General features: G+C 57.9%; 213 protein-coding genes, 3 tRNA genes and 1 pseudogene (3 of these 217 cut by a window edge). 128 read left to right on the top strand and 89 right to left on the bottom strand.

Annotated elements, in window-relative coordinates; translation table 11 throughout:
• Positions 1-1,068 carry the 3' portion of a YbfB/YjiJ family MFS transporter gene (locus tag ABJM11_RS12400; protein WP_348296207.1) on the top strand. 123 nt of this gene lie to the left of the window's left edge, so only the last 1,068 of its 1,191 coding nucleotides appear in the window; its start codon lies off the left edge, out of view; its stop codon occupies positions 1,066-1,068.
• Positions 1,069-1,096: 28 nt separating this feature from the next.
• Here the strand turns inward: ABJM11_RS12400 and paaX are convergent, their stop codons facing one another.
• Positions 1,097-2,059: a phenylacetic acid degradation operon negative regulatory protein PaaX gene (gene paaX / locus ABJM11_RS12405; RefSeq protein WP_348296208.1), complete on the bottom strand. Its 963-nt coding sequence runs from the start codon at positions 2,057-2,059 to the stop codon at positions 1,097-1,099.
• 305 nt (positions 2,060-2,364) lie between these two features.
• On the opposite strand from paaX, the gene ABJM11_RS12410 reads away from it, so the two are divergent.
• The 6 genes and pseudogenes from ABJM11_RS12410 to ABJM11_RS12435 all read left to right on the top strand — a co-directional run bounded on the left by ABJM11_RS12410 (position 2,365) and on the right by ABJM11_RS12435 (position 7,621).
• A complete protein-coding gene (locus tag ABJM11_RS12410) occupies positions 2,365-3,522 on the top strand; it encodes an ABC transporter substrate-binding protein (RefSeq protein WP_348296209.1) in 1,158 nt (385 codons plus the stop codon).
• 79 nt (positions 3,523-3,601) lie between these two features.
• Complete coding sequence (locus tag ABJM11_RS12415) at positions 3,602-4,477, top strand: branched-chain amino acid ABC transporter permease (RefSeq protein ID WP_348296210.1); 876 nt, start codon at positions 3,602-3,604, stop codon at positions 4,475-4,477.
• Positions 4,477-5,484: a branched-chain amino acid ABC transporter permease gene (locus ABJM11_RS12420; protein ID WP_348296211.1), complete on the top strand. Its 1,008-nt coding sequence runs from the start codon at positions 4,477-4,479 to the stop codon at positions 5,482-5,484. Before ABJM11_RS12415 ends, ABJM11_RS12420 begins: the two co-directional genes overlap by 1 nt.
• Positions 5,481-6,239 (top strand): ABC transporter ATP-binding protein, encoded by a 759-nt coding sequence (locus ABJM11_RS12425; RefSeq protein ID WP_348296212.1) that lies wholly within the window; start codon positions 5,481-5,483, stop codon positions 6,237-6,239. The genes ABJM11_RS12420 and ABJM11_RS12425 overlap by 4 nt, the downstream gene beginning before the upstream one ends.
• A 38-nt stretch (positions 6,240-6,277) precedes the next feature.
• Positions 6,278-6,706: pseudogene (locus ABJM11_RS12430) on the top strand (hemerythrin domain-containing protein); the annotation flags it as partial.
• 210 nt (positions 6,707-6,916) lie between these two features.
• Entirely contained in the window at positions 6,917-7,621 is a 705-nt protein-coding gene (locus ABJM11_RS12435; RefSeq protein ID WP_348296521.1) for an ABC transporter ATP-binding protein, read from the top strand.
• A gap of 122 nt (positions 7,622-7,743) precedes the next feature.
• Here the strand turns inward: ABJM11_RS12435 and paaZ are convergent, their stop codons facing one another.
• From paaZ to paaF, 12 genes are all read right to left on the bottom strand, one after another.
• Complete coding sequence (paaZ, locus tag ABJM11_RS12440) at positions 7,744-9,789, bottom strand: phenylacetic acid degradation bifunctional protein PaaZ (protein WP_348296213.1); 2,046 nt, start codon at positions 9,787-9,789, stop codon at positions 7,744-7,746.
• Between the two features lie 89 nt (positions 9,790-9,878).
• Positions 9,879-10,958, bottom strand: a complete 1,080-nt coding sequence (paaE, locus tag ABJM11_RS12445) for a 1,2-phenylacetyl-CoA epoxidase subunit PaaE (RefSeq protein ID WP_348296214.1) — start codon at positions 10,956-10,958, stop codon at positions 9,879-9,881.
• 13 nt (positions 10,959-10,971) lie between these two features.
• On the bottom strand, positions 10,972-11,541 hold the full coding sequence (gene paaD, locus ABJM11_RS12450) for a 1,2-phenylacetyl-CoA epoxidase subunit PaaD (protein WP_348296215.1): 570 nt from the start codon (positions 11,539-11,541) through the stop codon (positions 10,972-10,974).
• Complete coding sequence (paaC, locus tag ABJM11_RS12455; protein ID WP_348296216.1) at positions 11,525-12,289, bottom strand: 1,2-phenylacetyl-CoA epoxidase subunit PaaC; 765 nt, start codon at positions 12,287-12,289, stop codon at positions 11,525-11,527. Before paaC ends, paaD begins: the two co-directional genes overlap by 17 nt.
• A 12-nt stretch (positions 12,290-12,301) precedes the next feature.
• Entirely contained in the window at positions 12,302-12,583 is a 282-nt protein-coding gene (gene paaB, locus ABJM11_RS12460) for a 1,2-phenylacetyl-CoA epoxidase subunit PaaB (protein WP_275709363.1), read from the bottom strand.
• Positions 12,584-12,600: 17 nt separating this feature from the next.
• Positions 12,601-13,593 carry a 1,2-phenylacetyl-CoA epoxidase subunit PaaA gene (gene paaA, locus ABJM11_RS12465; protein ID WP_348296217.1) on the bottom strand — a complete coding sequence of 331 codons (993 nt, stop codon included), beginning with the start codon at positions 13,591-13,593 and terminating at the stop codon, positions 12,601-12,603.
• A 316-nt stretch (positions 13,594-13,909) separates the two neighbouring features.
• A complete protein-coding gene (gene paaK / locus ABJM11_RS12470) occupies positions 13,910-15,220 on the bottom strand; it encodes a phenylacetate--CoA ligase PaaK (RefSeq protein WP_348296218.1) in 1,311 nt (436 codons plus the stop codon).
• A gap of 55 nt (positions 15,221-15,275) precedes the next feature.
• Positions 15,276-16,523, bottom strand: a complete 1,248-nt coding sequence (gene pcaF, locus ABJM11_RS12475; protein WP_348296219.1) for a 3-oxoadipyl-CoA thiolase — start codon at positions 16,521-16,523, stop codon at positions 15,276-15,278.
• Positions 16,520-16,966: a hydroxyphenylacetyl-CoA thioesterase PaaI gene (gene paaI / locus ABJM11_RS12480; protein ID WP_348296220.1), complete on the bottom strand. Its 447-nt coding sequence runs from the start codon at positions 16,964-16,966 to the stop codon at positions 16,520-16,522. Before paaI ends, pcaF begins: the two co-directional genes overlap by 4 nt.
• A complete protein-coding gene (paaH, locus tag ABJM11_RS12485) occupies positions 16,963-18,483 on the bottom strand; it encodes a 3-hydroxyacyl-CoA dehydrogenase PaaH (RefSeq protein ID WP_348296221.1) in 1,521 nt (506 codons plus the stop codon). Before paaH ends, paaI begins: the two co-directional genes overlap by 4 nt.
• A gap of 3 nt (positions 18,484-18,486) precedes the next feature.
• Positions 18,487-19,278, bottom strand: coding sequence for a 2-(1,2-epoxy-1,2-dihydrophenyl)acetyl-CoA isomerase PaaG (gene paaG / locus ABJM11_RS12490; protein WP_348296222.1), 792 nt, complete (start codon positions 19,276-19,278; stop codon positions 18,487-18,489).
• Positions 19,279-19,323: 45 nt separating this feature from the next.
• Positions 19,324-20,097 (bottom strand): 2,3-dehydroadipyl-CoA hydratase PaaF, encoded by a 774-nt coding sequence (paaF, locus tag ABJM11_RS12495; protein WP_348296223.1) that lies wholly within the window; start codon positions 20,095-20,097, stop codon positions 19,324-19,326.
• A gap of 371 nt (positions 20,098-20,468) precedes the next feature.
• On the opposite strand from paaF, the gene ABJM11_RS12500 reads away from it, so the two are divergent.
• Positions 20,469-21,062, top strand: a complete 594-nt coding sequence (locus ABJM11_RS12500; RefSeq protein WP_348296224.1) for a phenylacetic acid degradation protein PaaY — start codon at positions 20,469-20,471, stop codon at positions 21,060-21,062.
• 39 nt (positions 21,063-21,101) lie between these two features.
• Here ABJM11_RS12500 and ABJM11_RS12505 read toward each other — a convergent pair whose 3' ends face one another.
• From ABJM11_RS12505 to ABJM11_RS12515, 3 genes are all read right to left on the bottom strand, one after another.
• Positions 21,102-22,001, bottom strand: a complete 900-nt coding sequence (locus ABJM11_RS12505; RefSeq protein ID WP_348296225.1) for a haloalkane dehalogenase — start codon at positions 21,999-22,001, stop codon at positions 21,102-21,104.
• Positions 22,002-22,122: 121 nt separating this feature from the next.
• Positions 22,123-22,371, bottom strand: coding sequence for a hypothetical protein (locus ABJM11_RS12510; RefSeq protein WP_348296226.1), 249 nt, complete (start codon positions 22,369-22,371; stop codon positions 22,123-22,125).
• A 120-nt stretch (positions 22,372-22,491) separates the two neighbouring features.
• A complete protein-coding gene (locus ABJM11_RS12515) occupies positions 22,492-22,836 on the bottom strand; it encodes a hypothetical protein (RefSeq protein WP_348296227.1) in 345 nt (114 codons plus the stop codon).
• Positions 22,837-22,960: 124 nt separating this feature from the next.
• Here ABJM11_RS12515 and ABJM11_RS12520 point away from each other — a divergent pair, with 124 nt between their 5' ends.
• Positions 22,961-24,076, top strand: coding sequence for an AI-2E family transporter (locus tag ABJM11_RS12520; protein ID WP_348296522.1), 1,116 nt, complete (start codon positions 22,961-22,963; stop codon positions 24,074-24,076).
• An 80-nt stretch (positions 24,077-24,156) separates the two neighbouring features.
• Entirely contained in the window at positions 24,157-24,567 is a 411-nt protein-coding gene (locus ABJM11_RS12525) for a peptidoglycan-binding domain-containing protein (RefSeq protein ID WP_348296228.1), read from the top strand.
• A 71-nt stretch (positions 24,568-24,638) separates the two neighbouring features.
• Here ABJM11_RS12525 and ilvD read toward each other — a convergent pair whose 3' ends face one another.
• A complete protein-coding gene (gene ilvD / locus ABJM11_RS12530; protein ID WP_348296229.1) occupies positions 24,639-26,474 on the bottom strand; it encodes a dihydroxy-acid dehydratase in 1,836 nt (611 codons plus the stop codon).
• Between the two features lie 144 nt (positions 26,475-26,618).
• On the opposite strand from ilvD, the gene ABJM11_RS12535 reads away from it, so the two are divergent.
• The gene (locus tag ABJM11_RS12535) at positions 26,619-27,875 is read left to right on the top strand and encodes an HDOD domain-containing protein (protein WP_348296230.1); all 1,257 of its coding nucleotides are present in this window, start codon (positions 26,619-26,621) and stop codon (positions 27,873-27,875) included.
• A 55-nt stretch (positions 27,876-27,930) separates the two neighbouring features.
• Positions 27,931-28,509 carry an LON peptidase substrate-binding domain-containing protein gene (locus tag ABJM11_RS12540; protein ID WP_348296231.1) on the top strand — a complete coding sequence of 193 codons (579 nt, stop codon included), beginning with the start codon at positions 27,931-27,933 and terminating at the stop codon, positions 28,507-28,509.
• 8 nt (positions 28,510-28,517) lie between these two features.
• Here ABJM11_RS12540 and ABJM11_RS12545 read toward each other — a convergent pair whose 3' ends face one another.
• Genes ABJM11_RS12545 through ABJM11_RS12555 form a run of 3 tightly spaced genes read right to left on the bottom strand, consistent with a single transcriptional unit; the run spans position 28,518 to position 31,983 of the window.
• A complete protein-coding gene (locus ABJM11_RS12545; protein WP_348296232.1) occupies positions 28,518-29,972 on the bottom strand; it encodes a bifunctional DedA family/phosphatase PAP2 family protein in 1,455 nt (484 codons plus the stop codon).
• Positions 29,969-30,967 carry a GGDEF domain-containing protein gene (locus ABJM11_RS12550; RefSeq protein ID WP_348296233.1) on the bottom strand — a complete coding sequence of 333 codons (999 nt, stop codon included), beginning with the start codon at positions 30,965-30,967 and terminating at the stop codon, positions 29,969-29,971. The genes ABJM11_RS12545 and ABJM11_RS12550 overlap by 4 nt, the downstream gene beginning before the upstream one ends.
• On the bottom strand, positions 30,964-31,983 hold the full coding sequence (locus ABJM11_RS12555; protein WP_348296234.1) for a GGDEF domain-containing protein: 1,020 nt from the start codon (positions 31,981-31,983) through the stop codon (positions 30,964-30,966). Before ABJM11_RS12555 ends, ABJM11_RS12550 begins: the two co-directional genes overlap by 4 nt.
• Before the next feature lie 181 nt (positions 31,984-32,164).
• Here ABJM11_RS12555 and ABJM11_RS12560 point away from each other — a divergent pair, with 181 nt between their 5' ends.
• The 11 genes from ABJM11_RS12560 (at position 32,165) to lipB (ending at position 42,153) form a co-directional block, all read left to right on the top strand.
• Positions 32,165-33,421, top strand: a complete 1,257-nt coding sequence (locus tag ABJM11_RS12560; protein WP_348296235.1) for a glutamate-5-semialdehyde dehydrogenase — start codon at positions 32,165-32,167, stop codon at positions 33,419-33,421.
• Between the two features lie 6 nt (positions 33,422-33,427).
• Entirely contained in the window at positions 33,428-34,060 is a 633-nt protein-coding gene (gene nadD / locus ABJM11_RS12565; RefSeq protein WP_348296236.1) for a nicotinate-nucleotide adenylyltransferase, read from the top strand.
• Between the two features lie 87 nt (positions 34,061-34,147).
• Positions 34,148-34,498 carry a ribosome silencing factor gene (gene rsfS, locus ABJM11_RS12570; protein WP_348296237.1) on the top strand — a complete coding sequence of 117 codons (351 nt, stop codon included), beginning with the start codon at positions 34,148-34,150 and terminating at the stop codon, positions 34,496-34,498.
• A gap of 2 nt (positions 34,499-34,500) precedes the next feature.
• The gene (rlmH, locus tag ABJM11_RS12575; RefSeq protein ID WP_348296238.1) at positions 34,501-34,971 is read left to right on the top strand and encodes a 23S rRNA (pseudouridine(1915)-N(3))-methyltransferase RlmH; all 471 of its coding nucleotides are present in this window, start codon (positions 34,501-34,503) and stop codon (positions 34,969-34,971) included.
• A 9-nt stretch (positions 34,972-34,980) separates the two neighbouring features.
• On the top strand, positions 34,981-36,873 hold the full coding sequence (gene mrdA / locus ABJM11_RS12580) for a penicillin-binding protein 2 (protein WP_348296239.1): 1,893 nt from the start codon (positions 34,981-34,983) through the stop codon (positions 36,871-36,873).
• Positions 36,873-38,015 carry a rod shape-determining protein RodA gene (gene rodA / locus ABJM11_RS12585; protein WP_348296240.1) on the top strand — a complete coding sequence of 381 codons (1,143 nt, stop codon included), beginning with the start codon at positions 36,873-36,875 and terminating at the stop codon, positions 38,013-38,015. Before mrdA ends, rodA begins: the two co-directional genes overlap by 1 nt.
• Positions 38,016-38,104: 89 nt before the next feature.
• On the top strand, positions 38,105-39,133 hold the full coding sequence (gene mltB, locus ABJM11_RS12590; RefSeq protein WP_348296241.1) for a lytic murein transglycosylase B: 1,029 nt from the start codon (positions 38,105-38,107) through the stop codon (positions 39,131-39,133).
• Positions 39,133-40,002 carry a septal ring lytic transglycosylase RlpA family protein gene (locus ABJM11_RS12595; protein ID WP_348296523.1) on the top strand — a complete coding sequence of 290 codons (870 nt, stop codon included), beginning with the start codon at positions 39,133-39,135 and terminating at the stop codon, positions 40,000-40,002. The genes mltB and ABJM11_RS12595 overlap by 1 nt, the downstream gene beginning before the upstream one ends.
• Positions 40,003-40,033: 31 nt before the next feature.
• The gene (locus ABJM11_RS12600) at positions 40,034-41,200 is read left to right on the top strand and encodes a D-alanyl-D-alanine carboxypeptidase family protein (protein WP_348296242.1); all 1,167 of its coding nucleotides are present in this window, start codon (positions 40,034-40,036) and stop codon (positions 41,198-41,200) included.
• A 28-nt stretch (positions 41,201-41,228) separates the two neighbouring features.
• Positions 41,229-41,498, top strand: coding sequence for a YbeD family protein (locus tag ABJM11_RS12605; RefSeq protein ID WP_250090992.1), 270 nt, complete (start codon positions 41,229-41,231; stop codon positions 41,496-41,498).
• Between the two features lie 4 nt (positions 41,499-41,502).
• On the top strand, positions 41,503-42,153 hold the full coding sequence (gene lipB, locus ABJM11_RS12610) for a lipoyl(octanoyl) transferase LipB (protein ID WP_348296243.1): 651 nt from the start codon (positions 41,503-41,505) through the stop codon (positions 42,151-42,153).
• Here lipB and ABJM11_RS12615 read toward each other — a convergent pair.
• Entirely contained in the window at positions 42,140-43,222 is a 1,083-nt protein-coding gene (locus ABJM11_RS12615; RefSeq protein ID WP_348296244.1) for a GGDEF domain-containing protein, read from the bottom strand. The genes lipB and ABJM11_RS12615 overlap by 14 nt on opposite strands.
• Before the next feature lie 259 nt (positions 43,223-43,481).
• Between ABJM11_RS12615 and ABJM11_RS12620 the strand changes: the two genes are divergently transcribed.
• Entirely contained in the window at positions 43,482-44,924 is a 1,443-nt protein-coding gene (locus ABJM11_RS12620; protein WP_348296245.1) for an AarF/ABC1/UbiB kinase family protein, read from the top strand.
• On the opposite strand, the gene ABJM11_RS12625 is transcribed toward ABJM11_RS12620, so the two are convergent.
• Entirely contained in the window at positions 44,867-45,307 is a 441-nt protein-coding gene (locus ABJM11_RS12625; RefSeq protein ID WP_348296246.1) for a YqaA family protein, read from the bottom strand. The two genes, ABJM11_RS12620 and ABJM11_RS12625, sit on opposite strands and share 58 nt — an antisense overlap.
• A gap of 34 nt (positions 45,308-45,341) precedes the next feature.
• On the opposite strand from ABJM11_RS12625, the gene ABJM11_RS12630 reads away from it, so the two are divergent.
• Both ABJM11_RS12630 and ABJM11_RS12635 read left to right on the top strand, forming a co-directional pair.
• Complete coding sequence (locus tag ABJM11_RS12630; protein ID WP_348296247.1) at positions 45,342-47,468, top strand: methyl-accepting chemotaxis protein; 2,127 nt, start codon at positions 45,342-45,344, stop codon at positions 47,466-47,468.
• A gap of 127 nt (positions 47,469-47,595) precedes the next feature.
• Positions 47,596-47,847: a GrxA family glutaredoxin gene (locus tag ABJM11_RS12635; RefSeq protein WP_150993544.1), complete on the top strand. Its 252-nt coding sequence runs from the start codon at positions 47,596-47,598 to the stop codon at positions 47,845-47,847.
• A gap of 64 nt (positions 47,848-47,911) precedes the next feature.
• On the opposite strand, the gene ABJM11_RS12640 is transcribed toward ABJM11_RS12635, so the two are convergent.
• Positions 47,912-49,174: a 6-phosphofructokinase gene (locus tag ABJM11_RS12640; RefSeq protein WP_348296248.1), complete on the bottom strand. Its 1,263-nt coding sequence runs from the start codon at positions 49,172-49,174 to the stop codon at positions 47,912-47,914.
• A 154-nt stretch (positions 49,175-49,328) separates the two neighbouring features.
• On the opposite strand from ABJM11_RS12640, the gene mpl reads away from it, so the two are divergent.
• From mpl to ABJM11_RS12660, 4 genes are all read left to right on the top strand, one after another.
• Positions 49,329-50,723, top strand: a complete 1,395-nt coding sequence (mpl, locus tag ABJM11_RS12645) for a UDP-N-acetylmuramate:L-alanyl-gamma-D-glutamyl-meso-diaminopimelate ligase (protein WP_348296249.1) — start codon at positions 49,329-49,331, stop codon at positions 50,721-50,723.
• Positions 50,724-50,761: 38 nt separating this feature from the next.
• A complete protein-coding gene (locus ABJM11_RS12650; protein ID WP_348296250.1) occupies positions 50,762-51,409 on the top strand; it encodes a flavin prenyltransferase UbiX in 648 nt (215 codons plus the stop codon).
• A 116-nt stretch (positions 51,410-51,525) separates the two neighbouring features.
• A complete protein-coding gene (locus ABJM11_RS12655) occupies positions 51,526-52,671 on the top strand; it encodes an acyl-CoA dehydrogenase family protein (RefSeq protein WP_348296251.1) in 1,146 nt (381 codons plus the stop codon).
• A 153-nt stretch (positions 52,672-52,824) separates the two neighbouring features.
• A complete protein-coding gene (locus tag ABJM11_RS12660; protein WP_348296252.1) occupies positions 52,825-54,693 on the top strand; it encodes a hypothetical protein in 1,869 nt (622 codons plus the stop codon).
• 122 nt (positions 54,694-54,815) lie between these two features.
• Here ABJM11_RS12660 and ABJM11_RS12665 read toward each other — a convergent pair.
• Positions 54,816-54,902, bottom strand: a tRNA-Leu gene (locus ABJM11_RS12665).
• Positions 54,903-55,174: 272 nt separating this feature from the next.
• Between ABJM11_RS12665 and rnr the strand changes: the two genes are divergently transcribed.
• From rnr to alr, 8 genes are all read left to right on the top strand, one after another.
• Positions 55,175-57,790 carry a ribonuclease R gene (rnr, locus tag ABJM11_RS12670; RefSeq protein WP_348296253.1) on the top strand — a complete coding sequence of 872 codons (2,616 nt, stop codon included), beginning with the start codon at positions 55,175-55,177 and terminating at the stop codon, positions 57,788-57,790.
• Between the two features lie 3 nt (positions 57,791-57,793).
• A complete protein-coding gene (gene rlmB / locus ABJM11_RS12675) occupies positions 57,794-58,531 on the top strand; it encodes a 23S rRNA (guanosine(2251)-2'-O)-methyltransferase RlmB (protein WP_348296254.1) in 738 nt (245 codons plus the stop codon).
• Positions 58,532-58,712: 181 nt separating this feature from the next.
• Positions 58,713-59,129 (top strand): 30S ribosomal protein S6, encoded by a 417-nt coding sequence (gene rpsF / locus ABJM11_RS12680; protein ID WP_348296255.1) that lies wholly within the window; start codon positions 58,713-58,715, stop codon positions 59,127-59,129.
• A gap of 29 nt (positions 59,130-59,158) precedes the next feature.
• Positions 59,159-59,389 (top strand): 30S ribosomal protein S18, encoded by a 231-nt coding sequence (rpsR, locus tag ABJM11_RS12685; protein WP_007154918.1) that lies wholly within the window; start codon positions 59,159-59,161, stop codon positions 59,387-59,389.
• Between the two features lie 27 nt (positions 59,390-59,416).
• Positions 59,417-60,283, top strand: coding sequence for a hypothetical protein (locus ABJM11_RS12690; protein WP_348296256.1), 867 nt, complete (start codon positions 59,417-59,419; stop codon positions 60,281-60,283).
• 20 nt (positions 60,284-60,303) lie between these two features.
• Positions 60,304-60,750 (top strand): 50S ribosomal protein L9, encoded by a 447-nt coding sequence (gene rplI, locus ABJM11_RS12695; RefSeq protein ID WP_348296257.1) that lies wholly within the window; start codon positions 60,304-60,306, stop codon positions 60,748-60,750.
• A 148-nt stretch (positions 60,751-60,898) separates the two neighbouring features.
• Positions 60,899-62,296, top strand: a complete 1,398-nt coding sequence (gene dnaB / locus ABJM11_RS12700; protein ID WP_348296258.1) for a replicative DNA helicase — start codon at positions 60,899-60,901, stop codon at positions 62,294-62,296.
• Positions 62,296-63,393, top strand: coding sequence for an alanine racemase (alr, locus tag ABJM11_RS12705; protein ID WP_348296259.1), 1,098 nt, complete (start codon positions 62,296-62,298; stop codon positions 63,391-63,393). Before dnaB ends, alr begins: the two co-directional genes overlap by 1 nt.
• A 1-nt stretch (position 63,394) precedes the next feature.
• On the opposite strand, the gene ABJM11_RS12710 is transcribed toward alr, so the two are convergent.
• Positions 63,395-63,754, bottom strand: coding sequence for a hypothetical protein (locus ABJM11_RS12710; protein WP_150993569.1), 360 nt, complete (start codon positions 63,752-63,754; stop codon positions 63,395-63,397).
• 204 nt (positions 63,755-63,958) lie between these two features.
• Between ABJM11_RS12710 and ABJM11_RS12715 the strand changes: the two genes are divergently transcribed.
• The gene (locus tag ABJM11_RS12715; protein ID WP_348296260.1) at positions 63,959-64,837 is read left to right on the top strand and encodes a sugar nucleotide-binding protein; all 879 of its coding nucleotides are present in this window, start codon (positions 63,959-63,961) and stop codon (positions 64,835-64,837) included.
• A gap of 35 nt (positions 64,838-64,872) precedes the next feature.
• Here the strand turns inward: ABJM11_RS12715 and fnr are convergent, their stop codons facing one another.
• The 3 genes from fnr to ylqF form a co-directional block, all read right to left on the bottom strand.
• Positions 64,873-65,619 carry a fumarate/nitrate reduction transcriptional regulator Fnr gene (gene fnr / locus ABJM11_RS12720; protein WP_348296261.1) on the bottom strand — a complete coding sequence of 249 codons (747 nt, stop codon included), beginning with the start codon at positions 65,617-65,619 and terminating at the stop codon, positions 64,873-64,875.
• A gap of 166 nt (positions 65,620-65,785) precedes the next feature.
• Positions 65,786-66,994 carry a beta-ketoacyl-ACP synthase I gene (gene fabB, locus ABJM11_RS12725; protein ID WP_348296262.1) on the bottom strand — a complete coding sequence of 403 codons (1,209 nt, stop codon included), beginning with the start codon at positions 66,992-66,994 and terminating at the stop codon, positions 65,786-65,788.
• A 138-nt stretch (positions 66,995-67,132) separates the two neighbouring features.
• Positions 67,133-68,020: a ribosome biogenesis GTPase YlqF gene (ylqF, locus tag ABJM11_RS12730; RefSeq protein ID WP_348296263.1), complete on the bottom strand. Its 888-nt coding sequence runs from the start codon at positions 68,018-68,020 to the stop codon at positions 67,133-67,135.
• A gap of 218 nt (positions 68,021-68,238) precedes the next feature.
• Here ylqF and ABJM11_RS12735 point away from each other — a divergent pair, with 218 nt between their 5' ends.
• Positions 68,239-68,688: a Spy/CpxP family protein refolding chaperone gene (locus ABJM11_RS12735; protein WP_348296264.1), complete on the top strand. Its 450-nt coding sequence runs from the start codon at positions 68,239-68,241 to the stop codon at positions 68,686-68,688.
• A 409-nt stretch (positions 68,689-69,097) separates the two neighbouring features.
• Here ABJM11_RS12735 and ABJM11_RS12740 read toward each other — a convergent pair whose 3' ends face one another.
• The 4 genes from ABJM11_RS12740 to ABJM11_RS12755 form a co-directional block, all read right to left on the bottom strand.
• Entirely contained in the window at positions 69,098-71,584 is a 2,487-nt protein-coding gene (locus ABJM11_RS12740) for an MMPL family transporter (RefSeq protein WP_348296265.1), read from the bottom strand.
• A gap of 52 nt (positions 71,585-71,636) precedes the next feature.
• Entirely contained in the window at positions 71,637-72,857 is a 1,221-nt protein-coding gene (locus tag ABJM11_RS12745; RefSeq protein ID WP_348296266.1) for a methyl-accepting chemotaxis protein, read from the bottom strand.
• Positions 72,858-72,865: 8 nt separating this feature from the next.
• Positions 72,866-73,912, bottom strand: coding sequence for a lipoyl synthase (lipA, locus tag ABJM11_RS12750; protein ID WP_348296267.1), 1,047 nt, complete (start codon positions 73,910-73,912; stop codon positions 72,866-72,868).
• Between the two features lie 134 nt (positions 73,913-74,046).
• A complete protein-coding gene (locus tag ABJM11_RS12755) occupies positions 74,047-75,324 on the bottom strand; it encodes an aminotransferase class I/II-fold pyridoxal phosphate-dependent enzyme (RefSeq protein WP_348296268.1) in 1,278 nt (425 codons plus the stop codon).
• Between the two features lie 243 nt (positions 75,325-75,567).
• On the opposite strand from ABJM11_RS12755, the gene ABJM11_RS12760 reads away from it, so the two are divergent.
• Genes ABJM11_RS12760 through ABJM11_RS12780 form a run of 5 tightly spaced genes read left to right on the top strand, consistent with a single transcriptional unit; the run spans position 75,568 to position 81,054 of the window.
• Complete coding sequence (locus tag ABJM11_RS12760; protein WP_348296269.1) at positions 75,568-77,217, top strand: peptide ABC transporter substrate-binding protein; 1,650 nt, start codon at positions 75,568-75,570, stop codon at positions 77,215-77,217.
• Between the two features lie 8 nt (positions 77,218-77,225).
• Complete coding sequence (gene oppB / locus ABJM11_RS12765; protein ID WP_348296270.1) at positions 77,226-78,146, top strand: oligopeptide ABC transporter permease OppB; 921 nt, start codon at positions 77,226-77,228, stop codon at positions 78,144-78,146.
• Positions 78,146-79,078 (top strand): oligopeptide ABC transporter permease OppC, encoded by a 933-nt coding sequence (gene oppC / locus ABJM11_RS12770; protein WP_348296271.1) that lies wholly within the window; start codon positions 78,146-78,148, stop codon positions 79,076-79,078. The genes oppB and oppC overlap by 1 nt, the downstream gene beginning before the upstream one ends.
• An 18-nt stretch (positions 79,079-79,096) precedes the next feature.
• Positions 79,097-80,065, top strand: a complete 969-nt coding sequence (locus ABJM11_RS12775; RefSeq protein WP_348296272.1) for an oligopeptide/dipeptide ABC transporter ATP-binding protein — start codon at positions 79,097-79,099, stop codon at positions 80,063-80,065.
• On the top strand, positions 80,062-81,054 hold the full coding sequence (locus ABJM11_RS12780; protein WP_348296273.1) for an oligopeptide/dipeptide ABC transporter ATP-binding protein: 993 nt from the start codon (positions 80,062-80,064) through the stop codon (positions 81,052-81,054). Before ABJM11_RS12775 ends, ABJM11_RS12780 begins: the two co-directional genes overlap by 4 nt.
• A gap of 26 nt (positions 81,055-81,080) precedes the next feature.
• Here the strand turns inward: ABJM11_RS12780 and ABJM11_RS12785 are convergent, their stop codons facing one another.
• The 10 genes from ABJM11_RS12785 to ABJM11_RS12830 form a co-directional block, all read right to left on the bottom strand.
• Positions 81,081-81,905, bottom strand: coding sequence for a PA14 domain-containing protein (locus ABJM11_RS12785; protein WP_348296274.1), 825 nt, complete (start codon positions 81,903-81,905; stop codon positions 81,081-81,083).
• Between the two features lie 214 nt (positions 81,906-82,119).
• A tRNA-Met gene (locus tag ABJM11_RS12790) sits at positions 82,120-82,196 on the bottom strand.
• 89 nt (positions 82,197-82,285) lie between these two features.
• Entirely contained in the window at positions 82,286-83,377 is a 1,092-nt protein-coding gene (gene ychF, locus ABJM11_RS12795; RefSeq protein WP_348296275.1) for a redox-regulated ATPase YchF, read from the bottom strand.
• A 37-nt stretch (positions 83,378-83,414) separates the two neighbouring features.
• The gene (gene pth, locus ABJM11_RS12800) at positions 83,415-84,002 is read right to left on the bottom strand and encodes an aminoacyl-tRNA hydrolase (RefSeq protein ID WP_348296276.1); all 588 of its coding nucleotides are present in this window, start codon (positions 84,000-84,002) and stop codon (positions 83,415-83,417) included.
• Between the two features lie 30 nt (positions 84,003-84,032).
• A complete protein-coding gene (locus ABJM11_RS12805; protein WP_348296277.1) occupies positions 84,033-84,686 on the bottom strand; it encodes a 50S ribosomal protein L25/general stress protein Ctc in 654 nt (217 codons plus the stop codon).
• Between the two features lie 156 nt (positions 84,687-84,842).
• Complete coding sequence (locus ABJM11_RS12810; protein ID WP_348296278.1) at positions 84,843-85,793, bottom strand: ribose-phosphate diphosphokinase; 951 nt, start codon at positions 85,791-85,793, stop codon at positions 84,843-84,845.
• 52 nt (positions 85,794-85,845) lie between these two features.
• Positions 85,846-85,920, bottom strand: a tRNA-Gln gene (locus ABJM11_RS12815).
• Positions 85,921-85,939: 19 nt separating this feature from the next.
• Positions 85,940-86,797 (bottom strand): 4-(cytidine 5'-diphospho)-2-C-methyl-D-erythritol kinase, encoded by an 858-nt coding sequence (gene ispE / locus ABJM11_RS12820; RefSeq protein ID WP_348296279.1) that lies wholly within the window; start codon positions 86,795-86,797, stop codon positions 85,940-85,942.
• Positions 86,794-87,432: a lipoprotein insertase outer membrane protein LolB gene (gene lolB / locus ABJM11_RS12825; RefSeq protein WP_348296280.1), complete on the bottom strand. Its 639-nt coding sequence runs from the start codon at positions 87,430-87,432 to the stop codon at positions 86,794-86,796. Before lolB ends, ispE begins: the two co-directional genes overlap by 4 nt.
• A complete protein-coding gene (locus ABJM11_RS12830) occupies positions 87,429-89,189 on the bottom strand; it encodes a tetratricopeptide repeat protein (RefSeq protein WP_348296281.1) in 1,761 nt (586 codons plus the stop codon). The genes lolB and ABJM11_RS12830 overlap by 4 nt, the downstream gene beginning before the upstream one ends.
• Positions 89,190-89,414: 225 nt before the next feature.
• Here ABJM11_RS12830 and hemA point away from each other — a divergent pair, with 225 nt between their 5' ends.
• Genes hemA through ABJM11_RS12850 form a run of 4 tightly spaced genes read left to right on the top strand, consistent with a single transcriptional unit; the run spans position 89,415 to position 93,375 of the window.
• Entirely contained in the window at positions 89,415-90,704 is a 1,290-nt protein-coding gene (gene hemA, locus ABJM11_RS12835; RefSeq protein ID WP_348296282.1) for a glutamyl-tRNA reductase, read from the top strand.
• Positions 90,701-91,786 (top strand): peptide chain release factor 1, encoded by a 1,086-nt coding sequence (gene prfA, locus ABJM11_RS12840; protein WP_348296283.1) that lies wholly within the window; start codon positions 90,701-90,703, stop codon positions 91,784-91,786. The genes hemA and prfA overlap by 4 nt, the downstream gene beginning before the upstream one ends.
• Complete coding sequence (gene prmC / locus ABJM11_RS12845) at positions 91,779-92,630, top strand: peptide chain release factor N(5)-glutamine methyltransferase (RefSeq protein WP_348296284.1); 852 nt, start codon at positions 91,779-91,781, stop codon at positions 92,628-92,630. Before prfA ends, prmC begins: the two co-directional genes overlap by 8 nt.
• A complete protein-coding gene (locus tag ABJM11_RS12850; RefSeq protein ID WP_348296285.1) occupies positions 92,617-93,375 on the top strand; it encodes a molybdopterin-synthase adenylyltransferase MoeB in 759 nt (252 codons plus the stop codon). The genes prmC and ABJM11_RS12850 overlap by 14 nt, the downstream gene beginning before the upstream one ends.
• A gap of 30 nt (positions 93,376-93,405) precedes the next feature.
• Here ABJM11_RS12850 and phrB read toward each other — a convergent pair whose 3' ends face one another.
• Complete coding sequence (phrB, locus tag ABJM11_RS12855) at positions 93,406-94,806, bottom strand: deoxyribodipyrimidine photo-lyase (protein ID WP_348296286.1); 1,401 nt, start codon at positions 94,804-94,806, stop codon at positions 93,406-93,408.
• Positions 94,807-94,911: 105 nt separating this feature from the next.
• Here phrB and ABJM11_RS12860 point away from each other — a divergent pair, with 105 nt between their 5' ends.
• The 10 genes from ABJM11_RS12860 (at position 94,912) to ABJM11_RS12905 (ending at position 106,549) form a co-directional block, all read left to right on the top strand.
• Complete coding sequence (locus tag ABJM11_RS12860) at positions 94,912-95,730, top strand: hypothetical protein (RefSeq protein WP_348296287.1); 819 nt, start codon at positions 94,912-94,914, stop codon at positions 95,728-95,730.
• Between the two features lie 48 nt (positions 95,731-95,778).
• Complete coding sequence (locus ABJM11_RS12865) at positions 95,779-96,666, top strand: mechanosensitive ion channel family protein (protein ID WP_407069993.1); 888 nt, start codon at positions 95,779-95,781, stop codon at positions 96,664-96,666.
• Positions 96,647-97,144, top strand: coding sequence for an ATP-dependent zinc protease (locus ABJM11_RS12870; protein ID WP_348296288.1), 498 nt, complete (start codon positions 96,647-96,649; stop codon positions 97,142-97,144). The genes ABJM11_RS12865 and ABJM11_RS12870 overlap by 20 nt, the downstream gene beginning before the upstream one ends.
• Positions 97,141-98,046, top strand: coding sequence for a 30S ribosomal protein S6--L-glutamate ligase (gene rimK / locus ABJM11_RS12875; RefSeq protein ID WP_027831164.1), 906 nt, complete (start codon positions 97,141-97,143; stop codon positions 98,044-98,046). Before ABJM11_RS12870 ends, rimK begins: the two co-directional genes overlap by 4 nt.
• A gap of 1 nt (position 98,047) precedes the next feature.
• Positions 98,048-99,115, top strand: coding sequence for a M14 family metallopeptidase (locus ABJM11_RS12880; RefSeq protein WP_348296289.1), 1,068 nt, complete (start codon positions 98,048-98,050; stop codon positions 99,113-99,115).
• Positions 99,116-99,142: 27 nt separating this feature from the next.
• A complete protein-coding gene (locus tag ABJM11_RS12885) occupies positions 99,143-99,568 on the top strand; it encodes a secondary thiamine-phosphate synthase enzyme YjbQ (RefSeq protein ID WP_348296290.1) in 426 nt (141 codons plus the stop codon).
• Positions 99,569-100,027: 459 nt separating this feature from the next.
• The gene (locus ABJM11_RS12890; protein ID WP_348296291.1) at positions 100,028-101,008 is read left to right on the top strand and encodes a TAXI family TRAP transporter solute-binding subunit; all 981 of its coding nucleotides are present in this window, start codon (positions 100,028-100,030) and stop codon (positions 101,006-101,008) included.
• A 91-nt stretch (positions 101,009-101,099) separates the two neighbouring features.
• The gene (locus ABJM11_RS12895; RefSeq protein ID WP_348296292.1) at positions 101,100-103,286 is read left to right on the top strand and encodes a TRAP transporter permease; all 2,187 of its coding nucleotides are present in this window, start codon (positions 101,100-101,102) and stop codon (positions 103,284-103,286) included.
• 102 nt (positions 103,287-103,388) lie between these two features.
• Positions 103,389-105,200: an ATP-binding protein gene (locus tag ABJM11_RS12900; RefSeq protein WP_348296293.1), complete on the top strand. Its 1,812-nt coding sequence runs from the start codon at positions 103,389-103,391 to the stop codon at positions 105,198-105,200.
• A complete protein-coding gene (locus ABJM11_RS12905) occupies positions 105,197-106,549 on the top strand; it encodes a sigma-54 dependent transcriptional regulator (RefSeq protein ID WP_348296294.1) in 1,353 nt (450 codons plus the stop codon). Before ABJM11_RS12900 ends, ABJM11_RS12905 begins: the two co-directional genes overlap by 4 nt.
• 39 nt (positions 106,550-106,588) lie before the next feature.
• Here the strand turns inward: ABJM11_RS12905 and ABJM11_RS12910 are convergent, their stop codons facing one another.
• From ABJM11_RS12910 to ABJM11_RS12945, 8 genes are all read right to left on the bottom strand, one after another.
• Positions 106,589-107,974: a PhoH family protein gene (locus tag ABJM11_RS12910; RefSeq protein WP_348296295.1), complete on the bottom strand. Its 1,386-nt coding sequence runs from the start codon at positions 107,972-107,974 to the stop codon at positions 106,589-106,591.
• 20 nt (positions 107,975-107,994) lie between these two features.
• Positions 107,995-108,486: a CBS domain-containing protein gene (locus tag ABJM11_RS12915; protein ID WP_348296296.1), complete on the bottom strand. Its 492-nt coding sequence runs from the start codon at positions 108,484-108,486 to the stop codon at positions 107,995-107,997.
• Positions 108,487-108,544: 58 nt separating this feature from the next.
• Positions 108,545-109,291 (bottom strand): START domain-containing protein, encoded by a 747-nt coding sequence (locus ABJM11_RS12920; protein ID WP_348296297.1) that lies wholly within the window; start codon positions 109,289-109,291, stop codon positions 108,545-108,547.
• 198 nt (positions 109,292-109,489) lie between these two features.
• Entirely contained in the window at positions 109,490-109,744 is a 255-nt protein-coding gene (minE, locus tag ABJM11_RS12925; RefSeq protein WP_150993651.1) for a cell division topological specificity factor MinE, read from the bottom strand.
• A gap of 3 nt (positions 109,745-109,747) precedes the next feature.
• Positions 109,748-110,560, bottom strand: coding sequence for a septum site-determining protein MinD (gene minD, locus ABJM11_RS12930; protein ID WP_348296298.1), 813 nt, complete (start codon positions 110,558-110,560; stop codon positions 109,748-109,750).
• A 65-nt stretch (positions 110,561-110,625) separates the two neighbouring features.
• On the bottom strand, positions 110,626-111,390 hold the full coding sequence (minC, locus tag ABJM11_RS12935) for a septum site-determining protein MinC (RefSeq protein ID WP_348296299.1): 765 nt from the start codon (positions 111,388-111,390) through the stop codon (positions 110,626-110,628).
• A complete protein-coding gene (locus ABJM11_RS12940; RefSeq protein ID WP_348296300.1) occupies positions 111,387-111,776 on the bottom strand; it encodes a HopJ type III effector protein in 390 nt (129 codons plus the stop codon). Before ABJM11_RS12940 ends, minC begins: the two co-directional genes overlap by 4 nt.
• Entirely contained in the window at positions 111,773-112,054 is a 282-nt protein-coding gene (locus ABJM11_RS12945; protein ID WP_348296301.1) for a DUF1244 domain-containing protein, read from the bottom strand. The genes ABJM11_RS12940 and ABJM11_RS12945 overlap by 4 nt, the downstream gene beginning before the upstream one ends.
• Before the next feature lie 114 nt (positions 112,055-112,168).
• Between ABJM11_RS12945 and dinB the strand changes: the two genes are divergently transcribed.
• The 3 genes from dinB (at position 112,169) to ABJM11_RS12960 (ending at position 115,444) form a co-directional block, all read left to right on the top strand.
• Complete coding sequence (dinB, locus tag ABJM11_RS12950; protein ID WP_348296302.1) at positions 112,169-113,233, top strand: DNA polymerase IV; 1,065 nt, start codon at positions 112,169-112,171, stop codon at positions 113,231-113,233.
• 83 nt (positions 113,234-113,316) lie between these two features.
• Positions 113,317-114,051: a hypothetical protein gene (locus tag ABJM11_RS12955; RefSeq protein ID WP_348296303.1), complete on the top strand. Its 735-nt coding sequence runs from the start codon at positions 113,317-113,319 to the stop codon at positions 114,049-114,051.
• A gap of 22 nt (positions 114,052-114,073) precedes the next feature.
• Positions 114,074-115,444, top strand: coding sequence for a tellurite resistance TerB family protein (locus ABJM11_RS12960; protein WP_348296304.1), 1,371 nt, complete (start codon positions 114,074-114,076; stop codon positions 115,442-115,444).
• Here the strand turns inward: ABJM11_RS12960 and ABJM11_RS12965 are convergent.
• Both ABJM11_RS12965 and ABJM11_RS12970 read right to left on the bottom strand, forming a co-directional pair.
• Positions 115,402-115,974, bottom strand: a complete 573-nt coding sequence (locus ABJM11_RS12965) for a phosphatase PAP2 family protein (protein ID WP_348296305.1) — start codon at positions 115,972-115,974, stop codon at positions 115,402-115,404. The two genes, ABJM11_RS12960 and ABJM11_RS12965, sit on opposite strands and share 43 nt — an antisense overlap.
• Entirely contained in the window at positions 115,940-117,187 is a 1,248-nt protein-coding gene (locus tag ABJM11_RS12970; protein ID WP_348296306.1) for a glycosyltransferase family 1 protein, read from the bottom strand. The genes ABJM11_RS12965 and ABJM11_RS12970 overlap by 35 nt, the downstream gene beginning before the upstream one ends.
• A 111-nt stretch (positions 117,188-117,298) precedes the next feature.
• Here ABJM11_RS12970 and ABJM11_RS12975 point away from each other — a divergent pair, with 111 nt between their 5' ends.
• The 4 genes from ABJM11_RS12975 to ABJM11_RS12990 all read left to right on the top strand — a co-directional run bounded on the left by ABJM11_RS12975 (position 117,299) and on the right by ABJM11_RS12990 (position 121,741).
• Positions 117,299-118,336 carry an NADP(H)-dependent aldo-keto reductase gene (locus tag ABJM11_RS12975; RefSeq protein ID WP_348296307.1) on the top strand — a complete coding sequence of 346 codons (1,038 nt, stop codon included), beginning with the start codon at positions 117,299-117,301 and terminating at the stop codon, positions 118,334-118,336.
• A gap of 253 nt (positions 118,337-118,589) precedes the next feature.
• Positions 118,590-118,904, top strand: a complete 315-nt coding sequence (locus ABJM11_RS12980; RefSeq protein ID WP_348296308.1) for a hypothetical protein — start codon at positions 118,590-118,592, stop codon at positions 118,902-118,904.
• Positions 118,905-119,072: 168 nt separating this feature from the next.
• A complete protein-coding gene (locus ABJM11_RS12985; protein ID WP_348296309.1) occupies positions 119,073-121,283 on the top strand; it encodes an acetyl-CoA hydrolase/transferase C-terminal domain-containing protein in 2,211 nt (736 codons plus the stop codon).
• Positions 121,283-121,741, top strand: a complete 459-nt coding sequence (locus tag ABJM11_RS12990) for a peptidylprolyl isomerase (RefSeq protein ID WP_348296310.1) — start codon at positions 121,283-121,285, stop codon at positions 121,739-121,741. Before ABJM11_RS12985 ends, ABJM11_RS12990 begins: the two co-directional genes overlap by 1 nt.
• 2 nt (positions 121,742-121,743) lie before the next feature.
• Here the strand turns inward: ABJM11_RS12990 and ABJM11_RS12995 are convergent, their stop codons facing one another.
• Both ABJM11_RS12995 and ABJM11_RS13000 read right to left on the bottom strand, forming a co-directional pair.
• On the bottom strand, positions 121,744-122,550 hold the full coding sequence (locus tag ABJM11_RS12995; protein WP_348296311.1) for a lysophospholipid acyltransferase family protein: 807 nt from the start codon (positions 122,548-122,550) through the stop codon (positions 121,744-121,746).
• A 34-nt stretch (positions 122,551-122,584) separates the two neighbouring features.
• Positions 122,585-123,349, bottom strand: a complete 765-nt coding sequence (locus tag ABJM11_RS13000; RefSeq protein ID WP_348296312.1) for a GNAT family N-acyltransferase — start codon at positions 123,347-123,349, stop codon at positions 122,585-122,587.
• Between the two features lie 302 nt (positions 123,350-123,651).
• Between ABJM11_RS13000 and ABJM11_RS13005 the strand changes: the two genes are divergently transcribed.
• From ABJM11_RS13005 to glpK, 3 genes are all read left to right on the top strand, one after another.
• The gene (locus tag ABJM11_RS13005; RefSeq protein ID WP_348296313.1) at positions 123,652-124,389 is read left to right on the top strand and encodes a response regulator; all 738 of its coding nucleotides are present in this window, start codon (positions 123,652-123,654) and stop codon (positions 124,387-124,389) included.
• 58 nt (positions 124,390-124,447) lie between these two features.
• A complete protein-coding gene (locus tag ABJM11_RS13010) occupies positions 124,448-126,022 on the top strand; it encodes an ATP-binding protein (protein WP_348296314.1) in 1,575 nt (524 codons plus the stop codon).
• Positions 126,023-126,329: 307 nt separating this feature from the next.
• Complete coding sequence (gene glpK / locus ABJM11_RS13015) at positions 126,330-127,811, top strand: glycerol kinase GlpK (protein WP_348296315.1); 1,482 nt, start codon at positions 126,330-126,332, stop codon at positions 127,809-127,811.
• A 20-nt stretch (positions 127,812-127,831) separates the two neighbouring features.
• Here glpK and ABJM11_RS13020 read toward each other — a convergent pair whose 3' ends face one another.
• Positions 127,832-128,902: an ABC transporter ATP-binding protein gene (locus tag ABJM11_RS13020; protein ID WP_348296316.1), complete on the bottom strand. Its 1,071-nt coding sequence runs from the start codon at positions 128,900-128,902 to the stop codon at positions 127,832-127,834.
• Between the two features lie 4 nt (positions 128,903-128,906).
• The gene (gene argF / locus ABJM11_RS13025) at positions 128,907-129,821 is read right to left on the bottom strand and encodes an ornithine carbamoyltransferase (protein WP_348296317.1); all 915 of its coding nucleotides are present in this window, start codon (positions 129,819-129,821) and stop codon (positions 128,907-128,909) included.
• A 329-nt stretch (positions 129,822-130,150) separates the two neighbouring features.
• Between argF and grxD the strand changes: the two genes are divergently transcribed.
• Positions 130,151-130,477 (top strand): Grx4 family monothiol glutaredoxin, encoded by a 327-nt coding sequence (gene grxD / locus ABJM11_RS13030; RefSeq protein ID WP_027831190.1) that lies wholly within the window; start codon positions 130,151-130,153, stop codon positions 130,475-130,477.
• 12 nt (positions 130,478-130,489) lie between these two features.
• On the opposite strand, the gene ABJM11_RS13035 is transcribed toward grxD, so the two are convergent.
• The 5 genes from ABJM11_RS13035 to ABJM11_RS13055 form a co-directional block, all read right to left on the bottom strand.
• Positions 130,490-131,299 (bottom strand): TonB family protein, encoded by an 810-nt coding sequence (locus ABJM11_RS13035; RefSeq protein WP_348296318.1) that lies wholly within the window; start codon positions 131,297-131,299, stop codon positions 130,490-130,492.
• On the bottom strand, positions 131,247-133,472 hold the full coding sequence (locus ABJM11_RS13040; RefSeq protein ID WP_348296319.1) for a DUF1631 domain-containing protein: 2,226 nt from the start codon (positions 133,470-133,472) through the stop codon (positions 131,247-131,249). The genes ABJM11_RS13035 and ABJM11_RS13040 overlap by 53 nt, the downstream gene beginning before the upstream one ends.
• A 186-nt stretch (positions 133,473-133,658) precedes the next feature.
• On the bottom strand, positions 133,659-134,261 hold the full coding sequence (locus ABJM11_RS13045; protein ID WP_348296320.1) for a Yip1 family protein: 603 nt from the start codon (positions 134,259-134,261) through the stop codon (positions 133,659-133,661).
• A gap of 123 nt (positions 134,262-134,384) precedes the next feature.
• On the bottom strand, positions 134,385-135,662 hold the full coding sequence (locus ABJM11_RS13050; RefSeq protein ID WP_348296321.1) for an HlyC/CorC family transporter: 1,278 nt from the start codon (positions 135,660-135,662) through the stop codon (positions 134,385-134,387).
• A 97-nt stretch (positions 135,663-135,759) separates the two neighbouring features.
• Positions 135,760-136,566, bottom strand: a complete 807-nt coding sequence (locus ABJM11_RS13055) for a cytochrome c biogenesis protein CcsA (RefSeq protein ID WP_348296322.1) — start codon at positions 136,564-136,566, stop codon at positions 135,760-135,762.
• Positions 136,567-136,744: 178 nt separating this feature from the next.
• Between ABJM11_RS13055 and ffh the strand changes: the two genes are divergently transcribed.
• From ffh to ung, 13 genes are all read left to right on the top strand, one after another.
• Positions 136,745-138,133 carry a signal recognition particle protein gene (ffh, locus tag ABJM11_RS13060; RefSeq protein WP_348296323.1) on the top strand — a complete coding sequence of 463 codons (1,389 nt, stop codon included), beginning with the start codon at positions 136,745-136,747 and terminating at the stop codon, positions 138,131-138,133.
• A gap of 143 nt (positions 138,134-138,276) precedes the next feature.
• Positions 138,277-138,522, top strand: coding sequence for a 30S ribosomal protein S16 (gene rpsP, locus ABJM11_RS13065; RefSeq protein WP_348296324.1), 246 nt, complete (start codon positions 138,277-138,279; stop codon positions 138,520-138,522).
• A gap of 32 nt (positions 138,523-138,554) precedes the next feature.
• Positions 138,555-139,082 (top strand): ribosome maturation factor RimM, encoded by a 528-nt coding sequence (gene rimM, locus ABJM11_RS13070; RefSeq protein ID WP_348296325.1) that lies wholly within the window; start codon positions 138,555-138,557, stop codon positions 139,080-139,082.
• Positions 139,083-139,085: 3 nt separating this feature from the next.
• Entirely contained in the window at positions 139,086-139,844 is a 759-nt protein-coding gene (gene trmD, locus ABJM11_RS13075; protein WP_348296326.1) for a tRNA (guanosine(37)-N1)-methyltransferase TrmD, read from the top strand.
• Positions 139,845-139,870: 26 nt separating this feature from the next.
• Complete coding sequence (gene rplS, locus ABJM11_RS13080; protein WP_027831200.1) at positions 139,871-140,227, top strand: 50S ribosomal protein L19; 357 nt, start codon at positions 139,871-139,873, stop codon at positions 140,225-140,227.
• Between the two features lie 109 nt (positions 140,228-140,336).
• Positions 140,337-141,275, top strand: a complete 939-nt coding sequence (gene xerD, locus ABJM11_RS13085) for a site-specific tyrosine recombinase XerD (RefSeq protein ID WP_348296327.1) — start codon at positions 140,337-140,339, stop codon at positions 141,273-141,275.
• 153 nt (positions 141,276-141,428) lie between these two features.
• Entirely contained in the window at positions 141,429-142,169 is a 741-nt protein-coding gene (locus ABJM11_RS13090) for a DsbC family protein (RefSeq protein ID WP_348296328.1), read from the top strand.
• Positions 142,170-142,281: 112 nt separating this feature from the next.
• Positions 142,282-143,583: a homoserine dehydrogenase gene (locus tag ABJM11_RS13095; protein WP_348296329.1), complete on the top strand. Its 1,302-nt coding sequence runs from the start codon at positions 142,282-142,284 to the stop codon at positions 143,581-143,583.
• Positions 143,584-143,595: 12 nt separating this feature from the next.
• Positions 143,596-144,999 carry a threonine synthase gene (gene thrC, locus ABJM11_RS13100; RefSeq protein WP_348296330.1) on the top strand — a complete coding sequence of 468 codons (1,404 nt, stop codon included), beginning with the start codon at positions 143,596-143,598 and terminating at the stop codon, positions 144,997-144,999.
• A 5-nt stretch (positions 145,000-145,004) separates the two neighbouring features.
• Positions 145,005-146,738, top strand: coding sequence for a single-stranded-DNA-specific exonuclease RecJ (gene recJ / locus ABJM11_RS13105; protein ID WP_348296331.1), 1,734 nt, complete (start codon positions 145,005-145,007; stop codon positions 146,736-146,738).
• 415 nt (positions 146,739-147,153) lie between these two features.
• Positions 147,154-148,249, top strand: a protein-coding gene (prfB, locus tag ABJM11_RS13110) for a peptide chain release factor 2 (protein WP_348296332.1) whose coding sequence is annotated in 2 segments (ribosomal slippage) — positions 147,154-147,225 and positions 147,227-148,249 — 1,095 coding nt in all. Because the reading frame shifts where the segments join, the coding sequence is not laid out codon by codon here.
• Positions 148,250-148,301: 52 nt separating this feature from the next.
• Positions 148,302-149,834 carry a lysine--tRNA ligase gene (lysS, locus tag ABJM11_RS13115; RefSeq protein ID WP_348296333.1) on the top strand — a complete coding sequence of 511 codons (1,533 nt, stop codon included), beginning with the start codon at positions 148,302-148,304 and terminating at the stop codon, positions 149,832-149,834.
• Between the two features lie 3 nt (positions 149,835-149,837).
• On the top strand, positions 149,838-150,584 hold the full coding sequence (gene ung / locus ABJM11_RS13120) for a uracil-DNA glycosylase (RefSeq protein ID WP_348296334.1): 747 nt from the start codon (positions 149,838-149,840) through the stop codon (positions 150,582-150,584).
• 175 nt (positions 150,585-150,759) lie between these two features.
• On the opposite strand, the gene ABJM11_RS13125 is transcribed toward ung, so the two are convergent.
• From ABJM11_RS13125 to nadB, 5 genes are all read right to left on the bottom strand, one after another.
• Entirely contained in the window at positions 150,760-151,593 is an 834-nt protein-coding gene (locus ABJM11_RS13125) for an HDOD domain-containing protein (RefSeq protein ID WP_348296335.1), read from the bottom strand.
• A 117-nt stretch (positions 151,594-151,710) separates the two neighbouring features.
• Positions 151,711-152,709: a folate-binding protein gene (locus tag ABJM11_RS13130; RefSeq protein WP_348296336.1), complete on the bottom strand. Its 999-nt coding sequence runs from the start codon at positions 152,707-152,709 to the stop codon at positions 151,711-151,713.
• 14 nt (positions 152,710-152,723) lie between these two features.
• Positions 152,724-153,224: a hypothetical protein gene (locus ABJM11_RS13135; RefSeq protein ID WP_348296337.1), complete on the bottom strand. Its 501-nt coding sequence runs from the start codon at positions 153,222-153,224 to the stop codon at positions 152,724-152,726.
• Positions 153,208-153,462: a succinate dehydrogenase assembly factor 2 gene (locus ABJM11_RS13140; RefSeq protein ID WP_348296338.1), complete on the bottom strand. Its 255-nt coding sequence runs from the start codon at positions 153,460-153,462 to the stop codon at positions 153,208-153,210. The genes ABJM11_RS13135 and ABJM11_RS13140 overlap by 17 nt, the downstream gene beginning before the upstream one ends.
• Before the next feature lie 35 nt (positions 153,463-153,497).
• The gene (gene nadB / locus ABJM11_RS13145; RefSeq protein WP_348296339.1) at positions 153,498-155,102 is read right to left on the bottom strand and encodes an L-aspartate oxidase; all 1,605 of its coding nucleotides are present in this window, start codon (positions 155,100-155,102) and stop codon (positions 153,498-153,500) included.
• A gap of 129 nt (positions 155,103-155,231) precedes the next feature.
• Here nadB and rpoE point away from each other — a divergent pair, with 129 nt between their 5' ends.
• From rpoE to pdxJ, 13 genes are all read left to right on the top strand, one after another.
• Positions 155,232-155,918 carry an RNA polymerase sigma factor RpoE gene (gene rpoE, locus ABJM11_RS13150; protein WP_407069994.1) on the top strand — a complete coding sequence of 229 codons (687 nt, stop codon included), beginning with the start codon at positions 155,232-155,234 and terminating at the stop codon, positions 155,916-155,918.
• Between the two features lie 14 nt (positions 155,919-155,932).
• Entirely contained in the window at positions 155,933-156,511 is a 579-nt protein-coding gene (locus tag ABJM11_RS13155) for a sigma-E factor negative regulatory protein (RefSeq protein WP_348296340.1), read from the top strand.
• A 43-nt stretch (positions 156,512-156,554) separates the two neighbouring features.
• The gene (locus tag ABJM11_RS13160) at positions 156,555-157,589 is read left to right on the top strand and encodes a MucB/RseB C-terminal domain-containing protein (protein ID WP_348296341.1); all 1,035 of its coding nucleotides are present in this window, start codon (positions 156,555-156,557) and stop codon (positions 157,587-157,589) included.
• Positions 157,586-158,035, top strand: a complete 450-nt coding sequence (locus tag ABJM11_RS13165) for a SoxR reducing system RseC family protein (RefSeq protein ID WP_348296342.1) — start codon at positions 157,586-157,588, stop codon at positions 158,033-158,035. The genes ABJM11_RS13160 and ABJM11_RS13165 overlap by 4 nt, the downstream gene beginning before the upstream one ends.
• A gap of 101 nt (positions 158,036-158,136) precedes the next feature.
• Positions 158,137-159,588: a DegQ family serine endoprotease gene (locus ABJM11_RS13170; protein ID WP_407069998.1), complete on the top strand. Its 1,452-nt coding sequence runs from the start codon at positions 158,137-158,139 to the stop codon at positions 159,586-159,588.
• 107 nt (positions 159,589-159,695) lie between these two features.
• Entirely contained in the window at positions 159,696-162,422 is a 2,727-nt protein-coding gene (locus ABJM11_RS13175) for an EAL domain-containing protein (protein ID WP_348296344.1), read from the top strand.
• Positions 162,423-162,525: 103 nt separating this feature from the next.
• On the top strand, positions 162,526-164,328 hold the full coding sequence (gene lepA, locus ABJM11_RS13180) for a translation elongation factor 4 (RefSeq protein WP_348296345.1): 1,803 nt from the start codon (positions 162,526-162,528) through the stop codon (positions 164,326-164,328).
• An 11-nt stretch (positions 164,329-164,339) separates the two neighbouring features.
• Positions 164,340-165,125 carry a signal peptidase I gene (gene lepB, locus ABJM11_RS13185; RefSeq protein ID WP_348296346.1) on the top strand — a complete coding sequence of 262 codons (786 nt, stop codon included), beginning with the start codon at positions 164,340-164,342 and terminating at the stop codon, positions 165,123-165,125.
• 35 nt (positions 165,126-165,160) lie between these two features.
• On the top strand, positions 165,161-165,550 hold the full coding sequence (locus ABJM11_RS13190) for a DUF4845 domain-containing protein (RefSeq protein ID WP_348296526.1): 390 nt from the start codon (positions 165,161-165,163) through the stop codon (positions 165,548-165,550).
• Positions 165,547-166,236: a ribonuclease III gene (rnc, locus tag ABJM11_RS13195; RefSeq protein WP_348296347.1), complete on the top strand. Its 690-nt coding sequence runs from the start codon at positions 165,547-165,549 to the stop codon at positions 166,234-166,236. The genes ABJM11_RS13190 and rnc overlap by 4 nt, the downstream gene beginning before the upstream one ends.
• Positions 166,236-167,153: a GTPase Era gene (gene era / locus ABJM11_RS13200; RefSeq protein ID WP_348296348.1), complete on the top strand. Its 918-nt coding sequence runs from the start codon at positions 166,236-166,238 to the stop codon at positions 167,151-167,153. The genes rnc and era overlap by 1 nt, the downstream gene beginning before the upstream one ends.
• Before the next feature lie 7 nt (positions 167,154-167,160).
• Positions 167,161-167,889 (top strand): DNA repair protein RecO, encoded by a 729-nt coding sequence (gene recO, locus ABJM11_RS13205; RefSeq protein ID WP_348296349.1) that lies wholly within the window; start codon positions 167,161-167,163, stop codon positions 167,887-167,889.
• A gap of 4 nt (positions 167,890-167,893) precedes the next feature.
• Positions 167,894-168,628, top strand: coding sequence for a pyridoxine 5'-phosphate synthase (pdxJ, locus tag ABJM11_RS13210; protein WP_348296527.1), 735 nt, complete (start codon positions 167,894-167,896; stop codon positions 168,626-168,628).
• A 19-nt stretch (positions 168,629-168,647) separates the two neighbouring features.
• Here pdxJ and ABJM11_RS13215 read toward each other — a convergent pair whose 3' ends face one another.
• Positions 168,648-171,530 (bottom strand): ATP-binding protein, encoded by a 2,883-nt coding sequence (locus ABJM11_RS13215; RefSeq protein ID WP_348296528.1) that lies wholly within the window; start codon positions 171,528-171,530, stop codon positions 168,648-168,650.
• A gap of 247 nt (positions 171,531-171,777) precedes the next feature.
• On the opposite strand from ABJM11_RS13215, the gene cysM reads away from it, so the two are divergent.
• The 5 genes from cysM (at position 171,778) to ABJM11_RS13240 (ending at position 177,652) form a co-directional block, all read left to right on the top strand.
• The gene (gene cysM, locus ABJM11_RS13220; protein WP_348296350.1) at positions 171,778-172,671 is read left to right on the top strand and encodes a cysteine synthase CysM; all 894 of its coding nucleotides are present in this window, start codon (positions 171,778-171,780) and stop codon (positions 172,669-172,671) included.
• A 20-nt stretch (positions 172,672-172,691) separates the two neighbouring features.
• On the top strand, positions 172,692-174,032 hold the full coding sequence (gene rlmD, locus ABJM11_RS13225; protein ID WP_348296351.1) for a 23S rRNA (uracil(1939)-C(5))-methyltransferase RlmD: 1,341 nt from the start codon (positions 172,692-172,694) through the stop codon (positions 174,030-174,032).
• Between the two features lie 55 nt (positions 174,033-174,087).
• Entirely contained in the window at positions 174,088-176,325 is a 2,238-nt protein-coding gene (gene relA, locus ABJM11_RS13230; RefSeq protein WP_348296352.1) for a GTP diphosphokinase, read from the top strand.
• Positions 176,322-177,179, top strand: a complete 858-nt coding sequence (gene mazG / locus ABJM11_RS13235) for a nucleoside triphosphate pyrophosphohydrolase (RefSeq protein ID WP_348296353.1) — start codon at positions 176,322-176,324, stop codon at positions 177,177-177,179. Before relA ends, mazG begins: the two co-directional genes overlap by 4 nt.
• 128 nt (positions 177,180-177,307) lie before the next feature.
• Positions 177,308-177,652 (top strand): hypothetical protein, encoded by a 345-nt coding sequence (locus ABJM11_RS13240; protein WP_027831231.1) that lies wholly within the window; start codon positions 177,308-177,310, stop codon positions 177,650-177,652.
• A 78-nt stretch (positions 177,653-177,730) separates the two neighbouring features.
• On the opposite strand, the gene ABJM11_RS13245 is transcribed toward ABJM11_RS13240, so the two are convergent.
• Positions 177,731-177,964 (bottom strand): hypothetical protein, encoded by a 234-nt coding sequence (locus ABJM11_RS13245; protein WP_348296354.1) that lies wholly within the window; start codon positions 177,962-177,964, stop codon positions 177,731-177,733.
• A 101-nt stretch (positions 177,965-178,065) separates the two neighbouring features.
• Between ABJM11_RS13245 and ppc the strand changes: the two genes are divergently transcribed.
• The 7 genes from ppc (at position 178,066) to ABJM11_RS13280 (ending at position 185,799) form a co-directional block, all read left to right on the top strand.
• Positions 178,066-180,711, top strand: a complete 2,646-nt coding sequence (gene ppc / locus ABJM11_RS13250) for a phosphoenolpyruvate carboxylase (protein WP_348296355.1) — start codon at positions 178,066-178,068, stop codon at positions 180,709-180,711.
• 25 nt (positions 180,712-180,736) lie between these two features.
• Positions 180,737-182,107, top strand: a complete 1,371-nt coding sequence (locus ABJM11_RS13255; RefSeq protein ID WP_348296356.1) for an HDOD domain-containing protein — start codon at positions 180,737-180,739, stop codon at positions 182,105-182,107.
• A 204-nt stretch (positions 182,108-182,311) separates the two neighbouring features.
• On the top strand, positions 182,312-182,965 hold the full coding sequence (adk, locus tag ABJM11_RS13260; RefSeq protein WP_348296357.1) for an adenylate kinase: 654 nt from the start codon (positions 182,312-182,314) through the stop codon (positions 182,963-182,965).
• A 4-nt stretch (positions 182,966-182,969) separates the two neighbouring features.
• Positions 182,970-183,665 (top strand): tRNA (adenosine(37)-N6)-threonylcarbamoyltransferase complex dimerization subunit type 1 TsaB, encoded by a 696-nt coding sequence (gene tsaB / locus ABJM11_RS13265; protein WP_348296358.1) that lies wholly within the window; start codon positions 182,970-182,972, stop codon positions 183,663-183,665.
• 33 nt (positions 183,666-183,698) lie between these two features.
• Entirely contained in the window at positions 183,699-184,496 is a 798-nt protein-coding gene (locus ABJM11_RS13270) for an undecaprenyl-diphosphate phosphatase (RefSeq protein ID WP_348296359.1), read from the top strand.
• A gap of 131 nt (positions 184,497-184,627) precedes the next feature.
• Complete coding sequence (locus ABJM11_RS13275) at positions 184,628-184,990, top strand: UDP pyrophosphate phosphatase (protein ID WP_348296360.1); 363 nt, start codon at positions 184,628-184,630, stop codon at positions 184,988-184,990.
• Positions 184,990-185,799 carry a class I SAM-dependent methyltransferase gene (locus ABJM11_RS13280; protein WP_348296361.1) on the top strand — a complete coding sequence of 270 codons (810 nt, stop codon included), beginning with the start codon at positions 184,990-184,992 and terminating at the stop codon, positions 185,797-185,799. The genes ABJM11_RS13275 and ABJM11_RS13280 overlap by 1 nt, the downstream gene beginning before the upstream one ends.
• 22 nt (positions 185,800-185,821) lie before the next feature.
• Here ABJM11_RS13280 and plsB read toward each other — a convergent pair whose 3' ends face one another.
• On the bottom strand, positions 185,822-188,290 hold the full coding sequence (gene plsB, locus ABJM11_RS13285; protein WP_348296362.1) for a glycerol-3-phosphate 1-O-acyltransferase PlsB: 2,469 nt from the start codon (positions 188,288-188,290) through the stop codon (positions 185,822-185,824).
• The gene (locus ABJM11_RS13290) at positions 188,260-188,412 is read right to left on the bottom strand and encodes a hypothetical protein (protein ID WP_348296363.1); all 153 of its coding nucleotides are present in this window, start codon (positions 188,410-188,412) and stop codon (positions 188,260-188,262) included. Before ABJM11_RS13290 ends, plsB begins: the two co-directional genes overlap by 31 nt.
• 21 nt (positions 188,413-188,433) lie before the next feature.
• Here ABJM11_RS13290 and nudC point away from each other — a divergent pair, with 21 nt between their 5' ends.
• Positions 188,434-189,249 carry an NAD(+) diphosphatase gene (gene nudC, locus ABJM11_RS13295; protein WP_348296364.1) on the top strand — a complete coding sequence of 272 codons (816 nt, stop codon included), beginning with the start codon at positions 188,434-188,436 and terminating at the stop codon, positions 189,247-189,249.
• Positions 189,246-190,094, top strand: coding sequence for a glutamate racemase (gene murI / locus ABJM11_RS13300; protein ID WP_348296365.1), 849 nt, complete (start codon positions 189,246-189,248; stop codon positions 190,092-190,094). Before nudC ends, murI begins: the two co-directional genes overlap by 4 nt.
• On the opposite strand, the gene ABJM11_RS13305 is transcribed toward murI, so the two are convergent.
• From ABJM11_RS13305 to ABJM11_RS13320, 4 genes are all read right to left on the bottom strand, one after another.
• On the bottom strand, positions 190,072-191,079 hold the full coding sequence (locus ABJM11_RS13305; protein WP_348296366.1) for a DUF2156 domain-containing protein: 1,008 nt from the start codon (positions 191,077-191,079) through the stop codon (positions 190,072-190,074). The two genes, murI and ABJM11_RS13305, sit on opposite strands and share 23 nt — an antisense overlap.
• Positions 191,080-191,097: 18 nt before the next feature.
• On the bottom strand, positions 191,098-191,751 hold the full coding sequence (locus tag ABJM11_RS13310; protein ID WP_348296367.1) for a class I SAM-dependent methyltransferase: 654 nt from the start codon (positions 191,749-191,751) through the stop codon (positions 191,098-191,100).
• A 241-nt stretch (positions 191,752-191,992) separates the two neighbouring features.
• Positions 191,993-194,167 (bottom strand): EAL domain-containing protein, encoded by a 2,175-nt coding sequence (locus ABJM11_RS13315; protein ID WP_348296368.1) that lies wholly within the window; start codon positions 194,165-194,167, stop codon positions 191,993-191,995.
• Positions 194,168-194,189: 22 nt separating this feature from the next.
• Positions 194,190-196,169 carry an HDOD domain-containing protein gene (locus tag ABJM11_RS13320; RefSeq protein WP_348296369.1) on the bottom strand — a complete coding sequence of 660 codons (1,980 nt, stop codon included), beginning with the start codon at positions 196,167-196,169 and terminating at the stop codon, positions 194,190-194,192.
• Positions 196,170-196,457: 288 nt separating this feature from the next.
• Here ABJM11_RS13320 and ABJM11_RS13325 point away from each other — a divergent pair, with 288 nt between their 5' ends.
• The 4 genes from ABJM11_RS13325 to ABJM11_RS13340 all read left to right on the top strand — a co-directional run bounded on the left by ABJM11_RS13325 (position 196,458) and on the right by ABJM11_RS13340 (position 202,503).
• Positions 196,458-197,786, top strand: coding sequence for an AAA family ATPase (locus ABJM11_RS13325; RefSeq protein WP_348296370.1), 1,329 nt, complete (start codon positions 196,458-196,460; stop codon positions 197,784-197,786).
• Positions 197,787-198,022: 236 nt separating this feature from the next.
• Entirely contained in the window at positions 198,023-199,561 is a 1,539-nt protein-coding gene (locus ABJM11_RS13330) for a fatty acyl-CoA reductase (RefSeq protein ID WP_348296371.1), read from the top strand.
• Positions 199,562-199,846: 285 nt separating this feature from the next.
• Positions 199,847-201,793, top strand: a complete 1,947-nt coding sequence (gene acs / locus ABJM11_RS13335) for an acetate--CoA ligase (protein ID WP_348296372.1) — start codon at positions 199,847-199,849, stop codon at positions 201,791-201,793.
• A 44-nt stretch (positions 201,794-201,837) separates the two neighbouring features.
• Positions 201,838-202,503 carry a response regulator transcription factor gene (locus ABJM11_RS13340; protein WP_027831250.1) on the top strand — a complete coding sequence of 222 codons (666 nt, stop codon included), beginning with the start codon at positions 201,838-201,840 and terminating at the stop codon, positions 202,501-202,503.
• Positions 202,504-202,640: 137 nt separating this feature from the next.
• On the opposite strand, the gene ABJM11_RS13345 is transcribed toward ABJM11_RS13340, so the two are convergent.
• Complete coding sequence (locus tag ABJM11_RS13345) at positions 202,641-203,621, bottom strand: D-2-hydroxyacid dehydrogenase (RefSeq protein WP_348296373.1); 981 nt, start codon at positions 203,619-203,621, stop codon at positions 202,641-202,643.
• 258 nt (positions 203,622-203,879) lie between these two features.
• Here ABJM11_RS13345 and ABJM11_RS13350 point away from each other — a divergent pair, with 258 nt between their 5' ends.
• Genes ABJM11_RS13350 through ABJM11_RS13360 form a run of 3 tightly spaced genes read left to right on the top strand, consistent with a single transcriptional unit; the run spans position 203,880 to position 205,887 of the window.
• Positions 203,880-205,106, top strand: a complete 1,227-nt coding sequence (locus tag ABJM11_RS13350) for a pyridoxal phosphate-dependent aminotransferase (protein ID WP_348296374.1) — start codon at positions 203,880-203,882, stop codon at positions 205,104-205,106.
• Positions 205,107-205,111: 5 nt separating this feature from the next.
• Positions 205,112-205,303, top strand: coding sequence for a CPXCG motif-containing cysteine-rich protein (locus ABJM11_RS13355; RefSeq protein WP_348296375.1), 192 nt, complete (start codon positions 205,112-205,114; stop codon positions 205,301-205,303).
• A gap of 14 nt (positions 205,304-205,317) precedes the next feature.
• A complete protein-coding gene (locus tag ABJM11_RS13360; protein ID WP_348296376.1) occupies positions 205,318-205,887 on the top strand; it encodes a DUF1439 domain-containing protein in 570 nt (189 codons plus the stop codon).
• Here the strand turns inward: ABJM11_RS13360 and ABJM11_RS13365 are convergent, their stop codons facing one another.
• Positions 205,888-207,039: an isocitrate/isopropylmalate family dehydrogenase gene (locus tag ABJM11_RS13365; RefSeq protein WP_348296377.1), complete on the bottom strand. Its 1,152-nt coding sequence runs from the start codon at positions 207,037-207,039 to the stop codon at positions 205,888-205,890. It abuts the gene before it with no gap.
• 194 nt (positions 207,040-207,233) lie between these two features.
• Between ABJM11_RS13365 and ABJM11_RS13370 the strand changes: the two genes are divergently transcribed.
• Together ABJM11_RS13370 and ABJM11_RS13375 are read left to right on the top strand one after the other, a co-directional pair.
• Positions 207,234-208,001, top strand: a complete 768-nt coding sequence (locus ABJM11_RS13370; protein WP_348296378.1) for an EAL domain-containing protein — start codon at positions 207,234-207,236, stop codon at positions 207,999-208,001.
• Positions 208,002-208,022: 21 nt separating this feature from the next.
• Positions 208,023-208,379 carry a hypothetical protein gene (locus ABJM11_RS13375; RefSeq protein ID WP_348296379.1) on the top strand — a complete coding sequence of 119 codons (357 nt, stop codon included), beginning with the start codon at positions 208,023-208,025 and terminating at the stop codon, positions 208,377-208,379.
• A gap of 9 nt (positions 208,380-208,388) precedes the next feature.
• On the opposite strand, the gene ABJM11_RS13380 is transcribed toward ABJM11_RS13375, so the two are convergent.
• Positions 208,389-209,282: a LysR family transcriptional regulator gene (locus tag ABJM11_RS13380; protein ID WP_348296380.1), complete on the bottom strand. Its 894-nt coding sequence runs from the start codon at positions 209,280-209,282 to the stop codon at positions 208,389-208,391.
• 120 nt (positions 209,283-209,402) lie between these two features.
• On the opposite strand from ABJM11_RS13380, the gene ABJM11_RS13385 reads away from it, so the two are divergent.
• The 5 genes from ABJM11_RS13385 (at position 209,403) to ABJM11_RS13405 (ending at position 214,467) form a co-directional block, all read left to right on the top strand.
• Positions 209,403-210,614 carry an acyl-CoA dehydrogenase family protein gene (locus tag ABJM11_RS13385; RefSeq protein WP_348296529.1) on the top strand — a complete coding sequence of 404 codons (1,212 nt, stop codon included), beginning with the start codon at positions 209,403-209,405 and terminating at the stop codon, positions 210,612-210,614.
• Between the two features lie 341 nt (positions 210,615-210,955).
• Positions 210,956-211,771, top strand: a complete 816-nt coding sequence (locus ABJM11_RS13390; protein WP_348296381.1) for an SDR family oxidoreductase — start codon at positions 210,956-210,958, stop codon at positions 211,769-211,771.
• A gap of 158 nt (positions 211,772-211,929) precedes the next feature.
• Entirely contained in the window at positions 211,930-212,994 is a 1,065-nt protein-coding gene (locus ABJM11_RS13395; protein ID WP_348296382.1) for a phosphotransferase family protein, read from the top strand.
• Positions 212,994-213,683: a histidine phosphatase family protein gene (locus ABJM11_RS13400; RefSeq protein ID WP_348296383.1), complete on the top strand. Its 690-nt coding sequence runs from the start codon at positions 212,994-212,996 to the stop codon at positions 213,681-213,683. Before ABJM11_RS13395 ends, ABJM11_RS13400 begins: the two co-directional genes overlap by 1 nt.
• Before the next feature lie 13 nt (positions 213,684-213,696).
• Complete coding sequence (locus ABJM11_RS13405) at positions 213,697-214,467, top strand: SDR family oxidoreductase (RefSeq protein ID WP_348296384.1); 771 nt, start codon at positions 213,697-213,699, stop codon at positions 214,465-214,467.
• Between the two features lie 2 nt (positions 214,468-214,469).
• On the opposite strand, the gene ABJM11_RS13410 is transcribed toward ABJM11_RS13405, so the two are convergent.
• Positions 214,470-215,339, bottom strand: coding sequence for a DUF6279 family lipoprotein (locus ABJM11_RS13410; protein ID WP_348296385.1), 870 nt, complete (start codon positions 215,337-215,339; stop codon positions 214,470-214,472).
• Positions 215,340-215,553: 214 nt separating this feature from the next.
• Between ABJM11_RS13410 and ABJM11_RS13415 the strand changes: the two genes are divergently transcribed.
• A complete protein-coding gene (locus ABJM11_RS13415; protein WP_348296386.1) occupies positions 215,554-216,975 on the top strand; it encodes a DUF4397 domain-containing protein in 1,422 nt (473 codons plus the stop codon).
• Between the two features lie 131 nt (positions 216,976-217,106).
• Here ABJM11_RS13415 and ABJM11_RS13420 read toward each other — a convergent pair whose 3' ends face one another.
• The 3 genes from ABJM11_RS13420 to dacB all read right to left on the bottom strand — a co-directional run bounded on the left by ABJM11_RS13420 (position 217,107) and on the right by dacB (position 220,148).
• Positions 217,107-217,916, bottom strand: a complete 810-nt coding sequence (locus tag ABJM11_RS13420; RefSeq protein ID WP_348296387.1) for an OmpA family protein — start codon at positions 217,914-217,916, stop codon at positions 217,107-217,109.
• 26 nt (positions 217,917-217,942) lie between these two features.
• On the bottom strand, positions 217,943-218,317 hold the full coding sequence (locus ABJM11_RS13425; protein ID WP_348296388.1) for a DUF4398 domain-containing protein: 375 nt from the start codon (positions 218,315-218,317) through the stop codon (positions 217,943-217,945).
• 265 nt (positions 218,318-218,582) lie between these two features.
• Positions 218,583-220,148: a D-alanyl-D-alanine carboxypeptidase/D-alanyl-D-alanine-endopeptidase gene (dacB, locus tag ABJM11_RS13430; RefSeq protein WP_407069995.1), complete on the bottom strand. Its 1,566-nt coding sequence runs from the start codon at positions 220,146-220,148 to the stop codon at positions 218,583-218,585.
• A 260-nt stretch (positions 220,149-220,408) separates the two neighbouring features.
• On the opposite strand from dacB, the gene ABJM11_RS13435 reads away from it, so the two are divergent.
• The gene (locus ABJM11_RS13435) at positions 220,409-221,332 is read left to right on the top strand and encodes an aldo/keto reductase (RefSeq protein WP_348296389.1); all 924 of its coding nucleotides are present in this window, start codon (positions 220,409-220,411) and stop codon (positions 221,330-221,332) included.
• On the top strand, positions 221,329-222,015 hold the full coding sequence (locus ABJM11_RS13440) for a DUF6064 family protein (protein ID WP_348296390.1): 687 nt from the start codon (positions 221,329-221,331) through the stop codon (positions 222,013-222,015). The genes ABJM11_RS13435 and ABJM11_RS13440 overlap by 4 nt, the downstream gene beginning before the upstream one ends.
• Here ABJM11_RS13440 and dkgB read toward each other — a convergent pair.
• Entirely contained in the window at positions 221,984-222,793 is an 810-nt protein-coding gene (gene dkgB, locus ABJM11_RS13445) for a 2,5-didehydrogluconate reductase DkgB (RefSeq protein WP_348296391.1), read from the bottom strand. The two genes, ABJM11_RS13440 and dkgB, sit on opposite strands and share 32 nt — an antisense overlap.
• Before the next feature lie 124 nt (positions 222,794-222,917).
• On the opposite strand from dkgB, the gene ABJM11_RS13450 reads away from it, so the two are divergent.
• Positions 222,918-223,331: a GFA family protein gene (locus tag ABJM11_RS13450; RefSeq protein ID WP_348296392.1), complete on the top strand. Its 414-nt coding sequence runs from the start codon at positions 222,918-222,920 to the stop codon at positions 223,329-223,331.
• Positions 223,332-223,354: 23 nt separating this feature from the next.
• On the opposite strand, the gene ABJM11_RS13455 is transcribed toward ABJM11_RS13450, so the two are convergent.
• Entirely contained in the window at positions 223,355-224,482 is a 1,128-nt protein-coding gene (locus ABJM11_RS13455) for a PQQ-dependent sugar dehydrogenase (protein ID WP_348296393.1), read from the bottom strand.
• An 87-nt stretch (positions 224,483-224,569) separates the two neighbouring features.
• Positions 224,570-226,714: a TonB-dependent siderophore receptor gene (locus ABJM11_RS13460; protein WP_348296394.1), complete on the bottom strand. Its 2,145-nt coding sequence runs from the start codon at positions 226,712-226,714 to the stop codon at positions 224,570-224,572.
• 221 nt (positions 226,715-226,935) lie between these two features.
• A complete protein-coding gene (locus tag ABJM11_RS13465; RefSeq protein ID WP_348296395.1) occupies positions 226,936-227,727 on the bottom strand; it encodes a (2Fe-2S)-binding protein in 792 nt (263 codons plus the stop codon).
• Complete coding sequence (gene fhuB, locus ABJM11_RS13470) at positions 227,714-229,744, bottom strand: Fe(3+)-hydroxamate ABC transporter permease FhuB (protein ID WP_348296396.1); 2,031 nt, start codon at positions 229,742-229,744, stop codon at positions 227,714-227,716. The genes ABJM11_RS13465 and fhuB overlap by 14 nt, the downstream gene beginning before the upstream one ends.
• 11 nt (positions 229,745-229,755) lie before the next feature.
• Positions 229,756-230,686: the 3' portion of an ABC transporter substrate-binding protein gene (locus ABJM11_RS13475; RefSeq protein ID WP_348296397.1), read on the bottom strand. The gene runs 2 nt beyond the window's last position; only the last 931 of its 933 coding nucleotides appear in the window; its start codon straddles the right edge of the window (only 1 of its three bases is visible, at position 230,686); the stop codon is at positions 229,756-229,758.
• Positions 230,678-230,686: the final stretch of an ATP-binding cassette domain-containing protein gene (locus ABJM11_RS13480; protein WP_348296398.1), read on the bottom strand. The gene runs 765 nt beyond the window's last position; 9 of the gene's 774 nt are visible here — the last part of the coding sequence; its start codon lies off the right edge, out of view; it ends in the stop codon at positions 230,678-230,680. Before ABJM11_RS13480 ends, ABJM11_RS13475 begins: the two co-directional genes overlap by 11 nt.

The raw sequence follows: 230,686 nt of genomic DNA on the forward strand, positions 1-230,686 counted from the left end.
AGCACCTCCGTAGTGGGCATGCTGGCCACGGTGAATTACGCCGGCTACCTGACCGGTGCTTTGCTGATCACCCGGATCAGCGATCTCGGGCTAAAGGTACGGCTGTACCAGCTCGGGCTTGTAGTGGCAGTGATCTCGACGGTTCTTATGGGGTTCACCACCAATGTGTGGTTGTGGTTCCTGCTGCGGTTCGTTTCCGGGCTCAGTACCTCGGCAGGCATGTTGTTGGGGGCTGGTCTGCTGATGAGTTGGCTGATAAAGCACAACCAGAAGTCCGAGCTGGGTGTGTTCTTTTCTGGTATCGGGCTCGGCATTGTCCTGACAGCGGTAGTGGCTGAGCTGATCAAGGATGCGTTCACCTGGGATGCGCAGTGGGTTATTTACGGGCTGGTGGCATTGGTGCTGCTGGTCCCGGCCTGGCACTGGATGCCGGACTACCGGGCCTGCGCCTTGCCGCAAACGGCCGCCAGGGGGGCGGGGGATGGTCGTAGCCGCTTCATCCGGATTTTGCAGCTTGCCTATTTTTGCGCGGGTGTGGGCTATGTGGTTACGGCCACCTTCCTGGTGGCTATCGCGGAAGGCATGCCGCAGCTCAGTGGTCACGGCTGGCTGATCTGGCTGGTTGTAGGCCTTGCCGCCACACCGGCCTGCTGGCTGTGGGACGTGTTCTCGCGCCGGTGGGGGCAATGGCTGGCGCTTTATCTGGCCTATACCCTTAACGCTGTCAGTATCATGATGTTGATCGTCAACGCCGATCTGATCGGGGTGATGCTCAGTGCCGTGATTTATGGCGCCAGCTTTATCGGGATCGTCAGCATGATGCTGGCGATGGTGGGGCGGGTTTTCCCCGAGAATCCGTCCCGGCCCATGAGTCGGCTGACATTCAGTTATGGCATAGCCCAGATGCTGGCACCTGCCGTGGTGGGCTATCTGGCCGACGTGGAAGGTAACTACACCAACGGTCTCTGGCTTACCCTGATTGTAATGGCGCTCGGCGTGGTGATGCTGCACCTGGCCCGTAAAATGGACCAGCGGGGGCAGGGTGCGTCAGCGAGCTCCCCGCCATAGGGCCTGGAGAATTGGTTTCGGGGCGGCCTTATTCCATTTCCATCAGGGTTTCGTTGAGAGCTCCCGTGTCGCGCAGCCCCCCGAAGCGTTTATAGAACTTCTCACCCGGTCCTGGCAGCGGGCCGGAGGCATTTTCCAGGGTCTCGTCCAGCCACTGCTCGGCGCGCACATAGATCTGCCGGTACAGGTTGCGGCAAAGCTGCTTGGCGCTGCGACCTTCCCAGTCCCCCGGTAGCAGCTCATCCGGGAGCAGAGGATCACGAAGCAGAATTTTACGATATTCATGGATCAGCAGAACCCGCAGTAACAGGCACTCCTCCGGGCTGAGGGTGTCGTCGGACTGCAGTTCCCTCCACAACGGGCGGAACTGCTTCAGAAAACGTCGGTACCGCCCGCCCAGCTCATCCAGATTCCAGCTCTCGCGAACCTGGAGGCGAAGCGCTCGGGGACTCTTCTGTTCCATGGGCATGGTCTGCATGACGATGGTGTCTTCCAGGGCACCCCATTCCTGCAGCATGGGGATCAGTTCGCTCCGGGTAAATCTCGGATGCTCCATAAGCCCCGGAGCCATGCTGCCAAAACTGAGCCATTTCAGCTCCTCCCTGACTTTTTGGCGCAGTTCCGGTGCCAACTGATTCAGGTAGACCAGGCACCAACTGCCATTCCACTCCGCCGTATCAAGATTGTAAACGTGCTGAAAGGCCTGCTCGAACCGGCGCAGTCCTGGGCCGGTGAGGCTGTAATAGCTGCAGCGACCGACTTTTTCGGTTTGCAGCCAGGACTCCTGAACCAGTCGGTACACAGACGTGCGGACCAGCCGCTGGCTGATGCCCATGGGCTCCACCAGTTTCATCAGGCTGCCAAGCCAGACATTGCCTCCACGGGGAACGATGGCGTCGCCATAGATGGTAATGATGAGAGAGCCGGCACGGAGTGGCCTTTTCTTCTGGAAGTTTTCGACGAGCAGTTCGAGCTGGTTTTTTGCAGTCATGGCCTTGGCTTCGCAAATAAGAATCAATGAAACATGTTGCGCGTATTATGCGGGTCTTACGTGTCAGGTAAAGGCTTGTCTCTCTGTCTGGTTTACTGGCGCGTTGTGCCTGCGTCAGCTTTACTGGAAGAGCACTGCCCGCACTCCCTGAAATCGGTTGACATGGAAGTTATGATACAATAACTTCGTTTGATATTCGTCAATGGTATCGAATTTTACCGGGAGCGAAACAGGGATTGGTGCAATCAAGGATGAAGTGACAAAAACTTTCTCAAGCCCCAGCACAATTCGGGAGAACAAAAACAATGCTTAAAACAATGATACGTCGCGCAGGAAAATGCGCAGCCGTTGCTGCTGCCGGTCTCATGATGATGAGTGCCCAGGCAGCTGAACCAATCAAGATCGGGTCGTTCCTGTCTGTCACAGGTCCGGCATCCTTCCTTGGCGATCCCGAGCTGAAGACGCTCGAGATGTACGTCGAAAAAATTAATGAAGAGGGCGGTGTCCTTGGTCGTCAGCTGGAGCTGATCCACTATGACGACGTTGGCAATGCCTCTTCTGCACGCAACTTCGCCAGTCGCCTGATCCGTTCAGACCGTGTTGATATCATTGTTGGTGGCAGCACCACCGGTGCAACCATGGCGGCGGTGCCGCTGATTGAACAGGCACAGGTTCCGTTCATTTCGCTGGCTGGTGCCGTGGTTATCACCACACCGGTGAAGAAGTGGGTGTTCAAGACCCCGCAATCCGACCGTATGGCGGCCGAGCGTATCCTGACCCACATGAAAGATCGTGGTATCACCAAGATCGGTTTGATTTCCGGTACCGGTGGTTTTGGCAGTTCCGGTCGCACCCAGACCCTGGAAGTGGCCGAAAAGATGGGCATGGAAGTGGTGGCTGATGTCACCTACAGCGGATCTGATACAGATATGACCGCTCAGTTGACCAATATCCGTAACACAAGCGGTGTTGAAGCCGTTCTGAACTTTGGCTTTGGCCAGGGCCCGGCGATTGTGACCCGGAACTACGCCCAGCTGGGTATGGAGCTTCCGTTCTATCAGTCCCACGGTGTGGCCTCTGACAGCTTCCTGGAGCTGGCGGGTTCCGCCGCCGAAGGTCTTCGCCTGCCGGCATCTCCGCTGCTGGTTCCGGATTCCCTGCCGGACGACGACCCACAGAAAGACGTGGTGCAGAACTACAAGTCTGAGTACGAGGCTCGCTGGGATTCCAAGGTTTCAACCTTCGGTGCCTATGCTTATGACGGCCTGATGCTGGCGGTTCGCGCTATCGAAGAGGCTGGCTCAACCGATCCTGAAGCTGTACGTAGCGCACTGGAAAACATCCAGGGTTACGTCGGGGTGACGGGTGAGTTCAACATGTCTCCGGATGATCACAACGGTCTCGATCCAGATTCCTTCCGCATTCTGGAAGTCCAGAATGGCGAATGGAAACTGATTGACTGATACCCCTTTCACCTGTCTCGCGGCTGGCGGCTGCTCAATGGAGTAAGTCGCCGGCCGATGTTCGACCGGAACCACCGCTATGCTCGCAGAATTCTTACAGTACCTGTTCACCGGAGTTACCATCGGTGCGACCTACGCACTGATTGCCCTCGGTTTCACCCTGATTTACAACGCCAGCCACGTCATCAACTTCGCCCAGGGCGAATTTCTGATGATCGGAGGTATGGCGACAGTTTCGCTCACGGCCATGGGCGTACCCATGGTGCTTGCGGTCGTGCTGGCCATCACTCTGGCTGGCGTGCTGGGGATTGCCCTTCAGCGCCTGGCCATTGCCCCCGCAAAACAGGCGGATGTGGTAACCCTGATTATCATCACCATTGGGGCCTCCATCTTTATTCGTGGTATTGCCCAGGTGGTCTGGGGCAAGGAATACCATGTGATGCAGAATTTCAGCACGGACCAACCAATTCAGGTATTTGGTGCAGTGCTTAACAGCCAGAGCCTCTGGGTTCTGGGTATCGGAGCGGTGATGGTCGTAGCTCTGGTGTTGTTTTTCACCAAGACGCTGATTGGCAAAGCGATTCTTGCGACCTCCATGAACAAGGAAGCGGCGCGCCTGGTGGGTATCCGCACCCAGATGGTGTTGATGCTGGCGTTTATGGTGTCGGCGCTGTTGGGATCGGTTGCCGGTATTGTTGTCGCACCGATCACCTTCACCTCCTATGACATCGGTATCATCCTTGGCCTGAAAGGCTTTGTTGCGGCGGCTATCGGTGGCCTTGGCAGCGGCGTGGGTGCTGTGGTCGGTGGCCTGGCCCTGGGCATTGTTGAAGCCATGGCAGCCGGTTACATTTCCTCCGATTACAAGGATGCAGTCGCGTTTTCCATGATTCTTTTGGTGCTCTTTTTCATGCCCCGCGGGCTCTTTGGCGCCAAAGTTGTGGAGCGTGTCTGATGCTGAATCGATTTATGCAGTCGCGTCTCCGGGACCTGATGGTTCTTACATTGATTCTTGCCGTTCTGCCGGCTTTTCTCAGCAACCCCTTTCATTATGAGCTGGCTACCCAGATAGCCATTATTGCCGCTACGGTTGTCGGCCTGAACCTGCTGGTCGGCTTTGCCGGGCAAATCAGCCTTGGGCACGCCGGGTTCTTTGGCCTCGGCGCCTACTTCACCGGGATAGCCACGGGAACCTATGGTTGGCCGTCGGTGCCGGCGTTGCTCGTGGGTGCTGCCGTCGTTGGTCTTATTGCCTGGGTGGTCGGGCGCCCGATCCTGCGTCTGAAAGGGCACTACCTCTCCATGGCAACCCTTGCAGTGGGCTTTATTATTGCCATTATCCTGAACAACGAACGGGCCATTACCGGCGGCCCCGACGGTATGCCTGTTCCGGCTTTTGAGGTGTTCGGCTGGGAGCTCAGTTCATTTGGCGCCTACTCATTGTTCGGATTGGAGATTTCCGGTGTTCAGGCCTGGTATATGTTTGCCAGTGCTGTTCTTCTCGTGGCGGTCTGGTTCGCCCTGAACCTGATTGAATCTCCCATTGGCCGGGCTTTGCGGTCTGTGCATGGTTCGGAAGTGGCGGCCAGTGTGGTCGGGGTCAATACAGCGAAGTATAAAAGCCTGGTATTCGTGATCTCCGCCATTTATGCCAGCCTGATGGGCGGCCTCTACGCCCACTTCCAGGGCTTTATCACGCCGGCGGTGGCGAGCTTCGAGTTCTCCATTCTCTTTATCACCATGGTGGTGCTCGGTGGCATGGGGTCCACATTCGGTGTGATTCTGGGAGCCGTCGTGCTGAAGCTGTTGCCGCAGGTGCTGGCGGACTTCCAGGAACTCGAAACAGTCATGTTCGGCCTGATACTGATGTTGACGATGATCTTCATGCCCAAGGGCCTGTTGCCCACACTCACCGCCGTTGTTTCCAAAAGAGTGCGCAAGAAAGCGGGAGGTGAGGCATGACAGCACTGGTTGAAGTAAAAGCGCTGGACAAGGCCTTTGGTGGTGTTCATGCGGTGGAAGGCGTCAGCTTCGCCGTGGAGGCGGGGCAGGTCTATTCTGTTATTGGCCCGAACGGTGCCGGAAAAACCACGCTGTTCAACCTGATCACCGGCCTCTACGTTCCCACCAAGGGTGAGATTCTGCTGAACGGTGAGAGTACCGCCAGGCTGGAACCCAGCGAGCTTGCTGAGCGGGGCATGTGCCGGACGTTTCAGCAGATGCAGATCTGTATGAACATGACCGCCATCGAGAATGTGATGCTTGGCCGGCACCTCCAGCTCAAGAGCAACCTGTTCACCACGCTGTTCCGCTTGCCGGCCTTGCGCCGGGATGAGGATTCTGCGTACAAGCGCGCTGCTGAACTTATGGAATACGTGGGCTGTGGCGAGTACGTGGGGGCGGAGGCTTCCGCAATGTCCTATGGAGCCCTCAAGCGCCTGGAGATTGCCAGAGCCCTGGCGGCGGAACCCAAGGTCATTCTGCTGGATGAGCCGGCGGCGGGTCTTAACGCAACAGAGACCGCGGCACTGGAAGACCTGATCCGGAAAATTGCAGATCAGGGGGTGACTGTGATGCTGGTCGAGCACGATATGAAATTGGTGATGGGAATATCCGATCGCCTGCTGGTGCTTAACTATGGTCGCGTTCTGGCCGAGGGTACGCCCGAGGAAATTCGTCAGAATCCGGACGTTATTGCCGCCTATCTGGGTGGCTGAGCAAGGAGACATTTCACATGAGCGAGCAACACACTGAAATGGCGCCTGCCCAGTCACGCAGTGAGCAGGCCGTCCGAATTATTGTTCACGAACACCAGGCGCTCTGGCGGATACTGGATCTGCTGGACCAGCTTCTGAGCGATATGAACGTCAATGATCAGCGGCCAGATGAGCGGCTGCTCACGACGATCTTTGATTATATCCAGCATTTTTCCCAGCGGGTACACAGTACCCCCACGGATATTGAACTCTATAAGCGACTCAGTGAGAAGTCTCCCGAGACAGCGCCACTGCTGGAGAAGCTGGCCAAGGGCTATGTGATCGGACATGCAAAACTTCTGGAGTTGCGCCAACTGCTGGCGCAGTGTGAAGAAGGCTGGCCCGAAGGTCGCGAGGAATTCAGTCACGCCCTGGCACGTTTTACAGAGGCCCTTCGCAAGCATATCCGCAAGGAAGAAGGCGTGGTTATCCCCAGGGCCAGGAAGCTGCTTACCGAGGAAGACTGGCAGCAGATCATCGAAGCGCGGGACGTGGAAAACGACCCGCTGTTTGGTGAACGGGTGCGAGAAGAGTTTCGTGAGTTGCGCCACCAGATTGTCAGTTATACCCCGGAGAAGTTTGGCGGGTTGGGGCTGAAACACGCAGACCGGGTCACTGCGCCTCACGCAAAGCAGGAAATGCTCTCCATCAAGGGGCTTGTGACGTCCTACGGCCAGATAGAGGTCCTGCATGATGTGGATATCCATATCAACAGTGGGGAGATTGTCTCCCTGGTGGGGGCCAATGGCGCTGGTAAGTCCACGCTGCTGATGACAATCTCCGGATTACAGCCTACAGACCGTGGCGCGATAACCTTTGAGGGCAAGGACCTGTCGAAGATAACGGCTGACCAGCGGGTGGCCAATGGTATCGTACAGGTGCCCGAGGGGCGACAGGTGTTCAAGGATCTCAGTGTCCAGGACAACCTTCTGCTGGGCGCCTATACCCGTGGCAGGTCACCTGAAGTCATGGACGATCTGGAGCGCATGTACACCAAGTTCCCCATCCTTCGTCAGAAGCGCCACAACCTTGCTGGTGAGCTGTCCGGTGGTCAGCAGCAGATGCTGGCCATGGGGCGGGCCCTGATGGCCAAGCCGAGACTGCTACTGATGGATGAGCCCAGCATGGGCCTGGCGCCGTTGATCATCGAAGAGATCTTCAACATCGTCAAGGAGCTCAAAGAAGAGGGCATTACCATCTTCCTGGTGGAACAGAATGCCTCCCAGGCACTGGCTCTGGCTGACCGTGGCTATGTGCTGGAAACCGGAAAGGTGGTGATTGAAGGTACGGGCCGGGAGCTGCTCAGCAATGAGAAGGTTCGTGAGGCCTACCTGGGGATGTAATTCCCTGACGTTTTTGCAGCACAGATAAAAGGGGGACAGGTCTTGCGACCTGTCCCCCTTTTATTTGCCTGTGACTTTCTCCCTGGGGTCCAGAACAGGGAGAAAGCAGGTTCGCCCGATTGTTATTCGGGCTTTTTGGCAACCAGTGTCAGGATGTCGTAGCTCGCAACCAGCTCGTCATTCTGGTTGTGAACCTGAACATCCCAGACCACGACACCTTGCGGGTGCCCGTCCGGGGATGTGCGGCCCTGATCGATCTTGCGTTTGCAGGTCAGCCGCGCCCGGATGGTGTCGCCCGGCGCTACCGGCTCGATAAAGCGCAGGGTATCCAGACCGTAGTTCGCCAGAACCGGGCCCTCGCCCGGGTCGACAAACAGCCCGGCCGCAGCTGACAGCACGAAGTAGCCATGGGCGATGCGCTTGCCGAACTGGGAGTCCCGCGCCGCAATTTCATCGAAATGCATGTAGAAGTGGTCGCCGGACAGGCAGCCAAAGTTGACGATGTCCGCCTCGGTGACCGTGCGCCGGTGGGTCAGCAGCGATTCGTTGATCTGCAGGTCCTCGAAATGGCGACGGAAGGGGTGCACTCCGGTTTCAATCAGATCGGCACCACGTACATACTCGCGGGTAACCGCTGCCAGCATGCTCGGGGAGCCCTGGATCGCGGTGCGCTGGAGGTAGTGGTGAACCGCACGGATGCCGCCCAGTTCCTCACCACCACCGGCGCGGCCGGGGCCGCCATGCTTGAGCATCGGCAGGGGGGAACCGTGACCGGTGGATTCCTTCGCGGCTTCAGCATCCAGCAGGTGCAGGCGGCCATGGAAAGCGGCGAGCAGTGGTGCAATCCTGCCGGCAATGGCAGGGTCCCGGGTGGTCAGGGTGGTGACCAGTGAGCCGCGGCCTTTTGAGCAAAGCTCAACGGCATCTTCAACGGTGTCGTAGGGAATCACCGTGGCAACCGGGCCGAATGCCTCGATATCGTGGGCACCACAGCCGTTTTCCGGATTCCGGCACAACAACACGTGCGGCTCAATGAACGCGCCTTTGTCAGTGCCATCGCCGGTGGCCTTGAAGTTGCCGTCGCCACCGATGATCAGTTCGCTGGTTTCCAGAAGTTTCTGGATGTTGGCTTTGACGTCTTCAAGCTGGTCGACAGACGCCAGCGCGCCCATGCGAACGCCTTCCACGGCGGGATCGCCGATGGTGACTTTTGACAACCGCTCTTTGAGTTTGTCGCAGACCGCATCTACCTGGCCTTTGGGTACCAGGACGCGGCGGATAGCGGTACATTTCTGACCAGCCTTGGCGGTCATCTCGCGGCCCACTTCCTTCACGAAGATATCGAACTCTTCGTGCTCCGGGGTCACGTCTGGCGCCAGAATGGCGCTGTTGAGTGAATCCGCCTCGGCATTGAACGGGATTGACCGGTTAATAATGTTCGGGTGATTCTTGAGTTTGCGAGCGGTGGTTGCGGAACCGGTGAAGGTCACCACGTCCTGCTCTTCCAGATGATCGAAAAGGTCGCCGGTGCTACCGATGATCAACTGCAGGCTGCCTTCGGGCAGCGCGCCGGATTCCTGCATCAGGCGGACGGCCAGCTCGGTGACGTAGCACGTCGAGGTGGCCGGCTTCACAATGGAAGGCATGCCCGCCAGGAAGGTAGGCGCAAACTTCTCGAGCATGCCCCACACCGGGAAGTTGTAAGCGTCAATGTGAACTGCCACGCCGCCCCGAGGTACCAGGATATGGGTGCCGGCAAAGTGGTTGTTCTTGCCCAGAGGCGTCACTGGTCCTTCGTGCACCACGTTGCCGGAGGGCAGTTCGCGGCGGCCCATGCTGGCGTAGGAGAACAGGGTGCCGAAGCCGCCATCAATATCAATGCCGTTATCGCCCTTGGTAGAACCGGTATGCATCGACAGGGCGTACAGCTCTTTCTTGTGCTCCTGAAGATGCAGGGCCATGGCCTTCAGGGCCAGGGCGCGCTCCTGGAAATCCATCGCCATCAGGTTTTGACCGCCTACCTTGCGGCCGTACTCAACAGCGTTCCTGAAATCGAGGGTATCGTCGTGGGTGTGTGCCACGATCTCGCCGTTGATGGCACTGGGGAGGGCTTTGGCTGGCTTTTCACCGACCCACTGGCCGGCAATGAAACTTTTCAGGACTGACATGGGAAACTCCATTTGTATCTGAAACGCCAAGGCAAGCCCTGTTTGGGCAGGGCTTGCCTTGTTCGTGTCGCTCTCTGGTGGGGGTGGAATTACATCTCGTCGTAATCCAGAACCACCTTGTCGCTGACCGGGTAGCACTGGCAGGAAAGTACGTAGCCGGCTTCCACTTCGTAATCCTCCAGGGCAAAGTTCTGGTCCATTTCCACCTCACCTTCAACCACCTTGGCGCGGCAGGTAGAACAGACGCCGGCCTTGCACGAATAAGGCAGATCCGCCCCTTCCTCGTTGCCGGCATCCAGAATGCTCTTGGTGTCGCGAACCAGCGGGAAAGTCAGGGACCGGCCATCGGCAATAACCGTTACTTCACTGACGGACTGGGGGTCGACATGAGAGGGATCCCTGTCTTTCCGGGGCTGGGGGGCGCCACCGACCGGCGTAAACAGCTCGAAATGAATCCTGCTTTTGTCCATGCCATGGCGAAGCAGCGAGTCCCGTACGTCCTCTGTCATCAGTTGAGGACCGCAGATGAAAGCGGCGGTAAGATCCTTGGCGTTGATCCAGTGATCGAACAGGGCGTCGCATTTGTCGTGATCAATCCGTCCGTTGTAAAGGTCAATGTCTTGCTCTTCACGGGTGAAGATATAAACCAGGTTCAGGCGGGCCATGTATTCGTTCTTCAGGTCCTGGAGCTCATCCCTGAACATGGTGCTGCTGGTGGCCTTGTTGCCATAGAACAACGTGACCTCGCTCTTGGGCTCGGTTTCCAGGGTGGTCTTGACGATCGACAGTATCGGGGTGATGCCACTGCCCGCGGCGACGGCCAGATAGTTGCCTTCCCGCTCGGGATCCAGGTCGATGGAGAAATGGCCCTGGGGTGGCATGACTTCCAGCGTCTGGCCTGGCTTCAGCTGCTCATTGGCAAATGTGGAGAAACGACCACCGGCAACCCGTTTGACCGCGATGCGCAACTCCTGATCATTGACGCTACGGCAGATCGAATAGGAGCGACGTACTTCTTCGCCGTCCATTTGCGTTCTGACAATCAGGTGTTGGCCCTGCTTGTAGCTGAACTTGTCTACCAGATCTTCCGGCAGGTCAAAAGCAAGTGATACCGCGTTTCTTGTTTCAGGTCTGACCTCTTTGAGGGTCAGTGAGTAGAATTTGTTCATGGTCGTATCGGCTCTAGATGCATTTGAAATAGTCGAAGGGCTCGAGGCATTCCGTGCAACGATAAAGGGCTTTGCAGGCAGTGGATCCGAATTCGCTGACCCGCTCGGTATCCTTGCTACCACAGTGGGGGCAGGCAATGACTTCCGGCTCCCCCAGCAGGCTCATCTTGCTGGAGCTGCCCTCAGGCGGAGCAATCCCGAATGCCCGAAGTTTCTCTTTGCCTTCGGCTGTGATCCAGTCGGTGGTCCAGGCAGGCGTCAGCACCTGGTTGATTTTCGGAGCCCGGAAGCCTGCGGCGCGCATGGCTTCGGAAATCAGCTCCTCAATCAACTCGGTAGCCGGGCAGCCGGAGTAGGTCGGGGTTACATCAATGGACAGCTCTTTGCCGTCCCAGTGAACGGCCCGGATAATGCCGAGCTCCACGACACTGACTGCCGGCACTTCAGGGTCTTTGACCTCTTCAAGCAGTGCCCAGATGTCGTCCTCTGTCAGCAGATCGGGGCGGGCGTTTGCCGGCACCCGATCACTGGCAATCAGGATATCGACGGCTGACCTGTGGTCTGACTCACCATGTTGTGGCATCGGGGTAGGCCCTCTGCAGGAACTGCATTTCCGCCAGAATGAATCCCAGGTGTTCGGTGTGCTCGCCGTGCTTGCCGCCCATATACATCCAGGCATCTTCGGCGCCCGGGGTCAGGGTGGCCTGGGTAAGCACCTCGTTGACCATACCGCGCCAGTCCGCGGCGAGCTGGTCGGGGTCCGGGCCAATGCCCGCCTCGGCCAGCACACGATCAGTGTCATCCGGAGTGATCAGTTCGCCGGTAAAGCGCCAGAGGATATCCACCGCATCCTGCATGCGTTGGTGGCTCTCTTCGGTGCCATCACCCAGGCGCTTGACCCACTCGGAGGAGCGTCGCAGGTGATAGGTGACCTCTTTCAGGGCCTTGGCGGCGATGCCCGCAATACGCTCATCGCCTGATCCGGCAAGGTCCTTGAGTGTGAAGTAATGCCACACGTCGAAGAAAAACTGCCGGCCCATGGTGACCGCATAATCTTCATTGGGCTGCTCTGTCAGCAGCAGGTTACGGTAATTATGCGCATCACGGCGGAACGCCAGCTTGTCGGCATCGCGGCCGTCATCGATCAGCTCGGCGGCATACTCGTACCAGTTGCGGGCCTGGCCGACGAGGTCGAGGGCCACGTTCATCAGTGCCATTTCTTCTTCAAGTGCCGGGGCCTTGCCGCACAACTCACAGAGCCGCTGGCCCAGGATCATGTCGGAGTCTGCAAGGCGCAGCAGGTATTCCTTTAATGCTTCTGCATGTGTCATTGGATCCGCTCCTTACATGTGTCCGACTTCATCGGGCAGCTCGTAAAAAGAAGCGTGCCGGTAAATCTTGTCTTCCGAGGGGTCGAAAAGGACTTCTTTCTCGTCGGACGCGGAGGCCGTGATGGTGTCGGAGGGGACCACCCAGATGCTCACGCCCTCACTGCGGCGTGTGTACAGGTCACGGGCATTCTCCATGGCCATCTCGGCGTCAGAGGCGTGCACGCTGCCCACATGTTTGTGGTTCAGGCCGTGCTTGGAACGTACAAAAACTTCGTAAAGGCGCCATTCAGACATGTTGTATTCCTCCGGTATCAGGCGGCTTGCGCGCGCTGTTTTTGTTTTTTGGCATAGGCGACGGCCGCTTCGCGGACCCAGCCGCCTTCGTCAATAGCCTTCTTGCGAGTGTTGATGCGCTCGCGGTTGCAGGGGCCGTTGCCCTTGAGAACGTCGTAGAATTCCTGCCAGTTGATTTCACCGAAATCGTAATGGCCGGTTTCTTCGTTCCACTTCAGATCCGGGTCCGGCGCGGTGCACCCCAAAAACTCGAGCTGGGGAACAGTCTGATCAATGAACATCTGACGCAGTTCGTCGTTGCTCTTGCGTTTGATCTTCCAGGCCAGGGACTGCTGTGAGTTCGGCGACTCGTCGTCGTGCGGGCCGAACATCATCAGGGCGGGCCACCACAGGCGGTTGATGGCGTCCTGCACCATGGCTTTCTGCTCTTCGGTGCCTTCACGCATCATGTCCAGCAGGATCTGGTAACCCTGGCGCTGGTGGAAACTCTCTTCCTTACAGATGCGGACCATGGCGCGGGAGTAGGGGCCATAAGAGGTACGCTGCAGCACCACCTGGTTCACGATCGCAGCGCCATCCACCAGCCAGCCCACTGCACCCATATCGGCCCAGTTAAGAGTCGGATAGTTGAAGATGCTGGAGTACTTGGCTTTGCCCTGATGCAGCTTTTCGATCTCTTCATCGCGGTCTGCACCGAGGGTTTCCATGGCGCTGTAGAGATACAGGCCATGGCCTGCTTCGTCCTGAATCTTGGCCATCAGCTGAAGCTTGCGCTTGAGTGTGGGCGCACGGGTAACCCAGTTGCCTTCCGGCAGCATGCCGACCACTTCGGAATGGGCGTGCTGGGAGATCTGGCGAACCAGCGTCTTGCGGTAGCCTTCAGGCATCCAGTTCTTGGGTTCGATCTTGGTTTCGGCGTCGACCTTTTCCTGAAAATCGCGCTCTTCGGGCGACATCTCTTCCAGGGTCTTCAGGCGCTTGGCGCCGGTTTCAACGAGCTGGGCGTACATAGAATACCTCCGGGTCGGGCTTGTTGTTCTCTAGCTCCGTGAACACTGGCACCCTCGGTTAATAAATGAGGGCGAATAACTCCATACTATATGATACTGAATAAATATCAAGAATAGTCTTTGTGTGTCATGTCATATCTCAAGTATTGCTTGATATCGGATACGTAACTGATATAAAAGATAAAAAACATGATACGTGAATAATGGCTATCGAGATCGCTGTTCGAAAAGTGAAAATAAATCGGCGTCGTTAGGGCGAGTAGCGGTCCGGGGGCGTCGCAAGCATTGCGGGTCGCCCCCTGAAAATCGTGCAGATCTATTGTTTGCGGCGGTCAAACACACGCTTGGCCTTACCTTCGGAACGGGCCAGGCGATTGGCTTCCACAACCTCGACACGGGTGCTGATGCCAATGTAGGACTTGATGTGGTGGGCCAGTTCCTTCGCTGCCGCGGCACGACTTTCGGTGGTGTCCGTTGCGCCAGGTTTCAGCTCGGTCCGGATGTCCACGCAGTCCAGGTTGCCCTGCTTGTACACCTCGATCTCATAGTGCGGCGCCAGGGCCTCGCACTTCAGTACCTGTTCCTCAATCTGGCTCGGGAACACGTTCACGCCACGGATGATCAGCATGTCGTCGCTGCGGCCGGTAATCTTGTCGATACGGCGCATGGGGCGCGCGGTACCCGGCAGCAGGCGAGTGAGATCACGGGTGCGGTAGCGCAGAATCGGCAGGGCCACCTTGGTCAGCGACGTGAATACCAGTTCACCGTATTCACCATCAGGCAGGACTTCGCCGGTTTCCGGATTGATGATTTCCGGATAGAAATGGTCTTCCCAGATGGTCGGGCCATCCTTGGTTTCAACGCATTCCATGCCAACGCCGGGGCCCATGACTTCGGACAGGCCGTAGATATCGAGGGCCTGGATGCCAAGCCGTTCTTCAATCTCGGTACGCATGGCGTTGGTCCAGGGTTCCGCCCCGAAGATGCCCAGCCGCAACGGCAGCTTATGAGGGTCAATTCCCTGGCGGTCCATCTCGTCAGCAATGTTCAGCATGTAGGAGGGCGTCACCATGATGATGTCCGGCTCGAAGTCCTGGATCAACTGGACCTGTTTTTCGGTCTGGCCACCTGACATCGGAATGACGGTGCACCCGAGCCGCTCGGCACCATAGTGGGCGCCAAGGCCGCCGGTGAACAGGCCGTAGCCGTAGGCTACATGAACCTTGTCTCCGCGGGAGCCGCCGCCTGCCCGAATAGAGCGTGCCACTATGTCGGCCCAGGTGTTGATATCGCTCTGAGTATAGCCGACGACGGTGGGCTTGCCTGTTGTACCGCTGGAAGCATGCACGCGGACCACGTCGGACATGGGCGTGGCAAACATGCCGAACGGGTAGTTATCGCGCAGATTCGCCTTGGTGGTAAACGGCACCTTGGCGAGATCATCGAGGGAACTGATGTCCATCGGCTTGAGGCCGATATCGTCAAACGCCTTCCGGTAGAACGGCACGTTGGTGTAGGCATGGACGACGCTCCAGCGCAGGCGCTGCAGTTGTTCGTGGCGCAGCTCGTCGATGCTGGCTGTCTCCATGCGGTCAAGTTTGCCAAGTTTTTGCAATGGTAAGGTCATGAGTCTGTCCCGCGTTGTTCTTGTCGAATAATGGTCTCTGGTCCGGTCGGCGGCCTCAGGCGACCGAGTCCGTCCGCTCAATAATCAGCGCAATACCCTGGCCTACGCCGATGCACATGGTGCACAGGGCGTACCGGGCTTTCTGGCCCGCAGCGTGGCGGCGTTCAAGTTCGTTCAGAGCGGTGGTCACCAACCGGGCTCCGCTCATACCGAGGGGGTGGCCAAGGGCAATGGCGCCACCGTTCGGGTTAACGTGCTCAGCATCATCCGGCAGACCGAGGTCGCGAGTGACCGCCAGGGCCTGGGCTGCGAAAGCTTCGTTCAGCTCAATCACATCCATATCGGCCAGTTCCAGGCCCGCGGTTGCCAGCACCTTGCGGGTGGCCGGGGCGGGACCGAAGCCCATGATCCTTGGTTCAACGCCGGCGGTTGCCATGGCAACAATGCGGGCGCGGGGTTTGAGATTGTATTGCTTGACGGCATCGGCCCCGGCCAGGAGAACAGCGCAGGCGCCATCGTTGACGCCGGAGGCATTGCCTGCGGTCACGGTGCCGTTTTCGCGGAATGGCGTTGGCAACGTGGCCAGTTTTTCGAGGCTGGTTTCCCGGGGGTGCTCGTCGGTGTCCACCACCAGCGGTTCCTGTTTGCGGCGCGGGATGGTCACGGGGGTAATTTCGGTGGCCAGTCGACCTTCTTTCTGTGCAGCAGCGGTGCGCTGTTGGCTGCGCAGGGCGAACGCGTCCTGGTCTTCCCGGGAAATGCCGAAATCGGCCGCAACGTTCTCGGCGGTCTCGGGCATGGAATCGATTCCGTACTGCTTTTTCAGCACCGGGTTTACAAAGCGCCAGCCGATGGTCGTGTCAAAAATCTCCGCCTTGCGGCTGAACGCCGATTCGGCCTTGCCCATCACAAACGGAGCTCGTGACATGGATTCGACGCCGCCGGCAATCATCAACTGGGTTTCCCCGGTACGGATTGCCCGGGCTGCACTGCCCACGGCATCCATTCCGGAGCCGCACAGGCGGTTGATGGTGCTGCCCGGCACGTCTACCGGCAGGCCTGCCAACAGCAGGGACATGCGGGCAACGTCACGGTTGTCCTCGCCGGCCTGGTTAGCGCAGCCATAGAGAACGTCATCAATTTTTGACCAGTCCAGATCCGGGTGTCGTTCGGTCAGCGCCTTGATGGGGATGGCGCCCAGGTCATCCGCACGCACGGCGGCCAGAGCACCACCGTATCGACCGATGGGGGTGCGGATGGCATCGACGATGTAGGCGTCTTTAAGGGTATTGTCGGTGCTCATGCAGTTTCCTCCGAATTGCGTACGGTGCCACGAACCTCGTAGGAACGGCCCCGGAACAGGGCAACCTTGTGGCCGTCCTGGTTGGTTAATGTGATGTCGTAGATACCGGTTCGCCGGCCACGGGCCTGCTCTTCGGCAGTTGCAGTCAGTCGGTCGCCTTCTTTGGCGCCGTTCATATAGTCAATGCTGCAACCCGAGGCGACAGTGGCCCGGTCGTAGCTGTTGCAGGCAAAGGCAAACGCGGAATCGGCCAGGGTGAACAGGTAGCCGCCATGGCAAGAGCCGTGGCCCTGGATCATGTTGCCGGTCACCGTCATGGTGAGTACTGCTTTGCCGGGGGCGACAGATTCAATGTTCATACCCAGATTCTGGCTGGCACGATCCCGTGCGAACATGGCCTTGGCGCATTCCTCGGCGAGCACTTGTGGATCCATCTCGCTCATGAATAAAACCCCTTCTGTGCAAATGCATTCTTCCGGAGCAGCAGGGCAGGGCGATAGCGGTCTTCTGCGTAGCTGTTCTGGATGTTGGTGAGCACCTTGAACACCTGACCGGCGCCAAGGCGGTCGCTCCAGCTCAGCGGGCCGTCGGGATAGTTCAGGCCGGCCTTCATGGCCAGGTCGATATCCGCGATGGTCGCTACACCGTGCAACGCCGCATCGGCGGCTTCGTTGGCCAGCATGGCTACGGTGCGCATGATTACCAGTCCGGGGCGGTCCGCGACCAGACTGACTTCAATACCCGCTTTCTGCAGTAAAGCACAGGCACAGGAAACCGCCGCCCCGGACGCCTGATCGGCTGGCGCCAGGGCAAGCCTGGAGGCTTTGCTGTAGTCAAAGGCCAGGTCAAACAGCACCAGATTGGCGATGCCATCGCTGGCGGCACGTTCGGTAGCCATCCGGCCGTCAGTGAGCGCCAGTACAGCGTTTCCAAAACGGATCTGGCCGGGACCGGCGCGCTCGATAACGGTGAGGCCGGCGGCTTTCAGTCGATCCAGCAGCGGGGCGGCCGCGCCGGGGGCGCCTTCGGCAATGACCACGGTCTCATCCGATTGATGAGCCGGCTCGGTCTGTGGCTGAGGCTTTTCAGCGCCCTCGCCATAGGGGTAGAAACCCTGGCCGCTCTTGCGCCCCAGGCGACCCGCTTCCACCAGTTCTTTCTGGATCAGCGACGGCAGAAAGCGCGGGTCCTGGTAATAGGAATTGAAGACCGAGTTGGTCACGGCGTAGTTGACGTCGTGGCCGATCAGGTCGGTCAGCTCAAAGGCACCCATCCGGAACTGGCCGGCTTCGCGGATGATGGCATCCAGCGTGGCGGCGTCAGTGGCCTGTTCCTGCAGCAGGCGCAGGCTTTCCGCGTAAAACGGACGGGCCACGCGGTTGACGATAAAGCCGGGAGTCGAGGTCGCGTAGACCGGTTTCTTGCCCCAGGCGGATGCCGTGGCATGAACGGTATCGGCGACGGCCTGGCTTGTCGCCAGCCCCATGACCACTTCTACCAGGGCCATGAGGGGCGCCGGGTTGAAGAAGTGCATGCCCACCAGGCGCTCGGGCTTGTTCATTTCAGCGCCGAGGGCAGTCACAGAGATGGAGGAGGTATTGGTGGCTAGGATCGCATCCCCGGCACACAGGTTCTCGAGGTTCGCCAGAAGCTGACGTTTGATCGGTAGGTCCTCGATGATGGCCTCGACCACCAGCCCGGCTTCGGCGACGTCCTCCAGATTCGCGACCGGGTGAATCCGGCCAGTAACCGCGTCCAGCTCTTGCTGCTGCATCTTGCCCTTGTCGACACGGCGCTGGAGCTGCTTGGCAATACCGTCACGGCCGGCTTCCGCCGCGCCATCCCTCTGGTCGTGCAGATAAACCTGATGGCCAGCCTGTGCAGCCACCTGGGCAATACCAGAGCCCATGGCTCCGGCGCCGATGACGGCAACTTTGGTTTGGGTATCCAGTGCCGGCATGGCTTATTTCCCCTTGAAGTTCGGCGTGCGTTTTTCCATGAAGGCAGCGACGCCTTCGCGGTAGTCGTCGGTCTGCCCGGCCATGCGCTGGAGATCCCTTTCCAGGTTGATCTGCTCTTCAAAGGTGTTGTTGGCGCTGGCATGGAGCGCACGCTTAATGAGAGCAAGGCCTTTGGTGGGCTGCGTGGCGAAGTGCCGGGCCAGTTTCATGGTTTCTTCCATGAGCTGCTCGTTATCCACGCAGCGCCAGATCATGCCCCACTCCTCTGCCTGCTCGGCACTGATCTTCTCTCCCAGCAATGCCATTCCTTTGGCCCGGGCCATGCCGGCAACGCGGGGCAGGATCCAGGTGCCGCCCGAGTCGGGAACCAGGCCCAGCTTGCAGAAGGCCTGAACAAAATTGACAGAACGGGCTGCCAGCGTGAGGTCGCAGGCAAGCGCTATGTTGGCACCGGCGCCGGCAGCGACACCGTTAACGGCGCAGAGGACTGGCATCGGCAAATCACGAAGGCTGCGCAGCATCGGGTTGTAATAATTCTCCAGTGAGGCGCCAAGGTCGGGTACTTCCTGATCGGGAGACACGCTGCGGTCGGAGAGGTCCTGTCCTGCGCAAAAGCCCCGGCCAGCGCCGGTAATCACCAGTACACGGACAGACTCATCCTTGCGCACGGTGGTGATGGCGTCCCGCATCCGTTCGTGCATCTCGACATTGAAGCTGTTCAGGCTGTCCGGACGGTTCAGGGTAAGCAGAGCCACACCCTGATCGATTTCGAGAAGAATGCTCGGTTGAGTCATGGCGTTATCCTGTAAATGAAATGGTGGATGGCTTTGTGGGTGGGATTATCGACCCGTGAATTGGGGTTTTCGCTTCTCCAGAAACGCATCAAGGCCTTCCTGGCGATCTGCAGTGCCGGCCAGTATGGTGAAAGCATGTCGTTCAAAGCGCAGGCCGTCGGCGAGGCTCATGTCGCTGGCCTTGCGAACCGATTCCTTGGTGAGGCGGACAGCAATAGGGGCTTTCCGGGCGATGGTGCGGGCAATCCCGGTGGCTTTTTCAACGGTGAGCTCGGGCTGGCAGATCTCACTGACGAGGCCTGCGTCAAGAGCGCGTCTGGCATCGATCGGCTCGCCTGTCAGGGCCATGCGCATGGCCAGCGATTCGCCGACCTTCCGCGCCAGTCTCTGGGTGCCGCCCGCTCCGGGCATGATGCCAAGATTGATTTCCGGCTGACCAAAACGGGCATTTTCACCGGCGATGAGAATATCGGCGTGCATGGCCAGTTCGCACCCACCACCCAGTGCAAAGCCGTTAACTGCGGCAATGAGAGGCTTGGTGAAGCGGGCTATTCGCTCCCAGTGAGCGACTCGTGGGTCTTCAAGGATGCCCACGAGGTTGCGGGCAGCCATCTCGTTGATGTCAGCTCCGGCTGCGAATGCCTTCTGGCTTCCGGTTATTACAACGGCCCGAACGTCCGGGTTGGCTTCTGCGTCATCCAGTGCTCTGGATAGATTGGCCAGCAGCTCGGTATTCAGGGCATTCAACGCCTCGGGGCGGTTCAGGGTAAAGACCTGAACCCCTTGTTCTGGCCCCTCGATGAGCAGGTTGTTTGGCATAAGCGACCCGATGTGGCTTTGCTTTATCTGGAGAATGTCTCAGCCGCGAGAAACCGGATTTGCCCTGAGGCGATGTTTCGATAGTGAATGGGCTGATTTTCGAATCAGTATATCTGTTAATTGATACTCGTCAAGGTTTGTGGGTTCGACATTTTGTATCACGTTTGCGGTTTACGGATGAAATCTCTTTAGTGGCTGATAGTTAGGGGGATTTTTGATTTCTGTCCAGATTGCAGGTGCTTTTTCCGCTCGTTGTCGGCGTTTTATTCCCCTTTTTTCTGTAAAAGAATCCCTATTAAGCGGTAAAGTGATGCGGAAAATGAATCAGAATGTGTCGTCACATTCCGGGCTTGTCAGTGAAGGAGAAAAGCATGCCAAGTTACAGTATTGAGGGCATTCAGCCTGTTGTACATCCGACCGCGTACGTTCATCCGGCTGCGATTCTGATTGGGGATGTGTGGATTGGTCCTGACTGTTACGTTGGTCCGGCGGCCTCTCTGCGTGGCGATTTCGGGCGCATCGTGTTGAAGGAGGGAGCAAATATTCAGGACACCTGCGTCGCCCACGCATTTCCAGGCAAGGACGTGGTGGTCGAAAAAGACGGGCACGTGGGCCATGGTGCCATTCTTCACGGCTGTACCATCGGTGAGGGCGCAATGGTCGGGATGAACGCCGTAATCATGGACGAGGCTGTTATAGCAGCTCGCTCAATTGTTGGCGCCGGGGCACTGGTGAAAGCCGGTTTCCAGTGCGATCCCGCATCATTGATTGTGGGCACGCCAGCAAAGGTGTTGCGGACGTTGAGCGATAAAGAGGTGGCCTGGAAAGCGAAGGGAACTGAAGAGTACCAGCGCCTGACACGGCGCTGCTTCGAGAGCCTGGAAGAATGTCAGCCGCTGGAAGAAGCGGATCCGGATCGGTCGAGAGTTGTTACTGGCGGTCACCAGCTCAAGCACGAGAGCTGATTCCCGGCCCGCGGGTATCGCTCACGCCCCGTCAGTGCTTCAGGCTGCCAGCTCCGATTTCAGGGCATCAATGATGATGCGGGCGAAGTCATCGGGGGAGTCCTCCTGAAGAAAATGACCACCTCGCAGTGTGATATGGGGCTGCCCGAGGGCTCCAGGTATGCGCCGCTGCATATAGCGGTCGCCACCGCGGGTGATGGGGTCGCCGCTGCTGAAGCAGGTGATGAACGGTTTTTTCCATTTTTCCAGAACCCGCCAGGCGGCCTTGTTGGCCTCACTGGATGGATCGTCGGCGGACACCGGCACCAGTTTCGGAAACGCCCGTGCGCCTGCCTTGAATTCAGCGCTGGGGAAGGGAGCCTCGTAAGCCGCAATCTCACCCTTGCTCATGGTTCTCTCTGTTCCCAGCTGCACTATCCGGCCTACCGGAAACCAGGGGCTGTGAGTGGCAAAGGCCTTCCAGAGCGAGAATACGGCAGGTACTGGCGTCTCCCCGGTCGGCAGCATGCCGTTACCGACAATAATCCGGCGAAAAAGGTGGGGGTGCTCTGCCGCCAGTCGCAGGCCGAGCAAAGAGCCCCAGTTCTGGCAAACCAGGGTAATATTTTTCAGATCCAATGCCTTCAGCCACTGGGAAAGCCAGTCTATGTGGCGGTCATAACTATAGTCATCCACTTCGGAGGGTTTGTCTGATTTTCCGAACCCCACCAGGTCGGGTGCCAGCACCCGGTGGCCGGCTCCCGCTACCAGCGGAATCATGTGCCGGTACAGGTATGACCACGAAGGTTCCCCGTGCAGCATCAGTACCGGTGCCGAATCGTTCGGGCCCTCGTCTACATAGTGCATTCTCAGGCCTGGTTCAACGTCCAGATAGTGAGGAGAAAAAGGGTAATCCGGAAGGCCTGCGAAGCGGGCTTCATCGGTTCTCAGAATACGCATGCCATCGACTGTCCTGACTGAGTGGTTGCGTGGCTGTGTTGTCGCAGCCTTCACGAATCAGGATAAAGCAGATCGGAATTTTGTGTGTTTGGTTTACGTAACAGTGCGTTGGCTGTTTGAATCAGGACGCTTTGCTGATCAGGTCTTCGCCATTCTCAAACCGCGCCAGTGCAGCATCACAGCAGTTCAGGGCGCCGCAGTCATCGGCGGGGCAGAGGGCAATGGTGTTACAGCTGATGCCATGAGCATGCTGTTCTCCGTTACGGAAAATGCGTCCGCGGGAAAGGGTTGAATGACAGTGGCCGCACAGCAGGGTTGGCACGGCACTGCTTTGCGAGGCGATGGCCTGGAAATGTTCTGTGTGTGTCATAAAATAACCTCCAATACTCCCAAACTAGGGGCAACCCGTGACAATTCAATGTCAGTCGCCTCGGATTAACCTGCAAGTACGAAGAGCCAAGGCTCCAGCCTCACTCTTTCCGGGCCGTAATCAGCGATCGGAGTCGGCAATGGGGCGCCGGTTGGAGCGTTTGTCTTCCCAGTTGAGAGACTTGGGATCGTACCAGCCTATGCGGTTGAGAACCTTCTCACGGGTGGCGGGAGACAACGTTGGCCACAGCTCGTGGAATTCCTCGAGGCCCCGCTCACGCTGACGTAGCTGCTTGCCCTGGAGTTGCCGGATGATGCGGGGCAGGTGCAAGGCTTCTCCCAGTTGCCCGGGCACAAGCACTTCCTGCCCCATCACCTTGCGGCGATGGGTTCTGGCAGCCAGTACCCGGTGAAGAGCAATAGCGGCGTCCAGTGCTGTTTCGACATCAAACTCTTCGTTACCCAATGTCTCACCCGTTTAACGAATAACCAATAACCGTCAACTATACCCTGAAAGCCGCTAGACTGGCCACGCGGCCGTGGTAGTCTGGTGGCCCGGTTGGTAATCTGATTCAGGATCACTCTCTATGATGTACGGAAAACTGGAGACACGGACTTTTCTGGCCATGCTTGTGGGCGTCTCCCTGGCCTTTGTTCTGTTAATGAAGCCGTTCTTTGGTCCGATCTTCTGGGCTGTGGCCATCGCGTTGATATTTCACCCGGTTCGCGAGCGTCTGGCACGGCGGCTGGGCAATCGTCCCAATGTGATCGCATTGCTGACACTGCTGCTCTGCATGGTCATCGTTGTTATTCCAGTGCTGGGGCTGGTGACATCCCTCGTTGCAGAAGGACTTTCCATTTATCAGAAAATTCAGGAGGGAGAGCTTCGTCCCGGTGAATACATCGACCGGGTGAACCAGTCATTTCCTGCTATCGAAGCCTTCTTTGCCCAATTCGGAATGGATTTCGCCGAGATAAGAGACCGCATGGCCAGTGCCTTTGTCGGTGGTAGCCAGTTTCTGGCGAAACAGGCACTTGGGTTCGGGCAGAACACCTTTCAGTTCATTCTGGGACTGTCGTTAATGGTGTACCTGGCTTTCTTTCTGATCAGGGACGGCAGCAAACTGGTTGATCTGCTGATTCAGGCGCTGCCGCTGGGTGACGAGCGGGAGCGCCTGTTGTTTGCCAAATTTGCCGAGGTTACCCGGGCGACGGTCAAGGGCAATCTGTTGATTGCGATCATTCAGGGGGCGCTTGGCGGCCTGATTTTCTGGCTGCTGGATATCCAGGGAGCATTGCTGTGGGGGGTAGTGATGGCGATTGTCTCGCTCATTCCGGCCGTGGGTGCAGCTCTGGTATGGGTGCCTGCAGCGCTGTATCTGGCAGCAACCGGCGAGATTGTTTCGGCAGTGATCCTGACGGCGTTCGGGTCCATTGTCATCGGGCTTTCCGATAACATTCTGCGTCCGATTCTTGTCGGCCGGGATACCAGGTTGCCGGATTACATTGTATTGCTGTCGACGCTGGGCGGGATCGTGATGTTTGGCGTCAACGGGTTTGTGATGGGGCCATTGGTGGCCGCTCTGTTCATCGCGTTCTGGGGAATCTTTATTCGCGAGTTCGGGGAGGTTTCGAGTGGGCCTGTGCATAATATGCACGCGACGACTACAGAAACCCAACAATCTGAAAAGCCCAGGCCAGATTAACTATGTTAGTCTCTGGTCGTAGTGTCCATCCTGTAGGGAGTGGCAACACAATAAAAAACAACAGGTAACCGGAGTAGATCATGATCAGCAGATCAGCAAAAAGAAGCCGTGTGGCGGCGGCCATTATGCTCGGGGCGATGACGCTGGCGGCCCCTCATGCGCTGGCAAATGACACTGTGGCGCTGAAGAACGCGCTCTACGGTGCTGGCTATGAGGTCACAAACGTCAGCCCGCAAATGGATCAGACAACACGCTCTGCGCTCACAGCATTCCAGCGCGACCAGGGGCTGACTGCGTCGGGTGAACTGGATAGCGCCACCAAGGAGGCCCTGGGAATGGTGTCCGTGCAGGTTGCGTCGTCTGGTTCCTCCGGCTCATCGCAGAATGCAGCTGCATCCTCCAGCGCCGCGCCCGAGCGTGAAGAGTCACCGGGCGTCCAGGCCGAAGAGGATGATATCGAAGAAGACGATGATGGTGGCTGGTTCTTCTAGCAGGCTCGCCGCAGTCGGACTTCAGTAAACCGTCGGGCCCGGAGGTATTCTGTACCCCGGGCCCGATGCATTCAGTCCAGTTTTCCCAGGTCTCTGACCGCGCCTTTATCGGCACTGGTTGCCAGCAACGCATAGGCTTTCAGCGCTGCTGAAACTTTGCGAGGCCTTGCCAGTTCCGGCTTCCAGCCCTTCTGGTTCCGCTGATCACGGCGACGATCCAGCTCGCTCTGATCTACCTCCACGTTGATGGAACGGTTGGGAATGTCGATGCGGATCAGGTCGCCATTTTCGATCAGGCCAATGGCGCCGCCTGCCGCTGCTTCCGGAGAAGCATGGCCGATGGACAGGCCGGAGGTTCCGCCGGAAAAACGGCCATCCGTCAACAGGGCGCATTCCTTGCCCAGGCCTTTGGATTTCAGGTAACTGGTTGGATAGAGCATTTCCTGCATGCCTGGCCCGCCACGCGGGCCTTCGTAGCGAATAATGACCACCTCGCCCGGTTTGACTTCGTCGTTGAGGATGCCAGTAACCGCCGTATCCTGACTTTCAAACACCCTTGCCTTACCGTCAAACACGTAGATGCTCTCGTCCACGCCTGCCGTCTTGACTACGCAGCCGTCCCGGGCGATGTTGCCAAACAGGACCGCCAGTCCGCCCTCGGAAGAGTAGGCGTGCTCAACAGAGCGGATGCAGCCGGTTTCCCGGTCACCATCCAGTGAAGGCCAGCGGGTACTCTGGCTGAAGGCCGTCTGGGTGGGGATACCAGCAGGGCCTGCCTTGTAGAACTCCACGACTTCCGGTGTCGGTTCCTGCATGATGTCCCAGGTTTTCAGGGCTTCGCGCATGGTTTTGCTGTGCACTGTCGGCAGGTCCGTATTGATCAGCCGGCCACGCTCCAGTTCGCCCAGGATGCCCATGATGCCGCCGGCGCGGTGTACGTCTTCCATGTGGTATTTCGGCGAGTTGGGTGCAACTTTGCACAATTGCGGAACCCTGCGGGAAAGCTGGTCAATGTCGTTGAGGGTGAACGGGACTCCACCTTCCTGCGCTGCCGCAAGCAGGTGCAGAATCGTGTTGGTGGAGCCGCCCATGGCAACGTCCATGATCATGGCGTTTTCGAACGCCTCAATGGAAGCGATGCTCAAGGGCAGCACGCTGGCGTCGTCTTCTTCGTAATAGCGCCGGGCATTCTCTACAATCTGCCGGCCCGCCTTGAGAAACAGCTGCTCACGGTCGGAGTGGGTGGCAAGCAGCGAGCCATTGCCAGGCAGTGCAAGACCAATGGCTTCGGTCAGGCAGTTCATGGAATTGGCGGTGAACATGCCCGAACAGGACCCACAGGTGGGGCAGGCACTGCGCTCGTACTCGGCAACGGTTTCGTCATCTGCGTTAGGGTCAGCGGCGATCACCATGGCATCCACCAGATCAAGCTTATGCTCTGACAGTTTGGTTTTGCCAGCTTCCATGGGGCCGCCGGAGACGAATATGGTGGGGATATTCAGGCGCATGGCGGCCATCAGCATGCCCGGGGTGATCTTGTCACAGTTCGAGATGCATACCAGCGCATCGGCACAGTGTGCATTAACCATGTATTCCACGGAATCGGCGATGATTTCCCGGGAAGGCAGCGAATACAGCATGCCGTCGTGGCCCATGGCGATGCCGTCGTCCACAGCGATGGTATTAAATTCCTTGGCGACGCCGCCCGCCTGCTCGATTTCACGGCATACCAGCTGGCCCAGATCCTTCAGGTGCACATGGCCGGGAACGAACTGGGTAAAGGAGTTGGCAACGGCAATAATCGGTTTTCCGAAGTCTTCATTCTTCATGCCGGTGGCGCGCCAAAGAGCGCGTGCGCCAGCCATATTGCGGCCTGCGGTGGATGTCCGCGAACGATACTGGGGCATGGGATTCTGGTCTCTCTTCTGCAGCTTGGTCAAAATCGGAAGGCAAAAGGATACCAGATTACCCCTTGATCGCATGGTTGTTTTGACAATCCGCGCTTACAATGTGTAACAGAGTTAATGAACAATTGATCAAGGAGTAGTCCTATGGCAGGGCGGGAAAGCCTGCCACTGCGTCGTCTCAAACAGTTTCAGCCGTTGAACCGGTTGACCGACGACCAGTTGGTGTTGCTCGCAAGCCGGGCGGAGCGTAGAACTCACGGCCCGGGTCAACGGGTGGTAGAGCGGGGTGTCCGTGATGGCCTGGATTTCTTCCTGATAGCAGGTAGTGTGGAGCTGGAGTCCATTGACGGGCGTAAATCCACCATCGATGCGGAGAGCGACAAAGCCGTCAACCCTATCGCCAGGTTACAGCCGCGAATGTATGACGTGACGGCGACCAAAGCCAGCGAGTTTCTGGTGATCCAGCAGGATATCCTGAACCAGCTGCTGCGCTCGGCACCGGTGCCACAGGTGGAAATGGATTCCGGGGATGGCAATGACGATGATTCCAGTGAAGAGCACCACCTGCTGATGGAGTTTTATGCCGAGCTGCGCTCCAACCAGCTCAGCCTGCCCAGCGTTCCGGACGTGGCGTGGAAAGTTCGCAGAACCGTGGACCGCGAGGACTCCACCGCAGACCAGGTGGCCAGCGCCATTTCCGCGGACCCGTCTATGGCAGCCAAGCTGGTTCGCGCCTGCAACAGCCCGTTGTACAGGGGCTTCAGCGATGTTCGCAATGTCCGTGAAGCCGTCGTCAGGCTGGGTATGCGTACGACCCGCCAACTGGTAACCGTGTTTTCAATGCGGGAGGTCTTCAAGACGAAGCAGGCATCGCTGCAGAAAGAAATGGACAGGCTGTGGCGTCACTCGCGCGAAATGGCGGCACTGTGTTGGGTACTTGCCGACAGCGCGACATCCATCAACCCGGAGGAGGCTCTGCTCGCCGGTTTGCTGCATGATATCGGGGTGGTGCCTGTGCTTGTCCAGGCCGAACATCATGTCAATCTTTTTGCGGATCAGGCCAATCTTGAGCACGCCATTGGTGAGCTCAGGGCAGATGTGGGCACCGCGATCCTGGAAAGCTGGTCGTTCCCCGCAAGCTTTCTGGAAGCCACGCGCCACGCGGAGGACTGGGGCCACGAAAGCCGGGAATCAGCACCCCAACTGGTGGATATTGTCATTGTAGCCCAGTTGCATGCCATGATTGGTTCCAGCCAGAATGGCAGCCTGCCTCCATTTGATGAAGTGCCCGCCTATCGAAGGCTGGGTGAGCTGGAGCTGAACGCTTCCCGCAGCCTGCAACTGCTGACGGAAGCCCGTGCAAGGGTGGACGAAGTCCATCGCCTGCTTTCAATACACTGAGGATTTGACAGGGTAGTCAGTCTTCTGGCGCTCTCTACTGGTGACAATACCAACAATGAATGTACCTCTTTTTCCGTTGAACTCCGTTGTGCTGCCCGGGGGAAGGATCCCCCTGCAGCTGTTCGAGCCGAGATATATCGACATGCTTACCCGTTGCCTGAAGGAAGATCGTGGCTTCGTCGTTGTGTTGCTCAGGGAAGGGCTTGAAACCGGCACGGCGGCTGCTTTCTATGACATTGGCACCTATGTGCGCATTATTGATTTTCAGCAGATGGATAATGGCCTGCTGGGCATCACGGTCGAAGGTCAGGACAAGGTGACAGTAGTGCGTTCCTGGCAGCAGCCGGACGGCCTGAACGTGGGCGATGTCGAGTGCCTGCTGGCGGAAGAAGAGCGGCCCGTTCCGGAGCGTTTTACCGAGCTGCCCTCCGTGCTCAAGGCCCTGTTTCGACATCCGGTCATCCGTGAGCTGGGTATGAGCGTGGATTACGAAGATGCCCGTGACGTTGGCTGGCGGCTGACAGAGCTGCTTCCTCTGGACAAGCAGGAAAAGCAGCGCCTGGTAGAGCTGCAGGATCCGATGGAGCGCCTGGAACGGCTGTTGGGTCTACTGGAAGCGCTGGAACAGAACTGACGATACGCTTAGTCTGCCCCTGGTCCATAGAGGAGGGCAGCTGTCGCCCAGTGTTCCGTGATATACCAAATGATGTAAAGCATCCAGGCGACACCCGCCGCTAGTAAAGTGGTGTCCGTTGTGAGCGGGATGTTGTCATAACGGCTGTAGCTGGCTCTTGTCAGTCCTGCAATCGAAAGCCCCAGAAGAAGCCCTCCGACCACGTCTGTAAACCAGTGAACCCCCAGGTAAAGACGGCTCAGCGCAACCAGGACGATGGGGATACTGAATAAGAGATAATACCGCCATCGCCAGCGATGCCGGCTTTCCCGGGCGATGAAACTGGCGGCCAGTGATGCAAAAACGGTAATGCCGGTGGTATGGCCACTCGGAAACGCGCCGGACGAGGGCGGCCCCTGCACAATATCCGGCCGCGGTATCGCCGTCAGGTATTTGAAGGCCCACACCAATAGCGTGGCCAGCAAGGCGGCACCCAGAATATGCAGCGTTGCCGCGTAAAAACCCCGCACACCCAGGGCCATGGCTGCCAGTACGGCAGCGGCCAGCAGTATGGGGGGATCTCCCAAAAGTGTCACCAGGATCATCACCGGGTCCATCAAGGGGTTTCTGAGCTGCGCCAGCCATTCCAGTGTCAGGGTGTTGAAAGGCTGGAATATCTGCGTTTCCGTTGCCAGTTGACCCAGCATCATGAAAAGGGCCCCGGCACCCAGTGCCATGGACAGGGAGGGCAACGGAAACTCGCCGGCCTGGGCCGGCCGCTGGCTGGTGTAAAGCCGCCAGAAGCGATGAGTGGCGTGATAGCGGGCCATCAGACTGGCAAGCCAATGGTAAAGCTGGCTGCTGTGGCCAAGCCCGAGCTGAAAACGGATAAGCAGCAGGTAGATCACCAGCAGAATTCCGGCGCTGATGCCGATGACGGGGTAAAAATGGGCCGGTGGCTCAAAATCGCTGGTCAGTGCGCTGCCGACCAGGTAGCCCGGCAACACATAAGTGGGGGCCCAGGCGACCGCCGAGGAGAAATTGAACACCAGAAATCGCCGCCAGGGCATCAGAAAGGCACCCGCAATCAGTGGAATGATGGGGCGTATCGGACCAACAAAGCGCCCGATAATCACGCTCTTACCCCCGTGAAGGTGAAAAAAGACCTCACCTTTGGCGATAAAGCCCGGAAACCGGTTTAGTGGCCATAGCCTTTCCAGGCGGCCCTGGAACACTCTGCCCAGGGCAAAGCTGACACTGTCGCCGGCAATGGCGCCCGCTGCTGCCCACAAAAGCACTTCCATAATCGGCAGGGATACCTGGCCGGCAAGCGCCGCCACCGCGAAAATGATGGCCACGCCGGGAATCAGGATACCGGCCAGCGCGAGTGACTCCAGGAAGGCGGTGGCGAAAAGGGCGACCGAGAGCCAGCCGGGGTTAGCACTGAGCCACGCAGTCATTGCCTGCAGCCACTCCGAACTCATGGCTGGCGAACTTCTCCCTGGCTATACCAGACTGAGTCGGCTCCCCGCTTCCTGGCCTCCTCCAGTGCCTGCCGCACCCGTTTCCGCAGGTCGGCCGTGCGGGTGTCTGTGCCGGCACGGGTGGTGCAGCCCAGGCTGACAGTTACCTTGCCCGCCAGGGGCCAGGTCTGTTCTGAAATTGTCCGTCGAATACGCTCGGCGATGACCCTGACGCCTTCCTCCGGAGTGAAAGGCAGAATAAGGAAGAATTCTCCGTCCTCGAGCGTGTAGAGCGTGTCGCCTGCACGAATAACACCGAACAGGTGCTGGGTGAGATCCCTTAACAGCCGCTGCATGCCAGCCTTTCCGTGGAGGTCCTCGGCTTCATCGGCGTAGTCGATGGTGAGGGAGATGACAGACAGTGAGTGAGACATCTCGATCGCACGGCTGATTTCCTTCTGCAGGGTTTCATCCAGAAAACGTGCGTTATGGGCGCCGGTCACCGGGTCCGTTATCGCCAGGTCTTCGGCGGACTGTGCCATGTGGTCGTAGTGCCAGATATAAAGGGCTGCCACCGAAATGAGTGCAAAAACGCCCGAGCTGATGGTGACGGCATGGGTGAGCGACTGCGTTAGCAGAAGGAATAACACGAGTGCTACCAGTAACAGCAGTGAGAGAATCATGCCCTGACGCAAGGGCAGGATAAGCAGGTTCAGAAGCACCAGGGGCATGACCCAGTGACTGATACCGGGCGGATCCAGTAGGTACATGGCTGCTACCAGGCCGCTATTGAGCGCCGTCAGGAAGATCAGGTGCCCCGGAGCCGAGAGCTGATGGCGGCGACAAAGGAACGTATAGCCAGCTCCGGCGATGGTCAGCAGTGCCAGGCCGGACGCCAGGAAGAACAATTCATAGAAGCCATAACGAAGATTCTGGAAAGCCAGGCTGGCAATGAAAAGACTGGCAAACAGGTAACCGGCCAGGTGAGTGAAGCTTCTGAGGCGGGTCTCGGTCATGATGCGGGCCCTCCGGTACCTTCGGTGCCTACTGGTGGGGCGGTGTGGGACCAGGTGCTGTAGGACTGCGCCCGGTTGCCGCCCTGCTGTTGGGCTCGCCGGAGAGCATTGGCTGCTGACTGTTGCAGGCTGTCGGCGTCGTCGCCAATATTCAGCCCCGCAATACCGGCGCTCACGGTAAGGTCGAGCTGATGGGAGGCCAGTAGTGTGCTCAGACCCTTGCGGATGGTCTCCGCCAGGGTCGCGGCCTCTGTGGTTGCAATGCCGGGTAGAATTACCAGGAACTGCAGATCCGCCACGCGGTAGTAGGTGTCGAAATCCCGCAGTTGCGAGTGCAGGTAGCGGCCAATTCGTGGCAATATGGAGCGAATGTCGGCGTCGGGGTTGCTGTCGCTGAGGTGGGTGTCCAGGCCGATCATGATTACCGACATGTCGATGCCTTCCCGTTCGCTGCGCTGGATTTCCTTGTGCAGGTCGGCAGAGAGGTATTCGCGGCTGGCCGCCTGGGTCAGTTCGTCGGTGCGGCGCAGGGGCGCCAGCTGCCGGGACTTGTACTCCCTGAGAAAGACCAGTAAACCGGACAGCATGATGGTCAGCAGCAGAGCACTGATCATCTGGTGACGTTCCGGAATTCCGCCGGACCAGTGGGCGGCGAATATTGCCATTATGGCAATCAGGACAGTGACGCAGGCTCCCCATATAACTGGAAGCAGGGCAAATCCGATCAACGGTGCCACGTAAAGCCAGTGGGTCAGGTTCCAGGGGCCGGTCCACAGGCTGGTGGCCAGGAGCATTACCAGGGCACCGAACAGCAAGCGATGAATCGTGGGCCAGGGCTGCCCGAAACGGCTGGGGTGGAAAGCGCTGCTGGTGAAGATCAGCCCAGCGCCGGTGATTGCCGTAATGGCGGTCAGTGGCTGTCGCTGAACTGCCGCGAATAGAGCAATTGAGAGCAGGATCAGGAATCCTGTTCTCGATAGTCGGCTTAGCAGGAATTTTTCGGCCATTTGGGCCATGGTGTCCGTCCTCTCCCGGGCGTCCGTGTTGTCAAAGCATACAGCAGGTACTGTTCAATGACCCGCGTATTGAAGTGAGTCTGGGCGGTATAATAATCGCTTGGGATGCGTACTTGAAACGGGAAAGGTAAAGTTAGTCACTGATTCGCACAAACAGTTCTAAAATCTTAAAGGTAATCGGATGGATATTGCAGCTTACATGGCTGACGTGGGACGGCAGGCACGGGAAGCCGCCGTCTCGGTCGCTCGATCCACAACGGCAGTTCGCAATCAGGCCCTGGTGGCAACGGCGGAAGCTCTGGATGCGTCGAGAAGCGAGCTGGTCGCGGCAAACGCAAAGGATCTGGAAAGTGGCCGCAATAGTGGTCTGGATGAAGCAATGCTGGACCGTCTGGAGCTGACGCCGGCACGCATTGATGCAATGATCGAGGGGCTTCGCCAGGTGGCCGCCCTGCCGGACCCGATCGGAGAAATTACCGACATGACCTATCGCCCCTCCGGCATACAGGTCGGGCGTATGCGGGTGCCTCTCGGCGTTATCGGCATTATCTACGAGTCGCGCCCTAATGTGACTGTAGAGGCTGCCAGCCTGTGCCTGAAATCCGGTAATGCCACCATTCTGAGGGGCGGCTCTGAGGCCATTCACTCCAACCAGGCTATTGCAGCGTGCCTGGCCACAGGGCTGGCCAATGCCGGGCTCCCCGGTAATGCCGTCCAGGTCATCAAGACGACCGACAGGGCCGCGGTAGGAGAGCTGATCACCATGCCCCGGTTTGTCGATGTGATTGTTCCCCGGGGCGGCAAGGGCCTGATTGAGCGAATCAGTCGTGATGCACGGGTTCCCGTGATCAAGCACCTGGACGGAATCTGCCATGTTTATATAGACAGCCATGCCGATCCGGAAAAAGCCATGGCGGTGGCGGTCAATTCCAAGACGCAGCGCTACGGTACCTGCAACACCATGGAAACGCTGCTTGTGGATCAGGAAATCGCCGATGACCTCCTGCCATTGCTAGCGGCCGCGTTCCGCGAGAAAGAGGTAGAGCTCCGCGGTTGCGAGCGCACCGTGAAGATACTGACGGATGTGGTTGCTGCTGTCGAAGAGGACTGGGCGACTGAATATCTGGCTCCGATTCTTGCGATAAAAGTGGTCGACGGTCTGGATGGTGCCATCGCCCATATCAATCGCTACAGCTCGCAGCATACTGACAGCATCATCACCGAGAATTACACCCGGGCGCGCCGGTTCCTGACGGAAGTGGATTCTGCGTCCGTGATGGTGAATGCCTCCACGCGGTTCGCGGACGGCTTTGAATATGGCCTGGGCGCGGAAATCGGCATTTCGACGGACAAAATACACGCCCGGGGCCCGGTTGGCCTTGAAGGCCTGACATCGCAGAAGTACGTGGTGTTCGGCGACGGCCATATCCGGACCTGATTCTGCATGCATGTCATTTACGGCGGTACCTTCGATCCCATTCATCATGGCCACCTGCGCCTGGCAGTGGAGCTCCGGGAGCGGCTGGGCGTGCCTGAGGTGTCACTGATGCCGTGCCACGTACCTCCACACCGGGATGTTCCCGGCGCCACCAGCGAGCAACGGGTGGCGTTACTGGAGTTGGCCATAGCCGATGAGCCAGGGCTTACCCTGGACGAGCGCGAGCTGGGCCGCGAGGGGGCATCCTATACTGCGGAGACTCTGCGCCAGATCCGTGCCGAACTGGGCCCGGACGAGCCAATAGCAATGGTTCTGGGTACGGACTCCTTCGCTGGTTTTGATCGCTGGCAGGAATGGCAGCGCATTCCCGAGCTGGCGCACATTGTGGTGGTGCGGAGGCCAGGACCCGGCCTAACACCGGGTAGTGTGCCGGCGCGCCTGCTTGCCGAACGCTCCGTCAGCGGGGTGGAAGCCCTCTGTCAGGCCCCCTGCGGTCATATACTGGAGCTCGATCCACCCTTGCTGGATATCTCCGCGACAGGTATCCGCGAGCGGATCCTTTCCGGTCGCTCACCCAGGTATCTTATGCCTGACAGTGTATGGCAGGAAATTCGTCACCAGGGACTGTACGGTGTGTGACCTTGCGGGAACTTTTAGTGCTACAATCCCGTCTGAGTATGACTTTTCGGGCGGCCGCCTTCGCCGCCGCCCGCCAACAGGGTGATTATGCAGGCTGAGCAACTGAAAGAACTGGTCGTGGGTGCGCTTGAGGACGTCAAGGCGCAGGACGTAAGCATTATTGATGTCAGGGGAAGAACCAGTGTAACCGATTATATGGTGCTGGCTTCCGGAACCTCCAACCGACACGTGAAATCCCTGGCGGATTCGGTGCTGTCGGAAGCGAGAGATCAGGGTGTCAGAGCCAGCAACGTGGAAGGTGCCAACGCCAGCGACTGGATTCTGGTTGACCTTGGTGATGTCGTGGTCCATGTCATGATGCCGGCTACCCGCGAATTCTATGACCTTGAGCGTCTTTGGCGCGATGCCCCGGATCTGGGTGTTGCAGGAAGCGAATAACAATGCGGTTACGCCTGGTCTGTGTAGGGCAGAAAATGCCCGAGTGGGTCAGTCAGGGCTTTAACGAGTATGCCCGCCGCATGCCGCCGGAAATGCCGATTGAGCTGGCAGAAATACCCATGGCTCACCGTGGCAAAAATCCGGATATCCCCCGGCTGATGCAGCGGGAGGCTGACTCGATTCTTTCAGCTGTGGGCCGCCGCGACCACGTCATAGCGCTGGAAGTGGGTGGTCGCGCCTGGTCCACCGAGAAACTCGCCAGCCAGCTTGAGAACTGGCAGCAGGACGGCAGGGATGTGAGCTTCCTCGTAGGCGGCCCCGACGGCCTTGCCGATGCGTGTCGGGCCAGAGCTGACCAGCTATGGTCACTGTCGGCACTGACCCTGCCGCATCCGCTGGTGCGTATTCTGCTTGCCGAGCAACTTTACCGGGCCTGGTCTGTCACCCGCAATCACCCATACCACCGGGCCTAGGAAACGTATATGCCCTGGGGAGAATTCAAAGACATCGCAGCTGAACGGCGCCTTTTCCAGCGGCGTACCGTGGTGATGTTACTACTGGTGTTTGTGTTACTGAGCCTGCTGATAGCGCGAATGTATCAGTTGCAGGTTGTTGAGCACGACATCTACACCACGCTTTCCGACAAGAATCGTGTCCAGGTGCAGTCGGTCGCCCCGCCCCGTGGGCTGGTCTACGACCGCAACGATGTGCTGCTGGCCGAAAACCGGCCGGTGTTCAGCGTCACCTTGGTGCCCGAACGCGTTGGCGACATGGGGGAGACCCTTACCAAGCTGCAGGGTATGCTCAGCATCACTGACGAGGACATGGAACGTTTTCAACGGAGGCTGCTTGAGCCCCGCCGCCCCTTTCAGGAACTTCCTCTGCGATATGATCTCAACGAACAGGAAATCGCGCGCCTGGCGGTTCACCGGCATGAGTTGCCCGGTGTGGAGGTGTCGGCGGAGCTGGTGCGTTACTACCCCCACAGCGAGCTGACGGCTCATGCCCTTGGCTATGTCGGGCGCATCAACCGGGAGGAACTGCAACGAATTGATCCGGTTAACTACGCGGGTACAAACTATATTGGCAAGTCCGGTGTGGAGCGGTTCTACGAAAAGCTCCTGCACGGGCGCGTCGGCTACCAGCATGTTGAAACCAATGCGCGGGGCAGGACTTTGCGGGTGCTTGAGCGCGAGAACCCCGTGCCCGGCGAGGACATCCGGCTACACATGGATTTACGGCTGCAGCGGCTGGCGCATGAACTGCTGGATGGCCGGCGTGGCGCCATTATTGCGATTGAACCGTCGACCGGGGGAATATTGGCGCTTGCAAGCGTTCCCGGCTTTGACGCCAACCTGTTCGTAACCGGTATCGGTGTCGATGCCTATCGCGAGCTTAGCAGTAGTGTGGATAAGCCGCTCTTCAACCGCGCTCTGCGTGGGCAATACCCGCCAGGTTCAACCCTTAAACCCATGCTTGCCATCGCTGCCCTGGACAGCAATGCGGTCACCCGGGACAAAACCATCTGGGACCCCGGATACTTCCGGCTGACTCCTGGCGGACGTCCCTGGCGCGACTGGAAACGGGGTGGCCACGGCTGGGTTGATCTAAAGTCAGCGGTAGCCGAATCCTGCGATATATATTTCTATGAAGCGGCTGTCACCATGGGCGTGGACACCATGCATCGGTATCTCGCTGAATTCGGGTTCGGCGAAGATGCGACTCTGGACGTTGCGGGTGCGTTAAGTGGGCTACTGCCATCCAGGGACTGGAAACGGGCCGTTCACAGCGAGCCCTGGTACCCGGGCGACTCCGTAAACCTCGGTATCGGCCAGGGGTACATGTTGTCGACACCGCTTCAGCTGGCAACCGCCACGTCGGTTCTCGCCAACCGGGGGAATTGGGCCGAGCCACGACTGCTGAAAGACATCAGGGGCGACCGGTCGGTTGACGAGGTTCTGCCACCCGGTAGTCATCAATCCATCGAGCTTGAGAACCCGGACGACTGGGAGTATGTCGTGGAAACCATGGCGGAAGTGATGCACGGCAGCAAGGGAACTGCTCGCCGTGCAGCCAAGGGCGCTCCATATCGCATGGCTGGCAAAACCGGCACCGCGCAGGTATTCAGTCTGGCGGAGGACGAAGAGTACGACGAGGAAGAGATCCGGGAGCGTTTGCGGGATCATGCCATGTTTGTGGGTTTTGCGCCGGTGGATGACCCTCAGATCGCTGTTTCGATAATTGTGGAGAATGGCGGCAGCGGAAGTGGTACCGCCGCACCTGTGGCGCGGGCAATGTTTGATGCCTGGTTACTGGGCTTTCCCAATGAAGGAGAGGCCCTGGTGGTGGGTGCACCAGAGGGGGATGCTCGCTGATGGCAACTGGAAGCACGTTCAACCAGTCCCTGCGTCATCCGTTGTCAGGCCCCCGGGGCATCTGGTCTTTTTTGCACATCGATCCCGTGCTGATGCTGCTTCTGCTGGCGCTTATCGCCGGGGGGCTCATCGTGCTCTACAGTGGGGCAGACCAGAACATGGCAGTGGTCAAGGCCCAGTGTGTGCGCATGGGTGTGGCCCTGGTCGTCATGCTGGTGTTCGCCCAGCTCGATCCTTCTGTTTTCAGGCGCTGGGCACCCTGGTTGTTTGCCGCGGGTGTTGCAGGTCTGGCTGCGGTATTGCTGGTGGGGGTCGGCGCCAAGGGGGCGCAGCGTTGGCTGGCTATACCGGGGCTGCCGCGTTTTCAACCCTCGGAGCTTATGAAGCTGGTGGTGCCAATGATGGCGGCCTGGTACCTGTCGCGCCATTACCTGCCACCGCGTCTTCGCCATGTAGCTGTGGCGCTGGTAATCGCGCTGGTGCCGATGGCGATGATTATCCTGCAGCCGGATCTCGGCACATCCCTGCTGGTGGGGGCGGCCGGCATCTTTGTGGTGTTCTTTGCCGGGATCAGCTGGCGACTGATCGGCGCCTTTTTTGCAATGGTGTCTGTGGCGGCGCCACTCATGTGGTTCTTTGTGATGCGCGAGTACCAGAAACAGCGAGTGCTGACCCTACTTGACCCGCAGAGCGATCCCCTGGGTGCCGGCTGGAATATCATCCAGTCGAAAACCGCGATCGGCTCCGGCGGAATGGATGGCAAGGGCTGGCTTCAGGGTACGCAATCGCACCTGGAGTTTCTGCCCGAAAGCCATACCGACTTCATCGTGGCCGTGCTGGCCGAAGAGTTCGGTTTTGTCGGTATGCTGGCTCTTCTGGTGCTTTACCTGCTGATTATTCTGCGCTGCCTGTACATTGCCGCCACTGCTCAGGATTCATTCAGCCGCCTGCTGGCCGGAGCGCTGACCATGACATTTTTCATCTACGTGTTTGTCAATGTTGGTATGGTCAGCGGGCTGCTGCCGGTGGTTGGTGTTCCGCTACCGCTTGTCAGCTATGGCGGAACCTCCAGTGTTACGCTTATGGCGGCTTTTGGGGTGCTGATGTCCATCCAGACGCACAGGCGTATGATCAGTGCCTGATGGTGTTCATGCCAGCATGGACGGCGGGTAATGGTTGCTTCACAGGTGGCCGTGATAATCTTGGCAGCCTCATACTTGCAGGGAGATTCATGAACGCAGTCATAAACAGTGCGCGCAACGGTCTGGTGGCGATTGCGCTTTTACTCGCCCCGGCGCTGGCCACGGCCCAGTACGACACAACACCCGAGGGTCAGGCCTTCATTCGTGACATGGCGGAGCGTTACGGCTTTCAGGCCAGTCGGGTGGAAGCGTTACTTGCCTCTGCCGAGCGCAAGGATTCGATACTGGAAGCCATCAGCCGGCCGGCCGAAAAAACGCTGGAATGGCGCCAATACCGCAAGATTTTCATCCGCCCTGAACGGATCGATCAGGGTGTTGAATTTTTGGGGCAACACCGGGAAGCATTCGAGCGGGCTGAAGACGAGTATGGAGTGCCGGCCTCTGTCATTGCTGCCATTATCGGCGTGGAAACCTGGTATGGTACATACAAGGGCAATCACAGGGTTCTCGATGCACTCGCCACATTGGCATTCGATTACCCCCCGCGTAGCCGTTTCTTTCGCAGCGAACTTGCGCAATACCTGCTGATGACCCGTGAGCAGGGTTTTGATCCGGAAGAACTGACCGGCTCCTACGCGGGTGCGATGGGGTATGGCCAGTTCATCTCCAGCAGCTACAGACATTACGCCATCGACTTTGACGGCGACGGCGTGGTCGACATCCTGGACAATCCGGTGGACGCGATCGGTAGCGTAGCCAATTACTTCCGGGCCCATCACTGGAAACAGGGCGAGCCCGTCGCTGAGCAGGTGCGGGACAGCCTTCCGGAAGGTTCGCCGTTACTGACCGGGGAACTCAAACCGGGCCTGACGGTCAATGACTACCGGCAGGCCGGCCTGCGGCCTGAGGCCGATTTGGCGGGCAGCGCCAAAGCCCGGGCTATCCGCCTGGCAGGCGCAGATGGGCCCGAGTTATGGCTGACATACCATAACTTTTATGTGATAACCCGCTACAATCACAGTCATCTCTATGCCATGGCTGTATTTCAACTGGCCGATGCACTGCGCGAGCTGGCCAGTCAGCCAGAAAAACAAAACGGGGTGAGCAATAACTCGTGATTACACGCTATCTCTTATTGGTTGTCGCAGGCGTTCTGGCTCTGTCGGGATGTGCTTCATCACCCGGGCCGGATCACTCTTCCAGGTACACGCTGTCTCAGGACAGGGCCCCAGCCGGCAATTTTGATGCCTCAGGTCTGCAAGATGCCACCCCGCGCTTTGAGGAGCCCCGCCGAGCCGGTAACAAATCCCCTTACAACGTCTGGGGTAAGGAATATTGGGTTCGCGAGAGTAATGACGGCTATGTCCAGCGCGGCACTGCCAGTTGGTATGGCGAGAAATTCCATGGCCATAAAACCTCCAACGGAGAGGTTTTTGACATGTATAAAATGACCGCGGCCCACAAAAGCCTGAGGATTCCCGGTTACGCCCGCGTTACCAATCTCGACAACGGCCGCTCCGTGATCGTGAGGGTGAATGACCGCGGTCCTTTCCACGGCGATCGCCTTATTGACCTATCCTACGCTGCCGCCAAGAAACTCGGTTATCAGGGCAGGGGCACGGCGAGAGTGGAAGTGGCAGCCATTACCGTTAACCGGGATGGCTCCATGACTCTGGCCGGAAAGCCCTTTCCCGACCGGCAGGCTCCGGTTCCGGCTGAGCGCCTGGCGGACTCCGGGGGCGCCAGCAAGGCGCTGTTCGTCCAGTTGGGCTCATTCAGCCAACGCAGCCCGGCCGAGGTGCTGCTCGAGCGCGCCCGCAAAGCGGTCAGCGACCCGATGAGAGTGCGGGAGGTGAAAACCGCTTCAGGTCTTTTCCATCGCGTACAGGCCGGGCCCTTCAGCGATGAAGAGGAAGCTCTGCAAGCCCAGAGTCGGCTTGAAAACCAGGGATTCGGTCAGTCAATATTGCTGACCGATACTCACTGAACCAGTCACCCACTAGATATTGAATGGACCCATGGCAATAAATAACGTATTCCGCGCCTGTACGGCAGTTCTCATGTTGGCCCTGCTGACGGCAATGCCGGCTGCGGCGCAGTCTGTGCTGATCCCTTCACCGCCTCAGATCGGTGCGAGTTCGTATATTCTGATGGATCCGCTGTCCGGGCGGGTCATCATGGAGGAAAACAGCCACGAGCGTCTGCCTCCCGCGAGCCTGACCAAGATGATGACGGCCTACATCGTTGAGCGGGAGCTGGACGAGGGCCGGATTGCCATGTCCGACATGGTGCCCATCAGTGTCAACGCCTGGCGGACCGAAGGCTCCCGCACCTTTGTGCAGGAGGGAACGCAGGTATCCGTGGAGGATCTTCTGAAGGGTGTCATTATCCAGTCCGGTAACGACGCATCCGTCGCCCTGGCGGAGTTCATTGCCGGGAGTGAAAGTGCGTTCGTGGATATCATGAATCAGCAGGCGCAGATTCTGGGTATGAACGAATCCAGTTTTGCCAATGCTACCGGCTTACCCGCACCGGACCATTTTTCGACCGCCTACGATCTGGCTCTGCTGGCAAAGGCGATCATCAATGATTACCCCGAAAACTATCCCCTATACGCTCAGAAACATTTTACCTTCAATAACATACGCCAGCCCAACCGCAACAGCCTGTTGTGGCGCGATGACAGTGTCGACGGCCTGAAAACCGGCCACACAGAGGAGGCGGGATACTGTCTGGTAGCGTCAGCCAAGCGAAACGACACCCGCATGATTGCCGTGGTAATGGGCACCAACAGTACCGCCGCCCGAGCCCAGGAAGTCCAGAAAATGCTTAACTATGGTTTCCGCTATTACCAGACAGAGCGTCTGTTCAGTAATGGCCAGGAGCTGTTGGAAGCAAAGGTCTGGGGCGGCGAGAGCGACAATCTGTCAGTCGGCCTCATGGAAGATGTACACGTAACGATTCCCCGAGGATCACGCGATTCCCTGGAGTCCACCGTGGAAATGGATTCTGTAATCCGGGCGCCCGTCTCCAAAGGGGATGAGCTGGGACGGGTGATGGTTAAACTGGACGAGGAAGTGGTGGTTGACCAGCCGGTACTTGCCCTCAGCGATGTGCCTGAAGGAGGTTTCTTCAAACGCATCTGGGACGCTATCAAGCTTTTCTTCATGCAGTTGTTTGAGTAAGGGCCGGTGCGCCCGGGAGTAATCCGCGATGAGTGAACCAAAGGCACCCAAAATCGAGTTCCCCTGTGACTATGTCATCAAAGTCATCGGGGATTCCGCCCCGGACTTTGTGGAGTTTGTGGTGGAGGTGGTTGAGCAGCACGCTCCGGGGCTGTCCGAAAAGGACGTGTTTGTCAGGGAGAGCAGCGGTGGGCGTTTCTCCTCGGTCAATCTGACCATAGTTGCCACCGGTGAGCCCCAACTTAAAGCGCTGTTTGAGGAGCTTAAGGCCAGTGGCCGGGTCCACATGGTGCTGTGAGCGGATGGACGAGCTGATAGTCCGTGCACTGGGAGAGCAGCCCTACCTCGAAACCTGGGAGGCGATGAAATCCTTTACCGCCGGCCGGGATGCTTCCACACCCGACGAAATCTGGTTGCTGGAGCACCCACGGGTGTATACCCAGGGGCAGGCAGGAAAGGCGGAGCACATCCTCGCGCCCGGTGACATTCCGGTTATCCAGGTCGATCGTGGTGGGCAGGTGACTTATCACGGCCCGGGGCAGTTGGTGGTTTACCTGATGATCGACCTGACCAGGCACAAGCTTGGCGTCCGTGCACTGGTGGACGTGATCGAGCGGTCCATTGTCCGGACCCTTGCGGAGTTCGGAATTGCGGCCTCACCACGGCCTGATGCACCGGGTGTTTACGTCGACGAAGCCAAGATCGCCTCTCTCGGCCTGCGGGTGAAGCGGGGCTGCTCCTTTCATGGGCTTGCGCTGAACGTTTCCATGGATATGGAGCCGTTTCGTCGCATCAACCCTTGCGGCTACGCCGGCCTGTCCATGTGCCAGGTCAGTGACTTCGCTCCCGGTGTGGACATCAGTGACGTTACCATCGCCCTGTCTGGCGAGCTTGCGACAGGTCTGGCCCATGACAACATCCGCCGGGTCGCCGGGTGGTCTAGTGTCCCCTGAAATCACACACCTGATTGCGGCCCAGAGTTTTTGCGCGATAGAGTGCTTCGTCGGCCCGCTGTAGCAGGCGGTCAATGGACTCCGAGCCCTGAATAGTCGCCACGCCAACACTGATGGTGGCATTGATGGTCCGGCCATCGGCATTTACCGGTGTAGAGGCAATTTTCTGGCGTATTCTATGGGCAGTCTGGACGGCTTCAGTTGCATCTGTTTCCGGCAAAAGCGCTAAATATTCCTCGCCACCCCAGCGCGAGAGGGTATCCACCTTCCTGCTTTGTTCCTGCAGCGTATGGGCAACCATGATGATGGTTTGATCGCCCACATGATGGCCATAATTGTCATTGACAGACTTGAACAGGTCGATATCCATCAACATCACTGAAAACGGGCGACCGTTGCGAAGATAACGCTGGTATTCTGCCTCCAGTTGTTCATGGGCTTCGCGCCGGTTTGCCAATCCTGTAAGGGCATCGTGCTTGGCCGCGTACTCGAATTCCGCTGCCAGTTTGAGTAATCCCAGCTTGCTGCGTCGCCGGCTCTGATCCAGCACGTAGCAGGTAGACATTTCGAAACCCAGCACTGCCAGCATGGTCAGGCGAAAACTGGTGCTGTACGGAGAATTGAACGCCATGTCTCCCAGTGGGCTGAACAGAAGGGTTACCGCTGCGAGGCCTCCCGCGCAGGCAATCACGCCCACTCTCGCTTCGCTGATGTAAAAGATGATGGGGGGATAGGCAAACAGCCAGATAATGGCAGAGCCATCCTCAACCGCATTGACAGCCAGGTAGGTAAACAACACTGTAATAACCGTAATAAATCCACGGCGCTGAAGGGTGCAGTTACGGCTGACAAGATAGATAATGCCATTGAGACTCAGCAGGACGGCGAAGACGATCAGAATGGTGGCGGAGCCAGTCAGTCCGCGGTCCAGAGAGCGCCAGGCAAACAATAGAAGAATCGGCACCGCCGCAAGGGTCAGGCGCCCGATCAGCAGGGGCACCGGGATTTCACCCTTTACCCGGAATTGGGACAGCTTGGTGTCTGATGTTCTGCTGGTGCCCTGGGTCATTTTGAGATTCTGTTGTTGTTTTGTTTGGCAGCGGTATACCTGTAGCCATAGCCTTCATACTAAACGCCTTTAGCCTGGGGATCTGTGTAAAAACGTAAACCGCCAGTGCCTCCCATGAGTAAACATGGGGAAGGGTGTTTGCATTGGCCTTACCGTCATGATTTTGGTGGCGCGTCGGTTAGGTTTGAGCGACGAGGTATCCGTATAATGTTGTTAAGGGCTGATAACACCGACACTTACTGAACCGGGCAGGTTTTTGATGGCACCCAGACCAAAGAACACCTCTGTTGCACGTATCAAGACCGGAAGCTTCGAGCGCCGGCTTACCCTTACCAGGGCCGGGCTGTTTGCCGGTACACGCATGGCGTCCCATATGGCCACCAACTGGTTTGGCAATAAGGACAAGCGGGATGCCAGGCATCGCGCCATGCTGTCCAGCCAGGCTGAGTTTCTGGTGGACGAGCTTGGCAAGCTGAAGGGCAGTGTGGTCAAAATCGGTCAGGTGATGGCGCTGTATGGTGAACATTTCCTGCCGGAGGAAGTGACAGAAGCGCTGCACACCCTGGAGGACCAGACCACGTGGCTTGAGTGGGCCTCGATAGAACGTGTGCTGAAAGACGAGCTGGGTGCCGAGCGGCTGGCGGAACTGGAGGTTGACCCGGACCCGATCGGCGCCGCCTCTCTGGGGCAGGTTCATCGTGCTCGCCGCCGTAGTGACGGCCTTGAACTGGTGCTGAAAGTTCAGTATCCGGGCGTTGATGAAGCCGTTGACAGCGATCTGAATTCGGTTGCTCAACTGCTCCGGGTTGCGCGCCTGGTGTCATTCGGTCCGGAGTTCAATGACTGGCTGGAAGAAGTGCGGGACATGATGCACCGGGAGGTGGATTACCGCCTTGAGGCCCGCACCACCGAGAAATTCCGGCAGATGTTGCTGGACGACCCCCGGTTCGTGGTGCCCCGGGTACTGGAAGAATACTGCACCGCTCATGTGATCGCGTCTACCTATGAACAGGGTCATTCCGTCAGTTCGGTTGCCGTCAGGGAGTTGCCCCTGGAGCGTCGTGGCGAGCTTGGCCGGGCTGCGCTGGAACTGTTTTTCAGAGAACTGTTCGTATGGGGTGAAATCCAGACGGACCCCAATTTTGGCAACTACCGCATCCGCATTGCTGGTGAGAGTGGTGCCGACAGTGAACATGACCAGATCGTATTGCTGGATTTTGGCGCTGTGCAGTCGTATTCGTCGACGTTTCTTGATCCGGTTATCCAGATGATCCGGGCGTCCTACGAGGGTGACCTGAATGCGGTGATTGATGGTGGCGTGAAGCTCCGCTTCATGAGTCGGGAGTGGCCTGAGGACGTGTTGGAAAAATTCGGCTCGGTCTGCATGTCGGTGTTGGAGCCCCTGTCACGGGATCAGAGCCGTTGGCCGGACTACGCGGTAAATGATAAGGGCCAGTACCGCTGGAAACAGAGCGATCTGCCCTCGCGGGTCGCCCGCCAGGCAGCAAGATCCGCGATCAACCGTTACTTCAAGGTGCCTCCCAAGGAGTTCGTGTTTCTCAATCGCAAGCTGATAGGCGTCTATACCTTTATAGCAGTGCTCAACGCCGAATTTAACGGTGAAGATATGCTGCGGGAATATCTCTATGGTGACCCGGGGACACCGGATGCCTCCAGTACAAGCCATATCACAAGGGCGTAGCGGATGCCCTTGCCAATGCCCACCAGCACCACAAAGTTGAGCCAGGGCACGCGCATGATGCCGCCCACGAGGGTAAGTGCATCGCCGCCGATCGGCAACCAGCCCATCAACAGTGACCACTGCCCGTAGCGATTGAACCGGTTGCGGGCCCTTTCAAGCTGGTTTGCAGTCACCGGAAACCAGCGTTTGTGCTTAAAGCGATCCACTTGCCTGCCGATAACCCCATTGATCACCGAGCCTGCGGTATTACCCGCTGTGGCCCAGAACCAGATCCACCAGAGCGAATACCCTTGTGTAACCATGCCGCCAAGCAGTATTTCGGAGTACGCTGGCAACAGGGTGGCGGCGGCCAGGGCCGTCAGGAACAGGGTTAAATAGGCCAATGGTGACTCCTCATCAAAACAGGTTGTTGTACCAATGAAAAAGCTGTCACTTCGATTCAAACTCTATGTCCTTGTGATTACCCTGTTGCTGGTTATGGGGATCAGCATTGTTGTAACTGCGCAACTCTCCCTGGGGCAGATGGAGCAGAGAATTACTTCCGAAACCCGTGAAACTGTCCAAGGCATGGCCGTCGAGCGTCTGAGAGCAACGGCCGGCAAGTACGGCGAGCTGGTCAGCGGCATGTTTGCCACAGCCTACCGGACGCCGGAAGTGGTTCGCAACGTGGTCAGCCGGAACATTCAGGCGGACAGCTCCGGACGCATCAGCCGCATCGACCTTCAGGAAACCATCGGCGCAATTCTGGAGGAGCAGAAAAGTCTGAGCTCCATTTACGCTCAGTTCGAACCCGATGCCTATGACGGCCAGGACCGTTACTTTACCGGTGGTGTGGAAGATCACAGTAGTGATGAAGGCACTCTGGAGATCTATTACTATCGTACGCCCGAAGGGGATGTGAAGTTCAGTCGCACCGAAGACCCCGCGACAAAGTATTTGGAGGCGCGCAACGAGTTCGGAATTCGCGAGGCTGAATGGTACCTGTGCTCCAGGGATACCAGAAAGCCCTGCATCATGGAGCCTTACGACTACGAAATCGAGGAGGGCTATTCCGAACTCATGACCAGCCTGGTGATGCCTATCCTCAAGGAGGGCGAATTCGCCGGTGTGACAGGGGTTGATATCAACCTGTCCGCACTCCAGAAAACCGTCCAGAACGTCAGTCGTGAACTCTACGATGGTGAGTCCCGCGTCACCCTGCTCAGCAATAAAAGCCTGATCGCTGCGTCCAGCCACTACGATGATCACCTGGGCCGGCCACTCTCCGAAGCATTGCCAGAACAGGCAGATGAATACACCTCTTTGCACCGTGGTGATAGCACTTACGATGATGGGGAAACGCTGGCAGTGTCCTACCCCATAGACATCGCCCTGCCCGACACCGAGTGGTCGCTGCTGATCGAGCTGCCCAGGGAAACCGCCCTTGCGGACGTCGCCGAGATTACCGGGCTGCTGTCCAGCGAGGTGGGGGCCACTGCAGGGCGGCAGACGATGGTTGGTATACTGGTATCCATTATCGCCATTGTGGTTCTGGTTGTCCTGGTCCGCTCGGTCACCCGGCCCCTCAATGAGATTCGTGATCGCATGAAGAACCTGGCCAGTGCCGAGGGGGATCTGACCCGCGAGCTTGATATCGATACCCATGCGGAGTTGATTGAGCTGGCCGGCGGGTTTAACCGGTTCCTTGGCAGGCTGCGGGAAATGATCAACGACCTGAAAGAGGTCAACCGCCAGGTAAGGCAGCAGGCGACCGATGTGGGCGTGATTGCCGGTGAAACCGATGAACAGACTGACCGCCAGCATCACGATATCGAGAGCGTTGTGACGGCCATGAACGAGATGTCCGCGGCGGCAGGCGAGGTGGCCGGGTTTGCCGGTGAAGCCGCGGAGAATGCGCAGATGGCCCAGGACGGCGTGCGCTTCACCCAGGACACGCTGACGTCGGCCCTGGAGGGTGTCAGCGCGCTGGCGGGCGATATGGACGAGGCCAGCACCGCCATCAGCCATGTCGCCACACGCAGTGAGGAGATAAATCGGATTCTCGAGGTTATCCGGGGGGTCGCGGAGCAGACCAACCTGCTCGCCCTGAATGCGGCGATCGAAGCAGCCCGGGCAGGAGAGCAGGGCCGCGGTTTCGCGGTTGTCGCGGATGAGGTAAGAACCCTCGCCTCGCGCACCCGTGAATCCACCGACGAGATCAGTCAGATGATTGATGGGCTGCAAAGTGATGTGAGTGGCGCCGTTACCGTTATCCAGAGCGGTGTCGACCGGGCTACACAGGCGGTTGACGGTACCCGGGAGGCTGACCATTCACTGGCTTCGGTGGTGGAGCGCATTACAACCATCGTAGAGCACGTTACCCACGTGGCTACCGCGGCGGAGGAGCAGAGTTCCGTGAGTGAAGAAATCAACCAGAACCTCACCCGCATAGGTGACGCTGCCAATGATCTGCGAGCTCTGGCGCAAAGAGTGAGTGGTAGCGGGCGTACGCTGGATGAGCAGGTACAGGCTCTGGATTCCGAGCTGGGTCGACTTAAAACCTGAGCGGCATCGTCTGTTGCTATCGGCACGATTCAGCCCATCAATTTTATTTTTGGGCAAACGTGCGATGATAATGTGGTTTATCCGACGCTATGATGGCCCGCTTATTTTCCGGACCAGGAGTTTTATTATGGAGCAAGTCACCATTTTTGGCCGTGCTTCCTGTGGTTTCTGCACGCGTGCAAGGCAGCTCTGCGAGATCAATGATTTCCCCTATCGCTACGTGGATATTGTCGAGGAGGGGATCAGCAAAGAGGATCTGTCGAAAACCATAGGCAAGCCCGTTCATACGGTGCCGCAGATTTTCGTGGGGCAGGAGCATATCGGCGGGTTTGATCACTTTTCCGAGTACCTGGAACGGCTGGGTACTACGGCCAACTGAACAGTAATCCAGAAAAAACGGCGCCCAGTAGTCAACCGGGCGCCGTTTTTGTGTCTGGGGCCAATCAGAGCTGGAAATCGGCCTTCAGTCGCTTTTCCACCAACTGGTTTTTCAGCTTTGCCACCCGCGGCAGGCCGTTATCAAACGGCGGAAAGCTTTCACCGTAGATCAGAGGCTCCAGGTAGTCGCGGCAATCCTGGGTGATGCCGTAGCCGTCATCAGTAATGTAGTGGATCGGCATTTTCTTTTCCTGGTTGGCCACGTCCGCCAGAGGAGCTTCGCCGATGTGCCAGCGATAGGGACGTGACTGCTCGCGCACGATGGTGGGCATCAGTGCCTGCTTGCCGGCAAGGGCCATTTCCACGGCGACCTTGCCCACCGCGTAGGCCTGCTCCACATCCGTGGCGGAGGCAATATGGCGTGCGCTACGCTGCAGATAGTCCGCAACCGCCCAGTGGTATTTGTGTCCCAGGGCCTGGCGCACCATATTGGCGAGGGTCGGGGCTACACCACCGAGCTGGGTGTGGCCGAAGGCATCCTTGGCGCCGGCGTCGGCCAGGAAGCGGCCATCCTCATACTGGGCGCCTTCAGACGCGACCACCACGCAATAGCCGTATTCCTTGACGCAGAAATCCACCCGTTCGAGGAATCGCTCCCGTTCGAAAGGCACCTCCGGAAAAAGAATGACGTGTGGGGGATCACCTTCACCCTGACCGGCCAGGCCGCCGGAGGCAGCAATCCAGCCGGCATGTCGCCCCATCACTTCGAGGATGAACACCTTGGTGGAGGATTCGCACATGGAGCGGATGTCCAGGCTGGCTTCCAGCGTGGAAGTGGCAATGTACTTGGCCACTGAGCCAAATCCGGGGCAGCAATCGGTGAAGGGCAGGTCATTGTCCACCGTTTTGGGCACACCGATGCAGGTAATCGGGTAGCCCATCTTCTCGGCAAGCTGCGATACCTTGTAGGCGGTATCCTGGGAATCGCCACCACCGTTGTAGAAGAAATAGCCAATATCGTGGGCGCGGAACACTTCGATCAGGCGCTCGTATTCCCGCCGGTTTTCAGAAAAGTTCTTCAACTTGTGGCGGCAGGACCCGAATGCACCACCAGGGGTGTGGATCAGGGCCTGGATATCGTCATCGCTTTCCAGGCTGGTGTCGATCAACTCCTCTTTCAGTGCGCCGATGATACCATTGCGCCCGGCGTAGACCTTTCCGATCTGGTCGGGGTGTTTGCGAGCGGTCTGTATGACCCCGCAGGCACTGGCGTTAATAACGGCGGTTACACCGCCTGACTGGGCGTAGAATGCGTTTCTGGTGGCCATTTCCGGCTGTTGCCTCCTGCAGTTTCGTCGAATGCGGCAGATGATACGCCAATCGCTGTTTTTTTTCATGACATCAAACGTCGTAACGAACGCTTGACGACCCGCATTCTATACGGGACGCTTTGCAGGTTTCATCCAAGAGGTCGACAACCGAATGCATATTCACATCCTGGGAATCTGTGGCACCTTCATGGGCAGCCTGGCCGTTCTGGCCAGAGAGCTTGGGCATACCGTAACCGGCTCCGATCAGGGCGTGTATCCACCCATGAGTACCCAGCTGGAAGCCCAGGGCATCGGGTTGATGGAAGGTTACGATCCTGACAACCTCAAGCCACAGCCAGATCTTGTGCTAATTGGCAACGCCATGTCCCGGGGCAACCCGGAAGTGGAAGCCGTTCTGAACCAGAACATCGACTACATGTCCGGCCCTGAGTGGCTGGCCCGGGAGGTGCTGCGTCATCGCTGGGTGCTGGCGGTTGCGGGTACCCACGGTAAAACCACCACCACGGCCATGCTGCTGTGGATTCTCGAGCAGGCGGGGTTTGAAGCCGGTTATCTGGTGGGCGGGGTGCCTAATGATTTTCCCGTCTCCGCCCGGCTGGGCAACAGCGACTTTTTCGTGATCGAGGCTGATGAGTATGACAGCGCGTTCTTTGACAAGCGCTCCAAGTTTGTCCATTACCGACCCCATACTCTCATTCTGAATAATCTGGAGTTCGATCACGCGGATATCTTCGATAATGTGGAGGCGATTGAACGCCAGTTTCACCACCTGGTCAGAACGGTGCCCTCACGTGGGCTGATCGTACGCCCGGCACTTGATGCCCATCTCGACAGGGCGCTGGAGCTGGGCTGCTGGACAAGCGTGCAGGCCACGTCTGTCGGTAGTGAAGTGCCTTATATGGCCGACTGGCGGGCGGAGCTGCTGGCAGAGGATGGTAGCCGTTTCATGGTGGTTCACTACGAACAACCTGTCGCTACGGTGAGCTGGTCGCAGACGGGCCTGCACAATGTTCGTAACGCCCTCGCAGCCATTGCAGCTGCCCGCCACGTGGGCGTGACGCCGGATCACGCCGTGGCGGCACTGTGCCGGTTTTCCGGGGTCAAGCGGCGGATGGAGCTGCTGGCCGACGTTGATGGCGTGCATGTCTATGACGATTTCGCCCATCACCCCACCGCCATCACCACGACGCTGGAGGGCTTGCGCAACAAAGTGGGTGAGGAGGCCATCCTCGCCCTCATTGAGCCCCGGTCCAATACCATGCAGCAAGGGGTGCATCAGCACACGTTGTTGCCCAGCGCGGCGGCCGCGGACCATGTGATCTGGGCCAATCTCAACCAGATGGAATGGCTGCCCGAACTGGTGGACGGCTATAACGCCACAGCTGAAATGCCTGACCGCCATCGCGTGGAGTCCACGGTGGATGCGCTGATCAACCGGGTTCTGGAACAGGTGTCCGGCCCCTGCCATATTGTCATCATGAGTAATGGCGGTTTCGGGGGAATCCATCAGAAGCTGATCACCGAACTGGAACGTAAAACCGGCTGACATCGTGTTTGCCTTCTAATCGATCAGGGAATATCCGCATGACAGCAGCATCAGACAACCGGCAGGTGATCAATCTGGCTTTTACCGGCGCGTCCGGTGCCCAGTACGGCCTTCGCCTGCTGCAGTGCCTGGTAGCGGCGAACTGCCGGGTCCATGTGATGATCAGTAAGGCCGCTCAGGTGGTGATTGCCACGGAAACAGAGCTGAAGTTGCCCGGCAATACCCCGGCCATGCAGGACGTGCTGACCCATTATGCGGGCGCCAGGCCCGGGCAGGTGCTGGTGTTCGGGCGGGAAGACTGGTTTTCTCCGCCGGCTTCCGGCTCTGGCGAGAAGGCGCCGTTGGTGATCTGCCCCTGCAGCACGGGGACCCTGTCCGCTCTGGCCACCGGTGCCAGCAATAATCTCATTGAGCGCGCCGGGGATGTGGCCCTGAAAGAACGCCGGCAATTGATCCTGGTGCCCCGCGAAGCACCCTATTCAGAAGTGCATCTGGAGAACATGCTGCGTCTGACCCGTATGGGGGCGGTTATCATGCCGGCCAGCCCCGGCTTCTATCATCAGCCGCAAGGCGTCGGTGACCTTGTGGACTTTATCGTCGCCCGTCTGCTGGACCATCTGGGCCTGCCTCAGGATCTGATGCCACGTTGGGGCGAAGAGCGGCTCAGGGCAAAGCAGCCCGACTGACCATGCGCGATGGTTTTGGTCAGCCCGATTGATGCTTTTCATCATTGAGCGAAAACGTCGCTCCCCCGAGACTTGGTGAACGACAATCACAAGACAGTCATTCACCGAGGTTCACCATGATTCCACGCACACTCTTCGATGCCGACCTTGAAGGTTTCCGGGATTCCGTCCGCAAGTTCCTTCAGCAGGAGGCCGCCCCGTTTCACGAACAATGGGAAAAAGACGGCCAGGTCAGCCGCGAGCTCTGGACCAAGGCGGGTAAGCTGGGCTTCCTGTGCCCGACGATGCCGGAAGAATACGGCGGGGTAGGGGCGGATTTCCGTTACAGTGCAGTGATCATGGAAGAGGTTTCCCGGGCGGGCCTGTCCGGTATCGGCTGGACCCTGCATTCTGACATTGTTGCCCCCTATATCCTCAATTACGGGTCCGAAGCGCAGAAACAGTATTACCTGCCAAAGCTCGCCACCGGCGAGATGATCGGCGCCATTGCCATGACCGAGCCCGGCGCGGGCTCCGACCTCCAGGGGGTAAAAACCACGGCGGTAAAGGATGCTGCGGGTGAGCATTACCTGCTTAACGGCTCCAAAACTTTTATTACCAACGGTCAGCTGGCGGATCTGGTCATTGTGGTGGCCAAGACCGATCCCAAAGAAGGCGCCAAGGGAACCAGCCTGCTACTGGTGGAAAGCGCCTGGGAAGGCTTCGAGAAGGGGCAGAACCTGAACAAGGTGGGCATGAAAGCCCAGGATACCTCCGAACTGTTCTTCCAGGACGTGAAGGTGCCGGCGGACAAACTGTTGGGTTCCATGGAAGGCCAGGGCTTTTTCCAGTTGATGGCAGAACTGCCGGCCGAACGTCTCCAGGTTGGCTTGACGGCTGTGGCCGCAGCAGAGGCCGCCTGGCAGTGGACGCTGGACTACGTGAAGGAGCGCAAGGCGTTTGGCAAGCCGGTGATCGCCTTCCAGAACACCCGCTTCAAGATGGCGGAGATGAAAGCCGAAATCACCGCCGCCCGGGTGTTCTGTGATCGTTGCCTGGAACTGCATCTTGAGAAGAAGCTGGATATCCCCACGGCGGCGATGCTGAAGCAGCACACCACTGATCTGCAATGCAAAGTCATGGACGAGTGCGTTCAGCTTCATGGTGGCTACGGTTATATGTGGGAGTATCCCATTGCCCGTGCCTGGGCCGACAGCCGGGTTCAGCGTATCTACGCCGGTACCAACGAAATCATGAAGGAAATCGTTGCACGCTCGTTTTAACGCCTGACCTGAAGTGCCAGCGCGCCGCCGGAGCTTCTCCGCCGGCGCGCTTTCGTTACCAAAGTTTACAAATTGCCAAACCTATCAAGGTTCACCCCGGCAACATCCCCTAAAGTAGCGGCACAACCTCTAACAAGGATAATGGTTGCCGCAATGAAACGCCTGCTCCCCCTATCAGTTGCCCTGTTTACACTTGCCCTGGCCGGATGCGGCGAGGAATCTGACGAGTCGCCGGTGGATGGCCGCGACTTTGACGCTCAAGATTACAGCGAGCCCAGGCCCTACACCGGCAGGGTCATAGACGGCTATCTGCGTAATGCGCGGGTGTGGCTGGATATGGACGGCGACAGCCAGTATACCCCGGGCCCGATGACCATCGAGAACAGTGCCGGCACAGAAATCACCCTGCCCAATGGCGAGCCCACCGCAATGACCGGCGAGGATGGCAAATTCACCCTCGACACCACGGAGCTGGTACAGGACCCGTCGGTGTCACCGGACATCGATCCGCGGGACTTCCCCCTGTTTGCGGTGATTCTGCCTGGCCAGACTCTGGAGCAGACCCGCATGGGGGATGTGGTGCTGGAAAATGCCTACATGCTTAGCGCCCCGCCGGGCGTTCGCAATGTTACGCCGCTCAGTACGCTGGTGCGTCATCGCCGGGAGATTGGCGTGCAGGATCTAACGGCCAGCACCAGCGACCTGGCGGACGCGCTGGGCAATGTGAACCTGCTGAGCGACTATGTGAAATCCGTAGATCATCGGGCTCATGCCTATGCGCGTGCGTTTGCCCGCTTCATGGCTAGCCAGTTCCCTGAGAGTACCGCCAATCAATTGCGCGAGAGTGATGGTCTGGAATGGTATCTAAGTGAGGAGGCATCCTTTCTGCTGGGTGTATCATTTGTTCGAAATGCGCTGGGTGTGGTGAAGGTGGTCGATGAGGCTGCCTCCCAGGGCGGCTATGAGAATGTCAATGTGGACGAACTGCCGTTACCTGAAGTACCAGTTGAGCTGGATGATCCCGTTATTCTTGAGCACCAAACGGTGCTGGCACGAGGCGAGGGTGGTGAGCTGCCGGCTTCCATGTCGAATCTCAGCGTGTCTGCGGAACTGGAGTTCGATTATTCCGAGGATGGCCAAGTAACGTCCATTACTGCGCACGGCTGCATGATGCCGTCGCTAAGGGAAATGGCACGACTGATCAGCGCGGGCGGAAAAATTGCGGATACCGGTACTCAGTGGCTCCCGGCTATTTCACTTTCGCAGCAGAGCGCTGTTTTCTATGAGGAAGAAGGTCCGGACGAACGGCTCGTGTTTGACTGGCAGAACGAGCGTGCAACTTTTGAAACGACAACTACCTGCCACCCAGACATTGAGCCCTCATCCACGGAGTTCGGCGGCCCTGCCGATATTACCTATAACTGGACCGTGAAAAATGGAAAGGTCGAATCTCTAGAGTCCACCTTAGGTGAAGCCCTCGAGCCCTACGACTTGTCTTTAGTGGACCCTGATAGTGAGGATTTACCTGAGCCGTTTTATAGTTTCAGCCGCGTAGAGGGGGCGGTAGAAGAAATGATGACGCTAAGCAGCATCTCGTCATGCGAAACGGAGATCGATAAGGAAGATGCTAATGCAGCACTGGTGGTGTCTGCCCAGCAGCCATACACCGTCTCCGGCACTATTCCACATCCTGACGGATTTGAGTCCCTGGCGCTTGAGTTCGACATACGGGGGGATAGCCGCCTGCGCCCGCTTCGATACGGCTTCCTCGATGAAACCATGGCTTCCACGGAGGGTGTCAATAACACCGAGGGCTTCGACTGGGCGTTCTATTACCCCTTCGAAACCTCAAACGAATTTGTGGAGGATCAGCCGAATCTCATCAGCATTGCCTATCTGAACCGACACGGTGGCAGCAGGGCATGCGGTAGGGAGTTCGAGCGGATGCCGTCGGCGGCCTATGCCCGTGTGAATTACACCTACCAGCGGCTTTCCGAATATCTGTCAGGGTTGGTGGAGTAAGGCGTAAAATGGGCGGCTCCCCGGTCGGGTACAGACGGGGAGTCAGCACGTTATTGGCGAATAACGCTTGCGACATGTGCTTACAAAGGTTTCGGTTTCGTAACACTTCCTGAGGAAGGAAGTGGTGCCGAGGAGAGGACTTGAACCTCCACGGGGTTGCCCCCACTAGCACCTGAAGCTAGCGTGTCTACCAATTTCACCACCTCGGCAGGTGATTTGCAGTTTTTCCGGTGGGGATTCAACGGCTTTAGCTTGTTGAATTTCCGGTACTTCTGCCCCGGCTGCAGGCAATGCCGTCAACCGATGGCGCGTACTTTAATCATTCGGAAAAAAGCTGTCAAACATTTTTTGTCAGCCAAAGTCGATTTATGCGCCTATTTTCCCCGGTCGGTTAGGCAGGTTGCAGCTGGCAGCGTTATACTCTTTGGCAAATGCAATATAACGAGTGATTTCCGTCGGGGAATCAGAGCTAAGGATACGAATGGCTTCCAGGAAAAAGACAGACAACGACCCCCACGCACAGCGTGAGGCCAGCAAGTATGACAACCCCATCCAGAGCCGGGAATTTATCCTCGAGCATCTGAAAGAGAGGGGCGCGCCGGCCACCCATGAAACCCTGTGTGAAGAGCTTGGCCAGCAGTCCGAAGAGGGCATCGAAGCTCTGCGCCGCCGGCTGATCGCCATGTGTCGCGATGGACAGCTTATCTGCAACCGCCGTGGCGCCTACCTGCCCATTGAAGAAGCGGACCTGGTGACAGGTCGTGTGACAGGGCACAAGGACGGGTTCGGGTTCCTGATACCGGACGATGGTGGTTCAGATCTGTTCCTGACAGCGCGCCAGATGCGCCAGGTTTTCCATGGTGACCGCGTTGCCGCGCGGGTGGACCGGGTGGATGACCGTGGTCGTCGCGAAGGGGTGATTGTCGAGGTGCTGGATTATCGCACCCATCAGACCGTCGGCCGTCTGTTCCAAGAAAGCGGCATATCCTTCGTGGTTCCGGAGAATGCCCGCATTAATCATGAAGTGCTTATTCCCGCCGAACACATCAATGAGGCGCGGCACGGCCAGTATGTGGTGGTGGATATATTGCGCCAGCCGACGGTTCGTACTCAGCCTACCGGCAAGGTTGTCGAGATACTGGGCGAGCACATGGCGCCGGGCATGGAAATCGACGTTGCCATCCGCTCCTACGATATTCCCCATAGCTGGCCACCGGCGGTGGGTGAGCAGGCGGCTGGCATTCCCGAGGAAGTCACCGAGAAAGACAAGCAGAACAGGGTGGATATCCGCAACCTGCGTCTGGTGACTATCGATGATGAAACCGCGCGGGACTTTGATGATGCCATCTATTGCGAGCCGCGCCCTAGGGGCGGGTACCGGCTGCTGGTAGCCATTGCCGATGTCTCCCACTATGTGCGTCCGGGTACCCCGCTGGATGAAGAGGCGATCAATCGTGGCAACTCCGTGTACTTTCCCGATCACGTTGTGCCCATGCTCCCGGAAAAACTGTCCAACGGCTTGTGCTCACTGAATCCCGGAGTGGACCGGCTGTGCATGGTGGCCGACATGACCATCAGCGCCGCAGGTGCGATCAGTGGCTACACCTTCTACCAGGCGGTGATGCACAGCCATGCGCGGTTAACCTACAACAAGGTCAGCGACATGCTGGAACGGCCCGATTCCGAGCCGGGCTACAGGCTGTCAGAGCAGTACGCTCACGTGTTGCCGCACCTGCACAACCTGTACAATCTCTACAAGTTGCTGCGCAAGGCCAGAACCGAGCGGGGCGCCATCGATTTCGAAACCACCGAAACCAAGGTGGTGTTCGACGCCAACCGCAAGATTGAGGAAATCGTTCCGGTTCAGCGTAACGATGCCCACAAGATTGTCGAGGAATGCATGCTGGCCGCCAACGTGGCAACCGCGCGGTTCCTGAAGAAACACAAGGTGCCCTCGCTTTATCGTGTTCACGATGGTCCTTCCGAAGAGCGCCTTAACGCCGTGCGGCTGTTCCTGGGCGAGCTGGGCCTGCAGTTGGGAGGCGGCGACAAGCCAACCTCGGCGGATTACCAGGAGTTGCTGTCCAGTATTTCAGACCGCTCAGATGCCAACGTGATCCAGACGGTAATGCTGCGTTCCCTCAGTCAGGCGGTTTACAGCCCGGATGAGGGCGGACATTTCGGCCTTGGTTTTGCCAGCTATGCCCACTTTACCTCACCGATCCGCCGCTACCCCGACCTGATTGTTCACCGCGGGATAAAGTCGGTCGTTCATGGGGAAGAGGGCAGCAAGGATGTGGTGGCGCCGCCGAAGCGTGATACGGAGCTTGCGGACTACCCTTACGATACGCCTCGCATGCACCAGCTGGGTGAGCACTGCTCAATGACCGAGCGGCGCGCTGACGATGCCACCCGGGATGTAATGGCATGGCTGAAGTGTGAGTACCTGAAGGATCATGTGGGTGAGGAATATGACGGCGTGATTGCTGCCGTTGTGCCATTCGGTTTCTTTGTGGAGCTGTCAGGGGTTTATATAGAAGGCCTTGTGCACGTCTCCACGCTGAGCGGTGACTACTTCCATCACGACGCTGCCAAGCATCGGCTGATAGGCGAGCGCACGGCCATGAGCTTCCGTCTGGGCGATGAGGTCCGGGTGAAGGTGATGCGCGTGGGCATGGAAGATCGCAAGATTGATCTGGAGCTGGTGAGCGAACCCCGGCATCGCCAGGCCGACCGGGACGCGCTGGAAATTACCAAGCGAGAGCCCAGGGAAAAAGGTAAAGGCCGGAGCAAAGGTGGAAAATCTGCCGCAGGTCGCTCCACTAGAAGTGACGGTGGGCAGGGCGGCCGTGAGAAAGGCGGCGATGCCGCTGCGAAACCGCGTCGCAGAAAAGGCGCGACACCTCACTCGGCTGGAAAATCGGGCAAACCCGAAAATGTGGCACCGACCTACGAAGACGATGGCGAGTTGTCTGCCCGCGACAAGCTGGTGGCAGAAGCCGCGAAACTCGCGCTGGGCAAGGGCAAAGGCAAGAAGCCTGCCGGTAAAACCTCCGGTGCTGACGAGAAACGTAAGCCCCGCAAGTCAGGAAAATAGGCTGTGTCTGAAGAGTTTATTTTTGGCTGGCATGCCGTTGAAGCCGTCCTCAAGCGTGAGCCCGAGCGTTTACAGCAGGTGTGGATCCAGACCGGCCGGGAAGACCGCCGGGTCAAAACTGTCACCGATGCCCTGAATGAGCTCGGGGTGCGCTGGCAGGTGGTGCACCGTAAGGAGCTGGACCAGCGGGTTTCCGGAGTTCACCAGGGGGTTGTAGCGTCGGTGTCCGAAAGCCGTGAATGGAGCGAGGACGACTTGCTGGCCATGCTGGCGGATTCCGGTAAGCCGCCGTTCCTGCTGATTCTGGATGGTGTGACCGACCCTCACAACCTCGGGGCCTGCCTGCGGACAGCCGATGCCGTCGGAGTTCAGGCGGTTGTTGTGCCAAAAGACAAGTCAGCATCGCTGTCGCCCACGGTACGGAAAGTGGCGTGCGGGGCTGCCGAAACCGTTCCCCTGGTGCGAGTCACCAATCTTGCACGGTTCATGCGAACCATCCAGGATAATGGCGTCTGGCTTATCGGCACAGCGGGCGAGGCGAAAAGCACGGTGTACCAGGCCGACTTTACTGGCCCGGTCGCCCTGGTGATGGGGGCAGAAGGCAAGGGAATGCGGCGGCTGACCCGGGAGCACTGCGACCTGTTGATCAATATCCCCATGCTGGGCCATGTCGACAGCCTCAACGTTTCCGTTGCTACCGGCGTTTGCCTGTACGAAGCTTTGCGCCAGCGGCTTGCATAGTACCCCCCCACACGCCTAGAATACGTGACCCCCTTTTCAGGGGGCGGTGCCATATTGCCTGAAATCGGGGCAGTTGGCATCAAGAAGCCGGCGGCTTTGGCTGCCACCTCCTTGCTTCTTGCATTTGCCCGGTCTTTTTCTGTGCGTTTGCTGGAGGCTGTTTAAACCGTAGGGAGAACTCATGCGTCACTACGAAATCGTATTTATGGTACACCCGGATCAGAGCGAGCAGGTGCCCGCGATGATCGAGCGTTATACCGGTGTCATCAATGAAGATGGCGGCAAGGTACATCGCCTGGAAGATTGGGGCCGTCGTCACCTGGCTTACCCGATCAACAAGATCCACAAGGCTCACTACGTCCTGATGAACATTGAATGTTCACAGGCTGCGATGGACGAGCTGACTCACAACTTCCGTTTCAACGATGCCATCATCCGCGACATGATCCTGCGCCGCGATGGTGCCGATACGGACCTGTCCCCGATGAAAGCTTCCGAGTCCCGTGAAGACCGTCGTGGCGGCGATGATCGTCCGCGTCGTTCAGCTGAATCTGACGAGCCACGTCAGCAGGCTGAAACCCAGGACGAAGAAGAGTAAAACCATCACCGGAGTTGAGGAGTTAAGTTATGGCTCGTTTTTTCAGACGTCGTAAGTTCTGCCGCTTCACGGCAGAAGGTGTTAAAGAGATCGATTACAAGGATCTGGACACCCTGAAAGGTTACATTACTGAGACCGGCAAAATCGTGCCCAGCCGTATTACCGGCACCAAGGCACGCTATCAGCGTCAGCTGGCTACCGCTATCAAGCGTGCCCGCTACCTGGCACTGCTGCCGTATTCGGACAGCCACGATAACTAAGTGACAGAATAAACAGGACCCGGGACCATGCGTGCACTGGCACAGTTTGTAATGCGCGGTCCTCTGCAGGCAGGCGGGGTTGCGGCAGTTACCACTGCGATACCCCTGTTGTTCTGGATTGGTGCAGCCGTAGTCGGCCTGGTGATTCTCAGGCTGGGCATCAGTCAGGGGCTTAACATTGGCCTCTGGGCATTGCTTCCGGCACTCGGCTGGAGTTGGCTCGGGCAAGACCCGACAGCACTGGCGGTACTGCTTCAGGTAATGCTGATTGCATCCATACTGAGAACAACCCTGTCCTGGGAGAAAGCGCTCCTGGCGGGCAGTTTCCTGGGTATTGTGACGGGCATGATGCTACCCCTTGTGTATCCGGATCTGCTCAATGATCTGGTGCAGACAGGGGTGAGGTTTTACGAGCAATACAATGCCGAAGTGGCCAGCAGTCTTGGCGACAACCTGGAAACAGTTATTCGGCAGACCATGAATGCAAGCATGGCAGGCACGTACCTGGTTACCGGTGTGGGCATGACCATGTTGGCGAGATCCTGGCAGGCGGGGTTGTACAACCCTGGCGGATTCCGGGCCGAGTTCCACTCGCTCCGGCTGTCACCGGCAATCGCAGTTATCTGTGTGATTACCGTGGTGGCAGGGCCCGTTCTCGGGCTGAATTCCATGCTGCTGGGCTGGGCCGGAGGGTTGCCGCTGTTTGTGGCGGGCCTGGCTCTGGTTCATGGCGTTGTTGGTCGTAAAAACCTGAGTGGTCAGTGGCTGGTGATGTTCTATCTGGCGCTGGTACTGCTTGGTCCCAGCCTGATGATTCTGTTGGTAGTTCTGGCTTTTGTGGATAGCTGGCTGGACATCCGGAGGCGAATAAAGCCCTCCGGCCCGGCTGAATAAAGCACGAAGAGGTTAACGAGATGGAAGTTATTCTGCTCGAAAAAGTAGCAAACCTTGGTTCACTGGGTGACAAGGTCAAGGTAAAGGCCGGATACGGTCGTAATTTTCTGCTGCCGTATGGCAAGGCTGTTCCGGCAACCGCCGACAACCTGAAGGCGTTCGAAGAGCGTCGTGCAGAGCTGGAAAAAGCGGCAGCCGAGAAGCTGGCTGAAGCCCAGACTCGTGGCGAGAAGCTGGAAGGCGCCTCCGTCACCATCACCTCCAAGGCTGGTGAAGAAGGCAAGCTGTTCGGCTCTATCGGTGTGCGCGACATCGCTGATGCGATTACCGCCACCGGCACCGAAGTCGAGAAAAGTGAAGTCCGTCTCCCGGAAGGCCCGCTCCGCGTGGTTGGCGAGTACGAGATCGAGCTTCAGCTGCACTCCGACGTGACGGTAACGATTAACCTGGCCGTTGTTGCAGAGTAAACAGCCGAGTAAATTGCACGTCAGGCGGTAACGCCGGGTTCCGACCCGGCGGCAGCCATACAAGCCCGGAATCCGCTCAGGTGGATTCCGGGCTTGTTGCTTTGTGGTGTATGATTTGTCCTTGCCCTAGCTAGACGAAGAAGTTTCCATGGCCAACCCGAATTTCAAACCGGTAAACAGCGACCCTGAAACCAGTCGGATCAAGGTTCCTCCTCATTCCGTAGAGGCTGAGCAGGCGGTTCTCGGCGGTCTGATGCTCGATAACCGCCGATTCGACGAGATCTCGGAAATGATCTCTGCGGTCGATTTCTATCGCCAGGATCACCGGCTGATCTTTGGTGCCGCCGAGCGTCTTGCCAGTGAGAGCGAGCCGCTGGATGTGGTTACGCTGACAGAATTCCTGGAGCGGGCGGGGGATATTGAAGACGCCGGTGGTCTTTCCTACCTTGCGGAGCTGGCGGAAAAAACGCCGGGCGCTGCCAATATCCGCGCTTATGCCGAGATTGTCCGGGAGCGTTCAATCCTGCGCCAGCTGGTACAGGTGTCCGGACAGATCTCGGATTCGGCCTTCAATCCACTGGGACGTAATAGCAACGAGATACTGGACGAGGCCGAGCGCAACGTCTTCCAGATTGCAGAATCCCGGGTAAAAGAAGGTACCGGTCCGCAGGCGATCAACCCGATTCTTACCAAGGCACTCAGCCGTATCGAGGAGCTGTTTGAATCCGGTGAGACTACAACCGGCCTGACCACCGGGTTCAAGGACCTGGATGAGTGGACCTCCGGTATGCAGCCGGCGGATCTGCTGATCGTGGCGGGACGGCCGTCCATGGGTAAGACCACCTTTGCCATGAACATCGTCGAGAACGCGCTGATCAGCACCAGCACACCGATTCTGGTGTTCAGTATGGAGATGCCGGCGGACGCGCTGGTGATGCGTATGCTGTCCTCCCTGGGCCGGATCGACCAGAGCCGGATCCGCAGTGGCAAGCTGGAAGAGGACGACTGGCCCAGGCTTACCTCTGCGGTGAGCCTGTTGAAGGACAAGCCACTATATATTGATGACACCCCTGGCCTGAGCCCTACAGAGATGCGCTCCCGCGCCCGCCGTATTGCCCGTGAGAACGACGGCAAGCTGGGCCTGATCATGGTGGACTATCTGCAGCTGATGCGTGTGCCGGGTAACACAGAGGGTCGTACCGCCGAGATTTCCGAGATTTCCCGTTCCCTGAAAGGCATCGCCAAAGAGTTGAGTTGCCCCGTGGTGGCGCTGTCGCAGCTTAACCGGAGCCTGGAGCAGCGGCCCAACAAGCGCCCGGTGAACTCGGACCTGCGGGAATCCGGCGCCATTGAGCAGGACGCGGATGTAATCATGTTTGTCTACCGCGACGAGGTCTATAACGAAGATACCTCGGACAAGGGGATTGCCGAGATCATTATCGGTAAGCAGCGTAACGGCCCTATCGGTACCGTTCGCCTGGCCTTTATTGGTAAATACACCAAATTCGAAGATCTGGCCCACGGCGATTACGGTGGGGATTATTGATGCCACGGAATACCGTTGCCCGTATTGACACCGCTGCTCTTCGCCACAACTACCGTCTGGCCTGCAGACTGGCCCACCCGGCCCGGCCTATGGCTGTCATCAAGGCTGACGGCTACGGCCATGGCATTCGTGATATGGCCCGGGCGCTGGCGGACGAGGCGCCGAAATTTGCGGTTGCCTGTATTGAAGAGGCGCTGGCCATCCGGGAGGCGGGTGTTGGTCATCCGGTGGTATTGCTGCAGGGTGTTCACAGTGCGAATGACCTGGTCACGTGCGCCCGAGAAGGTTTTGAGGTGGTGGTTCACAGTGACTACCAGTTGAACTGGCTGGAACAGTCAGCGGAAATCCCGACACTCTGGCTCAAGGTGAACACCGGCATGAACCGGCTGGGATTTGCGCCCGCGATGCTGCCGGCGGTGATGACCGGACTGAAAAGCCGGGCCCTGGAGCAGAAACTCGTTGGTTTCGTGACGCATTTTGCCTGCGCGGATGATCCGTCGAGCGGATTTACCGATCAACAGACGCGCGTCTTTACTGAAGCTGTGGTTGACTGGCCGTTATTGGCAAAAAGCGCCGGCAATTCAGCTGCCCATTTCCTGCCCGGCCAGCCTCTGTTTGACTGGAGCCGCCCCGGCATCATGCTCTATGGTGCCTCCCCCATGCTGGAAAGGACGGGGCCGGAACTGGGGCTTGAGCCGGTCATGACCCTGGAAGCGCAGTTGACGGCGGTAAGAGTGCTCAAACCCGGCGAGTCCGTGGGTTACGGTTGCAGTTGGAGAGCCGGGCATGAAACCCGGATGGGAATCGTCGCCATCGGCTACGGCGATGGTTATCCGCGTCATGCCGGTACGGATACGCCCGCCTGGATTGCTGGCAGCCGCATACGCCTGATTGGCCGGGTGTCCATGGACATGCTGGCGGTGGACCTGACCGAGGCACCCGGCGCCTCTGAGGGCGATACGGTGGAGCTTTGGGGCCGGCATGTGAGCGTGGACGAAGTGGCCCGATGTGCGGGCACGATTGCTTATGAACTGCTTACCGGTATCACAGCCCGGGTGCCCAGGCTGTACGACAACCCTGGCGCCACAGCCGGTTAGATCACGAAGCGGCTTCGGGTTCGTGGATAATCTCCTCGATGAAATCGAGAATGGCGGCCAGGCTGCGATCGTCCAGTTTCTTCAGTACCTTGTGGACCACCATTTTACTGCCCTTGAGCATGCTGCTGATGCCCATTCTGGCCATGCCCATCAGCATGCTACTGGCATTCAGCCGGCGTAGAGGCTCCAGGAAGAAGAAGTCAAGACCGTTATCGGTCATCTCGACGATCAGGGCAAACAGCTTGTCGATGGCTTCCTTGTCGGCTTTGCCCCGTTCACGGAGTTCGTCGACGGTATAGAGTGCGCGGGTGCGCAACTCGTCCGGAATGGGGGCGACAATATGGCTTTGTTGTTTCAGCATGTGGGATCCTGTTGTTGAATGCTCGTAAGACCTGCACGGTTCTCCGATACGCATTCTATGGGTTGAGCCTCGTGTGCCATTGGCTTGAACGGTACCGGGCACCCGTCATATCAGTGATATCCCGGGTATTCGTTCCAACCGCTGGCGTGAACGATTACAGTGTACGTACAGATATTTGACCAAAACCGGAGGCAGTGAGCGCCTGTGCACGTTCTTGTTGTTCATGATTATGGCCCCTTGGGGCGGGTATTGCTGGAGCGACTGAGAAAAACGTCGCTGCAGGTCAGTCCGTTGCTGATCAGTGAGCTGGAAACGGCGGATCTCACAGCGCTTGACGGCTGGATTCCCCATGATACCGATCTGATTGTGAACGCGTTATGGCTGGCCAACCCGGAAGTGGCCGAACAGGACCCGGAGGCCACCCACAAGGTATCCTTCTCGCTGCCCGTTGCGCTGGCGGAATATGCCCGTGACCGGAATATGGCCCTGCTGCAGCTATCGTCCTGTTACGTATTCGATGGCCGCAAACAAAGTGCCTACATTGCTTCCAACCCGGGCCAGCCCGGAAACGAACTGGGCAACTGGCAGTGGGAATGCGAACAGGCGGTGCGAACCCTTCTACCCCGGCATATCATCCTGCGGACGGGCTGGAGCCTGGGGCGCTTTATTCGCAAGGTTCAGTCTGTGGCAGCGTGTTCCGATGTCGTCAAACTGCCAGGCAAGTGCCATGGCCAGCCGGTGACCGTGAGCGACCTCTCCCGGGTGATTGCTGCGGTTGTTCAACAGATCGACTGTGGAGCTGAGGTGTGGGGAACCTACCAGTATGCGGGAGCAGAGGATATCTCGCTCTATGAGCTTGGCCTGGCCATAACCGGGCTGAGTGGTATACCCGGAGGGATCCGGGTGGTGGATGAAATGCCGGCCTGGGCGGCTCTCGAACCTGCCAATGCCACCATGATCTGCACCAAGATTCGCAATACCTTTGGCGTCAAGCAGTTACCCTGGCGCTCCGGGCTGGCTGAAGAACTGGAATTGCTGTCGCTGAATGGCGACAGGGAGTTGGCTGACGAACCGGCCAGCTGACGCCGGTCGGTTCATGGTTCAGGCGGCTAGCCTGCTCAGGCGTTCTGGCGCGAGAACTCCCGGGTGACCGTTTGCAACGCCTCGACATCCAGAAGTTCTACCTTCCGGCCGCGGGCGCTGATAATGCCCTGATTCTGGAAGCGAGTGAACACCCGGCTTACGGTTTCCACGGCCAGGCCCAGGAAGTTGGCGATATCGTTACGGGCCATGGGCAGGCTGAAGTTGGTGCCGGACATGCGGCGACGCTGGAATCGGCTCGACAGGGACAGCAGCAGCGCAGCAATCCGCTCCTCCGCCGTATTCTTGCTCAGCAACATGGCTAACTGATGGCTACCCTGTATTTCCTGGCTCATCAGGTGGTACATGTGGTGCTGGAGGTCCGGCAGCTTGCCGGTGAGCTCTTCCAGTTTTTCGATCGGGAACTCACAGACGCTGGTACGCTCTAGTGCCCGGGCGGTACATGCGTAGTTCTTGCTCCCCATGCTGTCCAGACCCACCAGTTCACCAGGCATAAAGAAGCCTGTGACCTGTTCCTCGCCGTTCTCACTGATGATCGATGTTTTGATGGCGCCGCTTTTGACTGCAAAGCAGGATCTGAAAGGTGTGCTCTGGTCGAAGATGTGCTCGCCACGATTGAAAATCCGGCCCTGCTGGACGATGTCTTCGAGCCGGTCGAGGTCATTTTCTTCCACTGCCAGGGGAAGGCACAGGTTGCTGAGGCTGCACTGGTGGCAGGATGCCTTGAGCGGGGAAGCCTGGTGGAGTCTGATAGCTTGAGCCATGGGAGACGGACCATCCATTATTGATGCATGTCAAAACGGTACTTTATTACGAACGGTGGGCTTTGCCAATGACTAATATCCTTGATCTTTTTAAGCATATATTGTTTGGATATATGCTTGGCCCGCTCAGAAGCCTTTGACAGCTTCTGAGCCAGCGGGAGGTGTTTCAGACCTTCCGGAACACAAGGGAGGCATTAGTGCCGCCGAATCCAAAGCTGTTGGACATCACAGTGCCAAGCGCGGCTTCAGTGGAATCTGGGCCTACTACTGGCATGCCGGCATTGCTTTCATCCAGGTGCTGGAGGTTTTTGGTGCCGGCGATGAACCCGTTCTGCAACATAATCAGGGAGTAGATCGCTTCATGGACACCGGATGCACCCAAGGAGTGGCCCGAGAGGGACTTGGTCGAGGATATCTGCGGTATTCTGTCTCCAAAGACACTACGGACCGCTTTCATCTCAGCCACATCGCCTACAGGCGTACTGGTGCCATGGGCATTGATGTAGTCCACCGGAGCTTCCACCGTTGACAGTGCCTGCTGCATGCAACGCATGGCGCCTTCACCGGATGGAGCCACCATGTCGTGGCCGTCGGATGTGGCACCGTAACCCACCAGTTCGGCAATGATGGTTGCGCCGCGTCTGCGGGCGTGTTCCAGCTCTTCCACCACAACCATGCCCCCGCCACCGGCGATCACGAAGCCGTCACGGCCACTGTCGAACGGCCTGGAGGCAGTGTCTGGTGCGTCGTTGTATTTGGTGGACAGGGCCCCCATGGCGTCGAAGAGCATGGTCAGGCTCCAGTCCTCTTCCTCGCCGCCACCGGCAAACACAATATCCTGCTTACCGGCCTGGATCTGTTCAGCGGCATGGCCGATACAGTGCGCACTGGTGGCGCAGGCTGATGACATGGAATAGTTCACGCCGCGTATCTTGAAAGCTGTCGCCAGGCAGGCCGACACGGTGCTTGTCATGATTCTGGGTACCATATAGGGCCCGATACGCTTCACGCCTTTCTCACGCATGATATCGACGGCTTCCACCTGGCTGGCACTGGATGCGCCGCCGGACCCGGCAATCAGCCCGGTGCGGTCATTGGACACCATCTCGTCCGTCAGTCCGGAAGAGGCGATAGCCTGTTCCATGGCGAGGAAGCTGTACATTGCGGACTGCCCCATGAAACGTCGGGTCTTGCGGTCGATGGTCGAGGTGTCCACGTCGATCGACCCCGCAATCTGGCTGCGAAAGCCCATGTCCCGATAGGTCTCATTGAACCGGATGCCGGACCTGCCTTCCCTGAGGCTTGCCAGCACCGCATCCGTGGAGTTGCCCAGGCACGAAACAATGCCCATGCCAGTGATTACAACCCGTCTCATACCTTCCTCCTTAACAAGGCCTGCTCCGATAACCGGGCAGATCCTTTTAATGTCTGACTATACCTACCAGTCTAGGCGCTTTGGAGGCAGGATGGTATTTGACCTTGGTAAGGGAGGGGCTAAAACCCGGTACGGGCGTCAGGTTTTTTCGTTTTTGGCCTGTTGGCGCTCGGCTTCTTCCCGGGTTTCCTTTTCCACCATTTCGGGGGTTTCCAGAGAAATGCGGCCCAGCTTGCCGGACCGGAATTCATTCAGCAGTATCTCAGACACCTTGTGCAGGTCCGGAACGCCGCCACGGCCGAGGAAGCGTCGCTTGAGGGCAATGCCATCCATCAGCGCCAGCCCGTCCGGTGGCAGCTCCTCGAAGCCGTAGCGTGCCATCACCAGCTCCGGGTAGGCATCCAGCAGATAGTCCGCCTCGAACATCGCCACGTCCTCGAATTCGATGACGGCACTGCGGATAGCACCACTGATGGCCAGGCGGTAGCCACAGGCTTCCGGTGACAGCTTTGGCCAGAGAAAACCGGGAGTGTCGTACAGCAATATATTATCTGGTAGCTTGATGGCCTGCTGAGCCCGCGTTACGGCGGGCTCGTTACCGGTCTTGGCGGCAGGCCGGCCTGCGATGGTATTGATCAGCGTGGATTTGCCGACATTGGGAATGCCCAGGATCATCACTCGCAGGGCCCGCTTCTGACGATCATGGCCGGGCGTCATTTCTGCTGCCAGGCGCAGGATATCCAGGGCCTCATCGCGCTGGTTGTGGGTCATGGTAATGGCACGCACGCCCCGTTCCTTCTCCAGCCAGCTCAGCCATCGTTCGGTGATGTCCGGGTCGGCAAGGTCGCGTTTGTTGAGCACCTTTATGACCGGTGTATCGCCGCGCAGGGCAGGCACCAGTGGGTTTTCGCTACTGAACGGCAGGCGTGCGTCCACGACCTCAATAATGAGATCCATCTGGGGCATCACCTTCTTGATCTCCTTACGGGCCTTGTGCATATGCCCTGGAAACCAGTTAATGGCCATGTTTGCTACTCCGGAAGTGGTGAACGGCGCCATTATGGACGGGAATGACTAAATTTTCACATTTCTCTCAACCCGCCTGTGCCGGGAGTTGAGGGTTTCTTGGCTGTGAAGTGTGTACAAAAAGAAGGGGGTTCAGGATGAAATACCCGGTTGTTTTGTTTTAGGGTGTAGGGTCCGGAAACCTGAAGCGACTCAATAATCGATTAGTGGAGATATCTATGAAGCTCGTGAAACTGTTCGGAATTGCCCTGATTGCACTCGGGCTGTCTTCTCCGGCGATGGCCCAGCAATCTGGCGGGCAGCCGGACCAGGTTGATCAACTGGCACAGATGGTTGGCTTGAGCGAAGATCAGCAGAAAGAAATCCGTGGCATCATCGAAGAGATGCAGGCTGAGATTCAGGAGCTTCAGGGTGAAGCCCAGCAGCTGCAGCAGCAGATCCAGGCCCAGATCAAACCGGATTATGACGAAGGTGAGATCCGTGAAAAAGCGGAAGAGCTTGGTGACGTCACTGGCGAGATGACAGCCATGTCCACTCTCATGCAGGCCAGGGTTGATGCGGTGTTCACTGAAGAGCAGCGCGATGAGCTGAACAAGCGCATGCAGCAAATGCAGCAGCAAATGCAACAACAGCGTCAGATGCAGCGGCAGCAGCAGGGTATGCAGTAAGAGTCGGCATTACTCCGGGCTTGGCGCCCGGAACTAAAAAAAACCGCCTTGGCTTATGGCCCTGGCGGTTTTTTCGTTTGTAGCCTGCGATTTCGTGCGTGGCCATTGCGCGGAGGGGCTTTCAGAAACACGCCCGTGAATACGTCCATGTAGGGCTCGGTCGCGCCATCCCTGGCGCTCCACGGTTTCTGAAAGCCCCTCCGCGCAATGGCAGCTGAGCGTTGGAAAATCGCTTTTAGCATGCGATACCACAGATTTTCGCAGGAGCGCCGGTGCCCTCCCTTCCCGGAATGTCTTCGGCCATGGATGGCCGAAGTCAAGCGCACATGGATGTGCTCGTAGCGTTTCCGGGAAGGGAGGGCACCGGTGCGACTACCTCAAACTCAGAAGGCTAGGGGGAGAAGTTAGCTCACAAGTTAGCCCCGAACGGCTTAACCAGCACAATAAGCCGAGGCAACAGAGTAAGCGCACCAACCAGCGCCATGAACATGGCAAAGCCCGTAAACAAGCCGAAGTAGATGGTCGGGATAAAGTTCGACAGCACCAGAATCGAGAAGCCGGTGATGATCGTGAGCGAGGTAAAGAACATCGCCTGCCCGATACTGCGGTGGCAGCGGTGCATGGTGGCTATGTAGTCGCCGTCCTTTGCGAACTCGGTTTTGAATCGGTGGATGTAGTGAATGGTATCGTCCACCGCAATCCCCACGGTAATCGCCGCCACCGTGATCGTCATCATATCCAGTGGGATGCCCAGCCAGCCCATCAGCCCCAGCACCGAGCCAGCCGCAATCAGGTTTGGCGCCATGCCGATCAGCGCCAGCTTGATCGAACGGAACAGAATCAGAAACATAACCATGATCGCCAGGAAAACTACTCCCAGGGTCTTGATCTGGGACTCGAACAGGCTCTGCAGCATGTTGTTGTACATCACCGTCATACCCGTAAGCTTTACCTGATCCTCTTCGAAGCCCATTTCACCGGTCAGATGATTTCGTATGTTATCCAGCAGCTCCTGACGGCGCAGATCGGGGGACGTTTCCAGGATCCGGATACTGAAACGGGCCTGATCGTGTTCTTCGCTGATGTAGGGGGTCAGCAGAATATCCTGCAAATCGTCCGGCACGGCCGAGGGTACGAACGCCAGCTCGAGGGCATTCAGGGGCTCGCCGCCATTTACCTGTGCCAGTATGTCCAGTGTGGTGCTGATGGACTGTACCTTGCCGGTTTCCGGCAGGCTGTCCAGGTACTCATGTACTTTTTCCAGGCGCTCCATTTTCTGGTAGGTAAACCAGGTATCCCGGTACTCCTCCGCTCCGTCACAGTTCTCCACAAACGGATCGCAGTCACTGGCGAAGGGGTCACTGCCGCTTTCGCTCTCCGCAGCCTTGTCGTCGGTGATCACTACATCCAGCGGGGTGGTACCGCCCAGGCGGTCGTCGATGGTGATCATGCCCTGATGGATTTCCGTACTGGACTTGAAGTAGTCGATGAAGCTGTTTTCCACCGTCAGGCGGTTAAGGCCGATGACGCAGAGCACGGCGATGATGGCGGAGCCAACCAATACCGTTTTCCCGTAGTGCTCGGTAAACCGCGCGAATCTGGCGGTAAAGGGAATCCGCTCCGACCGCACCCGGTCGTCCAGCGGGGGAGGCAGCAGCGCCAGCAGGGCGGGGAAGATCACGAAGGTGATGAGGAAGGCGACGGTCAGGCCAATGGTCATCATCCAGCCGAAATCGATCACCGGGCGGATACCACTGAAAGTCAGTGAGCCAAAAGCAACGATGGTGGTGATGGCCATGTAGAAGCAGGGCTTGACCATCGCCAGCAGGGTACTGCGAAGGATGTCACTGGGCGCGGCGTCCGGCTCATCGTGCTGGAATTCCCGGTAGCGGACAATAAGGTGGATAGTCAGCGACAGGGTCATGATCAGCAGCAGCGATACGAAGTTCGAGGAAATCACCGTCACCGGCCAGCGTGCCCAGCTGAGGTAACCGATCACCAGCCATACGGTAAAGCTGCAGCACAGCAGGGGTACCACGACCCAGCGCCATTGACGGAAAATGATCGCCAGGGTCAGCAGCAGGAAAACGAGCACGCCGATGCCGAAGGTGGACAGGTCGTTTTCGATAAAGCGAATCATGTCGGCGACAATCATTGGTACACCACCGAGATAGATCTCGGCCCGGCCCCGGTAGCTGTCGAGAATGGCACGGACGTTGTCGATGGTTCGGTCCCGCTCCTCGCCCTGGGCTTCGGTGAATTCGATAAACTTCCGGCTTACGGCTTCGAGTTGCTGCTGTTCCTGCGCAGTGGCTTCGCCACTGTCCACCTTGTCCCGCAGGTTATTGCGTTCATGGAGCAGCTCGAAATAGCGTTCCGGGGTGGGCAGGTTAACCTGTATCGCGGTGGTGTGTCCGTCTTCACTGATCAGCAGGTTGGGGTAAAGTGGGTTATTGAGCAGTGCTTTGCGGGCGGTTTCAGGTTTGATCCCATCCTCGTCGATGGTTTTTATCTCGGAATCCACGGTGTCCAGGGTCAGGTCCGGGCTGTGGAGCAGGGGAACGTTGAGAATACTGTTTGTAGAGCTGACGTTGTCCAGCGCCGACAACTCATCCCGTAACGAGGCCAGCAGGGCCAGCCCATCGTCGCTGAACAGCTCCTCGTTGGGCGTATATGTCACAACCAGGAAATCGTCAGAGGTAGTAAACCGGCGGTTTACTTCCCGATACTGCTCCAGTGAGCGATCGTTTTCGAGGACGAGGGACTCGGCCGAAGCGTCCAGGCGGAACTGGTCAAGGCGCAGGCTGGCGATAACCAGCAGCACACCGAACAGCAGAAGTATCACAAAAGGACGGGGGAAAATCAGCCGGTCATAGAACGATCGAAGCCAGGACATCGAAAAGAGCACCCTTCACAGTGGAAACGAGTGCAGAGTGTGCCACAAACTGTCAGTCGACGGTGACCCTGTTTGACGCTTCTTCCAGGGAGTCGATCAGTTGTTTCAGGCGCTTACTCATATCGGCGCTTTCGGTGAGCTGGGTGACCATGCTTTCCGTGGTATCGCGGATGCTCTGTACATTGGCCAGCACCTGGTCGGTGGAAGCTGTCTGTTCGGCGGAGACATTGGCAATTTCCTGATTGGTCTCGTCGATGCGGCCGACGACCGAATTGATGGCATCCAGTGATTTTCGGGCTTCTTCTGACTCTTCCACACAGCGGGAAGCATCCTCTGAACTGCCGGTCATCTGGGTGACGGCTGCATCCATGGCGGTTAGCAGTCGGTCGATGGTGCCCTGAATCTGGTCGGTGGAATCCTGCACCCGTTGCGCCAGGTTGCGTACTTCGTCGGCCACAACGGCAAAACCCCGGCCCTGTTCTCCGGCTCGGGCCGCCTCAATGGCAGCGTTCAGTGCCAGCAGGTTGGTCTGTTCGGCAATGCCCTTGATTTCGGCCACGGCGTGGCTGATTTCGTGACTGTTTTCCGCCAGGGCCTGCACGCGGTTTGCGGCGGTCTGGATGGCTGTGGCCAGATGCCGGATAGAATCGGCACTGCGGCCGACCCTTTCACTGCCATCAATGGCGGTATTTCTGGCTTCGTGGGAAAGGGTCTTGGCGATACCCGCCTGTTCAGCAATGCCGGTGAAGCTCTGCAGCATGGTTTCGACGACCTCGGAGCTGCGCTCGGCGCCCGCCTGCTGGCGGTTCAGGTCGTCTCTGCGGGCCTCTGCCGCGGTTGTCAGCTCCCGTACCTCACTGTGAAGGTGGTCGATCGCCTGTTTCATGCTTTTGACCACGCCCATAGTGCGGTCCTGCATGGCGTTGAAGGCCAGGGCCATTTCGCCGATTTCGTCCGTGGAGTCTATATGGGCCCGCTCACTGAGATTGCCGGAAGCCTGAACCGAAACCATGGTTTTTTTCAGGCGGTACACATGCCGTTCGATAAATGAGATCAGCAGTTGCGAGCCAGCCATCTCAAGCACCATCAGCACGGCGACAACCAGTGCAAAGCCTCCGGCGGTTTCGCTGAAAACGGCGGAAAAGGACTGGTCCGTGAGCTCTGCAATGGTGTTCATGGCGTAGAGGACCAACAGGCAGAGAACCACAAACACAACAATGTTGAGCAGCCAGAACTTGTATTTAAGCCGGGCATTCCTGAGCAGTTGTAGCATGGAGAGTCTCAGTCAACAGCTTTCACGGGGATCTGCTGTGCTTTCGATGAAGCGGGGACTTCCGGCACGGCAAGGCCAAGGTTGTTCTTTTCGAACACCCGGTCGGCGCGATAGCTGGAGCGAACCATGGGGCCCGACGGCACTTCCATGAAACCTTTTTCCAGGCCGATGTCACGGTAGCGGTTAAAGTCTTCCGGGGTCACGTATTTCTCGACCGGCAGGTGGTTCTGAGTCGGACGCAGATACTGGCCGAGGGTCAGTATGTCGACATCGATGGCCCGCAGGTCATCCATGGTCTGTAGTATTTCTTCCTCGGTTTCACCCAGGCCCAGCATCAGGCTGGTTTTGGTGAGTACGTCGGGGCGGTACTTCTTCGCATGGGCCAACACGCTGAGGGTTTTTTCATAGCCGGCACGGGGGTCCCGCACCCGGGTGGTCAGGCGCTTCACCGTTTCCACGTTCTGGGCAAACACGTCCAGGCCGGAGTCCACTACCTTCTCGACGTGTTCCATGACCGCGTCGAAATCCGGTGTCAGGGCTTCGACGGCGACATGGGGTGTGCGTTCCTTGATGGCGGATACGCAGGCGGCGTAATGGGCCGCCCCACCGTCGTCCAGGTCGTCGCGATCCACGGAGGTGAGCACGATGTATCGCAGGCCCATGAGTTCTACCGACTTGGCGGTATTCTCAGGCTCTTCGTGATCCAGCCAGCCTTTGGGGTTGCCGGTGTCGACGGCGCAGAAACGGCAGGCGCGGGTGCAGACCGACCCCATGACCATGATGGTGGCGGTACCATTGGTCCAGCACTCACCGATGTTGGGGCAGTGGGATTCCTGGCACACAGTGCTCAGGCGATGCTCGCTCACGTTTTTGCGTACCGATTCGTAACGCTCGCCACCGGGCATGCGGGCCCGGAGCCACGAGGGCTTGCGCTGAGTTCCGGTATCAATAATGCCTGATCCCGAGCGCTTGATTCCGTCCTTGATGGCGGAAAAGCCATGCTCGTTGCGGAACTTGGAACCACTGGTAACACGGGGTTTGGCGCTATCGTTCATTACAACTGGACTCTTTGCGGCGGACTCGGGTTTGGCTAACTTTAAAGGGTAATCCGCACCAGTGGAGGATACAAGACGGATAGGGATAATCACGGGGATTCCGGGCACGACCTTCGTCGTACCCGGAGGCTGATTCAGGCCGTGGCCTTTTCCAGTGCCTGACTGATATCGGCAATGATGTCGTCTACGTGCTCAATACCAATCGACAGCCGCACCAGATCCTCGCTGACGCCGGCACTTGCCAGCTCTTCCGGATTCAACTGCCGGTGAGTGGTGGTGGCCGGATGGCAGGCCAGGGATTTGGCATCGCCAATGTTTACCAGACGATAGATCAGTTGCAGGGCATCGATAAACTTTGCGCCATTTTCTTTGCCACCGGCGATGCCGAAGCTGAGGATACCGGAGGCGCGGCCGCCGCAGATCTTGTCGCAGGTAGCCTTGTAGGGGCTGTCTGCCAGGGTGGCGTAATTTACCCACTCAACCGACGGGTGCTCCTGCAGGTAGTTGGCCACTTTTTCTGCGTTCTCGCAGTGGCGCTCCATGCGTAGGCCAAGGGTTTCCAGGCCTTGCATGATCAGGAAGGCATTAAAGGGCGCCAGGGCAGCGCCGGTGTTACGCAATGGAACCACGCGGCAGCGGCCGATGAAGGCTGCTGCGCCCAGGGCTTCGGTGTACACCACGCCATGGTAGGACGGGTCCGGCTCGTTGAGCATGGGGAATTTCGCCTTGTTGGCGGCCCAGTCAAATTTTCCGGAGTCCACTACCACACCGGCAACCGTGGTGCCGTGGCCGCCGATATATTTGGTCAGTGAGTGAACCACGATATCAGCCCCATGCTCGATAGGTCGGCACAGGAACGGCGTTGCCACGGTGTTGTCGACGATCAGCGGAATACCGTGCTTGTGGGCAATTTCCGCCCAGCGCTGGATATCCACCACATTGCCCGCCGGGTTGCCAATGGACTCGCAGAAGAGGGCGCGGGTATTGTCGTCGATGGCTTTCTCCACCGCGTCGAAGTCATCGTGCCTTACCATTCGGCAGTCGATACCCTGATTCGGCAGCGAGTGGGCAAACAGGTTATAGGTGCCACCATAAAGCTGGCCGGTGCTGACAATGTTGTTGCCCACCTTGCAGATGGTCTGCAGGGCATAAAGGATAGCAGCCATGCCCGAGGCCACCGCCAGTGCACCCACGCCGCCTTCCAATTGCGCCATACGCTCTTCCAGTACCGCGTTAGTAGGGTTCATGATACGGGTATAGATATTGCCCTGAACCTTCAGGTCGAAGAGGTCGGCACCATGCTGGGTGTCGTCGAAGGTGTAGGAGGTGGTCTGGTAGATGGGGGTGGTAGCGGCGTTGGTGGTTGGGTCGCCGTTAAAGCCCGCGTGGAGTGCGAGAGTTTCCGGTTTCATGATAGTGCATCCCTTTTGTTTTGGTGGGTACTGGTATTGAGGCTGAACATCCCCCGGAGAGTATGCCACAGGCGAGGCAATGTGAGCAGAGTTTCATCTTCGCCCTGTCAGCTTGTTACTTCCTTGATTTCGCGCTAGCTTCGGTCAGATATGACCTTTATCAACCAGCAAGAAAAAATCACCAGAAGGTGCGGGCCGCCCGGGAGGGGCATACGTCACCCAGGCCAGGCCGTTCTGGTTTTGATGGTATTGCTGACACTGGCAGCCTGCGGTGACCAGAGCACGAAAAAAGCCGGTGATGCCGCCCTGGCCGCTGCTGATATCAATGCACCGGAAGCGCGCCTTCAGGAGCACCCGGAAACCGGCGAGAAACTGGCCCGCAGGCAGGTGCTTGTCCGCGGCAATGCCAGTGAGCCAGCGTCGCTGGACCCTCAACTGGTAGAGGATACCGTGGGCGGCGCTATTGTGGTCGATCTGTTCGAGGGGCTGACCCGCAGCGGCCCCGATGGTGACACCGAACCGGCGCTGGCCAGGTCCTGGGCTTCATCGGATAACAACCTGACGTGGACCTTTTACCTGCGCAAGGACGGCCGCTGGAGTGATGGCGCAGGCGTAACTGCCCACGACTTCGTATACGGCTGGCGGCGGGCCGTGGACCCAGAGGTGGGTTCCAACTACGCCTATTACATAGAATCCGCCGGGGTGGCCAATGCCGATGAGATCATCGCCGGGGAGAAATCACCGGAAACACTGGGTGTGCGTGCCCTTGACGATTTCACTTTCGAAGTGTCGCTGGATGAGCCGATCACCTACCTGCCGGACATGACCGTGCACTACACCATGTTTCCCGCCCCTCGGCAGGCGATTGAAGCCCATGGCGCGGACTGGACAAAGCCCGGCAACATGGTCTCGAACGGTGCCTACCAACTGGATACATGGCATCTGGGGGAGAAGCTGGTTGCGGCCCGCAATTCCCACTACCGCGCGGACGCCCAGACCATCATCGACCGGGTGGTATACGTGCCCATTGAGTCCGCCTCTGCCGAACTGCAGCGTTACGCCAGTGGTGAGCTTCACATGACATCCACAGTGCCGGTATCGCAGATGGCTCGGCTGAAGAAGGAGCGGCCCGATGAGTTGGTGATGGCTCCCAGCATCGCCACCTACATGTACACCTTTAACGTCAACCGGCCGCCGTTTGATGACGTTCGCGTTCGCCGGGCTCTGACCTACGCCATCGACCGGAACATTATCGTCAGCTATATCACCCGGGGCGAACAGATGCCGGCTTTCAGCCTGACTCCACCCTACGTCAGTGGCTTCGATTTCCGCCAGCCGGACTACGCCACCTGGAGCCAGCCGAAGCGGGACGAGCTGGCGCGCGAGGAGCTTAGAAAGGCCGGTTACACGGAGGACGAACCATTGGAGTTCGAGCTGCTCTACAACACCGATGAAAGCCACAAAGCGCTGGCCATTGTGATCAGCCAGATGTGGAAGGAAAAACTGGGCGCAAACGTCACCATCAGCAACCTGGAGTGGAAGACGTTCCTCTCGGAAAAACAGGCCGGCAACTTCGGTATTGCCCGCCATGGCTGGAAAGGGGACTACAATGAAGCCTCCACCTTCCTGACATTATTGACCAGTGACAGCGGTAACAACGACGGTGGCTGGAGTAATCCCGAATACGATCAACTGCTGCTGGACGCCCGTTCCAGCGAGGATCCGAACCCCTATTACGTGCGGGCGGAAGAAATCCTGTGGCAGGAGTTCCCGGTGGCGCCGGTGTATTTCAATACCACTGTGGCCCTGGTAAGCCCAATGCTGAAGGGCTATCCGGAGAATAACCCCCGAAATATCGTCTACAGCAAGGATATGTACATCACTGCGGACTGAGGGAAGCCATGTTCAGTTTCATAATCCGGCGTTTGCTGGTGGCGGTGCCCACTGTGCTGGCCTTGATTACGGTCTCGTTCGTGCTGATGCATGCAGCACCGGGTGGCCCGTTCACCAATGAGCGTAATGTGCCGGAAGCGGTGATGGAAAACATCGAGGCCAAATACAACCTGGATAAACCCCTGTGGCAGCAGTATTTCATCTACGTGGGTAATGTCGCGCAGGGCGATCTGGGGCCCTCGTTTCGCTACAAGGACTTCACGGTCAACGAGCTGATCGAGTCCAGTTTTCCCCGGTCTGCCTATATCGGGGCCTGGTCTTTCCTGTTCGTAGTGGTGTTCGGAGTCGGGCTGGGTGTCCTCGCCGCCCTGAAACAGAACCGATGGCCGGACTACACCGTGATGACCGCTGCCATGACCGGGGTGGTCTTTCCCAACTTTGTGATGGCGCCGCTACTGGTTCTGCTGTTTGCCGTCACCCTGCGCTGGCTGCCCGCCGGCGGCTGGGAAGGCGGGCAGGTGGAATACATTGTGATGCCCATCATCGCCATGGCGACGTCCTACATTGCCCAGGTGGCGCGGATCACCCGCAGCAGCATGATCGAGACGCTGCGCAGTCCGTTTATCCGCACTGCGCGGGCCAAGGGGATCCCCCGGCACAAAATTGTACTGCGCCATGCCCTCAAGCCGGCACTGATACCGGTAGTGTCCTATTTGGGGCCAGCGTTTGTGGGCATCATTACCGGGTCGGTGATTATTGACCAGGTGTTCTCCACCGGTGGCATCGGCCAGCATTTCGTCAACGGAGCCATCAATCGCGATTATTCACTGATTCTCGGAATCACCATTCTGGTGGGCATACTCACCATTTTGTTTAACGCCGTGGTGGATATTCTCTATACCTGGCTGGACCCAAGGGTGCGTTACTGATGTTTTTCTCGGACAAGCACGCAGGCATGGGCGAGCTGGCGGACACCCTGGCAGAGGATGCCTATACCGAAGGGCGCAGCCTCTGGCGTGACGCCCGCCGGCGGTTCATGAACCACCGGGCGGCGGTGGCAAGCCTGGTGGTACTGGCCCTACTACTGTTGTTCGCCGCCTTTGGCCAGCACCTGTCGCCGTGGGACAACGAATCCATCGACTGGGCCAGCCTGCCTAACCTTGATGAAGACGGTGTGCCGAGCCTGGCCAGTCAGCACTACTTCGGCCTGGACCCCATTGGCCGGGACCTCTACCAGCGCACTGTCCAGGGCAGCCGGATTTCCCTGATGGTAGGTGTTCTGGGAGCGTTGACGGCAGTGGTCATCGGTACGCTGTATGGCGCCATCTCGGGCTATGTAGGTGGGCGCACGGATGCCATCATGATGCGCTCTCTGGAGGTGCTCAGCGCCTTCCCGTTCATGTTCCTGGTGATCGTGTTGATGGCGGTATTCGGACGGAATGTGCTGCTGATCTTCGTAGCTATCGGAGCGGTGAGCTGGCTGAACATGGCTCGCATCGTGCGCGGCCAGACACTCAGCCTCAAGCGCAAGGAATACATTGAGGCGGCCATGGCCGTGGGGGTGCACCCTTTTCTGATCGTGCTACGCCATATCGTCCCCAATGTGCTGGGGGTGGTGATTGTCTATGCCACCTTACTGGTTCCGGAAATGATCCTGTTCGAGTCCTTTATCTCGTTTCTCGGGCTGGGGGTGTCGGAACCCTACACCTCCTGGGGCGCGCTGATTTCCGAAGGGGCCGACGCCATGTGGACCGCCCCCTGGACGCTGATCTTCCCTATGCTGATGCTGGTGCTTACCCTGTTCTGTTTCAATTTCCTTGGCGACGGGCTGCGGGATGCCCTCGACCCCAAAGACCGCTGAGCTGGCAGGAACCGTTCTATGGCAATGCTGGAAGTCAACAACCTGAAAGTGGACTTTGACACGCCAGACGGCACCCTGCAGGCGGTGCGAGGCCTTAGTTACCACCTGGAAGCCGGGCAGACCCTGGGCATTGTTGGGGAGTCCGGTGCCGGCAAGAGTCAGGGTGTGTTTGCCCTGATGGGCCTGCTGCCGGACAACGCCAGGGTGAGTGGCGAGGTGATGTTCGAGGGAGAGCAACTGCTTGCCCTGCCGGAAAAACATATGAACCGGATCCGTGCGGCCCGCATCGGTATGATCTTTCAGGACCCGATGACCTCCCTGAACCCCTTCATGAAAGTCAGCGACCAGCTCACCGAGGTCCTGGTGCAGCACAAGGGCATCAGCCGCAGGCAGGCGCTGCAAGAGTCCCTGCAGATGCTGGATGCCGTACGCATTCCCGAGGCCCGAAGCCGTATTCACCGTTACCCTCACGAATTCTCCGGTGGCATGCGCCAGCGGGTGATGATTGCCATGTCCCTGTTGTGCCGGCCGCGGCTGCTGATTGCGGATGAACCCACCACCGCCCTGGATGTCACGGTACAGGCCCAGGTGATGGGCCTGCTGCGGGAGCTGCAGCAGGAATTCAACACCGCCATCATCCTGATCACTCATGATCTCGGGGTAGTGGCCGGGAGCTGTGACCAGACCCTGGTAATGTACGGCGGCCAGATGATGGAATACGCCGCTACGCGTGACCTGTTCCGCGATCCTGCCCACCCCTACACCAAAGGGCTGATGGGGGCGATTCCTCGTATCGACGAGCAGGTCGACGAACTGGTGACCATCCCCGGCAACCCGCCCAACCTGATGAACCTGCCGCCCGGTTGTCCTTTCTTTGCCCGTTGCCCGGTGGCTGAGCCCCGCTGTTACTACGAACTGGACCCACCGGAGCATTTTGAGCCGGAGCGGATCAGGGTATGCAACCTGCCTCGGGAGGTCATTCGATGAGCGAACCGCAGCCCCTGCTGGCGGTTGAAAACCTGCAGGTGACCTTCGACATCATGCCTCGCAATGCCTGGCCCTGGAGCCGTCCGCAGAAACTGCGGGCGGTGAACAACGTCAGCTTCACCCTGAACGAGGGTGAAACCCTGGGCATTGTCGGCGAATCCGGCTGCGGTAAGTCTACCCTGGCAAGAGCCATCATGGGCATGGTACCGAGTCAGTCGGGAAAGGTACTCTGGCTGGGGGAAGATCTGCGGGGCCTGACCCTGAAACAACTGCGCAAACGCCGACGGCGCCTGCAGATGGTGTTCCAGGACCCGCTTGCCTCCCTGTCCCCGCGAATGACTGTTGGCGACATCATCGCCGAGCCCCTGCGCACCCATTGCCCGGACATCAGGGGAGCCGAATTACGGAAAAAAGTGGATGCCATCATGGACCGAGTTGGACTGCATTCACACCAGAAGAACCGGTATCCTCACGAATTCTCTGGCGGCCAGTGTCAGCGGGTGGGTATTGCCCGGGCACTGATTCTGGAACCGAAACTGATCATCTGCGATGAACCTGTTTCCGCCCTTGATGTGTCGGTACAGGCCCAGGTCATCAATCTGCTGAAAAGCCTGCAGAGGGAAATGGGGCTTTCACTGATCTTCATCGCCCATGATCTGAGTGTGGTCAGGCACATCAGTGACCGGGTGATGGTGCTGTATCTGGGCAACGTGGCTGAAAACGCCACGCGGGCCGAACTGTTCACCAACCCCCGCCATCCATACACTCAGGCCCTGATGGCCGCCGTGCCGATTCCCGACCCGGAGAGGGAGCGGGCGAAACCCCCGGCGGAACTGGAAGGCGATCTGCCATCGCCCATGGACCCGCCAAGCGGTTGTGTGTTTCGCACCCGCTGCCTGCTGGCAACAGAGTATTGCAGCAGGGAAGTGCCGGCGCTGGAAGACAAGACCGGGGAAGGGCATTGGGTGGCCTGTCATTATGCGGAGTGAGCTCCGTCATGAGAAGGCCGCCTGAATTACTCCAGTGATTTGGACACAATGGCTGACGGGGAGCTTTCCCGGCCACTTTGGTCTACCACGGTGATTGCGAAGTACCAACGCCCCTTGGGCAGATTCTGAAAAGTGTAGGAATCCTGGTCGCTATCTATTCTATGGATCTTCCCGAGTTTTTTTGCGCTGTTGCCGTACAGGATTCTGTAATGATCAATTTCACTGAGGGCTATCGATGTCCCGTCCATTCGGGTCAGCGGGGCGGTCCACGACAGGCTTATGCTTTTGTCGGATGCTTTGGATACCAATAGCGCAGGCGGTTGGGAATCGGGAGTGACTACGGTCTTCGAGATGGAAATGTCAGTGCCATTGGCTAGGTCGGTAATGGTCAGGTATGCAAAAGCACTGCCTTCGTTGTCGTAATACTCCATGATCACCGGTACGCGCTGCCCGGCACGCAGTGAAACGGCGTGACTGTGATGTTGTTTGCCCTGGCGCTTCCATTGGTTGATAACGGCCTGATTACCGATATGCAGCCTGACACCGTCGTCGGTGGTGGTGGTGAACCGGTATTGCCGCGTTCCGCTTCGATGGGGTGCGGTGAACAGCCCGCTCCAGCGCACGCTAAAGTTATTCGCCGGGACACCTTTTATGGGATTGCCGGCGCTCCAGTTAAAATTGATATCAGAGTCGACGCGGGAGTGGACCAGGTAATTGAAGTTATTGCCTTTATGGTATTCGCCGAAAAAACCGGGAGAGGGACTTGTTTTGTTGTTGGCTATAGTGGTGACGGGGACGGTACTGGCGAGAAAAAGGGAGCCTGCAATGCAGATCAGTTTTCTGAGAGTCATCGTGAGCCTCTTTTAATTTTTTTAAGCAGGAAGCGCTATTCCGGAGCGAACCTCTATGCGGATTAAAAGTGTGGAGTATGCCGGCCTGGTTTTTATAAAACCGGGAGTAGGGTAGACCTGTTAGTGCGGAGTGTTTAATTAAGAATTGTTCAGTTTGTAACCGGGCAGGTATTAAAAAAGGGCCCACGCTTGCGCGAGGACCCTTTTGTAATACTGGTAGCAAGGGGCGGAGTCGAACCGCCGACCCCGGCATTATGAGTGCCGTGCTCTAACCAACTGAGCTACCTTGCCATTTCGTTGCGGGACAAGCCCAAACGAGGCGCGTATTTTCAGTATTTGGGCCCCTGCTGTCAAGGCTTGGGGGCCGGTTTTTCAGAAAATTACACGTTAAAGCGGAAGTGGATGACGTCGCCGTCCTGGACGATGTATTCCTTGCCTTCCAGGCGCCATTTGCCGGCATCCTTGGCGCCGGCTTCGCCGTTGTATTTGACGAAGTCATCGTAGCTCACCACTTCGGCGCGGATGAAGCCACGTTCGAAGTCGGTGTGGATCACGCCGGCGGCCTGGGGCGCGGTGGCGCCGACACGTACGGTCCAGGCGCGAACTTCCTTCACCCCGGCGGTGAAGTAGGTCTGCAGGTTCAGCAGTCCGTAGCCGCCCCGGATGACCCGGTCCAGGCCCGGTTCATCCATGCCCATTTCTTCCAGGAACATCGACTTTTCGTCGTCTTCCAGCTCGGAGATCTCGGCTTCCATCTTGTTGCAGATTGGGACCACAACCGCGTTTTCGGATTCCGCGATTTTTCGCACCGTATCCAGGTGCGGATTGTTTTCAAAACCGTCTTCGCTGACGTTGGCGATGTACATGGTCGGCTTCACGGTCAGCAGGCACAGCTCGCGGATCAGTGCCATCTGATCCTTGTCGAGGTTCATGCTGCGCACCGGCTTGCCTTCGTTCAGCACTGGCATCAGCTTTTCGAACATCTCCAGTTGCGCTTTGGCTTCCTTGTCGCCGCTTTTCGCCACCCGCTGGACCCGCTTGATGGCTTTCTCGACGGTCTCCAGGTCGGCCAGGGCCAGTTCGGTGTTGATCACGTCGATGTCCGAGGCCGGGTCGATCTTGTTGGCCACGTGAATAACGTTGCCGTCTTCGAAGCAGCGTACGACGTGGGCGATGGCATCGGTCTGGCGGATGTTGGCCAGAAACTGGTTGCCCAGGCCCTCGCCCTTGGAGGCGCCCTCTACCAGCCCTGCAATATCCACGAACTCCATGGTGGTGGCGACCACTTTTTCCGGCTTCACGATCTCGGCCAGTTTGTTCAGGCGCGGATCGGGCATGGCAACCACGCCGGCATTGGGTTCGATGGTGCAGAAGGGAAAGTTTTCAGCGCCAATGCCGGATTTGGTCAGCGCGTTGAAAAGGGTGGATTTGCCGACGTTGGGGAGGCCGACGATGCCGCAGTTAAATCCCATGGAATGCCTCTGCTGGGTATGAAAAAATTTGGCCGGATTATACCGGTTTGAAGCTGTGCAAGCGATTCATCGCAGCCGGAAGTTTGCCGTTGGCGGCATCGGGCAGCACGCGGATGATCTCATCAATCACGGCGTTGAGCTCTTCGGTTTCCCGTTTACCCAGGCGGCCGAGTACGTAGCCGGTGACCTGGCGGCTGTCGCCGGGATGGCCAATGCCGATGCGAAGTCGCTGGAAATCGTTGGTGCCCAGGTGGGCAATGGCGTCCCGCAGTCCGTTGTGTCCTCCGTGGCCGCCGCCTTTCTTGAGCTTTGCGGTGCCAGGGGGAAGGTCGAGTTCGTCGTGGGCAACCAGGATCTGTTCGGGCAGAATCTTGAAAAAGTCTGCCAGTGCCTTGATGGACAGGCCGCTGCGGTTCATATAGGTGGACGGGGTCAGCAAGTGCAGGTCGAGACCCTGCATCTGGATGCGGGCGTAGAGCCCGTGGTACTTCTTTTCGGGACGGAGCGTCTGGCCCGCTTCACGGGCCAGAGCTTCGACGAAAAGGGCGCCGGCATTGTGGCGGGTATTCGCATAGTCGGGGCCGGGATTACCCAGCCCCACCACCATGAGGATATCCTGTGCCATTGACCGTTGCCCTCATCCGTACAGGAGCGATTACTCCTTGTCTTCGCCTTCTTCACCGGCTTCGCTGTCTTCGCCTTCACCGGTATCTTCGGTCTTGGCAGCGCGAGGCTTGTGGATGGCCACTACGGGCAGGTCGTGATCTTCGCCCTGCAACAGGGCAGCAATACGAACGCCTTTGGACAGCTTCAGGTCGCTCAGGTGAATGACCTGATCCATTTCCACTTCGCTCATATCAACTTCAATGAACTCTGGCAGGTTCTGCGGCAGACAGATGACTTCCACCTCGTTGATCTGGTGGTGAGCAACGCCGCCCTGGAGTTTGATGGCCGGTGCAGTATCTTCGTTCAGGAAGTGCAGCGGTACGTTAACGTGGATCTCATGATCCTTGTCAACGCGCAGGAAGTCGGCGTGGGTCAGCAGCGGCTTGTACGGGTGACGCTGCAGATCCTTCAGGATCACGCTTTCTTTCTTGCCTTCCAGTTCGATGGTCAGAACGTGCGAGAAGAAGGCTTCGTTTTCCAGAGCCTTTTTCAGCTCGTTGTGCCAGATGGAAATTGGAGTGGCTTCTTTCTTCCCGCCATAGATGATGGCCGGAATTTTACGCTCCTCACGACGCAGGCGGCGGCTCGCACCTCTCCCCTGATCGCCACGAGGAAATGCTTCGATAAGAAATTCCTGAGACATGGTTATAACCTCAATTTTCACCTGAGCGGCCCGCGACCAGGTCCTGAACAGGTGACATTTGCGAAATGCCGGAAGCTTTTCCGGCGGACTAAACAGACCGGGAGCCCACTGGGCTCCCGGTCCGGATTCTTCTCTGTAAATCAGGCTGTTAGCTGATCAGGCGTTCTCGAACATCGCGCTGATGGACTCTTCGTTGCTGACGCGACGAATGGATTCCGCGAGCAGTCCAGCCATACTGAGGATGCGGATCTTATCACAATTGTGTGCTTTGTCACCCAGGGGGATGGTGTCACAGACGACCAGTTCGTCGAGTTCGGAGGCGTTGAGGTTGTCGACAGCCGGTCCGGACAGGACGGGATGGGTGATATAGGCAACGACCTTGGCGGCCCCATGTTCCTTGAGGGCATTGGCGGCTTTGCAGAGCGTGCCGGCGGTATCGATGATGTCGTCCACCAGAATACAGGTCTTGTCTTTCACATCGCCAATGATGTGCATGACCTGCGATACGTTTGCCTTCGGGCGCCGTTTGTCGATGATAGCCAGGTCGGCATCGTCCAGGCGCTTCGCCACGGCGCGGGCACGAACAACGCCACCCACGTCAGGAGATACCACAACAAAGTTTTCAAAACGCTGCTTCTCGATATCCTCGAGCATCACCGGGGTGGCATAGATGTTATCCACCGGAATGTCGAAGAAACCCTGAATCTGGTCGGCGTGCAGGTCGAGTGTCAGAACCCGGTCTACGCCAATGCTGGAGATCATGTCTGCGACCACTTTCGCGCTGATGGCAACACGGGTGGAACGAACGCGGCGGTCCTGACGGGCGTACCCGTAATAGGGGATAACCGCGGTAACCCGGGTGGCGGAGGCACGACGCAGGGCGTCAGCCATCACGATCAGTTCCATCAGGTTGTCGTTGGTGGGGTTGCAGGTGGGCTGGATGATAAAGACATCATGCCCGCGAACGTTTTCGTTGATTTCGACAGTAGTTTCACCGTCGCTGAACGTTCCAACGGTGGCCTGGCCCATGGGGATATGAAGTTTCTGGGCGATGGCCTTGGCAAGCTCTGGATTGGCGTTGCCGGTAAAAATCATCAGTTTGGACACGACGGCATCCTTCTCGGTATCGGCGTTTGATTCAGAAGAAGCGGGAGAAAGGTGGCTGGGGTGGCAGGATTCGAACCTGCGCATGACGGGATCAAAACCCGTTGCCTTACCACTTGGCGACACCCCAGTATCGTGCTTTTTTGGCATCATTTCAGCTCTGTCAGCTTTTTGTGAAGTGGTGAAATATTCACCCCTTGAGCTACGAACCCCGTGATGCCGGAGGGTTTGCTTTCCCAGATAATCCGGGCTGCGGATTCTGTCGGGAAACGTCCAAATATGCAAGCCCCGGTTCCGGTTAATCTTGCAGGTCCGAATTGTGCAAGCCACTCCAGGCTTTGATGAACCTCAGGATACAGTCTTCGAACTACATCCTCACAGTCGTTTCGGTACCTCGAGGCGTCTCCCTCAAAAGCGGGCGCTATTTTGATTCCGGGGGTATCCCTTGTCAACCCTTGCTCGGAAAAAATCTCTTTAGTGCTTATATTGCAAGGTGGTTTTATAACCAAAAACCAGTCTTCGGGTGGGGCGGCATTGGTAAGACGTTCACCCACACCCTCTCCCCAGGCTGAGTGACCATGAATGAACACGGGTACGTCTGCGCCCAGGGCCAGGCCGAGCTCTGCCAGCTCTTCCAGGGAGCGGTTCAGGCCCCAGAGGCGGTTCAGCCCCAGCAGCGTGGTGGCGGCATTGGAGCTGCCGCCACCGAGTCCTCCGCCCATGGGCAGTTTTTTGTCGATGGCAATGCTGACGCCGGCAAGGGATTTATTGGCGGTTGCGGCCAGTTGTCGGGCTGCACGGACGATGAGATTTTCTTCGTCGGGCACGCCGGGCACGGATTGCCCGAGCACAATTCTGCTATCACCGCGGGGCGTCAGCGTGATGGTGTCACCATAATCCAGGAACTGAAACAGGGTCTGGAGTTCGTGGTAGCCATCGGGCCGGCGACCAAGAATGTGCAGGAACAGGTTCAGCTTTGCCGGCGAAGGTAGTACCAGGCTGGTCACCGGCGATTTCCTTCCGCCTGCTGCCAGGTGGTGACTACAACCCGCACGCGCTTCTCCCCCTTGACGGCGGTGATGCGTGCCGGCAATGGCGGGTAATCGTCGAGGAACGTTTTCCAGCGGTCGTAGCGGATTTCCCAGCCCAGCTGGCGGATGACGGCCAGTCGGTCCTGGTCATCGAAGAACAACCGGAAATCGCCTTCAGGGCCAGGCAGCCCCCTTATCCACCAGGCCAGGCTGTCTATGGGAAGCTGCCAGCCGGTGGCGGCGTTGACCAGTGCTTCAGGGTCGCCGGACTGGTAGCGCTCGCCGTCCGGTAGTGTGAGCTCGATAAAGCCGGGCACGCCTTCGAGGGTGGTGCGCCCCATGCCGAGGAAGGACGAAGACAGCGCCAGTTCGTACGCCTCCTGATCCTGTTTCCAGTAGTTGATTACGGCAGTGCCGCTGTCCGACGGTTGGCGGACAGCCAGCTTGCCTGTCAGTTCCCAGTGCCGGAACTGGTCGCGGCGAGCGCTGGTTGAGCTCCAGTCCGCCGGGGGCTGCTCGGTCAGGCCTTCGGGCAGGGGGTCAACCTGCAGCGAGGTACAGCCGCCCAGAAGCAGTGCTGCGAGGGTCAGGGCAATGGCGGGAAATCTCACGGGGATTGCTCCCCGGTCAGCCTCTCAACGGTCTCGATCAGGATCGGGTGGTCCGGGTCCTGCTCGAAGCCTTCTTCCCAGATGATGCGGGCCTGTTCCTCCTCGCCGGTCTGCCAGAGTACTTCGCCGAAGTGGGCGGCTACTTCCGGGTCAGCGTAGGCTTCCCAGGCGCGGGAAAGGTACTCAAGGGCCTTTTCGGTTTCACCCTGCTGATAGAGTACCCAGCCCATACTGTCGAGGATGGCCGGGTTTTCCGGGTCGATTTCCAAAGCCCGTTCAATATAATTCCTGGCTTCCGCGTAGCGATCCGAGCGGGTGGTGATGATGTAGCCCAGGGCGTTGAGAGCGACGGCGTTCTGTGGCTGCTCTTCGATGATCCGTCGCAGGTCTGCCTCTGCCTGCTCCGGCCGGTCCATGGAATCCAGCAGCATGGCCCGCGCATAACGGATGCGGATATTGGCCGGGTAGTCTTCAAGGGCTTTATTGGCGGCTTCCAGCGCCTGCTCATTCTGCTCCCTGTCCAGTAGCAGGTTGATTTCCAGCAGATGAAAGTTCTCTTCCTGCTCGGGGTTGTTGTTTCTCAGTTCCCGTATGGTGACCAGTGCCTCGTCAAGCTCGCCCTGTTCCGCCATGAGCTCGCTCGCCCGGGCCAGGGCAGGGAAGTAGTAGTTGCCTCTCTCCACGTTCTGGTAGAAGCCGATAGCCTGCTCGGTGTTGTTTTCCTCGTCCGCAATCCGGCCCAGGTAATAATGAGCTTCGTCGGTATGGTGGCCCTGTTCGATCAGCCGGGTCAGTTCGTTCTCGGCCAGCGCACTCTGGCCGTTTTCAAGCGCCACAAGAGCGTGGGAAAGGCGCAGGCCGGGCACGTTAGGGAAGCGCCTGACCAGGCGGCTGAATTCGTCTTGGGCGGCCTGCAACTCGCCTTCACCAATCAGCATTCGGCCATAGAGGGTGCCCATCTGGCGGTTATCGGGGAAGCGCCGGGTGTGACGCAGCAGGTGATCCAGGGCCTGGCGTCGCTCGCCAACCTGGTACAGCAGGTCGCCTTTCAGAACCAGGGCGGGCTGGAAATCGGGCTCAGCCTCCAGCAGTGGAGCCAGTTTGTCCAGAGCCTGCTGAGGTTCGCCGGTCACCTTCATCAGCAGGGCAATGCTGTACTGAAGTTCGGGGTTGCCCGGATGCCGTTGTTCCATCTGCCGGTAGAGCTGGAGCAGTTCCTGTTGCTGCTCTGGTGGCAGATTGCCGGCCATGGCGGCGAGGCTGTCAAAGTCTGCGTCGCCGCCCAGGTCCATGATGCGTTCCATATGACCAATGGCCGTTTCCAGGTCGTTGTTCTTCACCGCCTGGATGGCCAGCACCCGGTGTGCCTGCATGTTGTCCGGGGCCACTTCCAGCCAGAGGGAGGCCAGTTTACGCTGGGCATTGTCGGCATTGAGGGACTGCGCAATGCGCATGGTTCTTTCGATCACCGCCTTGTCGCGGGACTGCTGGGCCGCTTTCATGTAGTTGACCAGCGTAACGTCAAAGCGCCCCCGCTGGGCTGCTATCTCGCCCGACAGGAGCAGATAGAGTACTTCCGGCTCGAAGTCGGCGTAGCGGATTTCAGCTTCCTGTTTTTTTTCCGCCGATGGCTCACTGTTTTCGGTGTTCTCCAACGATGGGTCGGATGGCTGCTCCTGGTCACCCTGGAGGAAAGCGCAGCCGGACAGGGAAAGCCCGAACAGGCAGGTAACAAGCAGTAACGCGGACTTTTGCATGCAACATCCCATAATCTGTGTACAGTGCACCTGAACGGCCGGAAGCGACTCTGGCGGCAGTCTCAGATGTGGCGAACGAGGCTCTATGATGGCACAAGCGCCTGATATTGCCCAACCTGTCAGCAGTTCCCGATATCACGTTGGTTTTGGGTGGCGATAGAAGCCCCTGACCGTTAAAATACCACTAATACACTGTCTTCAGGCATAAGGTAGTCCAACCCCGATATGGCACTGGTCACCCTCGGAATCAACCATCGTACCGCACCGGTCGAGTTGCGTGAGCGCGTCGCGTTCACTCCCGAGCGCATGGCTGAAGCCTTTGCCGAACTGCGCGCCACTTCCGGGGCAAGCGAGGCGGCCATCCTGTCGACCTGCAATCGCACGGAGCTCTACCTTGCCGGTGATGACGATTGTGCACCCGCCGTGCTGCGCTGGCTGGCAGGGTTTCACGACATGGAGGCCGGGGACCTGGAAGAGGTGCTTTATATTCATCGGGATTCGGACGCTGTGCGCCATATCATGCGGGTAGCGGCCGGCCTGGATTCCATGGTGCTTGGTGAGCCGCAGATTCTGGGCCAACTGAAGGACGCCTACGCTCTGGCGCGGGAGCATGACGCCAGCGGAGCCTTCCTCTCGCGGCTGTTCGAACAGACTTTCTCGGTTGCCAAGCGGGTTCGCACCCAGACAGCCATAGGAGAGAATCCGGTGTCGGTTGCCTACGCGGCCGTCAGTATGGCTCATCATATATTTGCGGACATGTCCCGCAACAAGGCCCTTCTGATCGGCGCTGGCAAGACCATTGAACTGGTCGCCCGGCATCTGGCGGATGCCGGGGTGAAGAACTTTCTGGTTGCCAACCGTACTCTGGACCGCGCGCAGGCGCTGGCGGAATCCCGTGGCGGGAAAGGGATCCTGCTCTCGGAAATTCCCGACCACCTGGCTGATGTGGATATCATCATTTCGTCCACCGCAAGCCCGCTGCCGATTCTGGGTAAGGGTGCCGTGGAGCGGGCGCTGAAAAAACGCAAGCACCGCCCCTATTTCATGGTGGATATCGCGGTCCCCAGGGACATTGAACCGGAAGTCAGCTCCCTGGCGGATGTCTACCTCTATACCGTGGATGACTTGCGACAGGTGATTGAAGAAAATGTGCGCTCCCGTGAAGGGGCTGCGCGCGAAGCAGAAAATCTGGTCACCGACGGTGTCCACCAGTTCCTCAGTCAGCTGCGGGCGCTGGATGCGGTGTCTACCCTTAAACAATTCCGGCAGCGTGCAGAAACCCTGCGTGATGTGGAAGCCGAGAAGGCGATCCGCGCACTGCGCAATGGTGCCGACCCCGAAACCGTCTTGCGGAGCATGGCCAGGGGGTTGACCAACAAGCTGCTCCACGAACCTTCTATTCAGGTCAGGAAGGCAACCACCGAAGGCAGAATGGAAGTCACCGAGTGGCTCCGAGAGCTGCATCAGCTTGATGCGCTGGATGCCGACGCGCCCATCATCCCGGAAAAACTATGAAGTCATCGATTCAGTCACGCCTTGAGCAGCTCACCGACCGCTTCGAGGAGGTCAGCGCGTTGTTGAGTGATCAGGGTACTATCGCCAATCAGGATAGGTTTCGGGATCTTTCCCGGGAGTTCGCCGAAATTGAGCCCATTGTTCACTGTTTTCAGGCCTGGCAGAAATCCCGTGAGGACGTCGAAGAAGCCGCGGAACTCGCCCGCGATGGCGACGCCGACATGCGTGCCATGGCGGAAGAAGAGCTGAGCCTTGCAGAGAAGAAAAGCGAGGACCTGGACGAAGAGCTCCAGCGCCTGATGTTGCCGAAGGACCCCAACGACGGCAAGAACGTGTTCCTTGAGATCCGTGCGGGCACCGGTGGTGATGAGGCCGCCATTTTTGCCGGCGACCTGTTCAGAATGTACATGCGTTACGCCGAGCGCCAGCGCTGGCAGGTGGAAGTCATCAGTGCAAACGAGGGAGAGCACGGCGGTTACAAGGAAATCATCGCCCGCATTGCCGGCAGCGCCGTATACGGCGTCCTGAAGTTCGAATCCGGTGCCCACCGGGTGCAGCGGGTGCCGGAAACCGAGTCCCAGGGTCGTATTCACACCTCGGCCTGTACGGTGGCGGTGATGCCGGAAGCGGACGAAGCCGAGGCGGTAGAAATCAACAAGGCCGACCTGAGGGTGGACACCTTCAGGGCCTCCGGTGCCGGCGGACAGCATGTGAACAAGACGGACTCCGCCATTCGTATCACCCATATTCCCACCGGAATTGTGGTGGAATGTCAGGAGGAGCGGTCCCAGCACAAGAACCGCGCCAAGGCCATGAGTTTTCTGGCTTCCCGTCTCCAGAACGAGGAAATCGAGCGCCAGCAGAAAACCATGGCGGCCACCCGCAAGAGCCTGGTAGGGAGCGGTGATCGATCAGAACGCATACGCACCTACAACTTTCCCCAGGGCCGGGTGACAGACCATCGCATCAACCTGACCCTGTACAAGTTGGACGAAGTGATTTCCGGTGATCTGGATGCCATTGTCGTACCCCTGCAGCAGGAACATCAGGCCGATCTTCTGGCCTCGCTGGCTGATGAGTGACGCCCGTTTATCCTGTGAGGCGCTGCTGAAAGAGGCCGCTGAACTCATCGGTGGCGACACTCCGCGCCTGGACGCCGAGCTATTGCTCAGCTATGTGACCGGCTGGTCCCGGACCTCCTTCCGGGCGTGGCCTGAGCGTGATCTGAACGCCGGCCAGGCCGCCCGCTTCTGCCGCCTGGTGGACCGGCGTTGTGAGGGACATCCGATAGCGCATCTTCTGGGCGAGCAGGAATTCTGGTCGCTAACACTGAAGGTTACCCCGTCCACGCTTATCCCCCGACCCGATACCGAGTGTCTGGTGGAAGTTGCCCTGACGCTGGAGTTACCGCCCAATGCCAATGTGCTGGATCTCGGTACCGGCACAGGTGCCATCGCGCTTGCACTGGCCAGTGAGCGGCCCGGCTGGCAGATCTCGGCAAGCGATGCTGTCCCCGAAGCTGTAGATCTGGCCACCGAAAACGCCACCATTCAGGGCCTGCCGGTGATGGTGCGGCAGAGCAACTGGTTTGCTGAATTGCCGCCTGGGTCCTTTGATCTGATTGTCTCCAATCCGCCGTACATTGCGGACAGCGACCATCACCTGGGCCAAGGAGACGTGCGGTTCGAGCCGTCGTCCGCGCTGACAGCCGGCAAGGATGGGCTGGACGATATCCGGCGTATCACCGCTGAAGCACCGACCTGGCTCTCACCGGGTGGCTGGCTGATGCTGGAACATGGCTATGAACAGGGTGCGGCAGTGCAGCGGCTTTTCACCGAGGCCCGCCTCACCGGTGTGGAAACCCGCCAGGACTATGGCCGGCGTGACCGCTTCACCATTGGGAGAAAACACCATGCTCAACGATGAAGAACTGCTGCGGTACAGCCGGCAGATACTCATGCCCCGGTTCGACGTTGCTGGCCAGTCCAGCCTTAAATCTGCGCGGGTGTTGGTGGTGGGCGCCGGTGGTCTGGGTTGCCCGGTAGCGCTCTATTTAGGGGCGGCGGGGATCGGACACCTGACTCTGGCGGATGACGACAGCGTGGAAGTGGCCAACCTGCAGCGCCAGATAGCATTCGAGCAGTCCGATCTTGGCGAGTCCAAAGCCGAACGCCTGGCTGATCGTGTGCGCCGCATAAACCCGGAAGTATCAGTAACTGCATTGACCGAACGGCTGGAAGGGGACGAGCTAGAGCGTCAGGTCGATTCTGTCAGTCTGGTGGTTGACTGCACGGACAACTTCAATACCCGTTTCTCCCTCAACCGAGCCTGCGTAGCGGCCCGCGTACCACTGGTATCGGGTGCCGCTATTCGTGGCGAAGGGCAATTGTCGGTTTACGACGTCCGTGATGACAGCAGCCCCTGTTATCACTGTCTCTACCCGGAGCAGGGCAACGAAGACCTCACCTGTTCCGAAGCTGGGGTTATCGGCCCACTGGTTGGGATGGTCGGTGCTTCTCAGGCCATGGAAGCGCTCAAGGTAATTACCGGCATTGGCAAACCATTGACTGGTCGTCTCCTGATTCTGGATGCCTGGCAAATGGAATGGCGGGAAATGAAACTGGCAAGAGACCCGGGTTGTCCTGTCTGTAGTCGCAGAGAGTCAGCATAAGGCAGGGTCTGCCCACCCTGCCGTCACCTCCTAGCTCTTAAGCGCCTGAAACTTTGCAATGGCCTCTTTTCTGCTCTCTTTTAGGTCAACGATAGGGCGTGGATACCCACCAGGAATAACACCGCCCGACCAGGGCTGATGAATTCGCTTGTTATCCAGTTTCGCCAGCTCCGGAACGTATTTTCGGATAAATTCGCCGTCAGGGTCGAAACGCTCACTCTGGGTGGCCGGATTGAACACCCGGAAATAAGGCGCTGAATCGGTACCAGTGGAGGCGCTCCATTGCCAGCCGCCGTTGTTTGAGGCCAGGAATCCGTCCACCAGTTTCGACATGAAATAGGCTTCACCGAGGCGCCAGTCGATAAACAGGTTCTTGGTCAGGAACATGGCCGTGATCATGCGCAGGCGGTTGTGCATCCAGCCGGTGTGGTTCAACTGGCGCATAGCAGCATCGACGATGGGAATTCCGGTGTTACCGGCTTTCCACGCTTCGAATTGTTCACCGGGAGTGTTCCACTCCAGTGCTTCGGTTTCCGGCTTGAAGGCCCTGTGCATGCTCACCCTGGGGTAGTGATAAAGAATGTGGATGTAAAAATCCCGCCAGGCGATTTCGTTAGTCCAGGTGGCGAGACCTTCCTGGTTGCCGCCCATGCCCTGGTGCTGGCGGGCGGCGATCAGGCATTGCCTGCCAGAGAGCACCCCATTGGCCAGGTAGGGTGAGAGCAGGCTGGTGCCATCCACCGAGGGCAGATCCCTCAGGTTCTTGTAGTCGCCTGCACGGTTGTCGAGGAAGCGCTCCAGCTGCTGATGGGCAGCGTCTTCGCCGGTTTCAACCAGCCTGGGTGGCGGGCTGTCGAAGCCTTTCGGTGCCTTGTCATAGCTGGCAGCTTCGACAACCTCTCCGGCTGGTTCGGGAATCGGGAGCAGGGCTGGCTGAGCTGCGTCAATCCAGCTACGCCAGCGGCGTGAAAACGGCGTGAACACGGAATAGGGCTCGTCCTGCTGGGTCAGGATGCTGCCAGCGGGTGCGACAGTCTGGTCGCGGTACTTGTTGACGGCGACTCCGGCCGCATCGAGGCTCCGTTTCAGGGACTTATCGCGACGCCTTTCGTTAACTCCGTATTCCTCATTGAAGTGAACATGCCGGATACTCCCGCGCCGGCAAAATTCCTCCAGTTTTTCAATGCTGTCGGCGAACGTGGTGGCAGTGATAAACGACAGCGGAATTCCCAGCTTTGCCAGTTCTTCCGATAGCGCGTTGGCGTGGTCCAGAACGAAACGTACTCGTGCCGGGGACCAGTCGTGCTCGCGCCACTGGTCCGGGGTTACGATGAAACAGGCCCGTACCGGTTGCTGTTTCTGGCAGGCTGCGGTGAGGGCGGCGTTATCCGCCACTCGCAGATCGTTTCGGAACCAGACTAGCTGAGTCATTGCGCTTCCTGTCGTCGGTGGAGGGGTTGCAGCCACGAAGGATATTCGCCGGAACGTGCTGATTGGATTATAGTTAATGGCGGAATTCTTCAATAAAGAGTTGGAATGACAACGAGTCTGGAAACGCAGCAAACGATGCAGGATGGCCAGTGGGGAGCAGAGTACACGCTCGAACCCGGACAGACACAATACCATGAGCTCTGCCATACCCGGGTCTGGGTTACCTTGCTGGAACAGGAATGGCAGATCCGCTCCCAGCGAATGCCGGATGACGACGATCAGGAGCGCTGGTTGCAGCGGGTGACAGGCACGTTGCCCGATTCCGACGTGGATGTTCAGCGATTCGTAAGACCGGACCAGGGCTGCCAGCTCCACTATCTGCCCGCCATGTCGAGCCTTGCCACAGTCATTCGTCCCTATCAGCCGCTGACCATTCCTGGCAACAGTGAATGCACGATCTATGTAGGCACGCTGCTGTGGATGCGAATCCAGGCCGGCAGCAAAGGCACGCACCTGATGGAACTGCCACTGGCGGATCCGTCACTCACCTGGGTGGGTCGGACCACGATGGAAGGCGAGCTTTGCTACTCCGCTGCCACCTTTGCACGCCTGGTGCTGGATGCGGTGCCCAAACGCCCATGGCGCGCCATCACACCTGTGAGAATCATCAATGAGCGGGAAGAACCACTGCTGCTGGAGCGTTTTAACCTGCCCACCCCGTTGTTGTCGCTGCACCGCAATGAAAAGGGCCATCTGTGGACACCGGGTGTGACTGTTATCTGCGAAACGGATATGAACTCAGCACGCCTAAAGGTTGACCACTCTCTTGTCGCCGTCGCCGGGCGTTGCGAGCTGGTGGCACCAGCACGCGAGCAGACGGCCCGGGGTGGCCTGATAAGAGCTTACGACCGCATATTCGGCTGACGTAGCCGACTGTTTGTCGTTCCCAATACCGTAGACGGAGTTACCCTGTTGATCGAGCAGTTTGAAAGCAGTCTGATGCAGTTTTTCGGTGCCGTTGCCTGGGGCAAATGGTTCAGCACCCTGTTTCTGCTGATTCTCGGTATCGTGCTGGCGTCCTTCGCAGGCCGGAGTGTTTACCGGTTCATGGAGGATCGTGCCTCGCGTCACCACACGGTCATGGTAAGGCGGCTGGTGTTCTACCTCATCCTGGCCATATTCTTCGTTGCCGCCCTGAGAGAGGCGGGTTTCTCCCTGGACGTGGTGCTGGGCGCCGCCGGGATACTGACCGTTGCCATAGGCTTTGCCTCCCAGACTTCTGCCTCGAATATGATCAGCGGCCTGTTCCTGTTGGTGGAAAAGCCGTTTGAAATCGGCAATTTTATAGAGGTGGAAGGCACCATCGGGGAAGTGGTTTCCATAGACATGCTGAGCGTGAAGCTGCGTACCCCGGACAACCTCTACGTACGCATTCCCAACGAAACGTTGATCAAGACCCGGGTAGTCAACCGTTCGCGCTTTCCCATCCGCCGTATGGACCTGACCGTCGGTATCGCCTACGCCGAAGATGTGGAACGGGTTGAGAATCTGCTGCTGGATCTGGCAAGACAGAACAGTGCCAGCCTCGAGGAACCCAAAGCGTTTGTACTGGTGACCGGATTTGGTCCATCCTCGGTGGACCTGCAGTTTTCTTTCTGGGTGCCCGGTGACAGGGTGCTGGAGGGGCGCAGCCAGATGATGGTAGCCATTAAGAAAGCACTTGACGAGGAAGGTATTGAAATACCTTTCCCCCATACGAGTATCTATGCCGGAAGCCATTCCGAACCCTTCCGGGTGGAGCTGCTTCGGCCGCAAACCGCAACCGACAAGGGAGACCCGGATGCAGACCAGAACGGATGACGCTAAACAGGCCACCCCCATAGCGGGGACGGACGGCAAACTGGCCCTGGGGTGGCGGGAATGGGTGGCCTTGCCGGAGTTCGATATTTCCCGCATCAAGGCCAAGGTGGATACCGGTGCACGCACTTCCTGCCTGCATACGTTCCGCACAGAACCCTACACCGAGAATGGCGAGCGGCGGGTCCGCTTCTGGGTTCATCCGGTGCAGAATGATCTTCACCACGTAGTGGAGTGTGATGCGCTAGTGCTGGATGAACGCAACGTCTCGGATTCCGGAGGTCACAAGGAGCTGAGGCTGGTGATTGAAACCCGCCTGGTACTCGGCGATACCGAGTGGCCGATTGAAATGACATTGACCAATCGCGACTCTATGCGTTTTCGTATGCTGCTTGGTCGAACGGCAATGGCCAGACGCGCCATTGTACTTCCTGAATGCTCCTATCTTGCCGGTGAGCCGGCCCTAAGGACGAAAAAATGAAAATTGCGATTCTGTCGCGTAACCGTCACCTCTACTCGACACGTCGTCTGGTGGAAGAGGGTGTTAACCGGGGCCATGAAGTGAAGGTGATTGACTGCCTGCACTGCTCCATGAACATCACTTCCGCCGACCCGAGAATTCACTACCACGAGGAAGTACTGGAAGACTTTGACGTGGTTATTCCCCGTATCGGGGCCTCAGTGACCTTCTATGGCACAGCGGTACTGCGGCAATTCGAGATGATGGGGGTTTTCCCGGTCAACGAGTCCGTAGCGATTACCCGTTCCCGTGACAAGCTGCGTTCACTGCAGCTACTGGCCCGCAAGGGCGTGGGTATGCCGGTAACCGGATTCGCCAACAAGCCGGACAACGTACCGGAACTGCTGAAAATGGTGGGCGGTGCGCCAGTGGTGATCAAACTGCTGCAGGGTACTCAGGGCATCGGCGTGGTGCTGGCGGAAACCCGCAAGGCGGCGGAGAGTGTCATCGAGGCCTTTATGGGCCTGAAAGCCGACATTTTGGTACAGGAATTCATCAAGGAAGCCGGTGGCGCCGATATCCGCTGTTTTGTGATTGGTGACAAGGTGATTGCGGCCATGAAACGCCAGGGTGGGGAAGGTGAGTTCCGTTCCAACCTGCACCGGGGCGGCACTGCGTCGCTGGTTCGCATTACCCCGGAAGAGCGTCGTACCGCCATTACCGCCGCCAAATCCATGGGGCTGAATGTGGCAGGCGTAGATTTGCTGCGCTCAAGTCGTGGCCCTCTGGTGATGGAAGTGAACTCCTCACCGGGGCTGGAAGGCATCGAAAATGCCACTGGCAAGAATGTGGCAGGCATGATCATGAACTGGACCGAGAAAAACCAGCAGCCCTGGAAAACCCGCACCAAAGGGAGGGGCTGAGATGGCCGCTCGGGCCCCCTTTGTGATGGCCGGCAATGAGATCAAGGCCGGAACCCGGCAGACGGTGGAAATACCGGTTGCCAAGCTGTACACCCACACGCCACTCCATGTACCTGTTGAAGTGGTGCATGGCCGACGTAGTGGTCCGGTGCTGATGGTGTGCGGTGCCATCCACGGAGATGAAATCAACGGCGTGGAGATTGTTCGCCGGGTGCTGACCAATTCCGCGCTGCGTCACCTGAGAGGCACACTGGTGGCGGTGCCCATCGTTAATATCTTCGGTTTCGTGCAGCGCACCCGGTACCTGCCGGACCGCCGTGATCTGAATCGCTGTTTTCCAGGTAGCGAATCCGGCTCCCTGGGTGGTCGTATTGCCTATCTGCTTCGCACTCAGATCATGGAGAATGTTTCTCACATCATTGACTTGCACACGGGAGCCATTCATCGCTTCAACCTGCCGCAGATTCGTGCCGAGCTGAAAAATCCGGAAACCATTCGCATGGCGGAGGCCTTTGGTGCGCCCATCATTATCAATGCCAGCCTGCGGGAAGGCAGCCTGCGGGCCTACGCAGATTCCCAGGATATTCCTGTCGTTACTTTCGAAGGCGGCGAGGCTCTGCGGTTTGACGATGTGGTGATTTCCAGTGGCGTGAAAGGTGTCATCCGGGTGATGCGGGAGCTGGAAATGATTCCCGCCAAGAAAGGCCCCAAGGCACCGAGAAAACGTTCCGAAACGGCCGCCAACTCGCAGTGGGTAAGAACGGACACAGACGGCATCATGCGCCCGGTGGCAAGCCTGGGCCAGAAAGTGCGCAAAGGCCAGAAGCTGGCCATGGTGGCGGACCCGTTCGGCGAATCCGAAACAGCGGTGCTGTCTCCGTGTTCCGGCATTGTGATCTGCGTAAACAACCTGCCCCTGGTTAACGAGGGGGAGGCTATCTATCACATTGCCCGATTTGATGAGCTCAGCGAAGCGGAAAAGGCCATGGACTATTTCCGCAGCAGCTACGAAGGCGATGTGGGGGACGATGTGGTTCCAGTCCATCCCTGGGACGACCGACAGAAATAACGGACAGAAATAGTGGAGAGGTGAGCTATGATCTGGGACCAGACCTTTATCGAACTGGCGCCTCTGCGGAGGGGCTTTCACCTGGTGACCAACGAAATTCTGGCCCAGGCGCCGGCGTTGCAGAATTGCCAGGTGGGGTTGCTGCATCTGTTCATCCAGCACACTTCGGCTTCCCTGGCCATTAACGAGAATGCCGATCCCGACGTGAGAGGGGACCTGGAGCGGCATTTCAACGTCATGGTGCCGGAGAACGCACCTCACTATGAGCATACCACCGAGGGCCCGGACGACATGCCCGCCCACATCAAAAGTGTTCTGGTGGGTCCGTCGGTCACTATCCCTGTAAACGACGGCCACCTGGCTCTTGGTACGTGGCAGGGCATCTACCTGTGCGAGCACCGGGATAATGCCGGCGGGCGCAGGATTGTGGCCACTTTGCAGGGGCGGTGGTAAGGCCCCGCCAGCTGTTAACGGTTGTTATCCGCTCGCTGTTTCAACCGGCTCGTATCCGAAACTGTGCCTCCCATGCCCCTTGACCCGGTAAAGGGGCCTGTCTGCCGTGCTTACAAGCACTTTCTGGTGTTTGGAGGTGAGCTCGGCTTTCAGCTTCACGATCATCCACGGGAACAGTCCCATCTCGCTATGGAAGTCATTGGACAAGATTTGACACTCTGCGTACCTGCGCCCTGTGAAAACGGTGGCGTGCCTCTAACGTTGGCCGATCTCCACCCATTGCCCGAAATGGATGAGTGAAATTCCACCCATTTTGTAGGCAAGGAATCCCCGTTAATTCAAGAGACTTCTGTTTTATAAGCAGTTTTCGAACCTGGTCTGCTCCTTGCTCTCTCGTCACCGAAGCCTTCTGTGCTTCGTCGAGCACCCAACAAACACAATGAAACAGGGAGCACCCTCATGAAAACTCAAGCCGTCATTGCCTTGGCATTCGCCTCCACTTTCACCATTACCAGTTCGGCCCTTGCCCAGGACCGGTCTGATTGGCCGAGTAACTTTACCGTCGGCACTGCAAGCCAGGGTGGAACCTACTTTGCTTATGGTTCGGGGTGGGCGAACTTTGTTGCCGAGAACGTGGGTGTGTCCGGTGGTGCCGAAATTACCGGTGGCCCCATGCAGAACATGGCGCTGGTTCATACCGGCGATCTGAAATTCGGATTAACCACGCTGGGGCCGGCCCAGGAATCCATTGACGGTTCCAGTCCACTGGCGCCGGGCATGAAAATGGACAACGTGTGTGCGATGTTCCCCATGTACGAAACACCGTTCTCCGTTACCGCACTGAGCAGCTCTGGCATCACGTCCATCTCCGGAATTCCGGATGGCGCCACTATCGGCTTTGGCCCGGCCGGCTCTACGTCGGACACCTACTTCCCCCGAATCATGGAAACCCTTGGTGTTGATTTTGAACGCCGCAACGGCAGTTGGTCCGACCTGGGCGGTCAGTTGCAGGATGGCCTTATCGATGTAGTGGCCTTTGCCGCCGGCATTCCCATCCCTGCTGTCAGCCAACTGGAAGTGCAGACCGACGTGAACATCATCGGCATGACGGACGAGGAAGCGAAGAAGGTGACCGAGGAGTTCCCGGTGTCCGAGTTCACTATTCCGGCCAGCACTTACCAGTCACTGGATGAACCGTCCCGTGTGGTTTCCATGTGGAACTTTTCCATTGTGAACTGTGATATGCCGGAAAGCTTTGTGTACGAAATCACCAAACTGACCATGGAGAACAACGACAAGATGGTTTCCATCCACAAGGCTGCCCAGAACTCGATACCTGAGAACTACACGAAAAATAACGTTTTGCCCTGGCACCCGGGAGCAGCTCGCTGGTTCAACGAAAACGGCTACCCGATCGAGGAAGCCAACATCGCTCAGTAATCATCGTGTGTGCTGAAGGGTCACTCCTGTGGCCCTTCGGAGCCCGGCCGGCACCCCACCGCCATCTGTTTTACCGTAAGCAGGGTCTATCATGACTGACAAACTACATCCCGATCAAAACCCCGCGCCAGAAGCCAACGAGGACCATATTCTGGCCCACGATGTCGACCAGGAACCAATTGAGGAGAATCGCCGGTTATTTGAAGGGGGCGTGGCAAAATTTGTGGCGGCATTGGCAATCGTCTATTCCTCGTTCCATCTGTATAGCCTGAACATCGCACCGCTGGAAACCTGGTCCTTTCGTATCGTCCATATTGCCGGCGCGCTTGTGCTGGGCTTCATCCTGTTTGCCGGCGCGCGCTTCGCTTCCGCCGGCGAGGGGCCCGTGCGTCATCGCTGGACCACCTGGATCAGCGCCGTCTTTATGGTACCGGCGCTGTACGCGCTCTATCAGACCTATTCGTTTCACCAACTGATCCTGGAGGGTACGCCTCGCATTCCGGGCGACCTGGAAACCTGGCATTTCGGCTGGCCGCTTCTGGCTGCAACCGGCATGGGCATCGTGATGAGCTGGTTTCACCACGCAGGGCGTTCGCGTTTCAGCGTGCCGGATGTGATACTGATTGTCTGTTCGGTGACGGTTGCGGCCTATTTCCTGGTGGTTTATAACACCTCCATGAGAATGTCCACGGGCACCTCGTTTGCGCCGGTGGGGATTTCATTCGCCGCAATTGCCGGCACCGCATTGATCATGGAACTGACACGCCGGTTGACCGGTTTGGCCCTGGTTGTTATCGGGCTGGTGTTCCTGGTGTATGTGTTCGCGGGCCCCTATCTGCCCGGCTTTCTTGGTTACCCGGGCCTGTCGGTGCAGCGGTTCTTCAGCCAGGTGTACACCGACGCAGGTATCCTCGGCCCCACCACGGCGGTCTCTTCCACGTATATCATTCTGTTTATCGTCTTTGCGGCGTTTCTTCAGGCTTCCAAGGTTGGCGACTACTTCGTGAACTTTGCCTTCGCAGCCGCTGGCCGTACCCGCGGTGGTCCGGCCAAGGTGTCGATTTTTGCCTCCGGGTTGATGGGCATGATCAACGGAACCAGCGCAGGTAACGTGGTCTCTACGGGCTCGCTTACTATCCCGCTGATGAAGAAAGTGGGCTACAGTAAACAGTCTGCCGGAGCCGTGGAAGCTGCCGCCTCCACTGGTGGGCAGATCATGCCGCCGATCATGGGTGCCGGCGCCTTCATCATGGCCGAAATTACCGGCATTCCCTATACCGAAATTGCCATCGCGGCAATTATCCCGGCGATCCTCTACTTCGCGTCTGTGTATTTCATGGTGGATTTCGAGGCAGCAAAAACCGGCATGCGTGGCATGCGGGATGATGAATTGCCGAAACTCAGGACCATGATCAAGCAGTGCTATCTGTTCGTGCCCATCATCATCCTGATTGTCGCCCTGTTCATGGGATACTCGGTTATCCGGGCCGGTACGTTGGCGACGGTATCAGCGGCCGTTGTCAGCTGGTTCTCTCCTAACAAAATGGGAATAAAGAAGATACTGGAAGCACTGGAGATTGGCTCTTACATGGCCATTCAGATCATTGTGGTATGTGCCGCGGCCGGTGTGATTGTGGGTGTTATCTCCCTGACCGGGGTTGGGGCGCGTTTTTCCGTGCTTTTGCTGGATGTGGCCGAAGCCAGTCAGTTGCTGGCCCTTATCTTTGCCATGTTCATTTCTATCCTGCTGGGCATGGGCATGCCCACCACGGCGGCCTACGCGGTTGCTGCCTCGGTGGTTGCCCCCGGTCTGGTGCAGTTAGGGATCGACCCTCTCACGGCCCATTTCTTCGTGTTCTATTTCGCGGTGGTGTCAGCGATTACGCCACCAGTCGCACTGGCGTCCTACGCGGCTGCGGGTATCTCAGGGGCGAATGCCATGGAAACGTCGGTGGCATCGTTCAGGATTGGCATTGCCGCGTTCATTGTGCCCTTCATGTTCTTCTACAATGGCGCATTGTTGATGGACGCAGGGTGGTTTGATATCGCCCGTGCCGTGGTAACAGCGCTCTTTGGTGTATATATGCTCTCTGGTGGGGTAATGGGCTGGTTTGCCAGGGTGGGGGCAAAGCCACTGACCCGTGTGCTGCTGATTGCGGCAGCCTTCCTGATGATTGAAGGCGGGTTGTGGACAGATCTCACGGGCATCGCCCTGGCGGTGATTGCGTTTCTGGCCCAGCGACAGCGCAGGTCTCCGTCGAACCCCGCAGTCGTGTAGAACCATGCAGCAGGTGTGATTGCTGGCCATTAGTGCAGTTGTCCCGCCTGTAGCACGGTTGTAATCTGGCTGCTTTTAACGGTTTTTCGGAAACCGGATGCTATGTCCTATCGAATTGGTATCGTGCTTGTCCTGCTTGCCACGCTGATCCTTTCCTGGCTCCTGGGTGGATGGGTAGGTTACCGACAGGTTGAACAGCAAAGCCTGGAAGAGTCCTTCCGTTACCGTCAGCTTGTGGCGAACGAGCTCAACCGCTACCTGCCTCTTCCCGAACTCATGGCTGAGCATCCCCTGCTGGCACGCACCCTGGAAACTCCGGAGGATGAAGACCTCATTCTCCAGGCCAACCGGCAGATGCAGCGTATGGCCGCCATTGTTGCCAGCTCTGATGTCTATCTCATGGACACCACCGGCATGACCATCGCGGCCAACAACTACCAGCAGGCAAACAGCTTTGTCGGGCGTAATTTCGACTTCAGGCCCTATTTTCAGGACGCTATCGAGACCGGCAAGTCGGCCACTTACTTTGCCCTGGGCACCACCTCCGGGATTCGTGGCCTGTATTTCTCACATCCCGTTCGTGACAGCCAGAGCAACATACTGGGCGTAATCGCAATGAAGGTTCAGGTGGAAGAACTGGAGTCCCAGTGGCGCCGGCCCGGAGCGCCGAATAATGCCGAAATGGTGGTGCTGGATGAAACGGGTATCAGCTTCATGGCCAGTCGGCCGGAATGGTTGTACCGGGATTTCTCCGATGACGGGCAGGGTGCTCCGGCTGCGGGTTCCAGGCGCTATCCCGACCACGAGCTCGAGCCGGTGGATATTGAAACGCTGGAACCACACTGGGGCGTCTCGGAGAACACCCGCCTGCTAAGACTCCAGGGGGATAGAGTGAAAAGAGAGTATCTGACGGTCGGAACGCCCTTGCCGCGCATGAACTGGACACTTCAGGTAATGGTGGGCACACGGGCTGTGCTCTGGACAAGGCTGGGATTCGTAACTGGTGGCATTGTTATCTTCATCGGTTGTTTACTGGCGGCTCTCTACCTCAGGGAGCGCTATCGCCGTGAAGCGGAGCTGGCCCTCAGGGGAGAGCAGCTTGAGCGCAATGTGGCCCGACGCACAGCGGACCTGGAGCGCTCGAATCAGCAATTGCTGCAGGAAATTCGAGAACGGGAACGAACCCAGAACGAGCTCCGGGAAACCCAGCAAGAACTGATTCAGGCTGCCAAACTGGCGGTACTGGGCCAAATGTCGGCGGGATTGAACCATGAAATCAATCAGCCACTGACGGCCATACAGACCTACGCCCGGAACAGTCGCCGCTTCCTCGAGAGGGGTGCCAGCGATATGGTGAATGCCAACCTTGCGGAAATAAGCACTCTGTGTGACAAAATGGCTGAACTTACCCGCCAGTTCAAAGTCTTCGCCCGCAAATCCGAGGGACCACCTGCCGTTGTGGACCTGCGGCAGTCAGTGGATGCTTCGCTGAAGATCATTGCGGCCCAGGACAACAGTTCCGGTATTGATATTCGCTGGAATCGTCCGGAACACCCGGTGATGTGCCACGGTGACCTCATACGGATCGAGCAGGTAATGGTAAATCTTCTGGCCAATGCGGTTCATGCAGTGGATGGAGCCCAGCGGCAGGCGATCACTATCGATATTGACGAGGATAATGATAACTGGCGGTGTACCGTGCGCGACAATGGTTCCGGATTGCCCGGCAACAGCGAACAGATATTTGAGCCCTTTTTCACCACCAAGTCGGTCAAACAGGGACTTGGACTGGGCCTTTCCATATCGCGCCAGATTGTGGATGCGCTGGGTGGAAGCCTGACAGGACGCAATCGGAGCGACGGTCCAGGCGCCGAATTTGTAGTCACAGTGAAGAAGCGGGGGGCCATGGAATGACAGACGTTTCGGTAATCTTTGTGGATGACGATCCGCACATACGCCAGGCACTCGGCCAGACCCTTACCCTTGAAGACATGCCGGTCGCCTGTTTCGAGGATGCTTCCTCAGGCCTGGTGGCAATAACGCCCGAGTACGGTGGCGTTGTGTTGTGTGACTACAACATGCCGGGTATGGATGGCGTCGAGATGTTGGACCGGGTAAGAGCTGTGGATGACACTATCCCGGTGATCATACTCACAGGGCAGGGTGACATTGGCACGGCGGTAACAGCCATGCAGCGTGGCGCCTATGATTTCATCGAGAAGCCGTTTGATCAGGACGAGCTTCTGGAGTTGCTGCGTCACGCCCTTGAGAAGCGTCACCTGGCACTGGAAAACCGCCGCCTGAAAGCTCAATTGAAGCAACTGGCACGGCCTGGCCCCCGGATTCTGGGGAATTCTCCGAGCATGCAGAAGGTGGTGGCGACCATTGACCCGATCCTGGATATTTCCGCCAATATCCTCCTGCAGGGGGAGACCGGCTCCGGTAAGGATGCGCTTGCACGGTATATTCATGAGAACAGTCCCCGCAGTAGTCGCAACTTCGTGGCTATTAACTGTGGCGCGGTGCCGGAGCACCTGATCGAAAGTGAGCTCTTTGGCCACGAGGCCGGAGCCTTTACCGGTGCGGACAAACGCCGCATTGGAAAAATTGAATACGCCCACAGGGGCACGCTGTTCCTTGATGAGCTGGAAAGTATGCCCATGGTGCTTCAGGTGAAGCTGCTGCGGGTGCTGGAGGAACAGCGGGTGGAGCGTCTGGGGAGCAACCAGGTACAGGAGGTGGATGTTCGAATCATCGCTGCGACCAAGGCGGACCTGAAAGCGCTCAGCGATGAGGGAGCGTTCCGTGCTGACCTGTATTACCGACTGAACGTTGTGAAGGTGGATATTCCGTCGTTGCGTGAGCGCAAAGAGGATATCCCGTTGCTGTTTCATCATTTCGTATTGATCGCAGCCGCCCGCTATGACCGTGAGAGCATCCCCCTGGACGCCAGCGGGGCCGCAAGGTTGATGCAACATTCCTGGCCGGGCAACGTACGGGAGTTACGCAACCTGGCGGAACGCTATGTGCTGCTGGGGCCAGGGGCGCTGGAAGAAAACGACCCGTCCGTTACCGCAAACGTGGCCGGGCGACAGACGCTGTCGGAAATGATGGACGGATTTGAGCGGTCGGCCATTATCAGCGCACTGAATGCCTGCCAGGGCAGTATAAAGGACACCATGGTCCAGCTCGGTATTGCCCGTAAGACGCTGTACGACAAGATGAAAAAGCACGGGCTGGATAAGGCTCAGTTCAAGGACTGAGCCGGCTGGAATATCCAGGTTCGGGTTTTGATCGTGGAGTCAGAGATTTGCCTCCGCATATTCTGCCAGTAAGGATCTCGGCACACCCTGCAGATGGATATGCCCGCCATGACGAAAGCTCTTGAAGCGTTCGGTCATATAGGTCAGGCCGGAACTCAGGGCGCTGAGATAGGGCGTGTCGATCTGTGCCAGGTTACCCAGGCAGATCACCTTGGAGCCGTTGCCGGCGCGGGTAATGATGGTCTTGATCTGGTGGGGCGTCAGGTTCTGTGATTCATCTATGATGATCAGGCTGTGCTGGAAACTGCGCCCCCGGATGTAGTTCATCGACTTGAAGTGCAGCGGAACCTTGCTGAGGATGTAGTCCACGCTGGCAGTCATATTCTCATCGTCTTCGTGGAGAGCTTCCAGATTGTCCACGATGGCACCGAGCCAGGGTTCCATTTTCTCGGCCTCGGTGCCCGGCAGGAAGCCTATATCCTCGTCCAGTCCCTGCGTGCTGCGGGTAGCGATAATGCGTTTATAGATCTTGCTGGCAACAGTCATCTCGATACAGGCAGCCAGGGCCAGGATGGTTTTGCCCGAGCCTGCGGAGCCGGTGAGATTCACCAGGTGAATATCGGGGTCCAGCAACAGGTTCAGAGCGATGGCCTGGTAGATGTCCCGCGGCACCAGGCCCCACACCTCCTCATTCATCAGGTCATGCTGGTGGAGGTCACGGATAACAAGCTGGTCCTCGCTGAGATCCGATACCTTGCCAACGAAGCCCTGTTCGTCAATCACGAACTCGTTGATTGTCAGCCTGGCCAGGTCACCCTCGCGTCGCAGAATGTGCTCGGTGATGCCTTCCCGCTGTATGGTTTCCACTTTCTCGATGGTGTCCCAGAAGGAGTTGGCGAATTCCTTGTAGCCTTTGGGCAGCAGGTCGATATCATCCAGGAGCATGTCGTTGTGGTAGTCCTGGGCTTCCACACCGAAGCCCCGGGCCTTCAGGCGCATGTTGATGTCCTTGCTGACAAGGATGATATCGCGGGACTTGTGGCGGGCTTGCAGGGCGGCCAGAGTGTTTATGATCTTGTTGTCATTGAGGTGTTCCGGCAGTGCGTGGTTGCCATGATGCTCGGTACTCATCAGTATCGACAGCGCCCCCAGGGGTTCTGCCTTCTTGCCTCGCACGATAGGAACGCCTTTCTCGATGTCTCCGGGGCTGGCGTCCCCCAATAACTTGTCGATGTTGCGTATGGCCTGGCGGCAGTCTGCGGCGACCGCCTGCTTGCCGGATTTGAGACTGTCGAGTTCTTCAAGCACCGTCATCGGGATAATGACGTCGTGTTCTTCAAAGTTCAGGAGGGCGTTCGGGTCGTGGATGAGGACGTTGGTGTCGAGGACATACATCTTTCTGCGAGCCTGCGGTGCTCTTGGCATAGGGTGTGATACCTCTCTGGTCAGCCGTTCCCGGCACAGCGGTTGGTGAGCTCCTGGTCGGAGATCAGTTTTAGCATGTCATACGTTGTTACGATCCCGGTGATTTTTTCATCCTTGGTGATGAAAATCCGGTGCAGGTGTTCACGCATCATTATATCGGCAATGTCGCGCACCGGTGTTTGCTCGTCAACCGATAGAACGATGGGGGTCATGATATCGCGAACCTCCACCGGTACCTTGCCCATTTCCTCGAAAATGGCCATCCGAAGGCGCCTGGCTTCCTGCTCCTCTTCTGGTGTCATACGGGTATCGGTTTCGGAGCGGCTGGCGTTCCAGCGGAACTCGGTGATGTCCTTGAGGGTGGCAATGCCTACGATCTCACCAGTCTCATCGGTAACAGGGCTGCCGTTGATCTCATTGTCGGTCAGGAATCTCGCCAGACGGTCCATCGTCCATGACTGGGGTACCGCCTTGATGCTCGGGGTCATGATCTCGTAGGCGAGAACGGTCATTTACGATTCGGCTCCGTTAACAGGTCCTTTGTAAAAGAGCTTAGCTGCTACGGACGGGCTAGTCATCCCCTGATTGGGTATCCGGAACTACATCTTTCAGTTTTCCATCGTCGCCATAGACCAGTTCGTGGTTCTGATAACGGTCCCGCCGGGCGACGCGCTCGAGTTGCTCGATTGAACGGACTGGAATATCCACCAGCAGGGTATTGACCAGCCATCCTGGAATCGACCCGTTGGGGTTGGTGTGCTGTACCCAGATCATACGGGTCTGTTTACCTTCGGGGATGAACCGGTAGAGGGTGTCGGACTTGTCGACCCGGACGTAATCATGTTCTTCCTCGCGCTGATCCGGAATGGCATTCAGGTCCATCACAATCTCACCGGTGGCCTGGTCACCGCGCGTGCGAATGCGAATGACGTAATCACGGTCGGTTACCGGCCAGGGCATGTCATTGACAGAGTAGGCGTAGCGGTCATGGAAGCTGCCCTCTCCGAAAGCATAGGACTCAGAGCAGTTGTGCACCCATTCCACACAGGATTGGGGATTGACCATCACAGCCATGAGGTTTTCGATAGGCACATCCAGGATGGCTTCAGCCTTGAACGCCTGAAAGCTGGAGCCGGGCTGGTCGGTGGTATACACCTGGATGTCGTCAGTCTCCTTGCGCAGGCTCCAGTCCTCGGCATTTTCATCCGGAAGGTCCGCCAGTGCGGTGGCCGAGGCCAGGGCAGAGGCAATGGTTGCCACCAGCAAGTTGGCCAGCGTGGAAACCCGACGAGTGCCCGGGGTCCTCAGGTTATGCATAGGTTTCTCATCCTTGGAAATGTCCGGGCGAGTCTATCATGGGCAGTGAGGGGTCAGGTCTATGTAATCAGGGGATTGTGAACTGGGTAACTGACTGAAATATCGCAGGTAACATTTGGCCTCATTTGACGGGTATCGTGCAGCGGCCAGTAGCCCCGGCAGATAATGCCGGGGCTTTCTGTTACACAATGGCGCAGGTCAGTGCTCAGGCAGAGTCACATTCAGCTCCAGTACGGAGCAGCTGTCATTGCGGTCCACTTCCACCTGCACCATGTCGTCGCTGATCTGAACGTACTTGCGGATGACCTCAAGCAGCTCTCTCTGCAACTCCGGCAGGTAATCCGGTTGTTCGCGCTGCCCCCGCTCATGGGCAACGATGATCTGGAGCCGTTCTTTGGCAACGCTGGCGGAGCGATTGTTCTTCTTGCTCTTGAAATAATCGAAGAAACTCATCCGTCAGCCCCCCTTGAACATCCGTGAGAAGAAACCCTTTTTCTGGGACGACATAAAGCGATGCTCGCGCTCCTCACCCAGAAGACGGGCAACAGCATCATCATAGGCCTGCCCGGCGTCGCTGTCTTCCTCCAGAATGACGGGAAGCCCCTGGTTGGAGGCGTTCAGTACAATCTGGGATTCGGGAATCACACCCAGCAGGGGAATGGCGAGGATTTCTTCCACGTCCGCCACGGATAGCATTTCGCCCCGGGACACGCGGTCCGGGTTGTAGCGGGTCAGCAGCAGGTGTTCCTTGACCGGGTCCTGGCCCATCTCAGCGCGGCGGGACTTGCTTTGCAGAATGCCCAGAATGCGGTCCGAGTCCCGTACCGAGGAGACTTCCGGGTTGGTGACCACGATCGCTTCGTCAGCGTAGTACAGGGCCATCAGTGCGCCGTGCTCAATGCCGGCAGGGGAGTCACAGACGATATAGTCGAAGCGTTCAGAAAGGTCATTGATGACCTTCTCAACACCCTCTCTGGTGAGCGCTTCCTTCTCCCGGGTCTGGGAGGCAGGAAGGATATAGAGGGTATCGACCCGTTTGTCCCGGATCAGGGCCTGGTTCAGTGTGGCTTCGCCCTGGATCACGTTCACGAAGTCGTACACCACCCTGCGTTCGCAGTTCATGATGAGATCCAGGTTGCGCAGGCCCACGTCAAAATCGATAACCACTGTCTTGTGGCCACGTTTTGCCAGCCCCGTGCTGATGGAGGCGCTGGTTGTGGTTTTACCTACGCCACCTTTTCCTGAGGTAACGACAATGATTCTAGCCAAGGTTGCATTCCTGTTTTGCGATGGATTCGTCGCTTTCCCCGCCCGTGCGGGTAGTTACGTTCTGATCAGGCCTTTTCCAGTGGCGTTACCACCAGCAGATCATCCCTGAGCTGGATCTGCACGGCGGTTTTCCAGCCGTTGTCCTGAAGATCTTCGGAGATTTTATAGTGTCCGGCGATGGACACAAGCTCTGCTTCAAGAGACTGGCAGAATACCCGGGCGTGTTCGGCGCCATGAATGCCCGCCAGGGCCCGGCCGCGTAAAGGGCCATACACATGGACATTGCCCGCTGCCAGCACTTCAGCGCCGGCCTGTACTGGCGCCAGGATGATCAGGTCACCGTCCGGAGCGTATACCTGCTGACCCGAGCGCACCGGCTGATTGATGATTCTGGCAGGTGCGGGTTCCCCATGGTTTTCCACTCTTGGCGGTGCCGGACTGTCGATGGCTTCGGCTACTTCTGTTTCCGGGCCGGTGTCGATTTCGCGGTCTCTCTGGTTGCCGCCGGGAAGCAGTGCCAGCGAGGCGCCCCGTGCCAGCCGGCGCTGGTCGTCATTGCCGCCACGCACGCCGATGACATGAATGTTGTGGCGGCGGCAGGTGCCGATGATCTTGAAGAAATCCAGCTCGCTGCTCAGGCCTTCATATTTCTCGAGGCTGACGATCAGCGGAATATCCTTGAAAAAGCCCGGGGCCTGGCTGATCTTGTCCCGCAGAGTGCTTTCGAATTCTTCATCGTCGAAGAAGTACAGCTCCAGTGCCGTCATGGAGACGCTGGCACTCTTGAGCTGGAAACATTGTTTTACCCCTGATACGGCGGTTTCGCTCATGGGTGGGTCTCTTCCGTGGTGTCGTCCTGGGTGGTGGCCGGGCGTTTGCGAAGCGCCGGGCCGTCAAAGCGGATACCGGACCAGCCGGTGCCAATAAACTGGCGAATATTACCATGGCTCTCGCCCGCCGGCTCATCCAGCACCTGGCGGTAATGCTGCGCAAAGAGGCGCAACGTGTCAGCCTCGTTCAGGTTGCAGTACTGAGCCAGGGCAAAAACCCGGCATGAGCCGGCATTCTCGCCTGCGTCATTGTACAACGGGCCGTTATGGAACCCGGTAGGCTGATACTCAAAGAAACGGTCAATCAGGGCCAGGGTATCGTCAAAATCGCCATGGCCGGCCTCAACGGAGGCCAGATGAATGCGAACCGCGTCATTGAGGTTCATGTGTGGTGATCTCTCTTCGGGCCTTGCTGATATCGGGCTTTCCATTCCTCGTAAGGCATCCCGTAGATAATTTCGCGAGCTTCCGGGTCTGATAGCTCGAAGCCTCTTTCACTCGCTTCCGCGCGATACCACTTTGATAGGCAGTTGCGACAGAAGCCGGCCAGGTTCATCAGGTCGAGATTCTGCACCTCAGTATGTTCACGCAGGTGACTGACCAGTTTCCGAAACGCTGCGGCTTCGATTTCTGTCTGGGATGGTTCCGGGATAGGGTTCGTCATGGTCGCTTGCACCTGTTTCTGGAGTTGAAGTATAGGGCTCCTGACATTCTCTGCATGTTACCGTAAGATACAAGGCTGTACATATGTACAGATAATTTACCTGCTAGAAGAATCATGGCCCAGCGCAAGATTATCCATGTAGATTGCGATTGCTTCTACGCCGCCGTGGAGATGCGGGACGATCCCTCGTTGCGCGACGTTCCCCTGGCCGTGGGTGGTGAGGGTGGCCGTGGCGTGGTCACTACCTGCAATTATAAAGCGAGGGCTTACGGGGTGCGATCTGCCATGCCCGGCGGCGAGGCCCGGCGCCTTTGCCCGGGGCTGGTAACGGTACCGACCGACATGGCACGTTATCGCGCAGTGTCGAAACAGGTGATGGCGATTCTGCGGGAACTGACGGACCTGGTAGAGCCTTTGTCGCTGGATGAGGCCTTTCTTGATGTCAGCGATGTGAGCGATCACAAGGGCAGCGCGACGCTGATGGCCCAGTATTTGAGGCGTCGGGTGAAAGAGGAAGTCGGGATTACCATTTCTGCAGGTGTGGCTCCCAACAAATTTCTGGCAAAGATCGCCAGCGACTGGAAAAAACCCGATGGCCTGTTTGTCATCCGCCCGGAAGATGTGGATGGCTTTGTGCAGGATCTCAAGGTTGAGAAGCTGTTCGGGGTCGGGCAGGTAACAGCGGGCAAACTCCATGGGTTGGGCTTGATGACCTGCGGCGATCTGCAGAATGTTCCTGCCGAAGTTCTGCTGGAAAAATTTGGCAAGCAGGGGTACCGACTGCGGGAAATGGCCTTTGGCCGGGATGATCGCGACGTGGTGGTGTCCCGCATTGCAAAATCCGTCAGCGTAGAGCGCACGTTTTCCCAGGATCTGCCAGACAAGCGCGCCTGTGAGTCGGTGATGGCTTCACTGGTGGCCGACCTGAACCTGAGGCTGAGCCGTAAGGCAGCCCGCAAACCCATTCACAAACTGTTTATCAAGATTCGCTACAGCGATTTCTCCACTCACACCCTGGAACGGGTGCGGGAACAGATCCGGGAGCCCGGTCTGGACGATTATCAGCCGCTGCTGGATGAACTGGTCACCGATACAGGACGCGCGGTACGTCTGTTAGGGCTTGGTGTCAGGTTTCGCAACGACGATTCGCCAGTCATGCAGTTGCGACTGTTCGACTGACCTGAAAAATACCGCTTGGTCGTTTTTTGGCCGTTTTTAGTTCAGGGTGCTATCTTTTTAAGAGGGCGCACGGAGCCTGGACTATGGACAGTTTATTGGCCTCTGAAGCCTTCGAGTTCGGACTCGGGGCTTTTTTTGTCATATTTCATGCTTATGGCCGGTTCAACACACCGGTTTCCAATCGCAGCTCCACCACTCGATGGCGCTTCAATGGTTGTTTTGTCTTGTATTCCGGCGCCCTGGTTCTTATCTACTGGCTGGTCACCTTCTTCGCCTGGGTATCGCCAGAGGTCGTTGACCGGATACTGCCCTTGCTGGGATGGCCTGCTGGATCCGAGATGGAGGGTAGCGACCTCTTCCGCAGCCCGCTGACGATTGCGCTGATTTTCACCGCGTTACTGCCGAACTTTCCGGTGCTGAAGAAAGTAGATCATAAGCTGCTGCGGATATTCTGGGATCTGGCGGAAATACCCGGGCATGCGGTCAAGCTTGCCCATCGCATGTACCGCGCCCCTTACCATATTTTCCCCATGAAATTTAACGAGATGGAGCGGGAGGCGAAGGCCTTTGACATTCCTGCGAATCGTAGCGAGCTAACAGATGACCATGCCTCCCCGGCCTTCGCCTGGGCAACTGCCTGGTCGTTGATCAATGAGGTGAGGCATTGGCATGAAGGCAGCTCGCGCTATCACCGTTTTATCCAGGAGCGGGAGAGCGAGTATGAGGCTCTGAGCATGGAGTTCACCACTCTCAGTTCACGGGTGGCCGCCTATTATCGACGGTTGGAGGAGTTGGGGGGGGCGTCCGCAGCGTATTGAAAAAGATTTAAGAGATTCATTGGTGAGTGACGGTCGTGACCTGTTCATGAGGTTGTGCCGCCTGCTGGCACACGCAGTACTGGACATCGAGATCGGACCGGGAGCACGTCGGCGTGCGCTGGAAACCTTCGGGTTCGAAGTGCCGGATGATGATTCGGAATCCCTTGGTATGGCAAAGCTGTTACAGGTTGTTGCGATAGCAATGGCGGCTTTCATGGCGGTGTCGTTTATCCGGTATACCATCGAAGGTGGGAATGGAGTGCCTTTCGGTACCGTCGTGTTTTTCGCGCTATTGATGGGGGCCAATTTTGGCGTATCGGCTCATGCCGGCACATTTCCCAAAAGCCGCTGGCGGTTCGCTGATATCGAGGCCAACCGCAGCCGTCCATGGGGTGGCTATGTTTTCTCAGGCGTTCTGGCAGTCGCTGCCAGCCTGGTTGTGATATCCGCGTTGCGGTTCACCCGTTATGTTTTTGACGGCAAAAGTTATCAGGCAGGGTTTGACCAGTTGATCGTCGACCTTTCCTGGTCCTTCCCCTACCTGTTTCTCTCATTTGCCATCGGGTTCGGTGTTGCCTGGGTCTGTGATACGGAATGGAGACGTGGGCCGGCCCGCTACAGGCGATGGTTTGATGCGTTGGCCCTGGGCGTCATCGGTGTTGTCGGTGCCTATATCTGTTACAGCGCCATGCATGGTTTTCCCCCGTTTGAGGGAACCAAGGCACCCGAGTTCAGAGATGCCAGCTTAGCGGGGGTGGTGCAGTTCATTGTTCAGAGCACGGTGGCTGCGGCGCTGATTGGTGCACTGGTCCCCGGCGGGTATCGGCAAAATCGCTATCGCAGCCCTGTGCAACGGGTCTGTCGATACATTGATCGCAACAGCCATGATTTGAGGATTGAGGCGGGTAAGCTCGCACCCTTCACGTTGAAAAGCCTGATGACGAGAGTCGCTGCGGCGTCTTCGATGGCAGATGGATTATTGGATGATACCGAGCGGAATGTTCTGCGGGACACGCTTAACAAAATGGCCGAGCACAACCTTCTGGATTTCACGGTTGAGGCCGGTATGGAGGAACTGATGCAGCAGGTCGAGCGCTGGCGTGAGGAGGATGCGGAAGCGTTGAGGAGCGAGATTCTGGAGGCGTTGCAGACCCTGAGGCGCAGCGAGTATCTGGCCGGACTGATGGTTCAGATCAGTGTAGCCATCGGGTATGCGGACGGCGTGTTCCAGGTACCGGAGCAGTACATTCTGGAGTGTATCGCCAGGGCGTTGAATCTTGACCCTGAAAGTGAGCTGGCAGCTTGTAGCCTCTGCCGGGGTTGGGTGGGGCCCGAGCCGGGCGTTTCAGGTCAGGCAGCAAACAGGACGGATAACGGTTCGCCAATGGTGTAGACCGAAACCAGACCGAGGCTACCGCCAATAAGGGCTCCGGCGACGACGTCACTGGGGTAGTGCAGCCCCAGTACTACTCGGGAGGCAGCGACGCTCAGGGTGAATGGCAGGAGCAGCCAGGCCAGCTCAGGCGTGGTCATGGCCAGCACCGTGTTGAAGCAGGCAGCGTGTAACGTGTGGCCGGAGGGAAAACTGTACCTGTCGAGGGGTGGGGTGCCGCAGTTGATGGACGGGAAGGAAATGAACGGCCGCTCGCGGATCAACCAGCGCTTCAGCAGCTTGTAACTGATCGTGCAGGCCAGCCCGGTGACGACCATCAGCAACGCAATGGCCAATCCCTTCTCTGGCATGACTAACGGCATGGCCAGAATCACCAGATACCAGAACCAGCCATCACCCAGGCGGCTCACGATCTGAAAATAACCATGGACCGGGCGGAACCTCAAGCTGCGGTTGATGGACTGGCAGAGGGCAAATTCCCTCTGGTCCACCAGGCTAAAGAAGCGAGATGCCTTGCTGTTGTACGGCATTGGAGTGATTCCTTTGTGGGTGGTTCAGGATCAGATACTCGAACTGATCGACTTGTGCCGCCCAGTCCAGTTCCAGTGCATCCAGACGTGCCTGGGTACGAATCCTGTTCATCAGTGTGGGCTGGTCGGCCAGGCGCAGGGCATGATCAACAAAGCCTTCGTCATCAGGCAGCCGTGCTTTCATCCCGTTGTCTTCGTGGCGGATGTGCTCGCTGGCGGCGGCATCATCAAAAGCGACAACAGCAAGACCGCTTGCCATCGCCTCAGTCACCACATTGCCGAACGTGTCGGTTTTACTGGGAAAAAGGAAAATATCGCCGGACGCGTAGTGCCGGGCCAGGTCCTCTCCCCGCCGTGTGCCTGCAAAAACATAGTCCGGATGGCGTTCAGCCAGGCGCTTCCGCATGGGACCGTCACCCACCAGGATTAATCTGGCATTGGGGTGCAAACCGCGAAGCCGCTCGAAGCAGGCCACTGCCATTCCCAGGTTCTTTTCCGGCGCCAGCCGTCCAACATAGAGAACGGCCCGGTCATTGGGTTGCAGCCCCCATTGTTGCCGCAGTGTCTGATCGCGTTTGTGGGGAGTAAAACGGCTGCAGTCGACACCACGGCTCCAGAGGGAGGTGGAGTGAATGCCCATGTCAGCGGTGGTTCGGGCTATTTTCCGCGTAGGGACCAGAGTAAGGGCGGTCCTGTTATGAAACCAGCGGCCGTAGGCGCACAGCAGTTTCTCCAGAAAACCGGCACCGTAATATCGGCTGTAAGCATGGAAGTTGGTGTGGAAACCGGAGCTGACCGGTATGCCAGCCCTCCGGGCGGCCGAGACTGCGGCAACACCCAGGGGGCCCTGAGTGGCGACATAGATCGCATCCGGGCGTCGGCGCTTCCAGAGGGAGGCAAGGTAACCAGGGCGGGTGATTCCGAACCGCAGCTCACCATAACCCGGAAGTGGCAGGCCGGTAACGAGATGCTCTTGCGAGAACAGGCATTCACCGGCTTCGGAAACTTCGCCTGTTGATTCATGGCGCTGGCGAGGGCGGATAATCGTTACGCGGTGGCCGCGGCGTCTCAGCCCCAGGCAAAGATACCTGAGGGTGTTGGCCACGCCATTGATTTCCGGAGGAAAGGTCTCCGAAACAATGGTAATGTGAAGCCTGCGCCCTGAAGCCTGGCTGAGTCTGGTCACAGTATTTCCTATGGTGTGCTCTTGCATGTCCCTACTATGGAAATCCGGCATGACAGTACCGGGACAATTTCGTGACAATCCGTTTACCCTTTGCGCGATTGACTCTTTGTTTTTCCAATAACGAATCCGGGAGGACGTATGAAGACCCGAACATTGGGCAGAACCGATATTGATGTCAGTGAAATCTGCCTGGGCACGATGACCTGGGGGGAGCAGAACACCGAACAGCAGGCTTTTGAGCAGTTGGACCTGGCAACCGCCCAGGGCGTCAACTTCATTGATGCGGCGGAGATGTACCCGGTTCCCCCGCGGCCCGAAACCCAGGGGCTGACAGAAACCTACCTGGGTAACTGGCTGGCGAAACGCGGGCGCAGGGATGATCTGGTGATTGCCTCAAAGGTGGCCGGGCCTGGCAATGGCCTGAAGTATCTGCGTAATGGCCCGCGCCTGACGCGGGACCACATCCGACAGGCCTGTGACGACAGTCTGCGCAGGCTCCGGACAGACTACATCGACCTTTACCAGGTGCACTGGCCGGACCGAAATGCGAACTTTTTTGGCAAGCTGGGTTATCAGCACAGTGAGGATGAACAGGCAACACCCATTGAGGAAACGCTCGGGACTCTCGCTGACCTGGTTAAAGAGGGCAAGGTTCGCCATGTTGGCCTCTCCAATGAAACGCCCTGGGGTACCAATGAATACCTGCGTCTTGCCCGGGAGCGCAACTGGCCCCGGATTGTCAGCGTGCAGAACCCCTATAACCTGCTTAACCGAACCTTTGAAGTGGGGATGGCGGAGATCGCCTGTCGCGAGCAGGTCGGTCTGCTGGCTTATTCGCCCCTTGCGTTCGGAATGCTCTCCGGCAAATACCTCGACGGCAGGCGCCCCGAAGGTGCCCGGATGACCCTCTATGAGCGCTTTACCCGTTACACCAGTGGTCGTGGCGCCGAGGCTACCCGTGCCTACGTGGACCTGGCAGCCAGCCATGGCCTGTCACCGGTGCAGATGGCGCTCGCGTATGTGACTAGCCGTGACTTCGTAACCAGCACGATTATTGGTGCGACCACCATTGACCAGCTCCGGGAAAACCTCGGGTCCGCGGCTGTGTCCCTGGGTGACGATGTGCTGGCAGCCATTGAGGACCTGAATCGGGAATACACCTATCCCTGCCCATGACCAGGCGGCGGTTACGATTTGGTAATGACTTGGTGGCAGTTAAACGCTATTTTTCTGTCGTAATGGGCCGCCAGAAATGCGATTTAACAATCTGCAACAAAAATAGATAGTTTTTTGACAAAACAATGGTGAACTGGTGACAAAAATACGGCGCAATTGTGTGCAAAATCACATCTTTCCGGCCGTTAATCATTAGACTTAAGCCTTAAGTGACAGTAGACTTCCGTTTCGCTAACAGGTTGCCAGAACAAACATGATTATCCGTATCTTCATCGCACTCCTTGCCCTTAACATGATCGCTTTCGTGGTCCGTGCAGAAGCCAATGAACGCGTTTTTGCCGATGATGTGCCGGCTGAAGACATCTATCAGCTTCAGGATCAGATGTCGGGTGATTTCGAGAGTGACGAAGTAGACATGTATGCAAACCTTGGTTCACGTTTGCTGAGCCTCGGTTTCAGCCGTTCGGAGTCCCGGGAGAAGACCTACGCTTCCGACCGCGCCAGACCCGACCACGGGATCGCGCTGCTTGATGAAGGTGCTTGCCTCAATCTCAAGTGGAACTTCTGACCGGCTTCAATCCCCGCTTCCAGGCGCTTTGCGCTGACTTTTACTACCCCTCTGTGTCATAACCTTCCTTAAGTAGCTTTTATATGACCGGGCGCATTGCCTGACGAGTTTTCGCATGTGATTATTCCTGTCGAATGCATTCCCACGCAAAGATAACGGAGTATTGCCATGGCAAAGGAACAACCGGTAACGCTTGAAAGGAGCACTGAGTGTGTGGACGAGTTGATCCGCCGTGTGGGCAAGAAGATCACACTTGGTCTGCCTCTGGGTCTTGGTAAGCCGGTCCGCTTTGTAAATGCCCTGTATCAGCGTGCGAAGGAGGACTCCTCCATACAGTTGCACATCGTTACCGCGCTGTCGCTGACCGCCCCGGGTGGGAGTTCGTCACTGGAAAAACGTTTTATGGGGCCATTTGCTGAGCGGCTCTACGGCCGGATTCCGGAGCTTGAGTACGCACGGGACGTTATCCGGCAAAAGCTGCCGGACAACGTGACAGTGTCGGAGTTCTTCTTCAAGGCAGGGTCCTTTCTCAATAACGAAACGCAGCAACGAAACTACGTCTGTACCAATTACACCCACGCCGTCCGTGATCTGATGGCGCTTGGCGTCAATGTGGTGGGGCAGATGGTGTCGCCGCTTTCCCGGGAGCCTGATCAACAGGGGGATTTCAGCCTGAGTTGCAATCCGGACCTGACACTCGATCTCATTCCCTTGCTCAGGGAGCGGGAGGAAGCAGGAATGCCGGTCGCTATCGTAGCTGAAACCAATCGCTACCTTCCTTTCATGGGCAACGATGCGGCGGTGGCGCCAAGTCATTTTGACATCGTTCTCGAGCACGAAGAGTCTGATTACCCTTTATTCTCTGCTCCGCAGATGTCGGTCAGCCCGGAAGACCACATGATCGGTTTTTATGCCAGTGCGATGCTCAAAGATGGTGGCACCCTTCAGGTAGGCATCGGCTCCCTGGGAGCAGCGTTGGTTCACAGTACCATTCTGAGGCACACCGATAACGAGCATTGGAAAAAGGTTTTTGACCATCTCAGGGTTGCCGAGCGCTTTCCGGTGGTTAATGAGGATGGTGGCACTGGCACCTTTACGGAAGGCCTCTACGGTTGCAGTGAGATGCTGGTAGACGGATTCATCTATCTGATGGAAGCCGGTGTATTGAAGCGAGAGGTGTTTGATCATGCAGGCTTGCAGACAATGATCAACCGGGGCGAGTTGGCGCACACGGTCTCACTGGACACGCTGGACCTGCTGCGTCGCGAAAAACTGATTGCCTCCCCTCTGCGGGCTCGGGATGTGGAGTGGCTGTGTCGTTACGGTGTTTTCCATTCGGACGTTGAATTCAAGGGCGGGCGGCTGAGGATAGGTGAAGAATCACTCGAGCCGGACCTGGACAGTGACGATGACCGGCAGGCCATTGCTTCCATGGCCCTGGGTGAGAGGTTGACCGGCGGTATTGTTCTCCACGGTGGCTTCTATGTCGGCCCGGAACAGTTCTATCAGCGCTTGCGGGACCTGTCGCCGCAGGATCGACAGCGAATCTGCATGACCAGCGTGAATTACATCAATCACCTTTATGACCACGCCTTTGGCAACCAGCGCCTTAAAGTTTCGCAAAGAGTTCACAGCCGTTTCGTCAACTCGGCAATGATGTACATACTCAGCGGGGCGGCGGTCTCTGACGGGCTGGATGATGGTCGTGTGGTCAGTGGCGTGGGGGGGCAGTACAACTTTGTAGCCATGGCTCATGAGTTGCCGGGAGCCCGGTCTGTGCTGACGTTGAGCAGTACCCGTCGTTCGGCGGGTAAAACCCTCTCCAACATCGTGTTCAGTTACGGTCACTGCACCATTCCCCGTCACCTGAGGGATATTGTTATCACCGAGTATGGCATTGCGGACCTGCGCGGCCAGTCAGACGAACAGGTATACCTTCGCCTGATCCGCATTGCCGACTCCCGGTTCCAGCAGGACCTGTTGAACCAGGCCCAGAACGCAGGAAAAGTGGATGCGTCGTTCCGGTTGCCGGACGAGTGGCGCAACAACACTCCGGAAGCGATACAGGCTGCTATTCGCGCGGCTGGTGACACTGAGGTATTTCCTCCCTTCCCATTTGGCCGGGATTTCACCGATGAAGAACTGAGGTTGGGCAAGGCACTGCAGACCTTGAAGGCCGCAACGGCGACCCGTCGTGGTAAACTGGCAGTCTTGTGGCATGCAGCGAAGGCAAAGGATGACCAGGGCCGGTACCGGTCGTTGCTGGAGCGCATGAGTCTGGACAAGCCCAGAGGGCTGAAAGCCAGGCTGGATCAACGCCTGGTTATTCATGCACTGAATCTGACTGATACACCGGAAACAGGAAACTCTACTGCCTGATGCAAAAACCTGCCGTATTTACCGTTCATTATGTTCTCAAGAACAAAGTGGGAGAACTGGTCGACACTTCCGAGGGCAGCGAGCCGCTGCATTTCCTGGAAGGTAGCCCGGAGATCATCGAAGGCATCCAGAAAGCGGTGAAAGACCGCAACGTGGGGGACTGCCTGGAAGTCACCGTACCGCCGGCCATGGCCTATGGCGAACACAATCCGGAACTGATCCGCAAGGTCCCCCGCTCGATGTTCGAGGGGGTGGAAAACCTGCAGGTGGGGATGAAATTCCAGACCAATACCGGCGACAGAGCCCAGGTGGTCCAGGTGGTGGGGATTGATGGCAATCTCGTTCGGGTCGATGCCAATCACCCGCTGGCCGGTTTTACGCTCTACTTCGACCTGGAAATTATTGGCAAGCGTGAAGCCACGGAAGAGGAAATAAACGCAGGCCATCCGTTGAGCTGAGGTTACACGTCCGGGCTGGCAATAACCGCCGGCCTGGCAGCTTCCCGGTCTGACGGCCACCCGGCCTGTATTTGCCACAGGCCTTCCCGAACGGTCTTCTGCAATTCCCCCGACAACTCCGACAGTTCATTGCTGCAGGTCGGGGCTACTGGCGGATGGGCGATTATGCCCACTTCTACGGCCGGCTGGCGGAGCATGCGGACCAGATGATGGTGAAACTCATCATCGCCGATAAAAGGAGCCAGGTGGTCCGGGTGACCGTTGCGCAGGTACCCGATACTGATCGGCTGAATCTCCACGCCAGCATCGGCTGCAGCCTGCAGCAGACGGCTGTGAAACGGCAGAACCGTGACGCCCGAGGTTGTGGTGCCTTCCGGGAATACCAGTACTGACTGCCCGCTCATTAGCGTAGTGGCCATTTCGCGTCGGGCCTGCCCGGCCTTTCCGCTGCCACGCAGGATAAACAGTGTGCCGGCCTGCTTCGCCAGCCAGCCGATAACCGGCCAACGCCCCACCTCCGCCTTCGACAGAAACCTCAGTGGCACCATGCTCCCGAGCACCGGAATATCAGACCACGAGATGTGATTGCTGACATAGAGCACGGGGCGGCGGCTGAAGGTGCCCTGAGTAGACACCCGAAAACCCAGGCACCGGCTGGCGCCGGCGAAGCAGAAGCGCGCGAATGGCGCCCGGTCGATCCGGCGCCGGACAAGAGTCTCCACAAGCCCCAGAGAGCCCGCGAGCAAGGCAGTGAGGGCCAGAAATACCGTAAAGAGTGTGAGTCTGGTGGTCAGGCGTATCAGTTCCATAGCTGGCTCCCGGATGACTTTATGGAGGTGCCCCTCAACGGGCCTTGTGACGCATGAAATGGCGGTTGTAGCGGCTGGCCAGGTTGTTTACATCCAGCACCACCAGCAGATCTGCGCAACGGAAATCCGGATCCCAGCAGGGTTCTCCGCACACACGCGCGCCGAGCCGCATATAGGCCTTGATCAGCGCCGGTACATCGACTGGTCGGTCTTCGTTGAGGGTACGGGTGAGGTGGGGGAGTGCCCGCAAGGGAGTCACCCGGTATTCTTCACTGGCCAGGAATTCCCGCTGAAGGTAGCGGGCAATGCGCCAGGCTTTCAAACCGCCGTCAGACATACCTATACTGGCACATCCGATCAGGTAGTCCACGTTCCGTGACACTAGGTACTCTGCTACCGAAGCCCATAGCAGGCTGATGGTGGCACCGTTGCGGTAATCGGGATGAACGCAGGTACGTCCGAGTTCAGCAAGCGGCCCCGGAAGCTGATACAGTGAGGAAAGTTCGAATTCGCCCTCGGAATAGAAGCCTCCTGCCTCCTTGGCCTTGTTGTGATGGAGCACCCGAGTGGTCGCCACCAGCTTGCCGGTATATTCGTCGGTGACAATCAGGTGATCGCAATAGCGGTCGAACTCGTCGGCATCGATTCCGGGGTTGGTGGCTCCCAGATCCGAACCATACTCTTCCGAGAACACCTTATATCGCAGTCTCTGTGCCGCTTCGACGACCTCCGGTTGCTGGGTGATCACGGTTTTAAGCCGGCGGACCGGGCGTGGTAGTGGGGCTGTCTGGGCGTTCATGGCTGGGCCTCTTTTATGTTTGCTTTCGGACAAGGCTATGAACCCGGTGTGACACCGAAATGAAAAGGGGATGACGACTTCGTGACAGGCGTGCTGGGGCAGGTGTCGTGGTGTGACCTTTGTCACGGGCTGTAACGAACCGGCGGTTCCATGTATATTTCTGAATAGCATGTATAATTGCTGTTACAGGAGGTAGCCTGTATTGTCAGTGACATGGCAGACCTTCTGAGCAACGACTCTTGTCCGGCCAGGTGGGGTGAACCTGACCGGAAGCTTCAAAAACCGGAAAAACAAAATCAGAGATGGACGGCGTGGAACAGACGAACGAAAGTTGGCGGATTCTTATAGTCGAAGATGATGAGAGGCTGGCAGAGCTGACCAGGGAGTACCTGGAAGGCAACGGTCTGTCGGTCGCTCTCGAAACCCACGGTGGCAACGCGGTTGAGCGTATCCGCAAGGAGCAGCCTGACCTGGTCGTGCTTGACCTGATGCTGCCCGGCGAAGACGGGCTGTCCATCTGCAGGCGTGCCCGGCCATTCTATCCCGGGCCCATCATCATGCTCACTGCCCGCACGGATGATCTGGACCAGGTCCTCGGTCTGGAAATGGGGGCTGATGATTACATTGGCAAACCGGTTCAGCCCAGGGTGTTGCTGGCAAGAATCCGGGCCTTGCTGCGGCGGGTTACGGAAAACGGTTCCGCTGCTGCCGAAGAGGGCAGTGGCGAAGAGCCGGTCAGGTTGCAGTTCAACGACCTGGTGGTAGACCGCTCTATGCGCGAAGCGTGGCTGAACGATGACAGCATTGATCTGACCAGTGCCGAATTCGACCTGCTGTGGTTGTTGGCCAGCAATGCCGGCCGGGTTCTCAGTCGTGAAGAAATCTTTACCGCGCTGAGAGGGATCGAATACGACGGGCAGGACCGCTCGATTGACGTCCGGGTTTCAAGAATAAGGCCCAAGATCGGTGATGACCCCATTCATCCGAGGCGCATAAAAACCGTACGCAGCAAAGGCTATCTGTTTGTAAAGGAAGCCTGACTGTTCAGTCTCTGGCGCTGGCCCGTCCGGGCCGGCGTTCATTGCCAGGGTTATCGCAATGCCCCTCAAGTTTTTTCTCAAGCTTTATGCCCGCCTGATTGGCCTGACCTTTCTGATTCTCCTTCTTTGTGCAGCGCTTTTCCTGGGTGTGAACTCTGTACGGGAGCAGTTCTGGCAGGAGCGGTTTGCGGCGCCATTGCTGCACTGGATTGCAGCCACGCCCTATCCGGATCAGCAATATCACTGGCTTGAGTCATTCTATGATTTCCGGGTGACCTCCCCCGACGACCTGCTATTCTCCGATGTCATCATGGAGCGGTTGTCCTATGGCCAGGTCGTGGCACTGGAAACCAGTATTGGCCAGCAGGTGATGATGCAGGATGGCCAGGGCCTTATTCTCGAACTGCGATTCCGGGATATCTACAGTGACGTTGCCGAAGCAACCGCTCTGATTGCGCGCATCCATCTTGACGACATGCCGGTGGAAGGACGGGAAGAGGCCATGACGCAGCTCTCCGATGCGCTGGCGGTGGACATGGTGCCGGTCCAGGACCAGTCTGCACTCCCGGATTCGGATGTTCTGGAGCGTGTCTCTGAGCGCGGCATTTCGCTTTATCACCACCCGTCGCATGACAAGGCTCATGTGTTGCTTCGGCTGGAAGATGGCACCCTGGTGGACCTGGCAATGCCGTCGCAATTCGATGCCTGGGCCTGGCCGGTGGTAATGCTCCTGCTGGTCGTTGCAGGCAGTGTGTTGGCGCTGGCACTCTACCTGGCTCTTCGTGATGTGGATAGCAATCTTCGTGCTGTGGAGTCCGTGGCTATCCGTATCGCCCGAGGTGAGATGGGTGCCCGGGTGGATGCCGGCGACAGCCGGCTGGTGTCGCGGCTGGCGGCAGCTTTTAACAGCATGGCGGAGCATATCCAGAGGTTGGTGGGCGTGCAGCGGGAAATGATTCACGCGGTTTCCCACGAACTGAGAACGCCGGTGGCGCGCATTCGTTTTGGCGTCCAGATGATTGAGAGCGCCAGCAGCCCGGAAGCGTTGCAGAAACAGCTGGATGGCATCGACGGCGATATCCAGGAACTGGATGAGCTTATTGACGAGATACTGACCTATGCGAGGCTGGAGCAGGGCGGGCCTGTCTTCGCGCTGCAGGAAACGTCGGTCTCGGACATCGTTCGCCAGGTGGTCAGCGAACAGCAGATGACCCGTCCCGAGCACAGCATTGAAGCGGATATTGACGACGAATCGGAGCGCTGGTCATTGTCGGATCTGGAGCCCCGGTATCTGCATCGGGCGGTCCAGAATCTGGTGGGTAACGCGGCCCGCTATGCCGCCCGGAATGTCAGGGTCCATTGCCACTTTGATGAAGACAATTGTCGCATCGATGTGGAGGATGATGGCCCGGGTATTCCCGAAGAGGACTGGGAAAAGGTATTCACGGCTTTTGCCCGTCTGGATGACAGCCGCACCAGAACCTCCGGCGGTTACGGTCTTGGTTTGTCCATTGTGAGAAGAATTCTGTATTGGCACGGCGGCCAGGCGTTTGTCAGCCGCAGTGATGAGCTGGGTGGTGCCCGGTTCAGCCTGGTATGGCCTCGCAAGAAGCCGACAGAACACAGCCTGTGAGGGCGGTTTTGTGACCGGCTTCTCGATGTCTCACCGGATGTAACAAACGAGCAACACAACCACAACTGAAGGGCGCCTCAATTAGCGGGATACTGATTGTGTAAGGGATGACTTTTGAGGTTGTAGTTCTTACGAACTTTCCTTGTTTCATTCGTCATTTGAGGGCCGGTTTTCCGGCCCTTTTTTTATGGCTTTCTTTGTAATCCTGTCTCTCTCCGGCCCTCTGCCCATAGCGTTATCCCCGTTCCTTTGAGAAGATTGCGGCATCAACAACAATGATGCTGATAACTCTGAAAGGACGCCTGAAATGACTCAGTACCTGCTTGCCATCGACCAGGGGACAACCAGTTCCCGCGCCATCGTGTTCGACGCAACCGGCACCTCTGTGGCGACTGCCCAACAGGAATTCCACCAGTATTTTCCTAAAGACGGCCAGGTTGAGCATGACGCCCGGGAAATCTGGGGCAGTACCCTGGCGGTTTGTCGTGAGGCGCTGAAGGAGTCGGGCATCAGTGCTTCAGCGCTGGCCGGTATCGGCATCACCAATCAGCGTGAAACCACGGTCATCTGGGATCGGAAAACCGGCGAGCCTATCCACCACGCCATTGTCTGGCAGGATCGACGCACGGCATCGGTTTGTACAAAACTTAAATCCGATGGTCACGAGAATACTGTTGTTGACCGTACGGGGCTGCTTATTGATCCCTATTTTTCAGCCACCAAGATCGCCTGGATACTGGATCATGTTGAGGGAGCCAGGGCCAGGGCCGAGGCCGGAGAGCTCGCCTTTGGCACCGTGGACAGCTGGCTGTTGTGGAACCTCACCGGCGGCCGTTCGCACCGGACCGATGCCACCAACGCCTCCCGCACCGCACTGTTCAATATCCACGAACAACGGTGGGACGATGAGCTGCTGGCCCTGTTCCGGGTGCCGGCGGCTCTGCTTCCAGAGGTGCTTGATTCAGCCGCGGACTTTGGGGTTGTCGACGAACAGTGGCTCGGTGCGCCTGTGCCGGTGGCGGGTATTGCCGGGGATCAGCATGCCGCCCTGATTGGCCAGGCCTGTTTTGAGCCGGGCATGGCGAAAAGCACTTACGGTACCGGCTGCTTTCTGATGCTGAATACGGGAGACAAAGCGCTGCGTTCGGAGAACAGACTGCTGACGACCATGGCCTACCGGCTCAATGGCAAGCCCTGTTTTGCGATGGAAGGCAGCATATTCGTCGCCGGGGCGGCCATGCAGTGGCTGCGGGACGGACTCCGTCTGATCAGGCACGCCAGTGAGTCCTCTGCGTATGCCACGGAGGTAGGCGTGGACAATCCCGTATACCTGGTGCCGGCCTTTACCGGACTTGGCGCCCCACACTGGGATCCCCATGCTCGCGGCGCGATCATGGGCCTGACCCGGGATACGGGGATCGCGGAAATCGTCACCGCCGGCCTGCAGTCCGTTTGCTACCAGACCAAGGATCTGATTCGGGCTATCCTGAACGATGGTGCGTCCCTGCAGGCATTGCGTGTGGATGGCGGCATGGTGGTGAACGACTGGGTAATGCAGTTTCTCGCCGACATTCTGAATGTGTCAGTGGACCGTCCGAGGGTAACGGAAACCACGGCCCTGGGGGCCGCCTACCTGGCCGGGCTGCAAACCGGCGTTTACCGGAGCCTGGACGAGATAGCACAGCTGTGGGAGCGCGAACACCGTTTTGAGCCGGTCATGCGGCCGGCCCTGAGGGAGAAGCTCTACGCTGGCTGGCTGGATGCTGTCGAACGGGTCTGTAATAACTGAACCGGTAGAGGAGTCCCGGTTCAGACCCTCTCGAACGCGATCAGATGGTCGGCTTCAACCCGTACCGGTACATGTTCACCCAGATAAAAGTCCAGGTGGCTGCGGAACAGTGCTTCGAATTCGGTGTCTTCCGAACACCGGAAACGATAGAGGGTTGAGGTGCCGGCAAAGGTCTTTTCCACAACCCGGGGTTTCAGGTCTGACTCCGCATCGTAAACAATGTCATCCGGACGAATCAGCACATCCACCAGGGTGCCGGGCTTCCACTTGTACGCCCGGTTGCCGCGGATGACCCCCAGCTCTGATTCTATGGTATCCGGTCCCAGTGCCTTGCCCGGTATGAAGCCACCCTGGCCAACGAATCCCGCTACAAAACGATTGGCCGGCTCGTGGTAAAGGTTATAGGGAACATCCCACTGCTGGATGCCACCATCCTTCAGAACCGCCACCTGATCACACATAGCGAACGCTTCCTGCTGGTCATGGGTAACCAGAATCGCACTGATGCCGAGGGTTTTCAGGATTTCCCTGACATCGAGGCTGAGCCGGCGACGAAGGTCCGCGTCCAGATTGGAGAACGGCTCGTCCAGCAGGATCAGCGTTGGCTCGGGGGCTAGTGCCCGGGCAAGTGCTACACGCTGTTGCTGGCCTCCGGACAATTCGTGGGGGTAGCTCGCTGCGAGGTCCTGAAGATGAACCAGTTGCAGCAGTTCCATGACCTTCTGGTGCTTTTCTTTCCGGTCTTCGTTACGTAGGCCGAATCCCACATTTTCGGCAATTGTCAGGTGCGGAAACAGGGCATAGTCCTGAAACACCATGCCGATACGACGCTTTTCCGGTGCCAGGGTGCGGTCGGGGAGGCTGATGGAGCTGGACTGCAGTCGAATCTCACCGGTATTGATCGAGAGAAACCCGGCCAGCGCCCGCAGAATAGTGCTTTTGCCGCAGCCACTGGGGCCAAGCAGGCAGCCGATGTCGCCATGGCTGAGGGCAAAACTGACATCCTTTACAACAGAGACGTCACCATAGCCGCAGGACAGATTATTTACTTCCAGCAGCCAGTCGGCGGGCTGTACCAGGCTTTCGGTCATCCAGTCAATCCAGTCGATTGAGTATCAGAAACTCGAGCAATGCTTTCTGGGCATGCAGGCGGTTTTCAGCTTCGTCCCAGACGACGGAGCGCGGATGCTCCATCATGTCCGCGGAGATCTCCTCACCGCGATGGGCGGGCAGACAATGCATGAACAAGGCGTCGTTGTCTGCCAGCTTCATCAGTTCCGGATTGATCTGATAGTTACGGAATGCTTTTTCCCGAGCCTTCTGCTCATCTTCCTGGCCCATGGAAGCCCATACATCGGTGACCAGCAAGTCCGCTCCTTTGGCCGCCTCAGCCGGGTCGCGAACGATGGAGACATACTTGCCCTCGTTTTCAATCAGCCTGGAGTCTGGTTCATAACCTTCCGGGCATGCCACACGCAGGTGGAATCCGAACTGTGCGGCGGCATTGATATAGGACTGGCACATGTTATTGCCATCGCCGATCCAGGCTACGGTACCACCGCGGATACTTCCGCGATGTTCGCGATAGGTCTGCATGTCGGCCAGCAGCTGGCAGGGATGGAAGTCGTCGGTGAGCGCGTTAATTACGGGGGCTCTCGATGCAGCTGCAAACTTCTCGACGGTGCTGTGGGCGAAGGTGCGGATCATCACCGCATCCACCATGCTGGAAATGACGATCGCCGAATCTTCAATGGGTTCGCCGCGGCCAAGCTGGGTATCGCGGGGAGACAGGAAAAGGGCGGCACCACCGAGTTGTGTCATGCCGGCTTCAAACGAAACCCGGGTGCGAGTAGAGGATTTCTCGAAGATCATGGCCAGAACGCGGTTCTTCAGAGTTTCCCGCACGGTCCCCTGGCGCCATTCCTTGCGGAGCCGGGTGCCGTGATCCAGCAGTTGCTCGAGCTCGTCAGAGCTCAGGTCATTGAGTGTGAGAAAATGTCTTGCTGCCATGCGATGGCCCTTAGTTAATCGAAAAACCCTGCCTGTGTGTTCCGGGGCATGTTCGTGGTTACAACCGGCCCGCAGCAGTCATTGCCCTGAAACGACAATACGCCAGCTCGCGGCTAAGGTCGCACTGGCGGGATACAAAGACGGGGGTTGCCTGGCTGCCTGAAAGGCAGGGGCTCAAGTCTAGCCCGTCGGGGTTCTGAAGACAACGCCAGTGGCGGGGTGGTTGCGTTGGATCAACGCCAATGTTTGGTGCCAATGCTGGTACGTGTACAATGGGGTCAGTCAGGTGGCCGCAAGGCGATCCCGTTTTCAATGAGAGGTATGTATCCATGGATATTAACGAAACCATCAAGAGCCAACTCGAGGAAAACCCCATTATCCTTTATATGAAGGGTACTCCCCAGGCCCCGCAGTGTGGCTTCTCCGCCAAAACCGTTCAGGCCCTGATGGCTTGTGGCGAGCGGTTTGCCTTCGTGAATATTCTTGATAATCAGGAGCTCCGTGAAGGCCTGAAGGTCTACTCAAGCTGGCCGACCTACCCCCAGCTGTACATAAACGGCGAGCTGGTTGGTGGCTGCGATATCATTCTCGAAATGTCCGAGAGTGGTGAGCTGGCAGAGCAGGTCAAGGCTGCTGCCAAGCAGGCCGAAGCCTGAGAAACCTGCTTTTTACAGGCGTTCCGGGGTGAAAATAAGTTCAACCCGGAAACGCTTCCTTCCTGAATCGTCCTGTGGTGGCTCGGGGTACGGGCTGGCAAGCAGCGCTGCTTGGTACACAGCCTTGTCAATCTCCCCATATCCCGTTGACTGAGTTACCTTCGCGCTTGTCAGCGCCCCGCTATGCATAAGCTGTAATTCCAGCTCCATGGTTACTGGTTCCGTAATACGGTGGCTCGACGGCACCGGGTGTTTGTCCAGTTCGCTGCCGACGCGGGCTGCCAGCTGCGCCAGGTATGGATCTGTTTCCTGCGGCGAACGGCTGATCCGTGTTATTAGCTCTGGTACTGTCTCTGTTTCAGCAGTCGCCTCCGGGTTGCCCGCCGCTGAGGCAACAGATGTGCGGGAAGGGGCGGATGTTTCCGCAGGCTGGGCCGCGGGGCGTTTCCGCGGCGAAGGTTCTGAAGGTTCTTCCGGGGGGGCGTCCTGATAACGTGGAGATTTAAGGGTGACAATGTCGGGCCGGGCAGTGGGTTGATTTTCACGAGGTTGCGCCGCTGCACTGGCGCGGTATTCGGACGAGGGGTGGCTGCCGGGGCTGGACAGCTCTACCCGCAGGGTCCTGCGATTGGGTTCCCTCTCGGGGGGCGTGAAGGGCAGCGCTGACATCACCAGGGTATGGAGCAGCAAGGCAATCGATATTGCGAGGGTAATCCGGTACTTTCCCGGAAGACCGGTACCACTGCCGTGTTCCAGCATTGACGCCAGCTTACCCCGCCTTACTCCGTAAAGTGCCGACAACGGCGTCCAGCGCCCGGTCAATCAACGCGCCCTGCTCAAGCACGGTCAGGCGTCCACGCCGCATCTCATGGGCGAGATCGGTACGGGATTTCTCAATAACCTTGAGTCCCATGCGGTTAACGAAAACGAAACAGTCGGCTTCTTCGATAATCGCTGACAGCTTGCAGCGGAAGCTGGCTCCGTTGACCAGGTTGAATTCCACCCAGTTGCCAATTTCAATGGCGTCGATCTGTGCCACGAACTCTGCGATTGCTGCCTCTTCCAGCTCCTGTTGCCTTTGTATGGCGGTCTGGTGGCTGGGTTCGTCTTCGTCTTCGGGTTCCGGCGCGGGAGAGTCTTCCATGGCTTCTGCAAGTGCGTTGGCGCGGAAAGCTTCCGTCAGCTCATGCTTGAGGTCCGACATCATTTCATCCAGTTTGGATGAATTGTAGGACACTTCCTCAAGGCCGGCTCTCAGTGATTTCAGCAGTCCGGGCACCACTCGCACCCACTGGTCCCGCTCTTCATCGTCCTGATGGGGGTGCAGGCACCAGATCAGGTCGTCCACCACGCGGACGGTCTGAGGCCAGCGATGTTCCACGTCATCCCTGAGGTAGGCCAGGAACATTACCCGGCTCCAGCCATTCAACAGAATATTTCGTACTGGTTCCTGAAGTTTGTAGCGCGCGAGCTTTTTCTGGAGTAGCTCGTCCACGGTTTCCTGGGCTTTCTGTGATTTGATGCGACCGCGCTCGGATTCGCGGGTGCGCTGCTCCACCAGGGAGGACTTGCGGTTCTCTCTGGCGAGGAACTGCTCAAATTCGTCGCACAGCGTTTCGAACAGGGTCACGTCTCCGTCGAATTCGTTCAGGATGCGGGCCACCACTGCGTGAATCTGCTCGTACAGTTTGTCCCTGGCTTTTTCGTCGCTCTCACTCCAGCCTATGCCGGCCCTGGCAAGTGAGTTAAGCAGGCGGCGGGCAGGGTGAGAGGCTTTGCTGAAGAACGTCTTGTCCTTGATGACCACCTTGAGAATGGGGATCTGCAGCCGGCTGATCAGAACCTGTACGGGCGCCGACAGGTTGTAATCGTCAAGAATGAATTCGAACAGCATGGACACCAGGTTGATCAGGTCCTCGTCCATTTCGTTCAGTGCCGGCTTCTTGCCTTCACTGGTGTTTCCAGCCCGGGAAAGCAGCTGTTGGACAACCTGATACAGGTCGACCATCACCGGTTCGCCAGCGCTCAGGTTGCCGCTTACCTGCTCCCCGGGAGGTTGCTGGGGAAGCGATCCAAGCAGGCTGGCGAGTTCGGCGCCGCCGATCACATGAACGTTCGGGTCAGACGCGCGGGGCGTGATGCCGGAATTGGCGCGCTGATGGGCGAGCATCTGTCTGATTTGCTCGAACATGGCACCTTCGTGGTGTCCCTGCTGCTCGGTGGCGGCGGCCGCTGCTTCACCGGGAGCTTCGCTGGAAGTAGTACCGGGGGCGGAGCCGCCCTGTTGCTTGCCGGCTTTGCCGTGGTAGCGGAAATTCGGGATGACGCCGGCCTGGATCAGTATGCGGTTGGCCTCATCCAGTAACATGCCCAGGTTGGAGACCACGTAACGGTCAAACTGCTTGAGCAGTATCAGGCGCTCGCGAATCTGGATCTCAAGGGCCTGAATGGCTTCCACGAAGGCGCTGCAAAGGTGTTCGGGGGCCATGGGGTTAACGGGCACGTCCTCACTGGCTCCCGGATAAACAACACTGAACCGGGTTTGCAGTTGAAGCAGTGGGCCCTGGAAGTGTGCCTTGGACTTGGTAATCATGGCATTGAGCGCGACCTGTTCTTCCAGGTCATCGTCGCCCACCAGAGAGAGGCTGTCCGAGTTGGTCTGGCTGGCCAGGCTTTCGTCTGCCGCTACACTGCCACTGCGGGGCGGGTTTGCAAACAGCTGTGCAACCGCATTCTGGAAATGGCGTTCGACACCCTTCCGTTTGATGCGGATTTCGCGCATGGCTTCGAAATAGCGATTCTGCTCGTTGTTGCTCCTGGCATTGTTCGCCAGTTCAAACAGCGAGTCATCAACCGCATCAAATGCACCCTGCAACAAATCTCCCAGTCCGGCAACGACAGTGTCACGGATACGGACCACCTGTGCAGGTACGGGATTTGAACTCCCAGCCTCCCGGTGCTCGCGGAGATAATGTATGCCGGACTGCTTATTCATGGCCGACTCCTGTGTACGCCTCAACCGGATACATGACCGAGCTTACAACTTGGTTTATTGGTTATACGTTAAATCTACCTCATTTTAACACTTGGTAACATGACCAAATGCTAACTGAGCCTATAAATAAAAAATTCCGGGGTACCCGAAGGCACACCGGATTTCAGAACATTATGTAGGCGGGTGTCAGCTTACATATACCGGGCCAATCCCGACGCTCCAGATCACCACTGTAATGGCCAGCAGACCAACAAACATCACCAGGCCAACCGTCAACACGGCGGAGGCGAACATGAAGCCACGGTCTTCGGGTATTTTCATCAGGATCGGTAACCCTTCATAGAGCAGGTAGACCGCATAGGCAACGGCAATCAGCCCTACGATCATGTTTACCCAGATATTCGGGTATACCGCGGTGATGCCCAGCAGGAAGACCGGTGTGGCGGTGTAGGCGGCCAGCGTGATCCCTCTTGGGGTGCCGTCTTTAACATCATAGGTGGCGGCAAAGAAATCGATGAAACGACCGATGATGAAAATACCTGCCAGCATGGCTCCGTAGAAGAGCACAGAGAGTTGCAGGGCACTGGTTGATGTCAGCCTGATCACCTGGCCGTCACCAATCTGCCAGCCAACCTGGGTGCTGCCGTAGAAGCCTGCCACAGCGGGAATAAGCGCGAGTAACAGAACGTGGCCGAGATAGAGCTTACCGATGGATTCCGGTTCGTTACGAATGGCTTCCCACTCACGATCGGGATGGGTAAGCAGACCCACAGTATGGGTTAGACTCATGGATGTACTCCTGTTCATTATTGTTTTGTTGTACCACCTCAGTCTTGGTGGGAACGGCTGCCCGGTCAAGAGAAAGATTAAATTATGATGTTTCTAAAGGAATTATTTTTATAACCGCAGGGTCTAGACGGCTGTACGTTTCTTCCGCTTCCTGGGGTGAACGATGGCAGCCTTGACCACGTTATCCTTGATCTGCAGTACTTCAACCCGATGCCCGCCGACTTTCAGGCAGACGTTTGTTTCCGGTATATTTTCCAGGGCTTCGGTGATCAGGCCGTTGAGAGTCTTGGGGCCGTCGATGGGAAGCTTCCAGCCCAGGGTCTTGTTGATGGTTCTGACTGCCGAGGTGCCGTCAATAATATAAGTGCCATCGTCCTGGGGGATGATGTCAGGGCTGGTGGCGGCGTAGTCGGTTGTAAATTCACCGACAATTTCTTCCAGTATGTCTTCCAGAGTGGCCAGGCCCAGAACTTCTCCGTATTCGTCAACGACGATTCCGAAGCGACGTTTTTCTTTCTGGAAGTTGATCAGTTGTGTGTTCAGCGGGGTGCTTTCAGGGATGAAATAGGGCTCACGGCACAGCTGCATCAGCATTGCCTTGTTGATTTCATCCTGTAGAAGCAGTCTGGAGACGTTTCGCAGGTGAAGGACGCCCTGTATGTTATTGATATCGCCTTTGAACACCGGTAAGCGCGTATGCTGGCTGCTTCTCAGTTGGCGCAGGATGGTGTCCAGGTCGTCCTCAAGATCAATGCCCACCACCTCGTTGCGGGGCACCATGATGTCGTTCACGGTTACCTTTTCAAGGTCCAGAATGCTGACCAGCATGTCCTTGTGCTTGGCGGGAATCAGGGCGCCTGCTTCGTTCACCAGAGTTCTGAGCTCCTCACGGCTGAGATGCTCGTTGGCGGCGTCGTTGGCGGATATCCCGATGATCTTCAGTATGGCGCCGGTAAACAGGTTCACAGCCCAGACAACGGGATAGAGAATCTTCAGCAAGGGCCCCAGTACGTGGCTGGCCGGAAACGCAATTTTTTCCGGAAACAGCGCGGCGAGGGTTTTCGGTGTCACTTCCGCGAATATCAGAATGACAATGGTAAGCAGTACGGTGGCAATGGCGATGCCGGCATCGCCCCAGATACGAATTGCGATAACCGTTGCAATGGCAGAGGCGAAAATGTTGACGAAGTTGTTGCCGATCAGGATGACGCCAATCAGCTGGTCTGTGCGGTTAAGCAATGACTGCGCGCGCTTGGCCCCCTTATGGCCGGTCTTGGCCATATGCTTCAGCCGGTAACGATTGAGCGACATCATGCCGGTTTCGGAACTGGAGAAGAAGGCAGACAACAGGATGAGTCCCGCCAGGATGATGAACAGCGCGGTAAGCGATGTCTCGTTCAAGACTGAATGTCCTTATATGGCTGACAAGTTTGGAAAATAGGTGGTTGGTGATCGCGGTGTCAAGTGCGTGCCGGAGCGGAGGTCCTGGTGAATGCCGTCAGCCGCCCCGGTGGAAGACCAGCTCGAGTACAAACTTGCTGCCGTAAAAGGCCAGCATGAGCAGGGCGCAACCCGCAAGCGTCCAGCGGCTGGCGGTTATGCCGCGCCAACCGCGAGTGTAACGCCCGATGAGCAGTGCCAGGAAGACTGTCAGGGACAGAAGCGAGAAAACGGTCTTGTGGGCCAGATCCTGGGCAAAAATGTCGTCAATGAACAGGGCCCCGGTGACAATGGCCAGCACCAGCATCACCACGCCCGCCCAGACCAATTCGAACAGAAGTGATTCCATGGTCTGCAGCGGCGGCAGATTTCTGATCAGTATGCTGTTGTAGTTGTGCTTGAGCTGGCGGTTCTGAAGGTACAGCAGGCCGGCCTGTATAGCCGCCAGGGTGAACAGGCTGTAGGCTGTGACCGACAGAGCGATGTGGGACAGCATGCCGTAGCTGTCCTCCGGAACCAGCCGGGAAGAGGAGTGGGTGACAAGCCCCATGATGATGGTCAGCGCCGCGATCGGGTAAACACCGAGGAAGAGACTCTGTACAGGCTTGCGAAGGTTAAGTCCCAGCAAAAGGAACACAATCAGCCACGAAATGAGCACCGAACTCTGGAAGAACCCGAAATTGAATCCGCCTTCCTGGTGGACGGTCTGTGCAATCAGCAGGCCATGTGCCGTCAGCGCCAGCATGCCGATAAGGGTGGTTATTGCGATATTGGTATGCACCCGCCCTCTGAAGCTGAGCGCCTGCAGGGCAGTACCGATGCTGTATAGTAATAATGAAGTGACCGCGAGAATCAGCGTTCCCATGACTTCCTTTTAACCACTCTCTGACTGGGGGTGACGGGCTTTCACGCCGATTTGACCGGGCTGGTCGTTTCAGGGCGATAGTCTGGTTATAATGTCGCGATTATGCAACAGGAATCAAGGAACCTGATCGGGTTCCCGTGTTTCATGCACTCAATTAATCCGGGTACGGAAGATCAACATGTTTGAAAACCTCCAGGACCGACTTTCCGGCAGTCTGCGCAAGATTTCAGGTCAGGCGCGTCTGACCGATGACAATATAAAGGAAACGCTGCGTGAAGTTCGCATGGCGCTTTTGGAGGCGGACGTCGCCCTGCCGGTGGTCAAGGCATTTATAGAGGGTGTGCGTCAGCGGGCCATTGGGCAGGAAGTGCAGCGCAGCCTCAGTCCCGGCCAGGTCTTCGTAAAGGTGGTCCAGCAGGAGCTGGAGCGCGTGATGGGGGACGGCAACGAATCTCTCAACCTGGCGGTGGCGCCCCCGGCGGTCATCATGATGGCCGGCTTGCAGGGTGCTGGTAAGACCACCACCGTTGCCAAGCTGTCGCGGTTCCTGAAAGAGCGCCAGAAGAAATCCGTCATGGTTGTGAGCGCGGACGTGTATCGTCCGGCTGCGATACGCCAGCTGGAAACTCTGGCCGGCGAAGTCGGCGTCGAGTTTTTTCCAAGCTCCGCGGATCAGGACCCTGTGGATATCGCCAATGGTGCGATGGATGCGGCCCGCCGGAAACATATCGATGTGGTGATCCTCGACACCGCCGGCCGCCTTCACGTCGATGAGCAGATGATGGGCGAGATCGGGCGCCTGCACAAAGCAGTGAACCCGGTTGAAACACTGTTTGTGGTGGATGCCATGACAGGCCAGGATGCGGCCAACACGGCCAAGGCATTCAACGATGCCCTGCCGCTGACGGGTGTGGTTCTTACCAAGACCGATGGCGACGCCCGTGGCGGTGCCGCGCTGTCGGTGCGCCACATAACGGGTAAGCCCATCAAGTTCCTGGGTGTGGGGGAGAAATCCGACGCTCTGGAGCCTTTCCACCCGGATCGGGTGGCGTCCCGGATTCTGGGCATGGGGGATGTGCTCTCCCTTATTGAAGAAGCCGAACGCAAGATTGACCAGAAAAAAGCCCAGAAGCTGACAAAGAAGATCAAGAAGGGTAAGAGCTTTGATCTGGAAGATTTCCGCGACCAGCTGCAACAGATGAAGAACATGGGTGGTATCGGCGGCCTGATGGACAAGCTGCCAGGTATGGGCCAGATGGCGCAGGTGGCCCAGCAGCAGGTGAACGACAAGTCCATGGGGCAGATGGAGGCCATTATTTGTTCCATGACCCCCAAGGAGCGCCGTTACCCGGATGTGATCAACAACTCCCGCAAACGTCGGATTGCAACCGGCTCCGGCACCCAGATCCAGGACGTCAACCGGCTGCTGAAGCAACACAAGCAAATGCAGAAAATGATGAAGAAATTCGGCAAGAAAGGCGGAATGGCTAACATGATGCGGGGTCTTGGCGGTATGATGCCGCCGGGCGGAGGAGGTGGCGGAATGCCCCCCCGTGGACGTATGTAGAAACCGGGACGTATTCCCTGTTTTCTTTGGCGTTCATTTAGCATAGAATAGCGCCCCTTTCGAGTATGGGTCTTCGCGCCAGCCTTGGTTTGGCGGGTGTGAATCGTACAAAGTTCGTACAACAGAACAGGATATTGGTCGAAATGGTAATAATCCGTTTGGCTCGTGGTGGCTCCAAGAAGCGCCCGTTCTACCATCTGACAGTGACAGACAGCCGCAAATCCCGCGACGGTCGTTTTATTGAGCGTGTTGGCTTCTTTAACCCGATCGCCCGTGGTCAGGAAGAGCGTCTTCGTATTGATCGCGATCGTGTTGATCATTGGCTGGGCCAGGGCGCTCAGACCAGTGAGCGCGTTGCCCAGTTGCTGAAAGGCGCTGCGGCAGAGTAACAGAGTTAACGTTTCACCACCGGGGTTAGGGTATGGCTCAGCATTCGCAGGAAACTGTGATTGGTCAGATCACCTCGGTGTTTGGGGTCAAGGGGTGGCTTAAGGTGCACTCTTATACGGACCCCAGAGAAGGGATACTGAAGTACCGTGACTGGACTCTGGTCCACAACGGCAAACGTATTCCCGCGAAGCTTGAGGAAGGTCGCCGGCAAGGCCAGGGGATCGTTGTCAGGCTGAAAGGTATTGATGATCGTGAAGTGGCACGCAGTTACTGCGGTGCCGACGTTATTGTGCCTACCGAAGAGCTGCCGGAGCTCCCCGAAGGGGAATACTACTGGTATCAGCTGGAAGGTCTTGACGTGTTCACGACTGAGGATGAGTGCCTCGGTAGAGTACATCATCTGATAGAAACAGGCTCCAACGATGTCCTGGTGGTGAGGGCTACTGATGCCTCCATCGACCAGCGTGAGCGCCTGATTCCGTACCGTCCGGACCATGTTGTCCGGAGTGTGGATCTGGCCGGTTCGCGCATGGTAGTCGACTGGGATCCGGAGTTCTGACGGGTGTGGATTGGCGCAGTCAGTCTGTTCCCGGAGATGTTCGCTGCGGTGACAGATTACGGGATTACCGGCAGGGCGGTCAGAGATGGTTTGCTGACGTTCACTGCCTGGAATCCTCGGGAATTTACCCACGATCGTCACCGCACTGTTGACGACCGGCCTTATGGTGGCGGCCCGGGTATGCTGATGAAAATTCAGCCGCTGCGGGATGCCATCCATGCGGCGAGGGCGTCGGCACCCGGCAAGGCTTGCGTGGTCTACCTGTCTCCCCAGGGGGAGCCGATGGACCAGGGCGTGGTTGAGTCACTGGCGGCAGAGCAGAACCTCATTCTGGTTGCCGGGCGGTACGAAGGCGTCGATGAGCGCCTGATATCCGCCGAAGTTGACCGGGAGGTGTCACTGGGGGACTTTGTTCTCTCCGGTGGCGAACTGGCAGCCATGGCTGTTATTGATGCGGTTACGCGCCTCATCCCCGGAGCGCTGGGTCATGCGCAGTCGGCAGAGCAGGATTCCTTTGCTGACGGTTTGCTGGATTGTCCGCACTACACCCGGCCCGAGGTTTACGAAGGTCAGGCGGTGCCGGATGTTTTATTGGGCGGTCACCATGATCAGATCCGGCGTTGGCGACTCAAGCAGTCGCTGAGGCGAACCCGGGAGCGACGCCCCGACCTGCTGGAAAAGCGGGTGTTTACGGACGAAGAGCGTGAGCTGCTGGAAGATATTTTGAACGAACCGGGTGCCTCTGAATCATCAGGGCATTAAAAGATTGGGTATCAGGAGCACTAACGATGAGCGGCAAGAACAACATCATCAGTCAGATTGAATCAGAGCAGATGACCAAGGAAATCCCTGCCTTTGCGCCGGGTGATACCGTGGTTATCCAGGTGCGTGTAACCGAGGGCAACCGCGAGCGTCTGCAGGCGTTCGAAGGCGTTGTGATCGGTAAGCGCAACCGCGGCATGAACTCTTCCTTCACTGTACGGAAAATTTCCTACGGTGTTGGCGTCGAGCGTACTTTCCAGACCTTCTCCAAGCTGATCGACAGCATCAGTGTGAAGCGTCGTGGTGACGTTCGTCAGGCCAAGCTTTACTACCTGCGCGACCTGTCTGGCAAGGCAGCTCGTATCAAGGAAAAGCTGGGCTGATCAGCACGGGTTGCTGGTCAAGTTCGTCGAAAAAAGGCAGCCACTGGCTGCCTTTTTCGTATCTGATCTCCGTAACTGCATTGGCGCGGTTCGTTTCGAGTAACCTGTCATGAGCCCGAAAGCCTTATCCAGAACCAGAGCCGAGTTGCGGCCCCCTGACGAGGCGATTATTGTGCGCTTCACTGATGCCGTCTGGCTTGAGGACGGGCTGGGGGATAAAACCCGTCAGGCGTACCGCAGCGACCTTGAGCGGTTGGCGGCCTGGCTGCATGAGCAGCCGGGAAAACCATTGCTCACAGACGTCCGCCGTACTGATTTACTGGCCTGGATTTCCCGGGGGTTGGCCGATGGCTTCAAGACGTCCACCGCTGCTCGCCGCCTGTCCGGGCTGCGGCGTTTCTATCGCTACCTTCTGCGGGAAGGGGTAATTTCCGAGGATCCGACGCTACGTATCGATAGCCCTCGGCTCCCGCGTCGCCTTCCGGATTCGTTGTCGGAGGAAGATGTGGACAATCTGCTGTCGGAACCTGACCCGGAGGTTCCCATTGAGCTGCGCGACAAGGCCATGATGGAAATACTGTATGGCTGCGGTTTGCGGGTGTCGGAGCTGGTGGAGTTGACGGTTGATGAGGTGAATCTTCGCCAGGGTGTGGTCCGGATTGTTGGCAAGGGAAACAAGGAGCGGCTGGTGCCTCTCGGTGAGGAGGCCATTGACTGGCTGGTGCGCTACATGAAGGAAGGGCGGGGTGAGCTTCTCAGGGGACGGTCCTGCGATGCGTTGTTCCCCGGAAACCGCCCGGCTGCGATGACGCGACAGACGTTTTGGCATCGAATAAAGCACTATGCCGTTCGGGCGGGCATTCACAAGCATCTGTCCCCCCACACTCTGCGGCATGCGTTCGCTACCCACTTGCTGAATAATGGCGCAGACCTGCGGGTGGTTCAAATGCTGCTGGGCCATTCGGACCTGTCCACCACGCAGATCTACACCCATGTGGCGCGTCAGCGATTGCAGTCGCTGCACCAGTCTCACCATCCACGAGGGTAGAATCGCGCCTGGTTGCTGTGGTGATGCGCCTTGGTAAACTGAACTTTTTATGGTGGTGGGTGTCGCAATTGCCACAATGACGATAGGGTGCGGCGTCAGCGGCGCTGCCCTGATGATGGAATGCACTGTGAGCCCTTTAATCTGGAAGCCAATATGTTGATCAAGAGCCTGTTCAAATTCTGCCTGCTGATTGTCGCCTCTACCCTGGGAGGAGTGGCAGCACTTCAGGCGGGTGAAGTCGAGGACAAAATTACCGAGAAACTGACAGCCGCGGTTCCTGGCCTGAAAATCACCGAGGTGCGCAAGTCTGAAGCCGAGGGCCTGTACGAGGTGTACAGCAATAATGGCGATACCATCTTTACCACCGCGGACGGCCAGTACATTCTTACCGGCGATCTCCTGAAAATTACCGACAATGGTATTGCCAACGTCTCGGAGCAGGGACGGGCGACGCAACGCGCCCGGACCATGGATGACTTCGATGGCAAAGGGGTGATCAGCTATGCCGCCAAGGGTGAGCAGAAAGCCTCAATTGCTGTTTTCACCGATATCGACTGCCCATATTGCCGCAAAATGCATGATGAAGTGCCGCAGCTCAATGAAATGGGCATTACCGTTAACTACTACGCGTTCCCGCGTTCCGGGCCCAATACCCCCTCATTCCGCAAGTACATTTCTGTCTGGTGTTCCGATAACCAGCAGGCAGCCATGGATGCCGCCAAGCAGGGGCGAAGTGTCGACGAGCAGAGCTGTGATAACCCTGTCACGGAGCAGTTCCAGCTCGGTGGTCGCGTTGGTGTGACAGGCACCCCGGCAATTGTGCTGGAAGACGGTAATATGGTGCGTGGTTATGTGCCGGCCCAAAAACTGGCTGAAGGCCTCGGGCTGCTCTGATAGTCTACCCGACTGAGGCTTGCCTGTTGCATTGGTAAGGGCTTATTCGAGAGCACGTTAACCGGTATACTGTCGCTCCCCACAGCAACCCATCGGGAACAGAGGTGAAAGCTTGAAAGACGTCAATGTCGGAATCTGCGGACTGGGAACAGTCGGTGGTGGTACGTTCAACGTACTGACCCGCAACGCCAGCCTGATCACGGGCAGGACAGGTTTCAATATCCGGATTGCCAGGGTGGCAACACGCACCCCTCGCAAGGATATTGATCTGGGTGATATCCCGTTCAGCACCGACGTATTCGATGTGGTGAATGACCCGTCCGTGGATATTGTGGTCGAACTGATTGGTGGCTACGACACTGCGCGGGAGCTGGTGCTGGCCGCTATCAAAAACGGCAAGCACGTGGTCACGGCGAATAAAGCCCTGATCGCGGTTCACGGCAATGAGATCTTTGAAGCGGCGGCAAAAAACAACGTGATCGTTTCCTATGAAGCGGGTGTTGCCGGGGGCATTCCCGTCATCAAAGCGGTCCGTGAAGGCATGGCGGCCAACCGCGTTGACTGGATCGCCGGCATTATTAACGGCACCGGGAATTACATCCTCACCGAAATGCGTGCCGGTCGTGAGTTCGCCGAGGTGCTCAAAGAAGCTCAGGACCTGGGTTATGCCGAGGCTGATCCCACCTTTGATGTTGAAGGCATTGATGCCGCTCATAAGCTGACCATCCTCGCTTCAGCGGGTTTTGGTGTACCGCTTCAGTTCGAGAAGGCTTATACCGAAGGGATTTCAGAGATTACCCCTTACGACATCGCCCATGCCGAGGTTCTGGGGTACCGCATCAAGCATCTGGGTATCGCCCGGCGTCGTGACGAGGGCATTGAGCTGCGTGTTCATCCCACGCTGGTGCCCCGCAGCCATTTGATTGCCCAGGTTGACGGTGTGCTTAACGCCGTGCTTGTGGATGGTGATGCTGTTGGCCAGACCATGTATTACGGCCCTGGGGCGGGCGACGAGGCGACAGCCTCCGCGGTAATTGCGGATATTATCGATGCCGCCCGTTCCGTTGCTGCTGAAAGCAACCAGCGCGTGCCTTATCTCGGTTTTGAGCCGTCGGCGATGGAAGATCTTCCGGTACTCCCCATGGAGGATGTCCAGTCTGCCTACTACCTACGTATCCAGGCTCTGGATCGCCCCGGTGTGCTGGCGAAAGTGGCATCGATCCTGAGCGAGCACGGCATCAATATCGAGTCGATCATGCAGAAAGAGTCGGAGCTCAAAGATGGTCGTATTCCAGTGATTATCCTGACCCACACCGTTCAGGAGCGCCAGATCAACCGCGCCATTGAAGAACTGGAAGCCCTCAGCGATGTTGACGGCAAGGTCGTTCGCATTCGTGCCGAAAACTTTAACTGACAGGAACGCAAGGTGAGATACATCAGTACACGGGGCGAAGCTCCCGCCCTGGGCTTTGAAGATGTCCTGCTGACAGGGCTGGCCACCGACGGTGGCCTGTATGTCCCTGAATCCCTGCCCCATTTCAGTGTCGAGGAGATCCGCAGCTGGCGCGGTCTCTCCTACAGTGAGCTGGCCTTCCGGGTGATGCATCCCTTCGTGGATGATGCCATCCCGGCGGACGATTTCCGCCGGATGCTGGACGAAACCTACGGCGACGTATTCACCCATAAGGCAGTCGCACCACTGGTTCAGCTGGATTCCAATGAATGGGTCATGGAGCTGTTCCGCGGCCCCACCCTGGCGTTCAAGGACTTCGCGCTTCAGCTGCTGGGGCGATTGCTGGATTACGTACTGGAGAAACGCCAGCAGCACGTGGTAATCATGGGGGCGACGTCCGGCGATACCGGTTCTGCCGCCATTGAAGGTTGCCGTCGCTGCAAGCATGTGGACATATTCATTCTGCATCCCCATGAGCGAGTCTCCGAGGTGCAGCGTCGCCAGATGACGACGGTGAAGGGTGATAATATCCACAACATCGCGGTGCGCGGGAATTTCGATGACTGCCAGCGCATGGTGAAGGCAAGCTTTGGTGATCAGTCGTTCCTGGGCGGAAAAACCCAGCTTGCGGCAGTGAACTCCATCAACTGGGCCCGCATCATGGCCCAGATCGTCTACTACTTTCATGCCTCCCTGGCCCTCGGCGGGCCAGATCGCAGCATGGCATTTTCGGTGCCTACCGGGAACTTTGGTGATATCTTTGCCGGCTACCTGGCCAAAAAAATGGGGCTGCCCATCTCCCAGCTGGTCATCGCCACCAACCGGAACGACATCCTGCATCGGTTCATGAGCGGTAACCGGTACGAGCAGCTCAAGCTGGAGCATACCCTGTCGCCGAGTATGGATATCATGGTATCCAGCAACTTCGAGCGCCTGCTGTTTGATCTCCATGGGCGCGACGGTGCTGCGGTTAAAGAACTGCTGGAAAATGCTTCCAAAGGACCAGTCAGTATTGAAGACTACCGCTGGAAGCATGCACGCAAACTGTTTGACAGTGATGCGGTAGGGGATGAGGGAACAACGGATACCATACGTGAAGTCTTCGGACAGAATGAATACCTGTTGGACCCGCATACCGCCATTGGTGTGCGCGCCGCGCGCAACTGTCGTCGCGACCCGGCTATTCCCATGATTACCCTGGGCACCGCTCACCCGGCCAAGTTCCCGGATGCCGTGTTGCGTTCCGGTGTCAAAGCGAAGCCGGCATTGCCGCTGCACATGGCGGATCTTTTTGAACGGGAAGAGAAATACACCGTACTGGATAACGACCTGCCAGCGGTGCAGGACTTTATTGCCAAACACTGGAAGAATACCTGATTGGTATGACACCAAAAAAAATCCTGCGACGCCCCGGTCCGAAAACCACTCCGGACTGGGGCCAGAACCTGCCCCCTTTGCTTCGCCGTCTCTACGCCGCCCGCGGCGTCACCTCCGATGAGCAACTCCGTTATACCCTGAAACACCTGGCCTCACCCATGGAACTCCGGGGAATCGACCGTGCTGTTTCTCTGTTGAGCGAGGCGATTACCAGCCAGCAGCGGGTGTTGGTCCTGGGGGACTTTGACGCCGACGGCGCCACCAGCACAGCCGTGGCCATGCTGGGACTGGGTATGCTGGGATTGAACGACATCGACTTCCGGGTGCCCAGCCGCTTTTCCGACGGTTATGGCCTGACCCCCGGCATAATTCACCGCTTACAGGAAGACGCCGCCCTGCCAGACCTGCTGATTACCGTGGACAACGGCATTTCCGCGGTTGAAGGTGTTCGCGCCGCACGGGAGCTGGGTATCAAGGTGGTGGTAACGGATCACCACCTGGCTGGCGAAATCTTGCCTGACGCCGATGCGATCGTGAACCCCAACCAGCCCGGATGCCCCTTTCTGAGCAAGAATGCGGCAGGCGTGGGCGTCATGTTCTACGTGCTGACCGCCTTACGCAAACATTTGCGGGAGCAGGGCCTGCTGCCGGACCCTCAGCCCAACCTCGGCAACCTGCTGGATCTGGTGGCCCTGGGCACGGTGGCCGATGTGGTTCCGCTGGATCACAACAACCGCATCTTCGTCGAACAGGGCCTGCGCCGGATCCGACAGGGCGAAGCGCGCCCGGGTATCCTGGCGTTACTGGAAGTGGCCGGCCGTGACCACAGCGAAATCAGCTCCACCGACCTGGGTTTCGTGGTCGGCCCGAGGCTTAACGCCGCCGGTCGTCTTGACGACATGAGTGTGGGGATCGCCTGCCTGCTGGCGGACAGCCGCGACGAGGCCCGGCGCCTGGCCCGGGAGCTGGACACCTTCAACCGCGAACGGCGGACGATCGAAAAAGACATGAAAACCCAGGCCCAGGACCTGCTGGCTTCCATGTCGCTGGATATCGAAGGTTTGCCCTGGGGGCTGGCCCTGTTCGACACTGACTGGCACCAGGGCGTGATCGGCATACTGGCTGCACGCATCCGTGAGCAGACCCATCGTCCGACCATCGCTTTTGCTCCGGATGATAACGGCGAGGATATCAAGGGCTCTGCCCGTTCCATTCCCGGCCTGCATATCCGTGATGTGCTTGCAGTGGTCGACGCCCGCCACCCGGGCATGATGAAGAAATACGGCGGCCATGCCATGGCTGCCGGCATGACTCTTTCTCGCAGCGACCTGGACGCTTTCAGCGAGGCCTTTGACAGGGCGGTGCGCGATACCCTCCGGGTGGAAGACCTGGAAGCCGCCATCACCACCGACGGCCTCCTGAGCCCCGACGAACTCCATCTGGATACCGCCACGTTGCTGAAACGGGCCGGGCCTTGGGGGCAGCATTTCCCCGAGCCGCTGTTCGACGGCAACTTCCGCGTGGTCAGCCAGCGCATCGTTGGCGAAAATCACCTGAAGCTGGTGCTCCAGCCGGAAGAGGGCGGCGCCATCATCGATGGCATTGCCTTCAACACCGGGCCGGAAGTGCCCGACTACACCCGGACCGGGGCCCGGGTGGTGTACAAGCCTGATGCCAACACGTTTCGTGGGCGCACGAATCTGCAGCTTTTGGTGGATTATCTGGAGCCGCTGGCCTGACCTGAAGGTTGGGAGTCTGGCATTTGGGGGCTTGGTCTTGGCGGGCTGGGCCCGGGGTGGGGGTATCTTTTCTTTGGAAAAAGAACTCGCTTCGCTCAGACACCTTTTTCTGGCAGAAAAGATACCCCCACCCCGGACCCGATCAAACCTGAGAGATAGCGCCGGCGGGATGCCGTTTTGGTTGTGACTCCCAATTCTGGGCGTCAGGCAGGGCCATTGTTCCGGGAGTGTCGAAAACATGGATGTTTTCGTCAAGCGTACATGGACGTATTCACAGCGTCTCACGGAACAACGGCCCTGCCTGACGCTTTCACCGAAGTCGCGGTTACCACCGGCTGATTTACAAACAGATTTCCGGTAGAATCTCGCGTCTGATTTTGATCGCATCCATTTTCCGAGAGTGAGTAAGGATTTCATGGAAATCAATCCCATTGTTACGAAGATAAAAGACCTTCGTGAGCGCACTGAAGCGCTCAGGGGGTATCTTTGACTACGATCAGCGTAGTGAGAGACTGACCGAAGTAGAGCGCGAGCTGGAAGTACCCTCGGTATGGGAAGATCCTGACCGGGCGCAGGCGCTGGGCAAGGAACGGTCCGATCTCGAATTGATTGTCCGCACCATTGATAACCTCACCTCCGGCCTGGACGACGCCGATGGTCTGCTGGAAATTGCTGCCGAGGAAGAGGACGAAGGAACGGTTGCCGAGATAGAAGCCGACTTGGAAAGCCTCGACAAAGAGCTTGAGAAGCTCGAGTTCCGCCGTATGTTCTCCGGCGAGATGGACGCCAACAACGCATACCTGGATATTCAAGCCGGCTCCGGCGGTACCGAGGCCCAGGACTGGGGGAATATGCTGTTGCGCATGTACCTGCGCTGGGCCGAGCGCCGTGGCTTCAAGGCCGAGATCGTCGAGCTGCAGGAAGGCGATGTGGCAGGCATCAAGAGTGCCACCGTTCATATCCAGGGCGACTACGCCTTCGGCTGGCTGCGCACGGAAACCGGTGTGCACCGCCTGGTGCGCAAATCGCCGTTCGACTCCGGCAACCGCCGCCATACGTCGTTCTCTTCGGTGTTTGTATCACCGGAAGTGGACGACAGTTTTGAAATCGAGATCAACCCTGCAGATCTGCGGGTGGATGTTTACCGCGCCTCCGGCGCCGGTGGTCAGCACGTTAACCGGACCGAGTCCGCAGTGCGTCTGACCCACAACCCCACCGGTATCGTTGTGGCCTGCCAGGCTGGCCGAAGCCAGCACCAGAACAAGGACCAGGCCATGAAACAGCTGAAAGCCAAGCTGTTCGAGCGCGAGATGCAGATGCGCAACGCCGAGAAGCAGAAAGCCGAAGACGCCAAGGCGGATATCGGCTGGGGCAGCCAGATTCGCTCCTATGTGCTGGACGACAGTCGCATCAAGGACTTGCGCACCAAGGTTGAAACCAGCAATACCCAGTCGGTGCTGGATGGTGATATCGACAAGTTTATTGAAGCCAGCCTGAAGATGGCGCTGTAACCAGCGCCGTCACCAAGCTAACCCGGACAATTCCCGAATTTTGTGAGCCAACATGACTGACCACACCCAGAATGCACAGCCAGAGGACAACAAGCTGATTGCCGAGCGCCGCGCCAAGCTGGCCGACATGCGCGCGCAGGGCAATGCTTTCCCCAACAACTTCCGCCGCGACGCCACCGCCGCAGAGCTTCAGGGCAAATACGGCGACAAAAGCAAGGAAGAGCTGGCGGAAATGGGAATCGTGGTGGCCGTCGCCGGCCGCATGATGCTGGATCGCAAGGCGTTCAAGGTGGTTCAGGACATGACCGGCCGTATCCAGATCTACGCCTCCAAGGATGTGCAGAAAGACACGAAGCACTGGGACCTGGGGGATATCGTGGGTGTGCGTGGCGTCCTCTGCAAGTCTGGAAAGGGAGATCTGTATGTGAGTATGGACGAGTACACGCTGCTCACCAAGTCACTGCGTCCGCTGCCGGAGAAGCACAAGGGCCTGACCGACACAGAGTCCCGTTATCGCCACCGCTACGTCGACCTGATGGTGAATGAAGACAGCCGTCGGGTGTTCTACGCACGCTCGAAAATCATCAGTGTCATGCGCCAGTACTTCACCGAGCGGGATTTCATGGAAGTGGAAACTCCGATGCTCCAGGTGATACCGGGCGGTGCCACCGCTCGCCCGTTCGTGACCCATCACAACGCCCTGGGCATCGACATGTATCTGCGTATCGCCCCAGAGCTGTTCCTCAAACGCCTGGTGGTGGGCGGTTTTGAGCGGGTGTTCGAGATCAACCGCAACTTCCGCAATGAAGGGCTGTCTACCCGCCATAACCCGGAATTCACCATGGTCGAGTTCTATCAGGCCTACGCCGACCATAACGACCTCATGGATCTGACCGAAGACATGTTGCGCACCATCACCCAAGAGGTGCTTGGGACTACTACGGTGGTGAATACCCGCACTCTCACTGATGGTGAAGAGGAAACCATCGAATACGACTTCGGTAAGCCTTTCGAGCGCCTGACGGTTGTAGATGCCATCCTGCGCCACAACCCTGACATCAAGGCAGAGCAGATCGCCGATGAAGCGGGCGCCCGCAAGGTGGCCAAGGATCTGGGAATCCATATCAAGAATGGCTGGGGGCTGGGCAAGGTCCAGATCGAGATTTTCGAGGCAACCGCCGAGCATCGCCTGATACAGCCCACCTTCATCACGGACTATCCGAAGGAAGTGTCCCCGCTGGCCCGCAGCAAGGACAAGGACCCGTTCGTGACCGAACGCTTCGAGTTCTTCGTGGGTGGCCGCGAGATCGCCAACGGCTTCTCTGAGCTGAACGACGCCGAAGACCAGGCTGAGCGCTTCCAGGACCAGGTAGCCGAAAAAGACGCCGGCGACGACGAAGCCATGTTCTATGACGAAGACTACATCATGGCACTGGAATACGGCCTGCCGCCAACGGCTGGTGAAGGCATCGGCATCGACCGCCTGGCCATGCTGCTGACCAATTCCGCCTCTATTCGCGACGTCATCCTGTTCCCCGCCATGCGCCCGGAACATAAAGCAGAGAACAAGAGAGACGAGGGCTGACCCATGCAGCCGGTTGAGGTACTGGCCAGCCAGCTCAAGCCCGGCCGGGGCTGGGCTGAGCACCTCGGCAACGAGTTCAGCCAGCCGTACATGCGACAGCTGGCTGACTTCCTGGCGGCGGAGGAAGAGGCAGGTAAAACCCTGTTCCCCGCCAGCCACCTCTGCTTCAATGCGTTGAACAGCACTCCCCTGGACAAGGTGCGCGTTGTCATCCTCGGCCAGGACCCCTACCACGGCCCCGGCCAGGCCCATGGCCTGTGCTTCTCGGTACGCCCTCACGTGGCCACACCGCCATCATTGGTCAACATCTTCAAAGAAATCCAGAACGACCTGGGTAATCCGCCCCCGGACCACGGCTGCCTCCAGCCCTGGGCCGACCAGGGCGTGCTACTACTGAACAGCGTCCTCACCGTCGTGCAGGGTCAGGCCGGCGCCCACCAGGGCAAAGGCTGGGAAACCTTCACCGACAGGGTCATAGAAACCATCAACCGGGAACGGCAGGGCGTGGTGTTTCTACTCTGGGGAAGTTACGCAAAAAAGAAGGGTCAACACATCGACCGCAGCAAACACCTGGTACTGGACGGTCCACACCCATCCCCATTAAGCGCCTACCGCGGATTCTTCGGTTGCAAGCACTTTTCCAAGGCCAACGAGTGGCTACAACAAAATGGTCTGCCCACCGTCGACTGGTCTTTGCCCACCAAGTCAGATCTGCTGGAACAATACGGGAAAAGTCAGTCCAGCTCTTGAAGGGGAGCGCAAAGCAAGGCCCGCAACAAAACCTGATCGGCCGGAGGCGGGGGTATTTTCTCTGACAGGAAAAGGTGTCTGAGCGCAGCGAGTTCTTTTCCCGAAGAAAAATACCCCCGCCTCCGGCCAGCCCCCAATTTTTCAGGCCCACTGGGGCAGCCTCCGAACTATAAGGCTATTTAAGAAGCGCCATAGCCGCTTCCATCTGAGCATTCAGATCCTCTTCCTCACTCATATCCACTTCCGGATCCAGTCCCAGACGATCAAACGCCGAAATCGTCTTCCAGTCCACCTCAGTCCAGGGATGATCCGTACCCGCAATCAACTGCAGATTGGCCACCAGCACCAGATCCGCATAATCCACCCCCGGAACCTCCCGATGCAGATTCGCGTACTCCAGAGGCACATTCTGAAGCTCCTTGGGGAAATCCCATTTCTGCAGAATGGCGGCGCCAATACGTGGATGAATCTCCTCAATCACGTTATCCAGCATGATCCCGCTGATCTGGATGTCACGATCCTCCACATAACGCAGAATCGGCAACACCCCGATCAGGTGAACAAGCCCGGCCAGGGTAGCCTGATCCGGTTTAAGCTTTGTGTAATGCTGCGCCAGCACATGGCACACACCCGCCACTTCCGTGCTTTTCTGCCAGGTGGCGCGCAGGCGCTTGTCGATCATGTCAGACGTGGCCTGGAACATCTGCTCCATGGCCAGGCCCATGGCCAGGTTACTGGTATAGGCCATGCCAAGGCGGCTGACTGCCATGTTCAGGTTTTCAATCGCGCGGCTGCCACGGAACAACGGGCTGTTGCAAACACGGATGATGCGGGCTGAAAGCGCCGTGTCATTGCTGATGACCTTCACCAGATCAATTATCGCTGAGTCTTCATTCTCAGCGATTTCGCGTACTTGCAACGCAACTTCCGGAAGCGTCGGAAGTACAAGCTTGTCGTTTTCAATGGCATCGGTCAGATCGGTTTTTATGGTTTCGACAATATTCGACATGGTCAACTATGGTCCGCCTGTTGAATGTTACCTGGCCGGCAGAAGGATCCGGAAAGGCCAAAATGTTCAGGTATATGAAGTACTTTATAGCAAATTTTCCGGAGTCGTCCTGTCAACTTATGTATCAGACGTCCCTGTTTGTTCACGTTCTGAAACCGAATAGGGCAGCGGGCGCTGCGAGAGGGGCGTGTTTGGCGCACTCTCAAGCGCGAGTTCGTGGTCTGCCGCGTCGTGGCGCACCACCGCCAGGAATTCTGCGGTGCCATCGGAAAGACCCACGGAGTTGATCACATTGCCCACCGGGCGATCACCGTCCAGAACAGCTTCTCCCGGGGTGGGCGGGTTAGCTGCCTGGTCGGTGGTGAACCGGAAAAGACTTTTCTTGAGTTGCCCCAGAAAGTGCATGCGGGCGATCACTTCCTGCCCGGTATAGCACCCTTTTTTGAAGTGAATGCCTCCCACGTGCTGCCAGTTCAGCATCTGAGGTACAAAACCTTCCTTGGTGGCGGGCGTGAGTGCGGCTACGCCGGCTGCAATCTCGGCGGCGTGCCAGTCGGCCAGGGTGGCCTCGGGTATGTCATGCAGTGCCTGCTGCAGCAACTGGTCCAGGTCCCCGGTTTGCCATAGTTCAAAGCGGGATATGCCCTCCGCGGTGCTCATCGTGCGCACCAGGTTGCCTCCCGGCAGCGCCACCGTATCACCGGCGGCTGTCAGTTTATCAGTGATGGCTCCGGGCAGCAGTTGCGTGGCGGTGGCCTGTCCCATCAGCCCGATAATCCGGGCCTTGGCCTCCACCTCCATGGAAGTGCCACGAAACAGCATCAGGTATTTCCGCAGATGGCTGACGGTGTCGTCCGCCAATTCAACAGGCAGCTCCATCAGTACATCATCGCCATCCCGCACCAGCCGGGTCAGGCAATAGGCGCGGCCTTTCGGGGTGCAGGCGGCAGCCCTTGGTGAGTGGCTTTGGGTAACATCATCAATCTGCTGGCTGAACTGTCCCTGCAGGAACTTATCGGTTCCCGGACCGGTTATCCGCACGATAACCCGATCGGAAATGCTGATGCGGGCCGGATGAGGCAGCGGATGGCTGGCCCGGTTTTCGGTATCTGACATGGAACGCTCCGGAATCAGTGGGTTTCCTGAACATTTAAGGGTTGCCGGCCACCGGCCTTACCGGCATTGGCTGACGACCCCAGACGAAGCCATACCCGCAACTGGCGGAAGGCGTCCGCTGAGGTGTTGCAGAGCCGGGGCGTGATTGCAACCAGAACAACAGAGTACGTTGTGGATATGGAGCCGGCTCGTCGCAGTTTCAAGGCAGTGACCCCGGCGCTCACCCGGCTCTCTCCGGAGGGTAGCACGGTAACTTCCGAGCCGGAGCCAAGTCGAGCGTATAGGCGCTGGTTTTCAACCCGTAAACCCGTGACGGAATCCGGGCCGGACAGCAAGCCGCTCCGGCGGTACTGGACAATGGCGCCTGCTAAGGGGAGGGGGCTCAGCAACAGCCAGGCCGGACCATGAGTGCTGACCATAAGCAACGCCAGGGCCGTCAGCAATAACCAGGGCAGGGCGCAGAGAAAAGCCACAGGATGCGATGGCGAAATCCGCAGGTCAATCCGGCTGGACACGGTTCAAAATGATATCGACGATGCGTTGAAGGTCCGGGTCGTCCGGGCGGCTACGCTGCATGAACCACTCGAACATATCGCTGTCTTCGCAGGTGATCAGTTTTTCGTAGCGTGCCTGGTCTTCTGCCGGCAGCTCCCGGTAGGCCTCTTCGAGGAACGGGATCAGTAGTACGTCCAGTTCCAGCATGCCACGACGGCTGTGCCACCACAGGCGGTTGAAGTCGATGTTATCAGACATGAATACTCTCAGTTGGCCAGTGACGAGCCGCCCCCTCAGGGGGATGGTCGTCTGTAGGTTGTAGGAACCAGTACGGTATCTTTTGCTTCGTGGAGCAGTCCCGGGAAATCCAGCGTGTAATGCAGGCCACGGCTTTCCCTGCGTTGCAGGGCTGAGCAGATGATCAGATCCGCTACGGTGACCAGGTTTCGCAGTTCGAGCAGGTCATTGGATACCCGGTAATTGCTGTAGAACTCTCCGATTTCCCGCTCCAGCAGATCAATACGGTGTTTGGCCCGCTGCAGACGTTTGGTGGTGCGCACGATGCCCACATAGTCCCACATGAAGTGCCGGAGTTCGTCCCAGTTGTGGGAGATTACCACGTCTTCATCGGAATCCCTGACCTGGCTTTCGTCCCAGTCAGGTGCTGTGGGTGGTGACGGTATATCAGACTCCCGCCGGGCGATATCCGCAGCGGCGGCGCGACCGTAGACCAGGCACTCCAGAAGGGAGTTGCTGGCCATGCGGTTGGCACCATGCAGCCCGGTAAACGCGGCCTCACCTACAACATAGAGCTGATTGATATCGGTGCGAGCACGGTCGTCACTGACGATGCCGCCACAGGTGTAGTGGGCCGCAGGGACTACCGGAATGGGTTCTTTGGTGATATCAATCCCGAAGACCAGGCATTTCTCGTAGATGGTCGGGAAGTGATGTTTGATGAAATCAGCCGGTTTGTGGCTGATATCAAGAAGCAGGTGATCCGCACCCAGGCGCTTCATCTCGTGGTCAATGGCACGGGCCACAATGTCCCTGGGGGCGAGTTCGCCACGTTTGTCGAACCTGTCCATAAATCGCGTGCCGTCCGGTAACAGCAGGTACCCACCTTCTCCTCTCACGGCCTCGGTGATCAGGAACGACTTGGCGTGGGGATGGTAGAGGCAGGTGGGGTGGAACTGGTTGAACTCCATGTTGCCCACACGGCAGCCTGCCCGCCAGGCCATGGCAATTCCATCGCCGGATGCGCCATCGGGGTTGGTAGTGTAGCGATAGGCCTTGCTGGCACCGCCGGTGGCAATAATGGTGAACCGGGCCCGGAACAACTCAACGTGATTGTCGTCGAGGTTCAGAATATAGGCGCCCACGCAGGCATTGCCCGGCAGAGACAGTTTGCGGTTGGTGATCAGGTCAACGGCGACCCGGCGTGACATCAGTGAGATATTGGAGCGTGCCTGGGCCTGGGATGTCAGGGTGGTGGAAACCGCGTGACCGGTGGCATCAGCAGCATGAATGATGCGCCGGTGACTGTGCCCGCCTTCGCGGGTCAGGTGGTATTGCGACTCGGCGTCGCGGGTGAAGGTGACACCGCTGTCAATCAGCCAGTCAATACTCTCGCGGCCATGCTCGACGGTAAATCTGACAGCGTCCTCGTGGCAGAGCCCACCCCCTGCACTAAGCGTGTCGCTGATGTGGTTCTCCAGTGAATCGTCATCATCCAGCACCGCCGCAATGCCGCCCTGGGCCCACAGTGTTGCGCCACTGCTGATATCACCCTTGCTGACGACGGCAATCTTCAGGTGTTCAGGCAGATTCAGGGCAGCAGTCAGTCCGGCGGCACCGCTACCGATTATCAGAACATCGAATTCGTAGGATTGTGGCATCGGGTCGTTATCGCAGGCCATAATGTGGAGGTGTATTGAACTAAACTTTGTGCCTGCTGTCTATTTGGCCTGACGGGGTGCACCCGCGAATGGGGCGCACCATAGCCTAATCGGACCTCGGGCAGTAGCATGAATCCACCGAAATACAGGCAAGCTGACCAGATGGTCGCTCACTATGGAAATCCCGGCACTCCGTCCATGACTGCGGATACAGAACGACACAAGGATGAAAACAGTGAAAGCCAGACAGACCTTCAGTTAGTAAGGAAGGTCCGTCATGGTGATCGGCCTGCCTTTGACCTTCTGGTGGTCAAGTACCAGTCACGGGTGGCGTCGATCATCAGTCGGTACGTTTACGATAGCCAGGAAGTGATGGATCTGACGCAGGAAACCTTCGTCAAGGCGTATCGTGCGATAGACCGGTTTCGGGGTGACAGTGCTTTTTATACGTGGCTGTATCGGATCGCGGTGAATACGGCGAAGAATTTCCTGGAGTCCCGTGGCCGTCGCCCGCAGGGAAGTGCTGACGCCGTTGAAGCCGAGAATTTTGACGATGGCTCGAAACTGAGAGACAACGCTTCGCCGGAAAAACTGTTGCAAAGGGATCAGTTGCAGGAAGCGCTCAGGGAGGCCATCGGCAATCTGCCGGAGGAACTCCGGTCAGCGTTTTTGCTCAGGGAGTATGACGGGCTGAGCTATGAAGCTATTGCCGGCATCCTCGAGTGCCCGATTGGTACCGTCAGGTCACGGATTTTCAGGGCGCGGGATGCGGTAGATCGCCACCTCGGCCCCTTGTTGAATGATTCCCGGACATAATGAGGTTGCGTCCTATGGATGATCGTCTCAAAGAAACCCTGTCGGCAATGATGGATGACGAGGCGGACGAGCTGTCTGTCCGCCGACTGTTGTCCCACGCGCGACAGGATGAAGTTCGTTCCCAGTGGCAGCGTTGGCAGCAGGTGCGCGATCTGATGCATCAGGGAAACCTGGCTGATGATCGGGTTGACGTCAGTGCCGGTGTCAGGGAAGCGCTGGACGGCGGCGTTGTTAAGGCCCCCGGTCCGGTCGCATCTACCCACCGTCGCAGGGAGAGGAACTGGCACTGGCCTGCCGTGGCCATGGTAACTCTTGCGCTGGTGGTTGGGTTTGGTGCTGGAGCCGGATGGGAATCGGCGGACACGTCGGCCTCGGTGGCTAACGCCGGGCTCCCTTCCGAGAAGGCCGAAGGCATCGCGTCGGACGCCGTGGGCGAGCCGGTACAGGAAGTTGCCCTGCAGGGGCTGGATGAAGAACAGTGGGAACAGGTTAGTCGCTACCTTCTGGAGCACGCCCAGCATAACAGCGTGGGGGCGGGTCGTGGCTCGGTTGGCTATGCCCGTGTGGTGAGTGCATCCGGGGCTGGTTACTAGGCCCACGATTTCACCCTGAATTCTGCTCGGAGTTGAATGATTGATGCGCAAAACGGTAACCGGAATCCGGACTCGCACTCTTAGCCCTGGCAGGCCCCTGCTGGCGATGGTCATGGTTCTGGCTGTTTTCGTCACCGGGCAGGCACGCGCTGACGCGGCCGCCAGGGACGCTGAATACTGGCTGGATCGCCTCGGCCCTGCCCTGAATATGACTTCGTATCGTGGAGTGTTTGTTTACGCACGGGGTGATCAGGTCAGCTCCATGCAGATTGCCCATCGTTACCAGGACGGTGTTGTTGAGGAGCGTCTTGTCCCCCAGGACGGCGCCAACGGCGAAATTGTTCGCAAGGGCATGAGGGTGGTTTGTGTTCTTCCGGATCACGGGCGCATACAGCTTGACCAGGTGATCCCGTCCGGTCCTTTCGCGGAAGCCTTTTCCAGTCAGTTGATGCCGGTCAGCCGCTGGTACCAGCCGGAACTGGCCGGTGATGACCGTATCGCTGGCTACGACGTGGTCAGGCTTGCGCTGAAGGCGAAAGACGAGCTGCGTTACAGCCATCAACTGTGGCTGGAAAAGTCCACCGGCCTGCTGGTTAAAAGCCATGTGCGTTCATCAGAAGGCACGGTTCTTGAGCACTTCCAGTTCACTAGCCTGGAGATTACCGACAGTCTGTCAGACAGCGAATTTGTGATCCGCACCAAGGGAGAGGAAATCGCTCGGGAACTGGCGCCCAAAACAACGTCCTCCCCAGCGCCACGAATGGACGGATGGACACTGGGGTGGCGTCCGGACGGTTTTATCCCGGCGGCGGCTCCCCGCTCTGGAAAAGGCCAGGCTGTGGCTTTTTCAGATGGCCTGGCGGCTTTCTCGGTGTTTGTCGAGCCATCGCGACAGGTCGTGATGCCCACCGGGGCCTCACGAATCGGTGCGACCACCGTGTACATGAAGCAGCTCGACGTGGGTAATGTGGACTTTTTTGTGACCGTCGTTGGTGAAATTCCTCCCAGGACTGCCCGCAAGGTCGCGGAGTCCGTTAAAGTGGACGATGCCCTGGCGTTTGGAGCTATCGGAGAATGATTACGGAAACAGGCAAAGTGGTGGCGCTCAATGGCGACAGAGTGTGGGTGCAGACAATCCGTACCAGTGCCTGCGAGACCTGTTCTGCGCGCAACGGCTGTGGTCAACGGGCGCTGGCGGGTGTGTCCGGCGGCCGTGCCAACCAGGTACTGGTTTCCAACAGCCTGAATGCAGGGATTGGCGATGAAGTGACGGTTGCTATTGAAGAGTCGGCACTGCTTGGTGCCTCGCTGCTGGTATATGCGTTGCCGCTGGTGCTGATGGTGGTTGGAGCTGTCTCCGGCCATCAACTGTCAGGGGGGCAGGATGCCGCAGCCATGGTGGGTGCCGCGGTGGCAATGGCGGCCGGTTTCGTAGTGGCCAGGCGGGTCGGCTCGAGCCCGGGGCGGAACTACGAACCACGGCTGGTGAACGTCAGGCAGTCATCGGTTGATTCCTGTGTGTGAATCACTGCCGTGTTGAAAATGCTGATTTTGACCAAACAGTATTCTGCAAACAACAGCTTATCAGGGGGTTCTGAATGCTCAGAGTAAAGAGTGACCGTGAAATGTCGTTCTGGCCCGGCGGCCGGAATATAGCGGCGGTCGGTGTGTATCTGCTTTGCCTGCTGGTGCCTTTGTCACTGGCTCAAACCGCGTCGGCCCGCAGCTTGCCTGATTTTACCGAACTGGTTGAGAACAATTCCTCGGCAGTGGTCAATATCAGCACCACGACCGAGCCGAAAGCCGGAGGCAATCGTTCCCGTGCCCTTCCGTTTGATGAGCGCCAGCTTGAGCAACTGCCGGATTTCTTTCAGGATTTCTTTCGCGGCCCTCAGTCGCCGTTTGGTGGCGGCCAGGGTGGAGGTGCCCCTCGTCAGTCGATGGGGTCCGGCTTTATTGTTTCCAGCGATGGTTACGTATTGACCAATAACCACGTAGTGGAGGGGGCTGATGAGATCATTGTGCGCCTGAACGATCGCCGGGAATTGCCGGCGAAACTGGTGGGCACCGATCCCCGTTCGGATATGGCGGTTCTGAAGATTGAAAACGGAGATGACCTCCCCGTCGTCCGTGTCGGAAGTTCGAAGGATCTTAAAGTGGGTGAATGGGTATTGGCCATCGGCTCACCCTTTGGTTTCGATTATACGGTCACGGCAGGTATCGTCAGTGCGGTGGGTCGTTCTCTGCCCTCCGAAAACTACGTTCCGTTCATCCAGACCGATGTCGCTATCAACCCCGGCAACTCCGGGGGGCCGCTGTTCAACCTGGATGGCGAAGTGGTCGGTATCAACTCACAGATCTATACCCGTTCCGGCGGTTTCATGGGTGTCTCGTTCGCTATTCCCATTGATGACGCCATGAATGTGTTCCAGCAGATCAGGGACAAGGGAGCGGTGTCCCGTGGATGGCTTGGCGTTCTTATTCAGGAAGTGAACCGGGACCTGGCGCAATCTTTCGGCCTGAAGCGGCCGCGTGGTGCTCTGATTGCGGAGGTCATGTCGGGCTCGCCGGCCGAGGAGGCAGGATTGAAGGCCGGTGACATCGTTCTCGAATATGAAGGTGAGGATGTAACACTGTCGTCTGACCTGCCGCCAATGGTAGGTCGCACCCCCGTTGGCGAAACTGCGTCGCTGGAGGTCATGAGAGAGGGCGAGCAGATCACTCTGGATGTCGAAATCGGTAAATTGCCCGAAGAGGGTGGGGAGCCCGCGTCAGTGCCGGCTTCCGGCAACAATGGTCCGTCCTCGTCGCCGTTGGGCATGACTGTTGAGCCCCTGCCCGATGACGTGCGGAACTCGCTGGAAATCTCCGGCGGTGTGTTGGTGTCCGACGTTGCCCAGGGGCCCGCACTCAATGCCGGCATCCGCCCCCGGGATGTGATTACCGAGCTCAATCGTCGGCCCGTCAACTCGGTCGAGGAATTCCGGGAAGCGGTGGCGTCATTGCCCGACGACAGCGCGGTATCGGTTCGCGTGGTGCGCCAGGGACGGGCCATCTATCTGGTCATGAAGCCCTGACAAATGGAACAGAGCCCTGCTGGTTGTCGGTAAAACGACAGCCAGCAGGGCTTTTGTTATAATGGCGCAAATAATCAGATAACTGGCCATGGATCGGACCTGCCCGAATGATGAACAAAAAGGATCTTCCCCTCCGGAAACTGCTACAGCTTCGACACTCATGGGTAGCGTGGTTGCTGCTGGCCGGGTGTCTCGCCATGACCGTGTTGTTGTGGCAGGTATCTATTCGCCTGGTTGAAGATCGCACAGAGGCCCGTTTCAAAACCCAGTCCCTGCAGCTTAAGACCGCTATCGAAGAACGGCTGCTGAACTATGAGCAGGTGCTGGCAGGCAGTGCCGGCCTGTTCGCCGTTGCCGGTGAAATCACCCGGGCTGACTGGCGGGAATACATAGACAATGTGGATATCAACCGTTATTACCCGGGCATTCAGGGCATCGGTTATGTCAAGAAGATCGGCGTGCGACAGATGGCCGATCATATCGCCTCTGTCCGGCGGGACGGTGTTCTCAACTATCTGGTCACCCCATTGGGCACCGGCCCCGATTATTATCCGATGGTGTATCTGGAGCCCGGCACCGAGCGGAACCGCAAGGCCCTGGGGTACGATGCGTTCAGTGATCCGGTGCACCGGCGTGCCATGGTTCGTGCCAGGGACCATGCCGAGCCCAAGGTCACCGGCAAGGTGGTTCTGGTGCAGGAGGAAGTGGCTGAAGACCAGGCTGGCTTTCTGATGTACTACCCCGTCTATCAGGGTGGCGACGTCCCCGAAAGCCGGGGGGAGCGCCAGATGATGCTGGCGGGTTATGTCTTCAGCGCGTTCAGGATGAACCACCTGCTGGACGGTATCGTTGGTCTGATTTCGCCCTTCCTGGATGTAAAGATATACGATGCCGGGAACATCTCGCGGGATTCGCTGATGTACGGCTCCAATCTTGGCTCATTGGATGAAGACTTCAGCTTTGAAATGAGCCAGACAATCAATCATGGCGGCCGGGACTGGCTGTTGCAGACCCGTTCCACGCCAGCCTTTGATTACCTGGCGTCTGATCCGCGCCCGCCCATTGTCCTTGGCTCGGGCATTCTCATCAGCCTGCTGATGTTCCTGTTCGTACTTACGATGATTCGCGGCCGGATCATGGCGCAGATCAGCGCAGGCCGTTACCGGGCCATTACCGAAGGCGCCGCCAATGTGACTCTGGTGCTGGATCGCAATGGCAACCCTCGCTATGCGAGCCCGTCGAGCCGCGACATCCTTGGTTTTGATCCGGAAGAGGTCTACCGCCTGGATCTCAATACGCTGGTGCACGCAGAAGACCGACCCCAGTTGACGGCAGGTTTTGAGGAGGCGGTCAGATCCCCCGGAAAGCAGATGCCGGTTATCCGTGCCCGTATACGGGATTCGGAAGGGCAGTGGCGAGATATGGAGGGTACCTATACCGCCATGCTCAATGTCCCCGGGGTTGACGGTGTGGTGCTCAGCCTGCGAGACCTCACCCAGCTCAAAGCAGCCCAGTCGGAGCTTCACCGGCTGGCGTTCTATGATCCTCTGACAGGGCTGGCAAACCGTCAGTTGTTCAAGGACCGTCTGAGTCACGTGGTGCGCCGGAGCCGGCGTAGTGAGGAGCCGGCCGCTCTGATGTTCCTGGATCTTGATGGCTTCAAGCGTATTAACGATACCCTGGGGCATGACGCTGGTGATGAATTGCTCAAGCAGGTGTCCGAGTGGCTTACCGGCTGCGTAAGGGAAGACGATTCGGTTGCCAGGCTGGGTGGCGACGAATTCGTTGTATTGTTGTCACGTATCAGTGGCCCCGACGCCGCGGGGAAGGTGGCTGACACCATCCTCCGGCGGCTCTGTCAGAGAATCCGCCTGAACGACCATGAAGTGGGTATTACCGTCAGTATCGGTATCACCATGATCCCCCATGACAGTGAGGACCCGGGCACGCTGATGAAATATGCCGACCTCGCCATGTACCGGGCCAAGGAGATGGGGCGCAATACCTACCAGTTCTTTACCCCGGCAATGAATATCAAGGCGGCGCGACGCCTGTTACAGCAGGAGGAACTGGCGACGGCACTGGATGGTGACCGCTTCGTTCTGCACTACCAGCCCAAGATCGATCTTGAAACCGAGCGGGTGATCGGAGTTGAAGCATTCCTGCGCTGGCATCACCCGGAGAAGGGGCTGGTCAGCGCCCAGCAGTTTATCTCGCTGGCAGAGGAAACCGGGTTGATAGTCAGGCTTGGTGAGATGGCGCTGCGACAGGCGTGTATCCAGGTGCAAGCGCTTGAGCGAGCGGGGTTCGAATCGCTGAAAATGGCGGTTAACCTGTCTGTTCGCCAGCTGACGGATTCCGGCTTTCTGGACATGATGCGGCAGGTGATCACTGAAACCGGTGTGTCACCGGAGCGGCTGGAACTGGAGATGCCCGCGGAATTGCTGAACGAAGACCCGCGAATGCTCAGGGAACTGCTGGTATCCCTCCATGATATGGGGGTTTGCCTGATTCTGGACGATTTCGGTACCGGTTCGTGTTCGCTGGTGGCCCTCCAGCAATTGCCTCTGGATGTAATCAAGATCGACCATCGTTTTATCCGCGACATTCCCTACAGCGTCAGCGCCACGGATGTGGCTTCGGCCGTTATTGCGCTGGCCAGGAAATTACATCTCACCGTTGTAGCTGAGGGGGTGGAAACGCCGCAGCAGCTGAGTTTTCTCAAAAGTGCCGGCTGCGCCCAGTGTCAGGGCAACCTGTTCAGCTATCCGCTGGATGAGGATGCCCTCATTGGCTTCCTGATTCAGCAATATGAGCGGCCGCTGACTTCCTGATCATGGCAATGGCGGCCGGTAACCGGTAAAATCACGCCGTCGCCGGACTCCGGCACGGCCCTTCCGGGCTCAATCCTTCGTATTTTATGAGTATTCATTGTCTGTGACTGAACTGAGCCGAATCCGAAACTTTTCGATCATCGCCCATATTGACCACGGTAAATCCACTCTGGCTGACCGGTTTATCCAGATCTGCGGCGGCCTTACGGAACGTGAAATGGCCGAGCAGGTGCTTGATTCCATGGATCTTGAGCGCGAACGCGGCATCACCATCAAGGCCCAGAGCGTCACTCTGAATTACAAGGCCCGGGACGGCCAGGAATACAAGCTGAATTTCATCGATACCCCGGGCCATGTGGACTTTTCCTATGAAGTCTCGCGATCGTTATATGCCTGTGAAGGTGCGCTGCTGGTCGTGGATGCCGGACAGGGGGTTGAGGCCCAGTCCGTGGCCAACTGCTACACGGCCATCGAGCAGGGGCTGGAAGTGGTGCCAGTACTGAACAAGATGGACCTTCCGCAGGCGGAGCCCGAAAGGGTCGCCCAGGAAATCGAGGATATCATTGGTATTGCTGCCACTGATGCGGTGCGCTGCAGCGCCAAGAGCGGTATTGGCGTGGAAGATGTCCTGGAAGACCTGATAGCCAAGATCCCGCCGCCAAAGGGCGACCGTGCTGCCCCCCTGCAGGCGCTCATTATCGATTCCTGGTTCGACAACTACCTCGGAGTGGTCTCCCTGGTGCGGGTAACCGAGGGTACCCTGAAAAAGGGCGACAAGATTGTGATCAAGTCCACCGGCAAGGCCTGGAATGCCGACAAGGTAGGCATCTTTAATCCCAAGCCCAAGGATACGGATATTCTGGAGGCAGGGGACGTAGGCTTTGTGGTCGCCGGCATCAAGGACATTCATGGTGCGCCGGTGGGCGATACCATTGTGCAGCAGAAAGGGTCGGACGATATCCCCATGCTGCCCGGTTTCAAGAAAGTGAAGCCTCAGGTCTATGCCGGTCTGTTTCCGGTCAGTGCCGATGACTACAACGACTTCCGCGACGCACTGGAAAAACTGACCCTTAACGATGCCTCGCTGTTTTTCGAGCCGGAAAGCTCGGACGCTCTCGGTTTCGGTTTCCGTTGTGGCTTCCTCGGCATGCTCCATATGGAGATCATCCAGGAGCGTCTCGAGCGCGAATACGACATTGACCTGATTACCACTGCGCCAACGGTAATCTATGAAGTCGTTACCAAACAGGGTGAGACCCTGTCGGTAGACAATCCCTCCAGCCTGCCGGATATTGGTTCCATTGAGGAAATGCGGGAACCAATCGTTGAAGCCAACATTCTGGTGCCTCAGGAACACCTGGGTAATGTCATTAAACTGTGCGAAGAAAAGCGCGGTATCCAGAAAAACATGCACTTCATGTCAACGCAGGTACAGGTAACTTACGAGCTGCCGATGGCGGAAGTGGTTCTGGACTTTTTTGACCGCATCAAGTCTGCGAGCCGGGGCTTTGCGTCACTTGATTATCACTTTGTACGGTTCCAGACCGCCAACCTGGTGAGGCTGGACGTGCTGATCAACGCCGAGCGGGTGGATGCTCTGGCACTGATTGTGCACAAGGATCAGGCTCATTATAAGGGCCGCGCCCTGGTTGAGAAAATGAAGGAGCTGATCCCGCGGCAGATGTTTGATATTGCTATCCAGGCTGCAATTGGCAACCAGGTGGTGTCCAGGGTAACGGTCAAGGCGCTGCGCAAGAACGTAACGGCCAAGTGTTACGGTGGCGATGTCAGCCGGAAAAAGAAACTGCTGCAGAAGCAGAAAGAAGGTAAAAAACGCATGAAGCAGCTGGGTAATGTCGAGGTGCCTCAGGAAGCGTTCCTTGCCGTATTGAAAGTGGATAACTAAAAGGCACCTGAATGGATATTGATTTTCCCCTGGTTCTGGTAATTCTGACGTTTGCAACCGGGCTGATCTGGCTATTGGACAGGCTCCTGCTCCGCAAACGCAGACTTGCAGCAGCAGGGTTGGCGCCAGGGGAGTATGAGGCCGACCAGGAACCCAAAGAACCCTACCTCGTTGACCTCAGCCGTTCTTTCTTTCCGGTTCTGGCCGTGGTTCTGGTTCTGCGTTCATTTTTGGTAGAGCCTTTCCAGATTCCCTCCGGCTCAATGTTACCGACCCTGGAAGTGGGTGACTTCATTCTTGTGAACAAGTACGCCTACGGCCTGAGATTGCCCGTAGCCGGTACCAAGATACTGGATGTCGATGACCCGGAACGCGGGGATGTCATTGTGTTCCGCTACCCCGAAGATGGCAGCACCAATTACATCAAACGGGTAGTGGGCCTGCCGGGCGACCGCATCCGTTATCAGGATCGCCAGCTTTACATCAACGGTGAAAAAGTTGAGTCCCGCTTTGTGGCGCGGCTGCCGCCGGTAGAGTTGCGGCGTGAAACCCTTGGCGATACCCAGCACGACGTGTTTCTGACCCTCGGCCGTACAGGCCGTTCCGGAGAGGGAGAGTGGCTGGTGCCGGAAGGCGAGTACTTCGTGATGGGGGATAACCGGGACAACAGTAATGACAGTCGCTATTGGGGCACGGTCCCGGATGAAATGGTTGTGGGCAAGGCATTTGCGATCTGGATGCACTGGCAATCGCTGACCAGTCTGCCATCCTTTGATCGTGTGGGCGGCATAGAATAGGTGCGTTGTAATTCAGGGGTGTCTCTATAATGATAATGAAGAAAAACGGTCTTTCCTCCATGCGAAAGCAGTCCGGTGCCTCGGCGCTGGTAATCATGATCATGGTGCTCTTCTTCGGTGGCCTGCTCACTCTGGTGATCAAGCTGGGGCCGGCCTACCTGGACGACATTACTATCCAGGAAGCGCTGGAAAGCCTTGACGGTACCGAAGACCTCTCCAGCATGGGGCCGGCTCAGGTAAGAAGCCTTATCAACAAACGTTTGAGCGTTAACAATGTAAGAGGCTTTGATGCGAAGAACATCACCGTGGAGAAAAACGGTGAGTTTGTGGTGATCAACGTGGATTATGAAGTCCGCAACAACCTCTTCCGTAACGTGGATACGGTTATCCACTTCCAGCATGAGTACGAGATGAAGGGCAAGTGAGTTCGCAACCGGATCTGGAACAGCTGCAGCGACGTATCGGTTATCAGTTCAAGGTACCCGAACGTCTGTTGCTGGCGCTTACCCATCGTAGTTATGGTAACCAGAACAATGAGCGCCTGGAGTTTCTGGGGGACTCGATTGTCAACATGGTTATTGCAGAACACCTGTATCTGCACTTTGAAAAAGCCCGGGAAGGCCAGTTGAGCCGTCTGCGGGCCCGTATGGTCAAGGGTGTTACCCTGGCGGAAATCGGCCGTGAGTTCGAACTGGGGAAATATCTTCGGCTGGGCTCCGGGGAATTGAAAAGCGGTGGGTTTCGCCGCGAGTCCATCCTTGCAGACGCCGTGGAATCCATAATTGGGGCTATCTACCTGGACAGTGACTTCCATACGTGCCGGGAGCAGATCCTGCGCTGGTTTGAACAGCGCCTGAAGCAACTGGATTTGCAGGATACCCAGAAAGATCCGAAAACCCGGCTGCAGGAATATCTGCAGTCACGGCAATTTCCGCTGCCGCGTTATGACGTTATTTCCGTGGATGGTGAAGCCCACGCCCAGACGTTCCATGTTTCATGCGCCATGCCATCACTGGACCGGAAAACCACCGGTACCGGCAACAGCCGTCGAATCGCCGAGCAGCAGGCCGCCCGTAATGCCCTTAAGCAATTGGGCGTGGAGAATGATTGATGAATGATGTTACCCGTCCGGAGAATCCCGACAGCCGTTGCGGTTTCGTAGCGATTGTTGGCCGCCCCAACGTGGGAAAGTCCACGCTGCTGAACCATATTCTTGGCCAGAAACTGAGTATTACTTCCCGCAAGCCCCAGACCACACGCCATCAGGTTCTGGGCATCAAGACCGAAGGTCCGGTGCAGGCTATCTACGTGGATACGCCGGGTATGCACGAGGAAGAGCCTCGCGCCATCAACCGGTATATGAACAAGGCCGCCACGTCGGCGTTAAAGGACGTTGACGTCGCGGTGTTCGTGGTTGACCAGATGGCCTGGACTACCGCGGACGAAATGGTGCTGGAAAAACTGAGCAGCCTGAAATGCCCGGTAATTCTTGCAGTGAACAAGGTGGACCGGATTGAGAATCGCGAGGCACTGCTACCCCACCTGGACATGCTGTCCCGGAAACGGGAGTTTGCCGAAATGATCCCTCTGTCTGCCCTGAAAGGCATGAATCTGGAGCCGCTGGAAGAAGCGGTGGGGCGCTTCCTGCCGCAGAGCGTTCACTTCTACCCCGATGACCAGATCACTGATCGCAGTGAACGTTTTATGGCCTCGGAGATGGTGCGGGAGAAAATCACCCGGCAACTGGGCGCCGAGCTGCCGTATTCGGTGGCGGTTGAAATCGAGGAATTTCGCAAGGATGGGAAGACCCTGCACATTTCGGCGTTGATCCTTGTGGAACGCGAAGGCCAGAAGAAAATCATGATCGGTGACAAGGGCGAGCGCCTGCGTCGCATTGGCCAGGAAGCCCGGGCTGACATGGAGCGGTTGTTCGACAGCAAGGTTATGCTGCGCCTGTGGGTCAAGGTCAAGCGCGGCTGGGCCGACAGTGAGCGGGCACTGAAAAGTCTTGGTATGAACGACTTCTGAGGCGTTTATGACGGGGCCAACACGACAGGAGCCCGCTTACGTCCTTCACCGCAGGCCATGGCGCGAAACCAGCCTGATGGTGGATATTTTCTCTCTCAACGCTGGCCGGCTCACGGTTATTGCCCGTGGCGGCAACAGCGCAAAAAGCCCACTCAAGGCACAACTCCAGCCCTTCCAGCCGTTGCTGCTGGACTGGACTGGTCGCAGCGAACTGAAAACACTGACCCAGGCGGAGATTCGTGGTGGCCCCTCACTCAAGCGCACCCTGTCGCTTTACAGCGGGCTTTACGTGAACGAATTATTGCAACGTCTGTTGCCTCTGTCGGACCCCCATCCCCTTCTCTTTGCCTCCTATATCGACGTCATTGCCGAACTGTCGGAAGCCAGTGACGTGGAGCCGGTTCTCCGGCGTTTCGAACAATCCTTTGCAGCAGAGCTGGGCTATGACTTTGCCTGGGATCTCGCTACCGACACCGGGCTGACAGTCGAGGCCGGTGAGTATTATTGTTATGATCCTGAGCAGGGAATCATGGCCAGGCCGTCGGTGGGTGTCAGGCTTCAGAACCTTCCCGGCGCCACCTTGCTGGCACTCGCGTCCGGCGATCTGGAGTCAACAGAATGCCGGCGTACTGCCAAGCGGGTAACCCGCGTTCTGGTGGACTACCTTCTGCAGGGCCGGCCCCTCAATAGCCGAAGCCTGTTCAGTCATCATCGAGGAGAACGTAATGAACCCTAGCCCAATGAATTCCAGAGTGCTGCTGGGCGTCAATATCGACCATGTCGCAACGCTGCGCCAGGCCAGGGGAACACGCTATCCCGATCCGGTGCAGGCGGCGATTCTGGCGGAAGAGGCCGGAGCTGATGGTATTACCATTCATCCGCGGGAGGACCGCCGCCATATCCAGGACCGGGATGTGCTTCTGCTCAGGGAAATACTGACGACCAAGATGAATCTGGAAATGGCGGTTACCGACGCCATGTTGGCGTTCGCTGAACAGGTGCGTCCGGAGTGCGTTTGCCTGGTGCCGGAAAAGCGCGAGGAACTGACCACCGAGGGTGGGCTTGATGTGGACGGCCAGGAAGCCCGGGTGGCCAAGGCATGTGAGCGGTTGGCCAGGCTCGGTGCCGAAGTGTCCCTGTTTATCGACCCCGACGTGGCGCAGATTGATGCCACTGTGAGGTGCGGTGCGCCAGTGGTGGAACTGCACACCGGCGAATACGCTGAAGCCACCACACAAGACGCTGAAAATGCTGCCTTTGACAGCCTGGTCGCGGCTGTTGAATATGCGCGCAAGAAGGGCCTGATTGTGAACGCGGGCCATGGCCTGCATTACCACAACACCGAGCGGGTGGCGGGCATTGCTGGTATCAATGAACTCAATATTGGTCATGCCATTATTGCGAGGGCCGTCTTCACGGGCCTGAAAGAGGCAGTCAGAGACATGAAGGCCATCCTCGCAGGCGCCCGGGTATGACCTGGCGCCGTTAAACACCTCAGTCTGCCGTCGCCTGCTGATTCTGCTGGCGGAACAGTTGCTGCCAGTCCGTCTGCTCACTCCAGGTCTGCAAACGCTCCATGGCGACGAGCAGTTGGTCTTTCTGGTATTCGATATCTGGCGAGGCGCACTTCAACGCCGTCTCCACCTGATTGGCGGCGGCTCGCAGTTCCGGTACGCCGCAGTATCGGGTTGCGCCATGCAGTTTATGCACGCACTCCAGTAACTCCTCCCGTTCACCGTTGTCCCAGAGTCTGTTAACGCGGTCCAGGTCTATGCGGATCTGTTCAACCAGCATACTGAACAACTCTTCCGCCAGATCTGCTTTACCGGCGGCCAGCTGGATGCTCTCCGTTATGCTGACGCAGTCCGCCTGCTTCTTGCGAGTGGACGGCCGCAGGGCCCGGCGGGTATCGCGGACTTCGGGTACGGACAGGTAGGCACTGCCCGGGTCCGCGTCGCAGCTGTAGCCAGTGTAGTCATAAATGATATCAATGAGCTGGCTGTTGCTGATGGGCTTGGCAAGATAGCCATCAAAGCCCTGCCGGACCAGTCGGTCCTGTTCTTCGGCCAGTGCATGGGCTGTGAGTGCGATGATGCGTGTGCGGTGGCTGTTGCTGTCCAGTCCCCGCAGCCTTTCGGTGGTTTCGACACCGTCCATGCCCGGCATCTGCAGGTCCATGAAAACCAGGTCAAACGGTTGCTGTCGTGCCTTGCTGAGCGCCTCAAAACCACTGCTGGCACCTTCCGCTTCTATTCGGCAATCGTGTAACAGTGTCAGCACCAGTTTCAGGTTGGCATCGTTATCATCTACGGCCAGCACCCGTGGTGCCCGGTCAGACTGTTCCACGGTCTCTCGTGGTTCGGGCGGCATCGGAAGCTGCCGCTGGCCACTACTGATGCCGTGGACCAGCAGCAACAACTCATCATAGAGGGAGTCGCGGCAGACTGGTTTGGTGAGGTGGCCACTGGCCAGTCCCGACAATGGCGTGTCGTGGGTTTCCAGTGTCGGAGTCAGCAGAAGCGTGCGGCAGTCCCGTTCCAGCTCCAGGGTTCGTACCAGTGCACAGTACTGGCTGGAGTTAAGTAGATGACGGGTGATGCCCAGGAGCGCGACAGCATAGCCGGACTGCTCCTTCTGGGCTTCTTCAATTTGCTCCTGCATCGCACCTGGCGAGGAAACCCGGTCTACGGTCATGCCCCATTCCCGCAGCATATGCTCTACAGCGAGGCCGGTTGTCTTCTGTTGTTCCAGATAGATAACGCGCTCACCGCGCAGGGCATCTTTGGGAGCGATTGCCTCTCCGGTGGACGATAGCTCCGATGTGAGAGTGAACCAGAAGGTGGAGCCCTTGCCGAGCTCGCTTTCCAGGCCAATCTTGCCACCCATTTCTTCCACCAGGCGCTTTGAGATGGCAAGACCGAGCCCGGTGCCACCATACTGCCGGGCGGTGGAGGCATCAGCCTGGCTGAAGGCATTGAATAGTGACTGCTGCTGGGCCCGGGAAAGACCAACGCCGGAGTCGGTAATGCTCAGCCGCAGGGTAATCCGGTTACCTTCCTTGTCTTCTTCCTCCAGACTGGCCCTTAGAACCACCTCACCGGTCTGGGTGAACTTGATGGCGTTGTTGACCAGATTGGTGATCACCTGTTTGACCCGCAGGGGGTCTCCCATGATGTTATCGGGCACATCGTTGTAAACCAGTGGTACCAGGTCCAGGTTCTTGCCATGCGCTGCCGGCGCCAGCATGACCATGACTTCCTCGACAATGTCGCGGAGCTGGAACGGTATGCGGTCGAGAATCAGTTTGCCAGCCTCGATCTTGGAGAAGTCGAGGATGTCGTTGATGATCGTCAGCAGTATCTCCGACGATTTGCGGATGGTACTCAGGTGGTCTCGTTGCTGGCGGGGCAGGGGGCTTTTCAGCAACAGTTCGGTGAAGCCGATAATGCCGTTCAGTGGAGTGCGGATTTCGTGGGACATATTGGCCAGGAATTCCGATTTTATGCGACTGGCTTCCAGTGCTTCCTTACGGGCAAAGTCCAGCTCAATATTCTGGATCTCGATCGTTTCCAGAGTTTCCCGCAGATCTTCCGTGGCCTGGTCGATGTTTTGCTGCATCTCTGCCTGGGCTTTGCTCAGTTCCCCAGCCATGGCGTTCAGGCCTGATTCCAGTTGCTCGAATTCCGGGCCGGCCCCGGTGTATACGCGGGTGTCCAGCTTGCCCTCCTTCAGCCTGGCAACGGCTTCGTTGAGTTCGAAAACCGGATCGGTAAAGGCGCGGCTCAGGCGCAAGGCAATCACCAGGCTGAGGAGGACCCCTCCCAATACCAGCAGCAGCGAAATCAGCAGTGCCTTGTAGGTTTCCTTCTCGGTGCGAACATGTGACATTTCCACAGTGACCCAGCCAATCGGCTTCTTGCTGCCGTTCGCCGCATCGGGACGGGACTCCGGGGCCAGCATGCTTTCGATCATCAGGTCCTGCAGGTAAACCGGGGTAACGAACACGGTGCTGTCCGGCCTGGTGATCTGTTTCGCGTCCTCGCCGGTCAGCGCTTCCTTGCCGACGTCATCGGAGCTGCCAGGGCCGGTGTGAAGCAGTCGGCTATGCTCGCTGTCGAAAAAGGTGATGGAGCGGACGTCCTGCTCTTCCAGAAGCGCATTGGAAAGGCTGCTCAGGAGGCTTCGGTTGGCAGTAAACAGACCGTATTCCGACCCGGCCGACAACTGCCGCGAAAGAGACTCTCCACGATCCTTGAGCAGGCTCTCAATGTTGTTGACCCAGCTGTAGGTAAAGAAAAGCCCCAGCATCAGGGTGGTCAGAAGGGTGGGGACGAGTGTCACCACGAGTACTTTTTTGCGTATGCCCCAGCGCCGCATAGAGTGTTCCCGATTGACTTCACCGGCCGGATATCCGGCATTCTTCCCTGTCAGAATAGATGATTCCATCCAGTCTGGCCGTAATGGTACTCCCGGATATAGCCCGCAGTCATGGATATAGCGAGAAGCTGTATTGGGAGGCAGCGGAGATTCCGCGTATCATGCGAATCCGGAGTGTACCACAGGCTTGTGTTGTCGGCGGTAATGGCTGGCCGCGGGTTGCGGAAGATTTGAGGAAGGTAAAAGCATGCATTTCCCGACCATAGAAGATTACGTAGGGCATACGCCCCTAGTAAGGCTGCAAAGGCTCCCGGGTGATACCAGCAACGTGATTCTGGCGAAGCTGGAAGGCAACAACCCGGCGGGCTCAGTGAAAGACCGCCCCGCGATCAGCATGATTCAGGAAGCGGAACGGCGCGGCGAGATAAAACCCGGCGATACGCTGATTGAGGCCACCAGTGGTAATACCGGTATCGCTCTTGCCATGGCGGCGGCCATCAAGGGTTACCGGATGGTTCTGATCATGCCTGAGAATGCGAGCGAAGAGCGGCGGGCGTCGATGCGGGCTTACGGGGCCGAGATCATCAGTGTCAGTAAAGAAGGGGGCATGGAAAGTGCCCGTGACGTGGCGCAACAGCTGGAGGCAGAGGGTAAGGGCAAGGTGCTGGACCAGTTTGCAAACCTGGACAACCCACTGGCGCATTACCGCACCACCGGCCCCGAAATCTGGGAGCAGACGGCTGGCAGGGTCACCCACTTTGTCAGCTCCATGGGCACCACCGGCACCATAATGGGCGTCTCCAGATATCTGAAAGAGCGCAATTCCGACATCCGGATTGTGGGGCTGCAGCCAAAAGAGGGTGCTTCCATACCCGGCATTCGCCGCTGGCCGGAAGCCTACCTGCCGAAAATCTACGACGCTTCCCGGGTAGACACCGTGCTGGACATTGGCCAACAGGAAGCCGAGGACACCATGCGTGCACTGGCCAGTGAAGAAGGCATCTTCTGCGGGGTTTCTTCCGGTGGTTCCATTGCCGCTGCATTGAAACTGTCAGCCCAGGTTGAAAACGCGGTGATCGTGGCCATTATCTGTGACCGGGGCGACCGTTACCTGTCCACCGGAGTGTTCCCCGGCGCCTGAATCTACCGAGAGAAGTATCTATGAGCAGAAGACGCAGGAAGGCCCTGCCTACCGAGCCGGTACGTTGTGTGATTGAAACCCTGAGCCACGATGGCCGCGGTATTGCCCGTGACAATGGCAAGGCGCAATTTGTTGATGGAGCGCTGCCCGGCGAGATGGTGATGGCAAAAGTGATCAGCTCCCGCAGCAAATTTGATGAACTGAGAACCGTCGAGGTGCTGGAAGGCGGAGATGCCCGGATTACGCCGCCGTGCGAGTTTGCGGATCTGTGCGGAGGCTGCAGCCTGCAGCACATGGACAGCGATGCCCAGATCCGGTTCAAGGAAGACACGCTGAGGGAACACTTTGCTCACTTCGGGGGCATCGAGCCGGAGGAATGGGTGCCGCCCATGCGCTCACCCGCACTCGGTTATCGCCGCAAAGCCCGGCTCGGGGTGAAGTATGTGCCGGCCCGGGAGTCGGTTCTGGTGGGTTTTCGTGAAAAGCGCAACAGCTTCCTGACCGATATTGACCGCTGTGTGGTTCTGGACCCGCGTATTGGTGATCGCATTACCTCGCTGCGGGAAATGCTCCATGGCCTGGAGGCCTACCGGCGCATTCCCCAGGTGGAGGTCGCCTGCGGAGACCATGCGGCGGCAATGGTGTTCCGCAACATGGACCCTTTGAGCGAGGCAGACACGGCAGCGCTTGTCCGCTTTGGCCAGGCCCATGAATTGCATATCTACCTGCAGCCGAAAGGGCCCGACACCGTACACCGGATCTGGCCAGAGTCAGGTGAAGAAAGGCTGTCCTATCAGATGGAAGAATTCGATCTGACCATGAAGTTTCATCCCATGGATTTTACCCAGGTCAATGCAGGGATAAATCGCACCATGGTACACAGGGCCGTGGAATGGCTGGATATCAAGCCGGATGAGCGGGTGCTTGACCTGTTTTGCGGGCTGGGGAATTTTACCCTGCCGCTAGCCCGCCATGCCGCGCAGGTGGTTGGTGTGGAGGGCGATGATTCCATGGTTGTTCGTGGCAGGGAAAACGCGGAACGCAACGGCTTGTCGAATGTCGCATTCCACGGCGCTGACCTGCAGGCAGATTTTACTGAGCAGCCCTGGGCAGCTGAAGGGTTTGACAAGATTCTGATTGACCCGCCCCGGTCCGGCGCCCAGGAAGTCTGTGAATACCTGACCGCCTTCGGGGCCCGGCGGATTGTATACGTTTCCTGCAACCCGGCCACGCTGGCAAGGGATGCGGGTGTGATGGTACGCAACGGCTATCGGTTGGTGCGGGCGGGAGTCATGGATATGTTTCCCCACACCACGCACGTTGAGTCCATGGCCATGTTCGAGCGCGTGAATAACGGATGAATCTCGGCGCCGGTCACGGATGGCCAGGTAAACAACCAGGAAGAACAAGAGCGATATGGTAAAAGTTCGCGAAGACTACGCAGTGACGGGCGATGGCCAGGTGGATATTGAACGCTGGGTTCGCCAGATCGAATCCCAGACGCATCTGGAAAATGCCGAGCAGTTCCGGCGTGCCTGTGAAAAGGCGGCAGCCATTGATTTTCAGGCCGTACGTGAAGACAGGGTGTGGGCTCCCGGCGCCAGCAGCTTCCGCACCGGTATCGAGATGGCCCAGGTACTGGTGGAGTTGCACCTTGACCAGACCAGCCTGGTAGCCGCCATCCTGTACCGGGCCGTACGGGAAGAGCGTATTCCCCTGGAGGAAATCCGCAAGGAGTTCGGTGACGAAGTGGCCGGGCTGATTGATGGCGTTCAGCAGATGGCCGCCATATCGTCCATCCACCATCCGCTCAAGGGCAACGTGCTTGGCCAGACCGAAGGCCAGCTCGACAATGTTCGCAAAATGCTCGTTACCATGATTGACGACGTTCGGGTGGCGTTGATCAAGCTTGCGGAGCGAACCTGCGCCATCCGCGCCGTGAAGAACGCGCCCGAAGAAAAACGTATGCGTGTCGCCCGCGAAGTGTTCGACATCTACGCGCCACTGGCGCACCGCCTGGGTATCGGTCATATCAAATGGGAGCTGGAAGATCTTTCTTTCCGCTATCTGCATGAATCGGCCTACAAGAAGATTGCCAAGCTCTTGGACGAAAAGCGGCTGGACCGTGAAAGCTACATCAAGCGTGTGATCACCTCCCTGAAAAATGAACTGGGCGCGTCCGGCATAGCAGGAGAGCTGTCGGGGCGTGCCAAGCACATCTACAGCATCTGGAGAAAAATGCGCCGCAAGGGTATCGATTTTTCCCAGGTCTATGATGTGCGTGCGGTACGGATACTGGTGCCGGCCGTGCGTGACTGCTATGCCGCGCTCGGTATTGTGCACACGCTCTGGCGCCACATTCCCAACGAGTTTGACGATTACATTGCCAACCCCAAGGAAAATGGCTATCAGTCGCTTCATACCGCAGTGATTGGTCCGGAAGGCAAGGTAATGGAAGTCCAGATCCGCACCCATGCCATGCATGAAGAAGCAGAGCTGGGGGTCTGTGCCCACTGGCTGTACAAGGGCATGGACAAGGGCAATCGTTCCGTTGGTTACGATGCCAAGATCAACTGGCTGCGCCAGGTCCTGGAATGGCAGGAAGAGCTGGGCGATTTGTCGGGGCTGGCGGATCACCTTAAATCGGACGTTACTTCCGATCGGGTGTACGTGTTCACACCGGAAGGGCACGTGGTGGATCTGCCCCAGGGTGCCACACCCGTGGACTTTGCCTATCGCGTGCATACCGAGATAGGCCACGCCTGCCGTGGTGCCAAGGTGAACAGTCGCATTGTGCCGCTGACCTACCCCCTGAAAACCGGGGACCAGATTTCCATTCTCACGTCCAATAACCAGGCGCCGAGCCGGGACTGGCTGAATCCCAGTCTGGGCTATATCCAGACCTCCCGCGCCCGGGCCAAGGTGACCCACTGGTTCAAGCAGCAGGACCGCGATCGCAACATCGTTGACGGGAGAGCCATTCTGGAGGATGAATTCAGGCGGCTGTCACTGTATGACGTGGATCTGAACGATCTGGCCCGCAAGGTGAACTACCAGGGGGCAGAGGATATGTTTGCGGCAGTGGGAGCCGGTGATCTTCGCCCGACTCACGTCGCCAATATTGCCCAGCAGATGCTGGAACCCAAGTCGGAACAGCTGGACCTCAAACTCAGCACGCTGAGACGGAAACCCTACGATACCGAGTCGGATATCCAGATCCGGGGTGTGGGCAAGCTCAAGACCCAGGTCGCAAAGTGCTGCAAGCCGCTGCCCGGCGATCCAATCGGTGGCTACATTACGGTTGGCCGTGGGGTGACGGTGCATCGACAGGACTGCATTACCTTCCTCAGCCTCAAGGAATTCGAGCCCAACCGGATTATTGAAGTAAGCTGGGGCGGACAGCCCGTTGCCGTTTATCCGGTGGATGTGGAAATCCAGGCATACGACCGTTCCGGATTGTTGCGGGACATCACCCAGGTGCTGTCTTCGTCCAAGAGTGATGTGCTGTCGCTGAATACCATGTCCAACAAGGATGAGAACACGGCTACCATGACGGTGACGGTGGAAATCTCCAGCCTCGATCAATTGGCCCGGTTACTGGCCCAGATCCGTAACCTGCCCAACATCATCGACGTCAGGCGCAAACGCTCATGAGTTATACCATTGACGACCTGAAAACCCTGATGGCCCGGTTGCGGGACCCGGAAACCGGGTGCCCGTGGGACATTCGCCAGACTTTCAGGACCATTGTCCCTCACACCCTTGAGGAGGCCTACGAAGTTGCCGACGCTATAGACCGGGAGGATTACCCGCACCTGGAAGATGAGCTGGGCGACTTGCTGTTTCAGGTGATTTTCTACAGCCAGATGGGAAAAGAGCAACACCATTTCGATTTCGACTCGGTCGTCGACAATCTGGTGCGCAAACTGGTCCGGCGCCATCCCCATGTCTTTCCGGACGGCACTCTGGATAGCCGGATTGATCCGGACAACCGCCCCGGTGAGGCGGAAATCAAGGCCAACTGGGAGCGTATCAAGGCCGAGGAGCGGGCAGCGAAACCGGAAAAGTCAGTCGGTACGGAGTCTGCAGGACGGCTGGATGGCATCGCCCGCACACTCCCCGCAATGGTGCGTGCTGAAAAACTTCAGCGCAGGGCGGCCAGTCACGGCTTTGACTGGCCAGATGTCGAACCGGTCTTCGACAAACTCCATGAAGAAATCGATGAACTGAAAGAAGCCTGGTATGACGCGCGCTCCGGCGCCGGCCCGGTGGAAGCTGTAGAGGATGAATTGGGGGACCTGCTATTTGTATGCGTCAATCTGGCACGGTTCATGAAAGTTAATCCTGAACAGGCCCTCAATAGCACCAATCACAAATTTGAATCGCGATTCCGTGCTATCGAGGAATACCTGGAACGCGAAGGCCGCGATATGGACGCTCAGTCCCTGGAGGCGCTGGATGAGGTCTGGCAGGCTGTCAAAGGGATTGAAAAACAGCGGAAAAAGTAACGGATAAGTACAATCCGTTACCATTAATTCCGCCCCCGGTGCGGTCGCTTCGTCTACACTTCCGGTTATTGATGCACACCTTTTGTGCATCTGATGGGCCACCAAGAAGATGCAGGAGTGAAGGCACCATGAAAATCAAAGATCTGGTCAATTACTGGGACAAGCATGCACGTGGTCGGCTGACCCGGGATGCGTATTTTGCCAACCTGTCCGACCAGCATCACAAGCGACTGGAAAAACTGGCCGCGTTGTACCCGATGAAGTCCTCCCAGGATCTTATGCGAGACCTGATCTCTGCTGCTCTTGATGAACTGGAGACCAGCTTTCCTTACGTCCAGGGTTCAAAGGTTGTCGCATTCGATGAGGACGGTTTCGAGATTTACGAAGACAAGGGTATGACCCCTCGCTTCATCAGCCTTAGCCAGAAGCACATCCAGAAGCTCAAGGCACGCCAGCTCGAATCGGTTGCCTGATCAGGCCTGTGGCCTGACCAGAACAGACCTGCAATTGCCTCGGGGTGGTCCCGCCACCCCGCAATTAACTGCCTGCCTTTATTTGTCCTTGCCTTCCAGTTTGTCCTTCAACGGGCTCAGCCGGACCAGGTCGTCCAGCGCTGCCCCGATCATGTCATTCAGAATGTCGCTTTCCGAACGGTCCGGATACAATTCAGCCAACGCGGCTATGCGCGCTGCGTCTTCCAGCGGTAAACGGAGGTTGTAATCGTGGCTCCGCTCGACGGGCTCTTTTTTGCCTTCCCAGTGTTTGGGCAGATCGGTTACTTTCATGAATACTCCTTGCGGCCACAGGTTTTAAACGTTAGACAGGCTTTAAGAGTAAATAGTATCGTAAGTTTCCTTCGCCTCCGTCAATTTAAAAGGACGTCAATGTGACCGAGCTACACCCCGACCTCCGAGAAAACGTTCGCATGCTGGGTGACTTGCTGGGCCAGAGTATCCAGCGTCACCCGGGCCGGGACTGTTACGAACTGATTGAAGAAGTGCGCGCCGCCGCCAAGGCTGATCGCCGGCAGGAGAGCGGTTCCGGGCAGCGTCTGGTCAATCTGCTGGGCAAGCTGAGTGACGACGAGCTGTTGCCGGTAACCCGCGCCTTCAACCAGTTTCTGAACCTTGCCAACCTGGCCGAGCAGTACCACGGTATCCGCCGCAAGCGCGGTCATCAGTCGGATCTGATGGTGGAATCTCTTGGAGAGGTGTTCGGTCGCCTCAAGGACGGTGGTGTCAGCGCGGATGAGCTGCATCGTCGGGTTGCCGAACTTCGCATCGAATATGTACTCACCGCGCACCCTACGGAAGTGGCGCGTCGCACGTTGATCATGAAGTACGACGAGATGTCAGACTGTCTGGCGCGTCTGGATCATGACGACCTCCTGCCCGCTGAGCGCGAGGAAATTGTGGACCGGTTGGGGCAACTGGTTACCGAAGCCTGGCACACGGATGAAATACGCCACGAACGACCTACCGCTGTGGATGAAGCCAAGTGGGGGTTTGCGGTTATCGAGAACAGCCTGTGGCAGGCCTTGCCGCGTTTTCTCCGGAGCCTGGACCTGTCGCTCTCCGAAGCGACAGGCAAGGGGCTGCCGCTGGAGGCCTCTCCCATCCGAATCGCATCCTGGATGGGTGGTGACCGCGATGGCAATCCCAATGTGACCCATGAAGTCACCCGCAAGGTGTTCCTGCTGGGTCGCTGGATGGCTGCCGACCTTTACCTGCGTGATATCCAGGCACTGCGCGCCGAGCTGTCCATGTGGCAAGCCAGTGATGAATTGCGTGCGGTCACCGGGGAGTCCCGCGAACCCTATCGCATGGTGCTGGCAGGGCTGCGGGAAAAACTGATCAGAACCCGGGACTGGGCAGAAGCCAGCGTGGCCGGCGAGCAGGCGGACACAACGGACATCCTGTTTGCAAACGAGGATTTCACCGGCCCACTGGAGCTGTGTTACCGCTCCCTGGTCGAATGCGGTCTGGAAACCATCGCCAATGGGCCGCTGCTGGATACCATTCGCCGGGCCCACACCTTTGGTCTTCCGCTGATTCGCCTCGATATTCGTCAGGAGGCCTCTCGCCATGCCGCAGCGGTTGCCGAAATGGTGGGCTACCTGGGAATGGGAGATTACCTGTCCTGGCCAGAGCAAAAGAGGCAGGACTTTCTGGTGCGGGAACTCAAGGGCCGGCGCCCGTTAGTGCCGAGAAACTGGCAGCCTTCGGAAGAAGTGGCCGAAGTGCTGGCCACCTGCGAAGTGGTTGCGCAACAGACACCGGAAGCCCTGGGCTCTTACGTTATCTCCATGGCCAGCACGCCTTCGGACGTACTGAATGTGATTCTGCTGCTGCGGGAAGCCGGCATGGAAAACCCCATGCGGGTGGTGCCGTTGTTTGAGACTCTGGATGACCTGCGGGGGGCACCTGAGAGCATGGCCGCCCTCTACAGCGTGGATTGGTACCGGGAGTATTGTAAGGGTCGCCAGGAAGTGATGATCGGTTACTCGGATTCTTCCAAGGATGCCGGCCAGATGATGGCTGCCTGGGCGCAGTACCAGGCCCAGGAACAACTTACGGAAGTGGCCAGCGAACACGGCATTCACCTGACCCTCTTCCATGGTCGCGGCGGAACCGTGGGCCGGGGCGGTGGCCCTGCCAATCGGGCGATCCTCTCCCAGCCTCCGGGGTCGGTTAACGGCAGCTTCCGGATTACCGAACAGGGTGAAATGATCCGCTTCAAGTTCGGCCTGCCCCGGTTGGCCGAACAGAGCCTGACGCTCTATACCACCGCCGTGGTGGAAGCGACCCTGGCCCCACCCCGTGGGCCGGAACCGGAATGGCGCGAAGTGATGGACTGGCTCACGGAGCGGTCCCTCAAGGCGTACCGTGATGTGGTCCGTGACAACCCGGAGTTTGTTCCCTATTTTCGCCAGGTCACGCCCGAACAGGCTCTTGGCAAGCTCGCTCTTGGCAGCCGCCCGGCAAGGCGCAAACCCGGCGGTGGTGTGGAAAGCCTGCGCGCGATTCCCTGGATCTTCGCCTGGACCCAGATGCGCCTGATGCTGCCGAGTTGGCTGGGCAGTGACGTGGCCCTGGAAGAAGCTTTCCGAAATGACCGTGTGCCGGTACTGCGGGAAATGATGCAGAAATGGCCATTCTTCAAAACCTATGTGGACATGCTGGAAATGGTGCTGGCCAAATCCGACCTGCGAATTGCCAGCTATTACGAGCAGACCCTGGTGGATGATCCGGCGTTACTGAAACTGGGCAAAGACCTGCGGGAGCGTCTGCAGGGGTGCATCCGTCATCTGCTGGAACTCAAGGAGCAGGGCACACTGCTGGAGCAGGAACCTGTATTTGCCCATTCCATGCGCGTACGTAATCCGTATACTGATCCGCTACACTACTTGCAGGCAGAGCTGTTGAAGCGCGACCGCGAAAGTGAAGGAAAGAACGAAGTGCCCGATATGGTAGAGCGCGCCCTGAAAGTCACCATGGCGGGCATCTCGGCAGGCATGCGAAACACCGGGTAATCAAACGGAACACAGGAGTAAAGCCGTGGCGTTAGCGGCAAGACTGGCAGGTTTTCTGACTCGCAATGGCATCGCCTACCGGGAACTGGCAATTGATCAGGCGCTCAACTTTGATGCAGCAGTGATGGCATCCGGTCGCCCTCAGGACGAGTTTGTCCGGGCGACGCCGCTGATTGATATCAATGGCGTCGTCATGGCCGTTCACGGTTATAACACCAGCCTGGACATGGATCTGGTTCACAAACTGACGGGAAGACGTCTGCAGCCGTTGACGGCCCGCCAGTCGGCGCGCCTGTTTGGGGACTGTGATCCTGGCTTTCAGCCACCGGTAGGGGCGGCTTACGACATACCCGTACTGGTCGACCAGGATGTGCTGGATTTCTCGCGTTCTCTGATGTGTTGTGGCACCGACAACACGCTCCTGGAACTCGACCGTATATCATTGGCCAGGGCATTGGTCGATGCTACACCGGGGCACCTGGTGATCCGTGGCCAGAATAGCGGGGAGCGTGATGCCATTACCCTCGAAGAAGTAGCCGACAAGCTCCAGAAGCTTTATCGCCTGCCACCCATGCCGGCATTGGCGTTGCGCATACTCAGGCTCACAGCCAACACCGAGGCTACCGCCCGTGAGCTGGCGGAACTGATTGAATTCGACCCCAGCCTGACGGCGCAGATTATGCGTTACGCCCGGTCCGCACTCTTTAACTATCCCGGCCAGATCAATTCCGTTCAGGAAGCGGTTACCCGGGTTCTTGGTTTCGATCGTGTTGCACACATTGCTCTTGGCATCGCCTCCGTTCGCGCATTCGAAGTGCCCCGCCAGGGCATGCTGGGGATGGACCAGTTCTGGCGGCATTCCCTATACTGCGCCTTCCTGTGCCAGCGCATGGCACCCGGATGTAACGCAGACAAGGGGCTGGCCTATCTTTGTGGTTTGCTACACAACTTCGGCCTGTTGCTGATCGGGCACCTTTTTCCACAGGAATTCAGCGAGCTCAACACCCTTCGTGAAGCCAACCCGGAAGCCAGCATGCATTCGCTGGAGCAACAGGTATTCGGCGCCGATGACAGCCAGCAGATGCTGGCCGTTGGCCATGGCGCCATTGGTGGAATTCTGCACCGCTTGTGGGAATTGCCTGACCCGGTGGTGAAGGCTGCGGGCATGCATCAGCAACAGGGGTATCAGGGAGAGCATGAAAACTACGTGCTCATGGTTCAGCTTGCCAACGGTCTGCTCAAGGAGAAGGGGATCGGTGATGAGCTCAACCTGGATGACCTGCATGCCCTGGCAACGCCTCTGGGACTTTCAGACGCCGATGTCACCAGTCTCAGCGAGGAGATCGACAAGGTTTCCGGAGATCTGGACGCGCTGGCACTTTCCCTGTCATCCTGACCCCCGAACGATTGCATAATACAACCTGATGTAACCTTTTGGTGCATGCTACGGAGGTCCACTTTCTCTGAAGTGGTTGAGTTCGTATAATGCGCCTTCTTCGGCGTGGCCCAGCGGGCCGTGACCGGCGAGAGGCTGTCGCAAAGCCGCGGGGTTTTGCCACAGCTTTTCAAATGATAATGACTACAACGGGAGCACAGCGTTATGAGAATCATCATGTTAGGCGCGCCAGGCGCGGGTAAGGGGACTCAGGCTCAGTTCATAACCGAACGGTTTGGTATTCCCCAGATTTCCACCGGTGACATGCTGCGTGCAGCGGTCAAAGCCGAGTCGGAGCTTGGTAAGCAGGTCAAGGAAGTGATGAGCTCTGGCGGCCTGGTCTCCGATGACATCATCATTGCGCTGATCGAAGAGCGGATAAAACAGGCGGATTGCAGGAACGGCTTCCTCCTGGATGGATTTCCCCGCACCATTCCCCAGGCGGAAGCCCTGAAAGATCAGGGTATCGACATTGATTATGTGGTTGAGATTGCCGTCGACGACGAGGAAATTGTCAGTCGTCTGTCCGGCCGTCGTGTGCACGAGGGTAGTGGTCGAATCTACCACGTGAAATACGATCCTCCCAAAGTTGAAGGCAAGGACGACGAAACCGGCGACCCCCTCGTCCAGCGCGCCGACGACCAGGAAGAAACCGTTCGCAAGCGCCTGAAAATCTATCATGAACAGACGGCACCGCTGGTCAACTACTACCAGGACTGGGCGAAGAAAGACCCGGCTGCCGCCCCGAAATACGTCCGGGTCGAGGGCGTGGGCGGCCTGGATGATATCCGCGATCAGATTCTTAACCAACTGAAGTAACCGCGTGAAACTACTGGCACTGGATACCTCGTCGGAGGGCTGCTCGGCGGCCCTGCTGGCAGACGGCACCGTGACGGAGCGCTTTGAGCTTGCACCGCGGGGGCATACCCGCCTGCTGATGCCCATGGTCCGTGAACTTCTTGCAGAGCAGGGGTTGGTGCCGGCTGAGCTCGATGCGTTGGCTTTCGCTTGTGGTCCCGGGTCTTTTACCGGGCTTCGAATCGCTACCGGGGTTGTCCAGGGCCTGGCCTATGGCCTGGATGTGCCCGTGGTCCCGGTATCGTCACTGGCGGCCGTTGCGGCGGATGCTATTGACCGTTTCTCACTCTCTGACGGCGACGGCATCGCTGTTGCGTTTGACGCCCGCATGGGTGAAGTCTACTGGGCGTGCTATGTATGTCGGGCCGGCCGTCCGGCGCTGCTTGGCGACGAACAGGTGTGCACTCCGGACTCGGTCTCTCTTAGTTCCGGTATCCGCTGTTGGTTCGGGGTTGGCCAGGGCTGGGGATTAAGGGACGGGTTCCCGACTGAGGTTACCGGAGCCATGAAAGACATCGACGACACCCTGGTTCCCAAAGCCTCCAGAGTCGTTGAAATAGCGGCGCAGTCGTTTCAAGAAGGAAAGGGGGTGGCTGCCGCCGAGGCCCAGCCCGTCTATATTCGTGATGAAGTAGCCTGGAAGAAACTCCCGGGCCGCTGATAATCTCCCTGCTACCATACGGAAACACTGCCCATGGAACTGTGGCACATTGTTGTATTGGCCATTATTCAGGGACTGACGGAATTTCTTCCGATCAGCAGCTCTGCTCACCTGATTCTGCCGTCACAGATTATGGGTTGGCCCGACCAGGGCCTGGCTTTTGATGTGGCAGTACACGTGGGCACCCTGGCGGCCGTGGTGTGGTATTTCCGAGCGGAAGTTGCCCGGCTTACCGTTGCCTGGGCCGGAGATACAGCCCGTGGGCGGGTAGGGCAGGATAGCGGGCTTGCCTGGGCGGTTATTGCAGGCACGGTTCCTGCCGGTCTTGCTGGGCTTTTATTCAATGATTTCATCGAGTCTTCCCTGCGTTCGGGATTGGTGATTGCTGCCTCTACCATCGGTTTCGGCCTCGTGCTCTGGTGGTCGGACGCGGTAGGCCGCCGTGCCCGGGAGCTACCATCCCTGACCATGAAGGACGCAGTGATTATCGGGTTGGCCCAGGCGCTGGCGTTGATTCCAGGTACGTCCCGTTCCGGTATTACCATTACCGCTGCCCTGTTCCTGGGCTTCGGCCGGGAAGCCGCGGCGCGTTTCTCATTCCTGCTTTCCATTCCACTGATTCTCGCAGCCGGCCTGCTGAAAACACTCGAACTGGTGGAACAGGGCGGAGCAACCGACTGGGCGGCCATCGCACTCGGTGCTGCACTGTCGTTCGTCAGCGCGGTGATCTGTATCCATCTATTCCTGAAGTTTCTGGAGCGGCTTGGTCTTATGCCGTTTGTCATCTACCGGCTGGTGCTTGGTGTGCTGCTGATTGCCATGCTGTGGTAGGCCCTCTCGTGGCAGGCGGTGGCCAGAATAGACTGCAGAGGATAGAGCAAATTTTGAACAGCTGGCTTTCAAAACCCGGATAAATCTTCCATAATCCGGTTTCAGTTGAAACCACAACCGGTGTGCCTGAAATGATTGGTGGTGTAAACCCAAACGGCGGTCTTCCTTTCCAGTCCGGCAATAACAGCCCGGTCAGGGAACGCAGTGATGTCGCGCGTGCGCCTGCAACGGCCCCGGACAGCAACAGCGATGCTGTTCGACGGGATCTGTCCGATACACCCTCCCGCAGTGCCGAAGCAAGGCCAATACCTTCCACAGAGTCCCTTGAGCGTCGCGTTGAAGCGCGCCAGGCGGCAGAAGATGTCAGGCTGGAGCGCTTTCGCGCCGATGAGGTGCCTCTGAATACTTCAAGAGCCCTGTCCACCTTTGCCGATGTCGCCGCCCGGGGCGATGCCTCCGATAATGTTCTGTCCGGCATCGATATTCTGGTTTGATGTCGTCCCGAAACAACTCCCCCGGACTTGCCGTTGCCTGCAGCCCTCTGGGTGATGGGCTTGCAGTCCGGTCACTGGCTGAGCAGCTGTCACTGCCTTTTCTGGGCACGGTGCGCCCCCGCGACATCCTCGATTATCCGGTATTGCTGTTCTCCGATGAGCGCGGCCTGGGTCTGCAGGTGACCGGTAAGGGCGCCCCGGGACCGGTCAGGGCCGAGTTTGTGACCGGTAAGGCGGGATATCGCCGGGAACATGGTGGTGGCACAGGCCAGTTGATCGCCAAGGCGGTGGGCCTGCAGAAGACCCGGCAGCAGCTGCATGTTCTGGATGCCACCGCGGGTCTCGGTCAGGATGCGTTTGTGCTGGCATCCCTGGGCTGCAGGGTGACGCTTTTCGAGCGCTCACCGGTGATACACGCATTACTCAGCGACGGCCTTTTCAGGGCCGGTCTGAGCGAGCAGAGTGCGCCGCTGGCGGCCCGTATGGAGTTGCAGCCGGGGAACAGTATCCAGTGGCTGCACTCTGCGGCGGACGGGGCTGCGGATGTCATCTACCTGGACCCGATGTTCCCCCACCGTGACAAGTCAGCGTTGGTAAAAAAAGAGATGCAGGTATTCCGCACGGTGGTCGGGGATGATGACGATTCACCCGAACTGCTGGCGGCAGCGTTGGCGGTGGCAACCTATCGGGTAGTGGTCAAGCGTCCCCGCAAGGCTCAGCCGGTCAGCGGGCCGGAGCCTACCACCCGTATTGAGGGTAAAAGCAGCCGCTACGATGTCTATTCCATCAAGGCGCTGCCCGGCGGCTGACAGAACCATCAGGCCGGGGCGTTCAGGCCCCAAGCATGGTCACCTGCTGGATGGCCTGGCGTTTTTCCACGCTCAGTACCAGCCGGGCGTCTTCTGCAACTTCATCAAGCCCTTCGCTGTAGCACAGCAGTCCGTTATCGTCAGTGGTGATAACGCCATTGTGCTGCATGTTGGCAATAAAGCTGCGGAAAAGGGTCTTGTCAAAGAACTCCGGGGCGTTCAGGCCAAACAGGATGGACATGCGCTCTGCCAGCAGGGTGCTCTGCTCTTCCAGTTCAGTGGCGGTGATCTTGCCAGAACCGTATTTGCGCAGTATGCCGATAGCGATATGGTAGCGCTCCAGAGTCTGGATGATGAACCGCGAGAGTATCCGTAGACGAAGCATGGCATCGGTGCCCTCTTCAGGTCGACTGATCCTGTCATCTTCCTCCTCGAAAAGCAGCCCTCTGGACACCAGCACATCGATCCACTGATTGACGACAGTGGCAATGTCGTCGGGATGGTATTTCAGGAACAGCTCCGATTTCAGGTAGGGGTAAGCAACACCGGCAAGGAATTCGATCTTGTCCCGGCGCAGCGACTGCTTGTTCTCGAACAGGCTGGCGATCAGCGATGGCAGGGCGAACAGGTGTTGTATGTTGTTGCGGTAATAAGTCATTAATATGGCATTGCTGCCTTCCAGGGCGATAATATCGCCGAGCTTCTGGGGCTGTCGGGTAACCAGTCCCATATTTTCACAGTAGGCCACCCAGTCCTTGCCACGGCCTTCCGGCAAGGTGACTGTTTCCGCATAGGGGAAGGCGTGCAGCAGGTCTGCATACTGATCCATCAGGCGGATCAACTGGCCTTCATCCATGGCCAGGCGCTCGGTGCCCAATAATGCAGTGGCGGTAATACCAATGGGGTTGACCGCTACCGCGGCATTGATATTGGAGGCAACGCGGGTTGCCAGTTCAGACACGGCATGGTTCAGCCACTTTGGCCGGTACTCGGAGTCGTAGGCTTCTTCGCGCCAGCTGGGCTCGATTTCGTCCAGTACCTCGGAAAGGTGGATGGCCTCCCCAAAATTCAGCGACACCTGTCCGAAAGAATTCCTCAGCTTGCGGACAGTCTTGGCCAGGGCAAACACGCTTTCCTTTTGTTTCTTCTTGCCCCGCAACTCTCCCAGGTAGGACCGGCCTTCCATCACCTTCTCGTAGCCGATGTACACCGGTACAAACACAATGGGCTTGCGGTGGTCCCGCAGGAAGCTGCGTACGGTCATGGACAGCATGCCGGGCCGCGGCTGCAGCATCCGCCCGGTACGGCTGCGCCCGCCCTCGACAAAGTATTCAACGGAGTAGCCCCGGGAGAACATCACGTGCATGTATTCGTTGAAGACCGTGGCGTAAAGCGGGTTGTCACGGAAGCTCCGGCGCATGAAAAAGGCGCCACCACGGCGCAGGATAGGGCCGACCACAGGCATGTTGAGGTTGATGCCCGCGGCAATGTGTGGAGGCATCAACCCATTCTTGTAGAGCACGTAGGACAGCAGCAGGTAGTCAATATGGGAGCGATGGCAGGGAACATAGACCACCGCATTGTCCTGGGCGACTTCCTTGGCTACCTGGATGTTATTGATGGCGATACCATTGTAAATGCGGTTCCACAGGCGGGACAGCACCACTTCCAGAACCCGGATGGTAACGACGGACATGTTTGCGGCAATTTCATCCGCGTACTTATAGGCCTTGGCGCGGACCTTTTCCGGAGGGATGTCGTCTTTGCGGGCGGTTTCGCGGATGGCTTCCTTGACGGCCTGGGTGCGTACCAGCCCGTCGACCAGCGTCCGGCGATGGGAGAGGTCCGGGCCCAGGACAGCCTGGCGCACGCGGCGGAAGTGGGTGCGCAGAATACGCGCCAGTTTGCGGTTGGCGCGATCCTCACTGTGACGGTATTCATCGATGACCTGCTTCAGCGACAGTGGCTGATTGAACTGCACGTAGGTGCTGCGGCCGTGCACCAGAATGATCAGGAATTTCTGCAACCGACCGGCTACGGACCAGGTGTCTGAAAGCAGTAGTTTGACGACGGATTTCTCCTTGTCGGGGGAGCGGCCCCAGAACAGGGAAACCGGAACTATCTGTACGTCCTGTTCCGGGTGCTCCAGGCCGTGGCGAACCAGCGCCCGGAATTCGTTGGTGGGAACGGGTGTCCTGCGCCTTCGGAACAGACCGCCGATTCTACGGTACAGGAAGAAAAAAGAATGGTTTGGCCCGTTCTTTACCGGCAGGGAGGAGGTCGCACCGGGCAGACCGGCGCTCAGTACCTCCTGTTCCAGTACCAGGCGACTGGAGAGCGAGCTGTACTGTAACACGTAGCAAACAGGCGTTTCCGGATCGAGTCCCAGGGCTTCGGCGCTGTTACCGCTTACATCCGTCCGGACCCACAAAAACAGGATCTTGCGAAAAAGGGTCAGGATCAGGCTGCGAAGGCCCAGGAAAACACGCATAAATGGTCGCTCCGGTTCACAAAATCAGGCGCTAAGTTTACTTGGTTGCGCACGGTGCCGAAAGACATGATGTCGTTCAGTTGCATTGCGCCGGTGTGATACATTTCCAGTTCATACTTCATGGTAGCTGCAGGATCCGGATTATGGCGATATGGACACCCGGTTGGTCGACGACCCCCCCTGGCGAGAGTGATCTCGTGTTGGCCATCACCGGTGATTCAGTACTCAAGCCGGATACCGGGTGGCTGAGCCCATGGCAGGCGGTATCGCCGTTTACCGATAGCCGGACGAGCCCGGTTTATGTGGGGCAACTGGACGGTCAGGCGGTGTACGTGGCCGAAGCAGATACCCTTCCCGGCAAGCCCCAGCCGGTGCCGCTCAGAGATGCATTGTTGATGATGGAGGACGCGCCGGCACATATGCTGGGTACCGCCTTCCAGATTCACCACTGGTGGCGGGACCACCGGTTTTGTGGCCGCTGTGGCGGGACGACCGGCCTGCACCCCCTGGAGCGGGCGAAGTGGTGCGAGGCGTGTGGCATTCCATGGTATCCGCGCCTGGCGCCGTGCGTCATTGTGGTTATCCGCCGCGGCAAGCACATGCTCCTGGCTCGCTCCTCCCGGGTAAAGCGCCACTTTTTCAGCCTGATTGCAGGGTTTGTGGAGCCCGGGGAGACTATTGAAGAAGCCGTGGTGCGGGAGGTCAAAGAGGAAACCGGGCTGGATGTCAGCCGTGTTCGTTACCAGACCTCCCAACCGTGGCCGTTTCCCCATCAGTTGATGCTCGGCTTTTTTGCGGACTACGCCGGCGGCGATCTGGTGTTACAGGAAGATGAAATTGCTGAGGCCGACTGGTACCTGCCAGAGGAAATGCCTCCGGTGTCACCATCGACCACCATAGCTGGTCGGTTGATTCAGGCCATGGCGGAGGAGATCACCGGAAAAGGGGCGCAGCCGTGACAACCCCCAGGGTGCTGGTTTTTGATTCCGGCGTTGGCGGGCTGAGCATTGCTGCCTGTATCCACAGACAGTTGCCGTCCGTCCGCCTGGTGTATCTGGCTGACAACGCAGGTTTCCCGTATGGTAACCAGCCCGAATCGGTGGTGATTGAGCGCAGTCAGGCCCTGATTGCCGCAGCCATAGATGAGTATCCCTGTGATGTAATCGTTGTCGGCTGTAATACCGCCAGTACTGTCGTGCTTCCGCATCTGCGGGCAATGACCTCCACGCCGGTCATTGGCGTTGTTCCAGCCATCAAGCCTGCCGTAGCGCTGTCTGCGAACCGCCGTATTGGTGTGCTGGCAACGCCGGCGACTGTGCGCCGCCCGTACTTGGCGGGCCTGATTACCGAATTCGCAGATGGCTGCACCGTTGAGCGCCTTGGGCACCCCGATCTGGTTTACTGGATTGAACGTCTTGTAACCGGTGTGCGGGTCCCGGAGGAGTTGTTATACGCAGCGCTACAGCCATTTCGTGACGCGGATGTGGATACCGTGGTGCTGGGCTGCACCCATTACCCCCTCATCGCTGATCTGTTGAAAGCGCAAATGCCCGAAGTGAAATACTGGGTGGATTCCGGTGACGCTATTGCCCGTCGTGCCGCCTGGCTGCTTGGGGACCAGGGTTACCCGGTCGGGAGTCTGCGAGCCCCGCCTGATGACAGGCCTGTTGATGCGGCCCTGTTTACGGGCGATGTGCCCAGTGGGCTGGACACGTTTCTGGCGCCGTTGAACCTGGGCAGCACGGAAATCCGGGGACGGTGGCCGGCCGCGTTTACAACTGTTACAACAGCCGAGTCAGTTTGAACATCGCCAGGAATTCCAGCGCCGGTAAAGAGCGGCGGTGGCAACAATAGGTTTTGAAATTGTCGCCACGGAAACGCGACTTGGTGAATTCCAGCCCCTTGAAGTTGTAAAGGAAATTTCCCCTTTCATACAGGCCATGCATGATGCGTTTGAGCAGGCGGCTTTCCTGGTGCTCGGTGGCCTGGTCCAGTGACAACGGAATCAGCCCCAGGTCCAGGTAGGGCACACCTTCGGCCTTGAATACGTCCATGGCGTGAGCCATCAGAGTGTAGAAAATACCCTGGCGGAAATCGGCATTGGCCCTGGATATATTGGGTACGTAGCTGATGATTTCGTTGTTGCGGTAGATGGGATCAAAGTAGATAAAGCCCACCGCCTTGCCATCCTGGTAGGCGTAGAAGTGACGTTCGTTTTCCCGGTATTCCATCTCCATGGGGCGAATCAGGAAGCGGATTTCCTTACTTTTGCACTTGCGCGTGCGAATCCAGGCGTCGGAGATTTCCCGGGTGTGATCGTCGCTGAAGCGCTCCTTGACGGTAATGGCATTTTTCTCTGCCTGGTTCAGGGCGGTGCGCAGAATCTGCTTCTTCTTGCCGGTCAGCGACCAGCTTTTCAGGTTGATACGGGACTCGCTGCCAAACTGGGTGCCATACAGGCCAAACCGGCGATAGAGATAATCCACCACGGGTTTCGAGACCTGGATATAGCAGGCGTTGGGGAAGCGTTGATGGAATCTTTCCAGTACGACGTCAAAGTGCTCGGGGGCGGTGACCGGGTCAGACAGAACAAAGGTTCCGCCCCACTTGCGCATGTAGGCCAGGTAGCCCACGCCGGGTACATCAAAATATTGCATGCCCGGCTGCAACGTCGAGAATGACTGGGAGTGGGTGCCGAACTTTTTCAGGTAGCCGACACGTTCCGCAAAGGTAAAGGCACCTTCGTCCAGTGACTGAATGCCGTCGAGCGAAAGAATCTGGTCTGACATGGTGTTGCTCCCCGTTTGTTACGCCTGTTTCTGTCCCAGGATCGACCAATAGCAGTTCATGTTCAGCAGTTTGAAATGCTTCTTCTCGGTAACGTGAAGGCCAAGACGCTGCATGTGCTCGGGGTAGTTGTAGATCTTGTGGAAAGCGTTGTTGGCAAACAGCCAGAAGATGAAAACGGCCATGTACCAGTACATTTTCTTGAACAGGCGGGCGACAATGTTGCCGGTGGGGTAACAGAAGTCGCCAACTACAACCCTGGCGTCGGCTTTGCCCAGGCGGATCAGGTGCTCCAGCACCCGCACCATCATGTCTTCGTCAAAAACGTTGAGGAAGAAGTTGGCGACGACCATGTCGTATTGCTCGTATTCGTCCACTTTCATGATGTCGCTGTGAATGCGACGTATGGTGAGGTGAGGGGCCTCCTTTTCCTGGGCCTCCCCGAACTTTCGTAACATGGTTTCCGACAGGTCTACCACAGTGACATCGGCGCCCAGTTCTGCTGCACGGATGGCGTCACGACCATGACCCACCCCAGCAAACAGTATGCGTGACCCGGGTTGCACCGTTTCCACATCAAGCATGGCGGTTTTGCAGCGGTGGATGTTCCGGCCGCTGTAGAGGTTGCTCAGAAAGTCGTAAACCGGACCAATGTATTTGTATTTATCATGCATGGTGACTTCTGCCTGTCCATATTCAGTGGAGGCTTCCATCGTTCTTGTAATGATTGTTTCACCGGTTGGTGAGTTCGATAGAAGCGCCTGATGGATTTGAGCTTAGAGAAGCCAATGGGGGAATTATGTGCAGTAATGCGCATTTCCGGATACATAAAGTAACGAACAGCAACACTTTGCAAACCAGATCAACATTTTAGATCTTAGTGTCCGACAATGGAGTATCGATTTTAGTGGCGGGTCAGAATGCGGCAGCACGGGCGGGCAGGTGGCCCAGGGTTTTCTCGATGACATCCGCTGGTCGTGCCGGGCCATAGAAGAAGCCCTGAACCTGGTGGCAGCCAAGACTTTTGAGGTAGGTCAGTTGTTCGTTGGTTTCCACGCCTTCAGCCACTATTTCCAGTTTCAGGCCGTGGGCCATGGCGACGATGGCGTTGACGATGCAGGCGCCGTCCTCGCCACTGCGAATCGCCCTGACGAAAGACTGGTCGACTTTCAGGGTATGAATGGGCAGGCGATGGAGGTAGTTCAGAGAAGAGTAACCGGTGCCAAAATCATCAATGGCAATCCTGACGCCCAGCGCAGCCAGTTCACGGAGTTTCTGACTGATCTGCTCAAGGTCGTTCATGATCACGTTTTCAGTGATTTCGATCTCCAGGTTTTCCGGTGGAAACCCGTGTGCATCGATCTGTTCCATCAGGGTCTCTACAAACCGGGGATGCTCCACCTGTACCGGTGACAGGTTGACCGCCAGTCGCAGGTCATTGTGACCGTCCCGGATCCATTGCCCGACATCACGACAGGCCCGGTCCAGTACACACTCGCTGAGTTTGGCAATCAGTTTGGTTTCTTCCGCGAGGGGCAGGAAGTCCCGGGGATAGAGCAAGCCGCGTTCCGGGTGTTGCCAGCGTACAAGCGCTTCCAGGCCCACGATCCGGTTACTGGTGGAGCAAACCTGGGGCTGGTAGAACACCCGGAGCTCGTCTCTCTCCAGCGCCAGCCTCAGGTCCCGTTCCAGGTTCAGGCGGTTGGCGGTATCAATGCTCATACTCTCGGAATAGAAACGATACCCGTCTTTGCCGCGGGCTTTGACATGGTACATGGCGATGTCGGCATTCTGGATCAGGTGGTCCATCGATTCACCGGCTTCGGGATATATGGCAATACCGATACTCACGCCAACAAAAACTTCGTGGTCACCCAACTGGAACGGTGCTCGCAGGGCCTTGATCAGTTTTTTGGAGATCTGCCTGGCATCCTCGTGGCTGTGGATCGATGGCAGGAGCAGGGTGAACTCGTCGCCACCAAACCGGGACAGGGTGTCGCCCTTGCGAAGGCAGCGTTCCAGTCTCTGGGTCACTGCCTGCAGCAAGCGGTCGCCCATGGCATGGCCGAGGGTATCGTTAATGACCTTGAAGCGGTCGAGGTCGAGAAACATCACCGCCAGTTTCTGTTCACTTCGCCGGGCGTGGGTAATCGCCAGATCAAGACGATCCTTGAACAGGGCGCGGTTGGGCAGCCGGGTCAGCAGGTCATGATAGGCCTGGAAGTTGATAAAGGCCTCCGCTTCCTTGCGCTCGGTGACATCCCGGGCGGTGCCGTAGTAGCGCGCTTCGCGGGTGCCGTGCTTGCCTTCCTCGTCGTTGGAGTGGGGCCAGGTTTCAGGATCGATGGGAAATGCCGTGATTTCGAAATGCCGGTTGGCCTTGCGGCTGCCACGAGTTTTCAGCCTGACTTCAAGGGTGCGGGGATTGTCAGCCGAAATGTTGGGGCCTTTGAGGGCATAGGTGCCCCGGGCGATGTCCCTGTCGTCCAGGATGTGGCGGAAGTGCCGGCCACAGAGTTCAGCCGGCTGGTAGCCCAGCAGGCTTTCGATTTTGCTGTTTACAAAGCAGAAGTGGCCGTCTCCATCGAGCATGAAGACGATGTCCGGCGAACTGTTGACGATGTATCGGTGAAGCTCTTCTGATTTCTCCAGGCGCATGCGTATGTGTTCATGGGCACGAATCAGTGAGCGCTTGCCAAGAACGCCATTTACCGTTGTCAGCAGTTCTTCGGGGTCGAATGGCTTGCGAATATAGTCCAGTGCGCCTCTGCGCAAGGCCCGGCTGACCGAGCTGAATGAACTTTCTCCGCTGACTACCACCACGCCGCAGTCTGGTTGTTCCGAGGCCAGCCGCTCCATGACATCAAATCCGTCCACATCCGGCATGCGCAGGTCCAGCATTGCCAGATCGAACGATTCTGTCGCGAGGATACGGTAAGCCATACGGCCGCCTTCCGCCTCGGTGACATCATACCCCTTGCCTTTGAGCAGTGATGCGAGGCCGGCCAGCAGTCTCGGGTCGTCATCGACAACGAGAATACGTGGCGTTGTGCCGCGGTGGGAGGTCCATTCGGTGCTCGAAGGTTTCATTGTTTACGCCCGTCGCCTTTCGTCATTCATCATCGTTTTTGTTATTTGCCGCCGAGGGGAACAGTATTCGGAATGCTGTCCCTCCACGCCCTGTGCGGCAATTAATGATGCCCTCCATGTCATCAATGAGTTGTTTTACCACGCTCAGGCCGAGTCCACTGTGGCCATTGCCTTTCGTGGATCGAACCGGAGAAAACAGATTCTTGCGAATGTCGGCAGAAATTCCTTTGCCACTATCCGCTATCTCCAGTTCAACCCAGGTTTCCCCGCCTTGCCAGACCGGAGCCAGTGTGTGGATGGAGACATCGCCACCCTCAGAAAGACTTTCCGCGGCGTTGCGGACCAGATTGATCACCACTTGCCGGATCACTGCGCGGGGAACCGAAACGTCGGTTGGTTCCTCGCAGAGATCCAGCGTCAATGTTTTCTCATCGCTACTGAAAAGGCTGTCCTCCAGCAGGTCACGCAGTGTCCGTAGTTCATCGTTAAGGTTACAGACTCCGGGGGAATCAGGTGAGTCATAGCCAGGAGTGCGACTGATCTGCAGCAGAAGGTCGCCGGCGCGGTCAAGTTCGTCGCGGATAACATCCAGCTCTTCCTGAACCTCGTCATCGTCGAGCCGGTTCCTCAACTGATAGATGTACTGCCGGATGATGGTCAACGGATTGCTGACCTCGTGAACCTGGCGCCGGATAGTGTCCCGGGCCAGCTCAGCGTCGATATTCTCCCGGTTGTCGCCCCGTTCGGCGAGCATGGTAGTGACGGCTTGTGACAGTTTTTCGCTGAACAGTCTTCCCAGATCTTCGGTCTGCCCGGAATTATTGGCATCGGTACCTACGGCAAACACCCCGGTGCACTGCTCGTCACCACTCACCGGGATGGCAACCAGTGAGGGGGTTTTCAGCAGCGATAACAGTTGCCGGTCGAGCACTGTTGGCGAACGTTCGCCAAGGCAAAGGGTGGTTCCCGTGGTGAAGGCTTCGGTCAGTACACTGGTGGCTGGCCCGCTGGCAACCGTGAGGTCGGGGACATCTCCAATGCTGGCAGACAGCAGGGTCAGGCCATCCCCGGCCTCACCGAAATACAGGGCTGGCAGTCCGGTGATCAGTGTAAGGCTGTTGACGGTGGCCGCCAGATACTCCTGGGCGCTTCCGCCTATCGGAGACAGCCCCAGCGCCTGATTGGCCATGGCCTGTTTTAGTATTGTCTGCTTGAGTTTATGATTGGAGTGGCTGGCATCGTATTCGTCAGACAGCGGTATACCGAGGGATTCGGCCACGCCACTGACCTCCTGGTCAATGCGTCGGTTGATTTCCCGCGTCAGTTCTTCGTTAAGTCCGAATATGGTGCCAGCGGCGGCAATACCTGCTGCGTCTGACTGGGCGAGTCTGGTGGCAAGACTGATCAGTTTGACCAGGTGGCCGGCATCGCGAATCTCGGTTGGCATGGCCTGCTGATAACGCATGGCGTCGGCGGCCATGGAGCCCAGCCCCCAGGAAGTGACAAGCTCCGCGGCGATGTCTGCCTGGTGGTCAAAATAATACTGTTGGGTATCTCCCGGGGGCGTCTTCAGGGCGATCAGTTCGCCCACGTTATGGAGCATGCCCAGCATGAAGGCCTGGTCGGGTTCGGGGTAGCGCGTGAGCGTCGCCAGCGCCCGGGCTGTCAGGGCGGTTGTGAGGGAATGGCGCCAGAAATCCCTGACTTGCTGCCACTGGTCTGCGCCCAGTTCGTACAGAATCTGTCGCAGGGCGGCGGTGAGTACGAGGGTATGAAAGCGGCGTGTGCCGAGCCGTAGCAAGGCCTGATCTATTGAGCGAACTTCCGCAATGGGGCCGTAAAGTGCGGAATTGGCGAGGGCAAGTACTCGTGACACCAGTGCGGTGTCTGCAGACACAATATCACTGATCCTGCGGTAGTTCTGATCCTGATGACAGGCTTCCAGCGCCCGGAGGGTGACCTCCGGGAGACTTGGTAACTGTATGTCAGGGGCAATCTGCATAAGCCTGCCTGTGTTCAATGCCGGATTAGTCGTCAGTTTCTGACAGTTTGTTCATGAAAAACATCGGATCTGAGCTTAGACAATAAGTCGTGCTTATTAAACAGTTATTGTTCCTTTTTTGGGCAGAGTATTACCCGGCTTGTGATGTGTGTAAACTTTTTACAGATAAAATGTAGCTGATTTATCCATTTTTGCTCTGTCAGATAGCACGTTTTTGGCTACAGTTAGAGCTCTGTCCGGGTTACACTTTGATCGAGTGCACAAAATCCCGGCGCCAAACAAGAACCCATGACGGACTCTCTTACGACCAGGCAACAGCAGAGCCAACCCAGGACACTGGCGATTACCGGTGGCAAGGGAGGTGTGGGTAAAACATCGGTTGCACTGAACCTTTCCCTTACCCTTGCCCGTGAAGGCCACAGGGTACTTCTGCTGGACGCCGACACTGACCTTGCCAATGTCAGCATTATGCTGGGGCGCTATCCCACGCGGACTCTGGCCAACGTGATGACCGGCGAGTGCCGTCTTCGTGACGTCATCATGGAGTCAGAGTGGGGGCTCCACATTGTTCCCGGGGCTTCGGGGGTCGAGCAGTGTGTGGATATGGCGGCGGAGGACAGTCTGCGCGTACTCAGGGCACTCTCAAAGCTGGAGAAAGACTACGATTATGTGATCACGGACACGGCGTCGGGGTTACAGAAAACCGGGATGCACATGATTGCGGCGGCGGAGCTGGCCTGCCTGGTGGTCACACCTGACCCCGCTTCGCTGACCGATGCTTTTTCCCTTATCAAACTGCTGATTCGCCGTGGTTATCGCAGGACACCCAGCGTGCTGGTCAATATGGCTCAGGGCGCCAGCCAGGCCAGGTCTGTATTTCAGCGCCTGGAATCCGCCGCTCAACGTCATCTGGGGATCCAGTTGCATTACCTGGGGGCTGTCTGGCGGGATGAAACGCTGCGCCAGTCGGTCCTGAACCAGCGCCCGGTGGCGCTGATGAATCCATCGGACCCTTCCTGTCGTCAGTTTCGCACTTTGTGCGACATGCTCAATGTGCGCTTGCGCCAGCTTCCCCCGCGAAAAGCCGGAATTGCCGCCTACTGGCACCGGATATCCACAGCGCCTGCAGTACCTGCACCTGCCTCTGGGAACAATGAATCTGGCTCTCGCCCAGACCCGGTTGCGGAGTGCAAGCGGCTGATTGCCGGGATAGGGAAGGTGCTGGACGAAAACAATGACGCGTCTTTGCTGCGCTATGAAGCGTTTAACGGCTTTTTTGCACTGTTGGGGCGCACAATTGATGCAGATACGATTGAAATTATCCAGACGGGGATGGCTTCTCTTGACTGGGAGCGCCTCGATAAAGAGCAGCGTGCCCATCTGGCTACGCACCTCAACCACCTCGCCAGCCGGGTCGATCCGCAATCCCGTCGCGATCGTTCCGGTCAGAGCAATGCGCAGAAAGAAGTGCCCCGGAAAGAACGTGAACCCTATTATGATCGCATCAGCTTCGGCGACCAGAGCAGGCTTGTGAGAGCACTCAGGGAGCAGCCTTCTGATATTTCTCTCGACCAGCTGTTACGATCTCTGGCAGGTACTGACAGGAACGGCTCCTGACCGTTTTTCAGTCAGCTTTCTTTCCGGAAATCACGTTATTTTATCGTCATTTTATTTACGCTTTTTGTAGCGTAACTTTGCTGTGTGTCACCGCACTGTAATGGCGTCTGTGCAAATATTAACCCCATTCCCCGGAATCGTGGCCCGCAAAATGCAGTGGTCAGGGAACGGTTATTTTCAATCTGAAATCAGTTGCACGTAATGGCTGCACAGTGATTAGAGAAGGAGTTCACGCCATGGCAAAACAGCCCCTACAAGCCGGAACCTCAGCGTCGGGCGTTCTGGAACAGCTTCGTGGCAAACACGTACTTATCACCGGTACCACCGGGTTTCTCGGTAAGGTAGTGCTGGAAAAACTGATCCGCACGGTGCCGGATATCGGTGGTATACATCTGCTTATCCGAGGCAACAAGCGATACCCGGGAGCCCGTGAGCGGTTTGAGAACGAAATCGCCAGTTCGTCGGTATTCGAACGTCTCCGGCACGAAGATAACGAAGCCTTTGAGAATTTTCTCGAAGACCGCGTTCACTGTATCACCGGTGAGGTGACCGAGCCCCGTTTCGGCCTGGCACCGGACCGCTTCCAGGCGCTTGCCGGGCAGGTGGATGCTTTCATCAACTCCGCAGCCAGTGTCAACTTCCGGGAGGAGCTCGACAAGGCCCTGAAAATCAATACCCTGTGTCTGGAGAACGTGGCAGCCCTGGCGCAGTTGAACAGTCAGATGGCCGTTATCCAGGTGTCCACCTGTTACGTGAATGGCAAGAATGCCGGGCAGGTTACCGAGTCGGTTATCAAGCCTGCCGGCGAATCTATTCCACGCAGCACGGATGGTTACTATGAAATCGATGAACTGGTGCATCTGCTGCAGGACAAGATCGCGGATGTCCGTTCCCGCTATTCCGGCAAAATGCTGGAGAAGAAACTGGTAGACCTCGGAATTCGCGAAGCCAATCTGTATGGCTGGAGCGATACCTATACCTTTACCAAATGGCTTGGCGAGCAACTGTTGATGAAAGCCCTGGCGGGCCGGTCGCTGACCATCGTTCGCCCATCGATTATAGAGAGCGCACTGGAAGAACCATCGCCCGGCTGGATTGAGGGTGTGAAAGTTGCCGATGCCATCATTCTGGCCTATGCCCGTGGCAAGGTATCCCTTTTCCCCGGTAAACGCAGTGGCGTCATTGATGTCATTCCGGTGGACCTGGTTGGCAACAGCATCATTCTGTCCCTGGCTGAAGCGGTCACCGAGCCCGCCCAGCGAAGGATCTACCAGTGTTGCAGCGGCAGTTCCAATCCGATTTCACTGGGCCAGTTCATCGACCATCTGATGGCAGAGGCGAAGTCCAACTTTGCCGACTACGATCAGCTATTCTACCGCCAGCCCACCAAACCCTTTATTGCCGTAAACCGCAAACTGTTTGATGTGGTCGTGGGTGGCATGCGTTTGCCGTTGTCCCTCGCCGGAAAGGCGCTGAGGCTGGCAGGCCAGAACAGGGAACTGAAAGTTCTGAAAAACCTGGACACTACCCGGTCGCTGGCGACTATCTTCGGATTTTACACGGCACCGGATTATATTTTCCGCAATGACGGGCTGATAGCCCTGGCCTCTCGTATGGGAGAGCTGGACCGGGTGTTGTTCCCGGTGGATGCGTGCCAGATTGACTGGCAGCTATACCTGCGCAAGATCCACCTTGGCGGCCTCAATCGATACGCCCTCAATGAACGCAAGCTATACAGCCTGCGCGCTGCCCGGCCCCGGAAGAAGGCAGCCTGAAAACTGCATGATGGCGGATCCCTGTCGCCCGGGGACCCGCTTTTCACTTGTTGTTTCTGGCAGTGGGTCTATCCTTTATGACAGGCTCCTGAACACCAGCCTTACCCCTTGTAAAGTCGTCGTTTTGGCTAAAAGTGCTGGCGCATTAGGACGTTAGTCTAATTCATTGTTCACTGGCACGCATGTTGAACTATGGGTATCCGTCTTCAGGGCTTATTTGCCCGCACGCTCTAAATTACAAAACCGATAATGACAACAGTCTCTGACTAATAAAGGGGGAGCACAATGACTGATAAACAGGTTTATCCGGTAAGCCCGGATGTGGCCAAACGGGCCCTGCTAAACCGGGATCAGTATGAGAAGATGTATCGCCAGTCGATCGACGACCCGGAAACCTTCTGGGCCGAACACGGCAAACGCCTTGACTGGATCAAGCCTTTCTCGAAAGTAAAGAACACCACTTACGACTACGACAACCTTTCCATCAAGTGGTTCGAGGATGGCCAGCTCAACGCCTCCGCCAACTGCCTGGACCGGCACCTGGAAAAACGCGGTGACCAGACGGCGATTATTTTCGAAGGTGATGACCCCGCCGATTCCCGCAATGTGACCTATCGCGAACTGTATGAAGAAACCTGCAAGTTCGCCAACGTCCTCAAAGACCAGGGCGTCAAGAAAGGCGATGTGGTCACCATCTACATGCCCATGATTGTCGAAACCGGCGTTGCCATGCTGGCCTGTGCCCGTATTGGTGCCATTCACTCTGTTGTCTTCGGCGGTTTCTCACCCGAAGCGCTCGGTGCCCGTATTGCCAACGGCAAGTCCCGCTTTGTGGTAACCGCCGACGAAGGTGTACGCGGCGGTCGCAAGATTCCGCTGAAAAAGAACGTGGATGCAGCGCTGAACAATGAAGCCGGCGCTGACGTTGACAAGGTGATTGTGGTCAAGCGCACCGGTGGTGATGTGCCCTGGAAAGAGGGCCGCGACCAGAGCTATGAAGAACTGATGAAGGGCGCGTCTGCCGGTTGCCCGGCAGAGCCGATGAATGCGGAAGATCCATTATTCATGCTCTACACCTCCGGTTCTACCGGCGCACCTAAAGGGGTACTGCATACCACCGGTGGTTACATGGTATTCACGTCCATGACCCACGAATACGTGTTCGACTACCACGATGGCGACATCTATTGGTGTACGGCGGACTTCGGCTGGGTCACCGGCCACAGTTATATCTTGTACGGTCCGCTGGCCAATGGTGCGGTTACTGTCCTGTTCGAGGGTGTACCTAACTATCCAGATACCTCCCGCATGGGTCAGGTGGTGGATAAACACAAGGTGAACATCCTGTACACCGCGCCCACAGCCATCCGTGCCCTGATGGCCGAAGGTGAGTCGTGCATGAATGGCACAACCCGTGAAAGCTTGCGCCTGCTGGGTTCAGTGGGTGAGCCGATCAACCCGGAAGCCTGGGAGTGGTACCATCGTGTGATTGGCAACAGCAAGTGTCCGATTGTGGACACCTGGTGGCAGACCGAGACCGGTGGCATCCTGATTTCCCCGCTGCCCGGCGCCATCGATCTGAAGCCTGGCTCAGCCACAGTGCCGTTCTTTGGTGTGAAGCCGGCGCTTGTGGATAACGATGGCAAGATTCTCGAAGGCAAGACCGAGGGTAACCTGGTTATCCTCGACAGCTGGCCCGGCCAGATGCGTACCATCTATGGCGACCACGAGCGCTTCAAGCAGACCTACTTCAGCACCTACAAGGGTATGTACTTTACCGGTGACGGTGCCCGCCGTGATGAAGATGGCTACTACTGGATTACCGGCCGTGTAGACGACGTGTTGAACGTGTCCGGTCACCGACTGGGGACCGCCGAGGTGGAAAGTGCCCTGGTGGCCCACGACAAGGTTGCCGAAGCGGCTGTGGTAGGTTATCCGCATGAGATCAAGGGGCAGGGCATCTATGTCTATGTGACCCTGGTGCATGGTGAGGAGCCTTCAGAGGAGCTGAAGAAGGAACTGGTCCAGTGGGTGCGTAAGGAAATTGGCCCGATTGCGTCTCCGGATATCATTCAGTGGGCGCCTGGACTGCCCAAAACACGTTCTGGCAAGATTATGCGTCGGATTTTGCGTAAGATTGCGTCAAACGAGCACGATCAGCTTGGTGATACCTCGACGCTCGCGGACCCGGGTGTAGTGGACGATCTGATCAGCGGTCGTGCGAACAAGTAAGGCCTGCCTGTGATCAGGCTGTGACCCTGTGAGGAATCTGTTGAATGACACAAACCATTATCGTCGCCGATGATCACCCGCTGTTTCGGGCAGCTTTGAAACAGGCGGTCAGTCAAGCGGTACCTGATGCCAGAACAGTGGAAGTGGACAGCATCAAGGCGCTGCAGGCGGCGGTAGAGTCGCATCCGGATGCGGATCTGGTGTTGCTGGATCTGAACATGCCGGGCGCCCATGGCTTCTCCGGGCTCGTGTTCATGCGCGGGCAGTACCCCGGGTTGCCGGTGGTGGTGGTGTCAGGATCGGAAGAAATGCAGGTCATGCGTCGCTCGATCGACTACGGGGCGTCGGGCTTCATTCCGAAGTCGGCGCCTTTACCAACCATTACGGAGGCTATTCAGGCGGTCCTGGAAGGGGATGTCTGGTTGCCGGAAGGTGTGGCGGACAAGATCGAGCGGATGCATTCGGACATGACGGATTTTTCCGAGAAGCTGGCGTCACTGACGCCGCAACAGTTCCGGGTGCTGGGTATGCTGGCCGAAGGGCTTCTGAACAAGCAGATTGCGTATGATCTGGATGTGTCAGAGGCGACGATCAAGGCGCATATCACGGCGGTATTCCGGAAGCTGGGGGTTCGCAACCGGACCCAGGCGGTGATTGCGATCCAGCAGATGGAAATTGATCCTTCTGATACGTCGTTGTCTGGCAGCTGAGTGGTCTGAGGTTTTACGGATTAAAAAAGCGGAAGTCCTGTTTTGGGATTTCCGCTTTTTTATGTATGGGAAGTTGATTTGTCGGATCACGGCTTCGCCTGATCCGACATTTCACTGACAGGAATGCTCCCGAAGCCTCACTTCTTCGCATACCCCAGTTTCTTGTCCACAAAATTGAACAGCTCCTCGCCCTTGTGCCACCGGTCCAGGTTTTCCAGGAACTGATCTGTCAGTGCCCGTTTCCAGCCAATGAAATCCCCGGACATGTGGGCCGTCATGATCACGTTCTCCATATCCCAGAGCGGATGCTCAGCCGGCAGCGGCTCTTCCTCAAACACATCCAGGGCAGCGCCGGCGATGTCGCCGTTATTCAGGGCTTTGATCAGGTCGTCAGTTTTCACCACCGGGCCACGGCCGATGTTGATCAGGCGCGCGGACTTGCGCATGGCCTGGAAGGCCTTCTCGTCAAACAAGCCTTCGGTCTGTGGGGTAAGCGGAGCAGCAATCACCACAAAGTCCGCCAGGCCCAACTGCTCTGTCAGGTCGTCGTTGCCATGCACTGCGATAAAGTCCGGGTCGTCATGGCGTGGTTTACGGGCTATGCCGTGGGGCTTCAGCCCGGCAGCCTTGCACAGCCGGGCAATCTGGCCGCCAATGGAGCCGGCGCCGACGATCAGAACCTGCTTCCCCTCGGCTCGCTCGGTGTCCCGGTGCTGCCATTTGTGTTCAGACTGGAGCTTCAGTGAGCGGGGAAAGTCCTTGGCGAACATCAGAATGGTGCACAGCACGTATTCGGCAATGGTGCGGTCGAAAATGCCCCGGGCGTTGGTAACAACGACATCGCCGTCGATCAGATCGGGGAACATCAGGGCATCAACCCCGGCACTGGTGGCATGAATCCACTTCAGCTTGTCGGCTGACGGCCAGGCTGCAGCCAGCGCTTCCGTGCGGAAGTCCGTCACCATCATCACGTCGGTGCCCGGCAGGGTTTCCTTCAGCGTCGGTTCGTCACAGGCAAAGCGAACCTCTGCTCGTGCCCTCAGCGCATCCATGCCGGGAGGTTCTTTTTCTCCGGGCGCTGTCAGAACGGTCACAACCGGTTTGCTGTGTTGGGTCATCTGTCCTCCGCCAATGCTGTTTGTCCGCGTCCGGTCGCGGGAATCGACAGTCCGGATGTCAGAATTACAGTCTGGTATCTGAGTGTGAACTGGTCAACCTGAGCCGTTATTGGATAAAGGTCGTAGGCACTGTAACAGTGGCGCTGACAAGGTTCCGGGGTATCCGTTGAATCTTTCTGTTTTATGTCTTGTACGCCCCCTGTTTACTGACTAACCTGCAGGGGTAGCTACTATTTTGCCCCGTTTCAGGAGGTGTTTATGGCAGAAGCCGCCAATAAAGAAACCGGCCAGACCAAACCGCGCAAAGTGAAGTACCGCAAGAACAAGGCCAGCTGGAACCCGGCCATGCAGGCGGTTCCGGTGCCGGGCATTCGTCGCATGGTGAATATGGCGGCCACCATGAAGGATGTCATTCATCTTTCAATCGGTCAGCCGGATCTGCCAACACCCAAGCATGTAATTGATGCCTATATCGATGCCCTGAATGCAGGCCAGACCGGCTACACCATGGACGCGGGCCTTCCTGAGCTTCTGGTAGCACTGCGCGATTATTACGGTGCCCGCTACGACCGCAAGCTGACACGGGACAACATCCTGATTACCAGTGGTGCCACCGAGGCCATGTACCTGGCGATTTCGGCCACGTCCGCGCCCGGGCGTCAGTTCATTGTGACGGACCCGTCCTTTCTGCTTTATGCGCCCCTGATTCGCATGAACGGGGGTGAAGTGAAGTTCGTTCCGACCCGCGCGGAAAACGATCACCAGCTGGATCCTGATGAAGTCATCCGGGCGATGGGGTCACGTACATTTGCCCTGATCCTCAACAACCCGAACAACCCTACGGGGGCTGTCTATCCTCGCAGCACCATAGAAACCATCCTTGAAGAGTGCGCTTACCGTGGTATCCAGGTATACGCGGATGAAGTTTATGACCATCTGATTTTCGATGACGATGACTTTGCCAGCGTGCTGAACTGCTCGATGGACCTCGACAACATCATGTGTATCAGCAGTTTCTCCAAGACCTACAGTATGGCGGGGCTGAGAGTCGGCTGGGTGATTGCAAGCCAGGCCGCCATCAAGTCCCTCCGCCGGTTCCACATGTTCACGACCTCGGTGGCGAACACGCCCTCGCAGTTCGCCGGTGTGGCCGCCCTGACCGGTGACCAGCAGTGCGTCAGAAACATGGTGGACATCTACCGTGAACGCAGGGACAAGGTAGTGGAATTGGTTGACCAGACTCCCTACATGACCGGCTACAAGCCCGGCGGTGCCTTCTTCGCATTTCCGGACTTGCCACCCCATGTGGACGGCTCTGACCTGGCGCTGCGGATGCTCAAGGAAACCGGCGTCTGCCTGGTTCCCGGCGATGCTTTCGGTGAAGCCTGCACCAATGCCGTCCGTATCAGTTTCTCCACTACCTGTGAGAAACTGGAGGAGGCGTTCGACAGGATCATCCCCTGGATGGCGAAGCAGCAGTTCTGATTGCCATGTCAGCCCTGGACTCGGTGCTCATCCAATGCCCCTACTGTTGGGAGACGCTGGACATCAGCGTCGACCCGTCCGTGGCTGACCAGGAGTACGTAGAGGATTGCCAGGTGTGCTGCCAGCCCATCGTGGTTCATGTGGTCGTGGACGAGAATCTGACCCCAACGGTGGACGTCCGGGCCGAGAACGAATAAGGAGCTTTGCCCTGATGTTCACCATCCCTTCCCGTTTTTTATCGGTTTTCCTGCTGGTTTGCCTGGGGTTACTCGGGGGGTGTGCCAGTCTCTCCCCCTATTCCATCTCGGAGGCCACACTGGAGCGCCATCTTCAGGACACCGTCAGCAACTTTGATCGCCAGCAGTTGCAAAGCGGTTCACCCCTGAGCCTCAATCTTAGCAATGCGGATATCACCCTGGGGCCGGATGGTCGTGACGTGGCGGTGATTGATCTGCAGGGCCAGGTCGCCCTGAATGCCGTTCTGGCAAAGCTGCCGGTGGATATCGCCCTGAAAGTGGAAGGTGCCCCGGTGTACGACAGCGAGGAAAAAGCGATCTATATCCGCCGTCTGCAGTTACTCGAGAGCAGTATTGAGTCCCCGTACTTCCGGGGCGACCTCAAGCCCGTAACCGACACGGTTATGGGGGTGGTCGCCCAGATGCTGGAAACCATGCCGGTGTACCGGCTGGATGAAACGGATTTCACCCAGCGCATGTTCGGAATGGTTCCCATGGGCGTGCGCGTAGCACCCGGGCGGCTTGAGTTTGTTATGGCCGAGTAGTCATTTCAGGCGGTCGCGGACAGCCTTGCCAATTTCCTGGGTACCGCGCCTGGCGCCGGCATTTTCTGCCAGGTCCGCGGCGACGGCATCGAACAGCTCCCGGCCTGCCTCGGCTACGGCCGGGTTGTTCCGCCCCAGCCAGTCCAGCATGCGAGCCGTGGTAAACAGCATGGCGGTGGGGTCTGCCAGCCCTTGCCCGGCAATGTCCGGCGCGCTCCCGTGGGTAGGTTCGAACATCGAAGGCATGTCTGGGTCGTCCGGGTTCAGGTTGCAGGAGGGCGCTACTCCCATGCCACCGGAGAGCACCGCCGCCAGATCGGTCAGTATGTCGCCCTGCAGGTTGCTGGCAACCACCACGTCGAAAGCCCAGGGGGCCTGAACAAACTTCATGCAGGCTGCATCCACCAGCTCATGGTGGGTGGCCACATCCGGGTACTGTTTTGCCATTTCCTCGAAGGCCTCTGAGTACATATCCCCCCAGTAGCGCAAGGCATTGCGTTTGGTGACGATGCACACCTGGCTTTCGCAGGTTTTTCCATCAAGGGTACGGAAATGGCGGGTTCTGCCCTGTTCGGCGCGGGCGGCAGCCCTCAGACGGGCCTGCTCAAAACCATAGCGGATAATCCGGTCGGTGGCCCGGCGGGTGAAGACTTCCATCTGGGTGGCTACTTCGTCCGGTGACCCCTTGCGGAGGCGGCCGCCCTGACTTACATACTCACCTTCGCTGTTTTCACGTATTACCAGCATGTCGATGTCTTTGGCGCGTTCGTCAGCAAGGTACTGGCGGGCGCCCGGTAGCAACCTGGCTGGTCGTTCGCAGACCCACTGGTCAAAGCCCTTGCGCATATCCAGCAGTGGCGCCAGGGAAATGCTGTCCGGCAACAGGTAGCGTTCCGGGTCGTCGACCGGACCGGGGTCACCAAGGGCCCCCAGCAGAATGGCATCGTACTGCTTCAGCTGTTCGAGAGCGTCGGCCGGCATGGATTCGCCATTTTCTTCATGCCAGGCGTGGGATGGCCAGGGGAAACGGGTCCATTCCAGGGGGAGATTGTGGCGGGACCTCAACGCTTCCATGCAGTGAACTGCCTCGGCAACCACTTCAGGGCCGATGCCGTCACCGGGGGTGACGGCGATGCGGATTTTCTGGGCCATTCCGGGTACTCCTTCGGGTCGCTTTGCTTTTATAAAGAATCGTGTGTTCCCAGTGTAGTCGTGTGTCACAGGGATTCCACACGATTTAACAAGACACAGGTTTTACCGGCAATGGTTTGGTGGCTATAGTGCAATTTGTTGTTTGACGATGTCTGGTTATGATCATTGAGCTGTTAATCTGGTCTGGAGTTTGAGTGAATAATAAGCCTGCCGTTTTGTTTGACGAGTCTCATTGCGAGCAATGCGCTTGCGGAGAAGGCCTCAATTTCGCATTTACCTTCGCATTCCAACCCATCGTCGACATTACCAACGAGAGTGTCTACGCTTACGAAGCTCTGGTTCGCGGGCCAGGGGGTGAGGGCGCCTACAATGTTCTTTCGAGGGTCAATGAGAAAAACCGCTACTCCTTTGACCAGATATGCCGGGTAAAGGCTGTAAAGCTGGCGGCACGTCTGGGCATGGAAACGAGGCTCAGTATCAACTTCATGCCCAATGCGGTGTACAACCCCGAATATTGCATCAGAACCACCCTCGCTGCTGCACAAACGTACAAGTTTGATACCCGCAAAATCATATTTGAGCTGATCGAAACCGAGGACCTGTCTTCGCTGGAGCATCTTGTCGGTATCATCAACTCCTATAAGGAAATGGGATTCCATACGGCTCTGGACGATTTCGGCGCCGGTTATTCACGCTACAACATCCTTATCGCCAGTCCGCCGAACCTGCTTAAGCTCGATATGGCCCTGGTGCGTGATGTTCATAAAGAGCCGAACAAACAGGCGGTCGTTGCTGGTATCATCACCATGATGAACCAGCTAGGTGGGCAAATTGTGGCTGAAGGCGTGGAAGTAAAAGAGGAGTACTTCTGGTTGCGGTCCCAGGGTATTACGCTGTTTCAGGGGTATCTCTTCGCCAAGCCCGGGTTTGAGTGCCTGCCGGAGCCTTACTTTCCCTGTTAGAAACGCGCTCGAGGATCCACTTTGTTCTATCGCCTGATTACCATCGTTGGCGGACTTATTTTCGTCATAGTCCTGTTCGCCCTGATCTGGTTCTTCTGCAAGCAGTTCCTTCTTCGCCACGGCGTCAGGGATCAGGTATCTGACCGCGCCACCGTGCTGGCTACCTGGACGTTTGCGGGCGTAGGTGTGGGCCTGGTTTTCGCCGTTGTGGGCGCATTCATCCTTGGCCCCTGGGCCTTCTATCGCACCTTGCGCGGGCATGACGTACCGGTATCGGACGCTGCAGCGATCTGGTGGGGCTTCGGTATTGTCGTCGCGTCACTGGGCATCACCGCAGCCGGCTTCCTGGGGTTTCTGAAACTGGTGGGCGCCTATTAGCGGCAGGGGTCACGCAATGCTGTTCAGTTGTTCCCGGAACCATACCAGTGCCGGCTCACGTTCGTAGGCCTTGTGCCAGTAAAGGTGCACATCGATAGGAGGCAGGTCCGCCGGGGCCGTGTGAATGTCGATATCGGCACGTTCGGCGATAATTTGGGCGTAATTTTCTGGCATGGTCAACAGCAGATCGGTTCCTTCCGCTACCCGGCACGCGGCGTAATAATGCTGGCACCGCAGCCGGATGTTTCGCTGCACTCCGAAACGCGACAGCTCGAAATCCTCTATGCCCGGCCCTTCGGAACGGGATGACACAAGCACGTGCTTTGCCTCCAGGTACTTGTCCATGGTCAGCTCCCCGTTGATCAACGGATGCTCCTTTCTTGCCAGCACCACCAGGCGGTCCCGCCGCAACAGATCATGGCCAGTCTGATTGCTGACCGGCAACAATACATCCACCGCAAAATCCAGCTTGCCTGCGGCCAGTTGGGTTTCCATGTCCCGCCGGGGCACTCTCTGGCTGATGATTTCCAGCTCCGGGTAGCTTTCCAGTCGACCCATCAGTTTGGGCAGAAAGGTAGATTCCAGAATGTCCCTCAACGCCAGTGAGTAGGTTTTGCGCTGGTTGGCGGGGTCGAAGGCGTGAAACTGATTCACTGCGCTCTGGATCTGGGTCAGTCCCGGCCGCATGGACTCCAGGAAACGGCGGGCCAGGGGCGTCGGCACCATCTGGTTGCCCTGGCGGCTGAACAGGGGGTCATCGAAATGCTCACGCAGCCGGGACAGGGAATGACTGACCGCCGGCTGCGTAAGGTGCAGGGCCCGAGCTGCCCGGGTCAGACTGCCTTCCCGGTAAATGGTGTCGAATACATGGAGCAGGTTCAGATCCAGCCGGTTGAGTGCCACGGGCACCTCCTGTTAGCGAATAAGCAGCTTTTATGATAAAGGATAAGAATAATTCAGTCGCGTAATAGTTAGGAGAAATCTAGACTGATGCCATACCGGTTTAACCACGAGGACACGGCGATGGATTTCAATATTTCCGAGAAAGGCCAGGACTATCTCAAGCGCGTCAAAACCTTCATGAAGGAGGAAATCTTCCCCATTGAAGAGCAGTATCACAAGGAACTGATGGCGCAGGAAAACCGCTGGGTTGTACTGCCTGTCATCACGGAACTGAAGGAAAAGGCCAAAGCCCAGGGCCTGTGGAACATGTTTTTCCCGGACGAGAAAAACGGCTGTGGCCTGCTGAATTCTGACTATGCCCTGATTGCTGAGGAAACGGGCCGCAGCTTCATCGCCCCGGAAATCTTCAACTGCAACGCGCCGGACACGGGCAACATGGAAGTGCTGATTCACTACGGCTCCGAGGAGCAGAAAGCCGAATGGCTGCCCCGTCTGCAAAGTGGTGAAGTGCGCTCCGCCTTCTGTATGACTGAGCCTGGCGTTGCATCCTCGGATGCCACCAACATGGAAGCAACCGCCATTGTGGAAGGTGACGAAGTCGTGCTCAATGGTCGCAAATGGTGGAGCACCGGCGTTGGCCATCCGGACTGCAAGGTGGCCATCTTCATGGGTCTGACCGACCCGGAGGCTCACAAGCACCGCCGCCACTCCATGGTGCTGGTACCGCTGGATACCCCGGGTGTGAAAATCGAACGCATGCTGCCTGTGTTCGGTGCTTACGATGAGCCCTACGGCCACGGTGTAGTGTCTTTTGAGAATGTGCGCCTGCCAAAGAGCGCCTTCATCGCCGGCCCGGGCCGCGGTTTTGAAATCGCACAAGGCCGTCTCGGACCAGGCCGCGTACACCACTGTATGCGAGCCATTGGCGCGGCGGAACGTACCCTGGAGCTGCTGATCAAGCGTGCCACCAGCCGTGAGGCCTTCGGTCGCCCTATCGCCAAACTGGGTGGTAACCCGGATATCATCGCCAACGCGCGTATGTCGATTGAGCAGGCGCGTTTGCTGACTTTGAAATGCGCCTGGGCGCTGGACACCAAGGGTATATCGGGCGCTTTGCAGGAAGTGTCGATGATCAAGGCGGTTATTCCGAAGATGCTTCAGCAGATTGTGGACGATGCTATTCAGATTCACGGTGGTGCGGGGGTCAGCGACGACGATTTCCCGCTGACCCAGCTGTTTGCCTATGCGCGGGTTCTGCGCCTGGCCGATGGACCGGATGAGGTTCACCGTGCGATGGTTGCCCGGTTGGAGCTGGCTAAATACCGGAACTGATGTTTCGGTGCCGTGGACCTTTAAAGCGCGGCCTCCTGATTGGGTGCCTGGGGCCGGCGGGAGGATGGTTCAGAAACACGCTCCTTCGGCACATCCATGTGACGCTTGGACTCCGCCATCCATGGCTCCGTACAGTTTCTGAACCATCCTCCCGCCATCCCATGCTAACTCAGGGAGTCGGTATGTGAGACCAAGGCCGGTTCAAATAACGTGATCATATTTTGAGAGTGAAGCGGTTAACTCACTGGTCTGGGAGCCGTCGATGGGTCGCCCCATTGACGGCTCTTGCACGGATTCAGAAAAAAACGAACTCAGATAACTAAGACAACGGTGAAACACAGATGACACAGCGAGTATTTATAACCGGCGGGGCCAGCGGCCTGGGCCGGGCAATTGCTTTGAGGTATGCCAAGAAAGGGGCCAGGGTCTGCATTGGTGATATTAACCCGGAGCAGGGGGTTGCCGTAGAGCAGGAGATCAACAATGCTGGTGGTGAAGGTTACTTCGTTGAGTGCGATGTACGCAGGCTGACCGATCTGGAGAAAATCTGTGCTGAACTGACCAGTAAATGGGGTGGGGTGGACGTTGTCATCAACAACGCCGGCGTTGCCTCCGCAGGCTCCATTGAAGACACCACCATGGCCGACTGGGAATGGATCTTGGACATCAACGTGTTGGGCGTGGTTCGCGGCTGCAAGGCCTTTACGCCGCAGTTCAAGAAGCAGGGCGCCGGTGCGTTTGTGAATATCGCCTCCATGGCAGGGCTCATGCTCGCACCGCTGATGGATAGCTACAATGTATCCAAGGCGGGTGTGATTGCGCTCTCGGAAACCCTGAGCCAGGAACTGAGAGACTCCGGCATACACGTCAGCTGCGTATGCCCGGCGTTCTTCCAGACCAACCTGACCAGCAGCATGCGGTCGGATATTCCAGGCATTCAGCAGAACGTCAACAAACTGATGAAACGTTCCACCATCACCGCTGAGGATGTGGCGGACGACATTATCCGCTCGGTAGAAAAGGGTGACTTCTGGGTGCTGCCCCACGCCAAAGAACGCCGCATGTGGATGCTCAAGCGCCACGCGCCCAAGGCGTTTGACTGGTTGATGCATCAGGAGAGCAAGCGTTGGATGAAAAAAATGGGCGGTAAGGCTTAAGTCACCATTTAACACAGAATCAGGAAGTAAGGGGGCAGGTCTTTCCAGAACCGTCCGAAGCCATGGATGGCGGAGGCCGAGCGTACAGGGACGTATTTACAGCGTGTTCTGGAAAGACCTGCTCACTTGCTGACGTCTGGATAGTAAAGGAGAGGCGAATGACCCAGATCGACCAGGCTGTTGATATCCGTGAAGGCGAAGAGCTGGATGTCGCGGCTGTTGACGGCTTCATGAAACAGGCCATTCCGGACCTGGAAGGCCAGCCGGATATCAAACAGTATCCCGGCGGTGCTTCCAATCTGACCTATCAGGTGGATTACGGCGACCGTTCCTACGTATTACGGCGTCCCCCCTTCGGCCATATCGCCAAATCCGCCCACGACATGCTGCGGGAAGCGAAGGTGATGCAGGCCCTCAAGCCCGAGTTTCCGTACGTACCGAATATTGTTGCCATCTGCGACGATCACGACGTTCTGGGCTGTGATTTCTACGTGATGGAGCGGCTGAAAGGCATCATCCTGCGTCAGGATTTCCCCAAGGACTTCGAGCTCAGTGAGGCAGATACACGCAAGCTGTGCCTGAATGTGATCGACAAGCTGGTGGACCTGCATAACGTGGACGCCAGGGCCACTGGCCTGGACAGGCTGGGTAAGGGGGCCGGTTACGTACAGCGCCAGATTGGCGGCTGGAGTGATCGCTTCCGAAAAGCAAAAACCGATGACGTGGGTGACTTCGAGACAGTCATGAAGTGGCTGAATGACAAGATGCCGGACGATGTCGCCCAGGTGGTGATTCACAACGACTACCGTTTCGACAATGTGGTGTTGAACCCGGACAACCCGTTTGAGGTGATCGGCGTTCTGGACTGGGAAATGGCGACTATCGGTGATCCACTGATGGACCTGGGCAACAGCCTGGCCTACTGGATCGAGGCGGACGACGAAGGCCCGTTCCAGATGCTTCGTCGCCAGCCCACGCATCAACCCGGCATGCTGACCCGCCAGGAAGTGGTCGCTTACTACGCCGAGAAGTCTGGCCTGAAAATCGACAACTTCGACTTCTATGAAATCTACGGCCTGTTCCGGCTGGCGGTGATTGTCCAGCAGATCTATTACCGCTATTACCATGGCCAGACCACAGACAAGCGTTTTGCCGCGTTCGGTCATGCGGCCAATTACCTGGAAAAGCGCTGTCAGCGGCTGATCGAGACGAGCGACCTGTAATGGCAACGATCTATCTGATTCGCCACGGGCAGGCCAGTTTCGGTGAGGAAAACTACGACCAGTTGTCGCCCCGGGGCTGGGAGCAGGGCCGGGTTCTGGGCCGCTGGCTCGCAGGCAAGGTCGCCCCTAATGCTGTGTTTGGCGGCAATATGGAGCGCCACCGGGAAACCGTGGAAGCCATTACCAGTGGCTACGGTGACACTCTCCCTGACATGCAGGCAGTGGAAGGCTTCAACGAGTTTGACCATACCCAGGTGGTCGAGCGCCTGCGCCCGGAGTGGGAAGATCGTGAGCGTATGGCGCGGGACCTGGCGGCGTTTCCGAAACCCGCGAGGGCGTTCCAGCAGGTCTTCGAGGAAGCCATGGTTCGCTGGGTGGGGGGCGACTACGATGACGAGTACGCAGAAACCTGGGTCGATTTCCGCGAAAGGGTGATCACCTCCCTGGAGCAACTGATCGAATACTCAGACGGCGGTGATACCCTGGTGTCCACCTCCGGCGGCCCCATTGCCGTTATCGCCCAGCACCTGCTGCAACTGAGTGACCACAAGGCACTGGACATGAACTCCGTCATTGCCAACACCAGCGTCACCCGCATCCTGCATTCAGGGGCGCGGCGTAGCCTCGCGGTGTTCAATAATTACAGTCATCTTGAGGCGGAAGACGCCTCCCTGGTGACCTTTCGATAAAGTGAGGTGAAGAATGAGCAAGCAAGACCTGTTTGACCTGAACGGCAAAGTGGCCCTGATTACCGGCGCCAGCCGTGGTATTGGTGAGAGCATCGCCCGCACCCTGGCGGGTTACGGTGCCCACGTGATCGTCAGCAGCCGCAAGATTGATGGCTGTGAGGCCGTAGCCGGGAGCATCCGCGAGGCGGGTGGCAGCGCCGAGGCCTATGCCTGTCACATCGGTGAAATGGACCAGATTGAAAATATCTGGCAGCACATCGAATCAAAGCACGGCAAGCTGGATATACTGGTGAACAACGCAGCGGCCAATCCCTATTTCGGCCCGATCGAGGACACCGACCTGGGGGCCTACCACAAGACCGTGGACGTAAATATTCGCGGTTACTTCTTCATGTGTGCCCGCGGCGCGCAGATCATGAAGAAGAATGGCGGTGGTTCCATTATCAACGTGGCGTCTGTGAACGGGGTGAATCCGGGGCATTTCCAGGGCATCTATTCGGTGACCAAGGCAGCGGTTATTTCCATGACCAAATCGTTTGCCATGGAACTGGGACAACAGAACGTGCGGGTCAATGCGTTGCTGCCGGGACTGACCGACACCAAATTCGCCAGTGCGCTGACCAGCAACGAAGCGATCAAGAAACAGGCCATGGCCCACATTCCCATGAAGCGGGTTGCGGATCCGGACGAGATGGCGGGCACCGTTCTTTATCTGGCCTCCGGTGCCTCCAGCTATACAACGGGCACCTGCATCAATGTCGATGGTGGCTACCTGACCATCTGATGTCAGCTGCTGGCATTGCCGGTATCCTCGCCGACACAGGCGAGGGTATCGAAGTCTCCCTGCAATTCGGCAGCCCGCTCCAACAGATGATCAAGATGGCGTTGATCCGCCTGCTGTAAAAGGTCTGTCATCAGTTGCACTATGGCAATCCGGCTTTCTGCCATCATCTGCTGATACCTCTCGCCCCGGACTTCTTCGTTGTTTTCGATCAGGTAAGCGATACGGTCGCTAAAACTGTCGCTGTCCCGCACTTCCAGGGCATCCAGCAACGCCTCCTGCCAGTTGCGCCGGCCTTCCAGCCAGATTTCCGTCTGTTTTCCCCGAGCTTCTGACCATCTGCTGACGATTTCACGCTGAGTGTCATTCAATGGACCCAGCCAACGCTCGACTCGCTCCGTGGTGCGCTCTGCCCGGGCTGCCTGGGTCTGTTCCGGGTTGTCTGCCAGAAACTCTGCTTCCAGCTCCTGCTGACTGTCTTTCATGTTCGCAGCCAGCTGGCGGACCTGTTCATCGCTCAGACTCGACAGAAGCCGCACGGCAGTGGGTCGGGCCCGGTCCATCAGTGGCGGGAAGAACGAAAACAGTTTTTCCTGATGCCAGGCCACTGTGGCTTCTTCGATTTCGCCGGAACGTACGTCACTCTTGAGCCGGGTAAGCCATTGGGAGTACTCCGGCAGCTCCGCGCTGCAATGCCACTGGCGAAGGTTCCGTACGTCGCGTTCCAGGAGGGATTCCTGCTCGGCGGTCATCGGAATGTAGTCATCCACCCACCAGACAATGCCCCAGTCCGCATAGCGGTATGCCAGCTTGGTGGAGCTGCACCCTCCCAGTACCAGCAGGCTTAATAATGTAATGAATAGATAGCGGCCCATGAGTTCCTGCCCTGATAAGTATCCTGAACCATACGTTGATCGACGGCTTTCAGATGGAGTTCACGAACAACCAGGGTAATTGTCAAATTTCGTGAATCCGATTTTAGCGCACAGCCGTAAGTTGCATTTACGTACAGGTCAGGGACTGAATCTGTGCAGGTTCGAACCACGTTTGCATATCTCAAAGACTCATCTGCATCGAAGGAGCAGAACAATGACAAGTAAGTATGCATTACCGTTAGTGGTCGCAGGTTCCATAGTGCTTGCGGGTTGTTTCGATGGTTCCAGTAGTTCCTCCGATCCTGCACCGATCACAACCCAGGTCCGCGTGATTCATGGCGTTTCTGATGCGCCCGCGGTTAATGTAGGCATTGATGGCGACGTTGCGGTTGCGGGTGCCGATTTCAAACAGGCTGCAATCCTCAACCCTGCGGTCGGAAGCTACTCCGTGACAGTCGACGGACTGCTTCCGGGGTCAGAAACGGTTACGGTAATCGGGCCTGCTGATCTGACATTTGAGGAGGGCATAAAGTACGACATCATTGCCTCCGGCAGCGTCGGTGCTGATACCGTCGCTCCCATCGTGCTTTCGGACAATGGTGAACGCAGTGATCCGGGTTCTGTGCGGCTTCGGGTGGCTCATCTGTCGCCAGACGCCCAGCAGGCCGCTGGCGGGGCTGTCGATGTTTACCTGACGCCGGCCTCGGCGGGAGATGCTCTCCCGGCTGATCCCAATTTCAGCTTTTCTTTCGGCGAAAACGTAGGCCCCCTGGAAGTGGGTGCCGATACCTATCGTATCCGGGTCACACCGGAAAACAGTGATGTGGTTGTATACGACAGTGGTGATGTGCCACTGGCGTCCGGGGCGGATCTGTTGGTTGGGGCAATCGACAATGCTGTGTTTGGTGATTCACCTGTCAGCCTTCTCGTGATTGACGGCAGTGAAGCTCTTGAACTCCTGGATGCGAATACCGGCGCCGGCTTGCGCGCAGCGCACAATTCCTCCGATGCCGGTGACGTGGATGTGTATCTGAACACCGAACCGGGCGGAACCCCCGCCGTTACTGCGCTGGCATTCGGTGAAACAGTCCCCGCAGTCGCATCCACGGGCTCATACGTGGGCCTGGAGGTGGGCGAGAACCGCTTGGCTATAACCGCGACTGGCGGCACTGATGCGGTAATTGACGAAACTATCGACTTCGCGAATGGACAGTTGCTGACAATCCTGGCAGCAGGGTCGACCAGCACGGCGATTGAGCCGCTGGTGTTCCCGGATGACAATCGCCGCATCGCGACCGCAGCGAAACTGCGGGTCATCCATGGTGCCGTGGAAGCACCGCTTGTGAACGTGTATCTGGTGCCCACTGCAGATACGGGGGTTGTGGATACCGTGATCGGAAATGCGGAGCCCGCCTTGCCGGCTTTTGAATACGGGAATTCTTCAGGCTACCTGCAGGTCGCAGCGGACGAATACGTGGTCTTCGTTACCGACCCGGACGGTAACGAGTTGTTCAAGTCTGGCAGCCTGACACTGGAAGCCGGAGGGGTATATGGTGCAGTGGCCCGTGCCAATCTTGATGCGGCCAGCGTTGCCACGGTTACCTTACTGGACGATTTCATTCCGCAGTCAAACTGATCCAGTGGAGAAGAATAACGTAAATCCCTTAGCATCTTGTTAAAGCGTTGATTCCTCACATTGGTGAGACCCTCGGCCCCGGCTCTCCAGCCGGGGCTTTTTTTGGACAACAACTTGATGAATCATTGCCGTTAACGGGTTTCGATATTGCCTTCCTCATCGGAGATGACAATCTCCACCCGGCGGTTCTGTTGCCGGCCGCCAGATGTGTCATTAGTGGCCACCGGGTATTCTTCGCCAAATCCTTTTGTTTCTACCCGATCCCGGCTGATACCCATGCCGACCAGAGCATCACGTACCGATTCTGCCCGGCGTTCTGACAGCCCCTGGTTGTAGGATGCCTCGCCGGTGCTGTCGGTATAGCCTTCCACGCGCACCCGGCGTTCTTCATATTCCTTCATGAACTCCGCCAGTCGTCGAACGGTCGCTTCGCCGGAAGATTTCAGTTCGGCCCGGTTGAGATCGAACAGAACGTCTCCGAGTGTGAGAACCATGCCCCGGTCGGTTTGCTCGGCCTGCATGGCTTCCATTTGCAGGCGGAGCTCTTCAGCTTCCCGTCTGGCCTGGGCCGCTTTCTGCGAGCTCATCTGCAGTTCCAGCTCTCGGCGCCGCTCCTCCGCGGAATTGATCTGTTGCTGCAATTCAGCGCGCTTCCCCTCTTCGGCGGCAATCTGCGCGTGGCGGTTGGCAAGGTAGGCAGCATGCTCTATCTTGTCGATCTCCGCGCCTTCCTCCAGCAGGGATTCCGCTCGGGACAGCTGCTGCTGGGCGCTTCTTAGCTGACGATCACCACTGCGGGCGACATTTGGGTCGTCCTTGATCTGATCATAGGCAGCTCGTGCCTCATTCACTTTCTGGTTGTCTTCGGGTGTCATGGCACAGCCGGCCATCAAGACAGAAAAGCTCACTGCCATGCCTAAAGTCATGTTGCGCTTGTTCATAACAATCTCCTTTTTGCGCTGAGGTCTTACTGGCTTTCTTCGATTCTTTGGCGAAGCGCCTCAATGTTGCTATTGATCTCTTCAACCGCCTGCTGTGCCTTTGCGGTCTCTGATCGTGCGCCGGCAAGCTTTGCATCGACAGAAGCCTTTTCCAGAAGGCGGGTAGCCTCCAGATATTTCTCTGCCTCTATCAGTTCTTCAGCGTCGGCCACCCTGTTCTGTGCCTCGTTCAGTAGGATTGGCTCGTAGTCTCTGGCATCCGAAGAGACTGCCTGCTGGATGGCAGACTCGGCAGATTGCTTTTGCTGGTCTGGCCGCTCCACAGAACTGGCACAGCCACCCGCAACGACAGCAATGCCAAGAACGCCGGCAGCGCCTAACATCGAAGTATGCTTGTTCATGCACTATCTCCTTACAGTGAGGGGCGATAAATGTGTGTCTCGCCCGGACTCGAGTAGACATTTCTGTAAACGGAACACCCTTCAGCCGGGACCACGCTCTCCAACCAGAATGTCTTGTTGCCGTTACGCCTAAGGTTAGCAGCTGGTTCAGAATCGGGCATGACGGTATGGACATAAAAGTCTGGGTTAACTGGAAGCCATCACAGCACGGGGTTGCGCGTAAACTGCTGCCCGAAGGGCTGGGCTGAGACGGTGAGGTGCCGGCTCAGCGAATCTCGGTGCCACTGGATGGCGCCTGGGAGAGCGTTGTTCCGGTGGGCGGGCGGTGGTGCAGGGAATAGATAATACGGTCCAGTACCGCCTGACCGTTCCAGGCGGGGTCATTATTGACCATGCCGACAATGGCCCAGGTGGTATCGGTATCGTCCCGCGTGAAGCCGGCGATAGAGCGGACATTTTCCAGATAACCGGTCTTGATGCGCCCTTTGCCGTCAAGGCCACTGTTCCTGAGCCTTCTGGCCATGGTGCCGTCCATTGCAATCAGTGGCATGGAGGCCATCAGATCGGCTGAGTAGTCGCTGTTCCAGGCATGCTGAAGAATCTGGGCACCCTGGCGGGCAGTGATACGGCCGTGACGGGTCAGGCCAGCACCGTTATCAATAACCATCCCGGCAGTATTGATGCCTTTGTCCTGGAGCCACTGATAGATCACGCGTATGCCGGCAACCCGGTCATCTTCGTCTTCATCCAGCCGGAACTCCGAGCCAATAGTCAGCAACAGCTGGCGGGCCATGACATTACTGCTCCACTTGTTGATGTCGCGCACCATGGTGACCAGGTCGGGCGAGGTGGTTCTCAGAAACAGCCGGGCGTCTTCCGGTGTGCTGGCAAGCAGGCTCTTGCCGCTGATCTCAATGCCCATATCAGCGAGCAGTGAGCGTATCAGCGACGCTGTGTATTGTTCATGGGGCAGCACAGACAGATACGCCGTGGTGCGACAACCCTGGGGCAATTTACCGGTAACCCTGACCGTTACCCGATGATCTTCATGGAAGACAGGCTCCCAGTTGAAGTTTCTGCGTGAAGGGCAGGGCCCTTCAGCTAAAGCCGTTACCCGGTTGTCGATGACAACATCGTTCAGAGAAGGCGCGCTCCAGGCCTGGGTGCCACGCTCATCGGCCCGCACCTGGAAGTGCACCAGGTTAAGGTTGGTGAGATAGGGGGAGGGCTGAACCAGAAAGGGCGCGTGGGGATTGTCGCCATTGTCGTCGAACACGGGCAGCCCGTCTGCCAGGCTGAAGACGTCTCCATCGAGCACCAGGTTGCCGTTGATGGCGCTGATGCCCATGCCGCGAAGCTCGTTCAGAGTGCTCCACAGGCGTTCGATGGTCAGTTTCGGATCGCCGCCCATATCAACGTATAAGTTGCCGTTGAGCGTATCGCCAACGAGCTCACCGTCGGTATAGAAGTTGGTGTCCCAGCTATAGGTGGGTCCCAGGGTTTCCAGTGCTGCGTAGGTCGTAATCAGCTTGATAATGGAACCGGGGCTCATCAGCGCGTCGGCATTAATATACTGCTCGATGCCGGGACCGTTCAGGGGGATGGCGGCCATGCTCAGTGCGTGCTCGTCATTCAGTGACTGGAAGGCATAATCCCGCACCTGGTTGCTCCAGGTTTTCTTGGAGCTGGCGGCCGGACCATCAGCGTAAGCAATATTGAACGAAAGCATGGCTGCCATCACTGAGGCGAGCACTCGCGAAAGCACTCGACCATGCTGGCGGGCAGTTCCATTATACGACTTGTCGGGATGGCTTATTGCCTTCAACAGCATGGTGCAGCGCTCATTAATTCCAGATGCACTAACGATAGCCCAAAATTGACGGTCATACTATGTGGAAAGGCTCTACATGACGTTAAAAAATGCCAGTAGTGTCGTTGTTTATACAGCATTTTTGTTAGCAGATGTAAGTGCTCTATGCTAATCAACAGGTTAGCGATCGGACAACGTGAAGCGTTACGATACAGGCTGAACCCTGACCCGTGCGGGTGCGTAATAACCGCATGTGTGTAACGAACACCGGAGCAAGAGCCATGGCTATAAAGTTGTCCCGACGACAGTTCCTGGCTGCACTGGCGGCCACCGGTCTTTCACTGCGCATGCCTGCCCTTGTGGCAGCTTCCGGCCCAAAGGCTTTCACCCGGCCCATTCCGTCTTCCGGAGAGCCGTTGCCCGTCATTGGCATGGGAACCTGGCGCACCTTCAACGTTGGTGGGGACCAGCAACTTGTGCAGGAGCGTACCCGGGTGCTGAAGTGGTTCTTTGAACTGGGGGGCACCCTGGTGGACTCGTCGCCCATGTACGGCTCCGCGGATGATGTGATGGGGGAAGCACTGGACACCCTGAACGCTCACGACAGGGTATTCGCTGCCAACAAGATCTGGACCGGGGATGGAAACGCTACGCGGGAACAGGACACGGCGTCACGACAAAAGTGGGGGATCGGGCGCTTTGATCTCCAGCAGGTACACAACCTGCTGGCATGGGAATCCCATCTGGAAACCCTCAAGCAGATGAAGGCGGACGGGGAGATTCGATATCTGGGTATCACCACCTCCCACGGGCGCCGCCACCGGGATCTCGCCACAATCATGGAGCGGGAACCACTGGATTTCGTGCAACTGACCTATAATGTGCTGGACCGGGAAGCCGAACAACACCTGCTGCCGCTGGCGCAAGAACGTGGCATTGCCGTGATCGTCAATCGCCCGTTCCAGGGGGGCAGCCTGTTTCGCCGCTACCAGTCCGAGCCACTGCCAGGCTGGGCGGCGGAGGCCGGCTGTAGCAACTGGGCCGAGTTTTTCCTCAAGTTCATTGTGTCTCATTCGGCGGTCACCTGTGCCATTCCAGCGACAACCCGCGTGAAGCACATGGAGGAAAATATGGGCGCCCTTTACGGGAGGCTTCCGGATAAGGAGCAACGCCGGCAAATGGCCGAGTATGTGGCGGGGTTATGACAGATGTGGACTGGTTGAGCTATTCACTGTCGGATTTTCTGATGTTCGGGCCGGAGGTGTTTCTCCGGCTATTTGTTCGTATAAACCAGGATTTCTGGCCCTGGCAGGGCATCGTGGTTGCGATAATGCTGTTGGTGGCCGGGTTGCTGGTGCGCGGCGACACGTTGGCAAAACGCGGGGTCCTGTTGCTTCTTGCGGCAGCCTGGGTGTGTAGCGGCGCGGGTTTCCTGATGGAGTATTACGGGTCTGTCAACACGCCGGCCACCTGGTTTGGCTGGGCTTTCATTCTGCAGGCTGCGCTACTGACGGTGGCGGCACTGGTGTGGCCCTGGGATGAAACAACCGCAGGGCCTGCGCACCGATGGCGGGCCGGCATCGGCTGGCTGATGATGGCGGCCCTGCTGCCCCTGCTGGTCGTCGCCCAGTCGGGAAACTGGCACGCTTTAGCGTTGTTCGGAATGACACCAGATGTGACCGTCGCCGCCTCCGTGCCCTGCCTGCTGCTGTTACCCAGGCGGGTTCGTTGGCTGTTTCTGCTGCTGCCGCTATTCTGGTCGCTGTTCAGTGCGGCAACGCTGTGGGCGCTGGGAACACGGCTCATGTTTGTTCTCCCGGCGGCCACCCTGGTGCTGACAATTGTCGGTTTCCGGTTCAGTCCCAGGCCGGGGCAAAGTCAGGGTTAGCAATGCGCTCGCCCCGGTCAAGCCTCTCTATCTCGGCGATGTCTTCTGCACTGAGCGTGATGTCGAGCGCATCCAGATTGGCTTTCTGATGCTGGGGGCGCGTTGAAGACGGAATCGGTATCACGCCCCGTGACGCAACCCAGGCAATGGCAATCTGTGCCGGTGAAGCATTGTGTTCGCGGCCAATGCGATTCAGGGTCTCGTCTTCCATGACCTTGCCCACAGCCAGAGGCATGTACCCTGTGACGGTGATACCCAGTTTACGGGCGTGGTCGACGACCTTGCGATTGGCCAGGAAGGGATGGACCTCAACCTGATTGGTGAACATGGGCGTGTCCCCCAGGACCTCTCTGGCCTGGTCCATCTGGGCGCAGGTGAAGTTCGAGATGCCGATATGGGTTGTCAGCCCCTCCCGCTGTGCGTCCCGCAAGGCACCCAGATACTCTTCCATGGGCACTTCGTCGTCCGGTGACGGCCAGTGGATCAGGGTAAGGTCCACGTGGTCCGTCTTCAGCCGTGCCAGGCTGTCGTGCAGGCTGTTGATCAGGTCGCTGCGGCGAAGCTGGTCGTGCCAGATCTTGGTGGTCAGAAAAATTTCGCGGCGCGGGATGCCGCTGGAGGTAATGCCATCGCCCACTTCGGTTTCGTTTTCATACATCTGGGCAGTGTCAATATGCCGGTATCCGAGTGACAGGGCGCTTTTGACCGCCTCTCTCGCATCGTTGCCCTTCAGGCGAAATGTGCCCATACCGATTTTCGGAAGTGTGCTGAATGCCATAGTGTCCTCCTTTGCGAACGCTCTGACTTGTATGTGGTGCTCGCCCGCTGGTTCTTCAAGTGGCAGGTGGTTATCATACCGGCCCGGATAACGGGGCAAGTCTACGAATCATTGAGGTCAAATCATGCTGACAGGGCAATGCCTTTGTGGCGATATCAAACTGGAATACGATGGCCCACTGGGGCCCATAGCCCTTTGCCATTGCAGTCAGTGCCGGCGTGCCCATGGCAGCGCTTTTTCAGCCAGCGCACCGATTCAGAAAATCCGAACCCGTTTCACGGCGGGCGAAGAGCTGGTCCGGGAATACGAGTCCCGCCCCGGTAAGTATCGCGGCTTTTGTCCTCGTTGTGGCAGCCAGCTATACAGCCGGGTGGATGCCATTCCCGGAATCCTGCGTTTGCGGGTTGGTTTGATTAACGAGCCTCTGGGAAAGGGCCCGTCCTCCCACGTTTATGTTGGTTCCAAGTCGGACTGGTTTACTATTACCGACGATGTTCCCCAGTTCGATAAAACTGAAAGAACATACGATCCAAACTGACGAACGGCACGGATAGCGTCTGATCAGTTCGCAGGCACTATCCGGTAGACCTTGCCGTCGGATTCGTCCGTCAGCAGCCAGAGCACGCCGTCCGGCCCCATTCGCACATCGCGGATACGTTCACCCAGGTCTTCCAGCAAGTCTTCCTCTTCTCTGACTTCCTCGTTTTCAATACTCAGGCGCACCAGTTTCTGCATCTTGAGCGCGCCCACGAACAGGTCACCCTGCCACTCGGGAAACGCGTCACCAGTGTAAAATGCCATCCCCGAGGGTGCGATTGAAGGGTCCCAGTAATGCAGTGGATCGGTGACCCCTTCCATGGTGGTCTTTTCGGAAATGGTACCTCCGGAATAGGCGATACCGTAGGTCACATCCGGCCAGCCGTAATTGTTGCCAGCACGTATGATGTTGATCTCGTCACCGCCTCTGGGGCCGTGTTCATGGCTCCAGATTTCGCCGGTTTCCGGGTGAATGGTCATGCCCTGGATATTGCGGTTGCCATAGGTAAAAAAGGTGTCGTTTACAGAGGCGTCGTCAGTGAACGGGTTACCGGGAGCCGGCTTTCCCTCAGTGGTCAGGCGATGCACGCCACCGGCATCGTCATCCGTCACCTGGGCGCGTTTCTTTTCGCCTCTGTCACCCACGGCAACGTACAGGTTGCCGTCGCGGTCGAATTCCATTCGGCCGGCGAAGTGGCGGCCTGTCGTGCCACGGGGCAGGGCTTCAAAAATCACTTCCACGTCGGATAATTGCCCATCCGTCAGTTTTGCCCTTGCCACCCGGGTAGTCATGCCTTCGCCGCTCACCTCATGGGCATAGCTGAGAAAGAGGGTCTGGTTGCGCTTGAAATCCGGGTGCAGGAGCACGTCCAGCAGGCCGCCTTGCCCGGACACCACCAGGTCAGGTACGCCGCTGATAGGGGCGTCCTGAAGTTCACCGTTCCTGATGTGGCGCAAGCGGCCTGCGCGTTCGGTGACCAGTTGTGAGCCGTCCGGCAGGAACGCCAGGCCCCAGGGATGCTCCAGGCCTTCGGCTACGGTGTCCAGGCGGAAGTCTGCTTTGTCCGAGCTGAAGGTTTGTGCGGTAGCCAGCCCGCTGCTGGCCAGGCCGGCCAGTGCCAGCGACGTGGCGATTCTGCCAATGCGGTTCATGAGGTGGCCTCTCCCTTCGAAATATCTGCCAGAATATCGTTAATATACCCAGTCTAGCAGTTGGTACGAAGGGAAAGGCCGGCGGTATCAGAAGTTGTAAGTGACCGAACCGACTACCGTCCGTTTTGTGCCCACAAAACAGTCCCCGCGTGCCAGGCAGGTTGTAAAGTAGGTTTCGTCTTCAATATTGTTGACGTTCAGGCTCAGGTCCCAGTTGCCGCGCCCATAGCCAATCATGGCGTCAAACAGCGTCACAGCCGGCGTTTTGAGCTCGTCAGCGCCATCCCAGCTGCTACCAACGTAGCGCACACCCGCACCCGCGCGGAATCCGGGGGTACCGGCAATCGCGAAATCATGCTGGCTCCACGCAGAGGCCGTGTGTTCGGGGATGCTTGCCAGCCTGGCACCCTCGTTGGTGCCTTCCACAACTTCGGTGTCGGTATAGGCGTAGCTGGCGATCAGGTCCCACTGCGGGTTCATTTCCACAAAGGCTTCCAGTTCCACACCTCTGGCTCTGGTTTCGCCATTCTGGATCTGGTTGTTGGGCACATCCGGGTCCGGGGCGCGGCGGTTTTTCTCACGCAGGTCGTACACGGTTGCGGTGAAGAAACTGTCGGACCCTGTTGGCTGATACTTGGCACCCAGTTCGATCTGCTCACCTTTGAGGGGCTCAAATGGCTGGTTGAAGGCGTTAACCGAATCAATGGGCAGGAAAGATTCTGAATAACTGATGTAAGGCGAGAGACCGAAACTGGTCTTGTACATCAGGCCAGCACGAGTGGTGATTTCGTTGTCCTCGAAGGTCTCGCTACCCTCTGTCTTGTTGCGGGCGTTGTCGTAGCGCAATCCCAACACCGCAATCCAGCGGTCATCAATGGTCATCTGGTCCTGGAGGTAAACGCCGGTCTGGTAAACGGTATTCTCGGCGATGTCATAGAAGTCGGCCGCGGTGGGGCGGGTGTAATTGCCGTACACGGGGTTGTAGAGGTTGAGGTCGCCAATATCGCTGACATAGGCAGCACGACCGTCACTCTCGGCGCGCTGGAAGTCCACGCCACCAATAACCGTATGGCTGAAACTTTCCGACCCCAGCAGCGCCTCCAGCTGGTGATCCACTGTCAGGGTGTCCAGGTTGGGCTTGCTTACATAGGCCACCCGGGAAATATCGCCGTTATTCTGCAGGGTCGGCGGGAACATCGGATAGATCGACTGGTAGCTGACGTCGCTTTCGGAATAGCGGAGATTCTGGCGCACCGAAAATGTATCGTTCAGTCGATGGCTGATGAGCGACGTGATGGACGTTTCCCTGGTGTTGTATTCATCGAAATCCGGCTCACTCATGAAGACATCAATGGGTATGTCCGGAAGGCCGTCAGGCGCAGGCTTGATGGTTCCGGCGTGGGGCAGGAACTGGGTTGTGGAACCGGAGCGGTCCTCCTGATGTAGCCCCAGCAGTGTCCATTCCGTGTTTTCATTCGGTTTCCAGGTGATGGAGGGTGCCAGTACTACCCGGTTATCTTCCACCTGTTTGACCTGCGTATCGCTGTCCCGCCCCAGCGCTATCAGGCGGTAGAGCAGGGAGCCATCTTCGGTTAACGGGCCGGAGGTGTCGATGGCAGCCTGCTTCAGACTGTTATTGCCCGTTTCCAGGCGCAGTTCGGTTTGCCGGGTTTCCAGGGGGCGTTTGCTGGCCAGGTTTATAATGCCGCCAACATTGCCCTGGCCGTACAGCACAGAGGAGGGGCCGCGGACAATTTCGATACGCTCGAGAGTATAGGGTTCGGTGCGGGGGCGGTTGTAGAAGCCGAACCCTTTCTGCATGCCGTCCAGGAAAATCACCGGGTCGCCGCCGCGAAGGGACTGCCAGTCGCCACGGCTGTCCAGGCCAAACTGCTCGGCACCGATGCCGGCGGAATAGCGCAACGCTTCCTGAATGCTGCTGACTCCCTGGTCGCGCATCTGGTCTTTTGTGACCACCGATATGGACTGGGGGGTGTCGGCAATCGCGGTATTGGTTTTCGTGGCGCTCAACGCCGTTTCTGCGCGGTACCCTTCGACGGGTGCACGTGGGTCTTCCGTTCTTTCGCCGGTGACTTCGATGGCATCAAGGGTAGTTGTATCGGCATGAGTAACTGGCGTGACAACCGAACTCAGAAGCAGGCCGGAAGTAATCCAGGCGGAGGTTCTGCGGGATCGGGTTACGGGTTTATTGCTTTGTGTATCGGGGGACATGGACTGCTTACCTTTGTCTCGCTGGAGGTCGTTATGACATAAACACTGGGCGGAGAGTGCCAGCGCCTTAAAAACGCTGTAATATTAATGATAATGATTAACATTTGCAATATAGTGGTGTAAATTGGTGGGTGAGGTTCAACTCTGACCAGGGAGGTGCAAGATGACACCGGAAAAAGAGGCAATCGAGGGGCTGAAGCTGGCCGCAGGGGCCGGTGGTTTTATTCTGGTGCTGGCCAGTATCCTGTTGCTGGGGTCGACGTTGGGCGGTGGCTGATACTGGCAATACGCTCCTTGCGATAGACACCGCAGGTTCCGCAGTAACCTTCCTCCGGCAGCAGATATTTCAGGCAGCAGCCACGGCGTTGGGGAATGGCCATGGTCTGGCCGTTGAATACCGCCGGTATCCAGTCAATAAAGCGATTAGCCTGGCAGTCGAAACGGCTCAGCCAGCGGGTTGCCAGTTCACAGAGCTGGTCCGGTGGCGCCACGTTATAAAGCGATGAAAATGGCATTCCGAAACCCAGGCCAACGCTGCTCCAGTACGCGCCGGGGCTAACGCCGAGTGCATTGCGGAACACCGGATACCAAGCCTGAACCTGCCTGGTCATCGATGCCACGAAACACTCAGTGTCAACGTTTGGGACAGTCTCCAGCCAGGACCAGCGCGGGGCGGCATCGCCGGCAACCAGGAAAATCCCGGCTGGTGAGGGAAGCGGCGTTCGGCCCTCCAGAAACAGGCGCATGGTCAATGGCGCGATCACCTCCAGGGCGAGGCTCTGATGAAGCACCGATGCGCGGATTCGGCGTTGTTTCTGATCACCTATGCCCGGTATGGAGTGGCCGACGTTCCGGACCAGCTTTTCCGGTTCTGTCAGGCATTCGGCCAGCGTCAGCGCATTGACCGGGAGACTGGTGTGGCCGGTCAGCACGCAGGACTGGCGGATGTCTGCTTCCGACACCCCCGAAGAGTGCCGCAACCGGGCCCAGAGTTGTTGATCAGTGGCGGCCATGGCGGCTCAACCCCCAGAGGAAATAGATACCCCCTACCAGTGCAGCCAGCAAACCTGCCGGGAGCTGGTTGGGAAAGACCACGATTCGCGACAGGTAATCCGCCACCGCAAGCAGAAGGCCGCCGACCAGAGCTGCTGCGATCATCTGGCGGCCGACGGCTTGTTGCCCCAGCACCCTTGCAAGGTGCGGTGCAATCAGTCCGACGAAACTGAGGGGGCCGATGACGACCGTTGCGGCGGCAGTCAGCACCGCCGACAGCAACAGCAGCAGTAGCCGTGCGCGGGCCACAGACAGCCCGAGGGAGGTCGCAGCGGTATCCCCCAGGGGCAGAATGGTCAGTGGACGCACAATCAAAAGCAACAATGTGCTCACCAGCACCACGAATCCCAGCAGCCCGAAAGCCTCGTTCTCGGAAATCAGCCACGTGGAGCCGTACATCCAGTTCAGCAATTGTGATGCCACGGTGCCGCCGGAAGCCATGACCAATCGCAGCCCGGCATCCATAAATACATACAGGGCCAGGCCACCGAGCAGCAACTGGTTCCCTGCGAAGCGGTGTTTGCGCGCAAGCAGGATCAGCAACCCAAGGGCGCCAGCGGCGCCCAGAGTGGCAGCTCCAAGCTGGCCAATGCGGCTGACTTCTGTGCCAGTGAGCACAAGCAACACCATAACCAGCGCAGCCCCGCCGCTGATACCGAGCATTTCCGGGCTACCCATAGGGTTGCCCGTCATCCGCTGAATCAGTGTGCCGGCCAGCCCCAGCGATACCCCGGCAAGAATTGCGGCCAACAGCCGCGGCCCACGCCAGACCCAGGCATCATCCCATTGGGTGACTGATGTCCAGTGCCAGCCCTCCAGCCCTGGAGCCCAGCCCATGGAGATAATCATGGTGGTCACAAGCAATGCGACAACAGCGCAGGGAACAAGTACCGGGGACCGGCGTGTGGGCATAAAGCCTGCCGGGCTGGATTCCGGCCCGGGCATATGGTGAGTATTCCTGAAACTCTGGAGAGCCAGCAGTATCACGGGCCCGCCGATTAGCGCGGTGGTGGTTCCGGTGGGGACCAGGGAGCCATCACCCCAGGTGGACGCCCAGTGTGCCAGGGTATCGGCCAGCAACAGCAGGCCGCCCCCCATGAGGGTGCTCCACAGCATCCGGTTGCCCAGTGTGCGGGCGCCCAGCAGCCGAGCCAGCACCGGGGCGGCCAGCCCTACAAAGGCCACCACGCCAACCCGGCTGACCACGGTGGCCGTCATCAGAACCACCAGAAACAGAGCCAGGGCCCGCAGCAGCCCGACCCTGGCGCCCAGTGCACTGGCTGAAGTCTGACCCAGTTGCAGCAATTGCAGTGGCCTCATCAGCATCAGCATTAGCGCGGCAAGCACCAGAACGCGGGGCCAGAGCTCCATAAAGGGCCCCCAGTTGTTCTGGACCAGGGAGCCGGCTCCCCAGATAAACAGGTTGCCCAGCCATTCCCCCTTCAGGAGGAGGAACGCCATGTTCATGGCGCCGAGAAAGAAGGTGATGACCAGCCCCGCGAGAATGACGCTCACCGGTGAGAATCCGAGCCGCCAGGTGAGTGCAATCACCAGGCCTATCGCCAGCAAACCACCACTGATGGCCACCAGATCGGGGCTGAAGGCCAGCAGCCCGGGCGCAAAAAGTGTGGCAACGGTAATCCCGAACTGGCCGCCGGCTTCCACACCAAGGGTGGTGGGCGAGGCGAGCGGGTTGCCCAGTATCTGTTGGGTAACGGACCCGGCCAGCCCCAGCCCGCATCCGATCAGGATAGCGATAGACACCCGCGGCGCCCAGCTGTAGTGGGCCAGCACGGAGGAATAGTTCTCCGCATCGAAGGTCCAGAATGCAGACACCAATGCGCCGGCATCCAGTTCGCCAAACCAGGGCGCCGAACTGGCGATCAGGGCGCCGATCCACAGGATCACCGCCGCTACCGGCAGTTTTGCAGGAATGACAGGGCGCGACGTGGGCAGGTCAGAGGCTTCAGCGTACATTGTCAGAGCCTTCAGCGTACATTGTCAGAGCCTCCTGCCAACAGTGCGTCTGTCAGCATGGTTGCCAGCCGTTTCACCGGGAAAACACCGCCGAAGGGCCACACGGCCTCTATCCGATACACCTCGTTACGCCTGACCGGGGGCAGATACGTCCAGAAAGGACTGCTGGCCAAGGTGTCGGCAAGCCCGGGCAGAATCGGGGAGATCACCACAATACGACTGTTCTGGTAAGGGGCGATGGCTTCCAGGCCGACAACCGAGAAACCCCAGAAGTTGCCCTCCAGTGGCCAGGCATTTTCAAGTCCCAGGGCGTTCAGGGCGCTCTGGTAAAGGCTGTTGGGCGCGTAAATGCGCACGTGACGGTCATCCAGAAAGTTCACCAGGGCCACCGGCCGGTCTGTCATGCCTGCCGCTTCGAGGCGTTGGCGCTGGTTGGCCAGTGTCTGTTCAAGGTCGGTCAGAATGGCATTCGCCTTTTCCTCCCGGCCGAGCATCGCTGCCAGCGTGGTCAACATCTCGCGGGCTTTCTCGAAGGGCCGGTGGCCTTCCTTGTACACACTGATCACATACGTGGGTGCAATCCGTTCGAGCTGGCGGGAGGCCGGTGCCATTTCTGAACTGGTGACGATCAGGTCCGGCTTCAGTTCCGCAATGGCTTCCAGGCTGGGCGCCACGCGAGTGCCGACATTGGCAACACCGGCGGGAAGCTCCGGCTCGTTCACCCACACCTCGTAACCATCCCGGTCTGCCATGCCCACTGGGGTGACGTCAAGAAGAAGGAGAGCTTCGGTGGCCGCCCAGTTCAGGGTAATGATTCGCTTCGGGGTATCGTCCAGGGAAATGGACCCGTACTCGTGTTGCCAGGTTTGGGCGTTGGCCGGTAACGAGGTCAGGCCCAGGAACAGCAGTGTTATCAGAACACTTACGGCCTGCCTAGTGAAC

This window comes from Marinobacter sp., assembly GCF_039977835.1.
Taxonomy (GTDB): Bacteria; Pseudomonadota; Gammaproteobacteria; order Pseudomonadales; family Oleiphilaceae; genus Marinobacter.

Bases quoted from the DNA above. Each gene is read 5' to 3' on its own strand.
- ABJM11_RS12880 (WP_348296289.1), top strand. From the start codon at position 98,048: ATGGCCGCTCGGGCCCCCTTTGTGATGGCCGGCAATGAGATCAAGGCC.
- paaD (WP_348296215.1), bottom strand. From the start codon at position 11,541: ATGCCACAACATGGTGAGTCAGACCACAGGTCAGCCGTCGATATCCTG.
- phrB (WP_348296286.1), bottom strand. From the start codon at position 94,806: ATGACTCAGCTAGTCTGGTTCCGAAACGATCTGCGAGTGGCGGATAAC.
- ABJM11_RS12620 (WP_348296245.1), top strand. From the start codon at position 43,482: ATGGCACCCAGACCAAAGAACACCTCTGTTGCACGTATCAAGACCGGA.
- ilvD (WP_348296229.1), bottom strand. From the start codon at position 26,474: ATGCCCCAGTATCGTTCGCGGACATCCACCGCAGGCCGCAATATGGCT.
- ABJM11_RS12910 (WP_348296295.1), bottom strand. From the start codon at position 107,974: ATGCCAAGAGCACCGCAGGCTCGCAGAAAGATGTATGTCCTCGACACC.
- ABJM11_RS13315 (WP_348296368.1), bottom strand. From the start codon at position 194,167: ATGAAACCTTCGAGCACCGAATGGACCTCCCACCGCGGCACAACGCCA.
- ABJM11_RS12525 (WP_348296228.1), top strand. From the start codon at position 24,157: ATGATCAGCAGATCAGCAAAAAGAAGCCGTGTGGCGGCGGCCATTATG.
- ABJM11_RS13340 (WP_027831250.1), top strand. From the start codon at position 201,838: ATGACACAAACCATTATCGTCGCCGATGATCACCCGCTGTTTCGGGCA.
- ABJM11_RS13240 (WP_027831231.1), top strand. From the start codon at position 177,308: ATGAAAATCAAAGATCTGGTCAATTACTGGGACAAGCATGCACGTGGT.
- paaA (WP_348296217.1), bottom strand. From the start codon at position 13,593: ATGTACGCCCAGCTCGTTGAAACCGGCGCCAAGCGCCTGAAGACCCTG.
- ABJM11_RS13330 (WP_348296371.1), top strand. From the start codon at position 198,023: ATGGCAAAACAGCCCCTACAAGCCGGAACCTCAGCGTCGGGCGTTCTG.
- fnr (WP_348296261.1), bottom strand. From the start codon at position 65,619: ATGGCTCAAGCTATCAGACTCCACCAGGCTTCCCCGCTCAAGGCATCC.
- ABJM11_RS12885 (WP_348296290.1), top strand. From the start codon at position 99,143: ATGATCTGGGACCAGACCTTTATCGAACTGGCGCCTCTGCGGAGGGGC.
- dnaB (WP_348296258.1), top strand. From the start codon at position 60,899: ATGGCCAACCCGAATTTCAAACCGGTAAACAGCGACCCTGAAACCAGT.
- ABJM11_RS12965 (WP_348296305.1), bottom strand. From the start codon at position 115,974: ATGCCGTACAACAGCAAGGCATCTCGCTTCTTTAGCCTGGTGGACCAG.
- relA (WP_348296352.1), top strand. From the start codon at position 174,088: ATGGTAAAAGTTCGCGAAGACTACGCAGTGACGGGCGATGGCCAGGTG.
- ABJM11_RS13020 (WP_348296316.1), bottom strand. From the start codon at position 128,902: ATGACCGAAAGCCTGGTACAGCCCGCCGACTGGCTGCTGGAAGTAAAT.
- ABJM11_RS13385 (WP_348296529.1), top strand. From the start codon at position 209,403: ATGGATTTCAATATTTCCGAGAAAGGCCAGGACTATCTCAAGCGCGTC.
- ABJM11_RS13415 (WP_348296386.1), top strand. From the start codon at position 215,554: ATGACAAGTAAGTATGCATTACCGTTAGTGGTCGCAGGTTCCATAGTG.
- ABJM11_RS12505 (WP_348296225.1), bottom strand. From the start codon at position 22,001: ATGCGTATTCTGAGAACCGATGAAGCCCGCTTCGCAGGCCTTCCGGAT.
- alr (WP_348296259.1), top strand. From the start codon at position 62,296: ATGCCACGGAATACCGTTGCCCGTATTGACACCGCTGCTCTTCGCCAC.
- rpoE (WP_407069994.1), top strand. From the start codon at position 155,232: ATGAATCCACCGAAATACAGGCAAGCTGACCAGATGGTCGCTCACTAT.
- adk (WP_348296357.1), top strand. From the start codon at position 182,312: ATGAGAATCATCATGTTAGGCGCGCCAGGCGCGGGTAAGGGGACTCAG.
- ABJM11_RS12615 (WP_348296244.1), bottom strand. From the start codon at position 43,222: ATGACCCAGGGCACCAGCAGAACATCAGACACCAAGCTGTCCCAATTC.
- xerD (WP_348296327.1), top strand. From the start codon at position 140,337: ATGAGCCCGAAAGCCTTATCCAGAACCAGAGCCGAGTTGCGGCCCCCT.
- era (WP_348296348.1), top strand. From the start codon at position 166,236: ATGAATGATGTTACCCGTCCGGAGAATCCCGACAGCCGTTGCGGTTTC.
- ABJM11_RS13130 (WP_348296336.1), bottom strand. From the start codon at position 152,709: ATGTCAGATACCGAAAACCGGGCCAGCCATCCGCTGCCTCATCCGGCC.
- pcaF (WP_348296219.1), bottom strand. From the start codon at position 16,523: ATGAGCACCGACAATACCCTTAAAGACGCCTACATCGTCGATGCCATC.
- ffh (WP_348296323.1), top strand. From the start codon at position 136,745: ATGTTTGAAAACCTCCAGGACCGACTTTCCGGCAGTCTGCGCAAGATT.
- mltB (WP_348296241.1), top strand. From the start codon at position 38,105: ATGAACGCAGTCATAAACAGTGCGCGCAACGGTCTGGTGGCGATTGCG.
- nadB (WP_348296339.1), bottom strand. From the start codon at position 155,102: ATGCCACAATCCTACGAATTCGATGTTCTGATAATCGGTAGCGGTGCC.
- ABJM11_RS12560 (WP_348296235.1), top strand. From the start codon at position 32,165: ATGGATATTGCAGCTTACATGGCTGACGTGGGACGGCAGGCACGGGAA.
- nadD (WP_348296236.1), top strand. From the start codon at position 33,428: ATGCATGTCATTTACGGCGGTACCTTCGATCCCATTCATCATGGCCAC.
- ABJM11_RS12425 (WP_348296212.1), top strand. From the start codon at position 5,481: ATGACAGCACTGGTTGAAGTAAAAGCGCTGGACAAGGCCTTTGGTGGT.
- recJ (WP_348296331.1), top strand. From the start codon at position 145,005: ATGACACCAAAAAAAATCCTGCGACGCCCCGGTCCGAAAACCACTCCG.
- ABJM11_RS13310 (WP_348296367.1), bottom strand. From the start codon at position 191,751: ATGCATGATAAATACAAATACATTGGTCCGGTTTACGACTTTCTGAGC.
- ABJM11_RS13320 (WP_348296369.1), bottom strand. From the start codon at position 196,169: ATGCAGATTGCCCCTGACATACAGTTACCAAGTCTCCCGGAGGTCACC.
- ABJM11_RS13435 (WP_348296389.1), top strand. From the start codon at position 220,409: ATGGCTATAAAGTTGTCCCGACGACAGTTCCTGGCTGCACTGGCGGCC.
- ABJM11_RS13355 (WP_348296375.1), top strand. From the start codon at position 205,112: ATGTCAGCCCTGGACTCGGTGCTCATCCAATGCCCCTACTGTTGGGAG.
- ABJM11_RS12635 (WP_150993544.1), top strand. From the start codon at position 47,596: ATGGAGCAAGTCACCATTTTTGGCCGTGCTTCCTGTGGTTTCTGCACG.
- ABJM11_RS12605 (WP_250090992.1), top strand. From the start codon at position 41,229: ATGAGTGAACCAAAGGCACCCAAAATCGAGTTCCCCTGTGACTATGTC.
- ABJM11_RS13055 (WP_348296322.1), bottom strand. From the start codon at position 136,566: ATGGGAACGCTGATTCTCGCGGTCACTTCATTATTACTATACAGCATC.
- ABJM11_RS12940 (WP_348296300.1), bottom strand. From the start codon at position 111,776: ATGAACCTCAATGACGCGGTTCGCATTCATCTGGCCTCCGTTGAGGCC.
- ABJM11_RS13190 (WP_348296526.1), top strand. From the start codon at position 165,161: ATGAAGAAAAACGGTCTTTCCTCCATGCGAAAGCAGTCCGGTGCCTCG.
- ABJM11_RS13450 (WP_348296392.1), top strand. From the start codon at position 222,918: ATGCTGACAGGGCAATGCCTTTGTGGCGATATCAAACTGGAATACGAT.
- oppC (WP_348296271.1), top strand. From the start codon at position 78,146: ATGTTTTTCTCGGACAAGCACGCAGGCATGGGCGAGCTGGCGGACACC.
- ABJM11_RS13000 (WP_348296312.1), bottom strand. From the start codon at position 123,349: ATGAACGCCCAGACAGCCCCACTACCACGCCCGGTCCGCCGGCTTAAA.
- rlmH (WP_348296238.1), top strand. From the start codon at position 34,501: ATGCGGTTACGCCTGGTCTGTGTAGGGCAGAAAATGCCCGAGTGGGTC.
- ABJM11_RS12550 (WP_348296233.1), bottom strand. From the start codon at position 30,967: ATGACCGAGACCCGCCTCAGAAGCTTCACTCACCTGGCCGGTTACCTG.
- ABJM11_RS13245 (WP_348296354.1), bottom strand. From the start codon at position 177,964: ATGAAAGTAACCGATCTGCCCAAACACTGGGAAGGCAAAAAAGAGCCC.
- ABJM11_RS13410 (WP_348296385.1), bottom strand. From the start codon at position 215,339: ATGGGCCGCTATCTATTCATTACATTATTAAGCCTGCTGGTACTGGGA.
- ABJM11_RS12780 (WP_348296273.1), top strand. From the start codon at position 80,062: ATGAGCGAACCGCAGCCCCTGCTGGCGGTTGAAAACCTGCAGGTGACC.
- ABJM11_RS12540 (WP_348296231.1), top strand. From the start codon at position 27,931: ATGAATGTACCTCTTTTTCCGTTGAACTCCGTTGTGCTGCCCGGGGGA.
- ABJM11_RS12710 (WP_150993569.1), bottom strand. From the start codon at position 63,754: ATGCTGAAACAACAAAGCCATATTGTCGCCCCCATTCCGGACGAGTTG.
- lepB (WP_348296346.1), top strand. From the start codon at position 164,340: ATGGATATTGATTTTCCCCTGGTTCTGGTAATTCTGACGTTTGCAACC.
- glpK (WP_348296315.1), top strand. From the start codon at position 126,330: ATGACTCAGTACCTGCTTGCCATCGACCAGGGGACAACCAGTTCCCGC.
- ychF (WP_348296275.1), bottom strand. From the start codon at position 83,377: ATGGGATTTAACTGCGGCATCGTCGGCCTCCCCAACGTCGGCAAATCC.
- ABJM11_RS12600 (WP_348296242.1), top strand. From the start codon at position 40,034: ATGGCAATAAATAACGTATTCCGCGCCTGTACGGCAGTTCTCATGTTG.
- ABJM11_RS13270 (WP_348296359.1), top strand. From the start codon at position 183,699: ATGGAACTGTGGCACATTGTTGTATTGGCCATTATTCAGGGACTGACG.
- ABJM11_RS13305 (WP_348296366.1), bottom strand. From the start codon at position 191,079: ATGTCAGACCAGATTCTTTCGCTCGACGGCATTCAGTCACTGGACGAA.
- ABJM11_RS12555 (WP_348296234.1), bottom strand. From the start codon at position 31,983: ATGGCCCAAATGGCCGAAAAATTCCTGCTAAGCCGACTATCGAGAACA.
- ABJM11_RS13040 (WP_348296319.1), bottom strand. From the start codon at position 133,472: ATGAATAAGCAGTCCGGCATACATTATCTCCGCGAGCACCGGGAGGCT.
- argF (WP_348296317.1), bottom strand. From the start codon at position 129,821: ATGGCAGCAAGACATTTTCTCACACTCAATGACCTGAGCTCTGACGAG.
- oppB (WP_348296270.1), top strand. From the start codon at position 77,226: ATGTTCAGTTTCATAATCCGGCGTTTGCTGGTGGCGGTGCCCACTGTG.
- ABJM11_RS12655 (WP_348296251.1), top strand. From the start codon at position 51,526: ATGATTCCACGCACACTCTTCGATGCCGACCTTGAAGGTTTCCGGGAT.
- ABJM11_RS12785 (WP_348296274.1), bottom strand. From the start codon at position 81,905: ATGACTCTCAGAAAACTGATCTGCATTGCAGGCTCCCTTTTTCTCGCC.
- ABJM11_RS12915 (WP_348296296.1), bottom strand. From the start codon at position 108,486: ATGACCGTTCTCGCCTACGAGATCATGACCCCGAGCATCAAGGCGGTA.
- ABJM11_RS12410 (WP_348296209.1), top strand. From the start codon at position 2,365: ATGCTTAAAACAATGATACGTCGCGCAGGAAAATGCGCAGCCGTTGCT.
- ABJM11_RS12545 (WP_348296232.1), bottom strand. From the start codon at position 29,972: ATGAGTTCGGAGTGGCTGCAGGCAATGACTGCGTGGCTCAGTGCTAAC.
- ABJM11_RS13365 (WP_348296377.1), bottom strand. From the start codon at position 207,039: ATGGCCCAGAAAATCCGCATCGCCGTCACCCCCGGTGACGGCATCGGC.
- prmC (WP_348296284.1), top strand. From the start codon at position 91,779: ATGAGTGACGCCCGTTTATCCTGTGAGGCGCTGCTGAAAGAGGCCGCT.
- paaK (WP_348296218.1), bottom strand. From the start codon at position 15,220: ATGACCTTACCATTGCAAAAACTTGGCAAACTTGACCGCATGGAGACA.
- ABJM11_RS12900 (WP_348296293.1), top strand. From the start codon at position 103,389: ATGTCCTATCGAATTGGTATCGTGCTTGTCCTGCTTGCCACGCTGATC.
- ABJM11_RS12630 (WP_348296247.1), top strand. From the start codon at position 45,342: ATGAAAAAGCTGTCACTTCGATTCAAACTCTATGTCCTTGTGATTACC.
- hemA (WP_348296282.1), top strand. From the start codon at position 89,415: ATGGCACTGGTCACCCTCGGAATCAACCATCGTACCGCACCGGTCGAG.
- paaE (WP_348296214.1), bottom strand. From the start codon at position 10,958: ATGAACAAATTCTACTCACTGACCCTCAAAGAGGTCAGACCTGAAACA.
- ABJM11_RS13175 (WP_348296344.1), top strand. From the start codon at position 159,696: ATGATGAACAAAAAGGATCTTCCCCTCCGGAAACTGCTACAGCTTCGA.
- ABJM11_RS12850 (WP_348296285.1), top strand. From the start codon at position 92,617: ATGCTCAACGATGAAGAACTGCTGCGGTACAGCCGGCAGATACTCATG.
- ABJM11_RS12435 (WP_348296521.1), top strand. From the start codon at position 6,917: ATGCTCTCCATCAAGGGGCTTGTGACGTCCTACGGCCAGATAGAGGTC.
- lipB (WP_348296243.1), top strand. From the start codon at position 41,503: ATGGACGAGCTGATAGTCCGTGCACTGGGAGAGCAGCCCTACCTCGAA.
- mazG (WP_348296353.1), top strand. From the start codon at position 176,322: ATGAGTTATACCATTGACGACCTGAAAACCCTGATGGCCCGGTTGCGG.
- ABJM11_RS12920 (WP_348296297.1), bottom strand. From the start codon at position 109,291: ATGCATAACCTGAGGACCCCGGGCACTCGTCGGGTTTCCACGCTGGCC.
- ABJM11_RS12870 (WP_348296288.1), top strand. From the start codon at position 96,647: ATGCAGACCAGAACGGATGACGCTAAACAGGCCACCCCCATAGCGGGG.
- ABJM11_RS12945 (WP_348296301.1), bottom strand. From the start codon at position 112,054: ATGACGAACCCTATCCCGGAACCATCCCAGACAGAAATCGAAGCCGCA.
- cysM (WP_348296350.1), top strand. From the start codon at position 171,778: ATGCATTTCCCGACCATAGAAGATTACGTAGGGCATACGCCCCTAGTA.
- ABJM11_RS12905 (WP_348296294.1), top strand. From the start codon at position 105,197: ATGACAGACGTTTCGGTAATCTTTGTGGATGACGATCCGCACATACGC.
- ABJM11_RS12740 (WP_348296265.1), bottom strand. From the start codon at position 71,584: ATGTCCTGGCTTCGATCGTTCTATGACCGGCTGATTTTCCCCCGTCCT.
- ABJM11_RS12510 (WP_348296226.1), bottom strand. From the start codon at position 22,371: ATGACACACACAGAACATTTCCAGGCCATCGCCTCGCAAAGCAGTGCC.
- paaX (WP_348296208.1), bottom strand. From the start codon at position 2,059: ATGACTGCAAAAAACCAGCTCGAACTGCTCGTCGAAAACTTCCAGAAG.
- ABJM11_RS13360 (WP_348296376.1), top strand. From the start codon at position 205,318: ATGTTCACCATCCCTTCCCGTTTTTTATCGGTTTTCCTGCTGGTTTGC.
- acs (WP_348296372.1), top strand. From the start codon at position 199,847: ATGACTGATAAACAGGTTTATCCGGTAAGCCCGGATGTGGCCAAACGG.
- ABJM11_RS13280 (WP_348296361.1), top strand. From the start codon at position 184,990: ATGTCGTCCCGAAACAACTCCCCCGGACTTGCCGTTGCCTGCAGCCCT.
- ABJM11_RS12420 (WP_348296211.1), top strand. From the start codon at position 4,477: ATGCTGAATCGATTTATGCAGTCGCGTCTCCGGGACCTGATGGTTCTT.
- ABJM11_RS12735 (WP_348296264.1), top strand. From the start codon at position 68,239: ATGAAGCTCGTGAAACTGTTCGGAATTGCCCTGATTGCACTCGGGCTG.
- ABJM11_RS12955 (WP_348296303.1), top strand. From the start codon at position 113,317: ATGGACAGTTTATTGGCCTCTGAAGCCTTCGAGTTCGGACTCGGGGCT.
- paaC (WP_348296216.1), bottom strand. From the start codon at position 12,289: ATGACACATGCAGAAGCATTAAAGGAATACCTGCTGCGCCTTGCAGAC.
- ABJM11_RS13275 (WP_348296360.1), top strand. From the start codon at position 184,628: ATGATTGGTGGTGTAAACCCAAACGGCGGTCTTCCTTTCCAGTCCGGC.
- ABJM11_RS13160 (WP_348296341.1), top strand. From the start codon at position 156,555: ATGCGCAAAACGGTAACCGGAATCCGGACTCGCACTCTTAGCCCTGGC.
- ABJM11_RS13440 (WP_348296390.1), top strand. From the start codon at position 221,329: ATGACAGATGTGGACTGGTTGAGCTATTCACTGTCGGATTTTCTGATG.
- ABJM11_RS12895 (WP_348296292.1), top strand. From the start codon at position 101,100: ATGACTGACAAACTACATCCCGATCAAAACCCCGCGCCAGAAGCCAAC.
- lipA (WP_348296267.1), bottom strand. From the start codon at position 73,912: ATGAACGATAGCGCCAAACCCCGTGTTACCAGTGGTTCCAAGTTCCGC.
- recO (WP_348296349.1), top strand. From the start codon at position 167,161: ATGACGGGGCCAACACGACAGGAGCCCGCTTACGTCCTTCACCGCAGG.
- rlmD (WP_348296351.1), top strand. From the start codon at position 172,692: ATGAGCAGAAGACGCAGGAAGGCCCTGCCTACCGAGCCGGTACGTTGT.
- ABJM11_RS12805 (WP_348296277.1), bottom strand. From the start codon at position 84,686: ATGTCTCAGGAATTTCTTATCGAAGCATTTCCTCGTGGCGATCAGGGG.
- rpsF (WP_348296255.1), top strand. From the start codon at position 58,713: ATGCGTCACTACGAAATCGTATTTATGGTACACCCGGATCAGAGCGAG.
- lysS (WP_348296333.1), top strand. From the start codon at position 148,302: ATGACTGACCACACCCAGAATGCACAGCCAGAGGACAACAAGCTGATT.
- ABJM11_RS13350 (WP_348296374.1), top strand. From the start codon at position 203,880: ATGGCAGAAGCCGCCAATAAAGAAACCGGCCAGACCAAACCGCGCAAA.
- rpsP (WP_348296324.1), top strand. From the start codon at position 138,277: ATGGTAATAATCCGTTTGGCTCGTGGTGGCTCCAAGAAGCGCCCGTTC.
- dacB (WP_407069995.1), bottom strand. From the start codon at position 220,148: ATGCTGTTGAAGGCAATAAGCCATCCCGACAAGTCGTATAATGGAACT.
- ABJM11_RS13170 (WP_407069998.1), top strand. From the start codon at position 158,137: ATGTCGTTCTGGCCCGGCGGCCGGAATATAGCGGCGGTCGGTGTGTAT.
- ABJM11_RS13215 (WP_348296528.1), bottom strand. From the start codon at position 171,530: ATGCGGCGCTGGGGCATACGCAAAAAAGTACTCGTGGTGACACTCGTC.
- ABJM11_RS13010 (WP_348296314.1), top strand. From the start codon at position 124,448: ATGCCCCTCAAGTTTTTTCTCAAGCTTTATGCCCGCCTGATTGGCCTG.
- paaF (WP_348296223.1), bottom strand. From the start codon at position 20,097: ATGCCAAACAACCTGCTCATCGAGGGGCCAGAACAAGGGGTTCAGGTC.
- ABJM11_RS13425 (WP_348296388.1), bottom strand. From the start codon at position 218,317: ATGAACAAGCATACTTCGATGTTAGGCGCTGCCGGCGTTCTTGGCATT.
- ABJM11_RS12535 (WP_348296230.1), top strand. From the start codon at position 26,619: ATGGCAGGGCGGGAAAGCCTGCCACTGCGTCGTCTCAAACAGTTTCAG.
- ABJM11_RS13460 (WP_348296394.1), bottom strand. From the start codon at position 226,714: ATGTCCCCCGATACACAAAGCAATAAACCCGTAACCCGATCCCGCAGA.
- grxD (WP_027831190.1), top strand. From the start codon at position 130,151: ATGGATATTAACGAAACCATCAAGAGCCAACTCGAGGAAAACCCCATT.
- ABJM11_RS13465 (WP_348296395.1), bottom strand. From the start codon at position 227,727: ATGGCCGCCACTGATCAACAACTCTGGGCCCGGTTGCGGCACTCTTCG.
- fabB (WP_348296262.1), bottom strand. From the start codon at position 66,994: ATGAGACGGGTTGTAATCACTGGCATGGGCATTGTTTCGTGCCTGGGC.
- ABJM11_RS13125 (WP_348296335.1), bottom strand. From the start codon at position 151,593: ATGTCGAATATTGTCGAAACCATAAAAACCGATCTGACCGATGCCATT.
- pdxJ (WP_348296527.1), top strand. From the start codon at position 167,894: ATGAATTCCAGAGTGCTGCTGGGCGTCAATATCGACCATGTCGCAACG.
- ABJM11_RS13395 (WP_348296382.1), top strand. From the start codon at position 211,930: ATGACCCAGATCGACCAGGCTGTTGATATCCGTGAAGGCGAAGAGCTG.
- paaZ (WP_348296213.1), bottom strand. From the start codon at position 9,789: ATGTCAGTCCTGAAAAGTTTCATTGCCGGCCAGTGGGTCGGTGAAAAG.
- plsB (WP_348296362.1), bottom strand. From the start codon at position 188,290: ATGCGTGTTTTCCTGGGCCTTCGCAGCCTGATCCTGACCCTTTTTCGC.
- ABJM11_RS12520 (WP_348296522.1), top strand. From the start codon at position 22,961: ATGTACGGAAAACTGGAGACACGGACTTTTCTGGCCATGCTTGTGGGC.
- ABJM11_RS12975 (WP_348296307.1), top strand. From the start codon at position 117,299: ATGAAGACCCGAACATTGGGCAGAACCGATATTGATGTCAGTGAAATC.
- ABJM11_RS12985 (WP_348296309.1), top strand. From the start codon at position 119,073: ATGGCAAAGGAACAACCGGTAACGCTTGAAAGGAGCACTGAGTGTGTG.
- ABJM11_RS12690 (WP_348296256.1), top strand. From the start codon at position 59,417: ATGCGTGCACTGGCACAGTTTGTAATGCGCGGTCCTCTGCAGGCAGGC.
- paaI (WP_348296220.1), bottom strand. From the start codon at position 16,966: ATGAGCGAGATGGATCCACAAGTGCTCGCCGAGGAATGCGCCAAGGCC.
- dkgB (WP_348296391.1), bottom strand. From the start codon at position 222,793: ATGGCATTCAGCACACTTCCGAAAATCGGTATGGGCACATTTCGCCTG.
- ABJM11_RS12755 (WP_348296268.1), bottom strand. From the start codon at position 75,324: ATGAAACCGGAAACTCTCGCACTCCACGCGGGCTTTAACGGCGACCCA.
- ABJM11_RS13345 (WP_348296373.1), bottom strand. From the start codon at position 203,621: ATGACCCAACACAGCAAACCGGTTGTGACCGTTCTGACAGCGCCCGGA.
- paaG (WP_348296222.1), bottom strand. From the start codon at position 19,278: ATGACTCAACCGAGCATTCTTCTCGAAATCGATCAGGGTGTGGCTCTG.
- ABJM11_RS12660 (WP_348296252.1), top strand. From the start codon at position 52,825: ATGAAACGCCTGCTCCCCCTATCAGTTGCCCTGTTTACACTTGCCCTG.
- ABJM11_RS13400 (WP_348296383.1), top strand. From the start codon at position 212,994: ATGGCAACGATCTATCTGATTCGCCACGGGCAGGCCAGTTTCGGTGAG.
- ABJM11_RS13045 (WP_348296320.1), bottom strand. From the start codon at position 134,261: ATGAGTCTAACCCATACTGTGGGTCTGCTTACCCATCCCGATCGTGAG.
- nudC (WP_348296364.1), top strand. From the start codon at position 188,434: ATGGCGATATGGACACCCGGTTGGTCGACGACCCCCCCTGGCGAGAGT.
- prfA (WP_348296283.1), top strand. From the start codon at position 90,701: ATGAAGTCATCGATTCAGTCACGCCTTGAGCAGCTCACCGACCGCTTC.
- ABJM11_RS13165 (WP_348296342.1), top strand. From the start codon at position 157,586: ATGATTACGGAAACAGGCAAAGTGGTGGCGCTCAATGGCGACAGAGTG.
- ABJM11_RS12990 (WP_348296310.1), top strand. From the start codon at position 121,283: ATGCAAAAACCTGCCGTATTTACCGTTCATTATGTTCTCAAGAACAAA.
- paaH (WP_348296221.1), bottom strand. From the start codon at position 18,483: ATGCCGGCACTGGATACCCAAACCAAAGTTGCCGTCATCGGCGCCGGA.
- ABJM11_RS12650 (WP_348296250.1), top strand. From the start codon at position 50,762: ATGACAGCAGCATCAGACAACCGGCAGGTGATCAATCTGGCTTTTACC.
- ABJM11_RS13325 (WP_348296370.1), top strand. From the start codon at position 196,458: ATGACGGACTCTCTTACGACCAGGCAACAGCAGAGCCAACCCAGGACA.
- rpsR (WP_007154918.1), top strand. From the start codon at position 59,159: ATGGCTCGTTTTTTCAGACGTCGTAAGTTCTGCCGCTTCACGGCAGAA.
- ABJM11_RS13090 (WP_348296328.1), top strand. From the start codon at position 141,429: ATGTTGATCAAGAGCCTGTTCAAATTCTGCCTGCTGATTGTCGCCTCT.
- ABJM11_RS12500 (WP_348296224.1), top strand. From the start codon at position 20,469: ATGCCAAGTTACAGTATTGAGGGCATTCAGCCTGTTGTACATCCGACC.
- paaB (WP_275709363.1), bottom strand. From the start codon at position 12,583: ATGTCTGAATGGCGCCTTTACGAAGTTTTTGTACGTTCCAAGCACGGC.
- ABJM11_RS12970 (WP_348296306.1), bottom strand. From the start codon at position 117,187: ATGCAAGAGCACACCATAGGAAATACTGTGACCAGACTCAGCCAGGCT.
- ABJM11_RS12980 (WP_348296308.1), top strand. From the start codon at position 118,590: ATGATTATCCGTATCTTCATCGCACTCCTTGCCCTTAACATGATCGCT.
- rsfS (WP_348296237.1), top strand. From the start codon at position 34,148: ATGCAGGCTGAGCAACTGAAAGAACTGGTCGTGGGTGCGCTTGAGGAC.
- ABJM11_RS13390 (WP_348296381.1), top strand. From the start codon at position 210,956: ATGACACAGCGAGTATTTATAACCGGCGGGGCCAGCGGCCTGGGCCGG.
- minE (WP_150993651.1), bottom strand. From the start codon at position 109,744: ATGAGTTTCTTCGATTATTTCAAGAGCAAGAAGAACAATCGCTCCGCC.
- rimM (WP_348296325.1), top strand. From the start codon at position 138,555: ATGGCTCAGCATTCGCAGGAAACTGTGATTGGTCAGATCACCTCGGTG.
- ABJM11_RS12995 (WP_348296311.1), bottom strand. From the start codon at position 122,550: ATGGAACTGATACGCCTGACCACCAGACTCACACTCTTTACGGTATTT.
- ABJM11_RS12775 (WP_348296272.1), top strand. From the start codon at position 79,097: ATGGCAATGCTGGAAGTCAACAACCTGAAAGTGGACTTTGACACGCCA.
- rimK (WP_027831164.1), top strand. From the start codon at position 97,141: ATGAAAATTGCGATTCTGTCGCGTAACCGTCACCTCTACTCGACACGT.
- minC (WP_348296299.1), bottom strand. From the start codon at position 111,390: ATGAGCGAAACCGCCGTATCAGGGGTAAAACAATGTTTCCAGCTCAAG.
- ABJM11_RS12860 (WP_348296287.1), top strand. From the start codon at position 94,912: ATGACAACGAGTCTGGAAACGCAGCAAACGATGCAGGATGGCCAGTGG.
- rnr (WP_348296253.1), top strand. From the start codon at position 55,175: ATGGCTTCCAGGAAAAAGACAGACAACGACCCCCACGCACAGCGTGAG.
- ung (WP_348296334.1), top strand. From the start codon at position 149,838: ATGCAGCCGGTTGAGGTACTGGCCAGCCAGCTCAAGCCCGGCCGGGGC.
- ABJM11_RS12890 (WP_348296291.1), top strand. From the start codon at position 100,028: ATGAAAACTCAAGCCGTCATTGCCTTGGCATTCGCCTCCACTTTCACC.
- mpl (WP_348296249.1), top strand. From the start codon at position 49,329: ATGCATATTCACATCCTGGGAATCTGTGGCACCTTCATGGGCAGCCTG.
- ABJM11_RS12760 (WP_348296269.1), top strand. From the start codon at position 75,568: ATGGTATTGCTGACACTGGCAGCCTGCGGTGACCAGAGCACGAAAAAA.
- ABJM11_RS13405 (WP_348296384.1), top strand. From the start codon at position 213,697: ATGAGCAAGCAAGACCTGTTTGACCTGAACGGCAAAGTGGCCCTGATT.
- ABJM11_RS12830 (WP_348296281.1), bottom strand. From the start codon at position 89,189: ATGCAAAAGTCCGCGTTACTGCTTGTTACCTGCCTGTTCGGGCTTTCC.
- rplI (WP_348296257.1), top strand. From the start codon at position 60,304: ATGGAAGTTATTCTGCTCGAAAAAGTAGCAAACCTTGGTTCACTGGGT.
- ABJM11_RS13455 (WP_348296393.1), bottom strand. From the start codon at position 224,482: ATGAACCGCATTGGCAGAATCGCCACGTCGCTGGCACTGGCCGGCCTG.
- ABJM11_RS13005 (WP_348296313.1), top strand. From the start codon at position 123,652: ATGGACGGCGTGGAACAGACGAACGAAAGTTGGCGGATTCTTATAGTC.
- ABJM11_RS13140 (WP_348296338.1), bottom strand. From the start codon at position 153,462: ATGTCTGATAACATCGACTTCAACCGCCTGTGGTGGCACAGCCGTCGT.
- ABJM11_RS12415 (WP_348296210.1), top strand. From the start codon at position 3,602: ATGCTCGCAGAATTCTTACAGTACCTGTTCACCGGAGTTACCATCGGT.
- fhuB (WP_348296396.1), bottom strand. From the start codon at position 229,744: ATGTACGCTGAAGCCTCTGACCTGCCCACGTCGCGCCCTGTCATTCCT.
- rodA (WP_348296240.1), top strand. From the start codon at position 36,873: ATGGCAACTGGAAGCACGTTCAACCAGTCCCTGCGTCATCCGTTGTCA.
- ABJM11_RS12745 (WP_348296266.1), bottom strand. From the start codon at position 72,857: ATGCTACAACTGCTCAGGAATGCCCGGCTTAAATACAAGTTCTGGCTG.
- ABJM11_RS13420 (WP_348296387.1), bottom strand. From the start codon at position 217,916: ATGAACAAGCGCAACATGACTTTAGGCATGGCAGTGAGCTTTTCTGTC.
- ylqF (WP_348296263.1), bottom strand. From the start codon at position 68,020: ATGGCCATTAACTGGTTTCCAGGGCATATGCACAAGGCCCGTAAGGAG.
- dinB (WP_348296302.1), top strand. From the start codon at position 112,169: ATGGCCCAGCGCAAGATTATCCATGTAGATTGCGATTGCTTCTACGCC.
- ABJM11_RS13290 (WP_348296363.1), bottom strand. From the start codon at position 188,412: ATGAAGTATGAACTGGAAATGTATCACACCGGCGCAATGCAACTGAAC.
- mrdA (WP_348296239.1), top strand. From the start codon at position 34,981: ATGCCCTGGGGAGAATTCAAAGACATCGCAGCTGAACGGCGCCTTTTC.
- ABJM11_RS13155 (WP_348296340.1), top strand. From the start codon at position 155,933: ATGGATGATCGTCTCAAAGAAACCCTGTCGGCAATGATGGATGACGAG.
- rplS (WP_027831200.1), top strand. From the start codon at position 139,871: ATGAGCGGCAAGAACAACATCATCAGTCAGATTGAATCAGAGCAGATG.
- pth (WP_348296276.1), bottom strand. From the start codon at position 84,002: ATGGCACAGGATATCCTCATGGTGGTGGGGCTGGGTAATCCCGGCCCC.
- ABJM11_RS12640 (WP_348296248.1), bottom strand. From the start codon at position 49,174: ATGGCCACCAGAAACGCATTCTACGCCCAGTCAGGCGGTGTAACCGCC.